Raw genomic sequence first — 230686 nt, forward strand, 5'->3', positions numbered from 1 at the left:
GGTATTAATCCAGGTACAGCCATACTGCAATCTGGCGCTAAGCCGGTGCGCCCGCCCAACGTCCTGAGTCCAGACGGAGGATGCCAGACCATAGCGAGAATCGTTGGCCCACCTCAGAACCTGATCTTCATCATCAAAGACGGTTATACTGACCACCGGGCCGAAGACCTCGCGTTGCACGATGGCATCTTCCTGTTTTGCGTCTGCCAGCAACGTCGGAGCAAAATAGTAACCTTTACCTTCCGTTTGACTTCCGCCAGTAATCACACGGATATGGCTGAGGGCCTTCGCCTCCTCTACAGCCGCTGTGACGCGCTTCAGGTGCGCCAGCGAACTTAACGGCCCCAGCTCTGTCGACTCATCCTCCGGCGCGCCCATTTTCAGGCTGCTCACCGCGTTCCCTAGCTTTTCGACCAGCGCATCATAGATACCGCGCTGCGCGTATATACGGCACGCCGCAGTACAATCCTGTCCGGCATTATAGAAACCAAAAGTCCGGACGCCCTGCGCCGCCGCATCCAGATCGGCGTCATCAAAAACAATCACCGGGGCTTTACCACCGAGTTCCATATGCGTACGTTTTATCGCTGGCGCAGTATGGCGCAGAATATGCTCCCCGGTCGCGATAGAACCGGTTAAAGAGACCATGCGTACTTTTTCATGACCGGTCAATACATCGCCAACAGTCTGCCCTCGTCCGAACAGGACATTGAGCACCCCCGGCGGAAAGATATCCTTCGCCAGCGCGGCAAGTTTAAGCGCCGTCAGCGGCGTGATTTCAGAAGGCTTAATCACCACGCAGTTACCTGCCGCCAGCGCTGGCGCCAGCTTCCAGGCCGCCATCATGAGCGGATAATTCCACGGCGCGATAGAGGCAACCACGCCAATCGGATCCCGGCGGATCATCGACGTATGTCCTTCCAGATATTCGCCCGCCGCCAGCCCACTCAAACAACGGGCCGCGCCGGCAAAAAAGCGAAAGACATCCACGATTGCCGGAATTTCATCATTAATTACGCAGTGCAAAGGCTTACCGCAGTTTTGCGATTCAAGCCGGGCGAACTCAAGGGCGTTTTGCTCGATGCTGTCCGCCAGTTTTAACAGACATTCCGCCCGTGCTTTGGGTGTGGTCTGCCCCCATTCGGCAAACGCGCTATCGGCGGCCAGCACTGCGGCGTCAACCTGCGCGGGCGACGCTTCCGCAATCTCAAGTATGACCTCGCCTGTCGCCGGGTTATAAACAGACTGCCTTTCTCCCTCACCGTCCACCAGCACGCCATTAATCAGTAATTGATATTGCATAGCATTTTCCCATATCGTCATTAATCGATTTCCGGCGAACGGGCCGCCGCTTTCCTAAAAATAGACGGCGCGCCAGATGCTCACCCGGCACACTCGGGAAATTTAGTCAGGTTGTGAGCTGACACGCATTCCACCTCACACAAGGCTTTTAGCGCTCAGCATCTCGCGAATCAGGCTGCTAAGCTGTTTTACGGCCTGTTCTTCCCGTTCTCCCCAATGCCATGCGGTGTTAAAACGAAAGAAACGCGTCCAGGCGCCGGACGTTGAAAACATTTTCCCCGGCGCGATACTGATAAGGTGTTCAAGCGCTTTGGCGCTAAGTTCACCGGCATCAAGCTGCTCAGGTAGCTCCAGCCAAAGAAAATAACCGCTATCGTTATGGTGAATTTTTACTTCCGCCGGGAGATGGCGCAAAAGGGTTTGCCAGGCTTGCTGTTTACGTTCGGCAAGCTGCCTTCGCAATCGTCGCAGATGCGCGTCATATCGACGTGTCGAGAGATAATCCACTAACGCCAATTGCATGGGGGAACTGGTGGATAATGTGCTCATTAACTGCAAACGCTGAATTTGTCTGGCATGGCTTCCTCCCGCAACCCAGCCAATGCGAAAACCGGGAACCAGACATTTGGAAAAAGACGAACAATGCAACACGGTATCGTCGCGATCCCATGCTTTGGCAGGCAGAGGTTTCTCGCGGCCAAAGTAGAGTTCGCTATAAACATCGTCTTCAATTAGCGTCACGTTATGGTGCGTGAGTAACGCAACCAGCCGCGCTTTTTTCTCAGCACTCAGCGTGAACCCTAACGGATTCTGGCTGTTGGTCATTAACCAGCACGCTTTCACCGGATATTCCTGTAACGCCTGTTCCAGCGCCATAAGATCGATACCTTCTTTAACATCGGTAGGTATCGACAACGCTTTCAGGCGCAATCGCTCCAGGGCCTGTAGCGCACCGTAGAAACAGGGGTTCTCCACCACCACCCAGTCTCCCGGCGCCGTCACCGCCTGTAAACTAAGATTCAACGCTTCCAGCGCGCCGGCGGTAATGACAATCTCGTCAGGAGAAACGGTAATCCCCTGCTGCGCGTAACGGCGTGCTATCGCATAGCGCAATTCTGCATTACCTGGCGGCAAGTTTTCGATGACGCTCATTGCCGTCGCGGTTTTACTGACCTGCGCCAGAGAGCGGTTCAATTGCGGCAAGGGAAACAGACGCGGATCGGGAAACGCTGAGGCAAAGGGCACCACAGAGGTATCACGGCTGGCCTGCAGCATCTCAAAAATATAGGTATTGATATCTACGGCTTCATCCCGAATAACGTGCGCTGCCGTCGCGACTGACCGACAAACCGGATGCGGCGCGACATAATAACCAGATTGCGGACGGGCGATAATCCGTCCCTGACTTTCCAGCAACTGGTACGCATGACCGACAGTCATAAAACTCATGCCGCTACTGGCGACCTGCTCCCTCAGCGAGGGTAATCGATCGCCGGGTTGCCAAACGCCAGAGGCGATTTGTTCTCTAATTTGCTCCGCCAGACGTTGATATTTTTTCATTATTCGATCTCATTGAGCGCTGCTTGCAGGTGGCAACCGCAGTGTATATCAGCTGTTAAAATTAACAATGATTTACTAACTGTTATGGTGCTTTCCAACAGGCGTAATGATTAGATTTCGCAACAAAACGCCGTTTCAGGGTCTCTGCTTAACGGGAAAGTCAAACCAGGTGTTCGGGTATGGTTCATGAGTAAGAGAGAAGTGCCACCATTCAGTATCCAGTGGCGTAAAACCCGCATCACGCATCAATGTTTGTAATAACAACCTATTTGCGCGTTGCTGAGCGGTAAGTATGACATTATCGGGATGGGATAACGGACTAAAACAGTCAAAGCCGGTACCAAAATCCAGACTATTATCTGGCGAGCGTTGCGCCGCGGACGCAGTACAATTCACCAGTGGTCGTCCGGGATCGTATATTGGTATTTTACTGTCAAGTGGAACAATCGTTAGATCAAGCGTACTTCCCCGACTGTGGCCGGATCTGGCGGCAAGATAACCTTCCTCAAACAGACGATTTTTCTCTACCTGCGGATAAAATTCGTTTTTCATTTGGTTTTGAGAAGGATCTTTGGCCCACGCGATAAAGTCGTTCACTGCGCTTTGCGGACGGTAGCAATCATATATTTTTAAGGTAAGTCCAAAGGGGCGTAAACGATCGGCGACCTGCTTCACTGCGTTTGCGGCTGGTCGTGTTAACAGGCAAACAGGCGCGTTATAGCCTTTAATGGGGCGACCAATAAAGTTATGGGAACTGAAGTATCGCATGTCTACCTGTACGTCGGGGGCGACCGTAGTAATATCGACAAAGTCTTTTGGCTGGTGGAGATCAATATGGTTTTCAGCTGACATTGCCTGAACGGACAACAGGCTGAACAGGAGGAAAGAAGATACGCATTTTACCATATGTTGCACCTCGCGAGAGTCACAGGGGTGATTATGTATTTGAGCAGGTAAAGATTAGCGGACACCGCTTAAACAGATGGTTAAAATAAACATCATTCCCCCTGTAATCTGTGCCTTATCACAAACGGAGAGTTTATATTTTGCTTATACGACCACTGCGCCTCCTGTTCTATACCCAAAATAATTCGAGTTGCGTAAAGGCGGCAAGGGAGTGAGTCTCAGGAGCACAGATAACGATGTGTTTTCACAAAGGCGAGTCTACCTGACCAGAAAGGTCATTTGATAATCAGTAGTACAGTTGTTGTCGCCTTCCATAACTAAATAACATTGTTTCGCCAAAGATAAGACCACTATATAGTCAGGAAGGCAATTAGTGAAGAACACGTCGATTGTCGGCGATAATGCACTGAAATTACGATTCACTGCAGTTGTGCAAACACATAGAATCCCCCTCGAACCGAGATAATTCGGTCTGCTGGTCATAGCCATTATTCAGTAAGACCGCAGGTTGCAGCGGCGGATCACGGGCGTGAAGAAAAATCCTGTGCCCCAAATTTTTTGGACAAGCGCTGAACCTGCCGTATACTTTTACTTAACGTACACTCCGCCATAAAAATAAACCCTGCGATGATACCGTAATGCCATAGGCATAACTTAAGGATATGCCATAAATCAAGCGAAGCATGATTTAACTTCTCAGTAATTGCGATAGTCTGTACAAATATCATGGGATGAAATAATAAGATGCCTAACAAAAATATCCCTGCCACGATCATGGCAAGTAACTGAAAAAAAGCCCATCCGATAACGAAACGGTAAAGTAACAGCAATAATAGCCGTCCACATTTCCTTAGCCATTCTGACTGCAAAATGCCCCAGGATGCTGTCTTTTCGTGAATTTCACCATCTAATTTCTTCATTTTGAGCCTCCTCGCAGGTTTTTATAATTTTATCGCCCAACTGGAAATAAAGCCGTCAGCTAATCGTTACAACAAATATAATTAAGACAAAAACTAAAGAGTAAGGTATTTATATCATAAGCACTATCAGTATTGGCCTTCTGCCCTACCGCTAAACATCTCATTGTTGTTAGCCTAATAATACTTTTAGTTTAACTTCTTATAAGACAATTTCTACACGGTTGAGCAACTATTTACTTTCTCTAAAAATAATATAGTGCGTAATTAATCATTACTCATAGTACATGATGATGTGAGAATTAAGAAAACCGTTTTACTTTCATTCGTTTTATCTGACATATTTCATGGCCAGGAGGCGTGGGCATGACTAAAGCTACAGGTCGATTTAAACAATTGAACAATAATGTTGACGGTTCAGGACAAAGCAAAAATCAGGTGTTTCACCGATAGGCAAACCGATGGGCAACATGGGATAATATTTCGAATACCACCTATTCCAGTAATGAAGTATCATATAACCACTTGTGGTCTACATTATGCCAATTACTATCGGGAGAGGATTTTTAAAGAGTGAGATGTTTTCTCAAAGTGCTATCTCTCAACGCTCCTTCTTTACGTTACTATGGGAAAAGATTAAAGATTTTTTTTGTGACACGCAAAGATCCACTGCCGATCAATATATAAAGGAATTATGTGATGTTGCCTCTCCGCCTGACGCGCAACGTTTATTTGATTTATTTTGCGTGTTATATGAATTATCATCACCATCATGCAGAGGAAATTTCCATTTTCAGCACTATAAAGATGCTGAGTGTCAATATACAAATCTCTGTATTAAAGATGGCGAAGATATTCCGTTATGCATTATGATACGTCAGGATCACTACTATTATGAGATAATGAATAGAACAGTGCTCTGTGTTGATACTCAGTCTGCCCACCTGAAAAGATATTCTGATATTAATATAAAAGCTAGCACTTATGTTTGTGAACCGCTATGTTGCTTGTTCCCTGAGCGGTTACAACTCTCGCTATCCGGCGGTATAACATTTCCCGTTGACCTAAAAAATATAGAAGAGACGCTTATCGCCATGGCAGAAAAGGGTAATTTATGTGACTGGAAGGAACAGGAAAGAAAAGCCGCCATCTCCTCCAGGATTAATCTGGGCATCGCACAAGCAGGTGTAACAGCTATTGACGATGCTATCAAAAACAAAATAGCCGCAAAGGTTATTGAGAATACTAATTTAAAGAATGCAGCGTTTGAACCAAATTATGCACAAAGCTCAGTTACTCAAATTGTTTATTCATGTTTGTTTAAGAATGAGATACTAATGAATATGCTGGAAGAAAGTTCCTCTCATGGCCTGCTATGTTTAAACGAGCTTACTGAATATGTAGCGCTACAAGTTCATAACAGCCTTTTTTCTGAAGATTTATCTTCACTCGTTGAAACAACAAAAAATGAGGCTCATTACCAGAGTTGACCACACCATAAATAGTATGGATTTACAATCCCCTAGCAATACCAAAACCCTCTAATACAATAACTTTAAAAATATGCCTCCAGGGAATGATGGATTTACTATGAAACGAATTGGCTCGTTATTTTTATAATTGACATACTGAGTATAAATATATTTTCTCATACAACTTATCGCACTTATTGACAAACCGTTTTCGCTAATTTGAAGTGTTGAATAATAACTCAAAGAAATTATTGGCATCATAGCCTCACGACGTAACTGGAAGGTGGCATGATGCTTACAAAAACGTTATCAGTAGTTTTACTGACCTGTGCGCTGTTTTCAGGCCAGTTACTGGCGAAACAGCAAGACCACGCATTCGTATGGTTTGCGACGGGAGGGCACCAGCTTAGACACGAAGCCGACAGCGATGAATTACGGGCGGCAGCGGAAGAATCCGCGGAAGGCTTGCGCGAGCACCACAACTGGCAGAAATCGCGCAAACCAGAGAGCTATTTTCGTTAATTAAACGCCCCTGCGCTTCGGCAGCGTTTTCATCAGCGCTTCAGGGCTCACTGAAGCGACAACGCTGCCGGGCTGGGGCATTTTTAAGATGTGGTTTTTAATTTTGCCAATGACATGCATTTCGCAAGGGCGGCAGTCGAATTTTAGCGTCAGTACCTCATCGCCATGCACCAACTGCATCGGCGTGGCTTTCCAGCTCTTAATATTTCCTTTCGCCTGCTTTGGACAAAGGTTGAACGCAAAACGCAGGCAGTGTTTGGTGATCATGACCGGTACCTCGCCCTTCTCCTGATGCGCCTCATAGGCCGCATCAATCAATTGTACGCCGTAACGGTGATAAAATTCCCGTGCTTTGTGGTTGTAGACATTAGCGAGAAAGCTGAGATGCGTTTGCGGATAGACCGGCGCAGGCTGCGCCACGGGTTTCCGACGACCTCGTTGATAATGGGCCAGCCGCGCCGCGTCAAGCATATCAATCGCCTCCCGACGGAACTGATTGAGCAGGCTATTTGGCACGAACAACGCCGCCGGTAATGTCACCTGCATATCACGCGCGTAGTAAGGCGTCTGTCCCAGCTTCGCCAGTCCGGCTTTTAGGTTATTCAACGCTTTTTCAGAGTTGTTGGCTTCCTCAAATACCCCGTCAAGCGTATGCGTGATGCAGACACCGTCTTCACTGGTCAGCGTCAGAATAAGCTGTTCCTGCCAGCCGCCCAGCATGATATCAACCGCCACACGGCGCTCACTGGAGGTTTTTGTCAGCGCTTGCTGCCAGTTATGGTCCAGATTACGATTCAACGGATGATGCGGACGGACTTTATGCAGGTCGGCAGGCATATCATTTGGCCAAACGCGGTAGCGGTTATGACCGGTTTTCTCCACCGTATTGGCGCGAAAACCCACCACTTCACGCTTAATCAACACGTTCAGACCATCGCCATTCGCCAACGGCTCCGTCGCTTCTACGTCGAGATAATCCTTCGCCACATTCAGCACCTCGCCTACCGGCAAGCCAATAAATTTTGGTGAATCAAATGCGCCAATATCACCTTTACGCGCGTTAACAAAATAGTCGGTGCTGCCGCGATGGAAGGTTTTTTCCGTGGAGGGAACAAAAAAATGCTCGGTCCGACCAACCGATGCACGCGCCAGATCGCCACGTTGCTCGATAATCGCGTCCAGCATCTGACGATAATGCGCGGTGATGTTTTTGACATAGCTCATGTCTTTATAGCGCCCTTCAATCTTGAAGGAACGTACGCCTGCATCGATCAACGCGCCGAGGTTAGCCGTTTGGTCGTTATCTTTCATCGATAGCAAATGTTTTTCGTAAGAGACCACCCGCCCCTGATCGTCTTTTAACGTATACGGTAAGCGACAGGCTTGCGAACAGTCGCCCCGATTGGCGCTGCGCCCGGTTTGCGCATGAGAGATATAACACTGCCCAGAATAAGCGACACACAGCGCGCCATGAATGAAGAACTCAATCGTGGCGTCAGTAGCCTGATGAATAGCCGCTATCTGACTCAAATTAAGCTCGCGCGCCAGTACAATCTGTGAAAAACCGACATCGGCAAGAAACTTCGCTTTTTCCACGCTGCGAATATCACACTGTGTACTGGCGTGAAGCTCAATCGGCGGGATATCCAGTTCCAGAATGCCCATATCCTGCACAATCAGCGCATCCACCCCGGTGTCGTACAAATCGGTGATTAACCGCTGCGCGGGCTCCAGCTCATCATCATGCAGGATAGTATTCAGCGTGACAAAAATCCTGGCGCCATAACGGTGAGCAAACGGAACCAGATCGGCGATATCGCGCAGACTGTTACTGGCGTTATGACGTGCGCCAAAACCGGGTCCGCCGATGTAGACGGCATCTGCGCCATGCAAAATCGCTTCGCGAGCAATTGCGGCGTCACGGGCCGGACTTAACAATTCGAGATAGTGAGGTTGCTGACGCATACAGTCTTTCTTATCCAATAGCAGCGAAATGGCGGCTATTGTAGTCAGAAGCGCAAACTAACGAAATAGTTTTCCCGCTTAACCACGCGGGTAATGGATCAGCGAGTGAAAATGAACCGTCTGGTCACTGCTATTGCGATAGGTATGCGCCATATCACCGGCAAAACGCAATCCTTTACCGGCGTCTATGGTTTGCCATACCCCACCAGTACACATGTCCAGCCGACCCTGAATCACCACCACATGTTCGACAACGCCGGCTTTATGCGGCGTTGATTCGCTGACCGCGCCAGGCGCCAGCAATAGGGAAAAATAGTCAAAACAGAGTTCAGGATCCCATGGAAACAACGGTGTGATTACCATCGCTTGCTGCTGGGGATCGAAGGTCGGAGGAAATTCGGCCTGCGGCGGCGAAATAAACACTGAGAATGGAACGTTCAGGCCCGTCGCAATTTTCCACAGCGTTGCGACTGTCGGACTGGATTCATTACGCTCTATCTGCCCCAACATGGCTTTTGAGACGCCGGAGATCTCCGCCAGACGCGATAAACTCCAGCCTCGCTGATGGCGTAACGTTCTTAACGTGGTCGCCAGATAGTGTGTCAGGTTATCCATTTTCCCCCCCTGTAAGGCCATAGCGTATCACTTGTACGCTATAACGCACAATGCTACATTGACTGACCGTTATAACGCACAAGAGGCGATCATGCGTCTGTTATCACTGCCGTTACCTACTGTATTATCTGGTCTGGTCGCCGTTCTGGTCGGCTATGCAAGTTCCGCCGCCATTATCTGGCAGGCGGCGCTTGCCGCTGGCGCAACACCCGCAGAGATCGCCGGCTGGATGACCGCCCTCGGTATAGCCATGGGCATAAGCACACTAACGTTAACTTTGTGGTATCGTGCGCCGGTTTTAACCGCCTGGTCAACGCCTGGCGCCGCTCTGTTGGTAACAGGGCTTCAGGGATTATCGTTGCCAGACGCCGTGGGCATATTCATTGTCGCCAATGCCCTGATTGTGCTGTGCGGCGTCACGGGATTGTTTGCGCGTTTGATGCGGATAATCCCCCATTCTCTTGCCGCCGCAATGCTGGCGGGAATACTGCTACGCTTCGGCCTGCAGGCGTTCGGGACGCTCAACGGAGAGTTTGTCATGTGCGGCGGTATGCTATTGGCGTGGCTACTCTTTAAAGTATTCGCGCCTCGCTATGCCGTTATTGCTGCCATGGTAATGGGAATAACGGTGGCGCTCATCCAGGGTAAGGTGGCGATGAGCGGTATTCATTTCGCGCCGGTGTGGCCCACCTTCGTTCCCCCCCACTTTTCATTCGCTCAAAGCCTGAGCGTCGCGGTACCGCTCTTCCTGGTGACGATGGCATCGCAAAACGCCCCCGGCGTCGCCACAATGAAGGCGTCTGGCTATCAGCTTCCTGTCTCTCCGTTAATGATTTTTACCGGATTGCTGGCGCTGCTGCTTTCGCCATTTGGCGTTTATTCTATCTGCATTGCCGCCATTACAGCCGCCATTTGTCAAAGCCCGGACGCACACCCCGATCCAACGCGTCGCTGGTTAGCGGTCGCCGCCGCAGGCGTTTTTTATTTACTTGCCGGGTGGTTTGGCGGTTCGATAACCGCGCTGATGGTCGCCCTGCCGGTTAGCTGGGTGCAAATGCTGGCTGGTCTGGCACTGTTAAGTACGATTAGCGGTAGCCTGTATCAGGCGCTTACCCACGAAAGTGAGCGTGACGCGGCAGTTATCGCATTTCTCGTCACCGCCAGCGGGCTAACGCTGATGGGCATCGGATCGGCATTCGGGGGGTTGATCGCTGGCGGAATAGGCTACGCAGTATTAACGAGAACGCGCCGCACATCGTTGTCTGGCTGATGGTGACCGCTAATCTGCCGGGGTTTGCGCCATCTTGCGATGGCGCCGCAGAATTATTTTTTGTTAACGTCAAACATAGAGGTATCCGTCGCCATATCATCCACGACCTGTTTCAACGTCTCAAACGCCATTGGCGTACTGGAGTTACTCAAGTCTTTACCTTCACCCTGGCGTACTACCTTGACGACCGGCTTGTTGGTCGCGGCATCTATCAGCTCACCTTCAAAATAGAGGTGGGTATCCATGGTCCGGTGGCCCGTCGCCATTTGCGTGCCCGCCACAATCAGCGCTACAGGGATCACCTCATAGAATTGCAGCCCTTCTTTGCTGGTATCCACGCCCGTAATCGCCCCGCGGAAAATCAAACTGCGCGGCCCTGGCGTCGTGACCAGCGGTTTGCGCTGTTCAATTGCTGATTTTACTTTAGTGTTCGTATAAGCCAGCAGTTTATCAAGAACTTGCTGCCCGACCTGGGTCGTTGGTTTGGGGACGGGATAGTATGTTATCGGATTGTAAACAATACTATCATAGTTAGAGTCATTGAAATGTGGATCTACCCAGCGCAACACCGGTTTTCCCGTGGCGGAGGTAGTTTCCTGCAGGTCCGAATAATTTTTTAAGAATCCAGAATACTTATCCGGCTGTGTGACTTTGGACGCACAGCCGGATAACGCCAGCAAGCCAGTAAGCACTGCAACTTTAAATAAAGTATGAGTACGCATGAAACGATCCCTTTAGTCTTCGCAATGATGCAAAGGAAATAATAGCAAAACGAAATCATTCTGGATGCACTAAAAATGGTAACGACAGCACAATTTGAACGCGGCGCCCGACAAAAAAATGCCGAACGCTGCGAGACTTACAGAACTTGCATCGCTCAGGCCGTTTTTCTCGCCAGCATCGTAGCAAAGCGCAGTTTGATACGGTTGCCGTTTTCGTCCGTGCGGTGAAGCTCGCCGACATCTTCGTTGTATTTCAGCATGTCCCATCCTTCGTAATAGCGGCGTAATTCGCCTTCTTTAAAAGCGAACGGGAATCCCACCGTACAGGGAAAGTCCGGCGTATCCATTGCCGCAACAATCAAATTATACCCGCCGGGTTTTGTGCAGCGTTGCATATTGGCAATTAAACCGGGAATGGTTTGCGCCTCAAGAAACATCATAACCACCGTCGAGAGAATAAAATCGTACTCGCCGTCAAAGGTCAATGTATTCAGATCGACAATGTCGGTTTGCAGATTATCCAGCCCTTCTGCCGCTTTAATACGCTCAAGGTTAGCCATACTGGCCGGATTTTTATCCCACGCGGTAACGTCATAACCGTTCGCGGCCAGATACAGACTATTACGGCCATTGCCACATCCCAAATCCAACGTTCGACCCGGCGCGACAACCTTTGCCGCCGCCAGCACATCCGAATGCGTGCGGGTTAATCCGTATTTCTCAGTAAAATAATTTTCGTCACGAACGGTCATTTTTTTCCTCCGTTTTCAACAGTGCAGCGCGCTCAGTGCGAATAAGCAACGTCCCCTGCACCAGCAATAGAAATGTACGAACCAGCAATAAGGCGATAATAGCGTTAGTGAAAATAAACAGCGGGACGGCCAGAATATGGAAAAGCCCTGATTCACTACCGTGACCAAGATGTAACCCCGTGGTCGCCAGCGCGGAAACGCCGAACGAAAAACTCCAGAAGGAAGCATTAAACGGTTGTGATAAATACCAGGGCATTAATCGCAGCATAAATAAAAGCTGTAACAGACCGTAGCCGAATAGCATTTTCGCCAGCGTGTCGCCCTCCCCGCCATTGACGCTCAGCCAGGCGCTACAGGCGACCAGCGCGGGCGCCAGTTGGATACCCAGCGACGTACGCAGCACCGCCGGTAATTCGCCGCAGCTACGCAGTCGCTGCAAAATAACCGGCTCCAGACTTAACCACGAAAAGACGCCTGCGCCTAAAAACACCAGTCCGGCATCATTGTAACCGAGCGCTCCACAGGCCATAGCGCTGATAAAATTATTCGCTACCGTGGGCAGATAAAGTCCTGGGGTTGTCGCTTCTTCCGGATGCGCTCCGCGCCAAAGTCCCGCCGTCTGCCAGGCGGCATACGCCAGTTGTATGACGCCCCCCACGCTGAATAGCGCAACGGCCAACGGGCGATACCAGGGAACGAAACCGATCGCGACCAGCATCGTGGTGGCGGGAAACAGGCTGACAAAACTGCTCATTACCGGATGTCGCACTTCAGCCATCACGCTATGGGGAAAGCGCACCAGACGGCTAAGGAACGCCAGGGTCAAGAGTGCCCAAATAATCATCGCCAGGATCACCATGATGTCGCCGGGCCAGTGGCTTATTCCCCATATCTGGCTGGCATAACGCCAGGCGAATCCCATACCGATAGTACCAAGGACGATGCCAAAATAGCCCGCAGGCAGATTGAGCACGCGATCGCTCTGCTTGTGATTACGCATTTTGTTTAATTTATAAAGTATATTTGAAATGCATTTTATGGAATTTCTGGTTGTTTCGCCAGTACCTTTGCTACGGTTATCTTAATCGTTCACACGGAATTTCCCTATGATCAAATATCGACTGAGTGAAGAACCTCGTGCTTTTACTTATCAGGTAGACGGTGAGAAGAAAAGCGTCTTATTACGACAAGTTATTGCCGTAACGGATTTTAACGATGTTAAAGCCGGAACCTCCGGCGGCTGGGTTGATGCCGATAATGTGCTGTCACAACAGGAGGATTGCTGGATTTATGATGAAAACGCGATGGCCTTTGCGGGCACGGAAATTACGGGTAACGCGCGTATCACGCAGCCGTGCACGCTCTACAATAACGTGCGAATAGGCGATAACGTCTGGATTGATCGCGCTGATATCAGCGATGGCGCACGGATAAGTGACAACGTCACCATTCAGTCCTCTTCCGTGCGCGGAGAGTGTGCGATTTATGGCGATGCCCGCGTGTTAAACCAGTCAGAAATTCTCGCCGTTCAGGGACTAACGCATGAACATGCGCAGATTTTACAAATTTACGATCGCGCCACCGTGAACCATTCGCGGATTGTCCATCAGGTACAGCTTTATGGCGACGCCACTATCACACACGCTTTTATTGAGCACCGGGCGGAGGTCTTTGATTTCGCGCTCATCGAAGGCAACAAAGACAATAATGTCTGGATCTGTGACTGCGCCAAAGTCTATGGCCATGCGCGGGTTATCGCCGGTACAGAGGAAGATGCGATCCCTACCCTTCGCTACAGCTCGCAGGTAGCGGAACACGCGTTAATCGAAGGCAACTGTGTGTTAAAACATCATGTGCTGGTAGGCGGACATGCTGAGGTACGCGGAGGCCCGATTTTACTGGACGACCGCGTGCTGATTGAAAGGCCATGCCTGTATACAGGGCGAAATTCTGATTGAGCGCCAGGTCGAGATTAGCGGACGGGCGGCGGTGATAGCCTTTGACGGCAATACTATTCACCTGCGCGGCCCCAAAGTGATCAATGGCGAGGATCGTATTACGCGTACCCCCTTAGTCGGTTCCCTTTAATCCACATCAATAATGCGGGCATACATATTAACGTCGTGATAGTCGCCGTTAAGATACTCCGCCTGCTTCATACAGCCTTCCAGCGTAAAATGGTTGCGCCGTGCGACTGCGTTACTGGCCTGATTATCAACGCGGCATTTAATGACGAAGCGCCGAATATCGCCGCGCCGGGCATAATGTGTCATCAGCGCCTGTAATGATTGCGACATTATCCCTTGTCCCTGGAGGGACTCATCCAGCCAGTAACCGATATAGGCGGCTTTGTTTACCGGTTCGATGGCATTAAATGAGAGTACGCCCGCCATCTCATTCTGGCAGAAAATCAGGTACATTTTGGCGTAACCACGCTGGTGCAACAGTATATTACCCTGCACATGCTTACGCGTTTCCTCCTGCGACGTGACATATTGCGGCCAGTCGAGCGACTGTTGTAGCCACGCTTTGTTTTTGAGTACCAGTTGGTGCAGCGCCGGAACATGACTTTCATCTGCCGCTCGCAGTTCCAGCGTCGTGCTAACAGGAATAATTTCCACCATCGCGTTGCCCTTCTTCGTTGTTGGTCGTGATCACATAAATAGCCTGGTTTACCGATAACCCGCAGGTGATATGAGCGTTTTTATTGTATCGCCATCACATTATTTTTTATTGGCCATATTTAGCGTATTTCCGCGTGACACATTTCACACTTATCCAACCATTCTCCGCCTATAAAACGCTCAACGACTGATTGTTTTATCACCACGGAGACGCCAATGACCTTTTCTGTGCAGGAAACGCTTTTTTCTTTACTGCGGCTAAACGGGATTTCAGGACATGAAAGCAGTATTGCAAACGTTATGCAGCACGCGTTCGAACAGCAGGCCAAAGACGTCTGGCGGGATCGCTTAGGCAATGTCGTCGCCCGTTATGGCAGCGATAAATCCGACGCGCTTCGCCTGATGATTTTTGCGCATATGGATGAAGTGGGTTTTATGGTACGCAAGATCGAACCCTCCGGTTTTTTACGTTTTGAACGCGTGGGCGGCCCGGCGCAAATTACTATGCCCGGTTCGATTGTGACGCTTGCCGGACGTTCAGGCGATATCATGGGCTGTATCGGTATTAAAGCATATCACTTCGCGAAGGGTGACGAGCGCACCCAGCCACCCGCGCTCGATAAACTCTGGATTGATATCGGCGCAAAAGATAAAGCGGATGCCGAACGAATGGGTATTCAGGTGGGGACGCCAGTAACCCTTTACAACCCGCCGCACTGTCTGGGCAACGACCTGGTGTGCAGTAAGGCGCTGGATGACAGGCTGGGGTGTACGGCGCTACTGGGCGTCGCCGAGGCCCTCGCCTCCACACCGCTTGATATCGCGGTATTCCTGGTCGCGTCGGTACAGGAAGAGTTCAATATTCGCGGTATTATTCCCGTTTTACGACGCGTGCGCCCCGACCTGGCGATTGGTATTGATATCACCCCCTCCTGCGACACGCCTGACCTGCAGGATTACTCAGATGTGCGGGTCAACCACGGCGTCGGCATCACCTGTCTGAACTATCATGGACGCGGTACGTTGGCGGGACTGATTACGCCGCCGCGTTTGCTGCGGATGCTGGAGACCACCGCGCACGAAAATAATATTCCCGTACAGCGTGAAGTCGCGCCAGGCGTCATCACCGAAACAGGCTACATTCAGGTTGAACTGGACGGTATTCCCTGCGCCAGTCTTTCTATTCCCTGCCGCTATACCCACTCGCCAGCCGAAGTCGCCAGCCTGCGCGACCTGACTGATTGTATCCGTTTACTGACTGCGCTGGCCAATATGTCGCCAGAACAGTTTCCCATTGAGCCTGAAACAGGCGCTACACAAGAGGCACGACCATGATGAAAAAGATCCTTGTGGCATGTGGTACCGGCATGTCGACATCAACCATGATTGCACAAAAACTGCAGGACTTTCTTGCGGAGCAAGGCATTGCGGCAACCACGGCGCAATGTTGTCTGAATGAGATCCCGTTGAACTGTAACGGTATGGATCTCATCGTAACGTCCATGCGTACGCACAGTGACTATGGCATCCCGACGCTCAACGGCGCCGCCCTGCTGACAGGCATCAACGACGACGCATTAAAACAAGAAATCAAGGCGCTGTTAACACAATAAAGGGGGCATTATGTTTGATTACATCCTGTCTCTCGGCGGCACCGTCTTTGTGCCCATCATTATGATTATCATCGGCTTAATCTTTCGTATTCCCTGGCTGCAGGCGGTGAAAGCCGGGGTAACGGTCGGCATCGGTTTTGTCGGCATGGGGTTGGTGATCGTCATGGCGATCGACAGTCTCAGTCCGCCGATTAAAGTGATGATTGAGCGTTTTGGCCTGACGCTGCATGTGTTTGACGTCGGCGCCGGGCCCGCATCCGGCGTCGGCTATGCGACGGCCATCGGCGCGATGATCATTCCCGTTATCTTTCTGCTCAACGTCGGTATGCTGGTGACTCGTCTGACCAAAACCATGAACGTTGATATTTATAACTACTGGCACTACGCCATTACCGGAACGGTCGTCCAGTTGATGACCGGCAGTCTGATTTATGGCGTACTGGGCGCGATTTGCCACGCCGCCTTGTCGTTGAAAATGGCCGACTGGACGGCGAAACGGGTACAGAACATTGTGGGTCTGGAAGGGATTTCTATTCCGCAAGGGTATGGCTCCAGCTCCGTGCCGTTGTTCGTATTGCTGGATGTGATATACGAAAAAATACCGTTTATGAAAGGACGCAATATTGATGCTCAGGAGATCCAAAAACGGTATGGGATGGTTGGCGACCCGGTGATCATTGGCGTTGTTCTCGGGCTGATCTTCGGACTTGCCGCAGGCGAAGGCTTTAAAGGGTGCGCAACCTTAATGATTACCGTGGCGGCGATTATGGTGCTGTTTCCGCGCATGATTCGCCTTATCGTTGAGGGATTAATGCCCATTTCCGACGGCGCGCGTAAGTTCTTCCAGAAACACTTTAAAGGGCGCGAAGTCTTTATCGGTCTGGATACCGCAGTGACGTTAGGCCACCCGACCACCATCGCGGTTGGACTGCTGTTAATTCCCATCATGTTAATTCTGGCGAGCATACTGCCGGGCAATAAAGTCCTGCCGCTGGCTGATTTACCGGTTGCGCCGTTTTTTATCTGCATGGCCACGGTTATTCATCGCGGCGATCTGATTCGTACTCTGCTCAGCGGCATCATTGTCATGATTACCGTTTTGCTGATCGCCACCCAGTTCGCACCGTACTTTACCGATATGGCGCTCAAAGGCGGCTTTAGCTTCGCCGCTGAAAACGCGCAAATTACCGCGCTGTCGGTGGGAAATATGTTTGGCTGGTCAATATCTGAATTGATGTCGCTGGGCATGATTGGCGTGGTTATTGTGGTCGGCATTGTCGCCAGCATCATACTTGTCTTACGTAAACGTGAACTACCGGAATAAGGAGCAACCCAGAATGAGTTGGCTAAAAGAGGTAATAGGAACAGAAAAAGCCGTTATCGCCATGTGCCATTTACGGGCGCTGCCGGGCGATCCCGGGTTCGATACCAGGAAAGGCATGAACTGGGTAATTGACCGCGCCCATGACGATTTAATGGCGCTACAAAATGGCGGCGTGGATGCGGTGATGTTCTCCAACGAATTTAGTCTGCCTTATTTAACGAAAGTCAGACCGGAAACGACCACCGCGATGGCAAGAATCATCGGTCAGTTAATGAGTAAAATTCGCGTACCGTTTGGGGTAAACGTGTTGTGGGACCCTGTGGCCTCGTTTGATTTGGCAATGGCGACCGACGCAAAATTTATTCGCGAAATTTTCACCGGCGCTTACGCCAGCGATTTTGGCGTCTGGGATACGAATGTCGGCGAAACCATTCGCCATCAGCATCGCATCGGCGCAGGCCACGTGAAAACGTTGTTTAACATCGTTCCGGAAGCGGCGGTTTATCTGGGAAACCGCGATGTCTGTTCAATTGCGAAATCGACCGTATTTAACAATAACCCCGATGCCCTGTGCGTCTCGGGGCTGACGGCGGGCGCTCGCACGGATAGCGCCATACTGAAGCGAGTAAAAGAGACCGTCCCCGACACGGTCGTGCTGGCGAATACCGGGGTGTGTCTGGAAAACGTCGAGGAGCAGCTCTGCATTGCCGACGGATGCGTAACGGCAACCACGTTTAAAAAAGACGGCGTCTTCGCCAACTTTGTCGACCAGGCGCGCGTGGCGAAGTTTATGGAGAAAGTACGCCATATCCGACAATAAAATGGGGATAAGCAAAACGCTTATCCCCTGCAGAGAGCGATAACTCTTCTGCCGATCTCCGTCGCCTTCGCCAAAAGACACGCCGGGGATCGGTTCCAGAGTAACCCGAACCGGCAAGGAGTCAACGATCGATGATTAATGATGTTAAGTGGGTTCAGGCGCAACGCCATGCCAGCGACTGGCGACACGCGCTGGATATCGCCGTTCGTCCGCTGATTACGTTCGGCGCGGCGGCCCCCTGCTACCTGGACGGTATTATTGAGAACACCCTTAAATGGGGGCCATATTATCTTATCGCGCCGGGGATTGCGCTGCCCCATGCCAGACCAGAGCAAGGCGCTAACCATAATCAAATCAGCGTCACTACGTTAGCAACGCCGGTCGCTTTCGGCAATGCGGATTGCGATCCCATCTGGCTGTTGCTTTGCGCCAGCGCCACGGATGCCGAAGCACATATTCGCACCATTCAACGCATCAGCCAGTGGCTCGACTCGCCGGAAAGCGTCGCGATGCTGCAAGATGCGCCAAATGACGCCGCGCTTTTCGCGCAATTAACCGCATTGCGCTGATGGAGGTTTCGATGATCCTGCACCCTTCACTGGCCTCCGCCGATCCGCTGCGCTATGCCGAGGCGTTGACCGCTTTACACGATGCGCCCCTCGGCTCGCTGCATCTGGATATCGAAGATACCAGTTTCATCAACAATATTACCTTCGGTATGAAAACCATTCAGGCAGTCGCACAACACACTCGCCATCCGCTCTCATTGCACCTGATGGTCTCATCACCGCAACGTTGGCTACCCTGGCTTGCAGCTATCCGCCCCGGCTGGATTTTCATTCATGCCGAAAGCGTGCAAAACCCCTCGGAGATTCTGGCGGATATTCGCGCTATCGGGGCGAAAGCAGGACTGGCGCTTAACCCGGCAACGCCGCTATTGTCTTATCGTTATCTGGCATTGCAACTGGATGCGCTGATGATCATGACCAGCGAACCCGACGGGCGCGGACAGCAATTTATCGCCACGATGTGTGAAAAAGTGAGCCAGAGCAGAGAGCATTTCCCTGCTGCGGAATGCTGGGCGGACGGCGGTATTACACTTCGCGCCGCACGGCTGCTTGCCGCCGCAGGCGCACAGCATCTGGTGATTGGCCGGGCGTTGTTCACGACGGCGAACTATGATGTGACGTTGTCACAATTCACCGCGCTATAAAGGAGTCATATGCTGATGAGCCAACAGCGCCCCGACCGTATCAAACAGATGTTGCATTACCTTTGGCAACACAGGCACCTCTCAACACAACAAGCTATTGAGCTTTTTGGCTATGCAGAGGCAACCGTGCGCCGGGATTTTCACTATATTGCCAGCTGTTATCCCGGAATGGTTCGCGGCCATGGTTGTATTGACTTCGACGACAGTACGGAAGATAAAGAATATGTTTTCGACGTTAAGCGAACGTTACAAAGCGAGGCGAAACGCGAAATCGCCGCCCTCGCCCGCACGTTCATCAAGGATGGAGACTGCTTTTTTCTCGACTCCGGCTCCACCTGTCTGGAACTGGCAAAATGTCTGGTCGACGCCAAAGTAAAAGTCATTTGCAATGACATCAAAATCGCTAATGAACTGGGTGGCTTCCCACACGTAGAGAGTTACATTATCGGCGGACTGATTCGCCCCGGTTACTTTTCGGTGGGCGAGAGTCTGGCGCTGGAGATGATTAACGCCTTTGCCGTTGAACGCACCTTTATCTCCTGCGATGCGCTGTCGATTGAAACGGGCATCACCAACGCTACGATGTTTGAAGTAGGCGTCAAAACGCGCATTATTCAGCGCTCACGCGAGGTCATATTGATGGCCGATCATTCAAAGTTTGATACTGTAGAGCCCCATGCGGTGGCGACGCTGTCCTGTATTACTACCATTCTTAGCGACAGTGCGCTCCCGTCTGCTATCGCCCGACGTTATCAGCAGGCGGGATGCCGTCTCATCATGTCAGACCCCTCATCAGGAGCACGTTAATGGACATCAGGCAAATGAACAGAACCCATCTGGATCACTGGCGCGGATTGCGAAAACAGCTCTGGCCTGGTCACCCGGATGACGCCCATCTTGCGGACGGCGAAGAAATTCTGCAAGCCGATCATTTGGCATCATTTGTTGCGATGGCAGACGGGGGGGCGATTGGCTTTGCGGATGCCTCAATCCGCCACGATTATGTCAATGGCTGTGACAGTTCGCCCGTGGTTTTCCTTGAAGGTATTTTTGTTCTCCCCTCGTTCCGTCAACGCGGCTTAGCGAAACAATTGATTGCAGCGGTGCAACGATGGGGAACGAATAAAGGGTGTCGGGAAATGGCCTCTGATACCACGCCGGAAAATACAATTTCCCAGAAAGTTCACCAGGCGTTAGGATTTGAGGAAACAGAGCGCGTCATTTTCTACCGAAAGCGTTGTTGAGGGAAATCATACAGGAAAAGGTCGGGTATAGTACCCGACCTTTATATTACTGGGGCAGATCTTTTTCAGTTAACAAGCGTGTCGTTTTCACTTGTTCAATATTTCTGGCGCCACCCAACATCATGTTAATTGTCAGCTCTTTGTTTAGCTGTTCAATCACTGATGCCACACCCTGAGCGCCACCAAGATTAAGACCATATAATACAGGCCGGCCAACCGCCACAATATCAGCCCCGCTGGCTAACGCTTTGAATATGTGCGAACCACGGCGTACTCCACTGTCAAAAATAACAGGCACTCGCTTGTTGACGACTTTTGCAATCGCAGGAAGCATGTCGAATGAGGACGGCCCGCTGTCTAATTGACGGCCGCCATGATTAGAAACCCATATTCCTGCGGCCCCGGCCTGGATAGCAATTTCAGCATCCTCCGGCGACTGAATGCCTTTTACGATAACCGGCAGACCGGAAATACGATGTACATAGGCAATATCCTCCGGCGTAAAGGCTTGTTTAGCCTGCGCGTAAATTTCACTTATCCCTGCTCCTTTGCCAGTTTTTGAACCATCGTCATTTTTTCTGGCGAACATTTCCAGGTTTGCAAAACCCAGCGGGAACTGGAAGTTATTTTTAATATCTTCTTCCCGATAACCGCCGACAGGCGAATCTACGGTCAGAACAATCGCTTTAGCGCCATGTTTTACCGCTTGTGCAAAAATAAATTCGTTAAATTGATTATTCTTGCTCATATAAAGCTGGAAGAAGAACGGATTTTTCCCGGAAACGTTAGCCACCTCTTCGATGGTCTTGTTGCCATAGGTGCTCAACGAGAAAATCGAACCGACCTGCGCCATGCCTTTCGCCGTCGCCAACTCTCCGGAGGCGTGGGCCAGGCCCTGCGCCGCCATCGGTGCCTGGATTATAGGCGTTTTAAGCGGAATACCCAGTAGCTGCGTTGATAAATCGATCTCTTTTAACTCAATGCCCTGTAATACGCGCGACATAATATATTTTTTGTCAAAGCTTTCGGTGTTGCTGCGAAGGTTATTCTCATCTTCGGCTCCACCGCGAATATAACCAAATGCCCCTTTCTCCATTCTGGCCTGAACGCGTGCTTCCAGAGAGGCTACGTTCGTCATTTTTATTGCTTTTTCGTCCGTGCTGGCTTTGTACTCTTCAGCATAAGCCAGGCCTGATGTTGCCAACATTACCAGCGAGGCCACTACCCGAATGAGGTGATGAGTTTTCATCATTATTCCCTTTATTGCTTAACCGCTTCTGCCTGGATTTTTATATCGACAACTTTCGTCATCCCCATATCGACCAGATAATCTACCCCCCACTGGGTGCGATCTATTTGCGTGACAAAATCACCACCGCAAACCTGCGCCTTGAATATCGGGCTCATATAACAGCCAAACTTGGTGGTGGTTAAGGTGACGGGCTTCGTTACTCCCTTCATTGTTAGCAAACCGTCAATAGAAACCGGTTTATTATCTTCAAAATGCCATTTTGTTGATTTAAATACCATTTCTGGATATTTTTCCGCATCCAGAATATCGCTACTGCGGATATGGTTATCAAACGCATCCACCCCGGTATTTAAGGCGCTCACGGGAATCGTCACACGCATCTCTGCGACTTGCTTTTCCGGCTGATATTTCAGTTCGCCGCTAATAGCATAAAACCCGCCATGATTGGTTGAGGTCTGGAAATGATCGATATTAAATACCGCATTGGTATGCGTATTATCAAATTTATATACATCTGCATGAGCAGCACTTAATAACCCCAGAGACAGGACAGCACCAAGAAAACTCTTTTTCATTATATTCACTTTATATCTTAAATAAGGTGAAGTTATCTTAATGTTCCCTGTCCGCAGGATCGAGAGGGATAAACAGGAAGGACTGTTGCAAAAATAGAACGATGGAAAGGCCGTGTCACAAAAACAGCGGCTCACGAATGAGTTTATGTCAGGGCTATTTCCGCAACCTGTACCGCCTTTGTGGCGGTACAGAAGGCAAACTGTCTAACGCATGATACGATCGTCAACATAACGGCGCTTATCCGGCGCGGGCGGGAAATACTGATACAGCCAGGTTTCGCTGATAGCCTCCCCCTGGCAGCGCAGGAACATACGCATATCCACCGGTGCCGTAGAATCCGAGGTCGGATACCAGTCAAACTGGATACGATAACCGTCGAAAGGCTCAACGTAGAGGATCTCAATCTGCTTCGCCTCACCGCTGGAGAGCGTAATTACCGGCTCAATGCCTTTTGGCGCGGCCGCTTTCAGATCGCCGCCGACAAAATCAATAGCAAAACGGCGCGCCCATTTATCTGGGTAATGTTCGCCCAGCGCCCAACCTTCGGGAAAGCCGCCCATCCCTGTACGGGTCGCCATGACCCGCGCAAGCGGAGATTGTACCGGCGGCTGCGCGCTCCAGTACAAACGATAATTAAACGCCAGCGTATCCCCGGCTTTGATCGCTTTTTCCGGCTGCCAGAAACAGACCACATTATCCAGAGTTTCGCCAGTGGTTGGGATCTCCATCAGGCTAACCGCGCCTTTCCCCCACTTACTGCGCGGCTCCACCCACAGGCTCGGACGTTTGTTGTACCAGCCCATCACATCCTGATAATGCGAGAAATCGCGATCGAGTTGCAGCAGGCCGAACCCTTTTGGGTTATCGTCCATATATGCATTGAACTGCAATTTCTGCGGATTATTCAGCGGGCGGCAAATCCACTCGCCGTTACCCCGCCACATCGCCAGCCGATCGGAGTCGTGAATTTGCGGGTGAATGGTGTCGCATACCCGACGTTCATTATTCCCACAGCTAAACATACTGGTCATCGGCGCAATGCCAAGTTGCTTTATATCTTTACGGGCGTAGAGATGGTTTTCTACATCCATGATCACCTGCGTTTTTTCGCAATGGATCACAAATTTATACGCGCCCGTCACGCTAGCGCTGTCCAACAGAGCGTAAACGGTAAACGTAGTATCGCCCGGCTTCGCGGTGTCAAACCAGAATGCGGTGAAGTCAGGGAACTCTTCCTGACCGTCAGTATAGGTATCTATCGCCAGCCCGCGAGCCGACAGGCCATACTGATAAGTATCATCTACCGCCCGGAAATAACTGGCGCCCAGGAAGGAGACGACATCGCGCCGCGCCAGTTCCGGCGCTTTAAAGACACGGAAACCGGCGAAACCGAGATCGCTCTGCCCTTCCAGTTGCGTCGTATCAACGCCGGCATCGTTGTATTTAAACAGTTCCGGGCGAAAATGAATCTCGCGAGCAAGATGCGTCGTCGTATCAACGGAAAACATGCGTACGCGACGACGGAAGCCCATCCCTACGTGGAAAAACTGAATATCGAGCTGCCGGTTGGCAACACCGTTCCAGAGTGAATGCGCCGCGTCATACTGAATGCTGTTATAGGCCTGCGGCGTCAGATTGGCGAGCGTATCCGGCAAGGGCCCCGGCGCGCCACCCCAGGGCTTTTTCGCTAACGCCTGGGCCATTGATTGCAGACCAGCAAAATCAAAACGGACAATTTTACCATCCGCAATATCGGATTCCGCGGCAAACGCCGCCTGAGAAAAGAGGGAAGCAATACCGCTGGAACCGCACACGGCGGCCATTGCCATTGAACCTTTAATAAATCGTCTACGATTCATACCTGAAAATGAGTCCTTCTGGTCTTGTGAATGGTCCCGCGCTGGTTTTTTCAGCAGCAAGAATGTGCCCGTTTCTGACCGCTCACTCTAGACAAAATTCATTAATAATCCAATTGTTGGTCGCCTGGAAACTGTGCAAAAGCGTAAATATTTTATGTCGATAAGAACCGACCTAATCGGATGTAAACCTCACGCAGCATTCTTCAGGTTATGAAAAGTTTATTCCAGACTAACGTGATGTTTCATGACTCGTTTAAACAGCGCCAGACGCGCACGCATAAAGCGGTTTTCCACTTTAAAACCGGCAAGTTTGTTCAGCCCAATCCGCAACAGACGATCTCGCCCCCGAATGCTGGCGGGCCAGCGAACCGGGCCGTGCAGCACGTCGCGCGTGCGGCTGGCATGACGAGCGAAATTCACCCAGTAATCCGCCACCTGCGAGGCAAAGGCTAGGTCATTCTCATTCACATAATGGCATGTGGGCTCAGCCCGCGTTAACGTATCGAATACATACGGTATTTCATTGCCATGACAGGCACCATTCGCGTAGGTGTTATGCTCCGCTTCGGCGACATAATCAAACCAGTAACGCCAGCACGGTTCGCCGATCCGCTGCTGCGCTTGCATGACGACATAACCCAACGTGGTAAATACCATATCCCGACAGACCTACCGCCCTAGCGCTTCGTCGCCTTTCACTCCAGGATAAAGCAGCCGGATTAACCCCAGGCCAACACGCCGCTCCCGGCGCATTTTTTGAATTTGACCGGCTATATCGACGCCAAAAACTGCCAATACGCTGGCTTCATAGCTATTCGAGCCGATCATCACCGGTATCGGATGCTGTTTCGCCGCAAAGAAGATTTCCAGCATTGGATGCGGCAGCACGACGTCGCCGGAAATCGGCGTCGGCGCAATTTTAAAAGGCGCGTCCAGCGGCCAAAACGTCTCTGCCGGTAAAGCGCGTAGCTGTTCGGCAGTGGCATGGGCTAAACCAAGATGTTCCGCCAGCGCAACGCCTTTTTTTAGCGCCACCTCGCGGGGCGTATCCGGCAGCGTATAACCACTCTGAATAATCGCTTTATGAAAAAGCCCCTTCGCCAACGGCGAAGCCATCAACGACAGCACGCTGCGGGCGCCGGCGGATTCGCCAAATAACGTCACATTCTGCGTATCGCCGCCAAATGCGGCAATATTGTCCTGCACCCAACGCAGCGCAGCGATTTGATCGAGTAAAGCGAAATTATGAATACACTCCGCCTCTTCGCCTTCCAGCGCCGGATGCGCGAAAAAGCCCAGATGGCCAAGCCGATAATTGACCGTCACCACGATCGCGCCGCGCTTCGCCAGCGCTTGACCGTCATAGGGCGGCAAACTTCCCGCGCCAATAGTGTAACCGCCGCCGTGTAGCCAGACCATGACCGGCAACGGTTCATGACGTACGGCGGGAGCCCAGACGTTCAGGTAGAGACAGTCTTCGGAAAAATTTCCCGGATCGCCGCCGCCGAGTTCACGACACCAGGTAATATCCTGCCAACTGGCGCAGGAGAAACAATCCGCCTGGCGCACATCCTGCCAGGGCGTAACAGGCTGCGGCGCACGCCAGCGTAGCTCCCCTGTTGGCGGCGCGGCATAAGGTATACCGCGCCAGATATGGGTTTCTTCCTGTACGACGCCCACGATTTTACCGTGACGCGTCGCCACCAGCGGGATGGAGGGATTCAACATAACGCCTTCCTTTTACAGTATCCTCACAGCCTGTGAAGCTTACCGCTTTTAAAGCAGACCGCAACGGCGTTTACTGCGTTCTTCCGCTTCCTGATATAACGAAAATTCATCCCGTATAGCACATCCCAGCGCCTGTTCAAAGGCGTCGCGGCTGGCATTGCCGTGGCTTCTGGCCAGCGTTTCATTTCCCAAATTCGACTGAAAAATGCCGGCTGCGCTGACCGGAAGAAAATCTTCATAGGTAATCGGCTGCGCGATTACCCAACCGCGCTCAATAAGCGGCTGCGGATCGTCGCCAGGATGGATCGCCTGACGATGCGCCTCACCGGAAGGCGTTAAGCGATAGCGGAACCAGGCAAGCCCCTGCTGGCGAAGCAGAAATTCGCTATCCGGAAAGGCGTTAAAGACCTCCCGCAAATGGAGTTGATGCGTGAAGTTATCCTTACCCGTTCCCGCCTTGTGCAACAGCTCGTCATATAATCGACGACCTTTTGGCGTCAGCGCGACGCCACGTTGCTCAATTTCGCCGAAGCGCGCCGTGTGCGTACCCTGCTTTTCATCAACGAAGAGCACCTGCTCTTCCAGGGCTTTGAAACTGGTTTGCCGCAACAGAATAGGCACTTCGCGGCGAGGCGGACCTTCGATAAGAGTTTTAGGCGTAATGCCGCACTCCGGCATCATGGCCTGTACCCGGTCGATATCCAGAGTACGCGGCGTCAGATGGTTAATGTGACATCCCGGAAAACAGACCACGTCGGCAATTAAACGATGCTCACGATGCAGGCTGCGGTACGTTTCTTCATCAACGGTAGCCTGACGATGCCAGCGAAAAGTCTCCAGCGTTTCACGGACAAATTCTTCGGCCTGAGCAGCACTAAAACCGCCCTGCTCGTCGTACTCATCCAGCAATTGTCGGCAGCGCGATGTAAAAATATCCCGCTGCGATAAGATTTCCGCCGCCCGCTGGCGTAATGCCGCGTTTTCAATGAGCTCCAGGCGTAATAGCGAAGTGAACATGCGAAAGGGATTACGCGAGAGCGAAGCCTCGTCAATGGGACGAAATGCCGTGGAGTGCACAGGCACGCCCGCCTGAGAGAGATCGTAATAACTTACTGGGTACATCCCCATGATGGCGAATATCCGACGCAAGGTAGAAAGTTCTTCTGCGGTGCCAACACGAATGGCGCCATGCCGTTCCACGTTCAATCGCGCCAGTTCATCGGCATTAGCCAACTGCTCATGCAGTTTGGGATTATTTTCCAGCACCGCCAGATTCACGTCAGCCACAAGTTCCAGTAACGTACCGTACTGCGGAACTTCCTGCTGGTACATTGCCGACATTGCCTGCGAAAAGTGTTCCCGAATCTCATCTGCCGTGATGGTGTTCGCCATAATGTCATGCCTCCAGTGAATGTTACCTGGAGTGTAGAAAACCTCATCCATTCCGGGGAGAAGAATTTATAAAGTGTGATCCGGTCTGAATTCATTATGCAGAACGGATTGACATGAGTTGGCATATCCCCGACCAGATCGCGGCTTAACACGCTTAACGGCAGTTGAATCATCAGTAAAATAAAACAGTTGTAACTTGAAATGGTAAAATGTTAATAATATTTTGCTATCAGGTTATCAAAAACAAACAACTTTACTTGTCACCCGCACGGCTTTGTTTTTAACATCGCTTATGGAAAAAAATGGTCTGTTTAGTCAGCGCATTCGGTTGCGCCACCTTCATACATTTGTCGCCGTTGCGCAACAGGGAACTCTGGGGCGCGCGGCTGAAACCCTTAACCTGAGCCAGCCAGCGCTTTCTAAAACGCTGAACGAACTGGAACAACTCACCGGAACCCGTCTGTTTGAACGCGGGCGACTGGGCGCGCAATTAACGGTTCCTGGCGAACAATTTTTGACTCATGCGGTAAAAGTATTAGATGCATTGAATACCGCCGGGCAGGCGCTGAATCGCAAAGAGGACGCCAGCGCCGATGTGGTGCGTGTTGGCGCGCTCCCCACCGCTGCGCTGGGTATACTCCCGGCGGCTATTGGGCGGTTCCATCAACAGCAAAAATCGACCTCGTTACAGGTCGCGACCATGAACAATACGATGTTGCTTGCAGGTCTGAAATCAGGCGAGATCGATCTGGGTATTGGCCGCATGTCAGACCCGGAATTAATGGGCGGTTTAAATTACGAACTGCTGTTTTTAGAATCGCTTAAATTAGTGGTACGCCCCGGTCATCCCCTGTTACAGGAGACGATCACGCTCAGTCGGGTTATGGAGTGGCCGGTAGTCGTCTCGCCAAAAGGCACGGTACCGCGCCAGAATGCGGAAGCCCTGTTGCAAAGCCAGGGGTGTAAAATGCCTGCCGGATGTATCGAAACGCTATCCGCATCGTTATCACGACAACTGACCGTAGATTACGATTACGTCTGGTTCGTCCCCTCTGGCGCGGTTAAAGAAGATCTTCGCCAGGCGACGCTGGTCTCATTACCCGTGCCGACCCAGAGCGCAGGCGAACCGATAGGTATTCTTACGCGAGTTGATATCCCGCTCTCAACCGGGGCGCAAATGCTGATTGCGGCGATCCGTAAATCGATGCCGCTGTGATAGCGGCTGTCGGACATTAACCGCGCCCGCGGCTAAAATAGCCCGCTGGCGCGACGCTTATTAAAGGAAGGATGATCGCATCGTCGCGCCAGTATCCTGTAAATGAAACGCATCAACGGCTTGCGTCAAGCGGGCGGCCTGTTCTTCAAGCGAAGCGGCCGCCGCGGACGCCTCTTCGACCAGCGACGCGTTTTGTTGCGTAACCCTGTCCATCTCAGAAATCGCCTGACTGACCTGAACAATACCGCGACTTTGCTCATCAGAGGCTGCCGCGATGTCGAGCATAATATCGGTGACGCGTTTGACGGCATCCACAATCTCATTCATGGTGCTCCCCGCAGCGATAACCTCTTCAGATCCTTGTTCAATCAGGCTGACCGATGCGCCGATCAAGCCTTCAATCTCTTTTGCCGCCTGCGCGCTGCGACTGGCGAGGGTACGAACCTCACTGGCGACCACCGCAAAACCGCGTCCTTGTTCCCCGGCGCGTGCCGCCTCGACCGCCGCGTTCAGCGCCAGAATGTTGGTCTGGAAAGCGATACTGTTAATGACGGCGGTAATTTCCGAGATTTTTTTCGAGCTGGTGGAAATATTCCCCATCGTTTGTACGACCCCGGAAACCATCTGGCCTCCGCGGCTGGCTTTACCGGAAGCATCTTCCGCCAGTTTGCTGGCGTGATGCGCATTATCCGCATTCTGCTTAACGGTTGCCGTCAACTGTTCCATACTGGCCGCGGTCTGTTCAATGGCGGCAGCCTGCTGTTCAGTACGAGAAGATAAATCCGTATTACCAGCGGTAATTTCGCTGGTGCCTCGATAAATTTCCTCCGCCCCCTGACGCACCGCCCCTACCGTTTGTTGCAACGCATGCTGCATCTGCTGAAGATGATGGCTCAGGCGACCAATTTCACTGCGTCCTGTGGGCTCGTCAGCCATGGTCAGATCGCCCGCCGCAATGCGTTCGATACGTGACGCAGACTGCTGCAAGGGTTGTATCACCGTGCGACGCAGTACCATGAAGGTCATTAACGTCAATACCAGCGCCAACGTAAATGCGCCAATCATAAACATCATACCGAGCCGGGTACGTTGGTAAGCCTGCTCGCTAAGTAGTCTTGCCCGCTCGGTGCGCAGTTCAATCGCTTTCAACAGGACATGGTTATATGCTGCATCCAGTTGTTTTGCCTGCTCGTTTTCATGATTAATGATCGCTTCGAACATGCCATTTTTGGCAAATTTCAGCATCGGTTGCAGGCCGTTGATATAGGCGGTGTAGCGGGCGTTTAACTCGTTATCTAACGCGTCATCGGCGGGTGTTTTCACCGCTCTGGACATATAAGCGTTAAAGCCGTCCTGAGACTGCTTGATCCGCGTTTCCGCAGCGGCAATATTGGCTTTCATTTCATCCATTTCAGCAATCCGGCTCGCCGCGCCAGCGTGGATCATATTGATACGTGCGGTACGTAAGTGGTTAGCGCTGTTGGATAATCCCATCCGTACCTGAATCTCGTCCGTGACATCACGCTGATCGCGATCGGCCTGTAACAGAAAATAGCCTGCCAGCCCGGCGCTCAAAGCAAAAAGAAGAAGGATGCCACCGAGAATGGAGGAAAACAGCGGAACCAGCCGAATATGATGCAGGAAGCCCAGTTTATGCGAGGCTTGCATCGAGAATGTGTTGCCCATGACCGTCGACTCTCTTGTAGGTTTTATGCGTAAAACACGCCCGTTAGATAGTCATCGGCACTTCGTGACGTTTGCTTATCGCGAAAAGCATCGCCTTCGTCACATTTTCACAACATTCATTCCAGAAAATTCAGAAAAGCGCCAGCGGAAAATCCGCTGGCGGATGAATCAGTTATCGCCAAAGTGGATAACAGTACGGATGGATTTACCCTGATGCATCAGTTCAAAGGCATCGTTAATCTGCTCCAGCGGCAGGCGGTGAGTAATAAAAGGATCTAAACGGATTTTACCGTTCATCGCATCTTCGACCATCCCTGGCAGCTGCGTGCGCCCTTTCACGCCGCCAAAGGCGGAGCCACGCCAGACGCGACCGGTCACTAGCTGGAAGGGACGGGTTTTGATTTCCTGCCCTGCCCCCGCTACGCCAATAATAATGCTTTCGCCCCAGCCTTTATGACAACATTCCAGCGCTGCTCGCATCACGTTAACGTTGCCGATACATTCAAAACTGAAATCTACGCCGCCATCAGTAAGCTCAACAATAACGTCCTGGATCGGTTTGTCGTAATCATTCGGATTAATAAAGTCCGTGGCCCCCATTTCGCCCGCCAGCGTAAATTTTTCCGGATTCGTGTCGACAGCTAAAATACGCCCGGCTTTAGCCTGAACCACGCCCTGAATAACCGCCAGCCCAATACCGCCTAAACCAAAAACGGCAACGGTGTCGCCCGCTTTCACTTTAGCGGTGTTATGGACGGCGCCAATACCAGTCGTCACGCCGCAGCCCAACAGACACACTTTATCCAGCGGCGCCTGCGGGTTCACTTTCGCCAGAGAAATTTCCGCGCAAACGGTATATTCGCTGAACGTGCTGGTTCCCATATAGTGATAAACGGGTTCGCCGTTATAAGAAAAGCGGGTAGTGCCATCCGGCATCAGCCCTTTTCCCTGAGTAGCGCGTACGGCCTGACAAAGGTTAGTTTTACCGGACTTACAGAACTTACACTCGCCGCATTCCGCTGTATACAGTGGAATAACATGATCGCCGGGTTTCAGGCTGGTGACCCCCTCGCCGACCTCGACTACCACGCCGCCGCCTTCGTGACCCAGGACTGCCGGGAATACGCCTTCCGGATCATCGCCGGAAAGGGTAAAAGTATCGGTATGGCAAACGCCGGTATGAGTGATTTTGACCAGAACTTCGCCTTTTTTCGGCGGCGCAACGTCAATCTCTACAATTTTTAACGGCTGACCGGGACCAAAAGCAACTGCTGCACGTGATTTCATATATCTCTTCCTGTTACGGTGAGGGAAATTGTTATTTTAGATAAGCGCGAAGAAGATGGCCGATTTCCGCCATCCGAACCGCGCGCTGATCTGGCGTGGTCTCCCCGCTGACCAGCTCATCTTTCAGATGGATTTCAACCATTTCACTCATCAGGCCATTAGACGCGCCGCGCACGGCGGCAATCTGTTGCAGAATCGCCAGACAAGGTTCGCCAGACTCAAGCGCCCGCTCCAGCGCTTCGACCTGCCCGCGTATGCGACGAACACGGGTAAGGATACGTTTTTTATCTTCAGGTGAATGCGGCATTCGACCTCCATATACTATAGGGGGGTATACTATCAGAATTTTATGTTTATGTAATTGTAAAATTACACACAATATAAAAATCAATAGCTTATAGATTTCCGGCATAGACCATCAAGAATCAGTTCACATTCAGCATATTCAGCTCATGGGAACTTTTTCAGGCCACAGACAATAAACACCAAAGCTTTCTTTCTAAGCTGCAATGTTCTGCCCGACTGGGGCACAGAGGTAATGCCGGTAAATCCAGTCCCATTACCCAGAAGTAAATATTTGCTTAATAGTTTTTATTTACTCACCAGGTGGTAATGAATAAAGGTTATGATATGCAGATGTCAGTCTTGTAAGAACGTAACATCACAACTGCGATACACCGCCGACGGGTAGCGAAAATATCTCAACCCTGTGTCTTTCCTGGCTTAGTCAATGTGGACAAAAAATCAAATGAGCGTTATTTGAAAGATTTTTAATACCCAAAAGCGTCATCATTATTGTTAATTTGAAATCAATCTCAGGTAATAATCCATGCCTATTTCGATTTGTAAACATGGTGCTCCTTTTGTTGTTCAACATGAAAATCGGTACGGTTCCGGTGCAAGTCAGTCATCATCACTTTCAAAATCAATCCGCCATATTAGCAACTCTCATGAGGAAATAAAATTTATAAGTTGCTATAGTGCAAATGGAGCCTGTTTTTCCAATGCACAGATGCTAGCCAATGCCTCAGGGAGGCCTGTTATAGGTTACTATGGGAAAATAAATAAGTTAACAGCCAGTCTGGATAATAGCGGTCGTATATTCCGCCCACAGCATAAGCTTGCGGCCAATATTTGTTATGTAGGTAATCGGCTTCTGAGCGCTCCAGTTCAACTTGGGTTTGGCCTGAAACATCTGCTAACCTGTCACTCAAATGGTAATGTCAGATAAAGTGTCATGCCATGTCCTTCCCGGCATTGCTATTCCACAGCCTACAGATATGGGCGCTCAGTTCTTTCCTCAATCGTTGCTATGGGAAGTTCTGCCGTCATTTCACGCTCTTGCCAACCAGCATTTTATTAAAGCCTGACTTTTACCAGAGTAATTTCATAAGAGTGCCCATCTTCTGGTCTAAAAATAATAAATCTATTGTTATTTTTAGTAAAGGATTTCGACAAAATAAAACTATCATGATATCTGGCCAGGACGTAGTACCAGCCTCCATCATACAATATCATTTCGTATTCTTTCTTTAATTGTGGTTTATAGATCCCAACAAAAAAAGAAAATATAAAAAAATATATAATAAAACCAAGCATAACTATAGTGAAACAATGCCTTCGCACCCAACTGAGTTGCGTAAAACAAATCACTGGCATCAATTTACTATAAAAACGCATCCCCACCGATAAGCATAAAGCCACCAGTAAAATGATAAAAAAAAAGCTCCCACAAAAACGATTCTGTTAAGAGAGAAAACTCGATAACAATTGGAATAAAGAACAAAACCGCTGCCAAAAAAAGACGTAAAAAGCTAAGGTCGTGGATACGTGCTTTTTGCTTTACTAGAAAAAATAATAGAATACCCACTCCCCACGCTATTATGAATATAGCCATCAGGCTAATCGCATGGAATAGACTTCGGGCAATGTTGTCAGGGCCGACGCCTACATACCACCACGGGAAACCATAGTACGCGGAGACGCCCCAGCCATAAAAATAGGCGCTTCCCCATCCCAAACCACCTAAATAGGCCAAAAGCATCGAAGAGTTTTTAATAGTTGAATCATCATTCATTATAGTTAACTCACTTAAGAAATATTTAATATGAAAATAGAAATCAAAATGTCACATAAAACACTAGCACTTTAGCAATAATAGTCGGATGATAAGTTTGTCTGTTTTTCCTGAGTATCAAGCCAGCTCATATTCACGCCAGCACACTAAAATCAGGAGTGGCTTCTTTTTTAGATCTTTGCCTTAGCCAGGCGCACACTCAATAATGATAGCAGTCAGATAATATGTACCAGGCATTAACCTCACGTTGTTGATGATATATTTACTTCGTTGAAAAACAATAAACATTGTATGTATTTTATTGGCGACGAAAAACTGTTAAAGAAGCGTAATTCCATATACACCATTTACCTGATTACTTTTCTTGCTAATATTTGCTAATTAATTATTTGCTAAAGCGTGTTTAATAAAGTAAGGAGGACACTATGCCATTGAGTGTTGGACAGGGTTATTTCACATCATCTATCAGTTCTGAAAAATTTAATGCGATAAAAGAAAGCGCACGCCTTCCGGAATTAAGTTTATGGGAGAAAATCAAAGCATATTTCTTTACCACCCACCATGCAGAGGCGCTCGAATGTATCTTTAATCTTTACCACCATCAGGAACTGAATCTAACACCGGTACAGGTTCGCGGAGCCTACATCAAACTTCGAGCCTTAGCGTCTCAGGGATGTAAAGAACAGTTTATTATAGAATCACAGGAACACGCCGATAAGTTGATTATTAAAGATGATAATGGTGAAAATATTTTATCTATTGAGGTTGAATGTCATCCGGAAGCTTTTGGTCTTGCCAAAGAAATCAATAAATCACATCCCAAGCCCAAAAATATTTCTTTGGGTGATATTACCAGACTGGTATTTTTTGGCGACAGCTTGTCTGACTCCTTAGGGCGTATGTTTGAAAAAACACATCATATCTTACCCTCCTATGGTCAATACTTTGGCGGAAGGTTTACTAATGGATTTACCTGGACTGAGTTTTTATCATCTCCACACTTCTTAGGTAAAGAGATGCTTAATTTTGCTGAAGGGGGAAGTACATCGGCAAGCTATTCCTGCTTTAATTGCATCGGTGACTTTGTATCAAATACGGACAGACAAGTCGCATCTTACACCCCTTCTCACCAGGACCTGGCGATATTTTTATTGGGGGCTAATGACTATATGACACTACACAAAGATAATGTAATAATGGTCGTTGAGCAACAAATTGATGATATTGAAAAAATAATTTCCGGTGGAGTTAATAATGTTCTGGTCATGGGGATTCCCGATTTGTCTTTAACACCTTATGGCAAACATTCTGATGAAAAAAGAAAGCTTAAGGATGAAAGCATCGCTCACAATGCCCTGTTAAAAACTAATGTTGAAGAATTAAAAGAAAAATACCCCCAGCATAAAATATGCTATTACGAGACTGCCGATGCATTTAAGGTGATAATGGAGGCAGCCAGTAATATTGGTTATGATACGGAAAACCCTTATACTCACCACGGCTATGTACATGTTCCCGGGGCTAAAGACCCTCAGCTAGATATATGTCCGCAATACGTCTTCAACGACCTTGTCCATCCAACCCAGGAAGTCCATCATTGTTTTGCCATAATGTTAGAAAGTTTTATAGCTCATCATTATTCCACTGAATAAAGTTCCATCGGCTGCGGTACGCCTTGAGCAAAACACAACTCAATATCATAGTGCCGGTGGCATGAAAATATGATGCTATCTTTGCTGCCGATTGGTCAATAAGTGATACATAGTCTATGTTCAGTAAGACAAAAATGGATAGAGTCGATAAATCGCCACCGTAACTAAAATACTCACTATCACACTGACAATAAAGTATGTTTTGAATGGCTGCTTTTGCGTTTTATGACGGAAGAGTTGTTGACCAACAATCGCCCCAGGCCACCCACCGACAACCCCAAACACCAACAAAGTGGATTCCGGCACTCTGCGCCAGGTTTTACGTGCCGCCGTTTTGTCTATACCGTAGATCGCCAGCGTTAGCACATTGGCGAGCAGGAACCACATCGCGACGGGATGCGATGTAAAAATGCTTCCGACCGCAGCGAAGATCAGGAGTAAATAACAAAAGCGGTTAAGATACATATCATTATGTCATAGCAATAATTAGGGGCATCGGAGCCCATTATACGCGATACATGCGCCTATGTGATGTAGAATTTTTTTCACTCAGCCAACGAGTCATTAAGGATTCATTTTTAATTATCATGGTAATCATAAGGTAATTAACGGCTGTGAACACGATTAAAATGGGTAAAGCCACCGAAAATGTTATCACCTTAATCGTTGCCAGGATAACTTAATGAAGAACCCTCTTTATTGCTGTTTGTTATCCGGTTGGCAGTCTCAGTTTTGGATTTATTAATCGTATTTATATTTATTACATAAGATGTACGATGTTAATTTGAGAATTTTATCTCAACAACCGTATATATTCAGATATTTCTGAATTAAGATTATCATCGATTAAAACAAGTTAACGTTTTGATAAACATAACAACATCGTCAAAAATCCTGATTTGTTATCGTTTGTTCATGAGACAAATAATTTATATGCTTGCAAATATAGATAGCACGCAAATCAACTTAGCTCAAAAAATGTATTTGACAAGAAAAGATAAGTCTTTATATTGGCCCTAGATAGAGTGGTAAGATGATAATTAGAGACATGAAAGGCACCGTCACTGAAGCATTTATCTGCTTATCATGTAAATATGTATGCATAAATGGAGCATAAACTATGTCCAGTATACTAATGTCTATGGTATCTTTACATTTTCACCTTTCATGGTGTCGCTGCACTCATATCCAGTTGATATCTTATGGTATATTCAATCCATTCCCTTTGATGATTCCTGTCAAACCTCCTGATTAAATTAGTTAACAGCGATGGAATACATAACGTTAAGTACTTTACGTCTGCAAATGTCAGGCTCACGCCCTAATGCTTAATTTATAATACGCATTACCTTACTACAGGAAATAGATAGCATGTTATCCAAAAAATTTGGCTTATCGATGATAGTGTTGGGAATAATGTCGTCTTCAGCGTTTGCTGATAGCATCGTTGAAGGGAGAACACTCAATGTCGCAGTATCACCAACCTCTCCCCCTATGTTATTTAAAAGTGCTGATGGCAAATTGCAGGGGATAGATCTGGAGCTTTTTTCGTCTTACTGTCAGTCACGGCATTGTAAGCTAAACATCACCGAATATGCCTGGGATGGAATGCTTGGCGCAGTGGCGAGTGGTCAGGCAGATGTAGCATTTTCGGGAATTTCAATCACAGATAAACGTAAGAAAGTTATTGATTTCTCTGAACCTTATTACATCAACTCTTTTTATCTGGTCAGTATGGCCAATCATAAAATAACGCTCAATAACCTCAATGAATTAAATAAATATTCTATTGGATACCCTCGAGGAATGGCTTACTCCGACCTTATCAAAAACGATCTGGAGCCCAAAGGATACTACTCGTTAAGTAAAGTAAAATTGTATCCAACCTATAATGAGACGATGGCTGATCTAAAAAATGGCAATCTTGATCTGGCTTTTATAGAAGAGCCGGTTTATTTTACCTTCAAAAATAAGAAAAAGATGCCGATAGAAAGCCGTTATGTTTTCAAGAATGTTGATCAGCTTGGCATTGCCTTTAAGAAAGGCTCTCCCGTGCGCGATGATTTCAACTTATGGCTTAAAGAGCAAGGGCCACAAAAAATATCTGGCATTGTCGATAGCTGGATGAAATAGTAAGCTATGTCATCAGGTAATATGCTGGCTATCTTTTATTTCCTATTGGAAGGGATTGGTAATACGCTGCTTGTAACATTTACCTGTTTTCTCTCAGCGTTTTTGACCGGGCTTACAGTCGCCGTATTACGGCGACTATCCCCTCTTCCACTACAGAAGATACTCGACGTACTGGTCTTTATTCTTCGGGGAATTCCAATACTTATTGCTGTTTTTCTTGTTTATTTTGGATTGCCATCGATTGGCATATATGTTTCACCACTGGTGGCCATGAACCTCAGCGTCGGCTTAATCAGCGGGAGTTATCTTGCCGAGGTGTTCAGAGGGGCGCTTAAATTAGTTGAGCCATTCGAAATAACGGTAGCGAAAGTGGCAGGAATGCGTCAATTACAGGTTATAATAAATATTGAACTGCCACAGATGTTGCGATTTTCTGTGCCCGGTATTATCAATGAGTTTTCTTCTGTATTAAAAGCGACGCCCTTTGCTTATACTGTAGGCATCGCTGAAATAACGAAGCAGGCAATGTCACTGACAGCCATCACGCTGAACGGGTTACAGATTTATACTCTTGCCGGGGTATTATATTTCATTATTTATAAAGTATTTACTCTTCTGGCCGGAGTGTTTGAGAAAAAATATCGCATCAGTTGAAGCATAAAAATAGAGGTGATACTCATGGCTTTACTGGAACTAAAAGAGATAAGTAAGGAATATTCAGGAAAAAAGGTTCTTGATACGGTTAGTCTAAAAATTCAATCGGGAGACATGAAAGTAGTCATGGGGCCATCAGGTTGTGGAAAAACGACGCTTTTACGCTGTCTGCTTCGATTGGAAGAACCTGATTATGGCGATATTTATTTTCACGGGAGAAATATTTATGACAAAGAATTTACTGTTCTTGAGTTCAGAAAAAAAGTCGGTTGTGTCTTCCAGAATTACGCTTTGTATCGCCATCTTAACGTTATGGATAACATTACCCTTGCCCTATGTAAAGTGTTTGGCATGCCGGGACAACTAGCCCGGGAGAAAGCCTTACATGTGCTACAAAAACTTGATATGGCCTCGCATAGCGCGAAATACCCTTCGCAATTATCGGGCGGCCAGCAACAGCGCGTCGCCCTGGCCCGAACAATGGTCACCGACCCAGAACTCATTATTTTTGATGAGCCGACGTCTGCGCTTGATCCGCTCATGACTCGTGAAGTCGGAATGTTGATCAAGCAACTTCACGACAATGGCGTCACTATATTATGCGTCACTCATGATATTCGCCTCGCCAGATTACTAAGCGATAACGTAACGTTTCTTAATCATGGCAAAATTCGTGCAGAAGGCGCTTTTACCGATCTTGCCTTACGAGAAACGGATCCAGATATCCACTGTTTTTTTAGCGAGGCACAACGATGATCGCTGGCTGGTCTCTCTTCTTTAATGACCTGACTGAACAACTGCCACTTGTTGTGGACGGTATTAAAGAAACCTGTAAACTTGCGCTGATTGTTTCCATCACCGGTTTTTTGTGGGGAATTATTATTTTCTTTCTGAGCCTGAGCCATCGCCCCGTGGTAAAAGCCATAACTCGACTGTACATGGATTTCTTTATCGGTACGCCACTCATTCTTATTCTGTTTGTTATCTATTATGGTTTACCTCAATCTGGCATTCACCTGTCCTCTTTTACCGTGGCGGTTACAGGTTTTACCTTGAATGTCGGCGCATATAATGCCGCGTACATGACAACGGCCTATAACGCATTGAATAAGTATGAAACGGAGGCAGCAGTCGTTCAGGGGTTGAACAAACGGCAGATCTTTTTGTGGATTATACTGCCTCAGGTATTGCTGTCTTCCATTCCAGCCTTAACGAATCAGGTGATTAATAACCTTAAAGACAGCACCATCGTTTTTCTTATCCAATATACTGAGTTTTTCGCGCGAATTCAGGAGGTTGCTGCAACCAGCTTTAAATTCTTCCATGCTTACCTTTTTGCCGCCATAGTGTACCTTATTGGCGTTACCTTTATTGTCGGTTTGACCCGGTTTTTAGAGCATAGACTGCTTCGCCATTACGGTCAGGATTACTGAGTTGTACTGCACTATTCTGATTAATTCACCGCTGACATTATCAAAGTTATTTTTATTTAGTGTTGGTTAAGATTTTAACCTTCATTATTGCGTTAGGTGTCCATTCTGGTCTAAGTCTTACTCCATTGAGGATATTATGGCGCTACCACAACTATCCATATGGCAGCCCGGCGATGGGTTAAGAAAAATAAAGTATAAATATCATGTTTGTCTCATTGTCATATTCTCCGTCCTTATACGGTTGCTGTTTTTAACTGACCGCTACCTTTGGTGTGACGAAGCGTCCAGCGTGCTGATTAGTCGACATAGCGTAGATAATCTGCTCTTCCATGCCGCTTTTGACGTGCATCCCCCGCTTTATTATCTGTTACTGCATGACTGGATCATATTATTGGGTGATAGCATTGCAGCAGTACGCTCTCTCAGTCTACTCTTTGGGATCCTGACAGTTGTGCTGGTTATCGCGCTTACGCGATGGCTGGCAAATGAACGTACAGCCTTATTGGCGGGATGGTTCGCCGCCCTGATGCCGATGGCAGTTCATTACAGTCAAGAAACGCGCATGTACGCGTTAATGGGAATGCTAACGCTCGCTGCCGCGTTAGCATTGATGATGTGGATAAAACCCCCCCCATAATCGCTATCTTGTCGCGTATGCTTTACTTATGACGTTCAGCTTTTACACCCATTATTTCACCCTATTTACACTTATTGCCCACTGGATCGCAGTAACAATATTATCCTGCCAAAGCCATAAAACGGCCTGCTACCTTAAACTTCCTGGCTGGTGGTTTGCTAACCTGGCGATTGCTGTCGCTTATCTCCCCTGGTTGCCCGTATTGTTTAATTTACTGACTCATCTGGCGCAGTTGAGAGCCGGTAATGATATCGGTTGGATTCCCCCCGTAACATGGCGTGACCTGCCTGCGATGTATTGGCATTTTTTTACCGGAAACAACGGACAGGGTTTTCCGTCGTTCATTCTGTGGCTGGCTGTGGGAGGTTTTATCGGTACTGTGGGGCTAATATCTTTATGCAACGGAGAATATGAAAGATATCAGCTGATATTATTTTGTAATCTGGTCATCCCTGTAATGCTGGTCTTCATCATTTCCTGGTGGATGCCGTTATTTATCGATCGTTATTTCTTCTTCTCATCGCTGAGCATTCCTCCCCTGCTCGCGGTATTACTTACCCGCGCAAAAAAAGCGGTTTGTGGCTTCTGGTTTATCTTATTCACCTTATTATTCGGCTATGGTTCATATCATAATAACCCTGAGCACATAGACGAGTTTAAACCACTGGTAAACTATATTAATACCCGTCACCAGCCTAATGATGCCGTGGTAGTCAGTAAAATGTTCGATTATTTAAGTTATGTGTATTATAATAAGCGAGATTATCGTACTTTTCTTTATACACCGCCTAACGCTCATGGAACATCAGGCAGACCGAATGCCTATGGCTTTGGTTCACTGTTTTATGCGCAAGCCGATCAGACATATATTGATACTCTGACAACGCTTTCAAAAAGTTACCATCGTGTCTGGTTGGTAAGCGGCGGTAACTTTAGTCAGGATTATCCCTTGCCGTCAGAATGGCAAAATATCGCAAACTTCAGAAGTGGTAGATTTCAGGTACAGTTATTTGTAATACCGACTCAACAGGCGCGTCAAATGCAATGATTACCGTTTTTTATCCAGTGCAGTGATAAACAGTACTGCCACTGCCAGACCGCCTAAAAGTAAGGTCCAGCCAAACGCTTCAAAAACCTCAATCATATCGCCTCCAGGTAGGTGATATTAAATAAAGATGGCTATCTCAGCGTAACATTTAAAATATCAATTAATGTGCAATAATCGCTTTATGTGTTTGAATAAATATTGTTCTTCCTGCATTTAATTGCATTGTTATTATCAAAGGGCTTAATACGCGTACATCAACGATTATTAATTATCAGCTTATAATAATATGACTGTTCAATTCATTTATCAGCTATTATTATCCTCTATATTCTTTAAGATAACCGCTTAATTCATAATATCGCCTTTATTCGTCGCATTAAATTACTCACTCACCTGATTAATGCTTGCCTAACGATTGCTTCGTTGTTTTAATTCCAGCGCGAAATTATTTAGTGAGAGAACAATGAAGCATACACAACAATCAGGCGCAAAAGTCTATAACCCATTCACGCTTAGCTTATATGACTGGTGGGTACTCAATATCTCAAACAAATATGCCTGGAAGTGTCCTACTGATACGCGACTACTTCCTTTCTTCCTGCATCACATGGGCGAGACTCACCTGGATATTGGCGTAGGTACAGGTTATTACCTGAAACATGCACCTGCGACTCATGCCATTTCGCTGATGGATTTAAATCCGGATAGCCTGAAAATAGCCGCCAGCCGAGTGGGTAATACAAAAATCCGCGCCACACTACAACACGATGTTTTCGACACGTTCCCGGCAGACTGGCACGGGCGCTTCGATTCCGTTTCGATGTACTATCTTCTGCACTGCTTACCTGGTGAGATGACAACAAAAGCGAAGGCAATTAAAAATGCCGGTATGGCGCTTAAACCCGGCGGCACACTTTTTGGCGCCACGATTCTGGGCAAAGAGGTTCCTCACAATGCTTTTGGTAAGAAATTAATGGCTGTTTATAACAAGAAAGGAATATTCAGTAATACCAATGATTCAGCCGATACGTTACGCAGCGTGTTGGACGAACATTTCGCTAAGGTGACTTTGGAGCAACATGGCGCCGTTGCGCTATTTTCCGCCACTATGCCACGTTCATTGTAAGTGTAGGCACTTCCGGGCGGTCGGCAGCGCGATCATGTGGGTTTAACCCGTTGATTAAACATTGGATTACGGAATAGTAATTGTTTATTTTATTTGTCATACAAATAAGTATAATACCCGCTTCCGATGTAGACCCGTCCTCCTTCGCCTGCGTCACGGGTCCTGGTTAGACGCAGGCGTTTTCTGTATGGAATACGCCATCCCCTCTGATAGATGCCTTGTTTGCCTAAAGTAGTTAACCCCGCCTGTAGCAAACGTCATACAGGACGGTCAGTTACGCTTACGCGGCATCATCCGTAACAGCGTATTGTCTTTCCAGAAATAGTGATGCATCAAAGCAGCGATGGCATGAAGTCCAATAACAAAATAGCCCAGATTCGCCAGCGTGACGTGCCAGGATTTCAGCATATCTACGCGTTCAAAGTTAGCTTCGGCGGCATGCGGCATAGTAATGCCAAATGCGACCCAGGGATTGCCGCGGTTATACATCATGACCAGACCAATAACAGGCAGCACGATAAATAACAGGTAAATCACCAGATGTCCTAAATGCGCCATTCCGGTCATCATCGGTTTTGGACGAGGAACAATGGGCGGCGTGGGATATTTCAGCTGAATAATCAAGCGCGCCACCATTAAAAGCAAAATAGTGATACCACATGAAACATGCGTCATATTAAACTAGGGCCGATAACTACGCGGCGCAAAACCGCGTAGTTCCATCGCGGCGTAAGCCACAATAACCAGAAAAAAGACTAACCAGTGAATACCAATTTGCAGGCCGGAATACTTATTGCCCATAGCGCGTCCTGAATGAAAACCGTAAAGCGACAACATAACCAGCTTTTATAAATAATTCATTAAATTTATGAGATGGTGGTCGCACTTGCCCGTTCACCCTCGCAAACGGGCGATTTTTAGCGTAACGCTCTCTGTTCTAACGCACTGCGCAGCGTCGTATCTGCCTGCAATACCTGCCATGCGTTTTCAATATCGCGTGGGATATCAACGTGAATGATAAAATCTTTACCGCGCGGTCCATACCCTGTTTCATCGTCACGCAAACGTGGCAGCTCGCCGGCAATCAGAGACAGATAACGCTCCACCGTCCAGATGCCCTCTTCAACATTGGCAAAACGTGTACCGCCGTTAAGGTGGCGCAGTACCGGAACAAAACCAGGAAAACTCAGCCAGCGCGGCGCATCGGTGTCGTCGTTTGTCACGCGCCGGAATGCCGCGATAGTGCGCCGCTGCATGGTGGGGTCTTGCACAACGATAGCCGTGTTAATGTTTTCTTTCGCCTGACGGATCAGTGCGCAGGAGAAACGGGCATTTTCGCCGCAATTAGTTGACCGATCTTCCAGCCAAATTTTCTCAGCCGGAATATGCCAGAACTGGTTCGCGATATCCGCGAGGATCGCGGCTTCAGCGCGTCCGGTTGTGCGAATAGTGTGGTAGCGCGGATGCCGGGCAATCACGGCGTACAAAAACGGCGTCGAATGACCTATACCGCCGCTAATCAGTAAAGGAACGCCTTGCGCTTTGGCGATGCGACAGGCCGCGTCGATAGTGGGGATCACCGCATTGCCCGCCAGGACGACGCAATCCGATGAATAAGGTTGTTCGCCGGAAAAATCATTTTGCGCCAGCCACTGTCCGACGGTATTCACCGCCAGCAATGTTTCCGCAGAGAGCGCCGGAAATGGCGTTGTATTCATAATTCCTCCTTTTTGTTCCGAACTTGTACCGGATCTCTTTGAAAGACATCGTCGCCTGGCTTTTTAGGCCGTAATCTGATCCATGGCCTGTAAAATACGCTTATCGGAAATAGGATAAGGCGTACCGAGCTGTTGGGCGAAATAACTGACACGCAGTTCTTCAATCATCCAACGGATCTCTTTAACATCATCATCTTCGCGACGCGCTGGAGGCAGTTTATTTATCCATTGTTGCCACGCCTGCTGGACGCTTTCGACTTTCAGCATTTGCGCCCGATCGCGGTGCGGATCGACAGCCAGTTTCTCCAGCCGCTTTTCAATTGCCTGCAGATAACGCAGCGTATCGCCGAGACGTTTAAAGCCGTTGCCAGTCACAAAACCACGGTATACCAGACCGCTCATCTGCGCCTTGATATCGGAAAGCCCCAACGCCATGCTCATATCCACCCGCCTTTTCAGACGCTTATTGATATTGAATACGGTCGTCAGGATGCGCTCAACCTGCTTCGCGATATCCACCACAGTATCATTCAGCTCGGCGCGTACCTTTTCGTGCAGCGTGGTGAAACCTGCTTCGCTCCACACCGGTCCGCCGTTGGCATCTATCAGCTTATCTACCCCGCAGGCGATACAGTCATCAATCAACTCCAGTACTTTGCCGTACGGGTTAAAGTACAGCCCCAGCTTGGCTTTATTCGGCAATTTCTCATGCAGATACTTAATCGGTGAAGGAATATTGAGCAACAGCAGACGGCGTAAACCGCACCACATCGCCTGTTGTTGTTCCAGCGGATTATCAAACAATTTGATAGCGACGCTGTCACGCTCATCCACTAACGCCGGCCACGCCTTCACTTTATAATTACCGCGTTTCTGTTCGTAGCTTTCCGGCAGCTCGCCGAAACTCCAGATATGCAGCCCGCTCTGCTCGATGCCGTCATCCGCCACCGCCGAGAGCGTCTCCTGCACTTTGCCTTTCAGCGCATTTTTAAGCTCGGCGAGCGAACGCCCTTCCTGCAGTTTCTTGTTTTTGTCATTCACCACGCGAAACGTGATTTTCAGATGCTCGGGCACCTGATCCCAATGCCAGTCTTCCCGATCGACCGTGACGCCGGTCATCCGGCGCAGTTCACGCTCCAGAGCGTCCAGCAGCGGCAGCTCCAGCGGCGTTACGCGACCTAAAAACGCTTCAGCATAGTTTGGCGCCGGAACAAAGTTGCGACGTACCGGTTTTGGCAACGATTTAATCAGCGCAATAACTAATTCACGGCGCAGCCCCGGGATCTGCCATTCAAAACCGCTCTCGTCAACCTGGTTAAGTAGCGGCAACGGAATATGGACGGTCACGCCGTCAGCATCCGCGCCCGGTTCAAACTGATAGCTCAAACGCAGCTTGAGATTGCCCTGGTGCCAGAAATTCGGGTAATCCAGTTTGCTGATTTTTTCCGCGCCTTCTTTAATCAACATACTTTTTTCAAAGTTGAGCAGATCCGGCGTCTCGCGGCTGATTTTTTTCCACCAACTATCAAAGTGGCGGGCGGAAATAACGTCATGGCTAATACGCTGGTCATAAAACTCAAACAGGGTATCGTCATCCACCAGGATATCGCGGCGGCGAGATTTGTGCTCAAGCTCCTCGACTTCCGCACGCAATTTTAGATTCTCACGGAAGAAGGCGTGACGGGTTTGCCAGTCCCCCTCCACCAGCGCATGGCGGATAAACAACTCGCGACACAACGCCGGGTCAATCTGGCTGTAATTCACTTTGCGCGCGGCGACAATCGGCAGACCGTAGACAGTAACCTTTTCCGTCGCCATCACCGCGCCTTGCGCCCGCTCCCAGTGCGGTTCGCTATATGAACGTTTAATCAGGTGCTGGGCTACCGGTTCCACCCATTCTGGCTCAATGCGGGCAGCGATGCGCCCCCACAGGCGGCTGGTCTCCACCAGTTCTGCGACCATTGTCCATTTCGGCAGTTTTTTGAATAAACCGGAACCGGGGAAAATAGAGAATCGGGCGTTACGCGCGCCGGTGTACTCTTGTTTATCGGCATCTTTCATCCCGATATGCGACAACAGCCCCGTTAACAACGCAACGTGAATTTCCCGGTATTCTGCGGGTTCGCTGTTTACCGGAATCCCCAGTTCTTTTACCACCTGACGCAGTTGGGTATAGATATCCTGCCACTCACGCACGCGTAAATAGTTCAGATAGTCGGTGCGACACAGACGGCGGAATTGATTCGACGACAGGGCCTTTTGTTGCTCGCCGAGGTAATTCCACAGGTTAACAAACGCCAGAAAATCGGATTCCTTATCATGGAAACGCCGGTGTTTCTCATCGGAAGCCTGCTGCTTATCCACTGGGCGCTCGCGCGGATCCTGAATAGAGAGTGCGGAAGTAATGATCATCGCTTCGCGCACACAGCCATGTTTTTGCGCTTCCAGAACCATACGCGCCAGGCGCGGGTCGACCGGCAGCTGAGATAATTGTCGGCCCAGCGGCGTCAGCTTATATGCCGTTTGCTGTTCGTCGGCGGTAATCGCCCCCAGCTCTTCCAACAAACGCACGCCATCCTGAATATTGCGCTTATCCGGCGCTTCGACAAACGGGAAGGCGGCGATGTCACCCAGCCCCAGGGCGGTCATCTGCAAAATAACCGACGCCAGGTTGGTACGTAGAATTTCCGGGTCGGTAAATTCCGGACGTGACAAAAAGTCATATTCCGAATACAGACGAATGCAAATCCCTTCCGATACGCGTCCGCAACGCCCTTTACGCTGGTTGGCGGAAGCCTGTGAGATCGGTTCAATCGGCAGGCGCTGCACTTTAGTGCGGTAGCTGTAGCGGCTGATGCGCGCAGTGCCAGGATCGATCACATATTTGATACCCGGCACCGTCAGCGAGGTTTCCGCCACGTTAGTCGCCAGCACGATACGGCGTTCGCTGTGCGACTGGAAAACACGGTTCTGTTCGCTGTTCGACAAGCGTGCATACAGCGGCAACACTTCGGTATGCCGTAAGTTCAGCTTGTTCAGGGCGTCGGCGGTATCGCGGATTTCCCGCTCTCCGCTCATAAAAATCAGGATATCGCCGGGACTTTCACGCCCCAGTTCATCAACAGCGTCGAAAATTGCCTGTAGCTGATCGCGTTCAGTGTCGTCAGCCTCTTCCACGATGGGGCGATAACGAACCTCTACGGGATACGTTCGGCCAGAGACTTCAATAATCGGCGCGTTATCAAAGTGGCGCGAGAAGCGTTCCGGGTCGATGGTCGCAGAGGTAATAATCACTTTCAGATCGGGGCGACGCGGCAGAAGCTCTTTCAGATAGCCGAGCAAGAAGTCAATATTCAGGCTGCGTTCATGCGCTTCATCAATAATGATGGTGTCATACTGCATCAATAGTCTGTCCTGCTGGATTTCCGCCAGCAGGATACCGTCCGTCATCAGTTTGACCATGGTGTTGCTACTGACATGATCGCTGAAACGAACTTTATAGCCGATGCAGCCGCCTGGCTCCGTTTGCAACTCTTCGGCAATGCGGTTAGCGACGGTGCGCGCCGCCAGGCGACGCGGCTGAGTATGTCCAATAAGTCCTTTAATCCCGCGTCCCAGCTCCATACAAATTTTCGGCAACTGGGTGGTTTTACCGGAACCGGTTTCCCCTGCTACGATCACCACCTGATGATCGCGGATCGCTTCCAGAATGTCCTGTTTCTTCTGGCTAACAGGCAAATTTTGCGGATAAGTGATTGAGGGGCGCGCCGCTTCGCGGAGGGCGACTTGCGCCGCAGCCTGTTCAATTTCTTTCGCCATCGTCTGGAAAATGGCCTGTTGCGCATCAGGATTTTTTACTTTCTTTACGCCATGCAGGCGGCGCGCAAAGCGCTGTTTGTCGCGCAGCATCAGTGCATCCAGCCGCTGCTGTAACACCTGAAGCGTCAACGTAGATTGTTCAGTCATAAAGCTCTTGGGCAGCATTCTGCCTGTTTAAAATCGTTTTAAATGATAGGTATAGAGTACCACATTGGGGCTTTTTTTGTGTTGTTCAATAATTTCGAACAAAGGGTTCGATATATTGCGCTATCCCTGCGACATATTTGTGAATAAAGTGTCAACAAGCAACGGGGCACGCCCCTTCAAACACATAAAAGGAAACACCCATGAGCAAGGTATTAGTTCTTAAATCCAGTATTCTGGCAGGGTACTCTCAGTCTGGTCAGTTGACTGACTATTTTATTGAACAATGGCGCGAAAAACACGTCGCAGATGAAATTACTGTCCGCGATCTGGCGGCCACCCCTGTTCCGGTGCTGGATGGCGAGCTGGTGGGCGCGATGCGTCCGGGCGATGCGCCTTTAACGCCACGTCAACAGGACGCTCTGGCGCTGTCTGATGAACTCATTGCTGAACTGAAAGCCCACGACGTCATCGTTATTGCGGCACCGATGTACAATTTCAATATCCCGACGCAGCTGAAAAACTACTTTGATCTGATTGCCCGCGCTGGTATCACTTTCCGCTATACCGAAAAAGGCCCGGAAGGTCTGGTAACCGGCAAACGCGCGGTGGTTCTCTCCAGCCGCGGCGGTATCCATAAAGACACCCCGACGGATTTGATTGCGCCTTACCTGAAAGTGTTCCTTGGTTTTATCGGTATCACCGACGTGAATTTTGTCTTTGCCGAAGGCATCGCCTACGGGCCGGAAGTGGCGGCTAAAGCTCAGGCCGATGCAAAAGCCGCGATTGACAGCGTAGTGGCCGCTTAAATATTTTTGCCTCCCGTTTCGACGGGAGGTGACTTCTTAGGTTCGTAGCGCAAATATCCTACCACGCCGCTACTGCCGCCATCGCTGGGATGCGTTACCCCATCATTGACTTCAACGCAGGCGAAATCAAAAGGCGACATATTTTCGATGCACGCCACATTGACCCCATATTGATCGGGATTGGATCGACGCTGATGAAAAGTATATATCCCGCATACCGAACAGAAAAAATGCACCGCCTTGCCCGTATTGAAGCGATATTCGGTAAGCTTATCCTGCCCTTTTAGCACTTTAATACCCGACAGCGGCGCAGACACTGCCACTGCTCCGCGCATCCTGCAAAAGGAACAGTTGCAGCGCCTGGCGGTATGAAAGCCATCGCTAAGTTGAACGGTAAACACGACGCTGCCACAATGGCAGGCAGCAGATAATTTTTCAGACGTCATACCTGGTTACTCTCGCGAATAGTGATACCAGCCAACAGTATAGAAATAGCCTTCCAGTTCGCCTAATGTAAATACGACCTTCGTATTCAGAAATTACCCATATAAAAATGCATTTTGCGGTAAAAAAATTGTCGGGAAGCGGTTATTTACGCATCCATTTGCCATTAATTCCCTGGACATATTCTCCCGGTCTGGCGCGCTCAACCAGTTTTTGCCCTGCCATCTTCGCCACCTCGTCCACGGGAAGATGATTGCTATCCGCTAACTGCTGATAACTGGCGCGGCGGGCATGATTAATATCAAGCACCAGTTTCTGGGTTTCGGCATCATTCTTTAAGGCCACCAGATAGCCATTCAGCGTTTCCCCGACCCGGCCCTGCGTGCGCGCTTCGTCCAGGGTTAAGGCCCACACAGAAGGTGTGAGCAAGCTCAGCGTCAGCACCCATAGCATTAAATACTTTTTCATTATGGCCTCAGAATAGATCGCTGCGTGATTTCAGGAGTTCTTCAACATCTTTATCGACTTTGATATGTATTTCATGCTCGATCTTTACATTCATGTTGATGGTAATCGGCTGTTCCGGCGCGGCGACTTCAATACGTGGCGTGCAGCCCACCACGATAAATGACGCAAGCGCTGACAGCATGGCAATACTCATTTTCATTATTTATCCTCACAGTCCTTGTCTTTCCGGCAAGGAGGTTGCGGCAATGCTGTATTTTGTTCAAGCCATGCCTGTAAATTGTCGCCAAAACGCAAACTGCGCCACAGCGTAAACACATTTTCTTCATGGGTATAGTTCAAGTTAACGATCGCGGTTTTACCATCTACCCGGCTTTTGCCGGTAATGGCCGCCTGCATCGTTAGTACGCCCAGGTTATCAACGTTAATTTTCGTCCACGAATGCGTAATCTCCATATAACGTAGCCAGTTGATCGCCGAGCCTGCCGTAACATTATCCTTCACCACCGCATCCGCAGTATCTTTATCGATACGCAACGTCATTGGCCCGGGATTCGTAAGCCAGCCATCTTTGATTATCCATTTTTCATTGTTCAGCCACAGCGGCAGCGCGCCGCTAACCGGACCAGACATGGCGAATTGCTTTGGACTTATGGCGCTAATCAATTCGCTGGATGAAATATTTTGCACCCGTAACAGCGCCGGGTCGTGCTGCGGCATTCGCAACTGTTTCATAATGATTTGACCGCCCAGCACGTCTACGCTGACATCGCTTAGCAGTAATGGATTCGACTCGCTCCAGGGATAACCGCCCTGTAAATCAGCGGTGATATTTTTCGCCGTGACCTGGTTAACTATCCCGGCGATACGCAGCGAGACGGGCCCGCGCGTCCCCAATTGCCACGCGCCGTTGTGGAAGCGAAATGGCAGAATGAAATCGACGCCGTTGATTTTGTTATCCGGCATCCAGGCGCTACCGCCCTTTAACACGCCGTGTCCACCTGCTTCAAATCCCTGCCCCTGCGCAGCGGAAAAAGCCACCTGCGCATACAGTGAGCCTTCGCGCAGCGTCATTTTCCAGTCCGGTGGAAGCAACGGCTGGAAAACGATAAGCGACTGCTTCGGCCACCAGGCCTGTCCGCGAAGGCGTTCGCCATCCCAGCGCCCGTTCAGCCGTACCGGCCCTATCGCCCCCGCCCGAAGGTCGCCTTTAAACTGGAACAGGGTTGGCTCGCGCCCTTCAACGCTAAAATTAATGGTAGAAGGTGGCAGCACGCTCCCGCTGGTAAATACGGTTTTTCCCGCCTCCAGAGACAGCGCGCCCTGTAGCGACGGCGTTGTGGCGTCGCGAACCCAGACAATAGGTTTATTCAGCGCCAGTCTTGGCGATGTGACGGTCATTGCGCCATAGTGCAACTGATCAAAACCGGTGGACAAACTGGTCAACCTGATGGTGTTATCATGCCATTCGCCCTGTCCGGCAATATCCCAGTGGGCGCGCATTGGCGTAAAGCTTCCTTGCCCCCAATAGCGCCACCGCCAGCGACCAGCATCAGGGAGAAAATCATTCGCCAGGCCATCAAGATGAAGAACGAAATCGCCCATCTCATTTTCGTGCGCCCGTAAAATAGCCTGTAATCGGCCATCAACGCCGCGCGGCGTCACCTTAACGCCCGCCAGCGGCCAACGAATTTCATCAATATCTAACGCATCAATCACCCGTCCGCGCGAGCGTAGCAATGCGCCAGGTGCAAAGGTGAGCTGCGGATCGGCCAGACTGCCGCGGAACATAGCGGGCAATACGGCATAAAAGATTAAATCCTTCTGTTTAGCCTCGCCGGTAAGCTGTAGAGGCATCTCACTGCTATCCATGCTGAGTTTTCCCGGGCCGATAGTCAGTACAGCGTTCGCTTTACCGGCATCGCCCTGGGTCAGAATATTCAGGCGTCCGCTGACTCGCGCATTATCCGGCCCGGCTTGCCAGTTATCGATATTAAAAGCCAGACGTCCGCTCAAGGGGAATCCCTGATATGGCCAGTTCCAGCGGCCATCGCTGATGGTAAGCCGCTGACGCGTTACCGCCCAGGGGAGATCGAGAATAGGGTCAGGATTACCTCGCGCCATCACGATGAGCTGTCCGGCGTTATCACGCCACTCCAGTTCCGCATCCACCAGCGACGGTTCCTGCGGCAGACGCAAGGTCGCTGCCGCATGACCGCTGACCGGCAGGCCATCCGGTACCAGCGGCAACATAAACTCCCCCGCCAGGCTAACGGGAGGCTGGTTGGCCAGCGCGGCGATCTCCAGTTGGCTCACCGTCAATGCCTGACCGCGTAGCTGCCCTTGAAATTTTACTTTTTCGCCCTGATAACGTATCTGCTGAATGACCGGCGTCATGGAGATCGCCAGCTTGCCCTGCCATTCCGGCCAGGGCGCGAGAATGACATTATCGATGTTAATCCAGGTATTGGGCAGCATTGACTGCCACTGCGCCAGCGTACGCGGCGCGGCGGGAGAAGCTTCCGAAGCCGGCAGTTTCGCCAGGCATGCGGTATCCAGTTTGAGGCTTTTAATATTCAGCAACCAACGGCTGGGATGCGTCAGTTCCGCCTGGGTAATATGCGCTAACGAACAATCATTGACCAGATAGCGAAGATCGGGAATCACTAACCCATGACGTGTCAGGCGTGGACTTTGTTCCAGAGCGATACGGGTACCGACGGGTAGCCAAATTCCCGCCAGAGTGGGAACCCACAGCCCGAGGGTCATCAGTAGCGTCAGAGGGACAAGAATCAGCAGTAACAGTAGCGCAAGGGCGGCTTTATATTTACCCTTCATGGGCCATTAATTTCCTGATTTAACGAAAAATTCAGTCGGCTATCTCTTTATTTTGGCATGATTGCCCGTACATAGCCTAATAGTTCATGTTGCAAACGGGTGATACGTTATGCGTGTTGCAGGGCCGCCCTCCGACTATTTGAGGCGTTGTGGAGAATGATAACCTAAAATTATTCATTATATGTATGACTATCAATTATTTTTGATTTTTTGTAAGATAATTTTAAGCATATTTGTGTGATTCAAACATCACTGGAGAAGGTCATATGAAACTCGCCGTCTATAGTACCAAACAGTATGACAAGAAATATCTACAGCAAGTGAACGAAGCGTTCGGTTTTGAACTGGAGTTTTTTGATTTTCTGCTAACCGAGAAAACGGCGAAAACCGCCAATGGATGTGAAGCAGTTTGTATCTTCGTGAATGACGACGGGAGCCGACCGGTACTGGAAGAGCTGAAAAAACACGGCGTGAAATACATCGCGCTGCGTTGCGCCGGATTTAATAATGTCGACCTGGATGCCGCTAAAGAGCTCGGTTTGCAGGTGGTCCGCGTGCCGGCTTATTCTCCGGAAGCCGTCGCTGAACATGCGATTGGCATGATGATGACATTGAACCGCCGTATTCACCGCGCTTATCAACGCACCCGCGACGCTAACTTTTCCCTTGAGGGACTGACCGGCTTTACCATGCACGGAAAAACCGCTGGCGTCATTGGTACCGGTAAAATCGGCGTCGCCGCGCTGCGTATCCTGAAAGGCTTTGGAATGCGTTTACTGGCGTTTGATCCCTATCCCAGCACCGCCGCGCTTGATCTCGGCGTCGAGTATGTGGATCTGCAAACGTTGTTTGCCGAATCGGATGTCATTTCCCTGCACTGCCCGCTCACGCCGGAAAACTACCATTTACTGAACCATGCGGCATTCGACCAAATGAAAAATGGCGTTATGGTCATTAATACCAGTCGTGGCGCGCTGATTGATTCCCAGGCGGCTATCGAAGCTCTGAAGAATCAGAAAATCGGCTCGCTGGGGATGGATGTGTATGAAAACGAACGCGACCTGTTCTTTGAAGATAAGTCAAACGATGTTATCCAGGATGATGTTTTCCGCCGTCTGTCGGCCTGCCATAACGTACTGTTTACGGGGCACCAGGCATTCCTGACCGCAGAAGCGCTGATCAGCATCTCTGAAACCACGTTACAAAACTTAAGCCAGCTTGAGAAGGGCGAAGCCTGCCCGAACGCGCTGTTCTAATCCTGTCGCTCCCCTGCGCTCAGGGGAGCATTTTCGGATAACCCCTGAAGATCTATCCGGTCATATCATTACTATAGTCAGTGTTAACTATCAGATTACAGAGAATATCAATGAAGAAAAGCGTCACGCTGGTCGCCCTGAGCATCATAATGACAGGGTGTGTGAGCAGTGGAAAAGTGTCCGTCAAACGCGAGCAACTGGAGCACCACCGCTTTGTTCTGGAAAGCGTAAACGGTAAAACGGTCACCGGCCCGGAGCTCAGCTTTGGCGAGGACATGACGGTATCCGGCAAAATGTGCCATCAATTCACCGGCGAAGGAAAACTGTCGGACGGCGAATTAAAAGTGAAAAATTTAGCGATGACCCGAATGATGTGCGCCGATCCACAGCTTAACGCGCTGGACGGCACCCTCAGCGAGCTCTTCAGCAAGGGCGCACAGGTCGATTTAACCGCGAACCAATTAACGCTGGCGACGGCAGAAACAACGCTAATGTATAAACTGGCGGATTTAGCGCACTAAGCCATTAAGTGAAAAGTTATACGCGTCAGGCGAAACGCCGCGCTTAATAACTCCCGCAGCTTCCGGCGGCAAGCGACTGTTCGCTACAACGTTTGCCGTTGGGTAGCGCGCACATACCAATTACTGAACCATCAAGCTGCCGGGCCGCTGAAAGCGAACCGCCAATCATAGCGCAATTCGCTTCGCCGGCGCTGGACATCGCCGCTTTCATCCCTGGCGAAACATGTGCCGCAGTTGCCTGCTGAACAGGTTCGCTACTGCAAGCCGACAATAATAACGCGGCACATCCCACCCAAAACGCTGCGCGCATTTCTCTCCCCTCTGTTTATTCATCCAAACGACACCGCCCTAAATAATAGGCAGCAGAAACTAACGCGTCGAGAGGCAAAGCGCGCATTTATGCGCTTCATTAACATTTATTGGCAATTTTTTACGTCTTTTCGGCAAGAAATCGCCATTCTCCTCCCGCCAGGGACACAAAAGCGAAAATGGGGCTTGAAGGGCTTTGCTAAAATAAAAGGATAACTACAGGATGCGCTCACGATTATGCGTGTCCCTCTTTTTTGCGCAATGTAAGGGTGTCATATGCAAACAATTGACGGTAATGGCGCGGTAGCGTCGGTGGCGTTCCGTACCAGCGAGGTTATCGCCATTTACCCGATTACGCCCAGTTCAACAATGGCTGAACAAGCGGATGCTTGGGCCGGTAATGGGCTTAAAAATGTCTGGGGCGATACGCCGCGTGTGGTAGAGATGCAGTCGGAAGGCGGCGCGATCGCCGCCGTTCACGGTGCGTTACAAACCGGTTCGCTTTCTACGTCATTTACATCATCGCAGGGGCTGCTGCTGATGATTCCAACACTGTATAAACTGGCGGGGCAGCTCACGCCGTTTGTACTGCACGTTGCCGCGCGCACCGTCGCCACACACGCGCTTTCTATTTTTGGCGACCATTCCGATGTGATGGCGGTCCGCCAGACAGGCTGCGCGATGTTATGCGCCGCCAGCGTTCAGGAAGCGCAGGATTTTGCGCTGATCGCGCACAGGGCTACGCTGAAAAGCCGCGTTCCGTTTATTCATTTTTTTGATGGCTTCCGTACATCGCATGAAATCAACAAAATTATACCGCTAACGGATGAAACCATTCTGAACCTGATGCCGCAGGCGGAGATCGACGCTCACCGCGCCCGCGCGCTGAATCCGGAACATCCGGTGATTCGTGGAACTTCTGCGAATCCGGACACCTACTTCCAGTCTCGCGAAGCGACCAACCCGTGGTACAACGCCGTTTATGATCATGTTGAAGAGGCGATGAAGGCATTTGGCGATGCTACAGGCCGTCAGTACCAGCCATTTGAATATTATGGCCATCCCCAGGCTGAACGGGTCATTATTATGATGGGCTCCGCCCTCGGCACCTGCGAAGAGGTCGTGGACGAGCTACTGATACGCGGAGAAAAGGTTGGCGTTCTGAAAGTCCGTCTGTTCCGTCCCTTCTCCGCCAAACATTTGTTACAGGCATTACCGGAAACCGTTCGCGCTATCGCCGTGCTGGATCGCACCAAAGAGCCTGGCGCGCAGGCCGAGCCGCTTTATCTGGACGTGATGACCGCACTGGCGGAAGCCTTTAATAATGGCGAGCGCGAAACGTTGCCGCGCACCATTGGCGGCCGTTATGGGCTATCATCCAAAGAGTTCGGCCCGGCGTGCGTACTGGCGATCTTTAATGAACTCGGCCGCGCAAAACCCAAACCACGGTTTACGGTGGGCATTTATGATGACGTCACTAATCTCTCGCTGCCATTACCGGAAAATACCCTGCCCGGCAGCGCTAAACTGGAAGCGTTATTTTACGGTCTGGGAAGCGACGGTAGCGTATCCGCCACGAAAAATAATATTAAAATTATCGGTAATTCTACGCCGTGGTATGCGCAAGGTTATTTCGTTTATGACTCTAAAAAAGCTGGCGGGCTCACGGTATCGCACCTGCGCGTCAGCGAAAAACCCATTCGTTCCGCTTACTTAATTGCTCAGGCGGATTTTGTCGGCTGCCATCAATTACAGTTTATCGATAAATATCAGATGGCGGAGCGTCTGAAGCCCGGCGGTATCTTTCTGCTTAATACGCCGTACAGCGCCGACGAGGTCTGGTCGCGTCTGCCGCAAGAAGCTCAGGCGGTGTTGAAACAGAAAAAGGCGCGTTTTTACGTGGTTAACGCGGCGAAAATCGCCCGCGAATGTGGACTTGGCGCCCGCATCAATACCGTCATGCAAATGGCTTTCTTCCACCTGACGCATATTCTTCCGGGCGATAGCGCCCTGGTTGAGTTGCAGGGCGCGATTGCCAAAAGCTATAGCAGCAAAGGTCAGGATCTGGTTGAGCGTAACTGGCAGGCATTGGCTCTGGCGCAGGAATCGCTGGCGGAAGTACCGTTGCAGGCGGTTAATCCGCACAGCGCGCATCGCCCGCCGGTCGTCTCCGACGCCGCGCCGGATTTCGTGAAAACCGTTACCGCCGCCATGTTGGCGGGCCTCGGCGACGCACTGCCTGTTTCCGCCCTGCCGCCGGACGGAACATGGCCAATGGGCACCACCCGCTGGGAAAAACGCAATATCGCCGAAGAGATTCCTGTCTGGAAAGAGGAACTGTGTACACAATGTAATCACTGCGTCGCTGCCTGCCCTCACTCGGCAATTCGTGCGAAAGTCGTTTCCCCGCAGGCGATGGAGAACGCGCCAGCCAGTCTGCATTCGCTGGACGTGAAGTCCCGCGATATGCGCGGCCAGAAATATGTGCTGCAGGTCGCGCCGGAAGACTGTACTGGCTGTAATTTATGCGTAGAGGTCTGCCCGGCTAAAGATCGGCAAAATCCACAGATCAAGGCGATTAACATGATGTCGCGCCTTGAGCATGTGGAAGAAGAGAAAGTGAATTATGACTTCTTCCTCGACTTGCCGGAAATCGATCGCAGCAAACTGGAACGAATTGATATCCGCACATCGCAGCTTATTACGCCGCTGTTTGAGTATTCCGGCGCCTGTTCCGGCTGTGGTGAAACGCCGTATATTAAACTGCTGACTCAGTTATATGGCGACAGAATGTTAATCGCTAACGCCACGGGGTGTTCCTCTATTTACGGCGGTAACTTACCCTCTACGCCTTATACCACCGATGCCAACGGACGCGGCCCGGCGTGGGCGAATTCGCTATTTGAAGATAACGCGGAATTTGGCCTCGGTTTCCGTCTGAGTGTGGATCAGCACCGGGCGCGCGTCATGCGTTTACTGGCGCAATTCGCCGATCGCATTCCGGCGGAATTAAACGATGCGCTGCATGCCGAAGCAACGCCTGACGTTCGGCGTGAACAGGTCGCCGCATTACGCCAACATCTGAAATCGGTTGCGGGCGCAGAGGAACTGTTAAAGGATGCTGATGCGCTGGTAGAAAAATCAATCTGGCTGATTGGCGGCGATGGTTGGGCATACGACATCGGCTTTGGCGGTTTAGACCATGTGTTAAGCCTGACGGAGAATGTCAATATTCTGGTTCTGGATACGCAGTGTTATTCCAATACTGGCGGCCAGGCGTCGAAGGCGACGCCGCTTGGCGCCGTCACTAAGTTTGGCGAACATGGCAAGCGTAAAGCCCGTAAAGATCTTGGCGTCAGCATGATGATGTATGGTCATGTTTATGTCGCGCAAATTTCGCTGGGCGCGCAGTTAAACCAGACGGTGAAAGCCATCCAGGAGGCCGAAGCCTGGCCAGGACCGTCGCTGATCATTGCCTATAGCCCCTGTGAGGAACATGGTTACGATCTGGCGCTAAGCCATGACCAGATGCGCCAGTTAACGGCGACCGGTTTCTGGCCGTTATACCGCTTTGATCCCCGCCGTGCGGATGAAGGCAAGCCGCCGTTGGCGCTGGACTCTCGGCCACCGTCTGATGCCCTGGCGGAAACGTTGCTTAATGAACAGCGTTTCCGTCGCCTGAATGCGCAACAGCCTGAAGTAGCTGAACAATTATGGCGAGATGCCGCATTGGATTTGCAAAAACGCTATGACTTTCTTGCCTTGCTGGCAGGAAAAGCGGAAAAAACCGGCGCAGATTAAAAAATATTCTAAGGATTAACCTGGAAACAAAAAAAGCCCGAACATCCGTTCGGGCTTGTCAATTTATACGCTGGAAAGCAAAGGTTAACGCAATGGCCCAGCGACAAAATGAATATGTGACAATAAAGGCATATAACAGGCGTAGAATATCGTAACCGAATGATATTGTATAATTTTTATTTCGTATAATACCCCCAAAAGCATTCGTATAAATTATATCTATTTCACTGCGAATTATTTCATTAATTATTGAATTAAACGGTAACATCTCTTTTTAGGTCTTTCCTGACAAGGCAGAAATAACGTTTTAACGTCAACTCGCTGATTATTTACGTGGAATACGCGTAATATTACGTCGCCCTCCCCTGTAGGCAGTCCCCGCAGAGTATCGTGGAGCAGCACCTAAAATGTGACGTATGTCATTGTACATAAAGTTCCTTTAGGGAGTAGAATTTCAGTGGATACTTAAACAGGAGGTTTTATGAACAGAACGATTCTTGTACCCATCGATATTTCAGATTCAGAATTAACTCAACGCGTAATTTCGCATGTTGAAGCTGAAGCAAAGATTGACGACGCTAAAGTGCACTTTTTGACTGTAATCCCGTCTTTGCCCTATTACGCTTCACTGGGACTGGCTTATTCAGCAGAGCTTCCCGCAATGGACGATTTGAAAGCCGAAGCCAAATCTCAACTGGAAGCGATTATCAAGAAATTCAACCTTCCCGCGGACCGCGTGCAGGCGCACGTTGCAGAAGGCTCTCCTAAAGATAAGATTCTGGAAATGGCAAAAAAATTACCGGCCGATATGGTGATTATCGCCTCGCATCGCCCGGATATTACTACCTATCTGTTGGGTTCCAACGCCGCAGCCGTTGTGCGTCATGCGGAATGCTCCGTACTGGTGGTACGCTAAATACCCGAGCCCGCATAAGAGAGTGCGGGCTCAAATCAATCATCATCGCCTAGTGACTGACACTTTTTGAAAACAGATTGATTACGATTACGCCGCAGATGATAAGCAACATGCCAATAATAGCCGGCATATCCAGTTTTTGGCCGAGAAATAACCATCCTATCAATCCAATAAGAACAATCCCTACCCCAGACCAAATAGCATAAATGATACCCGCAGGGATGGTTCGCATTGGGATGGTAAGACACCAGAACGCAATACAATATCCGATGATAGTAACGAGGCTCGGTACCAGACGCGTAAAACTATCTGATAATTTTAATGAGATCGTGGCGATAACTTCTACCACGATGGCGATAAATAGAAAGATTACAGCTTCTTTAGTCATACATCTCTTCGTTCCAATATTTTTCGGGTCGTGATGATATCTTAAGTAATACGGATGACAGAATAAAGACGCTTTTGAACCATTGCGTATCTTGCCATAAAAACGTGCTGGCATTCGTCGCCGTAATCCGTACCATACGCGACATACTTTTGCCTGCTGGCTGTTGACGGCAGGAGCGAACCCGGCATTTATCGCCAGCCAAATGGGGCATGAAACTGCGCAGATGGTGTATGAAATTTACGGTATGTGGATTGATGACATGAACGACGAACAAGTAGCGATGTTGAATGCGCGGTTATCGTAATTGCAAAGTTTGCCCCCAATTTGCCCCATTTAGTACCAGAGAACTGAAATAATGCAAGAAATTCAAAAGAATACAAAGAAAGAGCAATACAACCTCAACAAGTTGCAAAAGCGCCTGCGCCGTAACGTTGGCGAAGCGATTGCCGATTTTAATATGATTGAAGAAGGCGATCGCATTATGGTTTGCCTTTCTGGCGGCAAAGATAGCTATACGATGCTGGAAATTTTACGTAATTTGCAGCAAAGCGCCCCGATCAATTTTTCACTGGTCGCCGTCAACCTCGATCAAAAGCAGCCAGGTTTCCCGGAACATATCCTGCCAGCCTACCTTGAGCCGCTGGGCGTAGAATATAAAATCGTCGAAGAAAACACCTACGGCATTGTGAAAGAGAAGATTCCGGAAGGAAAAACCACCTGCTCGCTGTGCTCGCGTTTGCGTCGGGGTATCCTGTATCGTACGGCGACTGAACTGGGCGCGACCAAAATCGCCCTGGGCCACCACCGCGACGATATTCTGCAAACCCTGTTTCTGAATATGTTCTATGGCGGAAAAATGAAAGGGATGCCGCCGAAGCTGATGAGCGATGACGGCAAACATATCGTGATTCGCCCGCTGGCTTACTGCCGCGAGAAAGATATTGTCCGTTTTGCTGAGGCCAAAGCCTTCCCTATCATTCCTTGTAATCTGTGCGGTTCGCAACCCAACCTGCAACGCCAGGTGATTGCCGACATGCTACGCGACTGGGATAAGCGCTATCCAGGACGGATCGAAACGATGTTTAGCGCCATGCAGAATGTCGTGCCGTCTCACCTTTGTGACACTAACCTGTTCGATTTCAAAGGAATCACTCACGGTTCCGAGGTCGTCGACGGCGGCGATTTAGCGTTCGATCGTGAAGAGATTCCCTTGCAGCCCGCTGGCTGGCAGCCGGAAGAAGATGACACCTCCTTAGAGGCGTTGCGGCTTGATGTTATCGAAGTGAAATAATCTGCAGGCGTCTCAGCACTCCGCTGAGACGCCATGCTATCGATCATTTTAATAGCCGTACCCGGCATGACTTGCCTTTGATCTTCCCGTTTTGCAACTGCTTCCAGGCTTTTTGCGCTACTGCTTGACGTACGGCGACGTAAACGTGCATTGGATGCACATTAATTTTGCCGATATCCGCCCCGTCTAATCCAATATCGCCGGTCAGCGCGCCTAAAATATCTCCCGGACGCATTTTCGCTTTTTTGCCGCCGTCAATACATAGGGTAGCCATCTCTGCGGCCAGAGGAAGCAACGACTGCCGGGCGGGCGCATTCAGCCAGTTCAGTTTGAGTTGCAGCATTTCTGAAAGAATATTTGCCCGCTGCGCCTCTTCCGGCGCGCAGAAACTGATCGCCAGACCGCTACTTCCCGCGCGCGCCGTACGGCCAATACGGTGGACATGCACCTCCGGGTCCCAGGCCAGTTCATAGTTAACCACCAGTTCGAGCGATTTAATGTCTAATCCTCGCGCGGCAACGTCGGTGGCAACCAGAATGCGCGCGCTACCATTTGCAAAACGCACCAACGTCTGGTCGCGGTCGCGTTGTTCCAGATCGCCGTGGAGCGCCAACGCGCTTTGTCCTACCGCATTAAGCGCATCACAAACGGCCTGACAATCTTTTTTGGTATTGCAAAATACCACGCAGGACGCTGGCTGATGCTGGCTAAGCAACGTTTGTAGCAGCGAAATTTTTTCATGCGCAGACGTTTCGAAGAACTGTTGTTCGATAGCCGGTAGCGCATCTACCGTATCGATTTCAATACGTATTGGCTGCTGCTGTACACGACCGCTAATCGCCGCAATGGCCTCAGGCCAGGTTGCTGAAAACAACAACGTCTGGCGCGTCGCAGGCGCAAAGCGGATCACCTCATCAATGGCGTCACTGAATCCCATGTCCAGCATTCGGTCTGCTTCATCCATTACCAGAATGTGCAGCGCATCCAGCGATACGGTTTCTTTTTGTAAATGATCCAGCAGGCGCCCCGGCGTCGCGACAATGATATGCGGAGCGTGCTGAAGCGAGTCGCGCTGTGCGCCAAAGGGCTGCCCGCCACACAAGGTCAGAATTTTGGTATTTGGCAGAAAACGGGCCAGGCGACGTAACTCCCCGGCTACCTGATCCGCCAGCTCCCGCGTCGGGCACAGCACTAATGCCTGTGTCTGGAACAGAGTGACATCAATTCGATGCAAGAGCCCAAGACCAAACGCCGCCGTTTTACCGCTACCGGTCCTGGCCTGCACACGCACATCATTACCCGCCAGAATGACGGGTAATGCTGCGGCCTGAACAGGCGTCATCTCAAGATAGCCCAGCTCAGTAAGGTTATTGAGCTGTGCGGCGGGCAAAACATTCAGGGTTGAAAAAGCGGTCACAATTTACTCTCGCGGTAACGACTCATAGTCAGCAGGCGCGTATCCTCGCAGATCCGGACGTTTGATGCGACATTTTAATCGGTTCTTCGTCCGGCGGCGGGTCGGGCATCGGCTGAGGACGGGGAAGCGGCTCAGGAATGGGAACAGGGTCAGTGGGAATCGGGTCCGACAAGGACGAGTGTAGATATAATAAGGTCAAAAGACAGCTCATATTACCCTCCAGAATGTCATTCAGACTCTTAAAGGGTAGACGCTGATATCCTACAGGCAAAAAAAAAGCCGACTAATCTAAGCCGGCGTCGTACGAATCAATTGTGCTATGCAGTAATTCAAAAAAGGAAGTAAGACAATATGGAGCACAACGCCCATCGCTTGACGTTGCATTCACCTGCGAGAGAGATATTGCCCCGAATAGGTAGATGGTTTATTGACTTCGCTCAAATTTCTCGGCGTTTTTTCATTCGAAATGGTCTGAAAAGCGCTTTTGTTACAACCATTTACTGCGATGCAACCATAAAGTAACACCACCGATCAGGACAACTAACAGAATACAAAACAGAGAAAAGCCGAACCGCCATCCGCCGCCAGGAATACCGCCCAGGTTAACGCCAAATAACCCTGTTAAAAAGGTGCTGGGCAGAAAAACCATCGCCATAAGCGACATGGTATAAGTTCTGCGCGCCAGAGACTCCTGCATTACCTGGGCAATTTCATCCGCCATGATGCCAGTACGCGCGATACAAGCGTCAATTTCATCCAACCCCCTTCCCAGCCTGTCGGCGATATCCTGCATTCTTCGCCGGTGATCGTCGCTCATCCACGGCAGCCGTTCACTCGCAAGCCGGGCATAGACGTCGCGCTGCGGCGCCATATAGCGGCGCATAACAATTAGCTGTTTACGTAGCAATGCGAGGAAACCGCGCGGTGGGATTTGCTGGTCGAGAAGATTATCTTCCAGATCGATAATTTTATCGTGTAGCTCTTCAATAAATTCACTGGCGTGATCGGTTAACGCATCGCACACATCTACTAACCAGCCGCCGCAATCTACGGGCCCGGTGCCCTCCTGCAAATCACTGACCACATCGTCGAGCGCCAGAACCTTTCGCTGACGGGTAGACACAATGAATCGCTCGTCCATATATAAACGCATTGCCACTAATTGATCCGGGCGTTCGTCAGTACTGCCATTAATACAGCGCAGCGTAATGAGCGTCCCTTCCCCCATACGACTTACGCGCGGGCGCGAGCTTTCACCAGCCAGCGCATCACGCACGTTATTGGGGAGTAAAGGCGTTGAAGCCAACCAGCGGGCGCTGTCCGGGTGGGTATAATTAAGATGTAGCCAACAGGGATGCTGACTATCGATCACATCATTATCTTCGAGCGGTTTTACTCCACCATGACCATCCAGTAGCCATGCGAAAACGGCATCCGGCACGTTCACATCCGATCCCTTAATGGCTTCCACAGCGCCTCCACGTTACAACTCTGATGCCGTTAGTCTAGCTTTCGGGAAAGGTTAAGCAATCTCTCATTTTCTCATTGCGCAAAAAGAATTACGGGAACCTGCGAAAAAAGCGCCTTAGCAACAGGCGCTTACCAAACATGTATTATCAGGCCTAGCCGCGCCTGGTGATGGTCGAAAGAGGTGATACATGAGAGCGCGACAGCGCATGTTCACTGTAACCCGGCTAGCTTAAACGAAATTTGTCGGTTTTAGTCTGTAACTCGATCACCTGCGCCTTTAAAACATCCGAAGAAGCAGATAGCGCTTCAACCATTAAGACATTGCTATGGGTTGTGCTTTCCAGATCGCTCAACGCCAGTGTTATCTGGTTAATGCCTTTTTCCTGCTCCCGCGTGGTGGTGGAAATTTCACTCATCAGCACGTTTAATTGCCCGGAACCGCCAACAATCTCCTGCATATTTTTTTCAGCCTCCTGCACTATGGCGGCCCCCTGCCGCACATTGTCATGCGTAACGTCGATCAGCGCCTTGATATTTTTTGCCGCCTCGGCGCTACGATGCGCCAGATTACGCACTTCCCCAGCCACCACGGAGAAACCTTTTCCATGATCGCCCGCCCGCGCAGCCTCTACCGCCGCGTTAAGCGCCAGAATATTAGTCTGGAATGCGATACCGTCAATCAATGATATAATCTCCGTCATCTGCGAGGCACAGTCGGTAATAGAACGCATATTTTCTGTAACCCGCACCATTAATTCACCGCCTTTACGGGCGCATTGGGTTGCACAATCCGCCTGTATGCTCGCCATTCGGGTATTATCCGCATTGTTTTTGGTACTCGCCGCCATTTCATCCATACTGGCGGCAGTTTGAATTAACGAGGCCGACTGCTGTTCCGTCTTTACGGATAGCGACAGACTGCGCGCCGCCAGTTGTTCGGAAAGGGTCATTGCCGTTTGCGAAGAGGATCTGATTTCACGTACCAGCGCGGAAATATTCTCCGACAGGCTATTAATCCCGGGGATGAGTCGCCCGGCGCAATTATTGCCAAATTCGGAGATATGAATAGACAAGTTTCCTGCTGCGACCTCTTCAATACTTTTCTTCACGGTATTAATCGGCACAACCAGATAGCAGGTCATATACCACCAAAGCAGTAATGACGAGATCAGATAAATAATATTACACGTAATTAAAATAGGGAGATCGTGCAGAAAAGCTATTTGTAAAGTATCCACCAAAAGAAACGTACATACCATGAATAGAATAATGCATGTCCTGACGCTGATATTTCTCAACATTTTTGACGGCCTACAACCAGGATAGGAGACAGGTTTTATTTTTATAGCATTTCAGATATCTATTGCCATTCGTTTCTTTGACATTCTCCATATTCAATACCAGACCATCGCCATTTCCCTTAGTGCAACAGATAAAATCACCTATATTCGCTATGCCAGAATATTCATCCATCCATATTGACAAGTGATGTACTTATCACCATTTTCTGCTTAATAGTTAAGTCGAAAGCCAGTATATTTTAATAGACGCTTAAATAAGCGAATGACTGTTTCTCCGTGTTATTACCGCGGACAGCGTTATCGCCCGTACTTTTGCAGAATCCTGAGCATCAGGCATAAAATCGGGTTCGCGCGAGCTTGCGCTGGCGGTCCTGTCCGCCAGCGGCAACGATTTACCGACTACGCTTCGCATGGCGCTCCCAGTTATCCTGTTTAGCCTGCACCGTTTTACGTAACGCAACATAACATGCCCCGCCGCCGCCATGGTGCGGCAGCGCCGAACAATAAGCCTGTACATCCTCAAACTCTGTCAACCAGCGGGCCACATAGCTTCGGACGATATTGGCATGCGACTTCGCCTCTCGCCCTTTACCATGAATGATCAGGACATTACGCAACCCCTCTTTCTGCGCCTCCAGGATAAAACGAAACAGCATTTTTCGGCACGTTTCGACCGGCTGGCGTAACAAATTGAGGCTGGCCTGCTGAGGGTATTTCCCACTGCGTAACTTGTCGATGACACCCTGCTGCAATCCTTCCCGACGAAATTCCAGCGGTTCATTCAGCGGCAGAATATCCAGAAAGCCCGTCGTCAGGAAATTATCAAGTTGAAGCGTGTCGATACGCTGGGGCGTTTTAAGATTACGCGTTGGCTGCCAGTGTACATCAGTATGGCGTTTCAGCGGCTGGACATCCTCCATGGCGTCAAGAAACAGCGCTTTATCGTCAAGGTTCATGGTTCATCCTCCAGCGTTTTTGCGACTGCCGTTATCATAACCGCGCCCTGTTATAGCGACAACGGTTTACAGTTATTTCCAATAACAGCGACAATGTCAGGCAATTAACCGCCTCGCCCGGCTCTCTTTTTCTCCGCCAACGATATTACTGTCGCTAAATGTGTTATCCCTGACTATCTTTTAAGGAGTATGGTTGCGGGTATTCCTGGCATGATATCTTGTCTCTTACGTTAGATTAAGACGATGTGAGAGAACGGATGCTGAGATTACTTGAAGAGAAGATAGCCACGCCATTAGGTCCGTTATGGGTGGTTTGCGATGAGCAGTTTCAACTGCGGGCCATTGAGTGGGAACAGTACCGCGATCGTATGGAACAACTGCTAAATATCCACTACCGTCACGAAGGCTATGAACGCGTTTCTGCGACTAACCCCGGTGGACTCAGCGATAAGCTTGCAGATTATTTTGCAGGCAATCTCGCCGTAATTGATACCCTGGAAACCGCCACGGGGGGCACACCTTTTCAACGGGAAGTATGGCAGGCGTTGCGCGCTATCCCCTGCGGGCAGGTGATGCACTATGGTCAGCTGGCGGCGCAACTGGGACGACCGGGCGCCGCACGCGCAGTCGGTGCTGCGAATGGCGCTAACCCCATCAGTATTGTTGTTCCCTGCCATCGCGTCATTGGGCGTAACGGCACTCTGACCGGATACGCAGGCGGCGTGCAGCGAAAAGAGTGGCTATTACGCCATGAAGGCTATCTTTTATTATGAAAATACAGGCAAAAAGTGCCTTATCGGTCACACTTTTATGTAAAGCAACAACAAATAAATTACGTGTTTTCAAATAGATAAAAGTATTCATCAAACTTATACTTGAATTATTCCTTCTCCGGGATAGCTCAGACTTACGCGCTCACCAAAAAGATGTTAAAATTGACAAATATCAATTACGGCTTGAGCAGACCTATGATCCCGGAAAAGCGAATTATACGGCGCATTCAGTCTGGCGGTTGTGCTATCCATTGCCAGGATTGCAGTATCAGCCAGCTTTGCATCCCGTTCACACTTAACGAGCATGAGCTTGATCAGCTTGATAATATCATCGAGCGCAAAAAGCCCATTCAGAAAGGGCAAACTCTGTTTAAAGCAGGTGATGAATTGAAATCGCTCTATGCTATCCGCTCCGGAACGATTAAGAGCTACACCATTACCGAGCAAGGCGATGAGCAGATTACTGGATTCCATTTAGCAGGCGACCTGGTGGGTTTTGACGCCATTGGCAGCGGTCATCATCCGAGCTTTGCACAGGCGCTGGAAACCTCAATGGTATGTGAAATACCCTTTGAGACACTGGATGACCTGTCCGGCAAAATGCCTAACCTGCGTCAGCAAATGATGCGTCTGATGAGCGGTGAAATTAAAGGCGATCAGGATATGATTCTGTTATTGTCGAAGAAAAACGCCGAAGAACGTCTGGCTGCGTTTATTTACAACCTGTCCCGCCGCTTTGCGCAGCGTGGTTTTTCACCGCGTGAATTCCGCCTGACGATGACCCGTGGCGATATCGGCAACTATCTGGGCTTAACGGTCGAAACCATTAGCCGTCTGCTGGGGCGTTTCCAGAAAAGCGGTATGCTGGCGGTGAAAGGTAAGTATATTACTATTGAAAACAGCGATGCGCTGGCGGCCCTCGCCGGTCATACCCGCAACGTCGCTTAAACGTCAGCCAAACCATTGATGTTATCTTCTGCCATATCGTTAAATTTTTCTCATTTATTGATCTGGCAGAAGCGCTTCCTCTGTTTCATTCACCATATTTGAGTTACTCTTTAGTTACAAACTGCGATGACAGTTGTAAGGAGACCCTGTATGGCTATGTATCAAAATATGCTGGTGGTCATCGATCCCAATCAGGACGACCAACCCGCATTACGGCGAGCAGTTTATTTGCATCAACGGATTGGCGGCAAAATTAAAGCTTTCCTGCCTATTTACGATTTCTCGTATGAGATGACCACCCTGCTTTCTCCTGACGAACGCACCGCAATGCGTCAGGGCGTAATAAGTCAACGCACAGCCTGGATACGTGAGCAGGCGAAATATTATCTTGAAGCCGGTGTCCCCATTGAAATTAAAGTGGTCTGGCACAATCGTCCCTTTGAGGCCATCATCCAGGAGGTTATCGCCGGCAGTCACGATCTGGTGTTGAAAATGGCGCATCAGCACGATCGACTGGAAGCGGTCATTTTTACCCCTACCGACTGGCATTTGCTGCGTAAATGCCCAAGCCCCGTGTGGATGGTCAAAGATCAGCCGTGGCCAGAAGGCGGCAAAGCCCTGGTCGCCGTGAACCTGGCAAGCGAAGAGCCCTATCACAATGCTCTCAACGAAAAGCTGGTAAAAGAGACCTTACAATTGGCGGAGCAGGTTAATCATACCGAAGTACACCTGGTCGGCGCCTACCCCGTTACGCCAATCAATATCGCCATTGAGCTGCCGGAATTTGATCCCAGCGTGTATAACGACGCCATCAGAGGCCAGCATTTACTGGCGATGAAAGCGCTGCGCCAGAAATTCAGCATCGATGAAAAAGTTACGCATGTAGGAAAAGGTTTGCCGGAAGAAGTTATCCCGGATCTTGCCGAACATCTCCAGGCGGGGATCGTTGTGCTTGGCACCGTTGGACGTACCGGACTCTCGGCCGCGTTTTTGGGGAACACGGCCGAACAGGTCATTGACCATCTGCGCTGCGACCTGTTAGTCATTAAGCCTGATGAGTATCAAACACCGGTTGAACTGGACGACGAGGACGATTAATCCCTCTTGCGTCCTGCCGGATGGCGCTGCCATCCGGCCAATACCCTATTCCTGTTACTCATCTCCGCCGAGGAAATAGATCCCCAAAGGAATCGCCAGCAGAATAGTGAACACCAGACTGTAAACGAAAATCATTGCCGACTGAATGGCATACATAGAGCTTGTCCACTCGGACAGTGGAATATGATACTGCTCAATCACACCGCCGATAGTCGCGCGCGTTACCACCGATGCCGCAACGATAAACACTGCCAGCAGGCATAACAGAAATTTTTTCCCCTTCGCCGATTTCAGCTTCATCATGATCATAGTATTGTCCTTTACAGATGACTTTTTTACCTGATAGCAACAATACCATGACAATCGCGCGATGTCTGCTCTATAAAACGTGACATTGTATTTACATAAAAAGTAAACCGCTGAGATTAAAGCTGATAGCACTATTTCTTCTTTTTACTTATCGATGATCTACGCGTTTATCCTGGGTAAAATACCTGTTAATCAGGTCATTCTGAGCTGTTATCGTAGGAAGGAGCGGAAAACAATAATGTTCACTGAATTTTTTCTCAAAAACGCATTTAATCTGGCGATACTTTTCAGTTGCGGTATGGCGTTGCTGGTCGTGAGATTTTGGCTCAGCCGTAACGTACAGTGGAAGAAAGGATTCACGTTCCATGCGGCACAGTTTTTTATTTACGCGATTATTATTGGGACCATCGGGAGCATACTGAATAATGCTATTGAAGATTATAATTTGCGTTTTATCTCTTCCGGGGTCATTGATTTTATCTGCACCTCGCTCATTGCGCTTATTCTGACGATAAAACTTTTCCTGATTATTAACCAATTTGAAAAAGCACAGGTCAATAAAGGTAGAGATGTCACCAGTACACGTATTCTGGCACGGGTCATAAAAATAACCATTATTGTCGCGATTGTCTTACTGTATGGCGAACATTTTGGCATGAGTCTGTCCGGTCTGCTGACCTTTGGCGGTATCGGCGGTATCGCTGTTGGTATGGCGGGCAAAGATGTCCTGAGCAATTTTTTCTCCGGTATTATGCTCTATTTCGATCGCCCCTTCAGTATCGGAGACTGGATTCGTTCTCCTGACAGAAATATCGAAGGTACGGTCGCCGAAATCGGCTGGCGAATTACACGAATTAACACATTCGACCACCGCCCGTTGTACGTGCCTAATTCCGTCTTTTCATCCATTAGCGTTGAGAATCCGGGACGGATGACCAACCGTCGAATAAAAACGGTTATTGGATTACGTTACGAAGATGCCGACAAAATTGGCCTCATTGTTGACGCTATCAGAAACATGCTGCAGGCGCACAGCGATATCGATCAGAAACAGACGCTGTTGGTCTATTTTAATGAATTCGCCGACTCTTCGCTGAATATTATGGTGTATTGCTTTACCAAAACAACAGTATGGCAGGAATGGCTTGCCGTACAGCAGGATGTTTACCTGAAAATTATTGCGATTGTCCAGGAAAACGGCGCTGACTTCGCCTTCCCAAGCCAGACGCTCTATATCGATGACCCGGAGGCCGCGCCTGCGACAAAATAAAAGATAGCCGGTGCCCGATAAGTGTTATCGGGGCACCGAGGCTTCCCTGTCCGGATGGCGGGTTGTTAGCGCCTTACGGTGATCAACGGCTCTTTTCATTCACCGTCATGGTAAATTCAAGCACCTCATTAGTGTCGTTAACGTAGGCATGAGGCATGTCGGTTCTGGCTACAGCGGAGCAGCCCTCCCGAATAATAAAGCGTCTACCGTCGACTGTTAATGTCAGTGTTCCCTGATTAACAAACAGTAATTCACAGGTGTCTGCCGGATGCCCTGCCGATTCAAACTGTTCACCAGGATGCATTATCCATTGCCAGAGTTCCAGCATATCTGGCCCGCTGGTTCCCGCCATCAGTTTTGCGCTGCCGCCTTTCTCGCCGCGCCACAACACCGGAGTAGCATCCCGGTCGATAAGATGGACCATCGGCTCGCTGGCGACGTTGACAAAATCCGCCACGGACACTCCCATTGCCGCCGCGATCTTACATAACAGCGCAATGCTTGGATTGGCTTTACAGCCTTCAATTTCCACCAGCATTCCTTTACTGACGCCGGAACGCCGCGCAAGCTCATCCAGCGACATCTTTTTTTGGCTACGAAATTGTTTGATACGTTGGGAAACAGCTTCATTTATTGTGCTGACGTCGGCGCCCGCCGTGGTCGATAAGTTGACTTTTTTGGTCATTGGTCGATATCATAGAAGAAAATAGTCATTACAGGATTATGCGATGTCTTCTATGTTACCGTCAATCAGCCCGGAACTGGCCCGTATCGCTCCCGGCTTTCGTGCATTAAGTATTAATGTTATTGCCGCTCCGATTCGCGATGCGCAGGTCGGAGAAATCGCGCTAAAAGAGGCCTGTCAGGCCGTAATTAACGGCCAACCGACGTGGGCCCAGGCGCATATAGACGCCTGGAATGCGGTGTTTAAAGCATTCGGCGCAAAACCAAAGCGCACCCCCTGCTCGGCTGAAGCGCTACGAAAACGCGTGTTGAAGGATGGAACAATGGCGGCGCTGGACCCGGTCGTGGATCTTTATAACGCCGTGAGCCTGCGCTATGCCGTACCGGTAGGCGGCGAAAATAGCGCGGCTTATTGTGGATCGCCGCGGCTGGTTTTCGCAGACGGTAGTGAAACATTTGATACCCTGAAAGAAGGACAACCCGTCACCGAGTCGCCAGAACCGGGCGAAGTTATCTGGCGCGATGACAGAGGCGTCACCTGTCGGCGCTGGAACTGGCGTCAGGGAGTACGTACCCGACTAAGCGCTTCAGATAAAGCGATGTGGTTTATCCTTGAAAGCTTGCCGGAAATGCCGGTTGATGAATTGTACGCGGCAGGAAACATGCTGACTGACGGCCTTGAAAAAATGTTGCCAGGTTTACGTTTTGAATCCACGTTGATAGGTGTTTGATTGATATTGCGTAACAGGAGAAATACCATGTCGCTGTTTCTGACAAGTTTTATTTTCGAAAAAAAAGAGTACGACGAAGAATTTTATCAACTGGATGGCTGGATTGAGCGCTATACACAGACTATTGATGGCTATATTGGGATGGAAAGCTATACCGATGCCGCCAGCGGAAGAATGGTTAATAATTATTACTGGCAGACCCGCGAATCAATGGAGCTATTGATAAATAATTTACAGCACCAGCAGGCCAAATCACAAAGTCATAAGTGGCTTTCCGGTTACCAGACGATTATTGCAGAAATTCAGGGGTGCCATAACGTTAACCTGCCCCATCCGCTGGCATCATTTTCAGTTCCTTATGCGTGATGCAATAGTATATGTGTTAAATGTGGGGGCACTACAGGAGGATGCCTGCGCCCCTGCATTGCCGGTTATTCGGTTCTCTGTGCAGGGACGGTGCTGATATAAGTGATTAGTAAACAGGAAGATGAGTGATATCTCGTGGTACAATAACACGCGTAACCACATTATTTTCATCGCACTCTATCAACGCTCTGGCAAAAATACTGAGCTCATTAATTTTCAGCCCGGAATTATCCAAAAACTGGCGGCAAGCGTAGTCAGAAACAAAGGTTATGCCGGGATGAATATCATGTTCCCGAATAAAACGGGCCTGAGCAAATGGCGTATCCATACTCAGCACATATACCGCCCGGTTTGAGTGGCTACCCGCTGATTTAAGGCGGTCACTATAGTCTTATACCTGCCATTCACAAACCGGCGTATCCAGTGACGGGACGACAATAATCCGCTTTTTTATCCCCGGGATACAGTAACCCGGTAATAAATTATGGCTCACCAGCCCCTTTGTGCAGGGTAATGGTTCGCCTTCAGCCAGTATACCGGGTTTGAGGGTCAGCTGCGTTTTGCCAAAGGTGACAGCGTGTTCCTGACCCAATGAGATATAATCTTGTGTTGTTGCTGATGTCATAAAAACTTCTCCTTTTAACGTTTGTATTATTTTAGCCATAATAATTATTTAGCAATCCGCTAAAAAACCAAGTGAACATCCATAATAATATGATGGTGATAAAAAGAATTATATTAGTCATAATGATTAATATCGTTTTATAGTCTTCCTCTGATGGAAATTTCTTTCGTGAAACTCATTGCATATTTAAAAGATATGTCAATACGTTCATTACTATGCCCACGATAGGTTATAACTTGTGTATATTTACCTGGAACATTTTCTTTCTTAAGAGGGCCATAATCCCATAAGCCTTTTAAATTTTCACGCGCTACAGTCTTATTAATGTGAACTTCATTTACAGGATTCCCGTCGATATCCTTAACAATAGTTGTGATGGTGGCACTTTCACCCGGCGATAATACAGACTTATCTATACTCATAACTGTTAAATCTGGGCTTGGCGTATTAGATATAGTTTCTGTTTCAATATACTGGAACTCAGATACCGATGGCACAGGCGTGTACCCTGACGCTGAAGCCATATCCGTTTCATTATAAATTTCTAGTTTAATCTTTGAACCCCGATGTTCCTTTTGGATGTTAAATTTATGCTCACATGGCTTTTCACGTGTAAGTATATGCTGAGAGTTATCTTTATTGATCTGATAATACGTACATACTGTAGTAAAAGTTTCCGCAGACTGATAGTTATTATCCGGATCTCTGATGCCTACATTTCTGGCATTCCTCGCAATAGTCATTCCCGGAAAAGGTGTATACTTTTCAATAGAAAAGCCAAGTCCATTAAACTGCAATTCGTAGGTATCACGAGGTGTTCCAGGCCTGTGCCCAACGCTCGGCGCCGTAGGAGGAGAAAACATCCCGACGGTTGCCGCGGACGTTGTCGACGAATCCGCCGAGACGCTTATCGGCACAGCCGCCAGAAGCAGGCTATAGATAATAAGATTATGTTTCGACATACGCACTGTTGATCCTTTTTAAAACATTAATTCGCATCAGATGCTGCGGTAGAACTCTTGGCATTTTCTTTATCAGAAATAATTCTGACGCGGATATATTTATTCTGTAGCGATTCCCCGTTAAGGCTATAAGGGATAAGCCAGGTGGCCTTTGTCGCCCCCGGTACGGATTGCCAGGATTTCATTTCATCGGAGATTTCCCACTGATAATTAAACGCATCAGTACAGTCCGTGTTATTTACACAAAGCGTTCTGGCTCGCATTTCCGTTCCGACGACTGGCGCAGTAACGCTTCCGTTGGCTTCTTCAGTACCCGGCGTAAAAAGCACCTCCACAGAAGTGACCTTCTGCGCAATACTGTCTGGCTGCGCTTGCAGCAGTACGGTCCCCTTCACCGGATGTTTATCGTCTGGTCCGCTTGCTTCAATATGTAATTTGAGCGAGCGGGCATCATCGCCGATATGGGTCACCAGAACCCGTTCAACCCAATGGCCGTCACGCTCTGTACCACCGAGCGCTTTAAATGCCAGACCCGGCATATCTGATTGATACTTAATATGACGTGGTTTGAGCGACGCCCACTCCTCTTCAGAACGCTCGCGCACGTAGTGCCACTCAATAACCTTCCCCTCTTCTACGGCAGGAAGCGGCGTACTGATAACAAAGTTGCCGTCCTCAACCTGAACATCGCCATTGATAACATTTATCCAGGAACGGAAACTGGTCTCATCCTGTGTCACCCTTACCGGGATACGCTCGGAGGTCACGCGAGTCCCCCGGCTGTCAGTCACCGTTAAATAAAGGCTATACTCCTGACCGTCGGTCGCCGTCAGCGGAAGTTGTGGAAGGATAAGGCCGCTGCCCAGACTCCCCTGAAGCTGGAGTCCGGCGAGAAGCTCCGCATCACCCGACCACTCAACCTTCTCAACCGGGTAACGGCTATCTACCGTCGCCATTAATGTCACCAGCGTCCCGGACAGGCCTGACACCGGCATTGCCGTAATGCGGATTTTGCTGGCCTGCTCCCGATACGCCATGACGATATCGTAATTACGATCAACAAAGGCACGCCGGTTAGTCGTATTCGACGGCGCCCCAACGTTGCGGTAATCAAGCTGTTCATGTAACGGCGTACCGAAGGAATAATTGACTCTCAGACCGCCCTCTGCCTGCGAGCCGCCGTTACCGGCGTCCCGATATCCTGCTCTGACCTCAAGTAAGGGGACGGGATTCCAGACCAGAGCCGCACCTGCGGCGCGGGGATTCCGGCTTAATGTACCGTTACCCAATAGATCAACTTTATCCCCGTAATACTGTTCATATGTCAGCTCGCCACTGAACCAGGGAAAATCGGGAAGCGTGCCTTTTGTTCGCAGATCAAAGCCATATGCCGGACGCTCATCATGTAATTCATGAACTGCTGACGTTTTCCAGCCGGTGAGAGGGAAATAATAGTTGCCGGAAAAGGCCAGACTGTCTTTATAGACTTCCCCGCCAATGCCGCCACGTAAGTGGGAATAACGGATGTCGGCATCCAGAAACGTATTGACGCCGAGCAGCCATCCATTGACCTCCTGGCGATAACCCACACCAACGTTAACATAGGTGCGGCCATCGAAACTGCTGCTGTCGTGGTCGCGAAAGCCAAGCTGGCCAAAGAGTAAAGACGATGTTGTTTCCTCGACAGGAATAAACATATCGAACTCTGATGAGCGATATTTCGCGCCATCTTCAAGATTGACGCCACCACGGAAAATAATCTCCGGAAAAGCGCTCTTCATCCCTTCGTTCACCAGATAATTAGCGGCTTGCCCTGGTAACGCCTTTATTTTTCCTTTGGCATAATCCTCCAGCGTCCCCTCCTGCAGATGCGGAGAAATAGACGATGCCGTCCCCGCAATCCACGACTGAATTTCACTATCGCTATCAGCAATGACCGGCAGTGAAATCTGACTGGTAACAATGGCCCAGGTTATATATTTAGTAATGGGTTTTTTAGAAAAAACCACTGTATTGTCTCCTGCTATATCCCCCTGCCTGGCAGGGGGAGTATTTAAATAAGATGTTTATTTAGCGATAACCATCAGCGACGGATAGCGCGTTTATTCTCCGGCGTGGCTTTCGTCGTTTTAGGCGTGACGTGAACACGGAACAATTTATTCTGCTCAGTTCCCTTAATAATATATTTATGTTTTTCAGCGTTGGTATTATTCAGATCGGTGAACTTATCTGGTGTCCCGGCATCCGCCATCTGCCAGGTAAAGTTATAATTACTGACCTCACACTCAGCTGCCGCTGTGGCGGCACATTCCAGTACCGCTTCAAGGGTGCCGCCCACCACTGGGGTGTTGGCGTCATTGGTACCGTTGAGTTCATCAGTTGGTTTACCACTTTCATTCACCACATTGATAGTGACAGAACGTAGCTTATTAGAAATCGTACCGTCTGCGGCGGAGTCGCCGCCCACCCCAGAAGATGCAGAAGTTAATAAGACAGTGGCAGGTAAGAATGCACTATCCGGCGTCCCCGTTGCCGTCTTAATTCGGTAAACGATTTTAATTTTTTTACCGCCTGCATCAGCAGGAATGGTAAAAGCCGTCCCGGTTGCCGCCGGGGTTCCAGAAGGATCGGCGGCCTCATTATCCACCAGATACCATTTAATATCGTCGGCATTATTCATTTTATCCAGCGATAAGGGATCCCCATCCTCATCCCTAATAAAAACATCCGCTATCTGGAGGGTTGAACCGGTCGTCAGTTCCCCAGACACTTCTATTTTTTTTGCATTAGTAGTTGCCACAGGACGGTGACCAACAGAAGCAGGTGTAGCAGAAGAAGCCATATCATTGGCTCTGGTATTCGCCACCGCCTCTACTGAGACCACGGATGCACAAATTGCTAACGTTAATAAAGATCTTTTGAAGTACAAAACAATTCCCTTTTATTAAATCATTAGAAATAATTACGAGATTTATAATCTCACGGGCTAAAAATTCAGGGTTATTCAATCATTTTAACCGCCTGTGAAATTATGCCCTTCGCCATGCTAATTACTTAGCTTTACTGGCAAAATCCGATCTCCAAGTGTAAAGTTTATTCAGAAACGTCAAGCAATTTAAATCTTTCTTGTTTTGCCAGAAAAGCTAACAACCACCCACCAGTTTAATAACACAGTATGTCAAACACCTTAAATGTTTATATTTTCGGCTTCAATAAAGAGGAATGATGATGAAAAAAGCCATAATAATCTCAGTATTAGAGCAAATAGAAAAAAATCTTGAAGAGAGGATTGATATTGAAAAGCTGGTTGTTATAACAGGTTATTCGCGAAGGAGTTTGCAGGATTTTTTTAAAGAAAAGTGTGGCGTCTCTATCGGAAAATATATCAGACAACGCAAGTTGAGCAGAAGCGCCACTCTGCTAAAGCTGACCTCTCAGTCGGTCACAGATATCGCGTTCAGAATGGGGTTTGATTCAGTGCAGTCCTATAGTCGAGAGTTCAAAAAAACATTTGGCGTCAATCCCAATAACTATCGCAAGGCTGATTTCTGGGATCTCAGAAACCTACGGCCTCCCTACTGGCTTGACTGTGATGAGCATTATCAGTTCGAAATTTGTCAGCTTACGTCAAAAGAAATTTTCGGATTTCAAACATCTCATCAGATCGCAACAAATGACCTTCCTAAAAAAGCGTCGCCTATAAAATGGAAAATCATTCATGAGACGCTCAGAACGTGGGGCGAAAATGTGTATTGTCTCTCGTCTTTTAAGCCGGATAATACCAAAGACCAGGTCATCGCCGTAAGCAGTTTTTTTGGTATGGAACATAATTCCGTCGATGGAGGAAAAATACCCATGTCGAGGGTAATAAAATGTGGTAAATATGCAAAATTCCATTTCGTTGGTCATAAGGAACAATATCAACAATTTTCCAATACAATATATATGTGTATATTGCCAAAACTGAATCTTATCAGGAGAGAAGGAGAAGATATTGAATACTTCCATTTGGCATCCGTCCAAAAGCAACAGAGTAATGAATCCATTGTCGATCTTTATTATTACATCCCTGTACTGTAATGACTTCGTACCATCCACGCATTTCATCTGAAAAGTCTTCTCTTTTCAGAACGGTAATAAAACTCTCAGTATTGATTCTGGTAAAATAAGTGACTATTAAATATAGTTAACGTTTTGAAAGAATTTAAAAAAAATAAATTGCGTGCACGCGGCACCGGGGACAGATTTCTGACAGTACTGTACGGTGTAGTGATCAGGTAATATTGGCTACAGTTTACGGTAAAAGCAAAGTCCATACTTTAACTATTAATGGGAGTATGCTGGCCGGGCGGCTTGCGGGGCCTTCATGCTCCCACATCTATAATGTTGGTATGATTACATTCTCTCTATACTTTCCCGTGCTAACCTTTTATCTCGTTGAGATAACGTTTAATTAAAATGCTCTCTTTTTGATGTACATTATAAGAGGAGACATTATTCATATTTTCGAAATCAGGGCAGACGATATGTATACAACCATCAGAAACACAGCGCTAGCAATGGTAGCTTGTTTTTCGTATATCGCACATGCCAGTACCTACCCTCCTCTTATTATCACCAGGGGAGCCGGAGGAGACGCCTCCGGAGCCACAGTCATTCATGATAATTGGCGGCATGGCACTCCTGACCTAGTCAATCTTACCGATATCCCCATAGATAAAATCAGACCAGAAAAATACCGTTGCGTACTGATTATTGGGCAAGGAGCTATAAAAGAGATGCTTCTTGCGAACAATGCCTCAGCAATACTTTCCGGAAAAACGGTTGGTCTGTATAGTCATCTGATCGATCAGAACACGCTCAGATTACTTCGGCAATTGCAGAACAAAGTGAGATTCAATCTCTTTTTTACCCGCTCGCAGATAACTCTGCTAAAACTAAGGAACATTTCAGAATATAATTTTTTGAGTTCTAAAGTAAATAATGTCTGGGGACAAGACTCACTAGCAATTGAAACAGTGGCACCTGACAGGGGTAATATACCGGAAAAAGCGCTTCCCCTCAAAACAACAGATTATGTGATCTGGCTGGGTGGAAACTATACTACCTCTTCTGGTACGCAGCGTATCTTCACAAACGATCAGATTGTTGTAGCCCTGAAACCACTACATAATGTTATTTCACCAAATGCATCGATTGCTATTATGCTTTCACCACGTTTTTTTGATAATAGCATGAGTAAAGAAGCAAAAGTTAAACGACTGAAAGCAGTGCTTAACACCTTTTCGCGAAACAGGGTCACATTTTATATGAGTAAGGAGATGCTTGCTAATCTGAAAGAATTTGATTTGCCAGTTCAACTATCCCCTTCTTACGCAGAGCTGATGCGAATGCCCTGGGCCAGCGCTACCCGGCATTTTGCCTCTGTGGATCAATATAACCTGTTTGCTGATCTCATACCTAAAGTTACGCCGTTTCTTCTTGAACCGAATGATGCCGATCAAGCTCTCTATGCGACGGATTATCTTAATACCCGGCGTGTAAGTCTGACCCAAAATATTCTTAACCACGGTTGTGACTAAATAAAACGCGCAGAATCCGGGATAGTTAGCAATCCAAAACAGACCGTTAGCCATGAGTACTGTTTATCTTCACTATACAGGGAACAACCAAATAACTGACAACACAAATCAAGCCGAGACCCGGAATTCGGCTATACAGGCGCTCTATTCAATTCAGGCCCAGAAACAGTCCGGTACCCATACTGGACACGGCCTCCCAACTGCTTTAGCGCATTACCAGTCCAGCTTCGATGCGCCTTCTGTCGTCTGCACTATTTCACTGGTTTTAATAACGCGATGATAACCATAAACATCAGCGTATTTCGTCATTCCGGTTGCGGTGTCAACCTCCGGCTTACCCTGCGTTTCAATAATCTCTCCCGTCCGGGTCGTCATGGTATAGGTCGTTGTACATCCGGCTAGCATCAACACTGATAAGCTAAGTACCGTAATAAGACTACATTTTTGCATTTCTCGTTTCCCTGGCACCTCTATTTTTGATGTACTTTACCGAATACCGCGACGGTAAGATGGATGATTAGGGCTATTGCTCCCTGTTTGTCCGTATCTGACTGGCTCAGGTTTTTTGATGCGCTGCGTTAATCCGGCAGTAATCGCTCCAGCACATCCCCAGCCAGAAGCACGCTCTCCTGAAGACGCTCCAGGCCATACCCCGCTCGCGCCTTGGCGGAAAGCCCCGCCATTAGCGTCCCCATAAAGTCCGTCGTCCGGTCAGCCTCTTGCGGATACCGCATGGCGACATAAGTGCGAATCAGGTTTTCAGCAGCGATGTAAAACTCGCAGGCGGCCTCTCGTGCCGGTTTATCGTTACAATGAGCGCCCTCCAGAACCAGACATCCAGTGGCATCAGGATCGGCAGCGTAACGTCTTGCCGCGTCCATCAGCACATCGATAAGGCACTTCGCGGTCGGGCGATCGTGACGCAGAAGCGCCCCGAGCGGAATCGCGTCGGTCATCCTGTAACGCTTTAATACGCGAGTATACAGCCCCAGCTTGCTGCCAAACGCCGCATAGAAACTGGGAGGATTGATCCCGAACGCTTTTGTCAGATCCGCTACGCTCACCGCGTCGTATCCGCGCGAATGAAATAAGTGTTGAGCGGTTTCAATGGCTTGCTCCGGATCGAACTGGCGAGGGCGACCCGGCGTTCGGCTATGTTTTGTAGTCATTACTACATAACTCCTTGACGGCATGATTTCATTACGCATATTGTAGTGACTACTACAATATCATAAAGGACATCCTGATGATGCTATTTCGCAACAAATCTGTACTGGTTTTAGGGGGAAGTCGTGGTATCGGCGCGGCTATTGTACGACGCTTTAGCGCTGACGGCGCATCGGTCGTTTTCAGCTACGCCGGATCGCGTGAAGCCGCCGAAAAACTGGCAGCGGAAACCGGAAGCACCGCCATCCAGACGGATAGCGCCGATCGTGATGCCGTCATCAGCCTCGTGCGTGAGTACGGACAGCTGGATATTCTGGTCGTCAATGCGGGCGTGGCTCTCTTCGGCGATGCGCTGGAACAAGATAGCGATGCGATAGATCGTTTGTTCCGCATTAATATCCATGCGCCTTACCATGCGTCAGTCGAAGCAGCCCGCAACATGCCGGAAGGTGGACGCATTATTATTATCGGTTCCGTGAATGGCGATCGGATGCCCGTACCGGGAATGGCCGCGTACGCCGCCAGTAAATCAGCCCTACAAGGGCTGGCGCGCGGCCTGGCCCGTGATTTTGGCCCCCGCGGGATTACGATAAATGTAGTGCAGCCAGGCCCCATTGATACCGACATCAATCCGGAAAATGGCCCAATGAAAGAGCTGATGCACAGTTTCATGGCGATCAAACGACACGGAAGACCTGAAGAAGTGGCTGGAATGGTGGCATGGCTTGCCGGCCCGGAAGCCTCTTTCGTCACCGGCGCGATGCACACCATCGATGGTGCCTTCGGCGCCTGACGGCTAGGCGAATATCACACGGTTGCCGTCTACGCTCCGGCAACCGTGTTAGAAGCTGTTCATGTGAGAAAACACCCGCAAGCGCCGGGATCAATCGTGGATTTTAACGCCAAGACAACCGCGAACAAATTCAGGATTAAAATGCTTCACCGCTTCGCCAACGTAGCCTAAATCAAGGGCGTTGATTTGAGCCATTTCGTTACCCGTTAGTGAGAAATCCCAGATAGCAAAGTTCTCTTCAATACGTTCCTGTCGAGTGGATTTAGGAATAACCGTGACGCCACGCTGCACGTTCCAACGCAGGACAACCTGCGCGATGGTTTTTTGATGGGCATCGGCAATCCCTTGAAGCATGACATTTTCATACGGTTTATGTCTCCCGCCGCCTAACGGCGCCCACGCTTCAGGCTGAACGTTATAATGCTTCATGGTTTCCAGCGCGGCGGGTTGTGCAAAGTATGGATGCAATTCGACCTGGTTTACCATTGGCGTAATTCTGACGGTTTCACAGAAGTTGGCTAACACATGCGCATAGAAGTTGGACACGCCAATGGCTTTTAGTTTACCGGCTTCATAAGCGTCCTCCAGCGCGCGCCACGTGCTAAAATAATCGCCCATTGCCTGATGCAATAAATAGAGATCAAAATAATCTAACCCGGATTTTTTCAGCGACGCTTCAATACCTGCTTTGGCCAGATCGTAGTTAGCCATATCTTGCACCCACAGTTTAGAAGTAATAAATAACTCCTCACGGGTACACAGACCTGTCGCGATGGCTTCACGAACAGCGTCACCAACGGCATCTTCATTGCCGTATACCGCAGCGGTATCGATAAGACGATAACCGCTGCGAATAGCGCTTAACACTGACTGCTGACATTCTTCTTTGTCGGTTACCTTAAAAACGCCAAAACCCACCATAGGCATTTTAAGGTTGTTACTTAATATTGAATATTCCACGCTAAAGCACCCTTTCGTCGTAAAGACGCCATGATAAGAGCAAAATACAGGTACAATGAGTATTGTTAAATCCGATTATATTTATACAAAAAGTTCATTAATAACAGTTGTACAGATTTTTTATTGCATCCAAACGTTCAGTGCTTGCTATATCCTCGCCGTGTAGCACCTGTTTGATAATGCCTTTTACTTATGCGTCAAAAACCAGTACCGTCATTTTGACCGTCTGTGAAAAAGTTTTCTGAACAGGCAATGCGATATCCGGAATAATATTTTTTAGCGAAGAGGCTCTGGCTGGCTCAGCGCCGTTTTGCACCAGTCATAAAAAGCGCGTACCGCAGGCGGCAGAAACCTGTTTTGCGGATAGACCAGCCATTGGCGTCCACAATGAGCGTCGCCTCCGGCACCGCCGAGCGTATCGCCACCATACGTTCGCTAATCAGACGAGCATCAAGTTTGATTTTCAGCAACGTCGCCCCTTTTTCCCATAGTGCCGCCGCACTGGCAGCCATCTGTTCCGGCGTGCCTATCACTACCGTTTGCGCGGTAGTAAAAACCGGGGCCAGCGTCACGCCGAGCAGCCCGGCAAGGCTTTGCTGCCGCTGGCGGGCTTGCAAATCCCATAAGGCGCTATCCACCGCGTTGCGCGCCGCGCCTGCCGGCAACAGTTTCTGCAATGCTTCGCGAGTCAGCCCGTTTTCCAACTGAGGCACAATACTCATGATTTGCGCCATGACCGAGGCATCACTTTCACCATAACGTGGATATGGCGTACATTCCCCGATGCCTTTTACGCCCTCTTCTTCCAGTTCGACAACGACAACATGCGCTTCGCTTCGGCTACCACGCGCAATAACAAAAGGCGTATGTAACGGCCAGGTTTCCTCATATACCTTAACAGATCTCATCTCTTCCCCTCTGATAGCGCCGGACGCGGCTTGCTACAAATAGTATTTGCTGTGTTAATGAATAATGACTTAAACTGGATTTCGACGTTAACTATAAGTAAATAGGAACATAATTATGTCACAGACTGTACATTTCCAGGGTAACCCGGTCACCGTTGCCAACGTTATTCCGCAGGCTGGTAGCAAAGCACAGGCTTTTACTCTTGTCGCAAAAGATTTGTCTGACGTTTCCCTCAGCCAATATGCAGGCAAACGCAAAGTGCTGAATATTTTCCCAAGCATTGATACTGGCGTATGCGCCGCATCAGTTCGTAAGTTTAATCAACTGGCCACAGAAGTGGAGAATACCGTCGTATTGTGCGTTTCTGCTGACCTGCCTTTTGCACAGTCGCGTTTTTGCGGCGCGGAAGGCTTGAGCAACGTTATTACGCTTTCCACTCTGCGTAATAACGAGTTTCTAAAAAACTACGGCGTCGAAATCGTTGACGGCCCGCTGAAAGATTTGGCGGCGCGCGCAGTCATCGTGCTTGACGAAAACGACAACGTTATTTTCAGCCAGTTGGTGGATGAAATCACCCACGAGCCGGATTACGACGCCGCGCTTAATGTCCTGAAGGCATAAGCCAGCGCCTGCTGGCGCTACGTTTGTCAGTGCTACAGGCGGTGCTCTTTTGTCACAAGAAGGCCTCTATCCGGAGGCCTTCTTTTTTCTACTCTTCACCCTTCTTCTGGCTCAGACCATATTCACGCAGCTTATTGGCAATCGCGGTATGCGATACCCCCAACCGTTTCGCCAGTTTACGCGTACTCGGATAGCTACGATAAAGCTGGGTCAGGACAGAACGTTCAAAACGACTGGTAATGTCATCCAGCGAGCCTTCCATCGCATCCTCGCCGACTGCCACCGTCGCGGCATCGTAGTCAGGCAGCAGGATATCCTGCGGACGCAGCTCATACCCTTCCAGTTGCGTCAGCGCCCGGTAAATCGCATTTTTAAGCTGGCGAACGTTACCCGGCCAGCCGTAACGAGTGAGGACCGTACTCAGATCGGCAGACAGTTTCGGTCGCGGAACGCCCTGTTCGTCGGCAAAACGCGCCACGAACAGTTCGGTCAACGGCATAATATCCTGCGGACAATCGCGCAACGGCGGCAAATTAAGCGTCAGAACGTTAAGTCGATAATAGAGATCTTCGCGGAACAGTCCTTTTTGCACCAGCTCCACCAGATTTTTCTGCGTGGCGCAGATAACGCGGACATCAACATGAATTTCGTGATCTTCGCCGACGCGACGGAACGTACCATCATTGAGAAAACGTAGCAGCTTCGCCTGCATACGCGGCGACATTTCGCCAATTTCATCCAGCAGCACCGAACCGCCATTCGCCTGTTCAAAAAAGCCTTTTTTACCTTCCGGCGCATGGCCAAATAGTTCGCTTTCTACCGCATCTTCCGGGATTGAAGCGCAGTTGAGCGCCAGATACGGTTTCGCTGAACGAGGGCTTGCCTGGTGACAGGCATAGGCGAAAAGATCTTTGCCGGTTCCCGTATCGCCGGTAATCAGCAGCGGCGCGCTGAGCATCGCCAGTTTGCGCGCCTGCTCAACGACGTGCTTCATCTTTGCGCTCACGGCAATAATCTGACTAAACGCGCTCAGATCCTGCGTGGACAAATTCTGTAGCTGCTGCCCCATACGAATCGTGGAACGCAACATCACGACCGCCCCGGTCAACACGTATTCGTCATTTTCGTTTTGTAAATGTACCGGCGTAATCTCCATCAGGAAGTTTTGCCCGTTGATCACGACATGTTCGTTATGGGAGCTTTGCGGGTTACCGTCCAGCCAGCGCTGAAAATTGAAGCCGTTGATTAATTGTGCGGCGGTATGGTGCCGCATTCGCTCCTGGTTCTGGGCAAAAAGCTGACAACTCGCCGGGTTCGCCATCTCCACTTTACTCTTCATATCCAATGAGAGCACCGGCTCCGGCAACGCCTCAAGCAGCGCGCTCAGGGCCAGATGTTCACGTTCGGACGGCATCCAGGGAACGGTACGGACATCCGTTACGCCGGAAATACGGCGGATTTCGGCCATCAGGCTGCTGAAGTCGGTGAATTCCAGCTCAGCAAAATTAAGATAAATTCGCCCAATGGGATCAATCTCGATTCCGCGTAAATCAATGCTACGTAACACCAGTAAATCAAGTAATTCGCGGGTCAGACCAAGTCGGTCTTCACAAAAGACTTCCAGACGCATGGGAACCTTCACCTGAATAATGAACCATTAAATAGATGATAAGCCACTATTCGGCTGGCAGGAAGGATTCTGTCAACAAATATTGACAGCATGACGGAAAAACGGGCGCTGCGGCGTAAAGCCAGGCAATCAGCGCCCTGTGGAAGGTCATTTCTCAGGCGACGACTTACTCTTTTGCAGCGTCTCTTTTAGCTGACCGATAAGCTGACGACGAAAATCACCGAGACGTGGTTTATCGTTATCGATCCACGGCAATGGTCGACATAGCTCCATCGCTTTTATTCCCAGTCGAGCGGTAAGGAGACCTGCGCCAATCCCCTGCGCCGCGCGCGTAGACAGGCGTGCGGCCAGATCCTGAGACATCCAGTCCATACCGACCTCACGCACCAGCTCACTGGCCCCCTCGAACGCGATATTTAGCAACACCAGACGGAACAGACGAAGGCGGCTGTAATAACCAAGTTCAATGCCATACAGCGTTGCGATGCGGTTAATCAGGCGTAAATTACGCCAGGCAATAAACGCCATATCCACCAACGCTAACGGGCTGACGGCGATCATCAGAGTCGATTCCGCGGCGAAACGGCTAATCTCACGTCGCGCCTGCGCGTCAAGTACCGGCTGTACCAGATGCGCATACAAACCGACGACTTCCCTGTCGTTTTGCGTTTCGTGAATAGCGGCATACCAACGTTGTAATGCCGGATGTGATTGATCAATCCCCGCCTGCTGCGCCAGTTTTTCGCAAAATGCGCGACCTTTCCCGACGCTATGGCTATGTAACAGTTCACGCGCCTCATCGCGCTCATGCGCCCGCTGGCGCAAGCGCCATAATCGCCGCCACTCCGTGACCACCGATCCCACGCCAGCGCCAATGATCAGCGCGCCTGCGGCACAGCCGCCTAAAGCGACCCAGTCCTGAGTTTGCCAGGCATTCATTGTCCACTGTAGGCCTTGCCCGACCACGCTCGCGCCAAACAGCGCCAGCCCTCCCATCACCATTTTACGCCACAGACTGCGTTTGGGGCGCAGCGCGGCATCGACCGCCGCTTCTGCCACGCCTTCGTCTTCCGGGCGCTCATCGATAGCTGCAGGCGCAAATGTACGCGACTCCGCTTCGCTGAAAGTTTGCTGCGCTTTGAAGGCCGACGTAGGTTCCTCCTTTAGCGGTTCTGCAAAATCAATACGCGGTTTTAACGGTTCGCTCATCGCAGCTTATCTCCTATTAAAAACTCCAGCGCAGCGTCCAGACGAATATGTGGTAACGGTTTATCAACATCCATCACCTGCGGACGAAAGGCTTCGAACTGAAAACCCTGACTATCCCAAAACGCTTGTCCCGGCAAACGCGAAGGCACTTCGCCGGGGTACACGGTTAACGGCGCGCCGTCACTCAAACGGTTTCCACGTAAAGCCGGGATTTTTTCACCGTTGACCTCAATCACGCCGCTGGTGGTCGCCTGTACCGACGCCAGCCCCAGGCAATCCATACTAATGCCTTCAAACGCGGCATTTTGCCAGGCATCCTGAATAAGCTGCTGGAGCAAGGCCACCATATTGGCATGTTGGTCGAGGGTGACATGGTCGGCTTTCGTCGCGGCAAACAGCAATTTATCAATCACCGGCGAAAACAAGCGGCGAAACAGAGTCCGCTGGCCATAGTGAAAACTTTGCATCAACTGCGTTAAGGCGAGACGCATATCATTAAACGCCTGCGGCCCGCTATTAAGCGGTTGCAGACAGTCGACCAGTACAATCTGGCGATCAAAGCGTAGAAAATGATTTTTATAGAACCCTTTGACCACTTTTTCGCAATAGTAGTTAAAGCGTTCGCGCAGCATTCCAGCGTTGGTCTGTTTATCCGCCTGCGCCAGTTTTGACTCGCCGAAGGCGTCCACATCCGGCCACGGGAAAAACTGCAACGCTGGCGCACCCGCCATATCGCCCGGCAAAACAAACCGTCCAGGTTGAATAAAATGCAATCCCTGCGATTTACACTGATGCAAATAATCCGTCCAGGCGGCGGCAATCTCCGCCAGCCGGTTTTCATCGGCGGGTGCCAGCGGATCGAGCCCGTCGCAAAGTTGCCGCCATTTTGCGGCCCACTCAGCACGTTGTCCTTGTAACAAGCCGTTCATCTGACGGGACCAGCTTAAATAATCCTGAGCCAGCATGGGCAGATCGAGTAACCATTCCCCTGGATAGTCCACAATCTCCAGATACAATGTCGAGGTATCTTTAAAATGGCGCAGCAGCGAGTCGTTTGAGCGATAGCGCAACGCCAGCCGAATCTCACTGACGCCGCGCGTCGGTGTGGGCCAGGCGGGAGGATTGCCATAAAGCTGAAGTATCCCCTCGTCGTAGGTAAAACGGGGAATACCAAAATCACGTTGAGGCACGCGCTTTACGCCAAGCAGGCGTTCTTCGCGTACCGCGCTGAGCAACGGTAAGCGCGCGCCCGCGTGGACATTAAGCAACTGGTTAACCATCGCCGTGATAAACGCTGTTTTACCGCTGCGGCTCAACCCGGTTACGGCAAGACGCAAATGCCTGTCTACCCCACGATTGACCAGCGCGTTGAGTTCAGTTTTAAGTCGCTTCATTGACATCCTGTTGAGCCTGAAGAGAAGAAAAAATAATAACGAGCCTGCGTTATAGATATGTGCAAAAACGTTATTATCAACTACCCGGAGAGATCAACAACGGCGCATTAAGCGCCGCGGTTAGTATGAGTATTGAGCAATAAATTATCTATTTTTTTACTTTCGGCATATCAAGACGACTGATGCCGCCCATATTCATCGCGTGCGTATACCCCATATCAAGCAACATTTGTTTTGCCATGCCCGACTGTCGTCCGGAGTTGCAATATAACTTTACCGTATCGTTCCTGTCTGGAACTACCGTTTCGATATGAGATTTAATCTCCTTCAATGGGATATTAATCGCGCCCTGAATATGCTCACGCTGATATTGTTCCGGAATGCGGACATCTATCCAGTATTCTGCGGCATAAAGCGGCATGGCTATGAATAACGCTAACGCAAATATTCCTTTTTTCAACATACTTCCGTCCTGACACGTAATGTATTTCGCACACACTATACGCCAGAGCTTAACGAAATATTATGACCAGACTCGCTATTTGTAACGCTGCGAAATTTTATTCGCCGCCTTACGAAGTACTGGCTCCAGCGCAAACGCCAGCAACATTTTTAGCGGACGACGGGCGACGGATTTTACCGCCCATCCCGCCACGCCGGCAGGCCCGTAGCGTAACGCGGTCAACAGAACCAGCTTACCTGCTATTTTGAAGCCGGGCTTCACCTTCTGCCCGGCGCGTTGCCAGCGAGTATTCATCTTCACCTTCCCGATATATCACTTACAGTTGACGGAAACGACTACGCAATGTGAACGTATCTGACGTGACGTAGCGTTCCATTTCTCGCAAACGCTTTTCGCCTGCGGCAAGCTCTCTGTCTACGGTATCCAGCAGTTCGCCGCTGGTCGGCTGCGGTTTGCCTGCGGCCAGATTATCCGGCATAGGGTCCAGTACAAAAGACAGAACGATATAGGCCACTACGGTAAAAAACGCCAGCCCAAAGAAAATCGACAGCACGACCAGAATACGCACCAGTTTTACCGGTACATCAAGGTAGTCGGCGATCCCGGCACAAACGCCACGCACCATGCCCTTTTGCGGCATACGCCATAGTTTTTTATTCAGATTGATTCCACCCATTAGCGCTCTCTCCAGTTCGGATGCTCTGCATCAAGAATGTCTTCCAGCGCCTGAATGCGCTCGCGCATACGTTGCGCGTCGTCTGTGAGTTGCAGTAAGCGTTGCTGCTCGCTTTGCGACAGTTCTCCCCGACCGGCGCGGTTGCTGTAATGCAGCCACAGCCAAATCGGTAACACAAACAACACAAAAATGGTTAACGGGATGGCCAGAAATAGCGCGCTCATGCGTTCTCCTTACACCTAAAGCTGATGAGCGACGGCGCGTACCGGCGCCGCCATTGTCATTATTGATTATCTTGCTTCATTTTGGCTTTCAACTGCGCCAGCTGCTCGCTGATTTCATCATCGGCTTTCAGGTTGGCAAACTGTTGGTCCAGCGATTGCTGCTTACCAAAACGATGGCTTTCCGCTTCCGCTTCCATTTGATCGATACGACGTTCAAAGGATTCAAACCGCGCCATGGCTTCATCCAGTTTGCCGCTGTCAAGCTGACGACGGACATCGCGGGAAGAACTTGCCGCCTGATGGCGCAGCATCAGCGCCTGCTGGCGAGCGCGTGTTTCGCTGAGTTTGTTTTCCAGCTCGCCAATCTCTTTCTTCATGCGCGCCAGCGTGTCATCCACCAGCGTGACTTCCTGTTCAAGCGTAGCAATTAAATCGGTCAGCTTTTGTTTTTCAATCAATGCGGCGCGCGCCAGATCGTCTTTATCTTTGCGCAGAGCCAGTTCCGCTTTTTCCTGCCACTCGGTCTGCTGAGTCGTGGCCTGTTCAATACGACGGGATAACTGTTTCTTTTCCGCTAAAGCACGCGCGGAGTTCGAGCGAACCTCCACCAGCGTATCTTCCATCTCCTGAATCATCAGGCGCACCAGCTTCTGCGGATCTTCCGCTTTTTCCAACAACGCATTGATATTGGCGTTCACGATGTCGGCAAAACGAGAAAAAATACCCATAATTCAATCCTCACATAATGTTCTGATAACGGGCGATGCCCTGCTACATGAATAATACAATTTGCGTGCCAACTTTTCATCACACTGATAATAAAGAAATTATTTCGTTTTACCTCGCCAGAAAAAAAGGCTAAAGTGGTGAAAAACACTAACAAGTGGCGATTTTCATCATGACTGAATTTAAAGATAACCTGCTCGGCGAGGCAAACCGTTTTCTTGAAGTACTGGAACAAGTCTCCCGGCTCGCGCCGCTGGATAAGCCAGTGCTGATTATTGGCGAACGCGGGACGGGTAAAGAACTTATCGCCAATCGCCTGCACTATCTCTCTTCACGCTGGCAGGGGCCGCTTATCTCGCTTAACTGCGCGGCGCTTAACGAAAACCTGCTGGACTCCGAATTGTTTGGTCATGAAGCGGGCGCTTTTACCGGGGCGCAAAAACGTCATCCCGGTCGCTTTGAACGCGCCGATGGCGGCACGCTGTTTTTGGATGAACTGGCGACAGCGCCGATGCTGGTACAGGAAAAGCTACTGCGGGTGATTGAATATGGCGAGCTAGAGCGCGTCGGCGGCAGCCAACCGTTACAGGTTAATGTGCGATTAGTATGCGCCACAAATGCCGATTTACCCGCCATGGTGAAGGAAGGGACATTTCGTGCCGATCTGCTCGACAGGCTGGCTTTTGACGTTGTACAACTGCCGCCGCTGCGCGAACGCCAGAGCGATATTATGCTGATGGCGGAGCACTTTGCTATTCAGATGTGTCGTGAGCTACGTCTGCCCTTATTTCCCGGTTTTACCGATCGGGCAAAAGAAACGTTGTTGCATTACGCCTGGCCGGGTAATGTCCGCGAGCTAAAAAACGTAGTCGAACGTTCAGTGTATCGCCACGGCAGCAGTGAACATCCTTTGGATGAAATTGTTATCGATCCTTTTCAACGCCATCCCGCCGAACCGCCCGCGCCCGCCCTGCCAGCGGCATCCGCCACGCCTGACCTGCCGCTCAAATTACGTGAGTTTCAACTGCAACAGGAAAAAGCGCTGCTGCAACGTAGCTTACAGCAGGCGAAATTTAACCAGAAACGAGCCGCCGATTTGCTGGCGCTCACCTACCACCAGTTTCGCGCCTTGCTTAAAAAGCATCAGCTTTAGCTATTTCTCCGGCTAATTGACGACATTTACGCCAGTTATCCACCGACATTTTTACGTGGCGGGCCGAAGTGCGATACACTTTGCAAATTGAACTTCAAAAACTTAACTATTATGCGCCTGGTTTTATCGTCTCTGATCGTGATAGCGGGTCTACTGAGTAGTCAGGCTACGGCTGCGGCTGCGCCCGAACAAACTGCGAGTGCAGATATTCGCGATAGCGGCTTTGTGTATTGTGTCAGCGGGCAGGTCAACACCTTTAATCCGCAAAAAGCGAGCAGCGGCCTCATCGTCGATACCCTGGCCGCCCAGTTATATGACCGCCTGTTGGATGTCGATCCCTATACTTATCGTTTAGTCCCAGAGCTGGCAGAAAGCTGGGAAGTGCTGGATAACGGGGCAACGTACCGTTTTCACCTGCGCCGCGACGTTTCCTTTCAAAAAACAGCCTGGTTTACGCCGACCCGAAAACTCAATGCTGATGATGTCGTCTTTACCTTTCAGCGGATTTTCGATCGTCGGCATCCGTGGCATAACATCAACGGCAGTAGCTTCCCCTACTTTGATAGCCTACAGTTCGCCGACAATGTAAAAAGCGTGCGTAAGCTGGACAATAACACCGTTGAGTTTCGCCTGACGCAGCCAGACGCCTCCTTTTTATGGCATCTGGCCACACACTACGCTTCCGTCATGTCCGCTGAGTACGCCGCGCAGCTTAGCCGAAAAGATCGTCAGGAACTGCTAGACCGCCAACCGGTCGGCACCGGGCCTTTCCAGCTTTCGGAGTACCGTGCCGGGCAGTTTATTCGTCTCCAGCGCCACGATGGGTTTTGGCGCGGCAAACCGCTGATGCCGCAAGTGGTGGTGGATTTAGGCTCCGGCGGTACCGGGCGTTTATCGAAATTACTGACCGGTGAATGCGATGTTCTGGCCTGGCCCGCCGCCAGCCAGCTAACTATTTTACGCGACGATCCGCGTTTACGTCTGACGTTGCGCCCGGGGATGAATATCGCCTATCTGGCCTTTAACACCGATAAGCCGCCGTTGAATAATCCCGCAGTGCGCCATGCGCTGGCCTTATCGATCAACAACCAGCGTCTGATGCAGTCGATTTATTACGGCACGGCGGAAACCGCAGCCTCCATTTTACCGAGAGCCTCATGGGCTTACGATAACGATGCCAAAATTACGGAGTACAATCCGGAAAAATCGCGCGAACAGCTAAAAGCGCTGGGCATTGAGAATCTTACGCTGCATCTCTGGGTGCCGACCAGTTCTCAGGCCTGGAACCCAAGTCCGCTAAAAACGGCGGAGCTTATTCAGGCGGATATGGCGCAGGTTGGCGTAAAAGTGGTCATTGTGCCGGTTGAAGGTCGTTTTCAGGAGGCGCGCCTGATGGATATGAATCACGATCTGACCTTATCCGGCTGGGCCACGGACAGCAACGATCCGGATAGCTTTTTCAGACCACTGTTAAGCTGTGCGGCTATCAATTCGCAAACCAATTTCGCCCACTGGTGTAACCCTGAATTTGACAGTGTGCTGCGTAAGGCACTGTCGTCGCAGCAGTTGGCTTCGCGCATAGAAGCGTATGAGGAAGCGCAGAATATCCTGGAGAAAGAGCTGCCGATACTGCCGCTGGCATCATCACTACGCCTGCAGGCATACCGCTACGATATTAAAGGGCTGGTGTTAAGCCCGTTCGGCAATGCGTCTTTTGCCGGCGTCTCCCGCGAAAAACACGAAGAGGTGAAAAAACCATGATTATCTTCACCCTGCGTCGGTTATTGCTGTTGCTGGTGACGCTCTTCTTTCTGACCTTTATCGGCTTTAGCCTGAGCTATTTTACGCCGCACGCGCCGCTACAAGGCGCATCATTATGGAATGCCTGGGTTTTCTGGTTCAACGGTCTGCTGCACTGGGACTTTGGCGTGTCCAGCATTAACGGCCAGCTGATCTCCGAGCAGCTTAAAGAGGTGTTTCCCGCCACGATGGAGCTGTGCATTCTCGCCTTTGGTTTTGCGCTGATGGTCGGCATCCCGGTCGGGATGCTGGCTGGCGTGACGCGTAGCAAATGGCCGGATCGTTTTATCAGCGCACTGGCGCTATTAGGTTTCTCAATTCCGGTTTTCTGGCTGGCCCTTCTGCTCACACTATTCTTTTCGCTCACGCTGGGGTGGCTGCCGGTATCCGGGCGATTTGACCTGCTTTATGAAGTTAAACCGGTTACCGGTTTCGCCATCATTGACGCCTGGATTTCAGATTCGCCGTGGCGTGATGAAATGGTGATGAGCGCCATACGGCATATGGTTTTACCGGTGCTCACGCTTTCCGTCGCGCCGACCACAGAAGTGATCCGCCTGATGCGAATCAGCACTATTGAGGTCTACGATCAGAACTACGTTAAAGCGGCGGCCACGCGCGGCTTGTCGCGCTTTACGATTTTACGTCGTCACGTGTTGCATAATGCGCTGCCGCCGGTCATTCCCCGTCTTGGTCTGCAGTTTTCAACCATGTTAACGCTGGCGATGATTACCGAAATGGTTTTCAGCTGGCCTGGGCTGGGACGATGGTTAATTCACGCCATTCGTCAGCAGGACTATGCCGCTATTTCCGCTGGCGTGATGGTCATTGGGTCGCTGGTTATTGTGGTCAATGTGATTTCCGATATTTTGGGTGCTATGGCTAACCCTCTGAAACATAAGGAATGGTATGCCTTACGATAGCGTATACAGCGAAAAGCGCCCGCCAGGCACCCTGCGCACTGCCTGGCGTAAATTTTATAGCGACGCGCCTGCGATGGTGGGTCTGTATGGATGCGCCGGTCTGGCGTTGCTGTGTATTTTTGGCGGCTGGATCGCGCCCTATGGTATCGATCAGCAATTTCTGGGCTATCAGCTACTGCCACCCTCCTGGTCACGCTATGGCGAAGTCTCCTTTTTTCTGGGGACTGACGATCTGGGGCGCGATGTGCTGAGCCGCCTGTTAAGCGGCGCGGCGCCCACGGTCGGCGGCGCGTTTATCGTAACGCTGGCGGCTACGCTATGTGGATTAGTCCTCGGCGTAGTGGCAGGCGCGACGCACGGTTTACGCTCTGCCGTGCTGAACCATATTCTGGACACGCTGCTTTCCATCCCTTCGCTCTTGCTGGCGATTATCGTCGTGGCATTTGCCGGCCCACATCTGTCACACGCGATGTTTGCCGTCTGGCTGGCCCTGTTGCCGCGAATGGTACGTTCCGTCTACAGCATGGTGCATGATGAACTGGAAAAAGAGTACGTCATTGCCGCCCGTCTGGATGGCGCGACAACGCTGAATATTCTGTGGTTCGCCATTTTACCGAATATTACCGCCGGTCTGGTCACCGAAATTACCCGGGCGCTGTCGATGGCGATTCTGGACATCGCCGCGCTGGGATTTTTAGATCTCGGCGCGCAGCTTCCCTCTCCTGAATGGGGCGCCATGTTGGGGGATGCGCTGGAGCTAATCTATGTCGCGCCGTGGACCGTTATGCTACCCGGCGCGGCGATAACGCTCAGTGTTTTACTGGTAAACCTGCTCGGAGATGGGATTCGTCGTGCGATTATTGCGGGGGTGGAATAATGCCGTTACTGGATATCCGCAATCTCACCATTGAATTTAAAACCAGCGAAGGTTGGGTAAAAGCGGTCGATCGCGTCAGTATGACATTAAGCGAAGGTGAAATTCGCGGCCTGGTAGGTGAATCGGGTTCCGGAAAGAGCTTGATTGCTAAAGCTATTTGCGGCGTCGCGAAAGACAACTGGCGAGTCACTGCCGACCGTATGCGTTTTGATGATATCGATCTGCTGCGCCTCTCCTCACGTGAACGGCGTAAGCTGGTCGGACATAATGTGTCGATGATCTTCCAGGAGCCGCAGTCGTGCCTTGATCCTTCCGAACGCGTCGGCCGCCAGTTAATGCAAAATATTCCCGCCTGGACCTATAAAGGCCGCTGGTGGCAGCGTTTAGGCTGGCGTAAACGGCGTGCAATTGAATTACTGCACCGGGTGGGAATTAAAGATCATAAAGACGCGATGCGCAGTTTTCCCTATGAACTGACCGATGGCGAGTGTCAGAAAGTTATGATCGCTATCGCGCTGGCGAATCAACCGCGACTCCTGATCGCTGATGAACCCACCAACTCAATGGAGCCGACGACGCAGGCGCAAATTTTTCGCCTGTTGACGCGACTGAATCAAAACAGTAATACCACCATTCTGTTGATTAGCCACGACCTGCAAATGCTGAGTCAGTGGGCTGACAAAATCAACGTTTTATACTGCGGCCAGACGGTAGAAACCGCGCCAAGTAAAGATCTGGTGACGACGCCACATCATCCTTATACGCAGGCGCTTATCCGTGCGATTCCGGATTTTGGCAGCGCGACGCCGCATAAAAGCCGTCTCAATACGCTGCCGGGCGCGATCCCGCTACTGGAGCAGTTACCGATAGGTTGTCGTCTGGGGCCGCGCTGCCCTTACGCGCAACGAGAATGCATTATCACGCCACGCTTAACCGGCGCGAAAAATCATCTCTATGCCTGTCATTTTCCGCTGAATATGGAGAGAGAGTGATATGGTGGAAACTCTGCTTGAAGTGCGCAACCTGAGTAAAACCTTTCGCTACCGGACAGGATGGTTTCGTCGCCAGACCGTCGACGCCGTGAAACCATTAAGCTTTACGCTTCGTGAGCGTCAGACCCTGGCCATTATCGGCGAAAACGGTTCCGGCAAATCCACGCTGGCGAAGATGCTGGCCGGCATGATTGAACCCACCAGCGGCGAGCTTCTTATTGACGATCATCCCCTGCATTACGGCGACTATTCGTTTCGAAGCCAACGTATTCGAATGATTTTTCAGGACCCTTCAACGTCACTGAATCCACGTCAACGTATTTCACAGATTCTTGACTTCCCCCTGCGCCTTAATACCGATCTGGAGCCGGAACAGCGGCGCAAACAGATTGTCGAGACGATGCGTATGGTGGGGCTATTGCCCGATCACGTGAGCTACTACCCGCATATGCTGGCGCCGGGGCAGAAACAGCGTCTGGGCCTGGCCCGCGCGCTGATTTTACGCCCTAAAGTCATTATCGCGGACGAAGCGCTGGCTTCGCTTGATATGTCCATGCGCTCGCAGCTCATCAATCTGATGCTTGAATTGCAGGAAAAGCAAGGCATCTCCTATATCTATGTCACGCAGCATATCGGCATGATGAAACATATTAGCGATCAGGTATTAGTGATGCATCAGGGGGAAGTGGTTGAACGCGGCAGCACCGCCGATGTGCTCGCCTCTCCGCTACATGAGCTTACCCGCCGTTTAATCGCAGGCCATTTTGGCGAGGCGCTGACCGCTGACGCATGGCGAAAGGATCGCTAAGCGACACAAATACCCTCAGTTCAATTCTCTGAGGGTGTTCATGCGACTGCCCAACAGCAATGTTTCAACCTCTTATAACGCAACGGAAGGAAATAACGAGCCCTGGGTTGCCCAAATGCCTGCCGTTTTTAACACCGGCAAATAGCGTGTGTTTTCCTGGCCCCCCACCACGATCTTGTCACAATAACGCCGGATATGTTTGACAAGCAGCGGAAACGTCATTTTTTCAATTTGTGAGACAAAAAAGCTGCGATCAAGTTTTACGCCGCTAAAACACCCGCAAACTAATGGCGCAGCAGTTGCATTCCCTACGCCCAGGTCGCCCAGCCATAATGGATTAGGTTGCTTATGAAGCGCGTGTATTAAAGGATCAATTAAGGCGTTATCTTGACATGAAAAATGTTCAGCGACCTGCAGCTCCACAAATAGCATGGCGTGTAGTAATGCGCGAATATCTTTATCCTGAAGGACAAGCTGCGCCATACCCCGATCAATATTTACGATACAGAATAGGCCGTGGCGTAGAAACCAGCCATGTTTGGCCGCGATTGTCCGCAACAGATCAAGCAGAAAACGGCGCTTCTGCGAATTGTCCCATGACGAGATAACAAACTCAGGGTGTAGCGGACGAGCGGGCGACGATGCAAAATGGGTAGTGATTTCGACACCCAGTAAATCCCCCTCCATTGCCCTTATCGGCTCTGCCATAAAAAAATAGCGCATGTGACCACTCCACTTGATCTTAACTCCCTGATAATGCGCTTTTAACGCAAATCAATCAATAAAAACGATCAATATATAAAAAATGATCGAAAAAAAACAATATATGTTAACTTCATGATAACTTGCTAATTTTATGTTTTGAGAATGTTCTTCTATTGCTATAAGGAAATTTACATACTACGCCGAACAACGCTAATACGACGGCATGAGACCATCCGTAAAGCCAGGTTTTTCTTGTCAGGCAGAGGGGAAAAATCAAGGCGAGTTAATGTTGTTACACCATTGCGAGGCATTTCACCCACTATGGCAGCGCGGCATCGCCAACCCTAATGGCGAGTTGCATCTCCGCTGCAGGCTGTCCAGATCCCCTGAACGACCTTTAAACGAATAGCAACTCTCAATAATTGATCGGTAAATCTGTAGCGAATGAGCCCCGGCGATTCGCAGAAAAGAACGGAACTAAATGCTATTTTTTTAATTCATTCTTTAATACTTTAGCCACAAGAGTCCCCTCCTCAGGCGCGGCTAGTTTAAAACGTCTTCCTGGCGCAGGTGTCTGTTCTTCCTCTCCGATTAACGCATCAAGATCCGTAATAAGTGACTTATAATATTCAACATCTTCAGTATTTCCTTCGGTCTCGGCCCGCTTTAATTTTATCATGTGATGGGCCTTAATTTGCTCTTCCAGTTGCCTTGTTGCAAGAGAAACGCTTCGCTGTTGCCGTGATTCTTGTGACAACACGATTTGATCGCCATCCACAAAGAAAAGAACCCCCTCTTTAACCAGAATATTACCTAAGATATTTATATCATGCATATAAACCCCCCGGGATTTAAGAAGCGCCTCCGCCATTCGATAGTTATCTTCATCTTCAACATCGAACTCCTGACCTTGAATATATTTTGAAACTAAAACCGTAACGTCTTTACCATTAATATTCATGATGGCCGAACGAGAAAAATTCTTGTCGCCATTGGCCATATTCAAATACTTACTGACACGCTCAGGATGACAATTACGATGTTCCTGAGAGTTAACATCCACTTTTATTCCCCGCTCATTAACTGGAATCTTAACAACAAAGTCATCATGTAACCGATAGACTGTCCCATAACTTCCGCTACCTATTTTATTTTTTTCAATATCACGCATGCGAATATTTTTCTGAAACTCCGGCGAGTTAATAAACGCCTCTATTGCCGCTGGTTGTGATGCATCCGTCTGATCAATAGCGCCGCTCTCATCACCAGACGCCGTGGCGGGCGTGGTCAGGAAGTCTATCAAACGTTGCTCAAAAGCCTCATAGATTCCATTACTACCTGCCTCGCTCGGCGGTAGATTATCATTACCCAAAGCGGCAAGCGTAATTTCCCCGTTATTATAATTAAACATCGTTTCTTTTAAAAAATCGACGCAACGTTCAGAACACTCCGTCTCGGTCACTAATACTCCATCGTAAAACATCTGTAGTAGTAACATATTTTCTTGATGTGCTAATACCTCTACAGTGTATTTATCTATTGTTTCAGGTCTGGAGGCATCAATAAGTTTAATATATCCAAGAAGGGGGCGCCATCGTGTACAGTCTTCATCTCGCTTCGAAAATGGTCCTGGAGAGAAAGGCCCTTTAATATCGGGATGCTCTTTTTTTTGGCACAGTAGATTATAGATTTCTCTATAATCAGAAATTAAACTTCGCCTGGTAAATATATTCCTGAAAAAATCTATAAATTTCTCACACGTTGAAAAAACATGCTCTCTTTTATTATCGATGATATCTCTTAAATACCTTTCTTATATCTGGCAACTATGATTTCCGATCTGAAATGTAAACGGCATATGTCTCATCCTCTGAAAATTTATTATAATACACATGCAAACATATAAAAACCTGATTTGTAACTACTGTAATCACCTGATTTCCAAAATTTTTCATATTCAGTATTACTCTGCATCAATAAATAGAGAAAACCTTCAGCGCTTAAAAAAGAAATTATTTTTGTTAAGCATTTGCTGGTTAAAATTACATGTCCATAACATCGCTAATAGGTGAGGTAAACCATTTGGATGAATATTCAGGCTTCCTACAGAACCTTTATTTGTCTGGTGGAAAGCGCATCGCTATCGTACTTGCTATCCGTCCCGGTGTCTCTGGTTGGATGAGGCGAACCTTACACCAGCTGGTATACTGCACCGTAGGGCCTGTCCCATTAGACTCTTTGATTTGCCAGTTTGGCCCTGGGGAGTGCTCAAAATACTCAGGGACTTCGTTACCGTGTGGTTTTAGAACGTCACCTGCCGGAGATAGCGGCGGAAAAATAGCGTGACACACGGGGCCAGGAGTGGGATATAATTTCAGACTAATTTCGAATAATGTTGAAAAGTTGCTGTTAACCATTGTTCGTAAAAGCAAAAAATAAGCAATGACTATAAGGATTAAAGCTATGGGTTTTCTTTCCGGTAAGCGCATTCTGGTCACTGGCGTGGCCAGTAAACTGTCCATCGCCTACGGTATCGCACAGGCGATGCACCGCGAAGGAGCTGAACTGGCGTTCACCTACCAGAACGACAAACTGAAAGGCCGCGTAGAAGAATTTGCTGCCCAGCTGGGTTCCAGCATCGTTTTACCGTGTGATGTCGCTGAAGATGCCAGCATTGACGCTATGTTTGCGGAGCTGGGTAACGTTTGGCCGAAATTTGACGGTTTTGTACACTCGATCGGTTTCGCGCCTGGCGATCAGCTGGACGGCGATTATGTTAATGCGGTTACCCGCGAAGGCTTTAAAATCGCTCACGATATTAGCTCTTACAGCTTTGTTGCCATGGCGAAAGCCTGCCGCACCATGCTGAATCCGGGTTCTGCGCTGTTGACCTTGTCTTATCTGGGAGCGGAGCGCGCCATCCCGAACTACAATGTCATGGGTCTGGCGAAAGCCTCTCTGGAAGCCAACGTGCGTTATATGGCAAATGCAATGGGGCCGGAAGGCGTTCGCGTCAACGCCATCTCTGCGGGTCCAATCCGCACGCTGGCGGCGTCCGGTATTAAAGACTTCCGTAAAATGCTGGCGCATTGTGAAGCCGTTACGCCAATTCGTCGCACCGTGACCATTGAAGATGTGGGTAACTCAGCGGCGTTTCTGTGTTCCGATCTCTCGGCAGGCATTTCTGGCGAAGTCGTCCATGTTGACGGCGGGTTCAGCATTGCGGCAATGAATGAACTGGAACTGAAGTAAGCGCATTAAGTTTATTAGCGGGCGGCACGGCTGTGCTGCCCCATTCCCCTCACTCACCACTCATCTCGTTATATAGCGTTCTGATATTTGTTATCACCTAACAATCTTTCATCCCTTTCCCGCATACGCCAGGATAATCCAGCATAAACGATCCGACGCCTAATCATTATCGATCGCCATTTCATCCTCGGGAAACCCTATGGAACAATGCCGAAAAGCGGGTAAAAGCCACTGGTATCATGAAACACAATCCACTATGTCGTCACAAACCCCGCTTTCGCTGATGCCGGAAGCCGCGTATGTTAACGATCGATTTTTACTGGATTTAGCGGTAGCAGAAACCGCGTTGACGCCTTTTGAATCATGGTTAAAGCCCGCTCGCCAGTTGGCGGATGTCTTATTTCCCCGCACGGTTCTCAACGACCGGCTTCATACATTTAGCGCCTATGAACGTATGAGCACCGCGCTGACCGCCGCTCAGGTATTTGGGGTTCAGCGTTTGTGCCGCTATTATGCCGCGCGTCTGGCGCCGCTACCTGGCCCTGATGCCTCAAGAGAGAGCAATCAACGGCTGGCGCAAATTACGCAATACGCTCGTCAGCTTGCCGGCTCCCCCTCCGTTATCAATACGCGAGCCCGCGAACAGCTTGCAGAGGTGGGATTAACCGCCCGGGATACCGTACTCATCAATCAGATCATTGGGTTTATCGGTTTTCAGGCGCGAGTAGCGGCGATATTTCAGGCGTTTTGCCGTCTGCCCGTGCGCGAGCTGCCCGGCCAGGAGATGCAGCGCTTTGCCAGGGCCGCGCGGTTTCAAAACCCCCAGACAACATGGCGGCCCGCCGCCAGTCTGGTAGAATATTCTCCCGCCCATACCAAAGTTCGGCGGCAATATTCGTCTTCACAATGCCAAATAATGGCGCCGGTACTCATGCGCGATCCGTCTTCATTCGCGTTACTCGAACGCATACTGACCAGCACATTACACACTGCGTCGCTCCCTTCTTTACTTCCACTTATCACGCTCCTCACATCACGTATCAACGGCAGCGCCGCCTGCTTTAACGAACAGGCAACCCAACCTGGCACGTGGCGTCGCGCTGTCATCACGTTACGCCAGGAAGACGACGACATCGCTCGTTGGGAACTTGAGCCTGCGCTGACACAGGCGATACAATGGCTCACCAGAGCGCCCGATCGCTTTAGCGCCGCGCATTTTTTCCCGCTACTCACCAGGGGATTTTCATCGGAGCAGGCCATTAATATGTTAGGCTGGTGCGGCGTGTGCGGATGGTTAAATCGTTTAAAAATCGCGTTGGGCGAAACCTATTAACTCATCCATTACTGAAAGAGCGCTTGCTGCGCCAGGCAGAATCGCGTAAAACTGTCAGCCGCTCTTTTGGCTACGAAAATAGACGAATATGTTTCAGGACAACCCGCTGCTAGCGCAGCTTAAACAGCAACTGCATTCCCAGACGCCGCGCGCTGAAGGGGTCGTAAAAGCCACGGAAAAAGGCTTTGGCTTCCTTGAGGTTGACGCGCAAAAAAGCTACTTCATTCCTCCGCCGCAGATGAAAAAAGTGATGCATGGCGATCGTATCGTCGCGGTCATCCACACGGAAAAAGAACGTGAGTCTGCCGAGCCGGAAGAACTGATCGAACCGTTCCTGACGCGTTTTGTGGGAAAAGTTCAGGGTAAAAATGACCGCCTGTCCATCGTGCCGGATCATCCGTTGCTGAAAGACGCGATTCCCTGCCGCGCCGCGCGCGGCGTTCAGCATGAGTTCAAAGAAGGTGACTGGGCGGTTGCCGAAATGCGCCGCCATCCGCTTAAAGGCGACCGTTCGTTTTACGCCGATTTAACGCAGTACATCACCTTTGCCGACGATCACTTTGTTCCCTGGTGGGTTACGCTTGCCCGCCATAACCTGGAAAAAGAAGCGCCGAACGGCGTAGCGACGGAGATGCTGGACGAAGGGCTGGAGCGCCAGGATCTTACCGCGCTGAATTTCGTCACTATCGATAGCGCCAGCACTGAAGATATGGATGACGCGCTTTATGCTGAGGAATTAGCGGACGGCAGACTCCAGCTTACGGTGGCTATCGCCGATCCTACCGCCTGGATTGCCGAAGGCAGTAAGCTGGATAACACAGCGAAAATTCGCGCCTTCACCAACTACCTGCCGGGCTTCAATATTCCTATGCTGCCACGTGAGCTGTCTGACGATCTGTGCTCACTGCGCGCCAACGAAGTGCGTCCGGCGCTCGCCTGTCGCATGATCATCGCCGCAGACGGCACCATTGACGATGATATCGCCTTTTTTGCGGCCACCATCGAATCGAAGGCCAAGCTGGCGTACGACAATGTCTCCGACTGGCTGGAAAATAACGGCACCTGGCAGCCGGATAACGAAGGCATTGCCCAGCAGATTCGTCTGTTGCACCGTATTTGTCTAAGCCGCAGTGAGTGGCGTCATCATCATGCGTTAGTCTTTAAAGACCGCCCGGATTACCGCTTTGTGCTTGGCGAAAAAGGCGAAGTACTGGATATTGTGGCGGAACCGCGCCGTATCGCTAACCGTATCGTAGAAGAGTCGATGATCGCCGCTAACCTTTGCGCCGCGCGCGTACTGCGCGATAAGCTCGGTTTCGGTATTTACAACGTACATACGGGCTTCGATCCCGCGAATGCCGACGCGCTGGCCGCGCTGCTGAAAACGCATGGTCTGCATGTCGATGCCGAAGAGGTGCTGACGCTGGAAGGCTTCTGTAAACTGCGTCGCGAACTGGATGCGCAGCCCTCCGGTTTCCTTGACAGCCGCATTCGTCGCTTCCAGTCTTTTGCGGAAATCAGCACCGAGCCGGGGCCGCATTTCGGTCTTGGTCTTGAGGCTTATGCCACCTGGACCTCTCCCATCCGTAAGTATGGCGATATGATTAACCATCGCCTGCTGAAAGCGGTCATCAAGGGGGAGGCTATTGCGCGTCCGCAGGAAGATATCACCCAGCAAATGGCGGAACGCCGTCGCCTGAACCGCATGGCGGAGCGCGATGTCGGCGACTGGTTATATGCACGCTTCCTTAACGATAAGGCGGGGACAAATACCCGTTTCGCGGCAGAAATTATTGACGTCAGCCGCGGTGGTATGCGTGTGCGACTGGTCGATAACGGCGCTATCGCCTTTATCCCTGCCCCGTTCCTGCACGCCGTTCGCGATGCACTGGTATGCAGCCAGGAAAACGGTACGGTACAGATTAAAGGTGAGACGGTTTATAAAGTGACGGATGTCATTGATGTCACTATTGCGGAAGTTCGCATGGAAACCCGCAGCATTATTGCCCGACCGGCAGCGTAACCACGCTTAGCTCGCTCAACGGCCTTTGCTGAGAAGGCAAAGGCCGTTTCTTTTCTTCTTCTCCCTTCCGTCATGCTCTAAGTTTAATCTTATTCAAGCGCCCCATTTCTTGTTATTTTTAGCTGGCGACTATGCTTTTTCCAGAATCTGGATTACATATGAATACATAGATAAAACAATACGTTCAGCCATAATTACCCTTATTTATAACATGGCTAACCTTTCTTTTCGGGCACCTGGCGCTTAAATGGGATGGTACGCATGATGAAACAGATTCAGGAACAAACGGCGCTAAATCCCCTTCACTCTCACTGGCGTCTGGCTGATGACCGCAACGTGCTGTATCTCTCCCCGACAGGTGAAACGGATGCAGAAAAAACGGTTGAGCTATCGCCGGAGCAAGCCGGGCGTATCCGGGAAATAACGGCGATTACGTCCAGTCTGCTGATAACGTTGTTGATAGAAAAACAGGTTACCGCTGTGCACCTGGTAGGCCGTAAGATTAATAACCGTGAATGGGCTGGCAGCCTGGCAACCTGGCCTGATACGCCTGCCGTCGCGCCAACGCAGGCGCAGGAACTCTCTTTTGCCGAGCAAATCGTATCAGAAGCAAACTCAGTCATTGCGATACTGGATAGTCGGGGAAAAATCTGTCGATTTAATCGGTTATGCGAAGAGTACACGGGCTTAAAAGAGCGAGATGTAATTGGTCAAAGCGTCTTTAAATTATTTATGAGTCGCCGGGAGGCGGTTGCCTCCCGGCACTACATTGAGAATTTTTTTCGCAATGGCAATGCCTATGAAATCGAACGCTGGATAAAGACCCGTAAAGGCCAACGCCTGTTCTTATTTCGTAATAAATTTGTCCATAACGGTAGCGGAAAAAACGAAATTTTCCTGATCTGCGCAGGCACGGATATCACCGAAGAAAGGCGGGCTCAGGAGCGTTTACGCATACTGGCGAATACAGACACCGTCACCGGCCTGCCCAATCGCAATGCTATCCATGAATTTATTAATCATGCTATTGCCTCGGCTGGCGAGTCGCAGGTGGGTATCGTTTATCTCGATCTGGATAACTTCAAGAAAATTAATGACGCCTATGGGCATATGTTTGGCGATCAGCTCTTACAGGCCGTTTCGCTGGCGCTGTTGAGTTGTCTGGAGGAAGATCAATTGCTGGCCAGACTGGGGGGAGATGAATTCATTGTCCTCGCTGCCCATACGTCTCAGGCCGCGCTGGAAGCAGTAGCCTCACGAATCCTTACCCGTCTGCGGCAACCGTTTCGTATTGGACTCATTGAAGTTTACACGGGATGCGCCATTGGCATTTCGTTGGCCCCCCGGCACGGACAGGACAGCGACAGTCTCATTCGCACTGCCGACACCGCAATGTATAACGCCAAAGAAGGCGGCCGCGGTCAGTTCTGCGTTTTTTCGCCGGAAATGAATCAGCGCGTATTTGACTATCACTGGCTGGATACAAACCTGCGAAAAGCGCTGGAAAACGACCAGTTACTTATTCACTATCAGCCCAAAATTACCTGGCGCGGCGAAGTACGTAGCCTGGAAGCGCTGGTACGCTGGCAATCGCCGGAACGCGGATTAATTCCGCCGCTGGAGTTCATCTCATACGCCGAAGAGTCAGGACTCATCGTCCCGCTGGGCCGCTGGGTGATTCTGGATGTAGTTCGCCAGATTGCGAAATGGCGCGATAAGGGGATTAACTTGCGCGTAGCCGTTAACTTTTCGGCGCGACAACTGGCCGACCAGACGCTTTTTACTGCGCTTAAACAGGCTTTGTACGATCTGAATTTTGAGTATTGCCCGATCGATGTCGAGCTAACGGAAAGCTGCCTGATCGAAAATGACACGCTGGCGCTATCGGTTATCCAGCAATTTAGTCAGCTCGGCGCCCAGATTCATCTGGATGATTTTGGCACCGGGTATTCTTCGCTTTCTCAACTCGCCCGGTTCCCTATTGATGCCGTTAAACTGGATCAGGCTTTCGTCAGAGATATCCATAAGCAACCGCTGTCGCAATCTCTGGTTCGGGCGATTGTCGCGGTGGCTCAGGCGCTAAATTTACAAGTGATTGCCGAAGGCGTAGAAAATGCTAAAGAAGATGCCTTCCTGACAAAAAACGGTGTCAATGAACGACAGGGCTTTTTATTCGCTAAACCTATGCCCGCCGTTTCTTTTGAACGCTGGTACAAACGTTATCAGACGAAAAAAATGCGTTAATGGCGGCGATAATAGGGAGAACAGCCTGTGCAGACAGGCATAGCCCTATTTTTCCCTTCTCTTTTCAGATTAATTTCTGCATCATGAATTGAAACCTTTTCTGACATTAAGGATGACAAACATGTCTGATATCGAAGCACAACGAATTGCCGCACGCATTGATACCGTGCTGGATATCCTTGTTGCTGGCGATTACCACTCGGCCATCAATAACCTTGAAATATTGAGAGCAGAGCTGTTAGATCAGGTTAAAGACGGTATCTCGCCATCCCAGGCTCCCGGGTCGCCCTGGGAAATCTGATAGCGATTATTTGTCCGGGATGGCCGTTAGCCCTTCCCGGCTCTCTGACTGTCTGTTGACTCCTCTTAACGAATAAAATTAATACTATGAACTCCCGACAACAATCAATTTTGCAAATGGTGGTTGATAAAGGCCAGATGAGCGTTGCTGAACTGGCGAAAATTACCGGCGTATCTGAAGTCACGATTCGTCAGGATCTGAATACCCTGGAAAAGCAGAGCTATTTACGCCGTGCGCACGGTTTCGCCGTTTCGCTTGAGAGCGATGACGTAGAGACTCGCATGATGACGAACTACACGCTAAAACGCCGACTGGCGGAGTTCGCCGCCTCGCTGGTCAGTCCAGGGGAATCCGTTTTTATTGAAAATGGCAGCAGCAATGCGCTATTGGCCCGGACGCTGGCGGAACAAAAAGATGTCACGATCATCACCGTGAGCAGTTATATCGCGCATCTGCTCAAAGAAACCCCTTGCGAAGTCATTCTCCTCGGTGGAATCTATCAGAAAAAAAGTGAAAGCATGGTAGGGCCGTTGACGCGACAGTTTATCCATCAAGTGCATTTCAGCAAAGCATTTATCGGTATTGATGGCTGGCAGGCTGATACCGGCTTTACCGGACGCGATATGATGCGATCGGATGTGGTTAACGCTGTTCTGGAAAAAGGCTCAGAAGCGATTGTCCTCACCGACAGCTCCAAATTTGGCTGTGTGCATCCCTATCCCCTGGGCCCGCTCTCTCGCCTCCATCGTGTCATTACGGATTCCAAAATTTCCGCCAGCGATCAAATGCAGTTAGAGCATGCAGGGCTGCTAGTCAATGTTATTGGCTCATCCGTTTAAAATATTTCCCGATGGTTTGCCCTATGGCAAATCATCCTCTCTCTAAGACTTTTCTGACATCCCAATTAAGACTATTTACCTGTTGTAACGAGCGTAACGTCGTAAAATTAATATTAGCGAAATAACAGGAAGTGACTATCACCTGCGTGATATACCCCTGCGCAATCAGGTTTTACGGAAAATCTCTTAACATGTTTTATTTTAACTATAGTTATAGTGAGCTTAATTCCGTGAATCGTTAATTCAGGAGAGAGTATTATGTTTATGACGAGCAAAAAAATGGCCGCTGCTGTGCTGGCAATCACCGTAGCAATGTCTCTGAGCGCCTGCTCAAACTGGTCCAAGCGCGATCGCAACACGGCTATTGGCGCAGGTGCGGGGGCGTTAGGCGGCGCAGTGTTAACGGACGGCAGTACATTAGGCACCCTGGGCGGCGCGGCGGTCGGCGGCGTGATTGGTCACCAGGTCGGAAAATAATCCAGACGTTTAAATATTGAACGGCTCAAAATAATACGTTTATTCTTTTCAGGTCCGGATTACAAAAATAGACAAAGTTGACTTTTACGCCACGGTAATTTACAACCGTGGCGTTTTCATTAGCCGCCAGCTAATTTTACTTTCATTCCTTTAGCTTCCAGCAATGATTTTATCAAGTCGCGTTTATCACCCTGAATTTCAATAATCCCTTCTTTTACTGCCCCGCCACAGCCGCATTTTTTCTTCAGTTCAGCCGCCAGTTTGGTTAATTCCGCATCATTCATCTCGATACCGGTAATCAAACATACGCCTTTACCCTTACGGCCACTGGTTTGACGCTGAATGCGAACGATACCATCCCCTTTGGGACGAACCGGCGCCGTTTTAGGTTCTTCAATGCGCCCCGTCTGTGTTGAATAAACCAGACGACTATTGGAATCGCTCATTATGCCTCCCGTTTCAGTGACGCGTTAATATCCTTCAGCGTTTGCGCCGGATCTACCGATTGCGTAACCGGGCGGCCAATCACCATATAGTCGACGCCAGCGGATAATGCCTGTTCGGGCGTCATAATGCGTCGCTGGTCGCCTGCCTCGCTGCCTGCGGGCCGAATGCCCGGCGTCACCAGCTTAAATGCAGCGCCAAAGACCTGTTTAAATCTGACCGCTTCCTGAGCGGAACAGACCACGCCATCCAGCCCGCATTGCTGCGTCAGGCGCACCAACCGCTCCGCATGTTCCGCCGGTGACAACGTCACGCCCAGATCGCGCAGATCGCTGGTTTCCATACTGGTCAACACGGTCACGGCAATGAGCAACGGCGCATCTTTACCGAATGGCGCCAGCGCGTCGCGCGCTGCGGCCATCATTCTCGCCCCGCCAGACGCATGAACGTTTACCATCCAGACGCCCAGGTCTGCCGCTGCAGCGACCGCCCGGGCTGTGGTGTTGGGAATATCATGAAATTTTAGATCAAGAAAGACATCAAACCCACGCTGCTGGAGATCCCGAACGAGTTGTGGACCAAACAGCGTGAACATCTCTTTGCCCACTTTTAAGCGACAATCGCGAGGATCGATTTTATCGACAAACGCCAGGGCTTTATCGCGTTCATGGTAATCCAACGCCACAACGACAGGCGATTCAGTAATAGCGCAGGAAGAAGATGAAGCAGTAAACGTCATGACCAGACCTTCTTGATGATGGGCACCGGAAGTGGCGCAAATTGGATAAACGGCGTGCATTCTACCTGCGGCGCAGGGAAATTAACAGGTTCGATTGACAACCTGATAAGCCCTGGTCGCCGATGCTAGCGTCGTTTCTTGTTTTATGTCATTAAGTATGTTGTAACTAAAGCGAGGCTTTTTTATATACTACTGCCCATCAAGTCCGCGAATAGGTTTAATGGTCGACCATGCCCGGCAGGACGGACAGTGCCAGTACAAGGTATAGGCGGTAAAACCGCATTTCTGACAACGATACCGCGGTTTACTGCGCACCTGCTCGCCAACCATATCACGCAGTACCATCAGGCTTTCTTTCGCTCGCCCTTCTTCCGCCTCGTTGAGATGGTAATCCATCAGCTTATGGAACACCCGCATGGTAGGATGTCGCTGTAGCTGACGCGTGATATAGACTTGAGCAGCGTCACTACCTTCACGCGCTTCCAGAATATCGGCAAGCATTAACTCAGCGCCAGCACCGGTATTCTCCTCAACGGCGCGGCGTAAAAACTCCGCCCACTCGGCATTTTTACCGAGCTGTTGATAACAGGTTTGCAGCATCTCCAGCGTTTCGCTGACCAGCTCTTTATCCTGAACGATCACACGTTGCAAGCTTTCGACCGCTTTGGCGTAATCCCCTCTCGCCATATAAACGCGACCCATCATGATAGACACCCGGGCGCTATTTTTATCTGCGGCGGCACCTTTTTTCAGCAACGCCATCGCGCGATCCATGTCGTCGTTGCCCATCTGCTGTAACGCTAACTCACAGTAAAAGTGGGCGATTTCGATACGCTGTTTATCTTTACCCAGTTTCACCAGCCGTTCTGCTACTTCGATCGCCTTTTGCCAGTCGCTGGTTAGCTGATAGATTTGCAAGAGCTGCTGTAACGCGCCTACGCGAAATTCCGTTTCGTCGGTAAGTTGGTTAAACATATCTTCCGCGCGGTCATATAAACCGGCGGCCATATAGTCGCGCCCCAGTTGCTGAACAGCCAGTAAACGCTGTTCATAGGTCAATGAAGCGCTTTCCATGAGCGTTTGATGAATACGAATGGCGCGATCGACTTCGCCGCGTGAGCGAAACAGATTACCGAGAGTGAGATGAGCCTCAACGGTGCCGGTATCCTCTTTAAGCATATCGAGGAACAGATCCACCGCTTTATCTTGTTGGTTACTCAGCAGGAAGTTAACCCCTGCGACATAATCGCGCGACAGGCGGTTAGCTTCATCCTGTTTTGTTTGTTGCGCACTTCTGCGACCCATATACCACCCATAGGCAGCGGCTACAGGCAACAGCAGAAATAACAACTCCAACATAAATGATTATTCCTTAACAACCGACGAATCGGCAGGGACCGCAACGTCGGTTGCTGGCGAAAGCTTGTTTTCCAGTCGTTTAATTTTACGTTCAGCGCGGGCAAGGGAAACGCGGACCCGCAGCCAGAACAGGCCGCAAATCAGCCAGCCAATCGCAAAACCGACGGCGAACAGCACAGCAAGCAACGTGGAGATACGATACTCCCCTTGCGCCAGCAGGTAGTTAAACGTCACCTGTTGATCATTCTGCGCGCCCAGCGTCACCGAAATAACAAAAATCGCCAATACCAGTAAGAAAATGAGTAAATATTTCACATTACTTCCCGTTATGTGGTTTGCGCGAATAAATCGTGTCCAACTTACCGCATCCAGCCTTCTAAATTACCATTTTCCCGCCTCGCGCGAAATGGAAATGCGCCCGCCATCAGATGATTTAAGGGCAATAGTCAGAAAATCAACCGTTGTCAGCTTTCCTGCTCGCGTTCAGCAATTTCTTGCGCTTCTTCACGAGGCGGCATAAGCGGCCCGCAAATTCGCTGCGCCAGCCATGTCGCCAGGGTAACTAATAGCCAGGAGATGAGCGTGGCGACCACTAAATCTCGCGGCCAGTGCATTCCCAGAAGCAAACGGCTGCCCATTACGCCGGTCGCCCAGACTAACAAAAACGCGATGGTGAAAGTCCGTCTGCGCGGCCATAACAGACCCACGGCCAAAAGCGCCCAGCTCGCTGCAAACATGGTGTGTCCGGAGGGAAACGCAAAGCCCGTCTCTTTTTGCCAGTGCTGACGCAGGAAAACGGGGATGTTCTGTTGCCCGGCCAACTGCTCTTTCACTAAATGTCCGCGTTCTGTACGCTTTAAAGTGTAGAACTCATCGACGGGAATATGGTGCGTTTTTTCAAGCCAGACCACAAATGGCCGCGGCTCCTGTACGCGCTCCTTTACCCATGACTTCACACCCTGCCCGACGATAATCGCCCCGCCGAGGATCGCAAACAGCATAATGGCGGCGCGCAGGCGAAATCGCAGGCACCATAAGAACCATCCACAAAGAATCACATGCGTGATAACGCCCCAGGGTTTGGTCACGGTTTCCGTTATCCAGAATAGCGTTTTTAGCCACCAGACCTGATGTCCTGGCTGCCACTGCCAGCCTGATACCCATACGGCAAGCGGCATGATAAGCAACAGGGCGGCGCCTGCCGCGGTGCGCCTCGCAATTGAAAGCATGGATGCTCCTTTTATAAGTAAGTATCACAATCATAACTGAAAATTCTCGCCGGACTGGAAAATTGACAAATTTGTGCCATTCCTGAGCAATTACGTGGTAGTGATTAGGTGATGACCGCTGCCTTATGGCAAAATAGCGGGATACAGGCCAACAGGCGACGACACCGCAGGCGTCAGCATAATCTGGAGAAATACATGCAGCTTAAACGTGTGGCAGAAGCCAAACTGCCAACCCCATTGGGTGACTTTCTGATGGTGGGATTTGAAGAACTGGCAACCGGACACGACCATGCCGCGCTGGTTTTTGGCGATATTTCAGGTAAAACGCCAGTACTGGCTCGCGTTCATTCCGAATGTCTTACCGGGGACGCGCTTTTTAGTCTGCGCTGTGACTGTGGTTTTCAACTGGAAGCCGCGCTGACGCATATTGCGGAAGAAGGACGCGGTATTCTGATTTACCACCGTCAGGAAGGCCGCAATATCGGCCTGCTTAATAAAATTCGCGCTTATGCGTTACAGGATCAAGGCTATGACACGGTGGAGGCCAATCATCAGCTCGGCTTTGCCGCCGATGAGCGTGATTTCACCCTGTGCGCGGATATGTTCAAATTACTGGGCGTGGATGAAGTTCGCCTGCTGACCAATAATCCGAAGAAAGTCGAAATACTGACCGAGGCGGGAATTAATATCGTGGAACGCGTTCCGCTCATTGTGGGTCGTAATCCAAATAATGAGCATTATCTCGATACTAAAGCGGCCAAAATGGGCCACCTGCTAAGCAAGTAAGCCACCGGTATTAAAGCGCGGGCCTGCCTGTTTACGGCAGGCCCGATAAACGGCTTTAGTTCAGCATATTTCTAATGACATAGTGCAAGATGCCGTCATTCTGGTAGTAAGTCAGCTCGGTGGCGGTATCAATGCGACAGCGGCAAGGCACCGTTTCTTTGCTGCCGTCCGATCTCGTTAACGTCACCGGAATGGTCGCGCCAGGGCGCAGGTTTTGCAGATCCGCGATATCAATCACCTCTTCCCCGGTCAGTCCCAGCGTTTTACGCGTTACGCCCTGTGGAAACTCCAGCGGCAGGATCCCCATCCCAATCAGGTTTGAGCGGTGGATACGTTCGAACGACTCGGCGATCACCACGCGAATACCTAACAGCCGCGGACCTTTTGCCGCCCAGTCACGGCTCGATCCCGACCCATACTCTTTCCCGGCAATTACCGCCAGCGGCGTTTTTTCCTGCTGGTAGAGCATCGCAGCATCATAAATCGACATCGCTTCCGTACCCGGTAAATGCCGCGTCATGCCACCTTCGACGCCGGGCAGCATTTCGTTGCGAATACGAATATTGGCGAACGTACCGCGCATCATCACTTCATGGTTGCCGCGCCGTGATCCATAGGAGTTAAAATCCTTCCGCTCAACGCCGTGGTTTTGCAGATAGCGTCCGGCGGGACTGTCCGGCTTGATACTGCCGGCCGGGGAAATATGGTCGGTCGTCACCGAATCGCCCAGCATCGCCAGGATACGCGCGCCGTGGATATCTTTGACGGGAGCAGGCTGAGCCTGCATTTCATCAAAGAAAGGCGACAGGCGGATATAGGTTGAATCCGACTGCCAGCCGTAGGTATCGGACGATTCAACCTGAATCGATTTCCATTCTTCCGTGCCCTCAAACACTTCCGCATACTCTTTACGGAACATATCTGATGATACCAGTTCAACGGCGCGAGCAATCTCCTGCGCCGAAGGCCAGATATCCTTCAGGTATACCGGATCGCCTTTACGATCGTACCCCAGAGGGTCTGTCGCGAGGTTAACATTCATGTTTCCGGCCAGCGCATACGCGACCACCAGCGGCGGCGACGCCAGCCAGTTCGTTTTCACCAGCGGATGGATACGCCCTTCAAAATTTCGGTTACCGGAAAGCACGGCCCCTACCGTCAGATCGCCTTTTTTAATCGCGGTCTCAATAGGCTCCGGCAACGGACCGGAGTTCCCGATACAGGTCGTACAGCCATAACCGACCAGGTTAAAACCGAGTTCATCCAGATAAGGCGTAAGTTTGGCCTGCGCCAGATAGTCAGATACCACTTTTGACCCCGGCGCCAGAGAAGCCTTGACCCACGGTTGACGCTTCAACCCCAGAGTTACTGCTTTTTTCGCCAGTAATCCCGCCGCCATCAGCACGCTGGGGTTCGAGGTATTCGTACAGGAGGTGATGGCGGCAATGACGACAGCGCCATCAGGAAGCTGATATGGCTGTCCGTTCATCGTATAGTCAACCGGCTGGCGATCTCTTTGCGCGGTATTCAGCTCCAGCTCGGCGCTGGCGGCAAAGGCTTTCGGCACATCGCCTAACGCCACGCGATCCTGCGGGCGTTTCGGCCCGGCCAGACTGGCTTCGACATCGCCCATATCCAGTTCCAGCGTACTGGTAAATACCGGTTCGTCTCCGGGATTGCGCCACATTCCCTGCGCCTTCGCGTAGGCTTCAACCAGCTCGACCAGATCGTCGCTACGCCCGCTTAATCGCATATATTCCAGGGTGATGGCGTCAATGGGGAAAAAACCACAGGTGGCGCCATATTCCGGCGACATATTAGCGATGGTCGTGCGATCCGCCAACGGCAGCGAATCCAGACCATCACCATAAAATTCAACAAATTTACCCACGACGCCATGCTTACGCAGCATTTGCGTGACGGTGAGCACCAGGTCAGTGGCGGTGATCCCCTCCCGAAGCTTACCGGTTAACTTAAAGCCGACGACATCCGGGATAAGCATCGACACGGGCTGACCAAGCATCGCCGCTTCCGCTTCAATACCACCCACACCCCACCCCAATACGCCCAGACCATTAATCATGGTCGTATGGGAGTCAGTCCCCACCAGCGAGTCCGGGTAAGCAATCCACTCCCCGTCCTGTAATTCGCTCCAGACGGCTTTACCCAGGTATTCCAGGTTAACCTGATGGCAAATGCCGGTGCCGGGCGGCACCACGCTGAAACGGCTGAATGCCTGCTTTCCCCATTTCAGGAACATATAACGCTCATGGTTACGTTCCATTTCCAGCCGCACGTTTTCTTCAAACGCATCATCATCGCCGAAATGATCGACCGTCACAGAGTGGTCAATAACCAGATCAACCGGCGATAACGGGTTCACTTTCGACGTATCGCCGCCGAGGCGTTTAACGGCTTCACGCATCGCCGCCAGGTCGACAACGGCAGGCACGCCGGTAAAGTCCTGCATCAGGACACGGGCGGGCCGCCAGGCAATTTCACGATCGGCATGGGCATTTTTAAGCCAACCGGCCAGCGCCTGAATATCTTCATCAGTCACAGATTCGCCGTCCTGCCAGCGCAACAGGTTTTCCAGTAACACTTTAAGTGATTTGGGCAAACGGGCGATATCGCCCAGGGATTTGGCAGCCAGCGGCAGACTGTAGTAATGATACGTTTTATCTTTGGCCTGCAATGTATCCTTACTGGCTTCTCGTAGGGTTGACGACATAGCTCCTCCTTAAATGACAGGGTTGCGTTACCCTGATTCTCCACAGGGTTGTATTAAAGATAACACAAACAAAATGTAACGTTTTGATAACAACCCAAATTGCTAAAAGAGGAGAAACCTAACAGGCGAGGAACGAAGATGAAAAAGCCCGATAAATAACGCATTATCGGGCTTTGACGAGATTAGACGGCAATCCAGATTAACTCGGCCCAGAACAGTAGCGATAATATAAACGCGCCAGTCCATGACCAATACTTTATATTTGACGTTAACATAGGCGACACCAACTGTGTTTAATCAATACTGAGAAGCGCTCAGCACACGGTTGCTGCGGTGTAATAAGACAGCGTTAATAAAACAGTAACGCCAATAAAAAGACGAATATTATTTTTGTGACACCTCGTCAGCAAAAGCATCAATAAATGCCCGCTGCTGCGGTGTGAGCGTCCAGTGTTGCGGAACAGACCGAAAAACGGTCGTATCCGGGGTGTTATCATCGTCACCAGATTGAATCGGGGGCGCGACCACGCGCTCGCGTTCCGACGTAATGCTCACTTAGCCCCACCAATGCCAGATAACAAGCGCTACCACTACCCAGAACAACGCAGAACCCACAAAAACCGCCAGCCATGCTTTACGTTTGAGCTCAGGGTCGCGGCGCGGTTCCTGGTTTTCAGAAGGCATTACTAACCTCATGCTATCGGTATCACTTATCATTTCAGCACCAAACAATCGGTACAATTAATCATCAGATGAGACAAATCCTAAATAAACTTTAGTCAAAAATCCAGTCAATTTACGAATCGTTGCCAGTGAATAAATCAATCTTTTGACTCAAGATAACTATTTGGAAAAAGAAACTGGCGGGACGGGTAATTCAACACTATTTTGCTGATCATTACCCGTAATACTTCGAGGGATATTGCAAAAGGCGGCTTTGTCTGCCATGCCACTACGACACAAACCGACGGTGATATTACTTTTCAGGCAGCTTTATATCCTGAAGCATCGCTTCAATTTCTTCATTAGAACGCAACGCCACCGCCGTATCCACCACATCACGCGTCAGATGTGGCGCAAAACGCTGGATAAAATCATACATATAGCTGCGTAAAAAAGTACTACGGCGAAAACCAATTTTTGTGGTGCTGTGGCTAAAAATATCGTGCGCGTCAATCCGCACTAAATCAGGATCGGCAAGCGGATCGACCGCCATGCTGGCAATGACGCCAACGCCCAGTCCCAACCTGACATACGTTTTAATCACATCCGCATCGGTTGCAGTAAAGACGATCCGCGGCGTTAATCCTGCGCGATTAAAAGCGGTATCCAGTTCGGAACGCCCGGTAAAGCCGAAGGTATACGTCACCAGCGGATACTGCGCCAGCGCTTCGATCGTTACGGAAGACGTTGCCGCCAATGGATGATCCGGCGTCACCACTATCGAACGGTTCCAGTGATAGCATGGCAACATCACCAGATCGTCATATAAATGCAGCGCTTCCGTGGCAATCGCGAAATCGGCGTTCCCTTTCGATACCGCTTCCGCAATCTGCGTTGGCGACCCCTGGTGCATATGCAGCGAAACGCGCGGGTAACGCTCGATGAAGCCTTTAATCACGCCTAGCAATGCGTAACGCGCCTGAGTATGGGTAGTGGCAATATAGAGCGAGCCTTTATCCGGCCAGGTGTGCTCGCCGGCGACCGACTTAATGGCATCGACTTTGGAAAGCACCTCACGCGCAATACGAATAATCTCCTGACCTGCGGGCGTCACCTGAGTCAGATGCTTACCACTGCGGGCGAAAATCTGGATGCCAAGCTCATCTTCCAGCATCCTAACCTGCTTGCTGATCCCCGGCTGGGAAGTATACAACCCCTCAGCGGTAGAGGAGACGTTAAGGTTATGATTAACCACTTCAACAATGTAACGAAGCTGCTGCAATTTCATAATACATCATCCAGATTAGCGCCATCAGGCCATCGTTTATCTGCAGACTTAATCGGGCTGCTAATACGATTTAATAATAAAAAAGGTGTTAACTATAACCACTATATCATTTATATCTGAACTGTATAGCCAGCGCGATAAAATAATAAGCCCGCTATACCCAAAATAATTCGAGTTGCTTAAAGGCGGCAAGGGAGTGAGTTCCCAGGAGCATAGATAACGATGTGACTGGGGTGAGCGACAAATCTGCCGGGAGCAGATTTGAACGTCGCGTGCGACGGCCCGTCAGGACGAAGCCCATGGATGGGCCGAGTAATCCGTAGCCAACACATAAGCCACTTTAAATATGAAGGGTATATAAAAAAGGGCCGCTTACGCGGCCCGCTTGACTACAGTGGCGACAGGCCGGGGTTATTTCTTGCCTTCAACCCACTTGCCGTCGACGAAGAACGCTGACCATCCCGTCGCCTTCCCGTCTTTTTCCGCCGCAACGTACTGCTGTTTTGTTTTGCGGCTAAAGCGAACAACGGTTTTATTACCTTCCGGGTCCTGCTGCGGCGCATCCGCCAGATAACGCAGTTTTTCCGGCAGGCGATCACGGAACCGGTATAGCTCCTCGACTAATGGCGCGCGCGTTTCGCGTGATTTCGGGAACGTATTGGCCGCCAGGAATATCCCTGCGGCGCCATCGCGCAGCACAAAGTACGCGTCCGATTTTTCACACGGCAGTTCCGGTAATGGAACAGGATCTTCCTTCGGCGGCGCAACTTCGCCGTTACGCAAGATCTTACGGGTATTTTTACATTCGTCGTTAGTACAGGCCATGTACTTACCAAAACGCCCCATTTTCAGGTGCATTTCGGAACCACATTTCTCACACTCAACGATCGGGCCGTCATACCCTTTGATGCGGAACTCGCCTTCTTCAATCTCGTAGCCGTCACAGGTCGGGTTATTACCACACACATGCAATTTACGCTTCGGATCGATCAGATAGCTGTCCATCGCCGTACCGCACTTCTGACAGCGACGCTTGGCGCGCAGGGCGTTGGTTTCGGCGTCGTCGCCTTCCAGCACGTTCAGAACTTCATTTTCCGGCACCAGGTTAATGGTCGTTTTACAACGCTCTTTCGGCGAAAGCGCATAACCTGAACACCCAAGGAAAACCCCCGTACTGGCAGTACGAATTCCCATTTTACGGCCACAGGTTGGACAGTCGATGCTGGTCAGCACCATCTGGTTAGGACGCATCCCCCCTTCTTCCGGATCTTTCTCGGCTTTATCGAGCTGCTGAGTAAAATCGCTGAAGAAGTTATCCAGTACCGCTTTCCACTCGGCCTGGTGATTCGCAACCTGATCCAGACTATCTTCCATCTGCGCGGTAAAATCGTAGTTCATCAATTCGCGGAAGTTTTCTTCCAGCCGATCGGTGACGATTTCACCCATTTTTTCCGCATAGAAGCGACGGTTTTCAACGCGAACATAGCCGCGATCCTGAATGGTCGAGATAATCGACGCATAGGTAGACGGACGACCAATACCGCGCTTCTCAAGTTCTTTAACCAGAGAAGCCTCGCTGAAACGGGCTGGCGGTTTAGTAAAGTGCTGAGCAGGCGTCAATTCAAGTAGCGTCAGCGCATCGCCCTTATTCACGGCAGGCAATGTGCGATCTTCATCGCCTTTACGCAGCGCCGGCATCACTTTTGTCCAGCCGTCAAAGCGCAAAATACGCCCACGCGCTTTCAGACGGAATTCGCCTGCGCCAACGGTAAGCGTAGTGGAGTCATATTGTGCTGGCGTCATCTGACAGGCGACAAACTGACGCCAAATTAGCTGATACAACTTCTGCGCGTCAGCCTCCATGTCTTTCAGCGACTCCGCCATGACAGCAACGTCGGAAGGACGGATCGCTTCGTGCGCTTCCTGAGAGTTTTCTTTGCTGGCGTACTGGTTCGGGTTATCCGGCAGGTATTTCTTGCCGAAATTATCGCCAATATAGCCGCGCACCATGTTGACCGCATCCTGACTCAGGTTGGTGGAGTCTGTACGCATATAGGTGATGTAGCCCGCCTCATACAGACGCTGCGCCATCATCATGGTTTTCTTCACGCCAAAGCCCAGCCGGGTGCTGGCCGCCTGTTGTAGCGTGGAGGTGATAAACGGCGCGCCAGGTTTGCTGCTGGTCGGTTTGTCTTCACGCTCCAGTACGCTATAGCGCGCTTTTTCCAGCAAGCTGACGGCGGCAAGCGTCTGCTCGCGATTTACCGGCCGGAATGGCTTGTCGTTCTGATGCGTGACCTGTAGCGGTAGCGCCTCGCCAGACGGCGTCGTCGTATTAGCGTCAATTTCCCAGAACTCTTCCGGAACAAACGCTTTAATCTCGCGCTCGCGTTCAACGACCAGACGGACCGCGACAGACTGAACGCGACCTGCCGACAAACCACGGGCGATCTTTTTCCACAGCAGCGGCGAGACCATATAGCCTACCACGCGATCCATAAAGCGGCGCGCTTGCTGGGCGTTGACCCTGTTAATGTTCAGCTCGCCCGGCTGTTCAAACGCCTGGCGAATGGCATTTTTGGTTATTTCGTTAAAGACTACGCGACTGTAGCGCGCGTCATCGCCGCCGATCACTTCCCGCAGGTGCCATGCAATGGCTTCCCCTTCGCGGTCAAGGTCGGTTGCGAGATAGATGTGGTCGGCTTTTTCCGCCAACTGTTTCAGTTCAGAGACGACCTTCTCTTTACCGGGCAGCACTTCATAGTGCGCATCCCAGTTGTGCCACGGGTCAACCCCCATACGGTTGACGAGAGCGCCACGTTCATCCTTTTTGGGCTTTTTAGCCGTTTTGGTGGAGGTAGAGTCGGCGCTCTTTTTAGCTGCTGAGCCACTGGTCGGCAAATCACGGATATGACCCACGCTGGATTTCACCACGTAGTCATTACCCAGATACTTGTTGATCGTTTTGGCTTTTGCCGGGGACTCAACGATGACAAGAGCTTTACCCATATTCACCTTTACCTAAGTTGATTCTTCCAGGAATGCGTCGCACGTTGATTCACCTTCCACTGGCGACGAGACAACGATATATGGTCTCTGCGTCTGCGGATATCAACCCCTTGTACTGGCTTTGTGTACGAAATGTAACCCTCAGGTGACTGAGTTAACAGGCTTTTTTGCACACACGCGCTATAGCACGACAGAATTTTGGTCGAATGTCAAGCAATTCTGTTGCCAGATTGACGAAAGCGTCACACTGTACCTGATAAAATTCGATACGCAACTTTATTAGCATGCAAAAACAAATCTTGCCAGTGAACGCAACATGACAAATCCATCAATTTCCTGTGAGAATATTTGCCCATCAGAAGTGCTCAGCGTAGACTAATCTCCTTGTTTAAGGAGTAAAAAATGCATAAAGAGACGCAACCTATCGATCGCGAAACACTGTTGCTTGAAGCCAACAAAATTATTCGGGAACATGAAGACACGATGGCAGGTATTGTCGCCACCGGCGTAACGCAGAGAAATGGCGTGCTGGTTTTCAGCGGCGATTACTTTTTAGACGAGCAAGGGTTACCGACCCCTAAAAGCACCGCGGTGTTTAACATGTTTAAACACCTGGCGCATGTGCTGTCTGAGAAGTATCACCTGGTGGATTAATCCATGCCGGATGGCGCTGAATGCCATCCGGCAATAGCGGTTTACATCAACGGCTTTTGTCCACGCTGCCACCAGCGCAGCAGCAGCCGATCCGCGCTTTCCGCCGCGCTGCCGGTAACACGATCGATCAGTTTTTTACGCTGCATATAGCGCACATTCAGCACCTCGCGCCCTTCCATCAGGCCGAGGATAACCTCATCGCTGGTGTTAATCTCATCAACCAGTCCCTTCTCCAGCGCCTGCTGACCGTACCAGTGTTCGCCCGTGGCGACCTGTTCAATGTCCAGAGCCGGACGCATCCGCTGCACAAACTCTTTGAACAGATGGTGCGTTTCGTTGAGATCTTCACGAAACTTCTGCCGCCCTTCTTCCGTATTCTCGCCTAACAAAGTCAGGGTACGTTTGTACTGCCCTGCGGTATGCAGTTCAATATCAATGTCTTTACTTTTGAGAAAGCGGTTAAAGTTCGGGATTTGCGCGACAACACCAATTGACCCCACAATAGCGAACGGCGCCGCGATAATTTTTTCCGCCACGCAGGCCATCATGTAGCCTCCGCTTGCCGCGACTTTATCCACCGTCACGGTCAGCGGAATATTTTTATCGCGCAGGCGCTGCAATTGCGATGCCGCCAGGCCATAGCCGTGCACAACGCCACCGGGGCTTTCCAGACGCACAACCGCCCGATCGCCGGGTTTCGCCACTGCCAGCACCGCCGTGACCTCTTCGCGTAACGCATTAACTTCGTGAGCGTCCATACTGCCTTTGAAATCTATCACCCATACGCGCGGTTTGTCCGATGTCGCAATGTCCCCCAGCTTCGCTTTCGCTTTGGCGGCTTTCGCCTCCTGCTTATGCTTTTTTTTCTGCGCTTTATGCCACAGTTTTTGCTGATGGCCATCCATCAACGCCGCAGCAAGGTCATCCTTCATCTCCTGATACTGCTCGCTCAAATTGGTCACGCGCAGCTCGCCGCGCTGACGTTTGCGTTGCGTAGCATTCACGATCAGCAGCACAATGACGGCAATGGCCACCACAACGGTGACGATTTTTGCCAAAAATAAGCCATATTCAGACAACAATTCCACGACTCCCACCTTGATTAAATAACGCGACTTGCGCTCAGTGTACAACAGGCATCGAAGTCAGTCTCTCTTCATCCGTATGCCTGTTGAGGAAGAAAAAGTATGACAAGACGTTCATTTTACGGCGTTATCGCCCCTGTCTGATTGAAAAAAAAGGCGCTTTCAGGCATAAACCCGAAAAGTTAACGCGAAGATAAGACAACCTGGCAGGACGGTGTACCACGCCGTTGAGGAGTAGCCATGCATTACCAACCGAAACAAGATCTATTGCAAAACCGCATTATTCTGGTCACTGGCGCCAGCGATGGCATTGGGCGGGAAGCCGCGCTCACATATGCGCGTTACGGCGCAACGGTGATTCTGCTGGGACGCAACGAAGAGAAACTGCGTCGGGTCGCGCAGCACATTGCTGACGAGCAACATGTTCAACCACAGTGGTTTACGCTCGATCTGCTGACCTGCACCGCTGAAGAGTGCCGGCAAGTGGCCGACCGCATCGCCGCGCACTATCCCCGCCTGGATGGCATCCTGCACAATGCCGGGTTACTGGGGGAAATCGGCCCAATGAGCGAACAAGATCCGCAGATCTGGCAGGATGTCATGCAGGTAAACGTTAACGCCACCTTTATGCTCACCCAGGCGCTGTTACCGTTATTATTGAAGTCCGATGCCGGCTCGCTGGTCTTTACGTCATCAAGCGTTGGCCGTCAGGGACGCGCCAACTGGGGCGCCTATGCCACCTCGAAGTTTGCTACTGAAGGAATGATGCAGGTGCTGGCGGACGAATACCAGAACCGTCCTCTGCGTGTTAACTGCATTAACCCGGGCGGCACGCGCACCAGTATGCGCGCCAGCGCCTTTCCGACGGAAGATCCACAGAAATTAAAAACGCCTGCCGATATTATGCCGCTTTACCTGTGGCTTATGGGCGACGACAGTCGCCGTAAAACCGGTATGACCTTTGACGCCCAACCGGGCCGTAAACCAGGAATCGCCCAATGAGTGATGAACGTTATCAGCAGCGCCAGCAGAAGGTAAAAGATCGGGTTGACGCCCGTGTCGCCCAGGCACAGGAAGAGCGCGGTATTATTATCGTGTTTACTGGCAATGGTAAGGGCAAAACCACGGCGGCTTTCGGAACTGCCGCCCGCGCCGTAGGACACGGTAAAAACGTAGGCGTGGTGCAATTTATTAAGGGCACCTGGCCCAACGGCGAGCGTAATCTGCTGGAACCGCATGGCGTCGAATTTCAGGTGATGGCAACGGGATTTACCTGGGAGACGCAAAATCGCGAGGCAGACACTGCAGCATGTATGGCCGTTTGGCAGCATGGGAAACGAATGCTGGCCGATCCGCTGCTTGATATGGTAGTACTGGATGAGCTGACCTATATGGTGGCGTATGACTATTTACCGCTGGAAGAGGTCATAAGCGCGCTAAACGCGCGCCCTGGTCACCAGACGGTGATTATTACAGGTCGCGGCTGTCACCGGGATATTCTTGATCTTGCGGATACCGTCAGCGAACTGCGTCCGGTTAAACATGCTTTTGACGCGGGCGTAAAAGCCCAGATGGGAATTGATTATTAACCGTAGGCCGGATTAAGGCGTTTGCGCCGCCATCCGGCACAAACCCTCTTGTCTGATGATCCTCGGCCTATAGACCGCGGTAGAGATTACCCGTTGTTATTACGCCCACCGGAGCGGCGTCCGCCAGCTATCTGGCTGTGGCGTTTTACCGCCCGACGGATCTGGTTCGCTTTCATACGACGACGGTCTTTTTCGACGGCAACCTTCGACGAGGTTTCCGGCGGGAGCTCTACCAGACCACGCAGATAGTTCGTTTGCGCGAGGTCGAGCTCAGTCCAGCCGCCGCGCGGCAGGCCTTTCGGCAGCGGGATATCGCCGTAACGAACGCGGATCAGACGGCTGACCTGAACGCCTACCGCTTCCCACAGTCGGCGAACTTCGCGGTTGCGCCCTTCCGTCAGCGTCACGTTATACCACTGGTTAATGCCTTCGCCGCCGCTGAATTTAATGGTCTTAAATGCCGCCGGGCCATCTTCCAACTGTACGCCACGGCTTAAATCACGCAGTTTCGATTCATCCACCTGACCGAACACGCGCACGGCATATTCACGTTCAACTTCACGACTAGGGTGCATCAGGCGGTTCGCCAGTTCACCGTCGGTGGTAAACAACAATAGCCCGCAGGTGTTGACATCCAGACGTCCTACCGCAATCCACCGCGCGCCGCGCAGTTTCGGTAAGCGATCAAAAACGGTTGGCCGCCCTTCAGGGTCATTGCGGGTACACAGTTCACCTTCTGGTTTGTAATAGGCCAGAACGCGGCAAATTTGTTCCGCCGACTCTTTCACCGAAATCAGGTGACCGTCAATACGGATTTTCAAACCGGGAGTGACTTCAACACGATCGCCAAGCGTGGCGATTTTACCGTCAACGCTGACACGTCCCGCTTCAATAATGGATTCGATTTCACGGCGAGAGCCGTGGCCAGCGCGCGCCAGCACTTTTTGTAACTTTTCGCTCATAGAGCTTCCTTCAGGTGTCGCCTTCACAGGCGTCGAACAGGAGAATGAACGGCGCGTTGCCGCGCCATTTTAAGGCCGCGTAGTATACAGGCTTACGCCCTTATAAGAAAGGTGTAACGTCGCCGACGCCTTCGCGCAGCACCACCGGGGAGTCATTGGTCAAATCGATTACCGTGGTAGGCTGTTGGCCGAGGTAACCGCCGTGGATGATCAGAGCCACCTGCTTCTCCAGCCGATCTTTAATCTCCTCCGGGTCCGACTCGGTAAAATCGCTGCCAGGCAGCATCAACGACGTCGAGAGCATCGGTTCGCCCAGCGTATCCAACAACGCCAGCGCAATCGGGTTTGACGGTACGCGCAGGCCGATAGTTTTACGCTTTTCCTGCAACAGACGGCGCGGCACCTCTTTTGTCCCCTTCAGGATAAAGGTGTAGTTACCCGGCGTATTGTTTTTCATCAGACGAAACGCCACGTTGTCGACGTAGGAGTAGGTCGACAACTCGGACAAATCACGGCACATCAGCGTGAAGTTGTGGCCGTCCGGCAGATGGCGGATGCGGCAAATGCGCTCCATTGCGCCTTTGTCTTCAATTTTACAACCCAGGGCATAGCCGGAATCGGTTGGATAAACAATAACACCGCCTTTACGCACAATGTCGACGGCCTGATTAATCAGCCGTTGCTGTGGGTTATCCGGATGGATATAAAAAAACTGGCTCATACTTCCCTCACTGTGATATTTGCGGCTGTTCCCATGTCTGCCATACGCCTTCAACGCCAGCGGGCAGCCAGAGTTTACGCCCCAACTCAATCCACGGGCAGGGCTGATGGAAATCAGATCCAAGCGATGCCCATAAATGATGCTGACGCGCAAGCGTCGCCAGTTGGGTGCGTTCATTGGGCGATTGTTGGCACTGCGCCACTTCCATCGCGTCGCCGTGATGGTCGGCAAATTGCGCCACTAATCTTTTCAGCCACTTAGCGCTAAGGTCGTAGCGTCCCGGATGGGCCAACACCGCCTTACCGCCAGAATGATGAATGACATCAATAGCTTGTTCTATTGTACACCACTGCGGCGGAACGTAACCGGTTTTCCCACGCGCGAGATATTTTTTAAAAACATCCGCCATGGTCGCGGCTTTGCCGCACTCCACCAGAAAGCGGGCGAAGTGGCCGCGCGTCACCGCGCCGCCATTGGCCAGTCTCAATGCCCCTTCCCACGCGCCGGGAATATGGGCTTTTTCCAGACGCTCCGCAATGAGCCGACCACGCGCCTGACGCCGCTGTGTCTGCTGCGCCAGAAAATCGCGCATTGCCGGGTGCGCAATATCAATATTCAGACCCACAATGTGAATCTCATGATTCTCCCAGACCGTTGAAATCTCCACGCCAGGAATAAGATTCAGGGCCAGCCCGCAACGTGAAATTTCTTCTCTTGCCGCAGGAATCGCGGCTGTGGTGTCATGATCGGTAATCGCCAGCGTGCCGACTCGCATCTCTACCGCACGGTGTACTAATGTTTCTGGCGTCAACAGTCCATCGGACGCCGTGGTATGACTGTGCAGATCGTAAATCACTGCGTAATTCGTGTCGCTCAAGGCGGCTCCCATAGAGATAAAGTTATGTCATGTACATCATAACGGTTCCGGCAAATATACTGAAATAGGTGTTGACATTATTCCATCGAACTAGTTAACTAGTACGAAAGTTCACATGAAGAGGGTATCTAAAATGGCAGCGACATTTGCATTACACGGTTGGTGGCGCACTTCCTGATAGCGGGCGGTGTATGAACAGCTGTAATCAGCCAAACGATACCCGGCCCGCCTGTTAAGCGGGCTTTTTTTTGAACAAAATAATGAGAATAACCATGCAAACACCAAAACCCACGCTCGAACTATTGACCTGCGATGCCGCCTACCGGGAAAACCCAACGGCGCTTTTTCATCAGGTCTGCGGCGATCGCCCGGCAACGCTGCTGCTGGAATCCGCGGATATCGACAGTAAAGACGATTTAAAAAGCCTGCTGCTGGTAGATAGCGCGCTGCGCATTACCGCTTTAGGTGACACTGTCACTATTCAAGCGTTATCTGATAATGGCGCCTCGTTATTGCCGCTCCTGGATACCGCCCTGCCCGCTGGCGTGGAGAACGAGGTCCTGCCTGCCGGTCGCATTCTACGCTTTCCGCCCGTCAGCCCATTATTAGATGAAGACGCCCGTTTGTGCTCTCTGTCGGTATTTGATGCGTTCCGCCTGTTACAGGGAGTGGTGAACATACCGACGCAAGAGCGGGAGGCTATGTTTTTCGGCGGTCTGTTTGCCTACGACCTGGTCGCTGGCTTTGAAGCGCTGCCACACCTTGAGGCTGGCAATAACTGCCCGGACTACTGCTTTTATTTAGCGGAAACGCTGATGGTGATAGATCATCAGAAAAAAAGCACCCGTATTCAGGCCAGTCTGTTCACCGCCAGCGACCGGGAAAAACAGCGTCTGAACGCCCGCCTGGCGTACCTTAGCCAACAGTTAACCCAGCCTGCGCCGCCGTTGCCGGTGACGCCGGTGCCGGACATGCGCTGCGAATGCAATCAGAGCGATAACGCGTTCAGCGCGGTGGTACGCCAGTTGCAAAAAGCCATCCGCGCGGGCGAGATATTTCAGGTGGTGCCGTCGCGTCGCTTTTCACTGCCCTGCCCGTCGCCGTTGGCTGCCTACTACGTGCTGAAAAAGAGCAACCCCAGCCCGTATATGTTCTTTATGCAGGATAATGATTTCACGCTTTTCGGCGCGTCGCCGGAAAGCTCGCTGAAATATGACGCCGCCAGCCGTCAGATTGAGATTTACCCCATCGCGGGTACCCGTCCACGCGGTCGCCGCGCCGATGGTACGCTGGACAGAGATCTCGACACCCGTATTGAGCTGGATATGCGTACCGACCATAAAGAGCTTTCCGAACATCTGATGCTGGTCGATCTGGCGCGCAATGACCTGGCGCGCATCTGTACGCCGGGCAGTCGCTACGTTGCCGATCTGACAAAAGTTGACCGCTATTCGTACGTGATGCATCTGGTTTCCCGGGTGGTGGGCGAACTGCGTCACGATCTCGACGCGCTGCACGCCTATCGCGCCTGCATGAACATGGGCACCCTGAGCGGCGCGCCGAAAGTACGCGCCATGCAGTTGATTGCCGATGCGGAAGGACAGCGCCGCGGCAGCTATGGCGGCGCGGTCGGTTACTTCACCGCCCACGGCGATCTGGACACCTGTATTGTTATCCGCTCCGCGCTGGTGGAGAACGGTATCGCCACCGTACAGGCGGGCGCCGGAATTGTGCTGGACTCGGTTCCGCAGTCTGAAGCCGATGAAACCCGTAATAAAGCGCGCGCCGTATTGCGTGCTATCGCCACCGCGCATCATGCACAGGAGACCTTCTGATGACTGATATTCTGCTGCTCGATAACATCGACTCGTTTACCTGGAACCTGGCAGATCAGCTACGGACCAACGGTCATAACGTGGTGATTTACCGTAACCATATTCCGGCGCAGACGCTTATCGATCGCCTGGCGACAATGAAAAATCCGGTGCTAATGCTCTCCCCCGGTCCGGGCGTTCCCAGCGAGGCAGGCTGTATGCCGGAGCTGCTGACCCGACTACGCGGCAAGTTACCGATCATCGGCATTTGTCTGGGGCATCAGGCGATTGTCGAAGCTTACGGCGGTTATGTCGGTCAGGCGGGAGAAATTCTGCATGGTAAAGCCTCCAGCATTGAGCATGACGGTCAGGCGATGTTCGCCGGGCTGGCGAATCCGCTACCGGTCGCGCGTTATCATTCGCTGGTCGGCAGTAATGTTCCTGCCGGGCTGACCATTAATGCCCATTTCAACGGCATGGTGATGGCGGTACGTCATGATGCGGATCGCGTTTGCGGTTTTCAATTTCATCCTGAGTCCATCCTGACGACACAGGGCGCGCGTCTACTGGAGCAAACATTAGCCTGGGCGCAGCAAAAGCTGGAGCCGACCAACACCCTACAGCCGATTCTGGAGAAACTCTATCAGGCGCAAACACTGACGCAACAAGAGAGCCATCAGTTGTTTTCGGCGGTCGTCCGCGGCGAACTTAAGCCTGAACAGCTCGCCGCCGCGCTGGTGAGCATGAAAATTCGCGGCGAGCATCCCAATGAAATTGCCGGCGCCGCCACTGCGTTGCTGGAAAATGCCGCCCCGTTCCCGCGCCCGGAGTATCTGTTTGCGGATATCGTTGGTACCGGCGGCGATGGCAGCAACAGTATCAATATCTCTACCGCCAGCGCCTTTGTCGCGGCGGCCTGTGGACTGAAAGTGGCGAAACACGGCAACCGCAGCGTGTCCAGCAAATCGGGGTCATCCGATCTGTTGGCGGCGTTCGGTATTAATCTGGATATGAACGCCGATAAATCACGTCAGGCGTTAGATGAACTGGGCGTCTGTTTCCTGTTCGCGCCGAAATATCACACCGGATTCCGTCACGCGATGCCGGTTCGCCAACAGTTAAAAACGCGAACCCTGTTCAACGTACTCGGCCCGCTGATCAATCCGGCGCATCCGCCGCTGGCGTTGATTGGCGTCCATAGCCCGGAACTGGTGCTGCCGATTGCGGAAACCTTACGGGTACTGGGCTATCAGCGCGCGGCGGTAGTACATAGCGGCGGCATGGATGAGGTTTCGCTCCATGCACCGACGATTGTCGCGGAGCTGCATGACGGCGAAATTAAAAGCTATCAACTGACGGCGGAGGATTTTGGCCTGACGCCTTACCATCAGGATCAGTTGGCTGGCGGCACGCCGGAAGAAAACCGTGACATTCTGACGCGGTTATTACAAGGTAAAGGCGATGCCGCGCATGAGGCCGCCGTCGCCGCCAACGTGGCGATGCTGATGCGTCTGCATGGTCAGGAAGATCTCAAGGCCAACGCGCAAACCGTGCTTGATGTTCTGCGCAACGGCACCGCATATGACAGAGTCACCGCACTGGCGGCAAGAGGGTAAATAATGCAAACCGTTTTAGCGAAAATCGTCGCAGACAAGGCGATTTGGGTAGAAGCCCGCAAACAGCAACAGCCGCTGGCCAGTTTTCAAAATGAGATCCAGCCAAGTACACGCCATTTTTATGATGCGCTCCAGGGCGCGCGTACCGCCTTTATTCTGGAGTGTAAGAAAGCATCGCCATCAAAAGGCGTGATTCGCGATGATTTCGATCCGGCGCGTATTGCCAGTATTTATCAACATTACGCCTCGGCGATCTCGGTGCTCACCGACGAAAAATATTTTCAGGGGAGCTTCGATTTTCTGCCGATCGTTAGCCAAAGCGCGCCGCAGCCGATTCTGTGTAAGGATTTTATTATCGATCCCTATCAGATCTACCTTGCCCGTTACTATCAGGCCGATGCCTGTTTACTGATGCTCTCGGTTCTGGATGACGAACAGTATCGCCAGCTCTCCGCCGTCGCGCACAGTCTGAAAATGGGCGTGCTCACGGAGGTCAGTAATGACGAAGAACGGGAGCGCGCGATAGCGTTAGGCGCAAAAGTGGTAGGTATCAACAATCGCGATCTGCGCGATCTGTCGATTGATTTGAATCGCACCCGCCAGCTGGCGCCAAAACTGGGCCACGGCGTGACTGTCATCAGCGAGTCCGGGATTAACACCTATGGTCAGGTACGCGAACTGAGCCACTTCGCTAACGGTTTTTTAATTGGCTCGGCGTTAATGGCGCATGACGATCTTAACGCCGCCGTCCGTCGCGTGCTGCTTGGCGAAAATAAAGTCTGCGGCCTGACCCGCGCCCAGGACGCTAAAGCGGCCTGTGACGCTGGCGCAATATATGGCGGGTTGATTTTTGTGCCCTCATCTCCACGCGCGGTGAGCGTTGAGCAGGCGCGAGAAGTGATAAGCGGCGCGCCATTGCAGTATGTCGGCGTTTTCCAGAACGCTGATATCGCCGATGTTTGCCAGAAAGCCGCCGTCCTGTCGCTTTCTGCCGTACAGCTACATGGCAGCGAAGACCAGGCGTATGTCAACGCGCTGCGCGAGGCGTTGCCCAAACAGGTGCAAATCTGGAAGGCGCTGAGCGTTAGCGATGCCCTTCCCGCACGCGATTATTACCATGTCGATAAATACATTTTCGACAATGGGCAAGGCGGCAGCGGGCAGCGCTTCGACTGGTCACTGCTACAGGGGCAACCGCTGGATAATGTGTTACTGGCGGGCGGGCTGGCGGCCGATAACTGCGTCCAGGCGGCGCAAGTCGGCTGTGCCGGTCTCGATTTTAATTCAGGTGTGGAGTCACAGCCGGGCATCAAAGATGCTCGTCTTCTGGCCTCAGTTTTTCAGACACTGCGCGCATATTAAGGAAAAAACATGACAACACTTCTCAACCCCTACTTTGGTGAATTCGGCGGCATGTATGTGCCGCAGATCCTGATGCCTGCGCTGAACCAGCTTGAAGAGGCCTTCGTCAGCGCGCAAAAAGATCCTGAATTTCAGGCGCAATTCGCCGATCTGCTAAAAAACTACGCGGGACGCCCCACCGCGCTGACGAAATGCCAGAACATTACCGCCGGTACGCGTACCACGTTGTATTTAAAGCGCGAAGATTTACTGCACGGCGGCGCGCACAAAACTAATCAGGTACTGGGTCAGGCGCTGCTGGCCAAACGGATGGGGAAAAGCGAGATTATCGCTGAAACCGGCGCCGGTCAGCACGGCGTCGCCTCTGCGCTCGCCAGCGCCCTGCTGGGTCTGAAATGCCGTATCTATATGGGTGCCAAAGACGTTGAGCGCCAGTCGCCGAACGTCTTCCGTATGCGTCTGATGGGCGCTGAGGTCATCCCGGTTCATAGCGGCTCCGCTACGCTAAAAGATGCCTGTAACGAGGCGCTGCGCGACTGGTCCGGTAGTTACGAAACCGCGCACTATATGCTCGGCACGGCGGCAGGACCGCATCCCTATCCTACCATCGTTCGCGAGTTCCAACGCATGATTGGCGAAGAGACGAAAGCGCAAATCCTCGACAAAGAGGGCCGTCTGCCAGATGCCGTTATCGCTTGCGTCGGTGGCGGCTCAAACGCTATCGGGATGTTTGCGGATTTTATTAATGATACCAGCGTCGGGCTAATAGGCGTTGAACCTGGCGGTCACGGTATTGAAACCGGCAAGCATGGTGCGCCGCTTAAACATGGTCGCGTTGGCATCTATTTCGGGATGAAAGCGCCGATGATGCAAACAGCAGACGGGCAAATTGAAGAGTCCTATTCCATTTCCGCCGGGCTCGATTTCCCATCCGTTGGGCCGCAACATGCGTACCTGAACAGCATCGGACGCGCGGATTATGTCTCCATTACCGATGATGAGGCGCTGGAAGCCTTCAAAACGTTGTGCCGCCATGAGGGAATTATCCCGGCGCTGGAATCCTCCCACGCGTTGGCGCACGCTCTGAAAATGATGCGCGAGCAGCCGGAAAAAGAGCAACTGCTGGTGGTCAATCTCTCTGGCCGCGGTGATAAAGACATCTTTACCGTACACGATATCCTGAAAGCGCGAGGGGAAATCTGATGGAACGCTACGAAAATTTATTTGCACAGCTCAACGATCGCCGGGAAGGCGCTTTTGTCCCCTTCGTAACTCTGGGCGACCCTGGCATTGAACAGTCACTGAAAATTATCGACACACTGATTGACTCTGGCGCCGACGCTCTGGAACTGGGGGTTCCCTTCTCCGATCCGCTGGCCGATGGCCCTACCATCCAGAATGCGAACTTACGCGCCTTCGCCGCTGGCGTCACGCCGGCTCAGTGTTTTGAAATGCTGGCGCTGATTCGTGAAAAACACCCGACAATTCCGATTGGCCTGCTAATGTACGCGAATCTGGTGTTCAATAACGGCATAGATGCGTTCTATGCCCGTTGTGAACAGGTTGGCGTAGATTCCGTGCTGGTCGCAGATGTCCCGGTTGAAGAATCGGCCCCCTTCCGCCAGGCGGCGTTACGGCATAACATCGCGCCGATCTTCATCTGCCCGCCAAATGCGGATGACGATCTTCTGCGCCAGGTCGCATCTTACGGCCGCGGTTACACCTACCTGCTTTCGCGTTCGGGCGTCACCGGCGCAGAAAACCGTGGCGCATTGCCGTTGCATCATCTCATTGAGAAGCTTAAAGAGTACCATGCCGCGCCTGCGTTACAGGGCTTCGGTATCTCCTCGCCGGAACAGGTGTCTGCGGCCGTGCGTGCCGGGGCGGCTGGCGCTATCTCCGGCTCAGCCATTGTCAAGATTATCGAGAAAAACCTCGCGTCTCCCGAACAGATGTTGGCGGAGCTCAGGTCCTTTGTCTCAGCCATGAAAGCCGCCAGCCGCGCATAACGGGTTAAGCCGTCAGCATAACGCTGGCGGCTTAATGAGTGGCTGGCGCCGAACCAGAATCACGATTCAGACGTACATCATCAATCTTTTTGGTGTTATTCCCCGTCCAGCTTTCAAAAAGTCTGAAGTCAATTTTTGCTAAGAAAACTCCTAATCACGCCGAAAAATTTAGCGTTTTCACGTCAATTTCCCCCGCCTTTATGTAAAGAAATGCCAATAAACAATGCACCAACGTTTCTATGGCCGCAGATAGTGACGCTTGTTATTAATAACAATGCAAAGCATTTTCTGTTAAATCGCTTATTCTAAAAGAAAATATAGAATATATTATCTCTAAACCATTTTTTGTGCGTTATTTACGCGGTAAATCACAACTATTTCCGTCAATTTGACTAATCGGTTTAACCAACTAATTTTAATAGGGTGTCGACACGGTTAAAACCGATTTTTTCAGCAAGCAACGAGACAGGAGAAATAATATGGCCGAACATCGTGGTGGTTCAGGAAATTTCGCCGGGAATCGTGAAAAAGCATCTGAAGCGGGCCGCAAAGGCGGTCAGCATAGCGGCGGGAATTTCAAAAACGATCCGCAACGAGCTTCTGAAGCCGGTAAAAAAGGTGGTCAGAATAGTCACGGCGGACGTAAATCCGATAATTCCTGATTTACTGTAATGTAAATATAACACATGCTTTTATCAAGCAATCTGCGAGTCTTCTGGCTCGCAGTATTTTGCCCAGGAGAATTAGATTTATGAATATCAAAACCGTTGAAGACCTTTTTATCCATCTACTTTCAGATACCTATAGTGCAGAAAAACAATTAACCAAGGCTCTTCCTAAACTTGCCAGAGCCACGTCCAATGAAAAATTAAGCCAGGCCTTTCAATCTCATCTTGAAGAAACCCAGGGTCAGATTGAACGTATTGATCAGATCGTCGAATCTGAATCTGGCATTAAACTGAAAAGAATGAAATGCGTCGCTATGGAAGGGCTGATTGAAGAAGCCAATGAAGTCATCGAAAGTACGGAGAAAAACGAAGTACGCGATGCAGCGCTTATCGCCGCGGCGCAAAAAGTCGAGCATTACGAAATCGCCAGCTACGGCACGCTAGCTACCCTGGCCGAGCAGCTCGGCTATAGCAAGGCATTAAAACTGCTCAAAGAAACCCTCGACGAGGAAAAACAAACTGATTTAAAACTTACCGATTTAGCAGTCAGCAATGTTAATAAAAGTGCTGAACGCAAATCGAAATAATATTTTTAATTATCAGCTTGCATGATTCCGATTTTATTATCGGAGCAGATTATCACGCATTGAGGAATATAAAATGAATTATACTGAACATTATCATAACTGGCTTCGTGACGCCCATGCCATGGAAAAACAGGCAGAATCGATGCTTGAATCTATGGCCAGCCGTATTGAAAATTACCCTGATATAAAAGCCAGAATTGAACAACATATTAGTGAAACCAAACATCAAATTACCATGCTCGAAGAAGTGTTGGACCGTAATGGCATTTCCCGTTCGGTGTTGAAAGACTCCATGAGTAAAATGGCAGCAATGGGGCAATCTATCGGTGGCATGTTCCCTTCCGATGAAATTGTCAAAGGCTCAATTAGCGGTTATGTTTTCGAGCAGTTCGAAATTGCTTGTTATACCTCCCTGCTGGCGGCGGCAAAAAAAGCTGGCGACACTGCCTCAATTCCGACGATTGAAGCCATTCTGAAAGAAGAAATGCAAATGGCTGACTGGCTGATCAAACATATTCCGCAGACAACGGAACAATTTTTACTGCGATCTGAAGCAGATGGCGTTGAAGCCAAAAAATAAATAATAAGCAGGAGGCAATATGTTTCGACACGTAAAACAACTTCAATATACTGTGCGAGTGAGCGAACCTAATCCTGGATTAGCGAACCTGCTGCTGGAACAGTTTGGCGGCCCGCAGGGCGAACTGGCGGCCGCCTGCCGCTACTTCACGCAAGGTTTAAGCGATGATGATGCCGGTCGTAGAGAGATGTTAATGGACATCGCCACCGAGGAGCTGAGTCATCTGGAAATTATCGGCTCACTGGTAGGAATGCTTAATAAAGGCGCTAAAGGCGAGCTGGCGGAAGGCACCGAAAGCGAAGCGGAACTTTATCGCTCGCTGACGCAGAATGGTAATGACAGCCATATCACCTCTCTGCTGTATGGCGGCGGCCCGGCGTTGACGAACTCCGGCGGCGTACCGTGGACCGCGGCTTATATTGATACTATCGGCGAAGTCACAGCCGATCTACGCTCAAACATCGCGGCAGAGGCGCGAGCGAAGATCATTTATGAACGCCTGATTAATCTGACCGACGATCCCGGCGTAAAAGACACGCTCAGTTTCTTAATGACCCGTGAAGTCGCGCACCAGCTCTCTTTTGAAAAGGCGCTGTATTCGATTCGTAACAACTTCCCGCCGGGTAAATTACCGCCGGTAGAACAGTATACCGACGTGTACTACAACATGTCGCAAGGCGACGATCCGCGAGGTAGCTGGAATAGCGATGAGAACTTCAACTATGTCGCAGAACCGATGCCTGCTGTTGATGGCGGCGATGGCCTGGCGACAGTGAAATTGCCGCGCGAGCAGATGGCGCTGCTCAAAGCGATGGCAGAAAGAACGAAATCGGACCCCACCGTTGATCCTCTCACTGGCGCAGAACTAGGCTGCGGCGAACCGAAAGAAGACAAGTGAGTTCCGACAAGTAAAATCCGTGTGTCATGTCCTTTTTTGACCCCGCCTGGCGGGGTCTTTTTTCGTCACAACATCACGCGATTAGAAACGATAGCCTGCCGAGAACATAAATACCCATGGGTCCAGACGCACGCTGTCATGATGCTGAACGCCGCCCATTTTATAATTGGCGGTAGTATCAATATCCATGTACCAGACAGAGGCGCCAATTAACCAGTCGCGGTTAATCAGGTAATCTACCCCAACTTGCCCTGCCGCGCCCCAGGAATCCTTAAAGCTCAGATCGGACAGCCCGGCATTTTTACCATTATCGTTAAAGTCGTTATCGAAGAAGGTGGTGTAGTTCACCCCCACGCCGACATAAGGACGCACTTTGCTGCTGGAATCGCCGAAGTACCACTGCGCCATTAATGTTGGCGGTAACAGGTGAACCGTGGCGATATCTCCCGTCGCGCCCGTACCCACCTTATGGTGGAACGGCGTGGCCGCCAGCAATTCAACCCCGATATTGTCCGTCGCCATGTAAGTGAATGTCAGGCCGAGTTGCGTGTTATTACTCACATCAAACCCGTTTAAATGCCCCAGCGTACCACCCGCCCCTTCTGTAGGTCTGACGGTTGCCGGACCTGCACGCATAAAGAATTCTCCGGCTTCGTGCGCGAACGCGCTGCCTGAGAGAAGAGTTGTTAACGCCAGTGCCGCCACTGTAAATTTTTTCATACCCGCTCCATCGTTATGGTTATAAAAGCGTGATGAATATACCCACAATGAAGTAATAAGTGATCTAACACAGATCACATTTGCTCTTATAATTTAACATTTATTGATCCAGATTAATTTAGAACTTGTATTGAAAATCCTGGTTATAGGAATTCAGATCAATTTTGACATATTCACGCTATGCAAATATTTGTCTGCTCCTGTTGCCCTGGCGATAAAGGCTGGCTAAGGTAATCAATGTCCCGCAATGGCGCGTGGCGTTAAGATTCGCGAACACTGCGGGACAGATTAATTTCCGTTGTAATCTATTGATACGTGAGTTTTTTGCAGGTGAATCATGAGCGTTCTTAACCCATGCATGACATGCGGTGCCTGTTGTGCCTATTTTCGTGTCTCCTTTTATTGGGCTGAAGGCGACGATGCCAGCGGGCGCGTTCCGGCGTCATTAACCGAGCCTGTTACCCCTTTTTTACGTTGTATGGCCGGTACCAACCAAAAACAGCCGCACTGTAAAGCGCTAATTGGCACGCCGGGTGAAAACGTCAGTTGCGCTATTTATGAAAACCGCCCTTCAACCTGTCGCGAATTTTCGATATCGGGCGAAGGAGGCGAAGTGAATGAGGCGTGTAATCGCGCCCGCGCGCGATACGGATTACCGCCGCTTTACAAAGATATGCTTTTCCATACAACTGCTGATGCTGCCACTGTAGAGTTATCCAGGGTACAATTGCCCGCAAATTAACACCTGCAAAACTCAAGGAGAGTGCATGTCTATCACGGCGAAGTCCGTTTACCGTGACGCCGGAAATTTTTTCCGAAATCAATTTATTACTATCTTGCTGGTTTCGTTGCTGTGCGCATTTATCACGGTGGTCTTAGGTCATGCCTTTTCACCCAGCGATGCGCAAATCGCGCAACTCAGCGAAGGAGAACATCTGGCAGGCAGCGCTGGCCTGTTTGAGCTGGTACAAAATATGACGCCGGAGCAGCAGCAGATCCTGTTGCGCGCCTCTGCCGCCTCGACGTTTTCCGGGCTTATCGGCAACGCTATTCTGGCCGGCGGTATCATCCTGATGATTCAGTTAGTTTCAGCGGGACATCGGGTTAGCGCGCTGCGCGCTATCGGCGCCAGCGCCCCTGCATTGCCTAAACTGTTTATTCTCATTTTTCTGACTACCCTGTTAGTGCAAATCGGTATAATGCTGATTGTCGTTCCGGGGATTATTATGGCCATTGTGCTGGCGCTTGCGCCAGTGATGTTGGTTGAAGAGAAAATGGGCGTGTTTGCCGCAATGCGCAGCAGTATGCGTTTAGCCTGGGCTAACATGAGACTGGTCGCGCCTGCGGTGATAGGCTGGTTACTGGCTAAAACATTGCTATTGCTGTTCGCGCCCAGCTTCGCTGTACTGACCCCAAATGTAGGCGCTGTACTGGCGAATACGTTGAGCAATCTGATTTCCGCAGTATTGCTTATCTACTTATTCCGCCTGTATATGTTGATTCGCCAATAATCCGCAATGCGCCGTTACGCGGCGCATTCGACGCTCGTTGATGATGGAATCGAAGAATGAAGCAGTTTCTGGATTTTTTACCGCTGGTTGTCTTTTTTGCGTTTTATAAACTTTATGACATCTATGCGGCGACCTCCGCACTGATTGTCGCGACGGCAATCGTGCTGATTTATAGCTGGGTGCGCTATCGGAAAATAGAGAAGATGGCGCTGATTACCTTTGTTCTGGTTGCCGTCTTCGGCGGTCTGACGCTCTTCTTCCATAACGATGAATTTATTAAATGGAAGGTGACGGTTATTTATGCGCTGTTCGCCGGCGCGCTGTTAATAAGCCAGTGGGTGATGAAAAAACCGTTAATCCAACGTATGTTAGGTAAAGAACTGGCGTTGCCGCAGCAGGTCTGGTCAAAGCTGAACCTGGCGTGGGCGCTGTTTTTTATTGCGTGCGGTCTGGCTAACATTTATATCGCCTTCTGGTTGCCGCAAAATATCTGGGTCAACTTTAAGGTCTTTGGACTCACGGCGCTGACGCTCATTTTTACCCTGCTGAGCGGCGTCTATATCTACCGGCATCTGCCACAGGAAGATAAATCATAACCCTCCCGTGACTTATCATCGCCAGACTGCGAACGCCTGGCGATATTTTCTCCGCCTTTACGCCCTGCGCTTTCCCGTCAGTACCTTTATTCCCACTATTCTCCACACAAAATTCATAGTAGCATCGCGGCTGTAATTTTTTCTGATAGTCGGTTTTACAATGACAACAATGGATAATACTCCTCAGGGCGAGCTGGTTTTACGTACATTGGCCATGCCTGCCGATACCAATGCGAACGGCGATATTTTTGGCGGCTGGCTGATGTCGCAAATGGATATTGGCGGCGCGATACTGGCCAAAGAGATCGCGCACGGTCGGGTTGTAACCGTACGCGTGGAAGGAATGACATTTCTGCGCCCCGTCGCGGTTGGCGATGTCGTATGCTGCTACGCGCGCTGCGTTAAACGCGGTACGACGTCTATTAGCATCAATATTGAAGTCTGGGTGAAAAAAGTCGCGTCAGAACCGATTGGACAGCGCTACAAGGCCACCGAGGCGCTGTTTATTTATGTTGCCGTCGATCCGGACGGTAAACCTCGCCCGCTCCCGGTTCAGGGTTAAGTATACCCGCTTACGCCGCCAGCAGGTGATGGTATATTCCTACTGGCGGCGCCAGAGATTACTCAATCTGCGCCGTACCGTTCAGACGGAAGATAATATTGACCACCAGCCCGGAACCCGGCTTGCCTGCTTCATAGCGCCATTTGCGCATCGCATTCTTAACTTCACGCTCAAACATATTGGCTGGCTGCGCGGATAGAATCTGTACATTTTCCACTCGCCCAGCAGAGGTCACGTCAAACTTCACCTTTACGCGGCCTTCAATACGTAACGCCTGTGCTCGCGCCGGATACTGCGGCTGGTTACGGCTCAGAGCGCGAGGTCCAGTGGGCACGCTCACCGCGGGCTTGCTGGTCGCCGATGCGGTGCTGCTTGTTGGCCGCACCGGGGCGCTATTTTCAAACGGTGAGGCAGGACGCGGCGCGGCTGGTTTGACTTCGCGCTTCGGCTGCTCTTCAACCTTTTTCACCGGTTTCGGTTTTGGCTTGGGTTTTGGCTTAGGTTTGGGTTTCTCAATCACCACGGGCGCTTCTTTAGGCGGTTCAGGGATCGGCTCTGGCTCCGGTTCGGGTTCAACCACCGGCTCCGGCGGCGGCTGAACCGCCTGGGGAGGCTCCAGGTCGGCGGGTGAAACCATTGTCACCGTGATAGGCTGCGCTGGCGCAGGCAATTCAATAACCTGATGTACCGAGGTATAGAGCAAACCTGCCACTACAGCACCATGAATGCCTACGGAAAGGAGTGTCAGCCAGGGAAAGCGACGAGGTAAATCAAGGGTCATTGAAGTCATAATCGTTTCAGTTGAAAAACCAGAGCTGAATTTTAAATGCAAATAGCAATCATATTCAATAAGGCATTGCCGATAGCGGCATTTAAAAGATGATATCGCGCAAAAAACCACACAAAATGTGCATGTTTAACAAAGTCGGTATCTTTACATTGCAGTTAAATGCCCTTTCCAATAACGTAATCAGCAACTTTTACCGATTAAGGAGCTCTACCCGTGCTGTATGTTATTTACGCTCAGGACAATGCCAACTCGCTTGAAAAACGCCTCTCGGTACGGCCCGCGCATCTGGCGCGCCTGCAACTTCTGCATGATGAAGGGCGATTATTAACTGCCGGGCCGATGCCCGCAGTGGACAGTAACGATCCTGGGGTAGCCGGATTTACCGGGTCAACGGTCATTGCTGAATTTGAATCTTTAGAAGCAGCGCAATCCTGGGCTGATGCGGATCCCTACGTCGCAGCGGGCGTCTATGCACAGGTTTCGGTCAAACCGTATAAGAAGATCTTTTGAAAAGGATGGCCTGTTGGGCACCGCATACGGTGCCCTTTCTGGCTCACACACCGTGAATCGCAAAGAGTAATGAATTACGCTGACGATTAAAGATACATTTCCTGATAGTATGGATACGCATATTACGGCGTGATTGCCCTTCAAGCCAACGCGCTTTACGGCGGCTCGCCTGACGTAGCATTCGCCAGCGCCCCACTTCCGTTCTACTACGCTTCATGTTTACGACTCTCACTGTAACAGAAGCGCCATTATACCCCCTCGCCGGATGCAGACCAGCGCTTTTCCCGTGTTTTTATTTGCCATGTGAATCCTGACGCGTAAACTCTTAACAACACGCTTTCTAAAGGATTTTTAAAGTTATGACAACCTTCTACACCGTGGTGAGTTGGCTGGTCATTTTGGGATACTGGGTTCTCATTGCCGGCGTCACATTACGTATTCTAATGAAACGGCGCGCAGTTCCCTCCGCAATGGCCTGGTTGTTAATCATCTATATCCTTCCGCTGGTCGGGATCATCGCCTATTTGTCCGTGGGCGAATTGCATTTAGGCAAACGTCGCGCCGAGCGTGCCCGCGCCATGTGGCCGTCTACCGCCAAATGGTTGAATGACCTCAAAGCCTGCAAACACATTTTCGCGCAAGAAAACAGTAGCGTCGCATCGTCCTTGTTTAAGCTGTGCGAACGACGTCAGGGGATTGCGGGCGTCAAAGGCAACCAGTTGCAATTGCTTACCGACTCCGATGATGTCATGCAGGCGCTTATTCGCGATATCCAACTGGCGCGGCATAATATCGAAATGGTGTTTTACATCTGGCAGCCAGGCGGCATGGCGGATCAGGTCGCTGAATCGTTAATGGCCGCCGCCCGCCGCGGCATCCACTGCCGGCTTATGCTGGACTCCGCGGGTAGCGTCGCTTTCTTCCGCAGCCCCTGGGCGGCCATGATGCGTAACGCTGGCATTGAAGTCGTAGAGGCGCTAAAGGTGAATCTGATGCGCGTCTTTTTACGCCGTATGGATCTTCGCCAGCACCGTAAAATGGTGATGATTGACAATTACATCGCCTATACCGGCAGTATGAATATGGTGGACCCGCGTTTTTTCAAACAGGATGCCGGCGTTGGGCAATGGGTCGATTTGATGGCGCGGATGGAGGGCCCCGTGGCGACAGCAATGGGGATTGTTTACTCCTGCGATTGGGAAATCGAGACGGGTAAACGCATTCTGCCTCCCCCGCCGGATGTGAATATTATGCCGTTTGAGCAGGCCAGCGGGCATACCATTCATACCATTGCTTCCGGCCCTGGTTTTCCGGAAGATCTCATTCACCAGGCACTATTAACCGCCACCTATGCTGCGCGCGAATATTTAATTATGACCACGCCATATTTCGTCCCCAGCGACGATCTGCTGCACGCTATTTGTACCGCTGCGCAGCGCGGCGTGGATGTCAGTATTATCCTGCCCCGTAAAAATGATTCACTGCTCGTCGGCTGGGCCAGTCGCGCCTTTTTTAGCGAGTTACTGGCGGCGGGCGTGAAAATCTATCAGTTCGAAGGCGGGCTGTTACATACCAAAAGCGTGCTGGTCGATGGCGAACTGAGCCTGGTCGGTACCGTGAATCTCGACATGCGTAGCCTGTGGCTTAATTTCGAGATTACGCTGGTCATTGATGATACGGGTTTCGGCGCCGATCTGGCTGCGGTACAGGACGATTATATTTCGCGCTCCCGCCTGTTAGATGCGCGTTTGTGGGTAAAACGTCCGTTATGGCAGCGTATTACCGAGCGATTGTTTTACTTCTTTAGTCCATTGCTGTAAAACGTGACCAACATGAGTAAACAGGTAGTCACTATGGAAATGGATCTGAACAATCGCCTGACTGAAGACGAAACGCTTGAGCAGGCTTACGATATTTTTCTTGAGCTGGCGGCGGATAATCTTGATCCGGCTGATATCATTCTGTTCAATTTGCAATTCGAGGAGCGCGGCGGCGCGGAGTTGTTTGATCCCGCTGAAGACTGGCAAGAGCACGTCGATTTTGACCTGAATCCAGACTTTTTTGCCGAGGTGGTAATTGGCCTGGCGGATACCGAAGACGGCGAAATTAACGACATTTTCGCCCGCGTTCTGCTGTGCCGGGAAAAGGACCACAAGCTGTGCCATATTCTCTGGCGCGAATAAGCGGTTCAGGCCGGATGGCGTCTGATTGCGCCCTCCGGCAAGCCTGTTTAATCCGGTAGCTTACTGCCGCATCGGTTACAATATTGCGCGCTATGTTCATGCTGGCTTTGCTGGCACTGCGGACATTTTCGCTGCCAGTGACGTTTTTGAAACGCGCTGCTCATGTGCGTGGTAATCAGTCCTGTAGGAATCGCAATCACCGAATAACCAATCAAAATAAGCACCGACGCGACAATACGTCCCAGCGGCGTATGCGGCGTAATATCACCGTACCCCACGGTTGTGACTGTCACTATCGCCCAATACACCGAGGCATTAAGCGTCGTGAAGCCATATTTCGGTCCTTCAATAAGATACATCAGGGCACCGAAAATAATCATCACGATCGCAATAAATGAATAGAACAGAATAAGCTGATGACGCGCGCTAATAATGGCGCTCCAGAATACGCGCAGGGATGGCATAAAGCGTAGCAGTTTAAGAATACGCAGCACGCGAATCGCTCGCATAGCACGCCAGGCGAACATATAGTTCAGACTAATTTCCGGCCACAGCCACATGACGTACAGCGGCAAAATCGTCACCAGATCAATAAATCCCCAGAAACTAAAAACGTATTTTGCCGGTTCGGGCCAGCTAAACAGTCTGAGCAAGTATTCACCGGTAAATATCAGGGTAACGCAGAGCTCCAGCCAGACAAAAATATGCCATTCATCAAATGTCAGGTGATATTCCGTTCCTACGCCTGATTCAACAAAAATGACCAGTACGCTAAGCAGCGCAAACAGCGCGCATAACCCTTCAAAACGGCGACCTGAGCGCGTAGTCAAATCGAACAGATTATGATAAAGACGACGGCGAACCGACGACAAAGAAAGTGACACGGTAACCTCACCTAAAAGAAGGGCTGACGAATTGTCAGCCCTTGCGATTATAACGGGTCTACTTTAAGGCAGGAAACGGCATGGCGAAAACTTCCTTCCAGCACCGGTCGCGTTTGCGCGCATTCTGGCCCGGCTAGCGGACAGCGTGTACGGAACACGCAGCCGGAAGGCGGGTTAATGGGCGAAGGTAATTCGCCCTCCAGCAATTGTATCTTCTTATTTCGCTCCAGATCGGGATCGGGAATCGGTACCGCCGACATCAGCGCTTTGGTATAAGGATGCAGTGGATTATGGTACACCTCATCATAGGTGCCCAATTCTACTGCATGACCGAGATACATCACCAAGACACGATCGGATATGTGCTTTACGACCGCCAGGTCGTGCGCAATAAAAATCAACGACAGCCCCATCTCTCGCTGTAACTGCTGGAGCAAATTCACCACCTGCGCCTGAATAGAAACGTCCAGCGCCGACACCGGCTCATCGCAAATAATGAGCTTAGGTTCCAGGATCAACGCCCGGGCGATACCGATGCGCTGGCACTGCCCCCCGGAAAACTCATGGGGATAACGGTTGATGAGATTCGGCAGCAGCCCCACTTTCAGCATCATGGCTTTCACGCGGTCACGCACGTCCTGGCGCGAAAGTTTAGGATGATAAGTGCGCAGCGGTTCCGCGATAATTTCGCCAATCGTCATTCGCGGGTTGAGTGACGCCAGCGGGTCCTGGAAAATCATCTGGATATCGCTGCGCACTTCGCGCCACTCATCCGCTTTCATGCCCAACAGATCTTTTCCCAGCCAGGCGACTTTACCGTCTGTCGCCTTCACCAGACCAATAATGGCGCGCGCAAACGTCGACTTGCCGCAGCCGGATTCACCCACCACGCCAAGCGTTTCGCCTTCATACAGGCGTAGCGTAACGCCGTCCACCGCTTTCAGAGTTTTCGGCGGTTGCCAGAACCACTGCTTCCCTTCTTTGATATCAAAATGTACTTTCAGATCGGCGATTTCGAGGAGAACTTTACGTTGTTCAATCACAGCATTCATAGCAGTTCCTCCACCGGTTTAAAACAGGCGCGCAAGCGACCAGGACTAAACGCTTCAAGTGGCGGCGCATTATTGCAGATCTCCATCGCATGAGGACAACGCGGCTGGAACGGACAACCTTTAGGCAAACGCAATAAATTGGGAGGATTGCCCGGAATCGTCAACATTTCCGCCCCCTCGCTATCCAGACGCGGCACCGCATTAAGCAAGCCTATCGAATACGGATGAACGGGCTGATAAAAGACATCGCGCGCCTTACCGTATTCCATGGTACGCCCGGCATACATTACCAGGACCTTATCGCAAATACCCGCGACCACGCCCAGATCGTGGGTAATCATGATAATGGCGGTATTAAATTCGCGCTTTAGCTCATTAAGCAAGGTCATAATCTGCGCCTGCACGGTAACATCAAGCGCGGTGGTAGGCTCATCGGCAATAAGCAGTTTCGGCCTGCACAACAGCGCCATCGCAATCATCACACGTTGACGCATTCCGCCGGAAAATTCGTGCGGGTACATTTTCATCCGTTTGCGCGCTTCCGGCATTTTTACGGCATCCAGCATTCTGACGGACTCTTCAAAAGCTTCCGCTTTGCTCACCCCTTTATGCAGCATCAGGACTTCCATTAACTGCTCCCCAACGCGCATATAAGGATTTAGCGAGGTCATCGGGTCCTGAAAAATCATCGAAATCTGTTCTGCGCGCAGCGTATTCAGTTCGCGCTCAGGTAGATTAAGAATTTCACGTCCGTTGAAGGTCGCGGAACCGCCGATTCGACCATTCGTCGCCAGCAGTCCCATTAATGCGAACGCCGTTTGCGATTTCCCCGATCCAGACTCGCCAACAATACCTAACGTTTCTCCAGCGCGAAGCGTAAAGTTCAGATCGTTGACCGCCGTCACATCGCCATCAGGCGTAGCGAACGTAACACGAAGATCGTTTACCTCCAGCAGTACATTCGCCGGTTGCGGCGCCTGAGTTGCGGTTTCTGATAAGCTCATGGCTGTACTCCTTAACGATCTTTCGGGTCGAGGGCATCACGCAGGCCATCGCCAATAAAGTTAAAACAGAATAACGTCACCACGAGAAAGCCAGCCGGAAACAGCAGCAGCCACGGTGAGACTTCCATTGAATTTGCGCCATCGCTCAATAACGCTCCCCAACTGCTTAACGGTTCCTGCGTCCCAAGCCCCAGGAAACTGAGGAAAGACTCAAACAGAATCATGCTGGGCACCAGCAACGATGCATACACTACCACTACGCCCAGGACGTTAGGCACAATATGGCGGATCACAATGCTGGCAGTCGACACACCACCCACCTGCGCGGCTTCGATGAATTCTTTACGTTTAAGACTTAGGGTTTGGCCACGCACGATACGCGCCATATCAAGCCAGGAGACCATGCCGATGGCGACGAAAATCAACAGAATGTTCTGCCCAAAAAACGTCACCAGCAAAATCACAAAGAACATAAACGGGAACGAGTTGAGGATCTCCAACAAACGCATCATCACAGAATCAATTTTGCCGCCCAGATAGCCGGACAGCGAGCCATACAGCGTTCCGACAATGACCGCCACCAGCGCGGCGGCAATCCCGACCATTAATGAGATACGCCCGCCGATGGCAACGCGCACCAACAGATCGCGCCCGGAAGAGTCAGTGCCGAAATAGTGACCGGACGCCATATCCGGCGCACTGGACATCATGCCCCAGTCGGTATCGAAATAGGTAAATTGCGACAGCATAGGCGCCACTGTCACGAACAGGGCTATCAGAAACAGGACAATAAGACTGGCCACCGCCGCACGGTTATGCATAAAGCGCCGACGGGCATCTTGCCAAAGGCTGCGACCTTCCACCTCCAGCTTTTCACTGAAATTTTCCAGCGTCTCGCTGTTTTTCTTACTTAACATCATCGCGAGCTCCAGTATCAATAGCGAATTTTCGGGTCGATAACGGCATAGAGCACATCGACAATGGCGTTAAATAATATGGTCAGCGCCCCGACCAGAATGGTCAAACTTAACACCAGCGAGTAATCGCGGTTGAGCGCGCCATTAACGAAAAGCTGCCCAATGCCCGGTAAGCCATAAATAGTTTCAATCACCATTGAGCCGGTAATAATGCCGACAAAGGCTGGCCCCATATAGGATAAAACCGGCAGCAGCGCAGGTTTTAACGCATGGCGGAAGATGATTCTGCGCATCGGTAATCCTTTTGCCCGCGCGGTACGAATAAAGTTCGAATGCAGAACTTCAATCATTGAGCCGCGCGTAATACGAGCGATGCTGGCAATATAGGCCAGTGAAAGCGCGACCATCGGCAGGATCATAAATTTTAACGCCCCGCCGTTCCAGCCGCCGCCAGGCAGCCATTGCAAGGTTATCGCAAAGACCATCACCAGTAACGGCGCCACCACAAAACTGGGGATAACGACGCCGGTCATGGCAAATCCCATCACCGTATAATCCCATCGCGTATTTTGCTTTAGCGCGGCAATCACGCCAGCGCTGACACCAATAATGACCGCCAGCAAAAAAGCGGCGGCGCCAAGTTTCGCCGAAACGGGGAAGCTGGCGGCAACCAGATCGTTGACCGTGTAATCTTTATATTTAAACGATGGTCCAAAATCGCCATGCGCCAGCTGCTTCAGGTAGCTGAAGTACTGCGTCATGATGGGATCGTTCAGATGATATTTTGCTTCAATATTGGCCAGCACTTCCGGCGGCAATGCGCGCTCGCCGGTAAAAGGACTCCCCGGCGCGAGGCGCATCATAAAGAAAGAGATGGTAATAAGAATAAACAGCGTCGGAATCGCTTCCAGACAGCGGCGTAAAATAAATTTCAACATTGCCCGTACCTTCTGGCCTGTGCCTTTACTTCCCGGACGTGACAAAAGATCCGCCAGGGAAAGTTATAGTGCGATGAAAAAAGACACCATGGGACAACCGCAGTTGTCCCATGTCTTGCCATTAATGTTTGATAATATATAAGTTTTTCACATAAATATTATCCAGCGGGTCTTTACCGGTATACCCGCCCACCCAAGGTTTCACCAGGCGCGCGTTAACGTAGTAATACACCGGCACAATAGCCGAGTCTTTATCTAACTGCTGCTCCGCTTTAGCGTAGAGTTCGCTGCGCTGCGTATCGTCCGCCACTTTCAGCGTGTCGGCAATCAGCTTATCAAACGCCGGGCTCTTATAATGCGCGGTGTTATTTGAACTGTCGGACAACATGGTATTCAGGAACGAGGTCGGTTCATTATAATCTGCGCACCACCCGGCTCTGGCGACATCAAAGGTGCCCTGATGACGGGTATCCAGGAAGGTCTTCCATTCCTGATTCTCCAGATTCACATTGACGCTCAGATTTTTCTTCCAGATAGACGCCACGGCAATGGCCAGTTTTTTATGCAGATCGGAGGTGTTATACAGCAGGTCGAATGTTAAGGGCTTATCCGCCGTAAAGCCGGCTTCAGCCAACAATTTCTTCGCTTCTTCATTACGCTTTTGCTGGGACCATTTGAACCACTCAGGCTCTACCAGTTTTGCGCCATCGGTATACGGCGGCGTGTAGCTATAAGCGGGTAAATCGCCCTGATTTTTAACCTTATTAACAATAATGTCGCGATCTAACGCCAGTTTCAGCGCGGTACGCACGCGGACATCGTTAAACGGCGCTTTTTGATTATTAATTTCGTAATAATAGGTACACAAATAAGGGTCTACGCGGACTTCATTCGGGATCTCTTTTTTCAGTTTCTGGAATAATTCGATCGGCATATTGTTATAAGTCATATCGATCTCGCCGCTGCGGTAGCGGTTGACATCCGTCACCTCCGAAGAGATAGGCAAATAAGTTACCTGATTGATGACGGTTTTGTCGTTATCCCAGTATTGCGGGTTACGCTCCAGCACGATACGTTCGTTCACCACCCAGTTTTTTAACTTATAAGCGCCGTTAGTGACAATATTGGCCGGTTGTGTCCACTTATCGCCAAATTTTTCGACCGCTGATTTCGGTACAGGAGACACTGAAGGGTGGACCAACAATTTGTAGAAATAAGGCACCGGCTCACTTAAGGTCACTTCAAAGGTGTGATCATCAAGCGCTTTTACCCCCAGATCGGTGGCGGGTTTTTTACCGGCGATAATGTCATCGATATTAGCGATATGACCGTATTGCAGATAGCTGGCGTACGGCGATGCCGTATTAGGATCGGCCAGGCGTTGCCAGCTATAAACGAAATCATGGGCGGTGACGGGCGTACCATCTGACCATTTCGCATTCTCACGTAGATGGAATGTCCAGACTTTAAAATCTTTATTTTCCCATTTTTCCGCGACGCCCGGTGAAGGATGCCCCTCAACATCACTAATTAATAAGCCTTCGAAGAGGTCACGGCTGACGTTCGATTCCGGCACTCCTTCAATTTTATGCGGGTCGAGAGACTGCACTTCTGATCCATTGTTACGTACCAACGTTTGCTTGTCGGCTAACTGAACGCCGGCGGGCACGTCTGCCGCAGTCGCGGCGCTGGCGGCGATGAGCGCAGTGAGTATTCCCGCTGCAATCAAACTTTTTTTCGTGATGTTAGACATTGTGTTTGTACTCCACTCATTATAATTACTGGTTTTTACCAGCCTGTTTAATCCCGTCAGGGTTCCTGTACAGCACTGGTGGTGTACTGCCAGGTCTGTCACTGCTTTTGCTATCACCGACTTTATTTATTCTGACGATTCGTTCGATCGCCTTTCGTCGATTCGGTATACGACGTACCTGCCCACGTCGCACGTTATTTCTGACAACCATCTAAATGAAAATAGTTATCAACAATGTGAAATCTTCTATAAAAATGTTTGGCCGAAAAGTATCAAATGCGTTTCTGAACCGCCAATTCATTTTACAATTTTGTTAACCAATTCTCTTTTATGGAAAAATCCCTGCCCAAAAAAACAGTTAAACAATGTTAAAAATCTTTGATTTATTCTTTATAATCAATAAGTTGAAAGAAAAATATCTCTCTGTCGCATCGTAGGTTATGCCTGCGCCAGAAAACATACACAAATTTAACAAATGCTCATTATTTAGCACATTCATCTACGATGGAGCTGAAACAACTAATAACATTTCAATAATCCTTCATCAAGCCCCAGAGTATGGTGTGAATAAAATAACAGACCTACCGCTTCTCACGGTCTCAGTAATGTTGATAATAGTTTGATTAATAAAAATAAATAGCGTTAGATTATATTAGTATTTTTTATCATTTAAACGCTGAATGCTTATCAAAGTAAGAAGTGTTACGTGGGAATGTCACAAGGCGGCCCCCTTAGGGCGCCGCCTGTAAATCAACAGGTGGAAGTTTAGTTGAGCAAGCCGGGGAAAATGCCTTTTATTCCTGTGACAATAAATTCGATGCCGAGCGCCATTAACAACAACCCCATGATTCGGGTAATAACGTTGATACCGGTTTGCCCCAGCAAACGAACCAGCCACGGCGCCATACGGAACACGCCCCAGCAGCAAAGCGCAAAAAGCGCAATGGCAACTGAAAAACCAAGCAAATGCGCGATGCTGTGATAACGCGTCCCCCAGACGATAGTGGAGCTAATCGCCCCTGGCCCTGCCATTAACGGCAGCGCTAACGGCACAACGCCAATGCTCTCGCGTATGGCCGTCTCTGACTTTTCTTGCTTGTTTTGTTTATCTTCCCCCAGCTTCCCGCTGATCATCGACATTGCAATGGTGACAACCAGGATACCGCCCGCAATTCTGAACGAATCAATAGAAATACCAAACAGCTGCAGGATGCCATCGCCGAGGAATAAGGAACTCCACAAGATAATCGCGACCGACAGATTCGCGGTGAGGTTAGTTTTATTACGCGCCGTGGCCGTCTGGTAGCTGGTCATGCTGATGAAAACGGGGATAATCCCCACCGGGTTAACCAGCGCAAAGAGCCCGACAAAGAACTTAAAGTAAACAGGAAAATCAAAAAGCGGTTGAATCACGGTTAGCTCCGAAGCGTTAGCCGGATGAAGTCAATGTTCGTTAATGATCAAAACGCGCAGAAGATACGCCTTTTATTCGCATAGTTCACCTCTTATCTACACCTAATTTCATCCATTCATCGCTGTTATTTATATGTACTCGTTATGCTAATCCACTTACTCTTCATGACAACGATTTCTTAATAATTTACATAAAAGGCTAAAATGGCCTGCTGAAAGGTGTCAGCTTTGCGTAATCTTGATTTAGATCACACAATCGCTACTCAGAAGTGAGTAATCTTGCTTACGCCACCTGGACGTAACGCGTTAGAGTTAAATGATACTAACGCAGAAGCTCTTTTAGTAAATCAGAGCGAAACGGACGTTAAGTAACCACCTGAATTTCAGGCATTTATACAAAGTATCGTCGATCTGTCTATACTCACGTATCGCGCAGATGATTTACTAAAAAAGTTTAACATTATCAGGAGAGCATTATGGCTGTTACTAATGTCGCTGAACTTAACGCACTCGTAGAGCGTGTAAAAAAAGCCCAGCGTGAATATGCCAGTTTCACTCAAGAACAGGTCGACAAAATCTTCCGCGCCGCCGCTCTGGCAGCCGCTGACGCCCGCATTCCGCTGGCCAAAATGGCCGTCGCCGAATCTGGTATGGGTATCGTGGAAGACAAAGTGATTAAAAACCACTTCGCTTCTGAATATATTTACAATGCCTATAAAGATGAAAAAACCTGCGGCGTGCTGTCTGAAGACGACACCTTCGGGACCATCACCATTGCTGAACCTATCGGCATTATTTGCGGTATCGTTCCAACTACTAACCCGACCTCTACCGCGATCTTCAAATCGCTGATTAGCCTGAAGACCCGTAACGCCATCATCTTTTCTCCGCATCCGCGCGCTAAAGAAGCAACCAACAAAGCGGCAGACATCGTTCTGCAAGCGGCTATCGCTGCCGGCGCGCCGAAAGATCTGATTGGCTGGATCGATCAACCTTCCGTAGAACTGTCTAATGCGCTGATGCACCACCCGGATATTAACCTGATCCTCGCCACTGGCGGTCCAGGCATGGTTAAAGCTGCATACAGCTCCGGTAAACCGGCTATCGGCGTAGGCGCAGGCAACACCCCGGTTGTCATTGATGAAACCGCTGATATCAAACGCGCTGTGGCGTCTGTTCTGATGTCTAAAACCTTCGATAACGGCGTAATCTGTGCTTCTGAACAGTCTGTTGTCGTTGTTGATTCCGTCTATGATGCCGTTCGCGAACGTTTCGCCAGCCACGGCGGCTACATGCTGCAGGGCCAGGAGCTGAAAGCGGTTCAAAACGTTATCCTGAAAAATGGCGCTCTGAACGCCGCTATCGTCGGCCAGCCAGCCTACAAAATCGCTGAACTGGCAGGCTTCTCCGTACCAGAAACCACCAAGATTCTGATCGGTGAAGTTACGGTCGTTGACGAAAGCGAACCGTTCGCACACGAAAAACTGTCTCCGACTCTGGCGATGTATCGTGCGAAAGATTTCGAAGAAGCGGTAGAAAAAGCAGAAAAACTGGTCGCTATGGGCGGTATCGGTCACACCTCCTGCCTGTACACTGACCAGGATAATCAGCCAGAACGCGTTGCTTACTTCGGTCAGATGATGAAAACCGCGCGTATCCTGATCAACACCCCGGCCTCTCAGGGTGGTATCGGTGACCTGTACAACTTCAAACTCGCACCTTCCCTGACGTTGGGTTGTGGTTCCTGGGGTGGTAACTCCATCTCTGAAAACGTTGGTCCGAAACACCTGATCAACAAGAAAACCGTTGCTAAGCGAGCTGAAAACATGTTGTGGCACAAACTTCCGAAATCTATCTACTTCCGCCGTGGCTCTTTGCCCATCGCGCTGGATGAAGTGATTACTGATGGCCACAAACGTGCGCTCATCGTGACTGACCGCTTCCTGTTCAACAACGGCTATGCAGACCAGATCACCTCTGTGCTGAAAGCGGCTGGCGTTGAAACCGAAGTCTTCTTCGAAGTTGAAGCCGACCCGACGCTTTCCGTTGTTCGCAAAGGCGCTGAGCTGGCGAACTCCTTCAAACCGGACGTGATCATCGCGCTGGGCGGCGGTTCCCCGATGGACGCCGCGAAAATCATGTGGGTCATGTACGAACATCCGGAAACTCACTTCGAAGAACTGGCGCTGCGCTTTATGGACATCCGTAAACGTATCTACAAGTTCCCGAAAATGGGCGTGAAAGCGAAAATGATCGCCGTCACCACCACTTCCGGTACCGGTTCTGAAGTCACACCGTTTGCGGTTGTGACCGACGATGCAACCGGTCAGAAATATCCGCTGGCTGACTACGCCCTGACCCCGGATATGGCGATTGTCGACGCCAACCTGGTGATGGATATGCCGAAGTCCCTGTGTGCGTTCGGTGGTCTGGATGCGGTAACTCACGCTCTGGAAGCTTATGTTTCCGTACTGGCTTCTGAGTTCTCTGACGGTCAGGCTCTGCAGGCTCTGAAACTGCTGAAAGAAAACCTGCCGGCGTCTTACCACGAAGGGTCTAAAAATCCAGTTGCGCGTGAACGTGTTCACAGTGCAGCGACTATCGCCGGTATCGCGTTTGCCAACGCCTTCCTCGGTGTATGTCACTCCATGGCGCACAAACTGGGCTCTCAGTTCCACATTCCGCACGGTCTGGCGAACGCCCTGCTGATTTGTAACGTTATCCGCTACAACGCGAATGACAACCCGACCAAGCAGACCGCTTTCAGCCAGTACGATCGTCCGCAGGCACGCCGTCGTTACGCTGAAATTGCTGACCACCTGGGCCTGAGCGCGCCGGGCGACCGTACCGCCGCTAAGATTGAAAAACTGCTGGCATGGCTGGAAAGCATTAAAGCTGAGCTGGGTATTCCTAAGTCTATCCGTGAAGCAGGCGTACAGGAAGCTGACTTCCTGGCACACGTTGACAAACTGTCTGAAGATGCCTTCGATGACCAGTGCACCGGCGCTAACCCGCGTTATCCGCTGATCTCCGAACTGAAACAGATTCTGCTGGATACCTACTACGGTCGTGATTTCACCGAAGGTGAAGTTGCAGCGAAGAAAGACGTCGTTGCCGCACCGAAAGCAGAGAAAAAAACGAAAAAATCCGCTTAATTCGTTATCTGTTTTAGCATGACAATAACGGCCTCAATTGAGGCCGTTTTTTTGTTTTACCTGTTTATCTGATGCCTGAAGGCGCTATGCTAATCATCTGGCCTACGTGCTCACGGCACGCCCTTCGTCAGGAGGCCTGAATAATGACCTCCAAAGCGCTACAGGGCGTTTTATAAGCCGATCTTTACCTCAGGTATCATATGTGCCGATGACGCTCCTGAATCGCCGTCAGTGAGCCCTCCTCCAGCGCGTCCTTATAATGCTTACGGCAAACTGAAACGTAGCGTTCATTCCCGCCAATAACCACCTGTTCGCCTTCGTTATAAGGCCTGCCGTCCTGATCAAGGCGCAGAACCATACTGGCTTTACGACCGCAGAAACAGATAGTTTTTAATTCCACCAGCTTATCTGACCATGCCAGCAAGTATTGGCTGCCGACAAAGAGCTCCCCACGAAAGTCTGTTCGTAGCCCATAGCAAAGTACTGGAATATCTAATTTGTCGACAACCTCGGATAATTGATAAACCTGCTGGCGAGTCAAAAACTGGCTTTCGTCGACTAACACGCAATGTATTGTCTGCCGCACGCTCTCGGCACGAATCTCTTCAAACAAGGATGTATTTTGGTTAAACAATTTTGCCGGCGACGACAAACCGATACGAGAGCTGACTTTGCCTGCGCCGAAACGATCGTCGATTTCCGCCGTATATACGACGGTACGCATCCCGCGTTCCTGATAATTGTATGAAGATTGCAGCAGTGCAGTCGACTTACCCGCATTCATTGCCGAATAGTAGAAATATAGCTGTGCCATTGGTCGCAGGACCTCACCTGAGTGAAATAAAGATTGGCGGGATTGTACCATAATTTACCGACGCGACGGCGCGGCTCGCGCTCCGGTGAGTATTAAGAATTGTACAAACATCGCTCACTATACCCAAAATAATTCGCGTTGCTTAAAGGCGGCAAGGGAGTGAGTCCCCAGGAGCATAGATAACTATGTGACTGGAGTGAGCGAGCGTAGCCAACGCATAAGCAACTTGAAGTATGAAGGGTATATACACATTCCTTCACAAATTATGCCGTTAAAATTCATCAACAATGCTTATCATCACCCGCCAATATGAAAACCTTGTACTTATTGTTACCGTTACTCATACCCGGTGCAAAGTAATAGGGTTTTCTTGTAAGGAAATCTAATACAAGAGATTGATATCTCAGCAATGAGATCGTATTTCATCATGATAAAATGTGACCTGACTCCTAAATTTTTAGCGACAGACGGTGAGTATCCCCCCTGCCAATAAGCTCTTTTTTGTGCGGCGCCTCAAGGAAAATTTAAGTTGAGATAATTAAAACGTGTGCTTAATAAAGCGTAATTTTGAATTCCTTACATTCCTGGCTATTGCACAACTGAATTTATCGCTCTATTATTAGCTCAACAAACCACCCCAATATAAGTTTGAGATTACTACAATGAGCGAAGCACTTAAAATTCTGAACAACATCCGTACTCTTCGTGCGCAGGCAAGAGAATGTACTCTGGAAACGCTTGAAGAAATGCTGGAAAAATTAGAAGTTGTCGTTAATGAGCGTCGTGAAGAAGAAAGCGCTGCTGCTGCTGAAGTGGAAGAACGCACTCGTAAACTGCAACAGTATCGTGAAATGTTAATTGCCGACGGCATTGACCCGAATGAACTGCTGAATAGCATGGCTGCCGCTAAATCCGGCACCAAAGCTAAACGCGCAGCTCGTCCGGCTAAATATAGCTATGTTGACGAAAACGGTGAAACTAAAACCTGGACTGGCCAGGGTCGTACACCGGCTGTAATCAAAAAAGCAATGGAAGAACAAGGTAAGCAACTGGAAGATTTCCTGATCAAGGAATAATTTACTTCCTGGATGCTTAAAATCCCGCCGCTGGCGGGATTTTTTTTCCTGAGTTCTCCGCTGACGACCCCAGGCATAAAAAAAGCGCCGGATTTACCAGCGCTTCTGTTAAAAAATTTATAACGTATCGTTACTTCTTAATACCCATCTCTTCTTCAAGCCAGGCTTTAAATTCAGCACCCAGCGAATTATGACGGATGCCATATTCAACGAATGCCTGCATATATCCTAACTTATTACCACAGTCATGGCTTTTACCCTTCATGTGGTAGGCTTCAACCGTTTCTTTTTCGATCAGCATATCGATAGCATCGGTCAACTGAATTTCATCCCCGGCGCCCGGAGGGGTTTTCGCCAGCAACGCCCAGATATCCGCGCTCAACACATAACGCCCGACAATCGCAAGGTTAGACGGCGCGACATCCGCTTTTGGTTTTTCAACCACGCCAACCATCGGCACACTTTCGCCCGGCGCCAGCTCAACGCCTTTGCAATCGACCACGCCGTATGCAGTCACATCTTCTACTGGCTCAACCATAATCTGGCTATTGCCGGTTTCATCGAAACGGCGGATCATTTCAGCCAGGTTATCCTGAGACAGGTCGAACTCATATTCGTCAAGAATAACGTCTGGCAGAATAACAGCGACAGGTTCGTTTCCGACAACGGGATGCGCGCACAATACGGCATGGCCCAGGCCTTTTGCCAGCCCTTGACGTACCTGCATAATAGTGACATGCGGAGGGCAAATAGACTGAACCTCCTCCAGAAGCTGACGCTTAACGCGTTTTTCCAGCATCGCTTCCAGCTCAAAACTGGTATCAAAGTGGTTTTCAATAGAGTTTTTAGACGAGTGCGTAACAAGCACGATTTCAGTAATGCCAGCAGCGATACATTCGTTCACGACGTACTGAATTAATGGCTTATCAACCAGCGGCAGCATCTCTTTCGGGATAGCTTTGGTCGCTGGCAGCATCCTGGTTCCCAATCCCGCGACCGGGATAACGGCTTTTTTGACTTTCGAATTAAGGGCAGCCATTTAAAATTCTCCTGGACTGTTCATGTATTGAACGTGTTCATTAATCTGTACCGTGTTCCAGTATATCAGTACCAGAACAAGCCTCAGGTCCAAAAAGGACTTATATTGGTATAATTAAGACAAATACTTATAAATCTGCCGCAGATAGTAACACTCGTCGGGAAAGGCCGGTAAAGCAATTTCCGCTCACTCTTCCGTTTGGTCATTCCGCAGACAACATCAATCGCAGACGCCCTCCTGCGCCCCATATTTGACACTGCCATGAGTCGCAACGCTGGCTTAATTGGTTAAGGTAGGCGTTACCCAATGTTCCTAGCGGCACGCCGCTGCTAATTTGAACCTGATGAGCGCCCGTATTTAAGGTGGCGTTCAATCCGGCGGAGACGAGAATCAAATTTTTGAGCTCACTGTGATAGTAGCCGACAAATAGCGGGAATTGCCCAGGTAAATTGGCTTGTCTGAGCAGATGATTTACCTGTTTTAATAGCGCGCCTAACTCCGGTAAACGGTGCTTTTGTTGGCCGAGCTGATCCTGCAATAAGCCGTTAAATAGCGCCCGCAGCAACAATGCGGCTAACACGCCGTTATCGCCCGCCCGGGTGACATCCAGGCAATAAAATGCCAGTTCGTTATCAGATAGCGGCGCAATATCCAGCACCAGTCCAAGCTGATCGGCGGAGACGAGCTGCCGGTAATTAATGCGGCAATGAGAAATCACCTGCTGTACCGGGGGCTGCAATTCCTGCAACAATTGCGCTGCGGCGGTTGGATTACTCACCATTGCATCCCAGTCACGAAACAGGCGTTCTTCTTCTTCAACCCGCGAGTTAAACATATTAGGGTATAAGCAAGCGAATACGGTTTCCCGCAAGCGGTTGAGATCTTTTACCGGCTTCAGCAAGACATCTTCAACCCCAAGGCGTAACGCTTTGGCGATATCCGCCATATTTTCTGTTGCGGAAATAACCAGAATAGGCGTCTGGTCTCCGCGATTACGTAAGTTTTCTACCAGTTTGAGACCGTTCATTCTCGGCATAGCGATATCACATATCATGAGATCAGGGGTAAAACGCCCCATCAACTCCAGGGCATCTACCCCGTCGCCTGCCAATGCCGTTGTCGCTCCCAAAGAGGAAAACCACGAATCCAGAAGCGAGCGAAATACAGGCTCGTCTTCAACAATAAGAATCTGTTTTCCGACCAATGGCTGCGTCATGTTCTCTCCCCTGACTGGCTTTAATCAATAGTGGCATGGTATTGCCGCTTGCGCCTGTCAGAATTTGCTTAAGTGATCGTAAAAGGTACATTAAACGTCGGTACGCACCAAGGGTATAAGTTCGTCCATCTTTTTCTCTACGGCTAACTGACCCGCCGCAATAGCGGCATGGGCGCGATGAAAATCCAGCGTTGAGATTTGCGGACAGAATGGTTGAATAAGAATATCAGGCGGATCGCCAGCCATACGGTTACGTTTAAGACGATTTTCCAACACCTGGATGGAGGTTGTCATGATTTCCATTGCCCCAGGCGAACTCACGCCACGGCGTGAAGTCAGGCTACTGAAACGTTCTTTTAAACGCTTATGCCAGGGCAGCGCATCATCGCTCTCTTCATTGATATTCCCGACATTTACAGAGAGCAAATCTTGCTGCATGAGGTGGGCATCATGTTGCAGGTCTACCGCAATAACGATATCAGCCCCCAGCGCCCTGGTTAACGAAACAGGTACCGGATTAACGACTGCGCCATCTACCAGCCAGTAACCGTTATGTTCAACCGGAGACATCAGCCCTGGCATACTGCACGACGCGCGTACGGCAAGGTGTAGATCGCCTTCAGTAAACCATAGCTCTCGTCCCGTGCTAAGATTCGTCGCGACCGCGCCAAAACGTCTTGAACAGTGGTCAAAATCCGTGACGGGCATAATATCCCGATAGTGATTAAATACGCGTTCGCCGCGAAGCAACCCTCCTCTGCCCCAGGATACATCCATCAGGCGTAAAACATCCCAGTAGCGGAATGAACATACCCACTGTTCAAGCGCCGATAATTTATTACAGGCATACGCGGCGCCGACCAGTGAACCTATTGAGCATCCTGCAACGATATCAATATCAATGCCTGTTTGCTTGAGGGCTTTGATGACCCCAATATGAGACCATCCTCTCGCTGCGCCAGATCCCAGCGCCAGCCCTATTTTCATTTTTCTCATCGTACTTAACGACTTCCCCTGGCTTCAAGACGTAGCAACATCGCCACTGCTCAGTTAACATAATGCCACCCTGGCGTTCAACGCCGTTTTTTATATTCAGGGAGATTATTGTGTCTCAGCCTTGTCCCTGTGGTAGCGCTGACGAGTATAGCCTATGTTGTGGTCGTATTGTGTCCGGAGAACGAGTAGCACCCGATCCGTCACATCTCATGCGCTCTCGTTACTGCGCTTTTGTGATGAAAGACGCAGATTACTTAATTAAGAGCTGGCATCCAACCTGCAATGCGGCCGCGTTTCGTGATGATATCATCGCCGGATTTGCCAATACCAGGTGGCTCGGCCTGACTATTTTTGAACATACCTGGTCAGAAGCAGAAAATACAGGGTATGTTAGTTTTATCGCGCGTTTTTCCGAACAAGGGAAAACCGGGGCGATTATCGAACGTTCTCGTTTTATCAAAGAAAACGGTCAGTGGTATTATATTGACGGTACCCGCCCTCAGTTGGGTCGAAATGATCCCTGCCCGTGCGGTTCAGGCAAAAAATTTAAAAAGTGCTGCGGCCAGTGACGCCTGACAGTATCGATACAGCAAACACTCTCAACAGGATTTTTCCGGCAATGCAATCACTACAACGTAAAGTTCTGCGTACTATTTGTCCCGATCAAAAAGGCCTTATCGCGCGGATTACCAACATTTGCTATAAGCACGAGCTTAATATTGTGCAAAACAATGAATTTGTGGACCATCGAACCGGACGCTTTTTTATGCGGACCGAGCTGGAAGGCATCTTCAATGATTCCACTCTTCTGGCCGATCTGGACAGCGCCTTACCGGAAGGCTCTGTTCGTGAACTCAATCCCGCCGGACGCCGTCGGGTAGTGATTCTGGTTACCAAAGAGGCGCATTGTCTGGGCGACCTGCTGATGAAAGCCAACTATGGCGGGCTGGATGTTGAAATCGCCGCGGTCATTGGCAACCATGAAACGTTACGCTCGCTGGTTGAACGTTTTGAGATCCCTTTCGAACTGGTCAGCCATGAGGGATTAACGCGTGAAGAGCATGACACGAAGATGGCGGACGCCATTGATGCCAATCAACCGGACTATGTGGTGCTGGCCAAGTATATGCGTGTTTTGACGCCAGGTTTTGTGGCGCGCTTCCCGAACAAAATTATCAATATCCACCACTCATTCCTGCCGGCGTTTATCGGCGCGCGCCCTTATCATCAGGCCTATGAGCGCGGCGTGAAAATCATCGGCGCTACCGCGCACTATGTGAATGATAATCTGGATGAAGGCCCAATCATTATGCAGGACGTGATTCATGTCGATCACACTTACACCGCAGAAGATATGATGCGTGCCGGGCGCGACGTTGAGAAAAACGTATTAAGCCGCGCGCTGTATCAGGTTCTGGCGCAGCGGGTCTTTGTTTACGGCAATCGGACGATTATTCTTTAATCGTCAGTAATATGAATTGATTAGCTTTAATCCGTTACGGATGAAAAGTACGCAAACAGTTCATTTCAGGCAAAGGAATGCTTTACAGCGGCGTGTCATTTGATATGATGCGCCCCGCTTCCCGAAAGGAAGCGGGCCAGTATTAAGCATTACCCCGTGGTGGGGTTCCCGAGCGGCCAAAGGGAGCAGACTGTAAATCTGCCGTCATCGACTTCGAAGGTTCGAATCCTTCCCCCACCACCATTATTCACTACAGCGATGTAGTTAACTCTTAACTCGATGAGCAATGCAGAAGTCTGCACTTGTCGGTGAAGGGTGAGAACCTTCGATTAAGGTTCGACTCGAGCGAAAGCAAGAGAACGTTGCCAACGGCAACGGCCCGTAGGGTGAGGAGCGAAGCGACGAATAATCCTTCCCCCACCACCATCTTCAAGCTTTACCTACAATTTGAATTACCCCTGGTGGGGTTCCCGAGCGGCCAAAGGGAGCAGACTGTAAATCTGCCGTCATCGACTTCGAAGGTTCGAATCCTTCCCCCACCACCATCACTCCCGTCGTGTATCTTATCCCCGTTAAGCATAGTGTCTCATATCTCTCTGTACGGGAAGGATGAGAAGCTTCGACTAAGGTTCGATTCGAGCGCAGCGAGAAAGCGTTGCCGCAGGCAACGACCCGAAGGGCGAAGCGCGCAGCGCTGAGTCATCCTTCCCCCACCACCATTACTTCATAAAGCACCAATTTCAAATCAATCAGCAATGCCCCATATCCTTACCCCACAGGCAGACTTCACACCATGGCGCCATAGCTTATTGGCTATCTTATCAATACTTCTTCCTGGCAATCTTTTTCGCCTCCTTTGACTGGTTGATTTTTCGCCTGATGAGATCAAAGGCGGCATATGTCTCGCTAAGTTGATCTGGGGTAAGCGTTCCCTTGAGTCGGTTTCTTTCGGCAATGAGCGCTGAACAATCATCCTTAGATTTTTCCGTATATATACTTGCCATGTAATACCAAATATAGGCCTGCTTATTATCTTTAGGCACACCCTGGCGCCCATGAGCATAAATTTCCCCAAGCGCTAATTGTGCCGGAGTAAACCCCTGCTCTGCCGCTTTAAGGTACCACTTCAGCGCATTCCGGCTATTTTCAGGCACGCCTCTTCCCGTGCTATATGCCACGCCAAGCTGATATTGCGCTTTCGCAAAATCCTGTTTTGCTGCTTTTCGATACCATGCAATAGCCTGTCTGTCGCTTTGCGCGACGCCGCGACCAAATGCAGACATGATGCCCAGATGCGTTTGCGCAGCAGGCAGTCCCTGGCGTGCGGCTTTGCGATACCACGCCAGCGCCTGTTGGTAGTCCTGAGAAACGCCCTCACCCTGCATAAACATCACGCCGATCGCATCCTGCGCCTCGGCCAATCCTTGCGCTGCGGCTCTGCGATACCACTCCAGCGCCAGGTTGTGATCTTTCAATAAGTGATAACCGTTGTAATACCATACGCCAAAATTGTACTGTACCTTTGCCATCACGCGTTGCGCTGTTTTTCGATACCACGTCTGAGAGTGAACCCGGTCAGCGGGATGCGCTTTATCATAGAGCGCATTCAGCGGAATGTGGCCTGGCGTATAGCTGCCTGGTATACCTTCATTAAGCCAGTAAACTGCCTGACGATAATCCTGAGGCACGCCTTCACCATAAAAATAGGCAACACCGAGATAAAGTTGCGCGGGGTCGTACATATTTTCCGCCGCTTTACGCATCAAGATCGCCGTTTGCTGATAATCCTGAGGAACGCCCTGACCGTGGGCGTACATTACTCCAAGCTTAAATTGTGCTGACGAAGCTGAACCCTGGCCGCGGACAACGCCCGCATCATTGGTTGGAGAGGCGGCTTTTCGATACCACTCCAGCGCTAGCTGGGTATTTTGGGGAAACCCATCGCCATACATATAGGCGTCACCGAGGATTTCTTGCGTACTACTATCCCCTAGCTCTGCCGCCTTGCGATACCACTCCAGCGCTTTTTGTCGACTAAGTGGAAAATTTTCACCATAGTTGTAATGATAGCCAAGGATGAAATAGGAAAAATCCGAACCTTGTTTACCCGCTTTCTCCAGCCATTTTATGGCTAGTTTATAATCAGGCTTAACGTATCGCCCCTCCGCATACCAGCTTCCAAGCGAGAACTGCGCGCTTTCATCTCCTTGTTCCGCTTTTTGCTCTAATTCCTGAACGTACTGGCATTCTTCTGAGTCGGCGGGATAGCGCTCCTCGCAGACAGCAGCGTGAGCCATTTTTGAAATAAATATATTTAATATTATTATTTTGAAAATTGATGAAAAACGCATACAACTATCCTTATTGTCGTTTATGGCGTGATTATATGCTGCATCATCCTTTTTCTGCTTACAAAAAACTCGCACAGATGCTGAATAAACCCAAAAACAAAGAGTCCGGATTCAGATGCCAGACATGGCAGATCCGCTGTAAACGAAACAAGGCGGCGGTCGATAAGGCATTTATGCCGCACTCCGGCAAACAGCCATAAAAAAACCCCGCCGAAGCGGAGTTTAGGGCATCGAGAGAAAATCAGTGACGCGCACGTACAATCTGGTATTTGCGGGTCAGATACTCGACCGGCACGCTCCAGATATGCACCAGGCGCGAGAATGGGAACAACAGGAACAGCGTCATCCCCAGTACCAGGTGCATACGGAAGATAAAGGCTACACCATCCAGATGTGCGGATGCGCCACCGTGGAAGGTCACAACTGACTGCGCCCACCCGACCAGCTTCATCATTTCACTCCCGTCCATATGCTGGGCGGAGAACGGAATGGTCAGCAGGCCCAGCGCGCACTGAATCACCAGCAGCGAGAGAATCAAAATATCTGCGCCGGTAGTGGTGGCGCGGACACGTGGGCTAAACAGACGACGCTTGAGCAGTAAAATACCGCCAACCAGCGTCAGCACGCCGCAGGCGCCGCCGGCAATCATCGCCATCTTCTGCTTCACGTCGACCGGCAGAAAAGCTTCATACATCCAGTGCGGCGTTAACATGCCCAGGAAGTGACCGGCGAAAATACCCAGAATCCCAATGTGGAACAGGTTTGACGCCAGGTTCATTCCTTTGCAATCCAGCATCTGACTGGAAGCCGCCCGCCAGGTGTACTGACCGTAGTCGTAACGTAACCAGCTACCGATCAGAAATACCGATCCGGCAATGTACGGGTAGATATCAAAGAAGAACATATTCAGGAAGTGCATTAGTGCTGTCCTCCGGTGGTGATATTCAGATATTGCGGCGCCACGGCCCCGGCAAAACGACGCTGGTGAGCGGAGATTTCCGACTCGCCACACCCTTGATCGGCGAAGAATTTCACCTGCTCTTCTTCCCAGACCGCATCCAACGCCTGCGGGGTATCATCACGTGCTTCATTCGCAATTTTTTCAGCCACTTTATCGCTGTCGATAACGGTATTCGCCAGTTTTAACAGCAGATCGAACAGCACCGCATAACGGCTGTCACGCTGTTGCAAACGTGCGCTGAGCAGCGCCAGAATCGGCGCGATATCCTGTAAACCCCCTAACGCTTCGCTTTTCGGCAATTGCGCAAGGTATTCCAGATACAGCGGCAGATGATCGGGAAGTTCGCGACTGTCGAGCTGCAAACCGTGCTGCTCATACTGTGCCATCAGGTCAACTATCGCCTGACCGCGATCGCGGGATTCCCCGTGTACATGTTCAAACAGCAGCAGCGATGTGGCGCGACCACGGTCAAACAGTTCGCTATAAGCGGCCTGTACATCCAGCAGGTCCTGCGCGGTTAAATCGCGCAGGAAAACGCCCAGAGTCTGGGCATCCTCTTTATCCAGGTTCTCAGATGACGCGAGCGCATCGAACAACTCCTGCTGATGCTGCCACAGGGCAGCATCCGGGTACTCGAGCAGACGCGAAACAATGACGAGTTCAATCATGCGTGCGGCTCCGTTTTGCTGGTCACATCAACAGCGTCGATGCGGCGGCTGTTGAACAGATTGAATTTGGTATCAGACCCGTGGCAACCATCGCCGAAGGTAAAGCCACAACCGCTTTTCTCCGGGAATGCGTCACGCGCCAGTTCACGATGGCTGCTCGGCACCACAAAGCGATCTTCATAATTAGCAATTGCCAGGTAACGATACATTTCCTGCGCCTGGGCTTCGCTTAAACCCACCTCTTCCAGCGCGCGGGTATCTACTTTACCGTCTACGGTTTCCGCACGTTTGTAGTGACGCATCGCCAGCATCCGTTTCAGCGCCAACAGTACCGGCTGAGTGTCGCCAGCGGTCAACAAATTCGCCAGGTACTGCACCGGGATACGCAGACTGTCTACATCCGGCAGAATACCGTTGCTGCCCAGTTCACCCGCGTCGGCGGCAGACTGAATCGGTGACAAAGGCGGTACGTACCAGACCATCGGCAGCGTGCGGTATTCCGGATGCAGCGGCAGCGCCAGCTTCCAGTCCATCGCCATTTTGTACACTGGCGATTGCTGCGCCGCATCGATCACGCTCTGCGGCACGCCGTCCTTCAGCGCCTGCTCAATGACAGCCGGATCGTTTGGATCGAGGAACACGTCCAGTTGACGCTGGTACAGATCTTTTTCGTTTTCCGTACTGGCGGCGCTTTCAATGGCATCTGCGTCATACAGCAGTACGCCGAGATAACGGATACGGCCCACGCAGGTTTCGGAGCAAACGGTCGGCTGACCCGCTTCGATACGCGGGTAGCAGAAGATGCACTTCTCGGACTTGCCGCTCTTCCAGTTGAAGTAAATTTTCTTGTACGGGCAACCGGTGATGCACATCCGCCAGCCGCGGCACTTGTCCTGGTCGATCAGCACAATGCCATCTTCTTCACGCTTATAAATCGCGCCGCTCGGGCAGGTCGCCACGCACGCCGGGTTGAGACAGTGCTCGCACAGGCGCGGCAGGTACATCATGAAGGTGTTTTCGAACTGGCCGTACATCGCCTTCTGCATGTTTTCGAAATTCTGATCTTTGGCGCGTTTTTCGAACTCGCCGCCCAGAATCTCTTCCCAGTTTGGCCCGCTGGTAATTTTGTCCATCCGCTGGCCGGTAATCAGCGAGCGCGGACGCGCGATCGGCTGATGTTTGCTTTCCGGCGCGGTGTGCAGATTCTGATAGTCGAAATCAAACGGCTCGTAGTAGTCATCCATACCCGGTAGATGCGGGTTAGCAAAGATTTTTCCCAGCAGCAGCGCACGGTTACCCATGCGCGGTTGCAGTTTACCGTTGATTTTACGGATCCAGCCGCCCTTCCATTTTTCCTGATTTTCCCAGTCATTCGGAAAACCAACGCCAGGCTTACTTTCTACGTTGTTGAACCACGCGTATTCCATACCTTCGCGACTGGTCCAGACGTTTTTACAGGTGACTGAACAGGTATGACAGCCGATGCACTTATCGAGATTCAGCACCATGCCGACTTGTGAACGAATTTTCATTTTACGCTCTCCTGTACCTGGTCATTGCCTTCGCCATCCAACCAATTAATGTTCTTCATCTTACGTACCACCACAAACTCATCGCGGTTGGAGCCGACGGTACCGTAGTAGTTAAAGCCGTAGGCTAACTGCGCATAGCCGCCGATCATATGGGTCGGTTTCGGCGTAATGCGCGTCGCCGAGTTATGAATACCGCCGCGCTGCTGGGTAATTTCCGACCCCGGCAGGTTTACGATACGTTCCTGCGCGTGGTACATCATGGTCATGCCCGCCGGTACACGCTGGCTGACCACTGCGCGTGCGGTCAATGCGCCGTTGCTGTTGAAGACTTCGATCCAGTCGTTATCTTCAATGCCCAGATCTTTGGCGTCGGTTTCGCTCATCCACACAATCGGGCCGCCACGCGACAAGGTCAGCATCAACAGGTTATCGCTGTAGGTCGAGTGGATACCCCATTTCTGGTGCGGCGTCAGGAAGTTGAGCGCCTTCTCCGGATTACCGTTGGATTTACGCCCCATCACCGCTTTCACCGAGCGGGTGTCGATCGGTGGGCGATACACCAGCAGACTTTCGCCGAAGTCGCGCATCCACTGGTGATCCTGATACAACTGTTGACGACCAGACAGCGTACGCCACGGGATCAGCTCGTGAACGTTGGTATAACCGGCGTTATAAGAAACGTGCTCATCTTCCAGACCAGACCAGGTCGGGCTGGAGATAATTTTGCGCGGCTGGGCCTGAATATCGCGGAAGCGGATTTTCTCTTCTTCTTTATTGGTCGCCAGATGCGTATGGTCGCGACCGGTAAACTCGCTCAGCGCCGCCCAGGCTTTCACCGCCACCTGACCGTTGGTTTCCGGCGCTAACGTCAGGATCATCTCTGCCGCGTCAATCGCCGTGTTGAGCATCGGCTGGCCTTTCGCCGGACCGTCCGCTTTGGTGTAATTGAGCTTACGCAGCAAGTCCATTTCGCTCTGCGTGTTCCAGGCAATCCCTTTCCCGCCGTTGCCGATTTTCTCCATCAGCGGGCCGATAGAGGTAAAGCGTTCGTAAGTCGCCGGGTAATCGCGCTCAACGGTCATGATGTGCGGCGCGGTTTTCCCTGGAATCAGATCACATTCGCCTTTTTTCCAGTCTTTCACGTCCAGCGGCTGCGCCAGTTCAGCGGCAGAATCGTGCTGGATCGGCAGCGTCACGACGTCAGTCTCTTTACCCAGGTGGCCTACACAGACTTCGGAGAATTTCTTCGCAATGCCTTTGTAGATTTCCCAGTCGCTTTTCGATTCCCAGGCCGGATCTACGGCGGCAGACAGCGGATGAATAAACGGATGCATATCCGAGGTATTCATATCGTCTTTTTCATACCAGGTGGCGGTCGGCAGTACGATATCGGAGTACAGGCAGGTGCTCGACAGGCGGAAGTCCAGCGTCACCACCAGATCCAGTTTGCCGTCCAGGCCATTGTCACGCCACTCCACTTCTTCCGGCTTCACACCGCCCTGTTTACCCAGATCCAGCCCCTGAATACCATGCTCAGTACCCAGCAGATATTTCAGCATATACTCGTGACCTTTACCGGAAGACCCAAGCAGGTTTGAACGCCAGATGAACAGGTTACGCGGGTGGTTTTTACCGTTTTCCGGCTGCTCGGCGGCAAAGCGAATCGAACCCTCTTTCAGGGATTTGACGGTATAATCTACCGGCGTCATACCGGCTTTTTCCGCTTCACGCGCAATATACAGCGGGTTGGTACCTAACTGCGGTGCCGACGGCAACCAGCCCATACGCTCGGCGCGCACATTGAAGTCAATCAGATGGCCGCTATAGCGGGATTTGTCCGCCATCGGCGACAGTAATTCCTCGGCGGTCACCGTCTCGTAGCGCCACTGGCTGGAGTGGTTATAGAAGTAAGAGGTGCTATTCATGTGACGCGCCGGACGCTGCCAGTCAAGGGCAAACGCCAGCGGCTGCCAGCCGGTCTGCGGACGCAGTTTTTCCTGGCCGACGTAGTGCGCCCAGCCGCCGCCGCTCTGACCAACGCAACCACAGAACACCAACATATTGATCAGCCCGCGATAGTTCATATCGAGGTGATACCAGTGGTTCAGACCAGCGCCAACGATAATCATTGAACGTCCGTGCGTTTTATCCGCGTTATCGGCGAATTCCCGGGCGATACGGATGATCTGCGCCCGCGGCACGCCGGTGATCTGCTCGGCCCATGCTGGCGTATACGCTTTGGTATCGTCATAACTGGCGGCACAATTTTCATCGTTCAGGCCGCGTTCCAGACCATAGTTCGCCATGGTCAGATCGTAAACTGTGGTGACCAGTGCGGTAGAACCATCGGCCAGTTGCAGACGTTTTGCCGGCAGTTTATGCAGCAGGACGTTATCCAGCGCCACATGATTAAAGTACTCTGAACCTTCGCCGCCGAAATACGGGAAGCCCACGTCAGCAATCTCATCCTGGCTGCCCAGCAAGCTGAGCTGCAATTCAGTTTCTGCACCGGTAGTCCCGTCGCGCTGTTCGAGGTTCCATTTGCCTTTTTCACCCCAACGGAAACCAATTGAACCGTTTGGCGCCACCATTTCACCGTTGCTGTTGATAGCGACGGTTTTCCATTCCGGGTTATTTTCCTGCCCCAGCGAATCAACGAGATCGGCAGCGCGCAGCATACGACCTGCGGCATAATAACCATCACGCTCTTCAAGCATCACCAGCATTGGCATGTCGGTATAGCGGCGGACATAATCGGTGAAGTACTGGCGCGGGTTGTCGAGGTGGAATTCGCGCAGCATGACGTGGCCCATCGCCAGCGCCATCGCCGCATCGGTCCCCTGCTTCGGTGCCAGCCATAGATCGCACAGTTTGGCGATTTCGGCATAGTCCGGCGTCACCGCGACGGTTTTGGTACCTTTGTAACGTACTTCGGTAAAGAAGTGGGCATCCGGCGTACGGGTTTGCGGCACGTTAGAGCCCCAGGCGATAATATAGCTGGAGTTGTACCAGTCAGCGGATTCCGGCACGTCGGTCTGCTCGCCCCAGGTTTGCGGGGAGGCTGGCGGCAGGTCGCAGTACCAGTCGTAGAAGCTCAGGCAGGTACCGCCAATCAGCGAAAGATAACGTGCCCCGGAAGCGTAGGAAACCATCGACATCGCCGGGATGGGTGAGAAGCCCGCGACGCGGTCAGGGCCATAGGTTTTCACGGTGTACACGTTGGAAGCGGCGATCAGTTCGTTCACTTCCTGCCATGAGGAGCGAACAAAGCCGCCACGACCACGCGCCTGTTTGAAGCTTTTGGCTTTATCGGCATCTTCAATGATGGAGGCCCATGCCTCTACCGGATCGCGATGCAGTTTTTTCGCCTCGCGCCACATCTTCATCAGACGTTTGCGCATCAGCGGATATTTCAGTCGGTTAGCGCTGTAGAGATACCAGGAGTAGCTTGCGCCGCGCGGGCAGCCGCGAGGTTCATGGTTTGGCATATCAGGACGGGTGCGCGGGTAATCGGTTTGCTGTGTTTCCCAGGTCACCAGACCATTTTTGACATAAATTTTCCAGCTACAAGAACCGGTGCAGTTCACCCCATGGGTTGAGCGCACAATTTTGTCATGCTGCCAACGTTGGCGGTATCCGTCCTCCCAGTCCCGGTTTGTTTCGAGAAGCTGGCCGTGCCCATCGGCAAAGGTTTCGCCCTTCTGCTTGAAGTAGCGAAACCGGTCCAGGAATTTACTCATCGGGTTTCTCCTGTGTGGAACCTTACGGCTCTCTGATAAATCGACATTGCTTAACTAAGGGCGAAGGTAACGCGCTGAATGGGCGTGAGAATTGATAACGATCAAGGCGGACAGGGATGCAAATGGCGCGCAAACCTCCTGCATACTCCTTTTGGAGGAGGAGTTTTATTTATATATATTACTGATTTAATTACATAAAATTAAATTTAGGCACGACATGAATGTTAAATTTTCAACAAGTGGGTATTAAGGGGTATCCCCTGGATGACCGATAAAGATGTGCGTGGTCAGCCCTGTCGCGCCTCACTTCTTGACTATAAGTATGTTGTAACTAAATGCGGGTAAAAAAAAAAGCGCGGTCTAACGCCGCGCAAAGGATAATCAAAAGTTACTTTTTATTTTTAGAATGACGTCCATATACCGCCCAGGTAATAACGACGCAGGCGATATAGAAAATAAGAAAGACTTTCATCGCGCCGACTGGCGAACCGGTTAAGGCTAAAGATGAACCAAACGCTTTCGGAATAAAAAAGCCGCCAATCGCGCCAATCGCGGAAATAAAGCCCAGCGCCGCCGCCGTATCGGTCGCCGCTTCACGCATGGCTCTTTCTTCCGACCCGCCTTCCGCTTTTACCCGGTCCATCGTCAGTTTACGGAAGATAACGGAGATCATCTGGAAGGTAGAACCACTCCCCAGCCCCGCCGTCAGGAATAGCGCCAGAAATACCCCGTAGAACGCGATAAAGCTACCGCCAACGCCGCCAGTAGGTAATGTCAGGAACAGCAGACCGCTGAAAATCGCCATCAGGACAAAGTTGATAAGCGTGACGCGAGTCCCCCCCAGACGGTCAGAAATTGCGCCGCCTGCCGAACGCGCCAGCGCGCCGATAAACGGACCGAAAAACGCATAATGCAGGATCTGCACATCCGGGAATTGCGTTTTAGACAGCATAGCGAACCCCGCGGAGAAACCGATAAACGATCCGAAGGTCGCCAGATACAGCAGACTCATGATCCACAGATGACCACGTTTGAGCACCGGCAGTTGCTCTTTTAGCGAGGCCTTAGACGTCGCCAGTTCGTTCATGCCGAACCACGCCGCCAGCGTAAAAATGGCCAGGAAAGGCACCCAAATCCAGGCCGCGTTCGCCAGATAGAGCTGAGAACCGTCCGGCTGCTCTACACCGTGGCTGCCAAAGGCGGCAAAGATAGAGAGCGAAACCACCAGCGGCGCAACCAGCTGCATCACGCTCACGCCCATATTGCCCAGACCACCGTTCAGACCCAGCGCGCCGCCCTGCTTTTGTTTAGGAAAGAAAAAGCTGATGTTCGCCATACTGGAGGCAAAGTTCGCGCCGGCAAAACCACACAGCAAGGAAATAATAATGAAAGTGCTAAATGGCGTACTGGTATCCTGAACGGCAAAGCCTAACCATACGCAAGGCACGATGAGGATACCGGTACTGAACGCTGTCCAGCGACGTCCGCCAAATAGCGGCACCATAAAGGAGTAAGGCACCCGTAGCAGCGCGCCGGAAACAGATGGCAGCGCAGTCAACATAAAGAGCTGATCGGTCGTAAAATTAAATCCCACTTTCGGCAGGTTCACCGCCACTGCGCTGAATAGCATCCAGACGCAAAACGCCAGCAGTAAACACGGGACAGAAATCCACAAATTACGGCTGGCGACACGATGGCCGCGCTGCTGCCAGAATGCCGGATCTTCCGGACGCCATTCCGTGATAACAGCGCCAGTTGCCCTTTCCGGGGCGGATGAGTGACTCATAGACACCTCTGATTCTTGATTTGATGTCTGCCACATTAGGGTTTACTGCCGAAGGTAAGTTGATATAAATCAAAGGAAAAGTCGTCATCACCGGCGACTAAAAAGCGTTATTACCCTTAATGAGTAGGCTATTTTGGTAAAAAAGCTGTGGTTTTTCACCATGCTGTGTCTGTCTACTCCTTCCCGTCGCAGATACCTCTCTACGGCGGCAATTAAGGAGTAACTCGTTATAGGTATGGGTATACTCCGCTGTATCGTTGAGAATAGCGGCACAGCCGATTGACGCCCCTCTTTTTTGCTACGTTTTTTCGGCGACATTACCCCGAAGAAAGAAGGTAACATGTTTAAACGGTGTTTCTCTCCTCTTACGCTGGTTAACCAACTAGCGCTGATTGTCATGCTCTCTACCGCTATCGGCGTGGCGGGGATGGCGGTTTCCGGCTGGCTGGTTCAGGGCGTGCAGGGTAGCGCTCATGCGATTAATAAAGCGGGCTCATTGCGTATGCAAAGCTATCGACTACTGGCCGCTGTCCCGCTGGATGCTAAAGATCAAAAGCTGCTGGATGAGATGGAGCAAACGGCATTCAGCCCGGAACTGACCCGCGCCGCTGAGCGAGACGGGCAGCAAAAGCAGCTTAAAGCGTTGCAGGATTACTGGCATAACGAACTCTCGCCAGGACTACAGCACGCGCAAAACGCGCACGCGGTCGCAGAAGATGTCACGCGCTTTGTGGCGGGCCTGGATCGCCTGGTGACGTCGTTCGACCATACTACTGAATTGCGTATCGAACGCGTGGTATTAGTTCACCGGGTAATGGCGATCTTTATGGCGCTATTGCTGGTATTTACGATTATCTGGCTACGTGTTCGCCTTTTGCAGCCCTGGAAACAGTTGTTATCAATGGCGCGCGCCGTCAGTCAGCGCGACTTTACCCAACGTGCCAATATCAGTGGACGCAATGAGATGGCCGCGTTGGGTTCTGCGCTCAATAATATGTCTGAAGAACTGGCCGAAAGTTATGCGGTACTGGAACAGCGCGTACAGGAAAAAACAGCCGGTCTGGAACATAAAAACCAGATTCTCTCGTTTTTGTGGCAAGCCAACCGCCGACTGCATTCACAGGCTCCGCTATGTGAACGTCTTTCACCGGTACTGAATGGCCTGCAAAATTTAACCCAGTTGCATGATATTGAGCTGCGAGTCTATGACCTGGAAGATGAAGATAATCATCAGGAATTTACCTGTCAGTCGGACATCAGTTGCGATGATAAAGGCTGCCACCTTTGCCCACGTAGCGCCCTGCCAATGATTAACGGCGGCACCACCTTAAAATGGCGGCTCACCGACTCTCACACCCAATACGGTATTTTGCTGGCGACGCTGCCCTATGGACGCCATCTCAGCCACGATCAGCAACAGTTGGTGGACACGCTGGTTGAACAGCTTACCGCGACTCTGGCGCTCGACAGGCATCAGGAGCGCCAGCAGCAGTTGATTGTCATGGAAGAGCGTGCCACCATTGCCCGCGAACTGCATGATTCTATTGCCCAGTCGCTCTCTTGTATGAAGATGCAGGTGAGCTGCCTGCAAATGCAGGGCGACGTGTTACCGGAAAGCAGCCGTGAGTTACTCAGCCAAATTCGCAATGAGCTGAACTGCTCCTGGGCGCAACTGCGCGAACTGTTAACCACTTTCCGCTTACAGTTGACGGAACCCGGGCTACGTCCGGCGCTGGAAGCAAGCTGCCAGGAGTTCAGCGCCCGGTTTGGCTTTACGGTAAAACTGGATTATCAGCTTCCCCCCCGCCTGGTGCCGTCACACCAGGCGATACACCTGTTGCAAATTGCCAGGGAAGCCCTCAGCAACGCCCTTAAACACTCTCATGCCGACGATGTGGTGGTGACAGTGACGCAATGTGGCAAACAGGTCAAACTAAAAGTGCAGGATAATGGCTGCGGCGTCCCGGAAAACGCCGAACGCAGTAATCACTACGGCATGATCATCATGCGCGATCGGGCGCAAAGTTTGCGCGGCGATTGCCAGGTACGCCGACGAGAGACTGGCGGAACAGAGGTCACTGTTACTTTTATTCCAGAAACAAACTTCACAGAAACCCAGGGAGATACCCATGAATAATCAGGAACCGGCAACCATCCTGTTAATCGACGACCATCCGATGCTACGCACGGGTGTAAAGCAGCTTGTGAGTATGGCGCCCGATATCAGCGTGGTCGGAGAAGCCAGCAACGGTGAGCAGGGTATTGACCTGGCGGAATCGCTCGATCCCGATCTGATCCTCCTTGATTTGAATATGCCGGGAATGAATGGTCTCGAAACGCTGGATAAATTACGCGAAAAAGCGCTGTCAGGACGTATTGTCGTTTTCAGCGTATCCAACCATGAAGAAGATGTCGTCACGGCGCTAAAGCGCGGCGCGGATGGTTATCTGTTGAAAGACATGGAGCCGGAGGACTTGCTCAAAGCGTTACAACAGGCCGCCGCCGGCGAAATGGTATTAAGTGAAGCGTTAACGCCGGTACTGGCGGCCAGCCTGCGGGCCAACCGCGCTACCACCGATCGCGATGTAACGCAACTCACCCCGCGTGAGCGCGATATTCTGAAGCTCATCGCGCAGGGATTGCCGAATAAGATGATTGCCCGACGTCTGGATATCACCGAAAGTACGGTCAAAGTGCACGTGAAACATATGCTCAAGAAAATGAAGCTGAAATCGCGCGTGGAGGCCGCCGTCTGGGTACATCAGGAACGCATCTTTTAATTATTGCTCCTGGAACGGTTGCCAATGCGGATTATCGTCCGGCATCGTGATAAACGGTTCAGTCAGCGCGAGCGTGATCTCATTGGAAGAGACACGCTGACCTTTTTCATCTTCAACCACCACCGATAAACGCCAGCGATTTGCCGCGCCTTCACGGTGATCCCAGGCCGGCATAATGATTGTCCAGCCCTCGGTACTGCGAGTGTCCGTTCCTGCCGTCAAACTTAATGCCTGTGTATCGCCCTGCCAGCTCAAATGACGAATACCGTGCACGCTGCGCACCTGCAATTTTAACGCAACCGTCTCACCAGGCGTAAGATCCCAGGGCGGCGTCGCCAGAAAAACCGTTAACGTTTTACGCTGCCGATACTCCATTGTCGGCAGCGAGTTACGTTGCAGCGTATCATAGCGGCTACCGCGTAATGACTGGCTTTGCGCCACTTCACTGGCGGCAAGCTGCTTTTTGAGCGACACGCCGAAGCGGTAGTTAAGCGTCAGCCCCAGGTTATTCTGACTGACCCCGCTCTCGCCCTGTTTGTGCTGGGCGGTCACGGTAAGCAAAGGTACTGGCGTATAGTTGAGACCCAGTTTTAACGCGACAGGATTGTGATACCCCGTTCCGGAGTCAAACAGATCCACGCTATCGCCAAAGTACTGCTCCAGACTAACGCTGGTATTGATATGCTGGTAAAACGGCAGCCGCATTTGCGCGTTGATATCATACCCGCGCGCCATTCGCTGTTCTAAGGTCGCCGTATGCGTCTGCCAGTCGGCAAAAGGCTGATAATAGTTGGCGGATAAACGCAAATATTCTCCCCACGCCTCCGCGCCAAAGCCGGCGCGCTGTAGATTTTCATCCAGCAGATTATCGTAAAAGGTATTATAGCCAAGAAGCCAGCCATCCTGCGCCCAGCGCTGTCCTACGCCAATGTTGCTTACCAGTCCGTCAGTCTGTTGCGTAAGACCAAGCTGGCTCCAGGTCAGATAGCGCTGTTTATCCTGTAAAGGGATAAACCAGCTTCCGCGACTGCCGTTAAAATGACCTTCGTTATCGACGTTAATATCCACGCTGGCGCTGCCCCAGGCTGATAGCCAGCTTTCAAGCTGCTGGTTAACCTGCTCGCTGACCACATCGCGTACCTGTCCGAAAGCGAATTGCCGCGCCTGTTCACCAGTATCCAGATCGTTATTTTTCATGCTGGCTTCGCCAAACGCTTTGGCCATCTCGGCAAAATGCTTTTCCCCTTCGTGGGATTCCGGCATCATGCCTAAATCCGGCAGATGGTTTTGATCGAAAGGGTCTTGCGCCTGCGCACGGATCGTACCGCTGGCAGTCAGCAAGAGAAGCGAGAGTGAGAATGAACGAAAAACAATACGGCTCAACGTGTCGGCAACTTCTACAACAAAAGATAAGAGGAATGGCATCAGAGTAAACCATAACGTGTCCGGACAGGTTTTGCAGCCTTTTCTCGTGCTTCCAGGAATATCCTTATTTTTTCCGCAGAGCGTCCCAGGATTTTCTCCACGCATTTGGCGGTACCCGGTTCCCGAGGTAACATAACGCCATTGCCGACAAAATTTCTCGAGGAGAAGGGTTATTCATGCAAAATATCGTCATTATCGCTAACGGCGCCGCCTACGGCAGCGAATCATTATTTAATAGCCTGCGTCTGGCCATTGCGCTGCGCGAGCAGGAAAGCCATCTCAATTTACGCCTGTTTTTGATGTCAGATGCCGTAACCGCAGGGTTACGCGGTCAAAAACCAGCCGAAGGCTACAATATTCAGCAAATGCTGGAAATTCTGACCGCGCAAAACGTACCGGTAAAATTATGCAAAACCTGTGCGGACGGACGTGGTATCACTCCCCTGCCGCTGATTGACGGTGTGGAAATCGGAACGCTGGTCGAGCTGGCGCAATGGACGCTGGCGGCGGACAAAGTGCTGACATTTTGAATCTGTACGCGGGAAAAGCTCCCGCGTCAGGATAGACTTCCGGCAAGAAAATCAGGCTAACACGTGAGTAATACCGCGTTTATTTTTTCTTATGCCATTTATCATCCTCGCCTTTTTCATAATCGTTTTTAACCGCCGCCCAGGCGACTTTGTGTGCGGTTTCCTCGCGACTGGCGTCATCACGACGATCGGCTTTATCTTTATATTGCTCCCAGGCGCTATTAAACGCTTCTTTGTAAATGTCCTGGGCATGGGCTGGAAGAACATTCCGCACATTATCGGGTAAATCACTTTTGGCTTTATACGGCATCCGCACCTCCGTCTTCAGGGAAAACATTAAGTGTGGTAAACAATGCGTTATTACGCCAGTCGAGGAGGATTTTTGCTTTTTACGGAAATTAACTTTTTGTTATTTAAACACTGTTAAAACAAGATCGTTGTTTTACTGACCTTGAAAGAAAAAAATCGTCTACGCCGTAAAACTACGTAAAAAACCACTAAAAAAATACAAATTTCTGCTATTTTTACCTTCTCTACTCTTTCCAAAATATTAACACCTGCACAAGGGAGACCCTCATGACGCATGCCTGTGAGGCGGTGAAAACCCGCCATAAGGAGACTTCGCTTATTTTCCCGGTTCTTGCGCTGGTAGTGCTGTTCCTTTGGGGAAGCAGCCAGTCACTACCAGTGGTTATTGGCATCAATATCCTTGCACTTATTGGTATTTTAAGCAGCGCATTTAGCGTGGTCCGTCATGCCGATGTATTAGCGCACCGACTCGGCGAACCCTACGGATCGCTTATTTTAAGCCTGTCCGTCGTTATTCTTGAAGTGAGTTTAATTTCAGCGCTGATGGCTACCGGCGATGCTGCGCCAACGCTTATGCGCGATACGCTCTACTCTATTATTATGATTGTCACCGGGGGACTGGTCGGTTTCTCGTTGTTGTTGGGCGGGCGTAAATTCGCAACGCAATATATGAATTTATTTGGGATTAAGCAGTATCTTATCGCGCTGTTTCCGCTGGCGATTATTGTGCTGGTTTTTCCAATGGCATTGCCGCAAGCCAATTTCTCTACCGCTCAGGCATTATTGGTCGCGTTAATTTCCGCCGCGATGTACGGCGTATTTTTGTTGATTCAAACCAAAACGCACCAGAGCTTATTTATCTATGAACATGAAGATGAAGGCGATGATGACAATCCACACCACGGTAAACCCTCCGCGCACAGTAGCGGTTGGCATACGGTCTGGTTACTCATTCATTTAATTGCGGTCATTGCCGTTACCAAAATGAATGCCAGCCCGCTGGAGGCGTTGCTGACCAGCATGAACGCCCCGGTCGCCTTTACCGGTTTCCTGGTCGCGCTGTTAATTCTCTCGCCGGAAGGACTGGGTGCGCTGAAGGCGGTACTGAATAATCAGGTTCAGCGGGCAATGAATCTGTTCTTCGGATCGGTGTTGGCGACGATTTCATTAACCGTGCCGGTCGTCACGCTCATCGCCTGGGCGACAGGTAATGATCTGGTATTTGGTTTAGGCGCGCCGGAAATGGTAGTGATGGTGGCCTCGTTAGTGCTGTGCCATATTTCGTTCTCTACCGGACGCACCAACGTGCTAAACGGCGCGGCGCATCTGGCTTTATTTGCCGCCTATCTGATGACGATTTTTGCCTGATATAAAAAAGCCGGATAGTATCTTATCCGGCCTACACAAGCTAAAAACCGCAATCAGTTCTCGGTATCCAGCTCGTCGAAGCTTTTCACCAAATCATCAATCGCTTTTATCTGGGTCAGGAACTGCTCCAGTTTCGCCAGCGGCAGCGCGGAAGGACCGTCGCACTTCGCGTTAGCCGGGTCCGGATGCGACTCCAGGAACAGGCCCGCCAGACCGACAGCCATACCGGCGCGCGCCAGCTCGGTCACCTGACCTCGACGACCACCAGAGGCGGCGCCAAATGGGTCGCGGCATTGCAGCGCGTGGGTGACGTCGAAAATCACTGGCGAGTTGCCGGAGACCTTTTTCATCACGCTAAAGCCCAGCATATCCACCACCAGGTTGTCATAACCGAAGTTCGCGCCGCGATCGCACAGAATCACCTTATCGTTACCACCCTCATGGAACTTATCCACGATATTGCCCATCTGACCCGGGCTTACGAACTGCGGCTTTTTCACGTTAATCACAGCGCCGGTTTTCGCCATCGCTTCCACCAGGTCGGTCTGGCGCGCCAGAAACGCCGGGAGCTGAATCACGTCAACCACATCAGCAACAGGCTGCGCCTGGCTGGCTTCATGGACGTCAGTGATCACTTTTACGCCAAATGTCTGCTTGAGTTCCTGGAAGATTTTCATCCCTTCTTCCAGACCCGGCCCACGGTAAGAGTGAATAGAGGAACGGTTGGCTTTATCAAAAGAGGCCTTGAACACGTAAGGAATACCCAGCTTCTGGGTAACGGTTACGTAGTGCTCACAAATGCGCATTGCCAGATCGCGTGACTCCAGCACGTTCATACCGCCAAACAGCACAAACGGCAGGTCATTTGCCACCTTAATGTCGCCAATGTTAACCACTTTTTGTTTCATAGGATCGCCTTACACTTATAGGTAAAATGTCGGTTAATTAATGTAGAACAATTTGCTTGTGCGCAATGGTGTTGATCTGCGCACGAATCATTTCGCTGATCGGGTCTTCCGGACACTGTTCAACGAAGTAGCTTAAATCAGTCAGCGCAACGTGTTCACACTCAAGCTGCGCGTAGATTAACCCGCGGTCACGGATTTCGTAAGGATCTTCCGGGTTAAATTGCAACAATGCTTCGCTAACGCGCAGCGCCAGCTCCATTTGCCGTTCCTCCATCAGCGAGGATTTCAGCGTATCCAGTAGCTTACGAATCACTTCGGCGTTATCCGCTTCGTCCAAATCTTCATTAAACAACTCGGCGACCGGACTAATATTGCCTTTTAACCAGACTTCCAGAGTATGTTCATCAAGCGTTTCACCGTTGAACGGGTTAATCAGCCACATTTCCCCTTCCAGCGATTCAATACGCAAAATCAACTGCGTTGGGAAGATAACGGGCACCAACGGCAAATCAAGACGGTTTGCTATCCATAATAAAATAGCGCCCAACGATACCGCGCTCCCCTGGCGTTTTTTCAGGACTTTATCGAGCCATAAAGCATCAGAAAGACGGTAGACGCCGCGGGAATCCGTGAACCCCCACTCGCCGTAAAAAAGTGCCAGCAATTTTTCCAGTTGCTCATCCTGAGACAGGAGCTGGCTAATTTCTTCCTGCGCCAGACTGACCAGACGTTCCAGTTCGTCGTAGACAAACTGCGTGGGAAAATCCAGGCGAATCATCTCTGATGCCAGGATCATGCCATCACACAGCGGCGCATTGTTAAATTCGAAATCAGCTAACGACCTCATGACTTACCCCAGTAACGGTATTTTTGTGGTGGCGAGTTTAATGATGATGTACAGCACCACCAGCGCCAGCGGGAAAGCGATAAAACGCGCCTGTTGGCTGCGCGCCTGACGATAATCAAGCGCAATAAAACCCAAAACGATGTAGATGATAACGCCAAACAGTTTTTCAGTCAGCCATGAGCCCGACTCCGTGAATGGCAGGATGTGCGTTTTAACGATTAACCCAATACCGCTAAGCAGTAACAGGGTATCTATGACGGGAGGCACGATTCGTGTCCAGCGCGCGGCGGCCAACGCATGGCCGCAATAGCGCCACCAGTAACGAGCGACAAACAAACTGACGGAGAGCGCAACACAGATAAGATGAAGCGTGAGCAACATTGCAATTGTCATGGCGTAAAACGTCCGCAGGTCACGCGTTCATTACCACCATAATCACGACACGTTTCTACATCCGAGTAACCAGACCGCCTGAAAACCGCTCTTACCGCTTCGCCCTGCTGCCAACCGTGTTCCAGCAGCAGGAAGCCGCCGGGCGTTAACATCTGGCGGGCGTTATCGATAATATGCGTAAGATCCGCCATACCGTTTTCGTCCGCCACCAACGCCGAGCGCGGTTCAAAGCGTACATCGCCTTCGCTAAGGTGCGGGTCCTGCGCGTCAATGTAGGGCGGATTGCTGACAATCATGTCGAACTGCTGCCCCGATAGCGCGCTGAACCAACAACTTTGCAGTATACGCACATTCCGGATAGCCAAATGTTCCGCGTTGCGTATCGCCAGCGCAACCGCATCAGGCATACGATCGACCGCAGTCACCTCGCAATCCGGTCGCTCGCAGGCCAGCGCCAGCGCAATCGCGCCGGTTCCGGTGCCTAAATCCAGAATACGACAGGTTTTTACCGGCAATCGCGCCAACGCCTGTTCCACCAGACATTCGGTATCCGGGCGCGGGATTAGCGTGGCGGGAGAAACGAAGAGCGGCAGCGACCAGAATTCGCGTAAGCCCGTCAGGTACGCAATAGGTTCGCCCTGTTTACGCCGCTGCAGCAGGTCCGCGAGCTGTTGTTGCTGGACGTCGGTAAGCGGCGTTTCGCCAAAGGCCATGATATACGTCCGCCCTTTGCCCGTAACGTACTCTAGCAGGATCTCGGCGTCGCGCCGGGGGCTGTCGCTGTCCCGGAGCTGGTTTACCGCCTCATGCAGCCAGTGCTGAAAATCCATTATTCCTGCTCGGATAAGGCGGCTAACAGGTCAGCCTGGTGTTCCTGAACAATCGGCTCAATCAGCATATCCAGCTTACCTTCCATCGTTTCATCAAGGCGATATAACGTCAGATTAATACGATGATCGGTCACGCGCCCCTGCGGGAAATTATAGGTCCGGTTACGATCGCTGCGATCGCCGCTGCCAAGCAGATTGCGTCGCGTTGACGCCTCGGCCTGCTGGCGTTTTGCCGTTTCGGCGGCGTGAATGCGCGCCCCGAGCACCGAGAGCGCTTTCGCTTTGTTTTTATGCTGCGAACGTTCGTCCTGGCATTCCACCACGATGCCGGTCGGCAAGTGGGTAATACGGATAGCGGAGTCGGTGGTGTTAACGTGCTGACCGCCCGCGCCGGAAGAACGAAACGTATCAATGCGCAGATCCGCCGGGTTAATATCCGGCAGCTCGGCTTCCGGCAGCTCCGGCATCACGGCGACGGTACAGGCGGAGGTATGGATACGCCCCTGCGACTCGGTCGCCGGAACACGCTGTACGCGGTGTCCGCCGGACTCAAATTTCAGCCGGCCATACACGCCGTCGCCGCTGATTTTGGCGATGATCTCTTTATAACCGCCATGCTCGCCTTCGCTCATGCTCATGATCTCCACGCGCCAGCGGCGCGCTTCGGCATAACGGCTGTACATGCGGAACAGATCGCCGGCAAACAGCGCGGCTTCGTCGCCGCCGGTGCCGGCGCGAACCTCAAGGAACGCGTTTCGTTCATCGTCCGGATCTTTCGGCAGCAGCAGTACCTGTAACTGTTGCTCCAGTTGTTCGCTTTTTTCTTTCGCTTCGCGCAGTTCTTCCTGCGCCATTTCTCGCATTTCAGGATCGTCGAGCATCATCTGAGCCGTCTCGATATCGTCCTGAACCTGTTGCCAGTCCGTAAAACAGCGAGAAACGTCGCTTAATTGCGCATATTCGCGCGACAATGCGCGAAAGCGGTCCTGGTCGGCGATAATTCCCGCATCGCCCAGCAACGCCTGAACTTCCTCATGGCGTTCGTGCAGGGCTTCCAGTTTGGCAACGATAGAAGGCTTCATAGGCGTAAATTCACCCTGTAAAAAAGTGTGGTGTGTGCTGCTACTCCAGCCCGAGGCTGTCGCGCAGAATATTCAGGCGTTCGTCATCCCCGTCACGGGCAGCCTGTTGAAGTGATTTCGTTGGCGCATGAATCAGGCGGTTGGTCAGTTTCCATGCCAGATCCTGCAAGATGGCTTGCGCATCACCGCCCTGTTGAAGGGCCGACAGCGCTTTGGTAGTCAGTTCGTCACGAATCTGCTCCGACTGACTACGGTATTCCCGAATGGTCTCGCTGGCCCCCTGGGCGCGTAGCCAGGCCATAAACTCGCTGGCTTCCTGCTCAACAATCGTTTCCGCTTCTACTGCCGCAGCCTGACGCTGCACCAGATTATGCGAAATGATGCTCTGTAAATCATCGACGCTATAAAGATAAGCGTTCGCCAGTTTGCCGACTTCCGGTTCAACGTCGCGCGGTACGGCAATATCCACCAGCAGCATCGGCTGGTTGCGACGGCTTTTTAATGCGCGCTCCACCATGCCTTTACCGATAATCGGCAGCGGGCTGGCGGTCGAACTGATAATAATATCGGCATCCTGCAAACGGGCGTCGATATCGCTGAGCGAGATAACCTCAGCGCCTACCTCATCCGCCAGGGCTTGCGCGCGCTCGCGGGTTCGGTTGGCGATAATCATCTTTTGTACTTTATGCTCGCGCAGGTGACGCGCCACCAGTTCAATGGTTTCGCCCGCGCCAACTAACAGTACGGTGACCGTCGAGAGCGATTCAAAGATTTGGCGGGCGAGCGTACAGGCGGCAAACGCGACGGAGACGGCGCTAGCGCCGATATCGGTTTCAGTCCGCACTCGCTTGGCGACGGAAAACGACTTCTGAAACATTCGCTCCAGCGCGCTGGCGTTAAGGTGGCCTTTTTGCGAATCCGCAAACGCTTTTTTCACCTGACCGAGGATTTGCGGTTCGCCCAGCACCAGTGAATCCAGACCGCTGGCGACGCGCATCAGGTGGCTGACGGCGTCATTATCCTGATGCCAGTACAGACTGTTGCGCAGATCGTCCTCGTTCAGGTTATGGTAATCGCATAACCAGCGGATCAGCGCTTCTTGCAGGTTATCCTGCTCTTCCACGCTCAGATACAGCTCTGTACGGTTACAAGTTGACAGCACGACCCCGCCCTGCACCATTGGCTGCGCAAGCAGGCTGTCCAGCGCCTGATCAAGCGTGTCCGGCGAAAACGTTACGCGTTCTCGCAGCGATACAGGTGCCGTTTTATGGTTAATACCGAGCGCTAAAAGGGTCATGTCTGCGGGAGTAGTACCAGCGTTGATATGGTTAGTCTGCTTGCATCATACAGGATGCGCGTGGTCAATAAAAGAGAGAGCCCCCTTTTGGAGTAATTGGCAGCGCTCGCTAATTTGATGATTTAAGACAACTTGAAAGTAGACGATGTCACCAGGCGGCGCTAGCATTAAAGGCTATAACTGTAACCGATAGCAAAAATTTGCCGAATCGCGGCGCGAACGTTTTTACAGCCTGCAGGTTCAGTTTTCAGGCCTGATAAGCGTAACGCCATCAGGCAATTATTGCACCGTATCACAAGGATTCGTCATCACTATGACCCTGCCCGATTTTCGCCTGATTCGTCTACTGCCGTTAGCAAGCCTGGTTCTCACCGCCTGTACGCTTCCTGGGCATAAAGGCCCGGGCAAGAGCCCGGATTCCCCTCAGTGGCGCCAGCATCAGCAAGAGGTGCGTCATCTGAATCAATACCAGACGCGCGGCGCCTTTGCTTACATCTCAGATGATCAGAAAGTCTATGCGCGCTTCTTCTGGCAACAGACCGGACAGGATCGCTACCGCCTGCTGCTTACCAACCCGCTGGGCAGCACCGAGCTGGAGCTTAACGCCCAGCCGGGCAACGTCCAGTTGGTGGATAACAAAGGCCAGCGTTATACCGCCGATGACGCCGAAGAGATGATCGGCAAACTCACCGGGATGCCGATTCCGTTAAACAGCCTGCGGCAGTGGATCCTCGGTCTGCCTGGCGATGCCACCGACTACAAACTGGACGACCAGTACCGCCTGAGCGAAGTGAACTACCGCCAGGATGGTAAAAACTGGAAAGTGGTTTACGGTGGCTATGACAGCAAAACGCAGCCTGCCATGCCTGCCAATATGGAGCTTTCAGACGGCAGTCAGCGCATTAAGCTGAAAATGGATAACTGGATTGTGAAATGATGACCCATTGGCCTTCTCCGGCAAAATTAAATCTGTTTTTATATATCACCGGACAGCGAGCAGACGGCTACCACACGCTGCAGACGCTGTTTCAGTTTCTGGATTATGGCGACACACTCCACATCGAACCGCGTCACGATGGCGAAATCCATTTATTAACGCCGGTTAACGGCGTTGAAAATGAAGACAATCTGATCGTCCGCGCCGCGCGGCTGTTGATGAAAGTCGCCTCGGAGAGTGGACGCCTGCCCGCCGGAAGCGGCGCGGATATCAGCATTGAGAAGCGCCTTCCCATGGGCGGCGGTCTGGGTGGCGGCTCGTCTAACGCCGCGACCGTTCTGGTGGCGCTCAATCATCTTTGGCAATGCGGGCTTTCCATTGATGAACTGGCGACGCTCGGCCTGACGCTCGGCGCCGACGTCCCGGTCTTTGTTCGTGGCCACGCCGCGTTTGCCGAAGGCGTAGGCGAAATATTAACGCCGGTGAATCCGCCGGAAAAATGGTATCTGGTCGCGCCCCCTGGCGTAAGCATTCCGACGCCGGTTATCTTTAAAGATCCTCAATTGCCGCGTAATACGCCAAAAAGGTCAATAGATACGTTACTAAAATGTGAATTCAGCAATGATTGCGAGGTTATCGCAAGAAAACGTTTTCGCGAGGTTGATGCGGCGCTTTCCTGGCTGTTAGAATACGCGCCGTCGCGCCTGACTGGGACAGGGGCCTGTGTCTTTGCTGAATTCGATACAGAGTCTTGTGCTCGCCAGGTGCTTGAGCAAGCCCCGGAATGGCTCAATGCTTTTGTGGCGAAGGGTGTCAACCTCTCCCCATTGCATCGAGAGTTACTCTAACGCATTCGGGTTTCAGGAAGATGGCGAAATGACGAATCGCCGGTCATATATGCCGTATTTGACCGGTGTGAGGCATCGATACCAGCGCACATGAAACGTGAATGAAGACGAGTAAGCCGGGCAAGCTGAGCTTCGGTGACAACGTCACCTTGTTCCAGACGTTGCATCGCGCTCTTTAATACACCGCCTGGATAGGATTTTGCCTGGCCCGCACAGTTTTCGGCAGATTCTTTCCACCAATGGACGCATGCCTGAGGTTCTTCTCGTGCCTGATATGAAGCTTTTTGCTGGTAACGCCACCCCGGAACTAGCACAACGTATTGCCAACCGCCTGTACACTTCTCTCGGCGACGCCGCCGTAGGTCGCTTTAGCGACGGCGAAGTCAGCGTACAAATCAACGAAAATGTACGCGGTGGTGATATTTTCATCATCCAGTCCACTTGTGCCCCAACCAACGACAACCTGATGGAATTGGTCGTTATGGTTGATGCCCTGCGTCGTGCTTCCGCAGGTCGTATCACCGCCGTTATCCCCTACTTTGGCTATGCACGTCAGGACCGTCGCGTACGTTCCGCCCGTGTGCCGATTACCGCAAAAGTTGTCGCTGACTTCCTGTCCAGCGTCGGCGTTGACCGCGTTCTCACCGTAGATCTGCATGCTGAACAGATCCAGGGCTTCTTTGACGTTCCGGTTGATAACGTGTTCGGTAGCCCAATCCTGCTCGAAGATATGCTGCAACTGAATCTGGATAACCCGATCGTGGTTTCTCCGGATATTGGCGGCGTGGTTCGTGCCCGCGCTATCGCTAAGCTGCTGAACGATACCGATATGGCTATCATTGATAAACGTCGTCCGCGCGCGAACGTTTCTCAGGTGATGCACATCATCGGTGACGTCGCTGGCCGTGACTGCGTGCTGGTTGATGATATGATCGATACCGGCGGTACTCTGTGCAAAGCAGCAGAAGCATTGAAAGAACGTGGCGCTAAACGCGTGTTTGCCTACGCGACGCACCCGATCTTCTCAGGCAATGCGGCAAACAACCTGCGCAACTCCGTCATTGATGAAGTCGTTGTCTGCGACACCATTCCGCTGACCGACGAAATCAAAGCGCTGCCGAACGTGCGTACTTTGACCCTGTCAGGTATGCTGGCCGAAGCGATTCGCCGTATCAGCAACGAAGAATCGATTTCCGCCATGTTCGAGCATTGATCGAACCCGGATCTGAAACCCGCTGCGGCGGGTTTTTTTGTCTGTAACACCCTTTTGTATGACTTATGCCTCCTTCACCTGCCATTTAGTTGACAGATGATGCGCTCATGGATGAAACATTATTGTGAACAAATTATTTTCCTCACATGTGATGCCTTTCCGCGCTCTCATCGATGCTTGCTGGAAAGAAAAATATACCGCCTCCCGGTTCACCCGTGATGTGATAGCCGGGATCACCGTCGGGATTATTGCTATCCCGCTGGCGATGGCGCTGGCAATTGGCAGTGGCGTTGCGCCGCAGTATGGCCTCTATACCTCCGCTGTCGCCGGGATCGTGATCGCGCTAACCGGCGGCTCGCGCTTTAGCGTTTCCGGCCCTACCGCCGCGTTTGTGGTGATTTTGTATCCGGTATCGCAACAGTTTGGTCTGGCGGGCCTACTGGTCGCCACGCTGATGTCGGGCTTCTTCCTGATCCTTTTCGGCCTGGCGAGACTGGGGCGATTGATTGAATATATCCCGGTGTCGGTCACGTTGGGTTTTACCTCAGGGATTGGTATTACCATCGGTACCATGCAGATTAAAGATTTTCTTGGTCTGCAGATGGCCCATGTGCCAGAGCACTATTTGCAGAAAGTCGGCGCGCTGTTTATGGCGTTGCCCACCGTCAATATTGGCGATGCCGCCATTGGCGTGGTAACGCTGGGAACGTTGATTTTCTGGCCGCGTCTCGGTATTCGTCTGCCAGGACATCTTCCCGCGCTGCTGGCCGGTTGCGCCGTGATGGGGATCGTTAATCTGCTGGGCGGCAATGTGGCGACTATCGGCTCACAGTTCCATTACGTTCTGGCTGACGGCACTCAGGGCAACGGCATCCCGCAGCTCCTGCCGCAACTGATGCTGCCGTGGAGTCTTCCTGGCTCCGATTTCACGCTAAGCTGGGATTCACTGCGCGCGCTGCTGCCAGCGGCTTTCTCAATGGCAATGCTGGGGGCAATCGAATCATTGCTCTGCGCCGTCGTGCTGGACGGCATGACCGGCACCAAACATAAAGCTAACAGCGAACTTATCGGCCAGGGGCTGGGGAATATGGTCGCGCCGTTCTTTGGCGGCATCACCGCCACCGCCGCGATTGCCCGCTCTGCCGCCAACGTCCGCGCTGGCGCGACCTCTCCCGTCTCAGCGGTAATTCACGCTATCCTGGTTATTCTGGCGCTACTGGTCTTAGCCCCGCTACTCTCCTGGCTGCCGCTTTCCGCGATGGCGGCGCTACTGCTGATGGTGGCATGGAATATGAGTGAAGCCCATAAAGTGGTGGATCTGTTACGCCATGCGCCGAAAGACGACATTATCGTTATGCTGCTGTGCATGTCATTAACGGTTCTGTTTGATATGGTCATCGCCATCAGCGTGGGGATTGTCCTTGCTTCCCTGCTGTTTATGCGCCGTATTGCGCGAATGACTCGACTTGCGCCGGTCAATGTCGATGTGCCTGAAGATGTGCTGGTGCTGCGTGTTATCGGTCCGCTCTTTTTCGCCGCGGCGGAAGGGTTGTTTACTGACCTTGAGTCACGTATTAAGGGCAAACGTATCGTCGTTCTGAAATGGGACGCAGTACCAGTGCTGGATGCAGGCGGGCTTGATGCTTTTCAGCGTTTTGTGAAGCGTCTGCCGGAGGGTTGCGAATTGCGTATCAGTAATCTGGAGTTCCAACCGCTGCGCACAATGGCGCGTGCCGGTATCAAACCTATTCCTGGGCGTCTGACCTTCTTCCCGAACAGGACGGAGGCGTTAGCGGATTTACTCAGTTAATGGACAATGCCCGGTGGCGATAACGCTTACCGGGCCTGAACCGGTTAGCTATGACGACGATTGTCGTTACGGCGGCAACGTTTGTCATAGTGACGTACCCACCAATATTTGTCGCTCACCTGCTCATGCCCCCCTACACGAGCCCCCGCCAGCCAAAGAACTGCCCCGACAAAAATGCTCAGTATTGCGCCATGCGCAAAAAATTGCGGCAAATTAAACTGCGGCAGTTGGTTCAAAATAGAGTAACCCACGCCGACAACCATCACGACCAGCCCCAACCCCATCAGCACGTTACCGAATAACGAAGCGTTTTTGCGTTTCATATGTCACCTCCGGAACTTTTGGGTTGTTTTTAGGAAATCCCCCTAAACTTTATGTGTAAAGTATAGACAACACTTCCGTTTGTAAGTGCGGTTGCGATCACAAATGTAAAGTTTCATTTAACAAAACTTTACAAATAACACACTGAACAGTTTACATTTTTAATAATCAATGCTGGCAATTATTTAATTTACTCCAGAGTGTCGCTGTGTTTTGTCAAGCGGGCAGACAGACAGTAAACTACGCGCCAGTTATGGATCTACTCAGGACAAAAAACGTGGCAATTAAATTGATTGTTGGTCTGGCGAATCCCGGTACGGAATATGCCGCGACGCGACACAATGCAGGCGCATGGTACGTCGATTTACTGGCGGAGCGCCTGCGCGCGCCGTTGCGTGAAGAGCCTAAATTCTTTGGCTATACCTCACGCATCACGCTGGAAGGGGAAGATGTTCGCCTGCTGGTACCCACCACGTTCATGAACCTCAGTGGTAAAGCAGTTGGCGCAATGGTCAGTTTTTACCGTATTCAGCCGGACGAAATTCTGGTCGCTCACGACGAGCTGGATCTCCCTCCGGGCGTGGCGAAATTTAAACTTGGCGGCGGCCACGGCGGCCACAATGGTCTGAAAGACATCATCAGCAAGCTGGGCAATAATCCCAACTTTCACCGCTTACGCGTTGGAATTGGTCATCCAGGCGATAAAAATAAAGTTGTTGGTTTCGTGCTGGGTAAACCCCCTGTTTCTGAACAAAAATTAATTGATGAGGCTATTGACGAAGCGGCGCGCTGTACGGAACTGTGGTTCAAAGAGGGTCTGGCCAAAGCAACAAGCCGTTTGCATACCTTTAAGGCGCAATAACCAGTGATGTGCGGCATTTTTGCCGCACGCCGTGTATAATAGGCGAAGTTATTTCCATTTCTGCAATCTGTTTTCTATAACAGGTTGATTATTAAGATATTAAGGTGAGTTAAATCATGGGATTCAAATGCGGTATCGTCGGTCTGCCCAACGTCGGGAAATCCACCCTGTTCAACGCGCTGACAAAAGCCGGTATTGAAGCGGCAAACTTTCCGTTCTGCACTATCGAACCGAATACCGGTGTCGTGCCGATGCCCGATCCGCGTCTGGACCAGTTGGCTGAGATTGTTAAACCGCAACGCATTCTACCAACCACGATGGAGTTCGTGGATATCGCCGGTCTGGTAAAAGGCGCGTCCAAAGGCGAAGGGTTGGGTAACCAGTTCCTGACCAATATCCGTGAAACTGAAGCTATCGGTCACGTGGTTCGCTGCTTTGAGAACGACAATATCATCCATGTGGCGGGTAAAGTAAACCCGGCAGAAGATATTGATGTTATCAATACCGAACTGGCTCTGGCTGACCTCGATACCTGCGAGCGCGCTATCCATCGCGTACAGAAGAAAGCCAAAGGCGGCGATAAAGACGCCAAAGCGGAACTGGCCGCGCTGGAAAAATGCCTGCCGCACCTGGCCGAAGCGGGGATGCTGCGTTCGCTGGACCTGACGGACGAAGATAAAGCGGCTATCCGTTATTTAAGCTTCCTGACGCTGAAGCCGACAATGTATATCGCTAACGTCAATGAAGACGGTTTTGAAAATAACCCCTATCTGGACCAGGTTCGCGAAATCGCCGCGAAAGAAGGTTCGGTCGTGGTTCCGGTGTGTGCCGCCGTCGAAGCTGATATTGCTGAGCTGGATGATGACGAGCGCGACGAATTTATGGCTGAACTGGGTCTGGAAGAGCCGGGGCTGAACCGCGTTATTCGCGCAGGTTATCGCCTTCTGAACCTCCAGACCTATTTCACCGCCGGGGTGAAAGAAGTTCGCGCATGGACCATTCCGGTTGGCGCAACCGCGCCGCAGGCAGCAGGTAAAATCCATACCGACTTCGAAAAAGGCTTTATCCGCGCCCAAACAATCGCCTTTGACGACTTTATTACCTATAAAGGTGAACAAGGCGCGAAAGAAGCCGGTAAGATGCGAGCGGAAGGCAAAGATTACATCGTTAAAGATGGCGATATAATGAACTTCCTGTTCAACGTCTAATTAGTTTCTGTTGCCTCATGAGGTTTCGCTGAATCTCATGACAGCGGTAAAACTCTATAAAATCCACGCAATGGCGTGGATTTTTCATTTCATAATGCCTCAACTCATCTCGTAACAATGCTGTCAAAAATGAGTACAACATTCTTCCATCCTCATTTTAAGTGAGTACAATAACGGTATAATAAATAAACAAGGCCCCGTTATGCTCACTGATACGCAATGCCGCACTGCCAGGGCCATAGTGTGAATGTTGTTTCGTCTAAGGTTTTGACTCTATACCAACTAAAAGCTTTTTAGAAAGGTATAGATACCGTATAGCCTGTTTGGGTTAACTCATATCACAGTATCGTACATAGCTTCAGATCTTGTTCAGGTGTTCCCCCCTACACTCACCACCGGGGCTCTTAGGGCAACTGCATGAACTACAAAATTATAATCATTTTGCAATTCTGAAACTAATTATAATTTGCGATTGCACTGCCATTAATTTAATACACATAATGAATGAATAAAAAATCATTAAAATCGTAGACTGTAATACTCCAGAATCGCGTGAAGGAATTCATATTAAAATATTGAGATGTTTTTTTAACAAAGAATCAACCCTGTTTGCTCTGTGACTATAGAGAAATACCGAAAGTTTTATTTTAGATCAAATCCAACCGGCTGGACGCACCATCATCAATTTTAGATTGACATTCATTAATAATAGTAGAATAGTGACCATAGAAATTTCGGTAGATATACAGGATGATGCCGTGGATAGTTTTATTTCTAATTTAATCATTTTCTTATTTATTGCCTTTTTGATAACGTTTTTTATATTCACACAAAGAATAAAAGCTAAAGCAATAGATAAAATTGACAATAGTTTGACGCTTTACAGCATTATCTTTAACAAGGGCGTTCAGGACCATGTCACATCTCCTCAGAATATCATATCACATTTAAAAATCGATCGTTTTTACCCGTTGGTCACTTACCTCCCTGCAATCCCACTCTTTTGTCTTGTTTTATATTGCCAGGAAGGCTTGTCATTAGCAATATTAACAATTTCCATCATTGCATTACTTTCATTTGCTGCATTGAGTCTTACAATGTCACTTGATATATATGAAAATGCTATTGTTCATAATACTTTGCTAAGGAAAAGAGTCTTTTTATTTAGCCAACTTGACTCTATTGATGAAAAAATAGACTATGACGGTGTTCCAAACACAAAAGAAGAAGCGCTAATGTATCCAAGATATTATGCCATAGTAAAAAATGGGCGAGTCATCTTTTGCATACCGAAAACACTTAGCAATTACTCCAGTTTCAAAAAAAATTTCAATGAATCGTCTATTTTTATAAAAGAAATAATAGACAACGAATATTAACCAGATAATTAACCCATTATTTATCAGGAAGGTATAAAATGTTTCAGAATTCAGGCGAAGTGATTATGTACTTCGGTTGTTTTTTATTTTCCTTACCATTTATTCTTGTTTTAATTAGAAAAGTGCTTTTTTTTGTTGGGCTACAATATAATTTTCTTCATAGCCACAAAGCAGGTGTCGCTTTTGGATTGCTACTTATATATGGACTTATCATCGCATACATAGGGCAGTCGTATAAAGACAGGATCTGCAATGATGTGATGCTTTCTTATTATGAACAAGGTATAAATTATTCTGAGCTAACGCCATCGCAGAGGATAAATATATTATATGCGAGTATTCATATGCCTATAGATTTCAAAAAAGGTAACGACGTCTCTAAGTACTTACCTGCGTTAGAAAAATACACATACCAATCAAAAATATATAAACATAAATCAATAGAAAAGGCCAAAGAAGAGACAAATCAATTTATGAAAACATTCACACAATAATTATACATACTGCATACCAAGCCACAAGTGCGGTAAACACATCGACCTTTGGTGTACATTAACACTAAGAGCCTATCCCACCAGGCGTTATTGGCGCAGCCAGTTTGGACACGGACAGCGCGCAAAAACCGGAGCGTACACGTAGTACGTGAGGTTTGACTCGCTACGCTCGCCCTTCGGGCCGCCGCTAGCGGCGTTCAAAACGCTAACGCGTTTTGGCGAGCACTGCCCAGGTCCAAAATGGCAAGTAAAATAGCCCTAATGGGATAGGCTCTAAGCGTCAATCCCTCTTACACAGTTATAGCAGCGCACCAGGTACAATGCATTGATACTTAAAGACTGGTGTAGAAATTCATAATTGGAAACATCGAAGATTCAGAGTTTTCGTCAGAGATCGGGCCAGAGTCAATCTGGCCGGGATCTCAAAAATGCATGGAGCTAAAACGAGTCTATTTACAGTAAGTTCTTTTCTTAATTACCAGTCGACATTCACTGTATGGTTATAAAAAGGATGCTGATCCTTTAGCGGCGTCTCATAACTTGGGATCGCATCATAATCATCTTTTCCCCGAACGGAATACCTTCCCGCTTCGATATCAAAACGATGTTTGAGCCATCCCGCAACATGACTTGCGAAAGCCTCTTTTCTTCTTAATGGCCAATCGACAGAAGCCAAATTAACATCTAATAAGTACCGCCCTTCTTTATTAACCTTGATCATTCCAGCCTGCAGTAACGCCCGTACCACCTGGGATTGGTTATCATGAATCCAGACCCAGGCATTTCCAAATTCCATTGCATAGCTATCATTTAAAAAATCTTTTTTTGAAAATAATTCACTTACATAATCATTGATAGAGTCAGCATAATTTTTTACTTTAGATGCAGATAAATCAAAAAAAGATTCAAATTCGAAAATATTGTCATTAATACAGGACAGTAACGCACCCGGTTCCGAGAGCTGGGTCCATGATTGTAAACTCTCTACAGCTATAATGAATTTGAAAGTATTTCTTCCAATGACACCCCGGTCAATTAAAGTTAAAATATCGTGAGCTACGGTAGGGATATCTTCTGCAAACGGGACGATTATCCCCGCACCACTTATTTCGCTTGATCTAAAATCAAATCCTGGGGTACTTTCAATGTTTTCCGGAATACCATACTCTTTAATATGATTAAGGAAATTATTAATATCGCCACGATATGGCCATCGCCATTCACGTTCATGTGTCCAGTCAATCTTACCTGGAACATAAGTAACATATCTATATTGTTCAATCAAAGGAAGAGCCGTTTCATCAAGAATACGTTCCCCGTTTCTGCCTTGCGAGCATCGAGCATTGTTATGCTGATCTAACCCATATATTACTGGCCTTGCCCCATAATTAAACATTTGCTCTTTAGGTAAAACGATTGCATATAAACCGATTTTTTCATTTCGTTCTAATCGGCGAACACCAGTCTCTAAATAAGCTGCAATCGGCATATCTGTAAAGCATACCACCGGGGAGTCACCATATACGGTTCGTTGCCCATTTCGGTATGACCAGGACGAGAAAATTTTATGACTGCGTAAAGATAATCGAAGTAAATATTTAGCATCAATGAAACATGCGTGGTGCTGATTATTAAAACCACAGTGTTCAGGCAAATAAATATGGCTACCGGTCTCTAAATCAACGTCCCGAAAAAAATGAATCAAATAATCGGATAAGTCAAATCTGATGTTATTTTTCATGGGACGCCCTCTTTCAAACAGTCTCTTTTTTGCATTCCTTTAAAACCAGCACCACTATTTTATATAAAAATCATCACGAAGTATGCTTCTTTTAACGATGACATCAACTCCTCCCTCCTTTTGCATCAACTTACGTATCCCTGAAATGGCGAGACCAGGCTAAATCTACCCGAGGTGGCTCGCTGAAAACCTCATTCCGGAACAAGCTCAACCGCCCTTCCCCGCCACGGCCCTTTCGCCGAAAAACCGATAATGGGTATAAATATACCGCTATAAGCTATACCCACACACTTCACATTGTTTCTTATCGTTAATCCGATACGCTTTTTTCACATTATTTCTGGCGGTATACGCCGGTGCAAAGTGAATCGGGCTCGTTTCCGCGCTCGCGCGTAACACAATGATTTACCTTGCTGGCGGAACGTCAACGGACCCGCAAAAGCGCCTTATGCCCCTGGCGGAGCGTGGTGCAAAAAGGAGAAAAAATACGCGTTATGAATAACGAGGAGACCTTTTATCAAGCCATGCGTCGTAAGGGAGTGACCCGACGCAGCTTTCTCAAATTCTGTAGCCTTGCCGCCACATCGCTGGGACTGGGCGCCGGAATGACGCCAAAGATCGCCTGGGCGCTGGAGAATAAACCGCGGATTCCGGTGGTCTGGATTCATGGACTGGAATGCACCTGCTGTACCGAATCCTTTATCCGTTCCTCGCACCCGCTAGCCAAAGATGTGATCCTCTCGCTGATCTCCCTCGATTATGACGACACCCTGATGGCCGCCGCCGGCGCACAGGCCGAAGAAGTCTTTGACGATATTACCACTCGCTACGCCGGGAAATACATTCTGGCGGTGGAAGGCAATCCGCCGTTAGGAGAACAAGGGATGTTCTGTATCAGCGGCGGCTGCCCGTTTATTGAAAAACTGAAGAACGCCGCCGCGGGCGCCAGCGCTATTATCGCCTGGGGAAACTGCGCCTCCTGGGGTTGCGTCCAGGCCGCCCGCCCCAATCCAACCCAGGCAACGCCTATCGATAAAGTGATCACCGACAAGCCGATCGTGAAAGTCCCTGGATGTCCGCCAATCCCGGATGTCATGAGCGCCATTATCACCTATATGGTGACGTTTGATCGTCTGCCGGAACTCGATCGCATGGGCCGTCCACTGATGTTCTACGGTCAGCGTATCCACGATAAATGCTACCGCCGCGCCCATTTTGATGCCGGTGAATTTGTCGAGAGCTGGGATGATGACGCCGCCCGCAAGGGATACTGTCTGTACAAGATGGGCTGTAAAGGGCCAACCACCTATAACGCCTGCTCCTCCACACGCTGGAATGACGGCGTCTCCTTTCCTATCCAGTCCGGTCACGGATGTCTGGGATGTTCAGAAAATGGTTTCTGGGATCGCGGCTCGTTTTATAGCCGCGTGGTGGATATTCCCCAGATGGGTACCCATTCAACCGCCGATACGGTGGGGCTGACCGCGCTGGGCGTGGTCGCGGCGGGCGTTGGCGGTCACGCTATCGCCAGCGCGCTCAACCAACGTAAACGCCACAAACAACAGTTAGCGCAAGCCGAACAACAGCCGGACAATGAGGATAAACAGGCATGAGTAACCAGTATCAAACCCAGGGTTATACCGTTAACGACGCCGGCCGTCGTCTGATCGTGGACCCGATTACCCGCATCGAAGGGCATATGCGCTGCGAAGTGAACATTGATGAGCAAAACGTCATTACCAATGCCGTTTCCTGCGGCACGATGTTCCGCGGGCTGGAGATCATTCTGCAAGGCCGTGACCCGCGTGACGCCTGGGCGTTTGTTGAACGTATTTGTGGTGTATGTACCGGGGTACATGCTCTGGCATCGGTGTACGCTATCGAAGATGCGATTGGTATCCAGGTGCCGGATAACGCCAATATTATACGTAACATCATGCTGGCTACGTTGTGGTGTCACGATCATCTGGTCCATTTTTATCAGTTAGCCGGTATGGACTGGATTGATGTTCTGAATGCGCTGAAAGCCGATCCGCGCGCCACCTCGCAGTTGGCGCAAAGCCTTTCCGCCTGGCCTATGTCATCGCCGGGCTACTTCTTTGACGTACAAAATCGATTGAAGAAATTTGTCGATGGCGGCCAGCTTGGGATATTCCGTAACGGCTATTGGGGACATCCACAGTACAAACTGTCGCCAGAGGCTAATCTGATGGGCTTTGCCCACTATCTTGAAGCCCTCGACTTCCAGCGCGAGATCGTCAAAATCCATACCATATTTGGCGGTAAGAACCCCCATCCTAACTGGATCGTTGGCGGGATGCCGTGCGCGATCAATCTCGATCAAAGCGGCGCGGTCGGGGCTATCAATATGGAGCGCCTCAACCTGGTGCAGTCGATCATCACCCGCACCGCCGACTTCATTAACAACGTGATGGTTCCGGACGCGCTGGCTATCGGCCAGTTCAATAAAGCATGGAGTCAAATTGGCACCGGTCTGTCGGATAAATGCGTGCTGAGCTACGGCGCATTTCCGGACATTGCCAACGACTTCAGCCAGCAAAGCCTGTTAATGCCGGGCGGCGCGGTGATCAATGGCGATTTTAAAAACGTTATGCCGGTAGATTTGGCCGATCCGCAGCAGATACAGGAGTTTGTGGATCACGCCTGGTATCGCTATCCGGACGATCGGCTGGGCCGTCATCCTTTTGACGGCATTACCGATCCCTGGTACAACCCGGGTGATGTCAAAGGCAGCGATACGCATATCCAGCAGCTCAACGAGCAGGAACGTTACTCCTGGATTAAAGCGCCGCGCTGGCGGGGTCATGCCATGGAAGTCGGGCCCGCTTGCCCGAACGCTTATCGCGTACCACAAAGGGGATGCCGCCACTATAGAGTCGGTAGATCGCATGATGTCCGCCCTTAAACTGCCGCTCTCCGGTATCCAGTCTACGCTTGGCCGTATTTTATGCCGCGCGCACGAAGCGCAATGGGCCGTCGGTAAGCTGCAGTATTTTTTCGACAGGCTTATGACCAACCTGAAAAACGGCGACCTGGCCACCGCCAATACCGAGAAATGGGAACCGGCCAGTTGGCCGCAGCACTGCCGCGGCATCGGTTTTACCGAAGCGCCTCGTGGAGCGTTGGGACACTGGGCGTCAATCCGCGATCAGAAGATTGAACTCTATCAGTGCGTGGTCCCCACCACCTGGAACGCCAGCCCACGCGATCCTAAAAAACAGATCGGCGCCTATGAAGCGGCATTGATGGGAACGCAAATGGCGATTCCCGACCAACCGTTAGAAATCCTGAGGACGCTGCACAGCTTCGACCCCTGCCTCGCCTGTTCAACCCACGTGCTCGGCAACGACGGCAGCGAACTGATTGCCGTCCAGGTACGCTAAGCGTTAAGGAAAAGAACGATGACTGGAAAGCTATCTCCACGCGTCGGGGAGGCGCGTGATACTGCCGTCAGCCACTATGTGTTTGAAGCGCCGGTACGCCTGTGGCACTGGCTAACGGTGGCCTGCATGTTGGTACTGATGGTAACAGGCTACTTCATTGGCCGACCGCTGCCGTCGGTGAGTGGCGAGGCGACCTATCTGTTTTATATGGGCTATATCCGGCTGATCCACTTTGCCGCCGCGATGATCTTTACCGTGTTACTGCTGGGGCGAATTTATTGGGCCTGTGTCGGCAACCGCTATTCACGAGAGCTGTTTATCGTCCCGGTCTGGCGTCACAGTTGGTGGCAAGGCGCTTTCTCCGTGGTCCGCTGGTATCTGTTTCTGGAGAAAAAACCGGGGAGCGACATCGGACATAACCCTGTCGCGCAGGCCGCGATGTTCGGCTATTTCCTGTTGTCGGTATTTATGATCCTCACCGGTTTCGCTCTGTTTGGCGAGCATAGCCAGTACGCGATCTTTGCGCCGTTCCGCTATGTGGTTGAATTTTTCTACTGGACCGGCGGCAACTCCATCGATATTCACAGCTGGCACCGACTGGGTATGTGGCTGATCGCCGCCTTCATCGTCGGGCACGTTTACCTCGCTATCCGGGAAGACATTATGTCCGACGATACGGTGATCTCCACCATGATCAATGGCTATCGCAGCCATAAATTCCCCAAACCGCACGACAAGGAGCCCTCATGAATGCGCAACGCGTAGTGGTGATGGGGTTAGGAAACCTGCTGTGGGCCGATGAAGGATTCGGTATCCGGGTCGCGGAGCGTTTGTATGCCCGATATCACTGGCCTGAAGAGGTAGAAATTGTGGACGGCGGTACGCAAGGGCTAAACCTGTTAGGTTATGTAGAGCAAGCCAGCCATCTCCTGCTCCTTGACGCGATCGATTACGGCCTGGCGCCGGGCAGCCTGCGAACCTATGCCGGCGAGAAAATCCCCGCGTATCTCAGCGCCAAAAAAATGAGTCTGCATCAAAACAGTTTTTCCGAAGTTCTGGCGCTGGCCGACATCCGCGGGCATCTGCCCTGTCACATAGCGCTGGTCGGTCTGCAACCGGCGCAACTGGACGACTATGGCGGTAGCCTGAGCGAAATAGCTCGCGGCCAGCTACCGGCGGCGGAACAGGCCGCCCTGGCGCAACTGGCCGCCTGGGGGATCGTACCGCAGGCAAACGAGGTCGCACGCTGCCTGAACTATAAATGCCTGTCGATGGAAAATTATGAGGGAGTGCGCATACGTCAGTATCAGACACGTCTGGAGGGCAAAAGAAGTGGCGAATGACACCCCGTTCTCTGCGCTATGGCAACGCCTGTTAACCCGTGGATGGCAACCGGTAGAGGCTTCCACGGTAGACGACTGGATCAAACTGGTTGGAGATGGCGTCATCCTGTTAAGTAGCGATCCGCGGTGTACGCCGGAAGTCAGCGATAACCCGGTGATGATTGCCGAACTCCTGCGTGAGTTCCCGCAGTTTGACTGGCAGGTGGCGGTGGCCGACCTTGAACAAAGCGAAGCTATCGGCGATCGCTTTAATGTTCGTCGATTTCCGGCGACGTTGGTTTTTACAGACGGCGAGCTACGCGGCGCGCTCAGCGGCATTCATCCCTGGGCTGAACTGCTCACGCTGATGCGTTCGATGGTTGACACTCCCGCAGCGCAGGAGACAGCACAATGAGCAACGCCTTTTTTCATCTGCTGGGGCCAGGTACGCAGCCTGATGACGCCAGTTTCTCGATGAATCCCCTACCGCTCACCTGTCAGGTCAATGGCGACCCAAGTATGGCGGCGCTGGAGCGCTGCGCTCACAGCCCGGCGGTGATGGCATTGTTGACCGATCTGCGAGGTCAGCTTGCCCGGCGCATTCCGGAAGTCGGCGACGTGCTGGGATGGGAGTTATCTCCCCTGAATGCCGATGATCTCTCATTCCTCAATACGCTATTGGGCGAAGGCGAAGTCTCAGTACGCATTCAGCATCCGGACGGGAGTGAAAGCGAGATCCAGGAGACCATCTTCTGCGGCCTGTGGCGGGTACGCCATCTGCATAACCGACGTCTGCTGACGGATCGTCTGGAAGCAGGTAGCGCGCCCCTGACATTATGGCAAGCGGCTACCGCCGATACGCTGCCTGACGACTCTCTACTGCCTCCGCCTGTCGCTGGCCTGATGAATGGACTGCCGCTGGCCCATGAATTATTGGCGCACGTACGCGATCCGGCGTTGCAACCTCACAGCATCAATTTGACCCAACTGCCGCTCAGCGAGGCCGATCGTCTTTTTCTGGCACGTTTATGCGGACACGGGAACATCCAGATTCGCATCTCCGGGTATGGCGAAAGCCAAATCAACGCCACAGCATTGCGCCATCTCTGGCATGTGCGCTGTCTGGACGCCCTTAAAGGGCCGTTGCTCGATAGCTATGAGATTTGTCCTTTGCCGGAGCTGGTACTGGCGGCCCCGGAAGATCTGGCCGATTCGCGCCAGCGCCTGGATGAAGTCTGCCGATGGCTGGAGACGCGCTAGCGCTCTCAACAGGAACGTCACCGGTGTCCGGTACTGATTAGCTTTTTACTCTCTTTCTGCCTACAGGAGTTAGCATGTGGGATGTCATTGACTTATCGCGCTGGCAGTTTGCGCTGACCGCGCTGTATCACTTTTTATTTGTTCCTCTTACGCTTGGGCTGATTTTTTTGCTGGCCGTCATGGAGACGATCTATGTGGTGACGGGGAAAACCGTCTACCGCGATATGACGCGTTTCTGGGGCAAGCTCTTCGGGATCAATTTTGCTCTCGGTGTGGCTACCGGCCTGACCATGGAGTTTCAGTTCGGGACTAACTGGTCGCTCTATTCCAACTATGTGGGCGATATCTTCGGCGCGCCGCTGGCGATGGAAGCGTTACTGGCCTTCTTTCTCGAATCCACTTTTGTCGGCCTGTTCTTTTTCGGCTGGCAGCGGCTGAATAAATACCAACACCTGCTGGTCACCTGGCTGGTGGCCTTCGGCTCCAATATTTCAGCATTATGGATTCTGAATGCCAATGGCTGGATGCAGCATCCTACCGGCGCTCATTTCAACATCGATACGTTACGGATGGAAATGAGCAGCTTCAGCGATCTGGTCTTTAACCCGGTGAGCCAGGTGAAATTCGTCCATACCGTCATGTCCGGTTATGTCACCGGCGCCATGTTTATTATGTCTATCAGCGCCTGGTATCTGCTACGTGGCCGCGAGCGTGAGGTGGCCTTGCGCTCGTTTGCTATCGGCTCAGTATTCGGCACCCTGGCCATTCTGGGAACCCTGCAACTGGGGGACAGTTCGGCCTACGAAGTCGCCCAAATTCAGCCGGTGAAACTGGCGGCGATGGAAGGCGAATGGCAAACCGAACCCGCGCCCGCGCCGTTTCATCTGATTGCCTGGCCGCAGCAGGAACAGGAGCGTAATGCGTTTGCCGTGAAGATCCCCGCTCTGCTGGGTATTCTGGCCACCCATTCGCTGGATACGCCGGTTCCGGGGTTAAAAAACCTGATGGACGACGCTCTGCCGCGCCTGAAGCGTGGCCGGGAGGCCTGGTTACTCATGCAGGAGATAGCGCAAGGCAATCGCTCGCCGCAGGTACTGAATGCGTTTCACGCCGTTGAGGGCGATCTGGGGTACGGCATTCTGCTGGCGAAATATGCCCCGGATATGAACCATGTGACGCCGGAGCAATATCGTGCGGCCCAGCGTGGCGCTATTCCTCAGGTGGCGCCGGTGTTCTGGAGTTTCCGTATTATGGTCGGCTGCGGTTCGCTGCTGTTAGTGGTGATGTTGATTGCGTTGATACAGACGCTGCGAATGCGTATCGACCAGCATCGCTGGGTATTGCGTATGACGCTCTGGAGCCTGCCGTTACCGTGGATTGCCATTGAAGCCGGTTGGTTTATGACGGAGTTTGGCCGTCAGCCCTGGGCGATTCAGGACATTCTGCCGACCTGGTACGCTCACTCCGCGCTGACGCCGGGCCAGTTGGCCTTCTCAATGGGACTTATCCTCGGACTTTACACCCTGTTTTTAATCGCGGAAGTCTATCTGATGCAGAAGTACGCGCGTCTTGGGCCGAGCGCCATGCAACATCAACAACAAGCGCAACAACAGGGATAAAGGAGACAATCATGTTGGATTATGAAACGTTGCGGTTCATTTGGTGGCTGCTGATTGGCGTCATCCTGGTAGCATTTATGGTAACTGACGGGTTCGATATGGGTGTCGGTTGCCTGCTCCCGCTGATAGCGCGCAACGATGACGAACGCCGGGTATTGATCAATAGCGTCGGTGCCCACTGGGAAGGAAACCAGGTATGGTTGATTCTCGCGGGCGGGGCATTATTCGCCGCCTGGCCACGGGTCTATGCCGCCGCGTTTTCCGGTTTTTATGTGGCGATGATCCTGGTGCTGTGTGCCCTCTTCTTTCGCCCGCTGACCTTTGATTATCGGGGTAAAATCGCCAATGCCCGCTGGCGCGCGCTGTGGGATACCGGTCTGGTTATCGGCAGCCTGGTGCCCCCAGTCGTATTCGGCATCGCGTTCGGCAACCTGTTTTTAGGCGTGCCGTTTGCCTTCACGCCGCAGCTTCATGTTGACTATTTTGGCACCTTCTGGCAGTTACTCTCGCCCTTTGCCCTACTGTGTGGATTATTGAGTCTGTCGTTGGTGATTATGCAAGGAGGCGTCTGGTTACAGTTGAAAACGGAGGGCGTTATTCGTCAACGGGCTCTGTCGGCCACCCGCCACAGCGCGCTGCTGATCGTGATCTGCTTCCTGCTGGCCGGTTACTGGCTGTGGGCCGGCGTTGATGGCTTTGTCTTACTCACGCAGGATGCCAACGGCCCTTCCAATCCGCTCTTAAAAGGCGTGGCGATACTCCCTGGCGCATGGATGAACCACTTTATACGCTCGCCGCTACTGCTCATCATCCCGTTGCTCGGTATGATCCTGCCGATTCTGGCTTTCTATGCCTGCCTTCGCGGTCAGACTATTCGTGGATTTCTGTTCGCTTCCCTGACCCAGGCCTGCGTCATCTTTACCGCCGGCATAACGCTATTTCCTTTTGTGATGCCGTCGAGTGTTAGTCCTCTCTCCAGCCTGACGGTGTGGGACAGCACCTCCAGCCAGATGACGCTCGAAATCATGCTGGTGATTGTGCTGATTTTTCTGCCGATCGTACTGCTCTATACGCTGTGGAGCTATTACAAAATGTTGGGGCGTATCAACCTGGAGACCCTCCGCCGCAACGATCATGAACTTTATTAGGGAGCGGGAGCGATGTGGTATTTACTGTGGTTTGTCGGCATTCTGCTGATGTGCTCACTGTCGACGCTGGTGCTGGTGTGGCTTGAGTCGCGTCAACAATAAAGAGGTAAACCGGGGTCAGCGCCGTCTGACTCCGGTTATTTTTATCTTTTTACGCGCCAGGCGAAGACGTTTCCCCGCCGACAGGACGACATAACATTGATACATGTCGTTATCATAATGTTTACTTTTAGAGGTGCGTCATAATTATGACAAATAGCCGCCTTGCACATATCACGCATATTTAAGCAATTAATTGCATAATTAGCGATATTTCACCTCTTATATCGGATAGTTAACCACTTCTCATCCAAAATCATAACAAAAATCCAACTGCCTGCCATTTTTGATCTGAGTTAATTGTTTAAAAAAGTGTTAAATTTATCGCTACATGGTGTGATCTACTATGTACCACGGTCAATTAAAGAACATATTACTTTTATCACTAAGGTTTATCATGGATAAGTTATCTTACGCTTCAGATAGCAGCACATCTGCCTGGAATACCTACCTGCAACAAATCGAGCGTGTGGCCCCTTATCTGGGCGAGTTATCCCCCTGGGTGGATACTCTGCGCCACCCAAAACGCGCTCTGATCGTCGATATTCCGGTACAAATGGATAATGGCACTATTCGTCATTTCGAAGGATATCGCGTGCAGCACAACCTCTCCCGAGGTCCGGGTAAAGGCGGTGTTCGCTACCATCCTGACGTTGATCTCAATGAAGTGATGGCCCTGTCAGCATGGATGACCATCAAATGTGCCGCGCTGAATCTGCCGTACGGCGGCGCCAAAGGCGGCATCCGCGTCGATCCGTTCTCGCTGTCGGAAGGTGAACTGGAGCGTTTGACCCGCCGCTATACCAGCGAGATCGGCATTATCATCGGGCCGCAGAAAGATATTCCTGCGCCGGATGTCGGCACCAACGGTAAAGTGATGGCCTGGATGATGGATACGTATTCCATGAATCATGGCACGACGGTCACTGGCGTCGTCACCGGTAAGCCTATCCATCTTGGCGGTTCGCTGGGTCGTGAAAAAGCGACGGGGCGCGGCGTTTTCGTCAGCGGGCTGGAAGCCGCGCGTCGGGCGAATATCGCCGTTGAAGGCGCTCGCGTTGCGGTTCAGGGTTTTGGTAACGTCGGCAGCGAAGCCGCGCGTCTGTTTGCAGGCGCTGGCGCCCGTGTCGTGGCGATTCAGGATCATACCGCGACGCTGTTTAACGCCACCGGTATTGACATGAAAGCGCTCACGGCATGGCAGACAGAACACAAACAGATAGCCGGTTTCCCGGGCGCGGAAACTATCGCCAGCGATGCGTTCTGGCGTCTGGAGATGGATATTCTGATCCCGGCGGCGCTTGAAGGCCAGATAACTCGTCAGCGCGCGGAAGCCCTGACGTGTAAGCTGGTGCTGGAAGGGGCTAACGGCCCGACCTATCCGGATGCTGATGATGTTCTGGCCAGCCGTGGTATCCTTGTGGTGCCTGACGTGGTCTGTAACGCAGGCGGCGTAACCGTCAGCTACTTCGAATGGGTACAAGATATGGCCAGCTTCTTCTGGAGCGAAGAAGAGATCAACGCGCGCATGGACAAAATCATGACCGACGCGATTGTCCATGTCTGGGAGAAAGCGGCTGAGAAATCCTGTTCTCTGCGCACCGCAGCCTATATTGTCGCCTGTGAGCGCATTCTGTTGGCCCGTAAAGATCGCGGTATCTATCCGGGTTAAGGCTACAAGTTATTGCGCTAAAATCCACGTCCCGGCGTGGATTTTTTGTCTGTATACCCCGTTTTCCACGCGCGCGCCGATAAATTCTGTCTCAATAAAATGTCTGTTTGTTCGCAAAATAGCGGTTCAATCACGCGTATCTGGTCATCGTAGACTAAGGTTTTGTCATGGTAAATGCCGTTGGCTTTGGCTCACCGCTAAGGAGATAACTTGATGATACCCCCAGAGATTCGCCGTTCTGTTCTACTGCAGAAAGCCATAAAACTGGCGCTGGCAGGGACGCTGCTGACGTTTGCATCGTTTTCGGCGACTGCCGCAGACCCGTCTTCCGACACTGAAACTCCGCAGCCGCCGGATATTTTGCTTGGCCCGCTCTTTAATGATGTCCAGAATGCAAAACTCCTCCCCGATCAGAAAACCTTTGCTGACGCCATACCTAATAGCGATCCGCTCATGATTCTTGCGGATTATCGTATGCAGCGGAACCAGTCCGGCTTCGATTTACGTCATTTTGTTGATGTTAACTTCACCCTGCCGAAAGCGGGTGAAAAATATGTCCCACCTGCCGGGCAGTCATTGCGTGAACATATTGATGGCCTGTGGCCGGTGCTGACCCGTTCAACTAAAAACGTCAAAAAGTGGGACTCGCTCTTGCCGTTGCCTGAATCCTATGTCGTGCCGGGTGGGCGATTCAGAGAGATTTACTACTGGGACAGCTATTTTACGATGCTGGGGCTGGCGGAAAGCGGGCACTGGGATAAGGTGGCGGATATGGTGGCGAACTTTGGTTACGAAATTGACGCCTGGGGGCATATTCCTAACGGCAACCGTACCTACTACCTGAGTCGTTCGCAGCCGCCTTTCTTTGCGTTTATGGTTGAGTTACTGGCGCAACATGAAGGTGACGATGCGCTGAAAGAATACCTGCCGCAACTGCAAAAAGAGTACGCCTATTGGATGGAGGGCGTTGAGACATTGCAGCCAGGGCAACAAAACCAACGCGTCGTCAAACTGGAGGACGGCAGCGTTCTCAACCGCTACTGGGACGATCGGGATACGCCCCGCCCTGAATCCTGGGTTGAAGATATCGCTACCGCCAAAAGCAACCCCAACCGCCCGGCAACGGAGATCTATCGGGACCTCCGATCTGCCGCCGCCTCCGGCTGGGATTTCAGCTCCCGCTGGATGGATAATCCGCAGCAGCTCAGTACCATTCGTACCACCACGATTGTCCCTGTCGATCTTAACGCTCTGCTGTATCAGCTGGAGAAGACCCTCGCCCGCGCCAGCGCTGCGGCGGGCGATCGGGCCAAAGCCTCGCAATATGACGCGCTGGCCAACGCGCGGCAAAAAGCCATTGAAATGCATCTGTGGAATAACAAAGAGGGTTGGTATGCCGACTACGATCTGCAGAACAATAAAATCCGTGACCAACTCACCGCTGCCGCACTGTTCCCGCTCTATGTAAACGCCGCCGCGAAAGATCGCGCCGCGAAAGTGGCGGCGGCGGCCCAGGCGCATCAGCTACAGCCTGGCGGGCTGGCTACCACCTCGGTTAAAAGCGGACAGCAATGGGATGCGCCAAACGGCTGGGCGCCGTTACAATGGGTCGCTGCCGAAGGATTGCAAAATTATGGGCAGGATGACGTGGCAATGGAAGTCACCTGGCGCTTTTTAACCAATGTGCAGCACACCTACGATCGCGAGAAAAAACTGGTCGAAAAATATGACGTCAGCAGTACCGGAACCGGCGGTGGCGGCGGCGAATATCCCCTTCAGGACGGCTTTGGCTGGACCAACGGCGTGACGCTGAAAATGCTCGATCTGATTTGTCCGCAGGAAAAACCGTGCGATAGCGTACCGTCTACTCGTCCGGCATCGTTAAGCGCAACGCCGACAAAAACGCCGTCTGCAGCGACGCAGTAACGCGTGTTTATAGTAGGTTGACCCGGCGCTGACCGGGTCAACGCTTACACGTTCTGCAGCGGTTAGCCGCGTCGCAGAAGGCGGAAAATCACCAGCACCACAATCGCGCCCACCACGGCGACCAGGAAACTGTGCAGATGAAAGCCGCTGATACTGCCGCCAATACCAAACATCGTCGCCAGCCATCCGCCAACGACCGCCCCGACGATACCGAGAATACAGGTCAGGATAAATCCCCCGCCATCGCGCCCCGGCATAAGCAATTTGGCGATAACGCCGGCAATCAAACCAAAAATAATCCAGGCGATAATTCCCATTTGCAAACCCTCTTTCCAGTAAAAACGTTTTAAGTATAGGCAAAGTCGAGCGTCGCATTTCTGAACACTGATTTATCTCGCGGACATAAAAATTTATTTATCGCTATTAAGTTCTTTCTACTGATGCCGATAACCCAACGATAGTCTGCGTATCAGGGGTTATTTCGTGTGAGTGGTTACAATGAGCAGTTCCTGAAAAAAAATCCATTAGCGATATTAGGCGTGCTACGGGATTTAAATAAAAATCAGGTTCCACTGCGTATTTCATGGGCGCATGGTCAATTCATCAGTAAAATTTTGGCGGTAGACCCGGAAAAACTCATCGTGGATTACGGCAGCCAGGAATATGAAAATAGCGCCGTATTACGTGCCGGGCAGGTAGCCATTATCGCAGAAACGCAGGGCGCAAAAGTCGAGTTCACGTTGCCGCAACTCGTTACAGGCGAATATCAGCGGCTGCCGGCCTTTATCACGCCCCTGCCGTCGTCACTGTGGTTTGTCCAGCGCCGGGAGTATTTTCGTATTGGCGCGCCGCTGTATCCGCCTTATTACGGCGTCACCACGCTACCGGACACCCGTACGTTACGTTTTCGCCTGTTTGATCTTTCCCTGGGCGGCATGGGCGCGCTACTGGAATCCGCCATCCCCGACGGACTAATCGAAGGCGCGCGCTTTTCGCAGGTTGAACTGAACATGGGGCCATGGGGGATTCTTCACGTTGACGCCCAGCTTATCGCCATCAGCGAGCGTAAAGTGATTGATGGGAAAAATGAAACGATCACCACTCCCCGCCTGAGCTTTCGTTTCCTTAACGTTAGCCCGGCGGTGGAGCGGGAGTTGCAGCGGATTATTTTTTCGCTTGAGCGCGACGCCCGAGAAAGAGCGAATAAAGTGCGAGAATAATCTTCACGCTAAACTACATGGCGTCCAGCGCCTGCTGAAGCTTCCAGATATAGCGCGGCGCCTGCGGCGCGGGATGATTATCAACAACATGTTCAAAAAACTCGTCAGCATCCAGATCGTTAATTTTTTCTATCGCCTTCTTCCTGTCGGATGAAAAAGTACGCAATAACGCGCCTGCGCCGTTAGCATAAGAGACGACCAGCGCATATTGCATCACCTGCGGATCTTTGATGCCGGCCAGCGGCCCATTTTCCAGAATGCTCAGATACGCCGCGCCCATTGAGATGTTACGCTCAGGGTTTTTCAGCTCGCTGGTGGTCGGTTCGCCACGCCAGCCCATACGACGGTAAACGTCGCGCCCGGAGGTCGACGCCTTTAACTGCATCAGGCCAATCGCATTGGATTTACTGACCGCGTTAGGGTTGCCGCCGGATTCAATGGCGATAATCGCGGTGATTAAATGCGGATCAACCCCCCATGCCGCCCCGGCTTTTTCACTGATGGGCATCCACTGCATCGCACGCTTTACAGGCACTTCGGCATTCCACGGCGGATTCCTGTAATCCTGTTTTGAGCTACAGCCAGCCAGTATTACTACCAAAAAAGCAAACCATCTTAATTTCACGTCATCTATCCTTATAGCCGTAACTTATCTGCCGAAGAGGTTATAACCGCCCCGGCCAGGCACTTAGATTGCCTCCCTGGTGCGCATCCAGAAACGTCGCACAACGAGGGACATCGCCTAATATATGCGGCATGATATACATTTGCATTCTATTGTCAGCAAGGAATTACCATGTCTCTGTTTCATTTAATCGCCCCCTCGGGCTACTGTATTAACCAACAGGCCGCGTTACGCGGCGTTCAGCGCCTGACTGACGCGGGCCATCACGTGGAGAATGACGAGGTGATTCGTCGCCGCTATCAGCGTTTTGCCGGTACGGACGCGGAACGGCTGGCCGATGTTAATTCGCTGGCCTCGCTAACTTCGCCGGATACGATCGTCATGCCGGTTCGCGGCGGCTATGGCGCCAGCCGCTTGCTGGATCGTATCGACTGGCAGGCGCTCGCCTCCCGGCAACAGTGCGATCCCTTACTGATTTGCGGTCATAGCGATTTTACGGCGATTCAGGCTGGACTCCTGGCGCAGGCCAATGTCATCACCTTTAGCGGTCCTATGCTGGCGGCAAATTTTGGCGCCGAAACGCTGAATACGTTCACCGAGCAACATTTCTGGCTGGCGCTACGCAAGGCGCAATTTACCGTAGAGTGGCAAGGCGACGGCCCTCAGTGCGACGTACAAGGCACCTTATGGGGCGGAAATCTGGCGATGTTGATTTCCCTTATCGGTACGCCCTGGATGCCGACTATCGATAAAGGAATTTTAGTGCTGGAAGATGTCAATGAGCATCCTTTCCGGGTGGAGCGTATGCTTTTGCAACTGGAGTATGCCGGAATTTTAAACCGCCAGAGCGCCATCGTTCTCGGCAGCTTTAGCGGCGCGGCGCCCAACGAGTATGACGCCGGCTATTCTCTGGAGAGCGTCTACGCGTTTTTACGTTCCCGTCTGTCCGTTCCGCTGATTACCGGTCTCGACTTCGGGCATGAACAGCGTACGGTAACGCTCCCTATCGGGGCAAACGCAACGCTTAAAAATACGCGCCAGGAGACTCAACTCACTTTATCTGGTCATCCTACGCTGTAATTGTAAAAAAAGTCCCCGACAGGCTAAGTAAAACGCTGCCCTGGCCGTTATTATGTTAATGTTAAATAATACGAAGTCGTGTGAGTCAGGAGATATAAAACGTTGGATGCTGCAACAATTATTAGTCTATTTATTTTAGGTTCCATCCTTGTAACCAGCAGTATCCTGTTAAGTTCATTCTCATCGCGACTGGGTATCCCGATTCTGGTCATTTTTCTCGCCATTGGGATGTTAGCGGGTGTGGATGGCATTGGCGGTATTCCTTTCGATAATTATCCTTTCGCTTATATGGTCAGTAACCTGGCGCTGGCGATTATTTTACTCGATGGCGGCATGCGCACCCAAGCCAGCTCTTTCCGGGTAGCGCTGGGCCCCGCGCTGTCGCTGGCGACGCTCGGCGTACTGATCACGTCGGGGTTAACAGGTATGATGGCCGCCTGGCTGTTTCATCTGGATCTTATCGAAGGTCTGCTCATTGGCGCGATAGTCGGTTCCACTGACGCCGCAGCGGTCTTTTCTCTGCTTGGCGGCAAAGGGCTAAACGAACGTGTAGGCTCCACGCTGGAGATCGAATCGGGAAGTAACGACCCGATGGCCGTTTTTCTGACCATTACATTAATTGAGATGATCCAGAAACACGAAACCGGTCTGGACTGGATGTTTGCCGTCCATATTATCCAGCAATTCGGTCTCGGTATTGTTTTTGGCCTGGGCGGCGGTTACCTGCTACAGCAGATGATCAACCGTATTTCTCTGCCCAGCGGCCTGTATCCGATGTTGGCGCTCAGCGGCGGTATTCTGATTTTTGCCTTGACGACCGCGCTTGAAGGCAGCGGCATTCTCGCGGTCTATCTGTGCGGATTCCTGTTAGGAAACCGCCCGATTCGCAACCGTTACGGCATCCTGCAAAACTTTGACGGACTAGCCTGGCTGGCGCAGATCGCGATGTTCCTGGTTCTGGGGCTGCTGGTGACGCCTTCCGATCTGTGGCCGATTGCCGTCCCTGCGCTTATTCTCTCTATCTGGATGATTTTCTTCGCCCGCCCGCTGTCGGTGTTTACCGGCCTGCTGCCATTTCGCGGCTTCAATCTTCGGGAGCGCATTTTCATCAGTTGGGTCGGACTGCGCGGTGCGGTGCCGATTATTCTCGCCGTTTTCCCGATGATGGCCGGGCTTGAAAACGCTCGCCTGTTCTTTAATGTCGCTTTCTTTGTGGTACTGGTGTCGCTGCTCCTGCAGGGAACATCGCTGTCATGGGCGGCGAAGAGAGCCAAAGTGGTCGTGCCTCCGGTTGGCTGGCCAGTATCGCGCGTGGGGCTTGACATCCATCCTGATAATCCGTGGGAGCAATTCATTTATCAGTTGAGCGCCGACAAATGGTGCGTCGGCGCGGCGTTGCGCGACCTGCATATGCCGAACGAAACCCGCATTGCCGCGCTATTTCGCAATAATGAACTGTTTCACCCCACGGGTAGCACTCGCCTGCAGGAAGGCGACGTACTCTGCGTGATTGGCCGGGAGCGCGATCTGCCAGCGCTGGGCAAATTGTTTAGCCAGTCGCCGCCGGTTTCGTTAGATCAGCGTTTCTTTGGCGATTTTATCCTCGAAGCGAATGCGAAATTCGCCGACGTGGCGCTTATCTACGGGCTGGAAGAAGGAACGGAATACCGGGATAAACAACAAACCCTGGGTGAAATCATACAGCAACTGCTGGGCGCTGCGCCGGTCGTCGGCGATCAGGTGGAGTTTGGCGGCATGATTTGGACGGTAGCTGAAAAAGAAGATAACGTGGTACACAAGATTGGGGTACGCGTCGCCGAAGATGAAGCAGAATAAGGTCGCCGGACAACGTCGACCCGCCCCCAGGTGGACCGGTCGACGCCTTAGCCTGAGTCAGGTTACGTTGTCACAAACGGCACGCGCGGCGCTACGGCGCACAGTAGCTCATAGCCCAGCGTACCTGCCGCAGAGGCGACATCATCGACCTTAATTTCTTTGCCCCATAATTCAACCGGCGTGCCGATTCCCGCCTGCGGACACGGCGTCAAATCCACCGCCAGCATATCCATTGAAACGGTGCCTACTGTTCTGGTACGGATACCGTCCACCAGCACAGGCGTCCCGGTCGGCGCATGGCGTGGATAGCCATCGGCATAACCCGCCGCGACGATGCCAATGCGTTGTTCCTGAGTCACAGAATACCTTCCGCCATAGCCTACCCTTTCACCCACGCTCAACGTCTGCACGCCAATAATTTCGCTACTCAGCGTCATCACGGGTTTTAGTCCGGTATCGGCAATATCCCGCCACTGTCCTGACGGCGACGCGCCATACAAAATAATGCCTGGCCTGACCCAGTCATAATGCGCCTGGGGATGCCACAGCGTCGCTGCCGAATTTGATAACGAGTATGCACACTGCAGGCCTTCCGTCGCCAGCGCAATACGCCTCATCGCCTCCCCGATACCTTCCGGATGATCGGCCTGAGCAAAATGTGACATCAGGGTCATTTCACCGACATTGCGCATTGCCCGCAATTGCTGCCAGACGGTCTGCGCCCGCTCAGGCTGAAAACCGAGTCGGTTCATGCCGCTGTTGACTTTGACATAGATATCCAGCGGCGCGTTAAGCCGCGCATTTTGCAGCGCTTTCAATTGCCAGTTACTGTGGATGCAGGTGGTCAGCCGATAAGTGTCATACGCCTCCAGGTCTTGCGCATGGAAAAACCCCTCCAGCATCAATATCGGCCCTTTCCACCCGCGCTCACGCAGGGTAATCGCCTCTTCAAGGTTGAGCATAGCGAAACCATCTGTGGCGCCCAGCGCGCTCCACACGCGTTCAATACCGTGGCCGTAGGCGTTGGCTTTCACTACCGACCAGACGCGCGCCTCTGGGGCCGCCCGGCGCACAATAGCCAAATTTTGTTTCATTACCTGTAAATCAAGGCTGGCCTGTATAGGGCGGGTCATTTCACTTCCTTTATCAGTTATGCGCGCTATGCAAACGTTGCGGGCGGGTGGGCGTAAAATCGGAACGGTATCGCGCCACGCTCAGATCGTCGTAGGGTATCGCTGGCGTACGACCCGACAAGATATCGCTTAACAACTGGCCTGAACCGCAGGCCATCGTCCAGCCTAAGGTGCCGTGTCCAGTATTAAGCCACAGATTTTTATAACGGGTACGTCCTACTACCGGCGTGCCGTCCGGCGTCATGGGGCGCAGGCCGGTCCAGAATGTGGCCTGCTCAATATGACCGCCGCGCGGAAAGAGATCGCGCACAACCATCTCCAGCGTCTCGCGGCGCGGTTGCAGTAAGTCGGTATTAAAGCCCACGATTTCTGCCATTCCCCCCACGCGAATACGCTTATCAAAACGCGTAATAGCGATTTTGTAGGTTTCATCAAGAATCGTTGATACCGGCGCGCCGTCTGGCTCGACGATTGGGATGGTTAATGAATAGCCTTTCAGCGGATACACCGGGATATCAACAATGCCTTTAAGCATCGCCGTCGAATACGATCCAAACGCCATAACATACGCATCTGCTTTAATGATCTCATCGGCGCATTTCACGCCGTAAATCTGATCATTTTCGTACAGTAATTTTTCCACGGGAGTATTAAAGCGAAAGGTTACGCCCGCCTGCTCCGCCATGCGCGCCAGACGCTGGGTAAAGAACTGACAGTCCCCGGTTTCATCATTCGGTAAGCGCAGTCCGCCGGTTAATTTATGCGCAACCTCAGCCAGAGCGGGTTCAACTTCCGCCAGTCGGCTGGCTTCCAGGAGCTGATACGGCACCCCGGCATCTTCCAGCACGGCGATATCACGGGTGGCGTTCTCATACTGTTGCGCGGTGCGAAAGAGTTGCAGCGTTCCCCCCTGGCGGCCTTCATATTCGATACCGGTCACGGCGCGTAGCGTTTTCAGACAGTCGCGACTATATTCCGCCAGACGCACCATGCGGCCTTTATTTTCCATATAATGCCGGGTATCGCAGTTACGCAGCATTTGCCACATCCACTTCAGTTGAAACGGGGTGCCATCCAGACGCACCGCCAGCGGCGCATGGCGCTGGAACATCCATTTTATCGCCTTCAGCGGTACGCCAGGGGCCGCCCAGGGCGCCGCATATCCCGGTGAAATTTGTCCGGCATTCGCCGCGCTGGTTTCTTGCGCCGGGCCGGATTCGCGATCGATGACGGTGACATCATGCCCCGCCTGACTCAAATACCAGGCGCTGGTCACGCCAACTACGCCACTCCCCAGGATGACAACTCGCATAGCCACTCCGTTAATAGTAAAAGAACAATCTTCTGATTACATCTTGATAACCCAGATGAAAATATTATTCAACATATGACTTTTTTATGGTGACGTGCTTCACATATACCCTAAAGACAAGCGATCCCACTGGTTTGGGATCTCCTGCTACGCGGCATGGCTATACAGCATAAAATGATGCCAATACCCGTTTTTTTGCCGTTCAGATTGGAGGAAATCGCAAAGAAAAGTTTTCACGATCAAGTCGTTTTTTAACATGGTGTTCTATGCTTGAAAGGAGGCGCTCCATACAGAGAGCGTCGCCAACAATGAGGGTGCGCGAATGGCAACGATTGATTCCATGAACAAGGACACCACACGTTTGAGCGATGGACCCGACTGGACATTTGATCTGCTGGATGTCTATCTGGCAGAGATAGACCGCGTGGCGAAACTCTACCAACTGGATACTTACCCGCACCAAATTGAAGTCATCACTTCCGAACAGATGATGGACGCCTACTCCAGCGTCGGGATGCCGATCAACTATCCACACTGGTCGTTTGGCAAAAAGTTCATTGAGACGGAACGTCTGTATAAGCATGGTCAACAAGGACTGGCTTATGAAATTGTGATCAACTCTAATCCCTGCATTGCCTACCTGATGGAAGAGAACACCATCACCATGCAAGCGCTGGTCATGGCGCACGCCTGTTACGGCCACAACTCCTTTTTTAAAAATAATTATCTCTTCCGGAGCTGGACGGATGCCAGCTCTATCGTCGATTACCTGATTTTCGCCCGGAATTACATTACCCGCTGTGAAGAACGCTACGGAGTGGATGAAGTAGAAAAACTGCTCGACTCCTGCCACGCGCTGATGAATTACGGCGTCGATCGCTATAAGCGCCCGCAGAAAATCTCGTTGCAGGAAGAGAAAGCGCGACAAAAAAGCCGGGAAGAGTATCTACAAAGCCAGGTGAATATGCTGTGGCGCACGCTGCCAAAACGCGAAGAAGAAAAAACGGTCGCCGAAGCACGCCGCTTTCCCGCTGAACCGCAGGAAAACCTGCTCTATTTTATGGAGAAAAACGCCCCGTTGCTCGAGCCGTGGCAGCGCGAAATTCTGCGCATCGTGCGTAAAGTCAGCCAGTATTTTTATCCGCAGAAACAGACGCAGGTCATGAACGAGGGCTGGGCGACCTTCTGGCACTACACCATCCTGAACCATCTGTATGATGAAGGCAAAGTGACGGAACGCTTTATGCTGGAGTTTTTACACAGCCATACCAATGTCGTATTTCAGCCGCCCTATAATAGCCCCTGGTATAGCGGAATTAACCCCTATGCGCTCGGCTTTGCCATGTTCCAGGATATCAAACGTATTTGTCAGTCCCCCACGGATGAAGATAAATACTGGTTTCCGGATATTGCCGGTTCCGACTGGCTGGAAACGCTGCACTTCGCCATGCGCGATTTTAAAGATGAAAGCTTTATCAGCCAGTTCCTGTCGCCAAAAGTGATGCGTGATTTCCGTTTCTTCACGGTACTTGATGATGACAGGCATAATTATCTGGAGATCTCCGCCATTCATAACGAAGAAGGTTATCGGGAGATTCGATCAAAACTGTCGTCACAGTATAACCTGAGCAACCTGGAGCCGAATATTCAGGTCTGGAATGTGGATTTACGCGGCGACAGATCGCTGACGTTGCGTTATATCCCGCATAACCGCGCACCGCTGGATAAAGGCCGCAAAGAGGTGCTGAAACATGTGCATCGGTTATGGGGCTTTGATGTGATGCTGGAGCAACAAAATGAGGATGGCAGCGTAGAACTGCTGGAGCGTTGTCCGCCGCGCATGAACATGCTGTAATCGAGATGCTGCCCGGTAGTGTTTGCGCTTACCGGGCATCGCGGGATTATCGTCCCTGAATCGCTAAATCGCCGGGCAGATTTTTCTGCATCCGATGCCAAATCTCGCCGCTGTCATGCCCGTAACGTCGCACCGTTTCATACACCTGGTCGTGCGCGCCCTGCTCGCATAACGACGATAATTTATGATAGAAACCCAGTGCCAGACTGCGCGCTTCCGAATTGGCGAAATAGTGGCGACCAATGCGGGTGTATAACCCTTTCATGCCGTTCAGGATCAAGCCGTAAATAGGATTGCCGGAGGCGAATGCCAGACCACGAAAGATGTTATAGTCCAGATCGGCGAATGCATCGGCATGGTCGGCCACTTCGTGGGCAGTGGCCAGCACTTCCTGCGCCTTATCCGGGTGTTGACGCAACGCGGTACGAATAAAGATAGTAGAAATATTGGTACGCACCGACAACAAATTGTCGATCAGTTGCGGAACGCTTTCATGATCAAGGCGGGCCAGCGTTTCAAGGATATTCAGCCCTGACGTTTCCCAAAAATTATTAACCTTTGTCGGTTTGCCATGCTGAATGGTCAGCCAGCCATCTCGCGCCAGCCGCTGTAACACCTCGCGTAATGTCGTGCGCGTCACGCCGATCAGTTCGGAGAGTTCTCGTTCTGCCGGTAAGATCGTGCCAGGAGGAAAGCGGTTATTCCAGATACTTTCAATAATATACTCTTCCGCGAAACCCGCCGGGCTCTGCGCCTTAATGACCATAGTGAGATTTCCATTACACAGCAAAACATAGTTGTACTCATCATACCAGACGGGCGTAACACCTGATAGCGGACGCAATGAAGAAAAAGGGGATCAAGGCACCATTTCTGATATCGCCTGCCAATATCGTTAAGGACTTGCTTGCATTCGTCGCGCTCGCTACTCTCTGTGTTTAAACATAAAAACGCTATTTCATTTTTCTAGGTAAGGAAAAATTTCATGGAGATCTCATGGGGTCGCGCCATGTGGCGCAACTTTTTAGGCCAGTCGCCCGACTGGTACAAACTGGCACTACTTGTCTTTTTAATTGTTAACCCATTTATTTTCTTAGCTAATCCCTTTATTGCCGGTTGGCTGCTGGTGGCAGAGTTTATCTTCACTCTGGCGATGGCGTTAAAGTGTTACCCCCTGCTGCCCGGCGGGTTACTGGCCATTGAAGCCGTTATCATCGGTATGACCAGCGCCGCCCATGTACGTGAAGAGGTTGCCGCCAACCTGGAAGTCTTGCTGCTGCTGATGTTTATGGTGGCAGGCATCTACTTTATGAAGCAGTTATTGCTGTTTATTTTTACCCGTCTGTTACTCAGTATCCGCTCGAAGATGGTTCTGTCGCTGGCCTTTTGCGTCGCCGCCGCATTCTTGTCGGCTTTCCTTGACGCGCTTACCGTCGTTGCGGTGGTGATCAGCGTCGCCGTCGGTTTTTACGGGATTTACCATCGTGTGGCCTCATCGCGCGGCGAAGAGAACGATATGCTGGACGACAGCCATATCGATCCGCATTACAAAACGGTGCTGGAGCAATTCCGCGGATTCTTGCGTAGCCTGATGATGCATGCAGGCGTGGGGACGGCGCTGGGCGGTGTCATGACCATGGTCGGGGAGCCGCAAAACCTGATCATCGCTAAAGCGGCTGGCTGGCATTTCGGCGACTTCTTTTTGCGGATGTCGCCTGTCACCGTCCCGGTACTGGTATGTGGACTGTTAACCTGTATGCTGGTCGAGAAAATGCGCTGGTTTGGCTATGGCGAAACGTTGCCCGAAAAAGTCCGCGACGTCTTGCAGCAATTCGACGATCAAAGCCGTAAGAAGCGCACCCGCCAGGATAAAATTAAACTAATAGTCCAGGCGGTTATTGGCGTCTGGCTGGTTACCGCCCTCGCCCTCCATCTCGCGGAGGTGGGACTGATTGGTCTGTCGGTCATTATTCTGGCCACCGCGTTAACGGGTGTCACCGATGAACACGCCATCGGCAAAGCGTTTACCGAGTCGCTGCCGTTTACTGCGCTGTTAACCGTTTTCTTCTCCATTGTGGCGGTTATTATCGATCAACATCTTTTCGCGCCGATTATTCAGTTCGTCTTGCAAGCCTCTGAACACGCGCAGCTAACGCTGTTCTATCTCTTTAACGGCCTGTTGTCCTCCATCTCAGATAACGTCTTTGTCGGCACCATTTATATCAACGAAGCGAAGGCGGCAATGGAAAACGGCGCTATCAGCTTAAAACAGTTTGAGCTGTTAGCTGTGGCCATCAATACCGGTACTAACCTGCCATCGGTAGCGACGCCAAATGGTCAGGCGGCATTCTTATTCCTGCTGACCTCCGCGCTGGCGCCGTTAATCCGTCTCTCCTATGGCCGTATGGTCTGGATGGCGTTACCGTACACTATCGTACTGACCCTGATAGGGCTACTGTGCGTCGAATTCACTCTTGCGCCGGCCACCGAATGGATGACTCAGGCAGGATGGTTAGCAACGCTTTCGTAACGTTTGGCCGGGCAATACACCGCCCGGCTCCGATTTTTGCCTGATAATTATCCAATTACACATTATTTCATTTCCCGCTAGTGGCGCACGAATTGAATTGGTTTACACTGCGGTCTCTACGCATGTTGCAGGGAAATTATTATGTTGCGATTTTTAAACCAGTGCTCACGGGGTCGGGGCGCATGGTTACTGATGGCGTTTACCGCCCTGGCGCTGGAAATGGTGGCGCTGTGGTTCCAGCACGTCATGTTACTTAAACCTTGCGTGCTATGTATTTACGAACGTTGCGCCCTGTTTGGCGTGATGGGCGCGGGTCTGGTCGGCGCAATAGCGCCGAAAACGCCGCTGCGATACGTGGCAATGGTTATCTGGATTTACAGCGCCTGGCGGGGTCTACAACTGGCGTATGAACATACGATGATTCAGTTGCATCCCTCGCCGTTCATGACCTGTGACTTTATGGCGCGCTTTCCAGACTGGTTACCGTTGGGTAAATGGCTACCGCAGGTGTTTGTGGCATCCGGTGATTGCGCCGAGCGCCAGTGGTCGTTTTTAACGCTGGAGATGCCGCAATGGCTGTTGGGGATCTTTGCCGCTTACCTTGTGGTGGCGATAGCCGTCGTCATAGCCCAGGCATTTAAGCCTAAAAAACGCGACCTGTTCGGTCGTTGATACACACGCTCCTTCGGGAGCGTTTTTTTTGCCCGAAGCGTTGTTTGCCAGTGATTAAAAGGTGTATATTAAATACATCTTTTAATCACCACATCAGGGAGATGTCTTATGTCCCACTTACGCATCCCAGCAAACTGGAAAGTTAAACGCTCTACCCCCTTTTTCACCAAAGAGAATGTTCCGGCGGCACTGCTCTCTCATCACAACACAGCGGCAGGCGTTTTCGGACAACTCTGCGTGATGGAAGGCACCGTGACCTACTATGGCTTTGCGAATGAAACCGCGACAGAACCAGAAGTGAAAGTGGTGATTAATGCCGGGCAATTCGCCACCAGTCCGCCGCAATACTGGCATCGGGTAGAGCTGAGCGATGATGCGCGGTTCAACATTCATTTTTGGGTAGAGGAAGACCATCAGGGCGAGGAAATGTATCAACAGAAAAAAGCCTGACATCGGTAAACCAGTCACCACTGGGCGGGTCCCGCCCAGTAGCCAGGTGATTAATGGCGCTAATTAAACGCTAGAGTAGTTTAATTTTAACGTGGTATCCCTCAAGCCCTTTCATCGTTTCTCGCGGCGCGAACTCTATTTCGGAAACCTCTTGCCCGGTTTTCTTCCGTAGTTCGGCAACCTTTTTGCTAATGAGTGCCGCGATTTCCTCTTCTGCTTTATGTGTCAACTCTTCGCTGTTCATTGATTTCCTCCTTTGAACTCGCAAACGGCTAAGCGCAAATAAGACAGTGTCGTCATGGACGCGCTACTATTTTAACGTACAAAAAATTATAGGCTATCTTTCTGAGGATTATCAGGATGTTTCGCTTTAGAAGATGTAAAAAACCGCCTGGCGCAGACGGTGCATCAGGCGGTTGGTTAATAGCACAAGACGCTATCTACGAGGATCTTCAACCTCATTCTGGGTATCCGGGTCGAGAGGATCGTCTCCCTCTGGCGTGTCCGGAATATTTTCACCAGGAAGCGGGTCATCCTCTGGTAATGGATCGACTAAATCAGGACGTTCAGACATAAAGCCTCCAACGAACCATAGTTATTAAAGATACCCTACAGCACTACTTTTGGTTTTTCTTTGGATTTTTTCCTTCGTCTTCGGGTGTCTTATCAGGCTTCCTGGGCTGATCCTTTGAAACGCGCAACGGTTGGTTATTCATGGGGTAACTCCTCAGGATAGGCAGCGATATACTGCTTTGAAAGTATAGAGTCGCCGCCATACGTGCGCGAGCGCAGCGACAAGGCGCGTGAGGGAGGAATAGAAGGCGGTGATAACGCCAGGTGACGGAATTTGCACGCAATTCCTGGTTTCAGGGGCCGCCCGGCGTAAATTAAAGAATTGTAAACAATCAGCCGTTTTGCCGAAGACTTATTCTGCCCACGACGGTTTATTTAAAATATGATCCTGCCAGTCCCGTACTTCAGATTCTTTAACCGCGATATGACGGACAGAAATTCGCTCGCCATGCATAGCGGCTTTCGATCCAGTCAGCAGCGGATGCCACGTCGGCAAGGGCTTACCTTCCGCTAACAAACGGTAGGCGCAGGTCATCGGCAACCATTCAAAGTCTGGCAAGTTTTCGCGAGTGAGTTTGATACAGTCGGGTTCAAATTCAAAACGGCGTTCATAATGACGGCACTGGCACGTTTTGATATTTAATTGCCTGCACGCCACGTTGGTGAAGTAGATTTCATCTGTATCTTCATCCATCAGCTTATGCAGGCAGCATTGACCGCAGCCATCGCACAGCGACTCCCACTCGGCATCGGTCATTTCATCCAGGGTTTTACGTTGCCAGAAAGGTGTATCGCTCATTAAAGTATCCGCCATTGCACTAAAGCTGCACCTTATAACCAGTCTGGCCTGCAGATGCAAGTTTTACCACCGCTGAAGGCGGCAAGCAGATTTTACAGAACGCGGGTAGACAACGTTTCGCCATTAAAACGAATGTCCAGCTCATCGCCGCTTAATAATGGCCCCACGCCTGCCGGCGTGCCGGTTAGCACCACGTCCCCGGCTTTGAGCGTAAAATAGCGGCTCATATAGGCGATAAGGGGCACAATAGGATGAATCATATCCGCGGTCGACCCTTGCTGGCGAACCTCGCCATTAACGTTAAGTCCGATAACCGTATTTTGCGGATCGCCGCAGAAGGCCGCGACAGGGATGAAGCCTGAAATCGGACATGCGTTATCAAAACCTTTGGCTTTTTCCCAGGGCTGTCCGGCCTTTTTCATTTTCCCTTGAATATCGCGCAGGGTTAAATCAAGCGCCACGCCATAACCGGCTATCGCTTTACGTACATGATCTTCGGTCGCCTGGCGGAGCGTTGCGCCAATCAGCACGGCAAGCTCAACTTCATGATGAACAGCGCCCATATCCGCCGGAATCGCCAGCGGCTGGCGAATATCACACAATGCGGTTTCCGGCTTGATAAAAAGCACGGGTTCTTCCGGCGTCGCGCTGCCCATCTCCTTGATGTGATTTGCGTAATTACTGCCCACGCAGACCACTTTACTTACCGGGTAATCAAGCAAGGCGCCTTGCCAGTTACGATGTTGATACATATTTTCCCCTAAGATCATGATGGAATTCAGGCGCGGCGCCGAATACCGTTTAACGGTCAGCGGGCGACGTATTTTGTCCCACCGAAGAAAGATGTTGTTTCAGCAAATCTTCCGGCGGCGGCGGCAATTGTAAATAATAGCCCTGCTCGCTTAACGCCTGTTTTACTTTTTCGAGCTCGGCATTGACTAATTTTTTACGTCCATCAAGCGGCAGCATCATCGCTAACTGCGGCTGACCGAATCCTTTCATCAATGCTTCAGGCACCCGCGAAAAATCGTCTTTTTTTTCGACATACAAATAGGTTTGATCGCGCTTGCTACTTCGATAGATCACACAAAACATACTTTTACTCTGAATTAACGGGATGGTGACTTGCCTCAATATAATACTGACTATAACATGCCTTCTGGACTTCGGAATATCACTCCGTATCGGAGATGATAAATAGCAAATTGAGTAAGGCCAGGATGTCAAACACGCCAATCGAGCTTAAAGGCAGTAGCTTCACCTTATCAGTGGTTCATTTGCATGAAGCGGAACCAGAGGTTATTCGTCAGGCGTTAGAAGACAAAATAGCGCAGGCTCCTGCGTTTTTAAAACACGCCCCTGTCGTTATTAACGTTAGCGGTCTTGAAAGCCCGGTAAACTGGCCGGAACTGCATAAGATCGTGACCTCAACCGGCTTACGCATTATCGGCGTGAGCGGCTGTAAAGACGCCAGCCTGAAAGTAGAAATCGATCGGATGGGTCTTCCTTTACTGACTGAAGGTAAAGAGAAAGCGGTTCGGCCTGCGCCCGTTGAGCCGGCAACGCCCAGCGAGCCGCCGCAAAACGCTAATCCCATCACAAAAACGCGATTAATTGATGTTCCGGTTCGTTCCGGTCAGCGCATTTATGCTCCACAATGTGATCTGATTGTTACAAGTCACGTCAGCGCTGGCGCAGAGCTTATCGCTGACGGCAATATCCATGTCTATGGCATGATGAGAGGTCGCGCGCTGGCAGGGGCGAGCGGCGATCGGGAAGCGCAAATTTTTTGTACCCATCTGACGGCAGAACTGGTCTCTATCGCAGGTGTTTACTGGCTGAGTGATAAAATCCCGGCAGAATTTTATGGCAAAGCGGCGCGCCTGCGTTTAGCAGACAACGCTTTGACAGTTCAACCGTTGAATTGATCCCTTTTTAACAAGGAATTTTTATGGCACGCATTATTGTTGTTACTTCGGGTAAAGGGGGCGTTGGCAAGACCACCTCCAGCGCGGCCATCGCTACAGGTTTGGCCCAGAAGGGAAAGAAAACTGTCGTCATTGATTTTGATATCGGACTGCGTAACCTCGATCTGATTATGGGGTGCGAACGTCGTGTCGTTTACGATTTTGTAAACGTCATTCAGGGCGATGCGACACTGAATCAGGCGCTGATCAAAGATAAGCGTACTGAAAATCTCTTCATTCTTCCGGCGTCGCAGACCCGGGATAAAGACGCGCTAACGCGCGAAGGCGTCGCTAAGGTACTGGACTCACTGAAAGCGATGGACTTTGAGTTCATCGTTTGCGACTCGCCGGCGGGCATCGAAACCGGGGCGCTGATGGCGCTCTATTTTGCCGATGAAGCGATCATCACGACCAACCCGGAAGTCTCTTCTGTCCGTGACTCGGACCGTATTCTGGGTATTCTGGCATCGAAATCTCGTCGCGCAGAAAATGGCGAAGAACCGATTAAAGAACATCTCCTGTTGACGCGCTACAATCCAGGCCGCGTAAATAAAGGCGACATGCTCAGCATGGAAGATGTACTGGAGATTCTGCGTATTAAACTCGTCGGGGTGATCCCGGAAGATCAATCCGTACTGCGCGCATCGAACCAGGGCGAACCGGTGATTCTTGACGCCACTGCGGATGCGGGTAAAGCCTATGCAGATACCGTAGATCGTCTGTTGGGAGAAGAACGTCCTTTCCGCTTCATTGAAGAAGAGAAGAAAGGTTTCCTCAAACGCCTGTTCGGAGGATAAATTATGGCATTACTGGATTTTTTTCTCTCGCGGAAAAAGAGTACCGCTAATATTGCAAAAGAGCGGTTGCAAATCATTGTCGCGGAACGTCGCCGTAGCGATGCCGAACCGCATTATTTACCGCAGTTACGTAAAGATATTCTTGAGGTCATTTGTAAATACGTACAAATCGATCCGGAAATGGTTACCGTCCAGCTTGAGCAAAAAGATGGTGATATCTCCATCCTTGAACTTAACGTAACGCTGCCGGAAGCCGAAGAGTCAAAATAAGCTCTTTTATGGGAAAATTCCTGGATTAAAAAAGGCAGAAGAATCTGCCTTTTTTATTTTTTTACATTATTCCGAATACGGACATTTATTTCACTGGCCGTTTTCCCGGCAATTACCGTCGTTAACGCGGATACTCCTGCAACAGAAGAGTTAACTTCTCCGCCATCAGTTCGGCGCGCCAGCCGGAAATCAATTCCGGTTGCCCATTTTGCGGTTTTAATTTCCAGTGCCAGTTAAGCAACTGATTAATCTGCCGACGCGATGCCAGTAGCTCGCCGCTGACGTGATGCGACGCGCTCACCTCCGCCACCAGCGCTTTGATGGCCTTAAACGCTTTGCGATAGCCCGGCATGTCCATCAGATTCAACAGGGGTTCCGGCAATGCCTCTTCCGGTAACGCCTGTGCTTTCGCCACCAGCGATATCAACGTCTTGCCGTGAAAACGAATCTCGCTGCCGGAAAGCCCCAAGCTATCCAGCTCACCGAGACTGCCCGGCATATAACGCGCGACCGCCCACAGATTTTCTTCACGCACAACAAAGTTCACCGCCATATCGCGCTCACGCGCCTTACGCAGCCGCCAGTCAGCTAAAAGTTGCAGACAGGCTAACTGGGGGGTACGCAGTTGCCAGGCATTAGTGATATCCCGCCATGCTTCTTCCGGTGCCTGAATCTCCTGACGACGCTGCTGCATCAATCGGCATTCATCAAGCGCGGCAGGCAGCCATCCTGCGGCTTCAGTTTCAATCATCAGCTTTTTGGCGATCGGTAACAGATACCAGACATCCGCCGCCGCGTATTCACACTGACGTTCGCTTAAAGGCCGGGCTAACCAGTCGGTACGAGACTCGCTTTTATCCAGCGCCACGCCCGTATACTCTTCTACCATCGCCGCAAACCCCCACGACAGCGGGCGCCCGCAAAACGCCGCCAGAATTTGCGTATCAATCAGGGGTTCCGGCAGTTCGCCAAACGCATTCAGAAATACTTCCAGATCTTCGCTACCCGCGTGCAGAAATTTGGTGATTCCCGTATCGCGCAGCACCGCTTTTAACGGCGACCAGTCGCTGATGCCGAGCGGATCGATCAGGGCGACATTTGCCCCGTCAAATAACTGGATCAATCCTAACTGCGGGTAATAGGTGCGGGTACGGACAAATTCCGTATCTAAAGCAATAGCCGGACATGCGCGGACAGCCTCACACAGGCTCGCCAGCGCATCGTCCGTTTCAATCATTTGGTAATTCAAATCGTGTTCTCTTTGGTTCGCGCCAAAAAAACGCCGGCTTAACCGGCGTCTCTCGTTAGCTGACTTAACGCTCAGGCTTTATTGTCTACTTTGCCACGGGCTTCGTCACGCAGTTCTCGTCGTAAAATTTTCCCAACGTTAGATTTTGGTAATTCCTCGCGAAACGCGACCTGTTTGGGCACCTTATATCCGGTCAGATGGCGACGGCAGAAGGTGATCAACGCATCGTCAGTCAATGCCGGATCTTTCTTAACCACAAAAAGCTTCACCGCTTCGCCGCTACTACCGGAAGGCACGCCAACCGCCGCGACTTCCTGCACGCCAGAATGCTGCATCACCACATCTTCAATTTCGTTTGGATAAACGTTGAAACCAGAAACCAGAATCATATCTTTCTTACGATCGACAATCCGCAGAAAGCCGTCTTCATCCATAACCGCAATATCGCCCGTATGCAGCCAGCCATCTTTAATGATTTCATCCGTCGCGTCAGGACGCTGCCAGTATCCCAGCATAACCTGAGGGCCTTTCACGCAAAGCTCTCCGGCCTCACCCGGCGCGACTTCGTTATCATCGTCATCCACCAGTTTGGCTTCTGTTGACGGTACAGGCAGGCCGATACTGCCGCTGTGATAATCAATATCATGCGGGTTGACGCTCACCAGCGGGGCGCACTCGGTCAGCCCGTAGCCTTCCAGCAGGTATTGCCCGGTCAGCTTTACCCAACGTTCCGCAACGACGTTTTGCACCGGCATCCCGCCGCCGGCTGACAGATGCAGCGAAGAAAAATCCAGCTGTTGAAACTCTTTATTATTGAGCAGGGCGTTGAATAGCGTATTAACGCCAGTCATCGCCGTAAATGGATATTTCGCCAACTCCTTGACCAGACCGGGGATATCACGCGGATTGGTAATCAGCAGGTTTTGCCCACCCAGCTCGATAAAAAGCAGACAGTTCATGGTTAAGGCAAAAATGTGATACAGCGGCAGCGCGGTCACTACCAGCTCTTTCCCCGGGTGCAGCAGCGGCCCATAGGTTGCTTTCACCTGCTCCAGATTCGCCAGCATATTGCGGTGGGTCAACATCGCGCCTTTCGCCACGCCCGTCGTACCGCCGGTATATTGCAGGAAAGCCAGATCTTCAGCGATAACCTCGGGTTTGACATACTGCATACGGTAGCCATGCTGTAGCGCGCTGCGAAACGAGATCGCATCTGGCAAGTGGTATTTTGGCACCAGACGCTTGATGTATTTCACGACAAAGTTAACAACCGTACCTTTGGCGGTTGAAAGCTGGTCGCCCATCCGCGTCAGAATAACGTGCTGTACCGACGTTTTCTCGACCACTTTTTCCAGCGTATGGGCAAAGTTAGAAACAATAATGATTGCCGCCGCGCCGCTATCGTTAAGCTGATGCTCAAGTTCGCGCGGCGTGTACAGCGGGTTAACGTTCACCACAATCATGCCGGCGCGTAAAATACCAAATAGCGCGACGGGATACTGCAACAGGTTTGGCATCATCAGCGCCACACGGTCGCCTTTTTTGAGTCCCAGCCCTTGTTGTAAATAAGCCGCAAATGCCCGACTACGTTCTTCTAATTTACGGAAGGTCATTACCTCCCCCATATTGACGAACGCAGGCTGATCGGCATAGCGCGTCGCCGCATGTTCAAACAGTTCAACCAGGGATTGATAACGGTCAGGGTTGATCTCCGCCGGAACATCAGCAGGATAACGGTTAAGCCAAACCTTCTTCAATGCATCACCTCTAAAATGAGTGTTCGTCGTCATCACAACCCCAGTTAATAAACAAGTCGTTAACATTATATTAACTCAGCGTACCAGTTTATTAATTACGCAACTGAAAGGTTGCGAAGCGCGTCACTATTTATTTTTATTATGTCTCTATGAATGCAGAAACAGCGGACCAGCCGCTGTTTCTTTTATTGATAAAACAAAGAGTTACTCTGTTACTATCGTCTGAACCTCCGCGGGTCCAGGGTTATACCATCCCCAACCGCCATAGCCATAAGGCCAGGCGCGTCCGCCGTAAAACCACGGATCGATCGGCTGTGGAGGCATGACGACCTGCTGAACAAGATGCCAGCGTTTATAGCCGGTAGCCTGCATCAGCATAAATTTATACGGCGTATTGCCGATTTTACCGTCAACCGTGCCGGTTATCGGGCCGACAACGGTAACTAACTGGCCACGGAAGTCCACCGGGTCCAGAAAACCGTTCACATCGGCAAAAATTCTGCCGCGCGAGGCTTCGCCCAGAACAGGACGCGCGCCGCTATCAAGCGGTACGGTCGCGATTTCAAGCCGGGTTTTTCCCTGCTGATTTTGCACCGCCACAACTTTGCCGCCGAAACGCGCCTCTTGCCCGATATAGAGCTGTGGCGCATTCATCACCCGCACCAAATCCTGCTGTGGCGTCGGACTCGAACCTTTAATGGCATCCGGGATAGTCACGCAACCGCTCAGCATAAGCGCAAAAGCGCACGCCAGCGCCCCTTTTATTAACCGTTTTTGAACCGCCATGATGCGACTCCTTTTTCTCGACCTCTATTCCACCCCACAGCATAAAGTATGGGGGGTAATAGTAGTGAGAGTCATTCTTTGCCGGGAAGTTTCTTCCACGCCACTTCGTTACGCAAATAAACCGGCTCGGCATGTTCCACGGCAACGGTCTCTCCTGCCGCCAGCTTTTGACTGGCGATGGGCAGCATATCTTCCGCTGCCGGGAGCGACACCTCCCCATCATGAAGCGTCAGGCCGCACTCCTTCGCCAGATCGGGCCACGCGGACCAACCCGTTCCTACCGTCGCCCACTCGCCGGAAAGCTGTTTCAACCGCTCGCCGACTCGTTCCGGTTTCAGCACCGCTTCCGTCTCTTCGCCCTGCCAGACGCCCTGCGCATCACGCTGGTATTCCGCCCAGTACACTTCGCCCATCCGCGCATCAATCGCGGCGAGTACGCGGGTCGCGCCGGTTTTACGCCATGCACCCTGCGCCATCGTGGCAAGCGTTGAAACACCGATCATCGGCAGATTTGCCCCTAACGCCAGCCCTTGCGCAATACCAATGCCGATACGCACGCCGGTAAAGCTGCCCGGACCGCGCCCAAACGCCAGCGCATCTATCTCATTGAGCGAGGCGCCGCTGGCGGCCAGAATCTCCTGCACCATGGGCAGGATACGTTGAGTGTGTTCTCGTGGACAAAGCTCAAAGTGAGCATTGATAGTACCGTTGTTCCACAGGGCGACAGAACAGGCCTCTGTGGCGGTATCGATAGCCAGAATTCGCATGAGGTTTCGTGCTTAGATCAATAAAATAGCGCGCATCTTACCATACTCCGTAACAAATTACTCGGCGGATGGAATCGCAAGAAAGCGAACGGCACGGGCGATATCACGCGTGCGCGGCGCAGGAGGCAGGCTAGCGAGAAACGTGGCGCCATAGGGCCGCATCACCAGCCGGTTATCACAAATCACTAACACCCCGCGATCGTCCGCATCGCGAATCAGCCGCCCTACTCCCTGCTTCAGCGTAATCACCGCGTCGGGCAGTTGAACCTCATCAAACGGATCGCCGCCGCGCAAACGACAGTCTTCCATTCGCGCTTTTAACAGCGGGTCGTCCGGGGAGGTAAACGGCAATTTGTCGATAATCACCAACGATAACGTATCGCCGCGCACGTCCACCCCTTCCCAGAAGCTGCTGGTGGCGACGAGCAGTGCGTTGCCGGCGCTAACAAATTGCTGTAACAGTTGGCCTTTACTGGTTTCCCCTTGCAACAATACCGGCAGCGTCATGGTGGCGCGAAACTGCTCCGCCAAATCGCGCATCATGGCGTGTGAGGTGCACAGCATAAAACATCGCCCGTTATTGGCTTCAATAATCGGCCTGAGCATAGCCGCCAACTGTCGCGCCGCGCCGGGCTGGTTGGTTTGCGGTAGGTTACGCGGTACGCAGAGTAACGCCTGGCGCGTATAGTCGAATGGGCTGGGCAGCAGCATGGATTCTGCCTGTTCAATTCCCAGACGGGCGGTAAAGTGGTGAAGATCATCATTTACCGATAACGTGGCCGAGGTAAAAATCCAGCTACCGGGTTTCTGTTCCATCACCTCTTTGAATTTGTCCGCCACGGTGAGCGGCGTCAGCGCCAGGGTGAAATGGCGCGAGGTGCACTCATACCAGTAGCTGTATCCCGGCTGATTGATCTCTTTTAAGCGTTTCAGCCGTGAACGGTATAGCGTGGCGCGTTCAAAAGCCGCATCCAGCAGCGCCGAACGGCCCAGCGACAGCTTCGCCACGTCGTAACAAAGCTCCAGCGTATCATCCAGCAGTAAAAATGCCCGTTGGATACGCGAGTCGGCTAACAGTTCACGCAAATTTCCCCGGTAGCCGGGCTCCCCCAGTTGCAGACGAAAATCCTGGGCGCTCTGGGCAAGGCGATCGGCGCATTTTTGCAACTGTTGAGTGTCTTTCAGTTCCGTCCGGTAGGCGATAGTGATGTCTTTTGCTAAATCCAGCAACTGACGGCTGGAGAGCGATTGTCCGAAATACTGGCTGGCGATGTCAGGCAGTTGGTGGGCTTCATCGAAGATCATTACTTCAGCCTGAGGGATAAGTTCGCCAAACCCGCTCTCTTTAACCACCATATCCGCAAGAAATAGGTGGTGGTTTACAATCACCACATCCGCGTCCATCGCCTTTTTACGCGCTTTCACCACAAAGCACTCTTTGTAGAGCGGGCAATCGCTGCCAAGGCAGTTGTCGTTGGTACTGGTGACCAACGGCCAGGCCTGGGAATCCTCCGCCACGCTGACGCAGGTGCTGATATCGCCATCCCGCGTCTGATTTGACCAGGAGCGCAGCAATATCACGTCGCTTAACGTTTGTACCGGTAAATCGCCGCCCGCCAGCGCTTGTTGTTCCAGCCGCTCCAGGCAGAGGTAGTTTGAACGTCCTTTCAACAGGGCCGTCTTACCGGTAAACGCCAACGCTTTTGCTACCGTCGGCAGATCGCGGCTGTAGAGTTGATCCTGCAACGCTTTCGACCCGGTCGAAATAATGACTTTTTTCCCGGCGCGCAACGCCGGAGCGAGGTAAGCATAGGTCTTCCCGGTTCCGGTGCCGGCTTCAACAACCAGAGGCTGCGCATTTTCAATCGCTTGTGTTACGGCAACCGCCATTTGTCGCTGTGGTTCGCGCGGTTTAAAGCCGGTTATCGCTTTGGCCAGTTGGCCATCTGCTGCAAAATCGTCCGTCACACTGCCCCCTGTTAATTTGCACAGGGGATTATGTCAGGGTAGAAAGGCTTACGCCAGTTACAGAGGTGACGGCGGCGCCACATTGTGGCAGTCTTGAGCCATTCAAATGGAAAGCAAATGAGGAATAAGTGATGTCTATCGTGCGTATTGATGCCGAAGATCGTTGGTCAGACGTGGTGATCTACAATAATACGCTGTGGTATACCGGCGTGCCGGAAAACCTAGACGCCGATGCTTTTGAGCAAACGGCGAATACTCTAGCGCAAATTGATGCGGTGCTGGAAAAACAGGGCTCCAGTAAGTCACGTATTCTGGATGCCACTATTTTCCTGAGCGATAAAGCGGATTTTGCCGCCATGAATAAGGCGTGGGATGCGTGGGTCGTCGCAGGCCATGCGCCGG

The 230686-nt window shown here is 51.0% G+C and carries 216 protein-coding genes, 2 tRNA genes, 2 other RNA genes, 13 pseudogenes and 1 other annotated feature (2 of these 234 cut by a window edge); of the genes and pseudogenes, 117 read left to right on the forward strand and 116 right to left on the reverse strand.

Features of this window, described 5'->3' with window-relative positions; all coding sequences use genetic code 11:
* The 5 genes from patD to ACLJRU_RS01185 form a co-directional block, all read right to left on the reverse strand.
* Positions 1 to 1323 carry the 5' portion of an aminobutyraldehyde dehydrogenase gene (gene patD / locus ACLJRU_RS01165; protein ID WP_023234953.1) on the reverse strand. It extends 123 nt beyond the left edge of the window, so 1323 of the gene's 1446 nt are visible here — the first part of the coding sequence; its start codon is at positions 1321 to 1323; its stop codon lies off the left edge, out of view.
* Between the two features lie 114 nt (positions 1324 to 1437).
* Positions 1438 to 2862: a GntR family transcriptional regulator YdcR gene (gene ycdR, locus ACLJRU_RS01170; protein WP_001540069.1), complete on the reverse strand. Its 1425-nt coding sequence runs from the start codon at positions 2860 to 2862 to the stop codon at positions 1438 to 1440.
* 135 nt (positions 2863 to 2997) lie between these two features.
* Positions 2998 to 3768, reverse strand: a complete 771-nt coding sequence (locus ACLJRU_RS01175) for a M15 family metallopeptidase (RefSeq protein ID WP_000237715.1) — start codon at positions 3766 to 3768, stop codon at positions 2998 to 3000.
* Positions 3769 to 4026: 258 nt separating this feature from the next.
* Complete coding sequence (locus ACLJRU_RS01180; RefSeq protein WP_001540071.1) at positions 4027 to 4257, reverse strand: hypothetical protein; 231 nt, start codon at positions 4255 to 4257, stop codon at positions 4027 to 4029.
* A 32-nt stretch (positions 4258 to 4289) separates the two neighbouring features.
* Positions 4290 to 4688: a hypothetical protein gene (locus ACLJRU_RS01185; protein ID WP_001540072.1), complete on the reverse strand. Its 399-nt coding sequence runs from the start codon at positions 4686 to 4688 to the stop codon at positions 4290 to 4292.
* A 536-nt stretch (positions 4689 to 5224) separates the two neighbouring features.
* Here ACLJRU_RS01185 and sifB point away from each other — a divergent pair.
* Complete coding sequence (gene sifB / locus ACLJRU_RS01190; protein ID WP_023234954.1) at positions 5225 to 6175, forward strand: SPI-2 type III secretion system effector SifB; 951 nt, start codon at positions 5225 to 5227, stop codon at positions 6173 to 6175.
* 273 nt (positions 6176 to 6448) lie between these two features.
* Positions 6449 to 6679 carry a DUF2554 family protein gene (locus ACLJRU_RS01195; protein WP_000956438.1) on the forward strand — a complete coding sequence of 77 codons (231 nt, stop codon included), beginning with the start codon at positions 6449 to 6451 and terminating at the stop codon, positions 6677 to 6679.
* Here the strand turns inward: ACLJRU_RS01195 and ACLJRU_RS01200 are convergent, their stop codons facing one another.
* Both ACLJRU_RS01200 and ACLJRU_RS01205 read right to left on the reverse strand, forming a co-directional pair.
* Positions 6680 to 8644: a peptidase U32 family protein gene (locus ACLJRU_RS01200; RefSeq protein ID WP_001249745.1), complete on the reverse strand. Its 1965-nt coding sequence runs from the start codon at positions 8642 to 8644 to the stop codon at positions 6680 to 6682.
* Between the two features lie 78 nt (positions 8645 to 8722).
* On the reverse strand, positions 8723 to 9259 hold the full coding sequence (locus ACLJRU_RS01205) for a helix-turn-helix domain-containing protein (RefSeq protein ID WP_000369553.1): 537 nt from the start codon (positions 9257 to 9259) through the stop codon (positions 8723 to 8725).
* Between the two features lie 91 nt (positions 9260 to 9350).
* Here ACLJRU_RS01205 and ACLJRU_RS01210 point away from each other — a divergent pair, with 91 nt between their 5' ends.
* On the forward strand, positions 9351 to 10529 hold the full coding sequence (locus ACLJRU_RS01210; protein ID WP_023234955.1) for a benzoate/H(+) symporter BenE family transporter: 1179 nt from the start codon (positions 9351 to 9353) through the stop codon (positions 10527 to 10529).
* A gap of 53 nt (positions 10530 to 10582) precedes the next feature.
* On the opposite strand, the gene ACLJRU_RS01215 is transcribed toward ACLJRU_RS01210, so the two are convergent.
* The 3 genes from ACLJRU_RS01215 to tehA all read right to left on the reverse strand — a co-directional run bounded on the left by ACLJRU_RS01215 (position 10583) and on the right by tehA (position 13003).
* Positions 10583 to 11251 (reverse strand): DUF3313 domain-containing protein, encoded by a 669-nt coding sequence (locus ACLJRU_RS01215; protein ID WP_001259025.1) that lies wholly within the window; start codon positions 11249 to 11251, stop codon positions 10583 to 10585.
* A gap of 155 nt (positions 11252 to 11406) precedes the next feature.
* The gene (tehB, locus tag ACLJRU_RS01220) at positions 11407 to 12003 is read right to left on the reverse strand and encodes a tellurite resistance methyltransferase TehB (RefSeq protein ID WP_000218276.1); all 597 of its coding nucleotides are present in this window, start codon (positions 12001 to 12003) and stop codon (positions 11407 to 11409) included.
* On the reverse strand, positions 11990 to 13003 hold the full coding sequence (tehA, locus tag ACLJRU_RS01225) for a dicarboxylate transporter/tellurite-resistance protein TehA (protein ID WP_001540081.1): 1014 nt from the start codon (positions 13001 to 13003) through the stop codon (positions 11990 to 11992). The genes tehB and tehA overlap by 14 nt, the downstream gene beginning before the upstream one ends.
* Before the next feature lie 106 nt (positions 13004 to 13109).
* On the opposite strand from tehA, the pseudogene ydcK reads away from it, so the two are divergent.
* Positions 13110 to 14091: pseudogene (gene ydcK, locus ACLJRU_RS01230) on the forward strand (YdcK family protein).
* Here the strand turns inward: ydcK and rimL are convergent.
* Positions 14088 to 14627, reverse strand: a complete 540-nt coding sequence (gene rimL / locus ACLJRU_RS01235) for a 50S ribosomal protein L7/L12-serine acetyltransferase (RefSeq protein WP_000229307.1) — start codon at positions 14625 to 14627, stop codon at positions 14088 to 14090. The pseudogene ydcK and the gene rimL sit on opposite strands and share 4 nt — an antisense overlap.
* A gap of 216 nt (positions 14628 to 14843) precedes the next feature.
* Here rimL and ACLJRU_RS01240 point away from each other — a divergent pair, with 216 nt between their 5' ends.
* From ACLJRU_RS01240 to aac(6'), 8 genes are all read left to right on the forward strand, one after another.
* Entirely contained in the window at positions 14844 to 15962 is a 1119-nt protein-coding gene (locus ACLJRU_RS01240) for a M42 family metallopeptidase (RefSeq protein WP_000144624.1), read from the forward strand.
* Entirely contained in the window at positions 15959 to 16240 is a 282-nt protein-coding gene (gene sgcB / locus ACLJRU_RS01245) for a PTS sugar transporter subunit IIB SgcB (RefSeq protein ID WP_000976132.1), read from the forward strand. Before ACLJRU_RS01240 ends, sgcB begins: the two co-directional genes overlap by 4 nt.
* 10 nt (positions 16241 to 16250) lie before the next feature.
* Positions 16251 to 17564 (forward strand): PTS sugar transporter subunit IIC SgcC, encoded by a 1314-nt coding sequence (sgcC, locus tag ACLJRU_RS01250; protein WP_000460838.1) that lies wholly within the window; start codon positions 16251 to 16253, stop codon positions 17562 to 17564.
* Between the two features lie 13 nt (positions 17565 to 17577).
* Complete coding sequence (gene sgcQ / locus ACLJRU_RS01255) at positions 17578 to 18384, forward strand: BtpA family protein SgcQ (RefSeq protein WP_000118621.1); 807 nt, start codon at positions 17578 to 17580, stop codon at positions 18382 to 18384.
* Between the two features lie 131 nt (positions 18385 to 18515).
* Entirely contained in the window at positions 18516 to 18953 is a 438-nt protein-coding gene (gene sgcA, locus ACLJRU_RS01260) for an SgcA family PTS sugar transporter subunit IIA (protein ID WP_000606454.1), read from the forward strand.
* Positions 18954 to 18964: 11 nt separating this feature from the next.
* The gene (locus tag ACLJRU_RS01265; RefSeq protein WP_000600608.1) at positions 18965 to 19597 is read left to right on the forward strand and encodes a ribulose-phosphate 3 epimerase family protein; all 633 of its coding nucleotides are present in this window, start codon (positions 18965 to 18967) and stop codon (positions 19595 to 19597) included.
* A 15-nt stretch (positions 19598 to 19612) separates the two neighbouring features.
* Entirely contained in the window at positions 19613 to 20404 is a 792-nt protein-coding gene (locus ACLJRU_RS01270) for a DeoR/GlpR family DNA-binding transcription regulator (protein WP_001540086.1), read from the forward strand.
* Positions 20404 to 20841: a cryptic aminoglycoside N-acetyltransferase AAC(6')-Iy/Iaa gene (aac(6'), locus tag ACLJRU_RS01275; RefSeq protein ID WP_001540089.1), complete on the forward strand. Its 438-nt coding sequence runs from the start codon at positions 20404 to 20406 to the stop codon at positions 20839 to 20841. Before ACLJRU_RS01270 ends, aac(6') begins: the two co-directional genes overlap by 1 nt.
* A gap of 46 nt (positions 20842 to 20887) precedes the next feature.
* Here aac(6') and ACLJRU_RS01280 read toward each other — a convergent pair whose 3' ends face one another.
* From ACLJRU_RS01280 to ACLJRU_RS01300, 5 genes and pseudogenes are all read right to left on the reverse strand, one after another.
* Entirely contained in the window at positions 20888 to 22090 is a 1203-nt protein-coding gene (locus ACLJRU_RS01280) for a lactate oxidase (protein WP_023234957.1), read from the reverse strand.
* Between the two features lie 11 nt (positions 22091 to 22101).
* On the reverse strand, positions 22102 to 22677 hold the full coding sequence (locus ACLJRU_RS01285) for a YceI family protein (RefSeq protein ID WP_001024322.1): 576 nt from the start codon (positions 22675 to 22677) through the stop codon (positions 22102 to 22104).
* A 195-nt stretch (positions 22678 to 22872) separates the two neighbouring features.
* Entirely contained in the window at positions 22873 to 24528 is a 1656-nt protein-coding gene (locus ACLJRU_RS01290; protein WP_023236697.1) for a glucan biosynthesis protein D, read from the reverse strand.
* A 219-nt stretch (positions 24529 to 24747) separates the two neighbouring features.
* A pseudogene (locus ACLJRU_RS01295) lies at positions 24748 to 26256 on the reverse strand (carboxylesterase/lipase family protein).
* A 48-nt stretch (positions 26257 to 26304) separates the two neighbouring features.
* Positions 26305 to 27648 (reverse strand): VOC family protein, encoded by a 1344-nt coding sequence (locus ACLJRU_RS01300; protein ID WP_000024099.1) that lies wholly within the window; start codon positions 27646 to 27648, stop codon positions 26305 to 26307.
* A gap of 292 nt (positions 27649 to 27940) precedes the next feature.
* On the opposite strand from ACLJRU_RS01300, the gene ACLJRU_RS01305 reads away from it, so the two are divergent.
* Positions 27941 to 28864 carry a LysR substrate-binding domain-containing protein gene (locus ACLJRU_RS01305; protein WP_000414259.1) on the forward strand — a complete coding sequence of 308 codons (924 nt, stop codon included), beginning with the start codon at positions 27941 to 27943 and terminating at the stop codon, positions 28862 to 28864.
* 60 nt (positions 28865 to 28924) lie between these two features.
* Here ACLJRU_RS01305 and ACLJRU_RS01310 read toward each other — a convergent pair whose 3' ends face one another.
* The 3 genes from ACLJRU_RS01310 to ACLJRU_RS01320 all read right to left on the reverse strand — a co-directional run bounded on the left by ACLJRU_RS01310 (position 28925) and on the right by ACLJRU_RS01320 (position 32144).
* A complete protein-coding gene (locus tag ACLJRU_RS01310) occupies positions 28925 to 30550 on the reverse strand; it encodes a methyl-accepting chemotaxis protein (RefSeq protein WP_000528483.1) in 1626 nt (541 codons plus the stop codon).
* Positions 30551 to 30718: 168 nt separating this feature from the next.
* Positions 30719 to 31837, reverse strand: coding sequence for an S-(hydroxymethyl)glutathione dehydrogenase/class III alcohol dehydrogenase (locus ACLJRU_RS01315; RefSeq protein WP_023234960.1), 1119 nt, complete (start codon positions 31835 to 31837; stop codon positions 30719 to 30721).
* A gap of 31 nt (positions 31838 to 31868) precedes the next feature.
* Positions 31869 to 32144, reverse strand: a complete 276-nt coding sequence (locus ACLJRU_RS01320) for a metal/formaldehyde-sensitive transcriptional repressor (protein WP_001120770.1) — start codon at positions 32142 to 32144, stop codon at positions 31869 to 31871.
* A gap of 522 nt (positions 32145 to 32666) precedes the next feature.
* Between ACLJRU_RS01320 and steB the strand changes: the two genes are divergently transcribed.
* Positions 32667 to 33068: a type III secretion system effector SteB gene (steB, locus tag ACLJRU_RS01325; RefSeq protein ID WP_001540100.1), complete on the forward strand. Its 402-nt coding sequence runs from the start codon at positions 32667 to 32669 to the stop codon at positions 33066 to 33068.
* Between the two features lie 128 nt (positions 33069 to 33196).
* On the opposite strand, the pseudogene ACLJRU_RS01330 reads toward steB, so the two are convergent.
* Positions 33197 to 33914 (reverse strand): annotated as a pseudogene (locus ACLJRU_RS01330) (hypothetical protein).
* Positions 33915 to 34339: 425 nt separating this feature from the next.
* Between ACLJRU_RS01330 and sseJ the strand changes: the two are divergent.
* Positions 34340 to 35566 carry an SPI-2 type III secretion system effector SseJ gene (gene sseJ / locus ACLJRU_RS01335; RefSeq protein WP_001131430.1) on the forward strand — a complete coding sequence of 409 codons (1227 nt, stop codon included), beginning with the start codon at positions 34340 to 34342 and terminating at the stop codon, positions 35564 to 35566.
* Between the two features lie 120 nt (positions 35567 to 35686).
* Here the strand turns inward: sseJ and ACLJRU_RS01340 are convergent, their stop codons facing one another.
* Positions 35687 to 36031, reverse strand: coding sequence for a DUF1294 domain-containing protein (locus ACLJRU_RS01340; protein WP_000281185.1), 345 nt, complete (start codon positions 36029 to 36031; stop codon positions 35687 to 35689).
* 906 nt (positions 36032 to 36937) lie between these two features.
* Here ACLJRU_RS01340 and ACLJRU_RS01345 point away from each other — a divergent pair.
* The 6 genes and pseudogenes from ACLJRU_RS01345 to ACLJRU_RS01370 all read left to right on the forward strand — a co-directional run bounded on the left by ACLJRU_RS01345 (position 36938) and on the right by ACLJRU_RS01370 (position 42597).
* The gene (locus ACLJRU_RS01345; RefSeq protein ID WP_023234961.1) at positions 36938 to 37699 is read left to right on the forward strand and encodes a transporter substrate-binding domain-containing protein; all 762 of its coding nucleotides are present in this window, start codon (positions 36938 to 36940) and stop codon (positions 37697 to 37699) included.
* A 6-nt stretch (positions 37700 to 37705) separates the two neighbouring features.
* On the forward strand, positions 37706 to 38353 hold the full coding sequence (locus ACLJRU_RS01350) for an amino acid ABC transporter permease (protein ID WP_000094453.1): 648 nt from the start codon (positions 37706 to 37708) through the stop codon (positions 38351 to 38353).
* Positions 38354 to 38377: 24 nt separating this feature from the next.
* Entirely contained in the window at positions 38378 to 39109 is a 732-nt protein-coding gene (locus tag ACLJRU_RS01355; RefSeq protein ID WP_001185905.1) for an amino acid ABC transporter ATP-binding protein, read from the forward strand.
* Positions 39106 to 39786, forward strand: a complete 681-nt coding sequence (locus ACLJRU_RS01360; RefSeq protein WP_001540102.1) for an amino acid ABC transporter permease — start codon at positions 39106 to 39108, stop codon at positions 39784 to 39786. The genes ACLJRU_RS01355 and ACLJRU_RS01360 overlap by 4 nt, the downstream gene beginning before the upstream one ends.
* 136 nt (positions 39787 to 39922) lie before the next feature.
* Positions 39923 to 41471 (forward strand): annotated as a pseudogene (locus ACLJRU_RS01365) (glycosyltransferase family 39 protein).
* A 463-nt stretch (positions 41472 to 41934) separates the two neighbouring features.
* A complete protein-coding gene (locus ACLJRU_RS01370; protein ID WP_000683309.1) occupies positions 41935 to 42597 on the forward strand; it encodes a class I SAM-dependent methyltransferase in 663 nt (220 codons plus the stop codon).
* 270 nt (positions 42598 to 42867) lie between these two features.
* Here the strand turns inward: ACLJRU_RS01370 and cybB are convergent.
* The 3 genes and pseudogenes from cybB to hrpA all read right to left on the reverse strand — a co-directional run bounded on the left by cybB (position 42868) and on the right by hrpA (position 48281).
* Positions 42868 to 43398: pseudogene (cybB, locus tag ACLJRU_RS01375) on the reverse strand (cytochrome b561).
* Between the two features lie 116 nt (positions 43399 to 43514).
* Entirely contained in the window at positions 43515 to 44315 is an 801-nt protein-coding gene (locus ACLJRU_RS01380; RefSeq protein WP_001098507.1) for a YdcF family protein, read from the reverse strand.
* Positions 44316 to 44378: 63 nt separating this feature from the next.
* Positions 44379 to 48281 (reverse strand): ATP-dependent RNA helicase HrpA, encoded by a 3903-nt coding sequence (gene hrpA, locus ACLJRU_RS01385; RefSeq protein ID WP_038393997.1) that lies wholly within the window; start codon positions 48279 to 48281, stop codon positions 44379 to 44381.
* Between the two features lie 200 nt (positions 48282 to 48481).
* On the opposite strand from hrpA, the gene azoR reads away from it, so the two are divergent.
* Positions 48482 to 49087: an FMN-dependent NADH-azoreductase gene (gene azoR, locus ACLJRU_RS01390; RefSeq protein ID WP_001540110.1), complete on the forward strand. Its 606-nt coding sequence runs from the start codon at positions 48482 to 48484 to the stop codon at positions 49085 to 49087.
* On the opposite strand, the gene ACLJRU_RS01395 is transcribed toward azoR, so the two are convergent.
* The 4 genes from ACLJRU_RS01395 to ACLJRU_RS01410 all read right to left on the reverse strand — a co-directional run bounded on the left by ACLJRU_RS01395 (position 49084) and on the right by ACLJRU_RS01410 (position 52834).
* Positions 49084 to 49533 (reverse strand): GFA family protein, encoded by a 450-nt coding sequence (locus tag ACLJRU_RS01395; protein ID WP_001540112.1) that lies wholly within the window; start codon positions 49531 to 49533, stop codon positions 49084 to 49086. The genes azoR and ACLJRU_RS01395 overlap by 4 nt on opposite strands.
* Positions 49534 to 49675: 142 nt before the next feature.
* Positions 49676 to 49999, reverse strand: a complete 324-nt coding sequence (locus ACLJRU_RS01400; protein ID WP_000760414.1) for a YdbL family protein — start codon at positions 49997 to 49999, stop codon at positions 49676 to 49678.
* 7 nt (positions 50000 to 50006) lie between these two features.
* Complete coding sequence (locus tag ACLJRU_RS01405; protein WP_000784063.1) at positions 50007 to 50198, reverse strand: YnbE family lipoprotein; 192 nt, start codon at positions 50196 to 50198, stop codon at positions 50007 to 50009.
* Positions 50198 to 52834: a YdbH family protein gene (locus ACLJRU_RS01410; protein WP_023234964.1), complete on the reverse strand. Its 2637-nt coding sequence runs from the start codon at positions 52832 to 52834 to the stop codon at positions 50198 to 50200. Before ACLJRU_RS01410 ends, ACLJRU_RS01405 begins: the two co-directional genes overlap by 1 nt.
* A gap of 266 nt (positions 52835 to 53100) precedes the next feature.
* Between ACLJRU_RS01410 and ldhA the strand changes: the two genes are divergently transcribed.
* Complete coding sequence (ldhA, locus tag ACLJRU_RS01415; RefSeq protein WP_000762206.1) at positions 53101 to 54090, forward strand: D-lactate dehydrogenase; 990 nt, start codon at positions 53101 to 53103, stop codon at positions 54088 to 54090.
* Positions 54091 to 54200: 110 nt separating this feature from the next.
* A complete protein-coding gene (gene hslJ, locus ACLJRU_RS01420) occupies positions 54201 to 54611 on the forward strand; it encodes a heat shock protein HslJ (protein ID WP_187790630.1) in 411 nt (136 codons plus the stop codon).
* Positions 54612 to 54654: 43 nt separating this feature from the next.
* Here hslJ and ACLJRU_RS01425 read toward each other — a convergent pair whose 3' ends face one another.
* Entirely contained in the window at positions 54655 to 54921 is a 267-nt protein-coding gene (locus ACLJRU_RS01425) for a DUF333 domain-containing protein (RefSeq protein ID WP_001200680.1), read from the reverse strand.
* On the opposite strand from ACLJRU_RS01425, the gene ACLJRU_RS01430 reads away from it, so the two are divergent.
* The 3 genes from ACLJRU_RS01430 (at position 54837) to uspF (ending at position 59637) form a co-directional block, all read left to right on the forward strand.
* Positions 54837 to 55136 carry a hypothetical protein gene (locus tag ACLJRU_RS01430; RefSeq protein WP_023236705.1) on the forward strand — a complete coding sequence of 100 codons (300 nt, stop codon included), beginning with the start codon at positions 54837 to 54839 and terminating at the stop codon, positions 55134 to 55136. The genes ACLJRU_RS01425 and ACLJRU_RS01430 overlap by 85 nt on opposite strands.
* Positions 55137 to 55196: 60 nt before the next feature.
* Positions 55197 to 58721: a pyruvate:ferredoxin (flavodoxin) oxidoreductase gene (gene nifJ, locus ACLJRU_RS01435; RefSeq protein WP_001540115.1), complete on the forward strand. Its 3525-nt coding sequence runs from the start codon at positions 55197 to 55199 to the stop codon at positions 58719 to 58721.
* 481 nt (positions 58722 to 59202) lie between these two features.
* A complete protein-coding gene (gene uspF / locus ACLJRU_RS01440) occupies positions 59203 to 59637 on the forward strand; it encodes a universal stress protein UspF (protein WP_001082296.1) in 435 nt (144 codons plus the stop codon).
* A 49-nt stretch (positions 59638 to 59686) separates the two neighbouring features.
* On the opposite strand, the gene ACLJRU_RS01445 is transcribed toward uspF, so the two are convergent.
* Positions 59687 to 60025, reverse strand: a complete 339-nt coding sequence (locus ACLJRU_RS01445) for an SMR family transporter (RefSeq protein WP_000159240.1) — start codon at positions 60023 to 60025, stop codon at positions 59687 to 59689.
* Positions 60018 to 60170: a hypothetical protein gene (locus tag ACLJRU_RS01450; protein WP_000089155.1), complete on the reverse strand. Its 153-nt coding sequence runs from the start codon at positions 60168 to 60170 to the stop codon at positions 60018 to 60020. The genes ACLJRU_RS01445 and ACLJRU_RS01450 overlap by 8 nt, the downstream gene beginning before the upstream one ends.
* On the opposite strand from ACLJRU_RS01450, the pseudogene ACLJRU_RS01455 reads away from it, so the two are divergent.
* Together ACLJRU_RS01455 and ttcA are read left to right on the forward strand one after the other, a co-directional pair.
* Positions 60126 to 60329: pseudogene (locus ACLJRU_RS01455) on the forward strand (tyrosine-type recombinase/integrase); the annotation flags it as partial. The gene ACLJRU_RS01450 and the pseudogene ACLJRU_RS01455 overlap by 45 nt on opposite strands.
* 51 nt (positions 60330 to 60380) lie before the next feature.
* Positions 60381 to 61316: a tRNA 2-thiocytidine(32) synthetase TtcA gene (ttcA, locus tag ACLJRU_RS01460; RefSeq protein WP_001156206.1), complete on the forward strand. Its 936-nt coding sequence runs from the start codon at positions 60381 to 60383 to the stop codon at positions 61314 to 61316.
* Positions 61317 to 61359: 43 nt separating this feature from the next.
* Here ttcA and dbpA read toward each other — a convergent pair whose 3' ends face one another.
* The 4 genes and pseudogenes from dbpA to smrA all read right to left on the reverse strand — a co-directional run bounded on the left by dbpA (position 61360) and on the right by smrA (position 66460).
* Entirely contained in the window at positions 61360 to 62733 is a 1374-nt protein-coding gene (gene dbpA / locus ACLJRU_RS01465) for an ATP-dependent RNA helicase DbpA (protein ID WP_000123688.1), read from the reverse strand.
* A 487-nt stretch (positions 62734 to 63220) separates the two neighbouring features.
* Positions 63221 to 64204 carry a zinc transporter ZntB gene (gene zntB, locus ACLJRU_RS01470; protein ID WP_000387365.1) on the reverse strand — a complete coding sequence of 328 codons (984 nt, stop codon included), beginning with the start codon at positions 64202 to 64204 and terminating at the stop codon, positions 63221 to 63223.
* A gap of 151 nt (positions 64205 to 64355) precedes the next feature.
* A pseudogene (locus tag ACLJRU_RS01475) lies at positions 64356 to 65504 on the reverse strand (methyl-accepting chemotaxis protein).
* A 392-nt stretch (positions 65505 to 65896) separates the two neighbouring features.
* Positions 65897 to 66460, reverse strand: coding sequence for a DNA endonuclease SmrA (gene smrA, locus ACLJRU_RS01480; RefSeq protein WP_001046799.1), 564 nt, complete (start codon positions 66458 to 66460; stop codon positions 65897 to 65899).
* 257 nt (positions 66461 to 66717) lie between these two features.
* On the opposite strand from smrA, the gene ogt reads away from it, so the two are divergent.
* From ogt to uspE, 3 genes are all read left to right on the forward strand, one after another.
* Positions 66718 to 67233 carry a methylated-DNA--[protein]-cysteine S-methyltransferase gene (gene ogt, locus ACLJRU_RS01485; protein WP_000945027.1) on the forward strand — a complete coding sequence of 172 codons (516 nt, stop codon included), beginning with the start codon at positions 66718 to 66720 and terminating at the stop codon, positions 67231 to 67233.
* Positions 67234 to 67428: 195 nt separating this feature from the next.
* Positions 67429 to 68181, forward strand: a complete 753-nt coding sequence (fnr, locus tag ACLJRU_RS01490) for a fumarate/nitrate reduction transcriptional regulator Fnr (RefSeq protein WP_000611914.1) — start codon at positions 67429 to 67431, stop codon at positions 68179 to 68181.
* A gap of 150 nt (positions 68182 to 68331) precedes the next feature.
* Positions 68332 to 69279 (forward strand): universal stress protein UspE, encoded by a 948-nt coding sequence (uspE, locus tag ACLJRU_RS01495; protein ID WP_001540124.1) that lies wholly within the window; start codon positions 68332 to 68334, stop codon positions 69277 to 69279.
* A gap of 54 nt (positions 69280 to 69333) precedes the next feature.
* Here the strand turns inward: uspE and ACLJRU_RS01500 are convergent, their stop codons facing one another.
* Positions 69334 to 69588 carry a DUF2534 family protein gene (locus tag ACLJRU_RS01500; RefSeq protein WP_000605645.1) on the reverse strand — a complete coding sequence of 85 codons (255 nt, stop codon included), beginning with the start codon at positions 69586 to 69588 and terminating at the stop codon, positions 69334 to 69336.
* A gap of 238 nt (positions 69589 to 69826) precedes the next feature.
* Here ACLJRU_RS01500 and ACLJRU_RS01505 point away from each other — a divergent pair, with 238 nt between their 5' ends.
* Positions 69827 to 70858 carry a mechanosensitive ion channel family protein gene (locus tag ACLJRU_RS01505; RefSeq protein WP_000493671.1) on the forward strand — a complete coding sequence of 344 codons (1032 nt, stop codon included), beginning with the start codon at positions 69827 to 69829 and terminating at the stop codon, positions 70856 to 70858.
* Positions 70859 to 70940: 82 nt separating this feature from the next.
* Here ACLJRU_RS01505 and ACLJRU_RS01510 read toward each other — a convergent pair whose 3' ends face one another.
* Positions 70941 to 71543, reverse strand: a complete 603-nt coding sequence (locus ACLJRU_RS01510; RefSeq protein ID WP_001540126.1) for a helix-turn-helix domain-containing protein — start codon at positions 71541 to 71543, stop codon at positions 70941 to 70943.
* 43 nt (positions 71544 to 71586) lie between these two features.
* Between ACLJRU_RS01510 and ACLJRU_RS01515 the strand changes: the two genes are divergently transcribed.
* Positions 71587 to 72273 carry a B3/4 domain-containing protein gene (locus ACLJRU_RS01515; RefSeq protein ID WP_001540127.1) on the forward strand — a complete coding sequence of 229 codons (687 nt, stop codon included), beginning with the start codon at positions 71587 to 71589 and terminating at the stop codon, positions 72271 to 72273.
* Between the two features lie 27 nt (positions 72274 to 72300).
* The gene (locus ACLJRU_RS01520) at positions 72301 to 72639 is read left to right on the forward strand and encodes an antibiotic biosynthesis monooxygenase family protein (RefSeq protein ID WP_000051816.1); all 339 of its coding nucleotides are present in this window, start codon (positions 72301 to 72303) and stop codon (positions 72637 to 72639) included.
* Between the two features lie 106 nt (positions 72640 to 72745).
* Here the strand turns inward: ACLJRU_RS01520 and ACLJRU_RS01525 are convergent.
* From ACLJRU_RS01525 to zirU, 4 genes and pseudogenes are all read right to left on the reverse strand, one after another.
* Positions 72746 to 73303 (reverse strand): annotated as a pseudogene (locus ACLJRU_RS01525) (redoxin family protein).
* A gap of 98 nt (positions 73304 to 73401) precedes the next feature.
* Complete coding sequence (gene zirS / locus ACLJRU_RS01530; protein WP_001242941.1) at positions 73402 to 74232, reverse strand: two-partner-like secretion system exoprotein ZirS; 831 nt, start codon at positions 74230 to 74232, stop codon at positions 73402 to 73404.
* Between the two features lie 20 nt (positions 74233 to 74252).
* Entirely contained in the window at positions 74253 to 76235 is a 1983-nt protein-coding gene (gene zirT, locus ACLJRU_RS01535; RefSeq protein ID WP_023234967.1) for a two-partner secretion translocator ZirT, read from the reverse strand.
* A 74-nt stretch (positions 76236 to 76309) separates the two neighbouring features.
* On the reverse strand, positions 76310 to 77155 hold the full coding sequence (zirU, locus tag ACLJRU_RS01540; RefSeq protein WP_000273695.1) for a two-partner-like secretion system exoprotein ZirU: 846 nt from the start codon (positions 77153 to 77155) through the stop codon (positions 76310 to 76312).
* A gap of 293 nt (positions 77156 to 77448) precedes the next feature.
* Here zirU and ACLJRU_RS01545 point away from each other — a divergent pair, with 293 nt between their 5' ends.
* Both ACLJRU_RS01545 and ACLJRU_RS01550 read left to right on the forward strand, forming a co-directional pair.
* Positions 77449 to 78306 carry a GyrI-like domain-containing protein gene (locus ACLJRU_RS01545; protein ID WP_012543356.1) on the forward strand — a complete coding sequence of 286 codons (858 nt, stop codon included), beginning with the start codon at positions 77449 to 77451 and terminating at the stop codon, positions 78304 to 78306.
* A gap of 392 nt (positions 78307 to 78698) precedes the next feature.
* Positions 78699 to 79808 (forward strand): hypothetical protein, encoded by a 1110-nt coding sequence (locus ACLJRU_RS01550; protein WP_000275501.1) that lies wholly within the window; start codon positions 78699 to 78701, stop codon positions 79806 to 79808.
* 213 nt (positions 79809 to 80021) lie between these two features.
* Here ACLJRU_RS01550 and ACLJRU_RS01555 read toward each other — a convergent pair whose 3' ends face one another.
* Positions 80022 to 80258, reverse strand: coding sequence for a YgdI/YgdR family lipoprotein (locus tag ACLJRU_RS01555; RefSeq protein ID WP_001168017.1), 237 nt, complete (start codon positions 80256 to 80258; stop codon positions 80022 to 80024).
* A gap of 128 nt (positions 80259 to 80386) precedes the next feature.
* The gene (locus tag ACLJRU_RS01560) at positions 80387 to 80977 is read right to left on the reverse strand and encodes a TetR/AcrR family transcriptional regulator (protein ID WP_001540137.1); all 591 of its coding nucleotides are present in this window, start codon (positions 80975 to 80977) and stop codon (positions 80387 to 80389) included.
* 77 nt (positions 80978 to 81054) lie between these two features.
* On the opposite strand from ACLJRU_RS01560, the gene bdcA reads away from it, so the two are divergent.
* Positions 81055 to 81768, forward strand: a complete 714-nt coding sequence (gene bdcA / locus ACLJRU_RS01565; protein ID WP_000979087.1) for an SDR family oxidoreductase — start codon at positions 81055 to 81057, stop codon at positions 81766 to 81768.
* Positions 81769 to 81858: 90 nt separating this feature from the next.
* Here the strand turns inward: bdcA and ACLJRU_RS01570 are convergent, their stop codons facing one another.
* The 3 genes and pseudogenes from ACLJRU_RS01570 to ACLJRU_RS01580 all read right to left on the reverse strand — a co-directional run.
* Positions 81859 to 82728 (reverse strand): aldo/keto reductase, encoded by an 870-nt coding sequence (locus tag ACLJRU_RS01570; RefSeq protein WP_023234968.1) that lies wholly within the window; start codon positions 82726 to 82728, stop codon positions 81859 to 81861.
* A 276-nt stretch (positions 82729 to 83004) separates the two neighbouring features.
* Positions 83005 to 83100: pseudogene (locus ACLJRU_RS01575) on the reverse strand (LysR family transcriptional regulator); the annotation flags it as partial.
* 2 nt (positions 83101 to 83102) lie between these two features.
* Positions 83103 to 83636: pseudogene (locus ACLJRU_RS01580) on the reverse strand (L-Ala-D/L-Glu epimerase); the annotation flags it as partial.
* A gap of 115 nt (positions 83637 to 83751) precedes the next feature.
* Between ACLJRU_RS01580 and tpx the strand changes: the two are divergent.
* Positions 83752 to 84258 (forward strand): thiol peroxidase, encoded by a 507-nt coding sequence (gene tpx, locus ACLJRU_RS01585; RefSeq protein ID WP_023234971.1) that lies wholly within the window; start codon positions 83752 to 83754, stop codon positions 84256 to 84258.
* Between the two features lie 88 nt (positions 84259 to 84346).
* On the opposite strand, the gene tyrR is transcribed toward tpx, so the two are convergent.
* From tyrR to pspA, 8 genes are all read right to left on the reverse strand, one after another.
* On the reverse strand, positions 84347 to 85888 hold the full coding sequence (tyrR, locus tag ACLJRU_RS01590; RefSeq protein WP_001235484.1) for a transcriptional regulator TyrR: 1542 nt from the start codon (positions 85886 to 85888) through the stop codon (positions 84347 to 84349).
* A gap of 147 nt (positions 85889 to 86035) precedes the next feature.
* Positions 86036 to 87097, reverse strand: coding sequence for a YcjF family protein (locus ACLJRU_RS01595; protein ID WP_023234972.1), 1062 nt, complete (start codon positions 87095 to 87097; stop codon positions 86036 to 86038).
* On the reverse strand, positions 87094 to 88491 hold the full coding sequence (locus tag ACLJRU_RS01600; protein WP_000825860.1) for a YcjX family protein: 1398 nt from the start codon (positions 88489 to 88491) through the stop codon (positions 87094 to 87096). Before ACLJRU_RS01600 ends, ACLJRU_RS01595 begins: the two co-directional genes overlap by 4 nt.
* Before the next feature lie 148 nt (positions 88492 to 88639).
* The gene (gene pspE, locus ACLJRU_RS01605) at positions 88640 to 88954 is read right to left on the reverse strand and encodes a thiosulfate sulfurtransferase PspE (RefSeq protein ID WP_000913428.1); all 315 of its coding nucleotides are present in this window, start codon (positions 88952 to 88954) and stop codon (positions 88640 to 88642) included.
* A 75-nt stretch (positions 88955 to 89029) separates the two neighbouring features.
* The gene (gene pspD, locus ACLJRU_RS01610; RefSeq protein ID WP_001097607.1) at positions 89030 to 89248 is read right to left on the reverse strand and encodes a phage shock protein PspD; all 219 of its coding nucleotides are present in this window, start codon (positions 89246 to 89248) and stop codon (positions 89030 to 89032) included.
* A 22-nt stretch (positions 89249 to 89270) separates the two neighbouring features.
* Positions 89271 to 89630, reverse strand: a complete 360-nt coding sequence (gene pspC, locus ACLJRU_RS01615; RefSeq protein ID WP_000508938.1) for an envelope stress response membrane protein PspC — start codon at positions 89628 to 89630, stop codon at positions 89271 to 89273.
* Positions 89630 to 89854 carry an envelope stress response membrane protein PspB gene (pspB, locus tag ACLJRU_RS01620; protein WP_001274953.1) on the reverse strand — a complete coding sequence of 75 codons (225 nt, stop codon included), beginning with the start codon at positions 89852 to 89854 and terminating at the stop codon, positions 89630 to 89632. Before pspB ends, pspC begins: the two co-directional genes overlap by 1 nt.
* A gap of 59 nt (positions 89855 to 89913) precedes the next feature.
* Positions 89914 to 90582: a phage shock protein PspA gene (gene pspA, locus ACLJRU_RS01625; RefSeq protein ID WP_000511006.1), complete on the reverse strand. Its 669-nt coding sequence runs from the start codon at positions 90580 to 90582 to the stop codon at positions 89914 to 89916.
* Positions 90583 to 90752: 170 nt separating this feature from the next.
* Here pspA and pspF point away from each other — a divergent pair, with 170 nt between their 5' ends.
* The 6 genes from pspF to sapF all read left to right on the forward strand — a co-directional run bounded on the left by pspF (position 90753) and on the right by sapF (position 97133).
* Complete coding sequence (gene pspF / locus ACLJRU_RS01630; RefSeq protein ID WP_011264299.1) at positions 90753 to 91733, forward strand: phage shock protein operon transcriptional activator; 981 nt, start codon at positions 90753 to 90755, stop codon at positions 91731 to 91733.
* A gap of 111 nt (positions 91734 to 91844) precedes the next feature.
* The gene (gene sapA, locus ACLJRU_RS01635) at positions 91845 to 93494 is read left to right on the forward strand and encodes a peptide ABC transporter substrate-binding protein SapA (RefSeq protein WP_001241620.1); all 1650 of its coding nucleotides are present in this window, start codon (positions 91845 to 91847) and stop codon (positions 93492 to 93494) included.
* Positions 93491 to 94456, forward strand: coding sequence for a peptide ABC transporter permease SapB (gene sapB, locus ACLJRU_RS01640; protein ID WP_000583298.1), 966 nt, complete (start codon positions 93491 to 93493; stop codon positions 94454 to 94456). Before sapA ends, sapB begins: the two co-directional genes overlap by 4 nt.
* On the forward strand, positions 94443 to 95333 hold the full coding sequence (sapC, locus tag ACLJRU_RS01645) for a peptide ABC transporter permease SapC (RefSeq protein WP_001146150.1): 891 nt from the start codon (positions 94443 to 94445) through the stop codon (positions 95331 to 95333). Before sapB ends, sapC begins: the two co-directional genes overlap by 14 nt.
* Positions 95333 to 96325, forward strand: coding sequence for a peptide ABC transporter ATP-binding protein SapD (sapD, locus tag ACLJRU_RS01650; protein WP_001540146.1), 993 nt, complete (start codon positions 95333 to 95335; stop codon positions 96323 to 96325). Before sapC ends, sapD begins: the two co-directional genes overlap by 1 nt.
* A gap of 1 nt (position 96326) precedes the next feature.
* On the forward strand, positions 96327 to 97133 hold the full coding sequence (gene sapF, locus ACLJRU_RS01655; RefSeq protein ID WP_000230462.1) for a peptide ABC transporter ATP-binding protein SapF: 807 nt from the start codon (positions 96327 to 96329) through the stop codon (positions 97131 to 97133).
* A 72-nt stretch (positions 97134 to 97205) separates the two neighbouring features.
* Here sapF and ACLJRU_RS01660 read toward each other — a convergent pair whose 3' ends face one another.
* Positions 97206 to 97856 carry an EAL domain-containing protein gene (locus tag ACLJRU_RS01660; protein WP_023234974.1) on the reverse strand — a complete coding sequence of 217 codons (651 nt, stop codon included), beginning with the start codon at positions 97854 to 97856 and terminating at the stop codon, positions 97206 to 97208.
* A gap of 466 nt (positions 97857 to 98322) precedes the next feature.
* Positions 98323 to 99696: pseudogene (gene steC / locus ACLJRU_RS01665) on the reverse strand (SPI-2 type III secretion system effector kinase SteC).
* Positions 99697 to 99730: 34 nt separating this feature from the next.
* Here steC and ACLJRU_RS01670 point away from each other — a divergent pair.
* From ACLJRU_RS01670 to osmB, 9 genes and pseudogenes are all read left to right on the forward strand, one after another.
* The gene (locus ACLJRU_RS01670) at positions 99731 to 99910 is read left to right on the forward strand and encodes a hypothetical protein (protein ID WP_001532376.1); all 180 of its coding nucleotides are present in this window, start codon (positions 99731 to 99733) and stop codon (positions 99908 to 99910) included.
* Positions 99885 to 100184, forward strand: coding sequence for a hypothetical protein (locus ACLJRU_RS01675; RefSeq protein ID WP_001540148.1), 300 nt, complete (start codon positions 99885 to 99887; stop codon positions 100182 to 100184). The genes ACLJRU_RS01670 and ACLJRU_RS01675 overlap by 26 nt, the downstream gene beginning before the upstream one ends.
* Before the next feature lie 117 nt (positions 100185 to 100301).
* Positions 100302 to 101090 (forward strand): enoyl-ACP reductase FabI, encoded by a 789-nt coding sequence (gene fabI / locus ACLJRU_RS01680; RefSeq protein WP_000506501.1) that lies wholly within the window; start codon positions 100302 to 100304, stop codon positions 101088 to 101090.
* A gap of 199 nt (positions 101091 to 101289) precedes the next feature.
* Positions 101290 to 102267, forward strand: a pseudogene (locus tag ACLJRU_RS01685) (CMD domain-containing protein); the annotation flags it as partial.
* Positions 102268 to 102511: 244 nt separating this feature from the next.
* Positions 102512 to 104446, forward strand: coding sequence for an exoribonuclease II (locus ACLJRU_RS01690; RefSeq protein WP_000485054.1), 1935 nt, complete (start codon positions 102512 to 102514; stop codon positions 104444 to 104446).
* A 261-nt stretch (positions 104447 to 104707) separates the two neighbouring features.
* Positions 104708 to 106690, forward strand: a complete 1983-nt coding sequence (pdeR, locus tag ACLJRU_RS01695; RefSeq protein ID WP_011264300.1) for a cyclic di-GMP phosphodiesterase — start codon at positions 104708 to 104710, stop codon at positions 106688 to 106690.
* Positions 106691 to 106811: 121 nt separating this feature from the next.
* The gene (locus ACLJRU_RS01700; protein WP_001279854.1) at positions 106812 to 106991 is read left to right on the forward strand and encodes a hypothetical protein; all 180 of its coding nucleotides are present in this window, start codon (positions 106812 to 106814) and stop codon (positions 106989 to 106991) included.
* A gap of 86 nt (positions 106992 to 107077) precedes the next feature.
* Positions 107078 to 107830 (forward strand): DNA-binding transcriptional regulator YciT, encoded by a 753-nt coding sequence (locus ACLJRU_RS01705; RefSeq protein ID WP_001540151.1) that lies wholly within the window; start codon positions 107078 to 107080, stop codon positions 107828 to 107830.
* A gap of 258 nt (positions 107831 to 108088) precedes the next feature.
* Positions 108089 to 108307: an osmotically-inducible lipoprotein OsmB gene (gene osmB, locus ACLJRU_RS01710; protein WP_000481166.1), complete on the forward strand. Its 219-nt coding sequence runs from the start codon at positions 108089 to 108091 to the stop codon at positions 108305 to 108307.
* Positions 108308 to 108426: 119 nt separating this feature from the next.
* Here the strand turns inward: osmB and yciH are convergent, their stop codons facing one another.
* From yciH to pgpB, 5 genes are all read right to left on the reverse strand, one after another.
* Positions 108427 to 108753: a stress response translation initiation inhibitor YciH gene (gene yciH, locus ACLJRU_RS01715; protein WP_001285199.1), complete on the reverse strand. Its 327-nt coding sequence runs from the start codon at positions 108751 to 108753 to the stop codon at positions 108427 to 108429.
* A complete protein-coding gene (pyrF, locus tag ACLJRU_RS01720; protein WP_001540152.1) occupies positions 108753 to 109490 on the reverse strand; it encodes an orotidine-5'-phosphate decarboxylase in 738 nt (245 codons plus the stop codon). Before pyrF ends, yciH begins: the two co-directional genes overlap by 1 nt.
* A gap of 189 nt (positions 109491 to 109679) precedes the next feature.
* Positions 109680 to 110849, reverse strand: a complete 1170-nt coding sequence (gene lapB / locus ACLJRU_RS01725) for a lipopolysaccharide assembly protein LapB (RefSeq protein ID WP_000891378.1) — start codon at positions 110847 to 110849, stop codon at positions 109680 to 109682.
* Positions 110850 to 110855: 6 nt separating this feature from the next.
* The gene (locus tag ACLJRU_RS01730; protein WP_000876301.1) at positions 110856 to 111164 is read right to left on the reverse strand and encodes a LapA family protein; all 309 of its coding nucleotides are present in this window, start codon (positions 111162 to 111164) and stop codon (positions 110856 to 110858) included.
* 149 nt (positions 111165 to 111313) lie between these two features.
* Positions 111314 to 112078, reverse strand: a complete 765-nt coding sequence (gene pgpB, locus ACLJRU_RS01735) for a phosphatidylglycerophosphatase B (protein WP_000948651.1) — start codon at positions 112076 to 112078, stop codon at positions 111314 to 111316.
* Between the two features lie 195 nt (positions 112079 to 112273).
* Here pgpB and ribA point away from each other — a divergent pair, with 195 nt between their 5' ends.
* Complete coding sequence (ribA, locus tag ACLJRU_RS01740) at positions 112274 to 112864, forward strand: GTP cyclohydrolase II (RefSeq protein ID WP_001176284.1); 591 nt, start codon at positions 112274 to 112276, stop codon at positions 112862 to 112864.
* 55 nt (positions 112865 to 112919) lie between these two features.
* Here the strand turns inward: ribA and acnA are convergent, their stop codons facing one another.
* From acnA to topA, 6 genes are all read right to left on the reverse strand, one after another.
* Positions 112920 to 115595 carry an aconitate hydratase AcnA gene (gene acnA, locus ACLJRU_RS01745; RefSeq protein WP_038393999.1) on the reverse strand — a complete coding sequence of 892 codons (2676 nt, stop codon included), beginning with the start codon at positions 115593 to 115595 and terminating at the stop codon, positions 112920 to 112922.
* Between the two features lie 182 nt (positions 115596 to 115777).
* Positions 115778 to 115870: a small membrane protein YmiC gene (gene ymiC / locus ACLJRU_RS01750; RefSeq protein ID WP_223148964.1), complete on the reverse strand. Its 93-nt coding sequence runs from the start codon at positions 115868 to 115870 to the stop codon at positions 115778 to 115780.
* Between the two features lie 109 nt (positions 115871 to 115979).
* Positions 115980 to 116150: a hypothetical protein gene (locus ACLJRU_RS01755; protein ID WP_000029027.1), complete on the reverse strand. Its 171-nt coding sequence runs from the start codon at positions 116148 to 116150 to the stop codon at positions 115980 to 115982.
* Positions 116151 to 116291: a YmiA family putative membrane protein gene (locus ACLJRU_RS01760; RefSeq protein ID WP_213083417.1), complete on the reverse strand. Its 141-nt coding sequence runs from the start codon at positions 116289 to 116291 to the stop codon at positions 116151 to 116153.
* Between the two features lie 280 nt (positions 116292 to 116571).
* Positions 116572 to 117546, reverse strand: coding sequence for an HTH-type transcriptional regulator CysB (cysB, locus tag ACLJRU_RS01765; RefSeq protein ID WP_001540156.1), 975 nt, complete (start codon positions 117544 to 117546; stop codon positions 116572 to 116574).
* 411 nt (positions 117547 to 117957) lie between these two features.
* Entirely contained in the window at positions 117958 to 120555 is a 2598-nt protein-coding gene (gene topA / locus ACLJRU_RS01770; RefSeq protein ID WP_000513593.1) for a type I DNA topoisomerase, read from the reverse strand.
* A 402-nt stretch (positions 120556 to 120957) separates the two neighbouring features.
* Here topA and ACLJRU_RS01775 point away from each other — a divergent pair, with 402 nt between their 5' ends.
* Positions 120958 to 121209: a YciN family protein gene (locus ACLJRU_RS01775; protein WP_000548616.1), complete on the forward strand. Its 252-nt coding sequence runs from the start codon at positions 120958 to 120960 to the stop codon at positions 121207 to 121209.
* A gap of 41 nt (positions 121210 to 121250) precedes the next feature.
* On the opposite strand, the gene sohB is transcribed toward ACLJRU_RS01775, so the two are convergent.
* Positions 121251 to 122297 carry a protease SohB gene (sohB, locus tag ACLJRU_RS01780; RefSeq protein ID WP_000422082.1) on the reverse strand — a complete coding sequence of 349 codons (1047 nt, stop codon included), beginning with the start codon at positions 122295 to 122297 and terminating at the stop codon, positions 121251 to 121253.
* A 237-nt stretch (positions 122298 to 122534) separates the two neighbouring features.
* Here sohB and ACLJRU_RS01785 point away from each other — a divergent pair, with 237 nt between their 5' ends.
* Together ACLJRU_RS01785 and cobO are read left to right on the forward strand one after the other, a co-directional pair.
* A complete protein-coding gene (locus tag ACLJRU_RS01785; protein ID WP_001540157.1) occupies positions 122535 to 123296 on the forward strand; it encodes a YciK family oxidoreductase in 762 nt (253 codons plus the stop codon).
* The gene (gene cobO / locus ACLJRU_RS01790; protein WP_001278856.1) at positions 123293 to 123883 is read left to right on the forward strand and encodes a cob(I)yrinic acid a,c-diamide adenosyltransferase; all 591 of its coding nucleotides are present in this window, start codon (positions 123293 to 123295) and stop codon (positions 123881 to 123883) included. Before ACLJRU_RS01785 ends, cobO begins: the two co-directional genes overlap by 4 nt.
* Before the next feature lie 86 nt (positions 123884 to 123969).
* On the opposite strand, the gene rluB is transcribed toward cobO, so the two are convergent.
* From rluB to rnm, 3 genes are all read right to left on the reverse strand, one after another.
* Positions 123970 to 124845 carry a 23S rRNA pseudouridine(2605) synthase RluB gene (gene rluB / locus ACLJRU_RS01795; protein ID WP_001291233.1) on the reverse strand — a complete coding sequence of 292 codons (876 nt, stop codon included), beginning with the start codon at positions 124843 to 124845 and terminating at the stop codon, positions 123970 to 123972.
* A 100-nt stretch (positions 124846 to 124945) separates the two neighbouring features.
* Entirely contained in the window at positions 124946 to 125566 is a 621-nt protein-coding gene (locus ACLJRU_RS01800) for an L-threonylcarbamoyladenylate synthase (protein WP_023234977.1), read from the reverse strand.
* A 7-nt stretch (positions 125567 to 125573) separates the two neighbouring features.
* On the reverse strand, positions 125574 to 126455 hold the full coding sequence (rnm, locus tag ACLJRU_RS01805) for an RNase RNM (protein WP_000500436.1): 882 nt from the start codon (positions 126453 to 126455) through the stop codon (positions 125574 to 125576).
* A 121-nt stretch (positions 126456 to 126576) separates the two neighbouring features.
* Here rnm and trpL point away from each other — a divergent pair, with 121 nt between their 5' ends.
* From trpL to ACLJRU_RS01855, 10 genes are all read left to right on the forward strand, one after another.
* Positions 126577 to 126621 (forward strand): trp operon leader peptide, encoded by a 45-nt coding sequence (trpL, locus tag ACLJRU_RS01810; protein ID WP_010989026.1) that lies wholly within the window; start codon positions 126577 to 126579, stop codon positions 126619 to 126621.
* Positions 126598 to 126693 (forward strand) — a sequence feature (Trp leader region). Its footprint overlaps the gene before it by 24 nt.
* Before the next feature lie 22 nt (positions 126694 to 126715).
* Entirely contained in the window at positions 126716 to 128278 is a 1563-nt protein-coding gene (locus ACLJRU_RS01815; protein WP_023234979.1) for an anthranilate synthase component 1, read from the forward strand.
* Positions 128278 to 129873 carry a bifunctional anthranilate synthase glutamate amidotransferase component TrpG/anthranilate phosphoribosyltransferase TrpD gene (trpD, locus tag ACLJRU_RS01820; protein WP_023234980.1) on the forward strand — a complete coding sequence of 532 codons (1596 nt, stop codon included), beginning with the start codon at positions 128278 to 128280 and terminating at the stop codon, positions 129871 to 129873. The genes ACLJRU_RS01815 and trpD overlap by 1 nt, the downstream gene beginning before the upstream one ends.
* Positions 129874 to 129876: 3 nt before the next feature.
* Positions 129877 to 131235 (forward strand): bifunctional indole-3-glycerol-phosphate synthase TrpC/phosphoribosylanthranilate isomerase TrpF, encoded by a 1359-nt coding sequence (trpCF, locus tag ACLJRU_RS01825; protein WP_023234981.1) that lies wholly within the window; start codon positions 129877 to 129879, stop codon positions 131233 to 131235.
* A 9-nt stretch (positions 131236 to 131244) separates the two neighbouring features.
* On the forward strand, positions 131245 to 132438 hold the full coding sequence (gene trpB, locus ACLJRU_RS01830) for a tryptophan synthase subunit beta (RefSeq protein ID WP_001540163.1): 1194 nt from the start codon (positions 131245 to 131247) through the stop codon (positions 132436 to 132438).
* On the forward strand, positions 132438 to 133244 hold the full coding sequence (gene trpA, locus ACLJRU_RS01835) for a tryptophan synthase subunit alpha (protein ID WP_000443036.1): 807 nt from the start codon (positions 132438 to 132440) through the stop codon (positions 133242 to 133244). Before trpB ends, trpA begins: the two co-directional genes overlap by 1 nt.
* Positions 133245 to 133723: 479 nt before the next feature.
* Complete coding sequence (locus ACLJRU_RS01840) at positions 133724 to 133906, forward strand: general stress protein (protein ID WP_001540164.1); 183 nt, start codon at positions 133724 to 133726, stop codon at positions 133904 to 133906.
* 89 nt (positions 133907 to 133995) lie between these two features.
* Entirely contained in the window at positions 133996 to 134499 is a 504-nt protein-coding gene (locus ACLJRU_RS01845; RefSeq protein ID WP_001022822.1) for a ferritin-like domain-containing protein, read from the forward strand.
* 73 nt (positions 134500 to 134572) lie between these two features.
* On the forward strand, positions 134573 to 135079 hold the full coding sequence (locus ACLJRU_RS01850) for a ferritin-like domain-containing protein (RefSeq protein ID WP_023234982.1): 507 nt from the start codon (positions 134573 to 134575) through the stop codon (positions 135077 to 135079).
* A 19-nt stretch (positions 135080 to 135098) separates the two neighbouring features.
* A complete protein-coding gene (locus ACLJRU_RS01855; protein ID WP_000488354.1) occupies positions 135099 to 135977 on the forward strand; it encodes a manganese catalase family protein in 879 nt (292 codons plus the stop codon).
* A gap of 81 nt (positions 135978 to 136058) precedes the next feature.
* Here the strand turns inward: ACLJRU_RS01855 and ompW are convergent, their stop codons facing one another.
* Positions 136059 to 136697 carry an outer membrane protein OmpW gene (gene ompW, locus ACLJRU_RS01860; protein ID WP_000714796.1) on the reverse strand — a complete coding sequence of 213 codons (639 nt, stop codon included), beginning with the start codon at positions 136695 to 136697 and terminating at the stop codon, positions 136059 to 136061.
* Positions 136698 to 137034: 337 nt separating this feature from the next.
* Here ompW and ACLJRU_RS01865 point away from each other — a divergent pair, with 337 nt between their 5' ends.
* From ACLJRU_RS01865 to yciA, 4 genes are all read left to right on the forward strand, one after another.
* Positions 137035 to 137439, forward strand: coding sequence for a YkgJ family cysteine cluster protein (locus tag ACLJRU_RS01865; RefSeq protein WP_000114955.1), 405 nt, complete (start codon positions 137035 to 137037; stop codon positions 137437 to 137439).
* Positions 137440 to 137464: 25 nt separating this feature from the next.
* The gene (locus ACLJRU_RS01870) at positions 137465 to 138208 is read left to right on the forward strand and encodes a YciC family protein (protein WP_000028507.1); all 744 of its coding nucleotides are present in this window, start codon (positions 137465 to 137467) and stop codon (positions 138206 to 138208) included.
* Between the two features lie 56 nt (positions 138209 to 138264).
* Complete coding sequence (locus ACLJRU_RS01875) at positions 138265 to 138804, forward strand: septation protein A (RefSeq protein WP_000808682.1); 540 nt, start codon at positions 138265 to 138267, stop codon at positions 138802 to 138804.
* A 160-nt stretch (positions 138805 to 138964) separates the two neighbouring features.
* On the forward strand, positions 138965 to 139366 hold the full coding sequence (yciA, locus tag ACLJRU_RS01880) for an acyl-CoA thioester hydrolase YciA (RefSeq protein ID WP_000210317.1): 402 nt from the start codon (positions 138965 to 138967) through the stop codon (positions 139364 to 139366).
* A gap of 58 nt (positions 139367 to 139424) precedes the next feature.
* On the opposite strand, the gene tonB is transcribed toward yciA, so the two are convergent.
* Entirely contained in the window at positions 139425 to 140147 is a 723-nt protein-coding gene (gene tonB, locus ACLJRU_RS01885) for a TonB system transport protein TonB (protein ID WP_024148651.1), read from the reverse strand.
* Between the two features lie 222 nt (positions 140148 to 140369).
* Between tonB and ACLJRU_RS01890 the strand changes: the two genes are divergently transcribed.
* Positions 140370 to 140666 carry a YciI family protein gene (locus tag ACLJRU_RS01890; RefSeq protein WP_000967605.1) on the forward strand — a complete coding sequence of 99 codons (297 nt, stop codon included), beginning with the start codon at positions 140370 to 140372 and terminating at the stop codon, positions 140664 to 140666.
* 43 nt (positions 140667 to 140709) lie between these two features.
* On the opposite strand, the gene ACLJRU_RS01895 is transcribed toward ACLJRU_RS01890, so the two are convergent.
* The gene (locus ACLJRU_RS01895; protein ID WP_001531561.1) at positions 140710 to 140883 is read right to left on the reverse strand and encodes a YciY family protein; all 174 of its coding nucleotides are present in this window, start codon (positions 140881 to 140883) and stop codon (positions 140710 to 140712) included.
* Positions 140884 to 141025: 142 nt separating this feature from the next.
* Between ACLJRU_RS01895 and cls the strand changes: the two genes are divergently transcribed.
* Positions 141026 to 142486, forward strand: coding sequence for a cardiolipin synthase (cls, locus tag ACLJRU_RS01900; protein WP_000206886.1), 1461 nt, complete (start codon positions 141026 to 141028; stop codon positions 142484 to 142486).
* 33 nt (positions 142487 to 142519) lie between these two features.
* Complete coding sequence (locus ACLJRU_RS01905; RefSeq protein ID WP_000425070.1) at positions 142520 to 142849, forward strand: HI1450 family dsDNA-mimic protein; 330 nt, start codon at positions 142520 to 142522, stop codon at positions 142847 to 142849.
* Between the two features lie 47 nt (positions 142850 to 142896).
* Here ACLJRU_RS01905 and ACLJRU_RS01910 read toward each other — a convergent pair whose 3' ends face one another.
* From ACLJRU_RS01910 to ACLJRU_RS01940, 7 genes are all read right to left on the reverse strand, one after another.
* Positions 142897 to 143733: an ion transporter gene (locus tag ACLJRU_RS01910; protein ID WP_000059074.1), complete on the reverse strand. Its 837-nt coding sequence runs from the start codon at positions 143731 to 143733 to the stop codon at positions 142897 to 142899.
* A 47-nt stretch (positions 143734 to 143780) separates the two neighbouring features.
* A complete protein-coding gene (oppF, locus tag ACLJRU_RS01915; protein ID WP_000994698.1) occupies positions 143781 to 144785 on the reverse strand; it encodes a murein tripeptide/oligopeptide ABC transporter ATP-binding protein OppF in 1005 nt (334 codons plus the stop codon).
* On the reverse strand, positions 144782 to 145789 hold the full coding sequence (locus tag ACLJRU_RS01920) for an ABC transporter ATP-binding protein (protein ID WP_000058860.1): 1008 nt from the start codon (positions 145787 to 145789) through the stop codon (positions 144782 to 144784). The genes oppF and ACLJRU_RS01920 overlap by 4 nt, the downstream gene beginning before the upstream one ends.
* A gap of 11 nt (positions 145790 to 145800) precedes the next feature.
* Complete coding sequence (gene oppC, locus ACLJRU_RS01925) at positions 145801 to 146709, reverse strand: oligopeptide ABC transporter permease OppC (RefSeq protein ID WP_000979653.1); 909 nt, start codon at positions 146707 to 146709, stop codon at positions 145801 to 145803.
* A gap of 14 nt (positions 146710 to 146723) precedes the next feature.
* Complete coding sequence (gene oppB, locus ACLJRU_RS01930; protein ID WP_000911097.1) at positions 146724 to 147644, reverse strand: oligopeptide ABC transporter permease OppB; 921 nt, start codon at positions 147642 to 147644, stop codon at positions 146724 to 146726.
* Positions 147645 to 147765: 121 nt separating this feature from the next.
* Positions 147766 to 149397, reverse strand: coding sequence for an oligopeptide ABC transporter substrate-binding protein OppA (oppA, locus tag ACLJRU_RS01935; protein WP_023234983.1), 1632 nt, complete (start codon positions 149395 to 149397; stop codon positions 147766 to 147768).
* Between the two features lie 765 nt (positions 149398 to 150162).
* Positions 150163 to 150810: a YchE family NAAT transporter gene (locus tag ACLJRU_RS01940; protein ID WP_011264304.1), complete on the reverse strand. Its 648-nt coding sequence runs from the start codon at positions 150808 to 150810 to the stop codon at positions 150163 to 150165.
* A 476-nt stretch (positions 150811 to 151286) separates the two neighbouring features.
* On the opposite strand from ACLJRU_RS01940, the gene adhE reads away from it, so the two are divergent.
* A complete protein-coding gene (gene adhE, locus ACLJRU_RS01945) occupies positions 151287 to 153965 on the forward strand; it encodes a bifunctional acetaldehyde-CoA/alcohol dehydrogenase (protein WP_023234984.1) in 2679 nt (892 codons plus the stop codon).
* Between the two features lie 196 nt (positions 153966 to 154161).
* Here the strand turns inward: adhE and tdk are convergent, their stop codons facing one another.
* Entirely contained in the window at positions 154162 to 154779 is a 618-nt protein-coding gene (gene tdk, locus ACLJRU_RS01950) for a thymidine kinase (RefSeq protein WP_000068101.1), read from the reverse strand.
* Positions 154780 to 155441: 662 nt separating this feature from the next.
* On the opposite strand from tdk, the gene hns reads away from it, so the two are divergent.
* Positions 155442 to 155855: a histone-like nucleoid-structuring protein H-NS gene (hns, locus tag ACLJRU_RS01955; protein WP_001287383.1), complete on the forward strand. Its 414-nt coding sequence runs from the start codon at positions 155442 to 155444 to the stop codon at positions 155853 to 155855.
* Positions 155856 to 155985: 130 nt separating this feature from the next.
* Here the strand turns inward: hns and galU are convergent, their stop codons facing one another.
* The 3 genes from galU to rssA form a co-directional block, all read right to left on the reverse strand.
* Positions 155986 to 156894, reverse strand: coding sequence for a UTP--glucose-1-phosphate uridylyltransferase GalU (gene galU, locus ACLJRU_RS01960; protein ID WP_187790631.1), 909 nt, complete (start codon positions 156892 to 156894; stop codon positions 155986 to 155988).
* Positions 156895 to 157096: 202 nt separating this feature from the next.
* A complete protein-coding gene (rssB, locus tag ACLJRU_RS01965) occupies positions 157097 to 158110 on the reverse strand; it encodes a two-component system response regulator RssB (protein WP_000193430.1) in 1014 nt (337 codons plus the stop codon).
* 90 nt (positions 158111 to 158200) lie between these two features.
* Positions 158201 to 159106, reverse strand: a complete 906-nt coding sequence (gene rssA / locus ACLJRU_RS01970; RefSeq protein ID WP_001230575.1) for a patatin-like phospholipase RssA — start codon at positions 159104 to 159106, stop codon at positions 158201 to 158203.
* Between the two features lie 110 nt (positions 159107 to 159216).
* On the opposite strand from rssA, the gene ACLJRU_RS01975 reads away from it, so the two are divergent.
* The 6 genes from ACLJRU_RS01975 (at position 159217) to ACLJRU_RS02000 (ending at position 161287) form a co-directional block, all read left to right on the forward strand.
* Complete coding sequence (locus ACLJRU_RS01975) at positions 159217 to 159675, forward strand: YchJ family protein (RefSeq protein ID WP_001540172.1); 459 nt, start codon at positions 159217 to 159219, stop codon at positions 159673 to 159675.
* Positions 159676 to 159725: 50 nt separating this feature from the next.
* A complete protein-coding gene (purU, locus tag ACLJRU_RS01980; protein ID WP_001191158.1) occupies positions 159726 to 160568 on the forward strand; it encodes a formyltetrahydrofolate deformylase in 843 nt (280 codons plus the stop codon).
* Positions 160569 to 160726: 158 nt separating this feature from the next.
* Positions 160727 to 160811 (forward strand) — tRNA-Tyr (locus tag ACLJRU_RS01985).
* A gap of 51 nt (positions 160812 to 160862) precedes the next feature.
* A non-coding RNA gene (locus tag ACLJRU_RS01990) (RtT sRNA) lies at positions 160863 to 160994 on the forward strand.
* A gap of 34 nt (positions 160995 to 161028) precedes the next feature.
* Positions 161029 to 161113, forward strand: a tRNA-Tyr gene (locus ACLJRU_RS01995).
* Between the two features lie 43 nt (positions 161114 to 161156).
* Positions 161157 to 161287, forward strand: a non-coding RNA gene (locus ACLJRU_RS02000) — RtT sRNA.
* Between the two features lie 102 nt (positions 161288 to 161389).
* Here ACLJRU_RS02000 and ACLJRU_RS02005 read toward each other — a convergent pair.
* From ACLJRU_RS02005 to narK, 6 genes are all read right to left on the reverse strand, one after another.
* Positions 161390 to 162919 carry a tetratricopeptide repeat protein gene (locus tag ACLJRU_RS02005; protein WP_001212710.1) on the reverse strand — a complete coding sequence of 510 codons (1530 nt, stop codon included), beginning with the start codon at positions 162917 to 162919 and terminating at the stop codon, positions 161390 to 161392.
* 241 nt (positions 162920 to 163160) lie between these two features.
* Entirely contained in the window at positions 163161 to 163838 is a 678-nt protein-coding gene (gene narI / locus ACLJRU_RS02010; RefSeq protein ID WP_001540175.1) for a respiratory nitrate reductase subunit gamma, read from the reverse strand.
* Entirely contained in the window at positions 163838 to 164548 is a 711-nt protein-coding gene (gene narJ / locus ACLJRU_RS02015; RefSeq protein ID WP_023234986.1) for a nitrate reductase molybdenum cofactor assembly chaperone, read from the reverse strand. Before narJ ends, narI begins: the two co-directional genes overlap by 1 nt.
* The gene (gene narH, locus ACLJRU_RS02020) at positions 164545 to 166080 is read right to left on the reverse strand and encodes a nitrate reductase subunit beta (protein ID WP_001525419.1); all 1536 of its coding nucleotides are present in this window, start codon (positions 166078 to 166080) and stop codon (positions 164545 to 164547) included. Before narH ends, narJ begins: the two co-directional genes overlap by 4 nt.
* Positions 166077 to 169820: a nitrate reductase subunit alpha gene (locus ACLJRU_RS02025; protein WP_000032886.1), complete on the reverse strand. Its 3744-nt coding sequence runs from the start codon at positions 169818 to 169820 to the stop codon at positions 166077 to 166079. Before ACLJRU_RS02025 ends, narH begins: the two co-directional genes overlap by 4 nt.
* A gap of 388 nt (positions 169821 to 170208) precedes the next feature.
* Positions 170209 to 171606, reverse strand: a complete 1398-nt coding sequence (gene narK / locus ACLJRU_RS02030; RefSeq protein ID WP_000019850.1) for a nitrate transporter NarK — start codon at positions 171604 to 171606, stop codon at positions 170209 to 170211.
* A 340-nt stretch (positions 171607 to 171946) separates the two neighbouring features.
* Between narK and narX the strand changes: the two genes are divergently transcribed.
* Together narX and narL are read left to right on the forward strand one after the other, a co-directional pair.
* Positions 171947 to 173743, forward strand: a complete 1797-nt coding sequence (narX, locus tag ACLJRU_RS02035) for a nitrate/nitrite two-component system sensor histidine kinase NarX (RefSeq protein WP_000476244.1) — start codon at positions 171947 to 171949, stop codon at positions 173741 to 173743.
* Complete coding sequence (gene narL / locus ACLJRU_RS02040; protein WP_001064598.1) at positions 173736 to 174386, forward strand: two-component system response regulator NarL; 651 nt, start codon at positions 173736 to 173738, stop codon at positions 174384 to 174386. Before narX ends, narL begins: the two co-directional genes overlap by 8 nt.
* On the opposite strand, the gene ACLJRU_RS02045 is transcribed toward narL, so the two are convergent.
* Positions 174387 to 175811 carry a YchO/YchP family invasin gene (locus ACLJRU_RS02045; protein ID WP_024148652.1) on the reverse strand — a complete coding sequence of 475 codons (1425 nt, stop codon included), beginning with the start codon at positions 175809 to 175811 and terminating at the stop codon, positions 174387 to 174389.
* Positions 175812 to 175987: 176 nt separating this feature from the next.
* Here ACLJRU_RS02045 and ACLJRU_RS02050 point away from each other — a divergent pair, with 176 nt between their 5' ends.
* Positions 175988 to 176341, forward strand: a complete 354-nt coding sequence (locus tag ACLJRU_RS02050) for a DsrE/DsrF/TusD sulfur relay family protein (RefSeq protein ID WP_001179795.1) — start codon at positions 175988 to 175990, stop codon at positions 176339 to 176341.
* A gap of 79 nt (positions 176342 to 176420) precedes the next feature.
* On the opposite strand, the gene chaB is transcribed toward ACLJRU_RS02050, so the two are convergent.
* A complete protein-coding gene (chaB, locus tag ACLJRU_RS02055; protein ID WP_001146392.1) occupies positions 176421 to 176651 on the reverse strand; it encodes a putative cation transport regulator ChaB in 231 nt (76 codons plus the stop codon).
* A gap of 266 nt (positions 176652 to 176917) precedes the next feature.
* Here chaB and chaA point away from each other — a divergent pair, with 266 nt between their 5' ends.
* A complete protein-coding gene (gene chaA, locus ACLJRU_RS02060) occupies positions 176918 to 178018 on the forward strand; it encodes a sodium-potassium/proton antiporter ChaA (RefSeq protein WP_001540178.1) in 1101 nt (366 codons plus the stop codon).
* A gap of 53 nt (positions 178019 to 178071) precedes the next feature.
* Here the strand turns inward: chaA and kdsA are convergent, their stop codons facing one another.
* Genes kdsA through hemA form a run of 6 tightly spaced genes read right to left on the reverse strand, consistent with a single transcriptional unit; the run spans position 178072 to position 183375 of the window.
* Complete coding sequence (gene kdsA, locus ACLJRU_RS02065) at positions 178072 to 178926, reverse strand: 3-deoxy-8-phosphooctulonate synthase (protein WP_000811046.1); 855 nt, start codon at positions 178924 to 178926, stop codon at positions 178072 to 178074.
* A 37-nt stretch (positions 178927 to 178963) separates the two neighbouring features.
* Positions 178964 to 179773 carry an invasion regulator SirB1 gene (gene sirB1 / locus ACLJRU_RS02070; protein WP_001257065.1) on the reverse strand — a complete coding sequence of 270 codons (810 nt, stop codon included), beginning with the start codon at positions 179771 to 179773 and terminating at the stop codon, positions 178964 to 178966.
* A 3-nt stretch (positions 179774 to 179776) separates the two neighbouring features.
* A complete protein-coding gene (gene sirB2 / locus ACLJRU_RS02075; protein ID WP_000150667.1) occupies positions 179777 to 180166 on the reverse strand; it encodes an invasion regulator SirB2 in 390 nt (129 codons plus the stop codon).
* Entirely contained in the window at positions 180163 to 180996 is an 834-nt protein-coding gene (prmC, locus tag ACLJRU_RS02080) for a peptide chain release factor N(5)-glutamine methyltransferase (RefSeq protein WP_000347310.1), read from the reverse strand. Before prmC ends, sirB2 begins: the two co-directional genes overlap by 4 nt.
* Positions 180996 to 182078, reverse strand: a complete 1083-nt coding sequence (prfA, locus tag ACLJRU_RS02085; protein WP_000804703.1) for a peptide chain release factor 1 — start codon at positions 182076 to 182078, stop codon at positions 180996 to 180998. The genes prmC and prfA overlap by 1 nt, the downstream gene beginning before the upstream one ends.
* A 40-nt stretch (positions 182079 to 182118) precedes the next feature.
* Positions 182119 to 183375 carry a glutamyl-tRNA reductase gene (hemA, locus tag ACLJRU_RS02090; protein WP_001540179.1) on the reverse strand — a complete coding sequence of 419 codons (1257 nt, stop codon included), beginning with the start codon at positions 183373 to 183375 and terminating at the stop codon, positions 182119 to 182121.
* A 313-nt stretch (positions 183376 to 183688) separates the two neighbouring features.
* Between hemA and lolB the strand changes: the two genes are divergently transcribed.
* The 4 genes from lolB to dauA all read left to right on the forward strand — a co-directional run bounded on the left by lolB (position 183689) and on the right by dauA (position 188183).
* Positions 183689 to 184312, forward strand: a complete 624-nt coding sequence (gene lolB, locus ACLJRU_RS02095; protein WP_000174484.1) for a lipoprotein insertase outer membrane protein LolB — start codon at positions 183689 to 183691, stop codon at positions 184310 to 184312.
* Positions 184309 to 185160 carry a 4-(cytidine 5'-diphospho)-2-C-methyl-D-erythritol kinase gene (ispE, locus tag ACLJRU_RS02100; protein WP_023234989.1) on the forward strand — a complete coding sequence of 284 codons (852 nt, stop codon included), beginning with the start codon at positions 184309 to 184311 and terminating at the stop codon, positions 185158 to 185160. Before lolB ends, ispE begins: the two co-directional genes overlap by 4 nt.
* A 265-nt stretch (positions 185161 to 185425) precedes the next feature.
* Complete coding sequence (gene prs / locus ACLJRU_RS02105) at positions 185426 to 186373, forward strand: ribose-phosphate diphosphokinase (RefSeq protein ID WP_001518537.1); 948 nt, start codon at positions 185426 to 185428, stop codon at positions 186371 to 186373.
* 124 nt (positions 186374 to 186497) lie between these two features.
* Positions 186498 to 188183 (forward strand): C4-dicarboxylic acid transporter DauA, encoded by a 1686-nt coding sequence (gene dauA / locus ACLJRU_RS02110; protein WP_001037188.1) that lies wholly within the window; start codon positions 186498 to 186500, stop codon positions 188181 to 188183.
* 44 nt (positions 188184 to 188227) lie between these two features.
* On the opposite strand, the gene ychH is transcribed toward dauA, so the two are convergent.
* A complete protein-coding gene (ychH, locus tag ACLJRU_RS02115; RefSeq protein ID WP_000823878.1) occupies positions 188228 to 188506 on the reverse strand; it encodes a stress-induced protein YchH in 279 nt (92 codons plus the stop codon).
* A gap of 275 nt (positions 188507 to 188781) precedes the next feature.
* Here ychH and pth point away from each other — a divergent pair, with 275 nt between their 5' ends.
* The 4 genes from pth to ACLJRU_RS02135 all read left to right on the forward strand — a co-directional run bounded on the left by pth (position 188782) and on the right by ACLJRU_RS02135 (position 192447).
* Positions 188782 to 189366, forward strand: coding sequence for an aminoacyl-tRNA hydrolase (gene pth, locus ACLJRU_RS02120; RefSeq protein WP_023234991.1), 585 nt, complete (start codon positions 188782 to 188784; stop codon positions 189364 to 189366).
* Positions 189367 to 189482: 116 nt separating this feature from the next.
* Complete coding sequence (ychF, locus tag ACLJRU_RS02125; RefSeq protein WP_000505850.1) at positions 189483 to 190574, forward strand: redox-regulated ATPase YchF; 1092 nt, start codon at positions 189483 to 189485, stop codon at positions 190572 to 190574.
* 758 nt (positions 190575 to 191332) lie between these two features.
* Positions 191333 to 191953: a hypothetical protein gene (locus tag ACLJRU_RS02130; RefSeq protein ID WP_024148653.1), complete on the forward strand. Its 621-nt coding sequence runs from the start codon at positions 191333 to 191335 to the stop codon at positions 191951 to 191953.
* Between the two features lie 38 nt (positions 191954 to 191991).
* Positions 191992 to 192447: a hypothetical protein gene (locus tag ACLJRU_RS02135; RefSeq protein WP_000487338.1), complete on the forward strand. Its 456-nt coding sequence runs from the start codon at positions 191992 to 191994 to the stop codon at positions 192445 to 192447.
* Between the two features lie 475 nt (positions 192448 to 192922).
* On the opposite strand, the gene ACLJRU_RS02140 is transcribed toward ACLJRU_RS02135, so the two are convergent.
* On the reverse strand, positions 192923 to 194188 hold the full coding sequence (locus tag ACLJRU_RS02140) for a DUF4427 domain-containing protein (protein ID WP_000794376.1): 1266 nt from the start codon (positions 194186 to 194188) through the stop codon (positions 192923 to 192925).
* A 494-nt stretch (positions 194189 to 194682) separates the two neighbouring features.
* On the opposite strand from ACLJRU_RS02140, the gene hyaA reads away from it, so the two are divergent.
* The 11 genes and pseudogenes from hyaA (at position 194683) to ACLJRU_RS02195 (ending at position 206638) form a co-directional block, all read left to right on the forward strand.
* Positions 194683 to 195801, forward strand: a complete 1119-nt coding sequence (gene hyaA / locus ACLJRU_RS02145; protein WP_023234992.1) for a hydrogenase 1 small subunit — start codon at positions 194683 to 194685, stop codon at positions 195799 to 195801.
* A pseudogene (gene hyaB, locus ACLJRU_RS02150) lies at positions 195798 to 197592 on the forward strand (Ni/Fe-hydrogenase large subunit). The gene hyaA and the pseudogene hyaB overlap by 4 nt, the downstream one beginning before the upstream one ends.
* A gap of 18 nt (positions 197593 to 197610) precedes the next feature.
* Positions 197611 to 198342: a Ni/Fe-hydrogenase b-type cytochrome subunit gene (gene hyaC, locus ACLJRU_RS02155; protein ID WP_011264306.1), complete on the forward strand. Its 732-nt coding sequence runs from the start codon at positions 197611 to 197613 to the stop codon at positions 198340 to 198342.
* Positions 198339 to 198935 (forward strand): hydrogenase 1 maturation protease, encoded by a 597-nt coding sequence (hyaD, locus tag ACLJRU_RS02160; protein WP_000993807.1) that lies wholly within the window; start codon positions 198339 to 198341, stop codon positions 198933 to 198935. The genes hyaC and hyaD overlap by 4 nt, the downstream gene beginning before the upstream one ends.
* Positions 198925 to 199329 (forward strand): hydrogenase-1 operon protein HyaE, encoded by a 405-nt coding sequence (gene hyaE / locus ACLJRU_RS02165; RefSeq protein ID WP_001540185.1) that lies wholly within the window; start codon positions 198925 to 198927, stop codon positions 199327 to 199329. Before hyaD ends, hyaE begins: the two co-directional genes overlap by 11 nt.
* On the forward strand, positions 199326 to 200174 hold the full coding sequence (locus tag ACLJRU_RS02170; protein WP_000063377.1) for a hydrogenase expression/formation protein: 849 nt from the start codon (positions 199326 to 199328) through the stop codon (positions 200172 to 200174). The genes hyaE and ACLJRU_RS02170 overlap by 4 nt, the downstream gene beginning before the upstream one ends.
* A gap of 74 nt (positions 200175 to 200248) precedes the next feature.
* A complete protein-coding gene (gene appC / locus ACLJRU_RS02175; RefSeq protein ID WP_000263600.1) occupies positions 200249 to 201793 on the forward strand; it encodes a cytochrome bd-II oxidase subunit 1 in 1545 nt (514 codons plus the stop codon).
* Positions 201794 to 201804: 11 nt separating this feature from the next.
* Complete coding sequence (gene appB / locus ACLJRU_RS02180) at positions 201805 to 202941, forward strand: cytochrome d ubiquinol oxidase subunit II (protein WP_023234993.1); 1137 nt, start codon at positions 201805 to 201807, stop codon at positions 202939 to 202941.
* 12 nt (positions 202942 to 202953) lie between these two features.
* A complete protein-coding gene (cbdX, locus tag ACLJRU_RS02185) occupies positions 202954 to 203043 on the forward strand; it encodes a cytochrome bd-II oxidase subunit CbdX (protein ID WP_000270306.1) in 90 nt (29 codons plus the stop codon).
* 394 nt (positions 203044 to 203437) lie between these two features.
* Positions 203438 to 204712, forward strand: a complete 1275-nt coding sequence (locus tag ACLJRU_RS02190; protein ID WP_023234994.1) for a Glu/Leu/Phe/Val family dehydrogenase — start codon at positions 203438 to 203440, stop codon at positions 204710 to 204712.
* Between the two features lie 213 nt (positions 204713 to 204925).
* Entirely contained in the window at positions 204926 to 206638 is a 1713-nt protein-coding gene (locus ACLJRU_RS02195; protein ID WP_001540187.1) for an alpha,alpha-trehalase, read from the forward strand.
* 62 nt (positions 206639 to 206700) lie between these two features.
* On the opposite strand, the gene ACLJRU_RS02200 is transcribed toward ACLJRU_RS02195, so the two are convergent.
* Positions 206701 to 206955 (reverse strand): GlsB/YeaQ/YmgE family stress response membrane protein, encoded by a 255-nt coding sequence (locus ACLJRU_RS02200; protein WP_000511319.1) that lies wholly within the window; start codon positions 206953 to 206955, stop codon positions 206701 to 206703.
* 168 nt (positions 206956 to 207123) lie between these two features.
* Here ACLJRU_RS02200 and ycgR point away from each other — a divergent pair, with 168 nt between their 5' ends.
* A complete protein-coding gene (ycgR, locus tag ACLJRU_RS02205) occupies positions 207124 to 207858 on the forward strand; it encodes a flagellar brake protein YcgR (protein WP_000017417.1) in 735 nt (244 codons plus the stop codon).
* Positions 207859 to 207871: 13 nt separating this feature from the next.
* Here the strand turns inward: ycgR and emtA are convergent, their stop codons facing one another.
* On the reverse strand, positions 207872 to 208483 hold the full coding sequence (gene emtA / locus ACLJRU_RS02210) for a membrane-bound lytic murein transglycosylase EmtA (RefSeq protein WP_000776974.1): 612 nt from the start codon (positions 208481 to 208483) through the stop codon (positions 207872 to 207874).
* A gap of 171 nt (positions 208484 to 208654) precedes the next feature.
* On the opposite strand from emtA, the gene ldcA reads away from it, so the two are divergent.
* Positions 208655 to 209563, forward strand: a complete 909-nt coding sequence (ldcA, locus tag ACLJRU_RS02215; RefSeq protein WP_023234995.1) for a muramoyltetrapeptide carboxypeptidase — start codon at positions 208655 to 208657, stop codon at positions 209561 to 209563.
* Between the two features lie 102 nt (positions 209564 to 209665).
* The gene (locus ACLJRU_RS02220; protein WP_038394001.1) at positions 209666 to 211399 is read left to right on the forward strand and encodes a potassium/proton antiporter; all 1734 of its coding nucleotides are present in this window, start codon (positions 209666 to 209668) and stop codon (positions 211397 to 211399) included.
* 62 nt (positions 211400 to 211461) lie between these two features.
* On the opposite strand, the gene dadX is transcribed toward ACLJRU_RS02220, so the two are convergent.
* Both dadX and ACLJRU_RS02230 read right to left on the reverse strand, forming a co-directional pair.
* Positions 211462 to 212532, reverse strand: a complete 1071-nt coding sequence (dadX, locus tag ACLJRU_RS02225) for a catabolic alanine racemase DadX (protein ID WP_000197906.1) — start codon at positions 212530 to 212532, stop codon at positions 211462 to 211464.
* Positions 212533 to 212545: 13 nt separating this feature from the next.
* The gene (locus tag ACLJRU_RS02230; protein WP_023234996.1) at positions 212546 to 213844 is read right to left on the reverse strand and encodes a D-amino acid dehydrogenase; all 1299 of its coding nucleotides are present in this window, start codon (positions 213842 to 213844) and stop codon (positions 212546 to 212548) included.
* A gap of 322 nt (positions 213845 to 214166) precedes the next feature.
* Between ACLJRU_RS02230 and ACLJRU_RS02235 the strand changes: the two genes are divergently transcribed.
* Positions 214167 to 215699, forward strand: a complete 1533-nt coding sequence (locus ACLJRU_RS02235) for a SpoVR family protein (RefSeq protein ID WP_000190831.1) — start codon at positions 214167 to 214169, stop codon at positions 215697 to 215699.
* Between the two features lie 46 nt (positions 215700 to 215745).
* Here ACLJRU_RS02235 and fadR read toward each other — a convergent pair whose 3' ends face one another.
* Entirely contained in the window at positions 215746 to 216465 is a 720-nt protein-coding gene (gene fadR, locus ACLJRU_RS02240) for a fatty acid metabolism transcriptional regulator FadR (protein WP_000234827.1), read from the reverse strand.
* A 219-nt stretch (positions 216466 to 216684) separates the two neighbouring features.
* Here fadR and nhaB point away from each other — a divergent pair, with 219 nt between their 5' ends.
* The 3 genes from nhaB (at position 216685) to ACLJRU_RS02255 (ending at position 219351) form a co-directional block, all read left to right on the forward strand.
* Positions 216685 to 218229 (forward strand): Na(+)/H(+) antiporter NhaB, encoded by a 1545-nt coding sequence (nhaB, locus tag ACLJRU_RS02245; protein WP_000406438.1) that lies wholly within the window; start codon positions 216685 to 216687, stop codon positions 218227 to 218229.
* A 141-nt stretch (positions 218230 to 218370) separates the two neighbouring features.
* Positions 218371 to 218901 (forward strand): disulfide bond formation protein DsbB, encoded by a 531-nt coding sequence (gene dsbB / locus ACLJRU_RS02250; RefSeq protein ID WP_000943475.1) that lies wholly within the window; start codon positions 218371 to 218373, stop codon positions 218899 to 218901.
* Between the two features lie 108 nt (positions 218902 to 219009).
* Positions 219010 to 219351 carry a DUF1971 domain-containing protein gene (locus ACLJRU_RS02255; protein ID WP_000018967.1) on the forward strand — a complete coding sequence of 114 codons (342 nt, stop codon included), beginning with the start codon at positions 219010 to 219012 and terminating at the stop codon, positions 219349 to 219351.
* Positions 219352 to 219421: 70 nt separating this feature from the next.
* Here the strand turns inward: ACLJRU_RS02255 and ACLJRU_RS02260 are convergent, their stop codons facing one another.
* From ACLJRU_RS02260 to ACLJRU_RS02280, 5 genes are all read right to left on the reverse strand, one after another.
* Positions 219422 to 219595: a GnsA/GnsB family addiction module toxin gene (locus tag ACLJRU_RS02260; RefSeq protein WP_001083582.1), complete on the reverse strand. Its 174-nt coding sequence runs from the start codon at positions 219593 to 219595 to the stop codon at positions 219422 to 219424.
* Between the two features lie 192 nt (positions 219596 to 219787).
* Entirely contained in the window at positions 219788 to 219925 is a 138-nt protein-coding gene (locus ACLJRU_RS02265; protein WP_001540194.1) for a hypothetical protein, read from the reverse strand.
* A gap of 351 nt (positions 219926 to 220276) precedes the next feature.
* Complete coding sequence (locus ACLJRU_RS02270; protein WP_001285703.1) at positions 220277 to 220723, reverse strand: YcgN family cysteine cluster protein; 447 nt, start codon at positions 220721 to 220723, stop codon at positions 220277 to 220279.
* A 92-nt stretch (positions 220724 to 220815) separates the two neighbouring features.
* A complete protein-coding gene (locus tag ACLJRU_RS02275; RefSeq protein ID WP_001519895.1) occupies positions 220816 to 221475 on the reverse strand; it encodes a fumarylacetoacetate hydrolase family protein in 660 nt (219 codons plus the stop codon).
* Positions 221476 to 221524: 49 nt separating this feature from the next.
* Positions 221525 to 221818, reverse strand: coding sequence for a YcgL domain-containing protein (locus ACLJRU_RS02280; protein WP_001525604.1), 294 nt, complete (start codon positions 221816 to 221818; stop codon positions 221525 to 221527).
* A gap of 125 nt (positions 221819 to 221943) precedes the next feature.
* Here ACLJRU_RS02280 and minC point away from each other — a divergent pair, with 125 nt between their 5' ends.
* From minC to minE, 3 genes are read left to right on the forward strand one after another with little or no spacing between them, the layout of a single operon-like run.
* Complete coding sequence (gene minC / locus ACLJRU_RS02285; RefSeq protein WP_000072527.1) at positions 221944 to 222651, forward strand: septum site-determining protein MinC; 708 nt, start codon at positions 221944 to 221946, stop codon at positions 222649 to 222651.
* 23 nt (positions 222652 to 222674) lie between these two features.
* A complete protein-coding gene (minD, locus tag ACLJRU_RS02290) occupies positions 222675 to 223487 on the forward strand; it encodes a septum site-determining protein MinD (RefSeq protein WP_000101047.1) in 813 nt (270 codons plus the stop codon).
* Positions 223488 to 223490: 3 nt separating this feature from the next.
* A complete protein-coding gene (gene minE / locus ACLJRU_RS02295) occupies positions 223491 to 223757 on the forward strand; it encodes a cell division topological specificity factor MinE (RefSeq protein WP_001185666.1) in 267 nt (88 codons plus the stop codon).
* 121 nt (positions 223758 to 223878) lie between these two features.
* Here the strand turns inward: minE and rnd are convergent, their stop codons facing one another.
* The 5 genes from rnd to ACLJRU_RS02320 form a co-directional block, all read right to left on the reverse strand.
* A complete protein-coding gene (gene rnd, locus ACLJRU_RS02300) occupies positions 223879 to 225006 on the reverse strand; it encodes a ribonuclease D (RefSeq protein ID WP_023236775.1) in 1128 nt (375 codons plus the stop codon).
* A gap of 71 nt (positions 225007 to 225077) precedes the next feature.
* The gene (gene fadD / locus ACLJRU_RS02305; RefSeq protein WP_001540195.1) at positions 225078 to 226763 is read right to left on the reverse strand and encodes a long-chain-fatty-acid--CoA ligase FadD; all 1686 of its coding nucleotides are present in this window, start codon (positions 226761 to 226763) and stop codon (positions 225078 to 225080) included.
* A 204-nt stretch (positions 226764 to 226967) separates the two neighbouring features.
* Entirely contained in the window at positions 226968 to 227549 is a 582-nt protein-coding gene (locus ACLJRU_RS02310) for a Slp family lipoprotein (RefSeq protein ID WP_000290594.1), read from the reverse strand.
* Positions 227550 to 227620: 71 nt separating this feature from the next.
* Positions 227621 to 228316: a tRNA (adenosine(37)-N6)-threonylcarbamoyltransferase complex dimerization subunit type 1 TsaB gene (tsaB, locus tag ACLJRU_RS02315; RefSeq protein WP_001221014.1), complete on the reverse strand. Its 696-nt coding sequence runs from the start codon at positions 228314 to 228316 to the stop codon at positions 227621 to 227623.
* Positions 228317 to 228373: 57 nt separating this feature from the next.
* Positions 228374 to 230284: an ATP-dependent DNA helicase gene (locus ACLJRU_RS02320; protein WP_000128807.1), complete on the reverse strand. Its 1911-nt coding sequence runs from the start codon at positions 230282 to 230284 to the stop codon at positions 228374 to 228376.
* 131 nt (positions 230285 to 230415) lie between these two features.
* Here ACLJRU_RS02320 and ACLJRU_RS02325 point away from each other — a divergent pair, with 131 nt between their 5' ends.
* Positions 230416 to 230686 carry the 5' portion of a RidA family protein gene (locus ACLJRU_RS02325; protein ID WP_000029550.1) on the forward strand. 74 nt of this gene lie beyond the right edge of the window, so 271 of the gene's 345 nt are visible here — the first part of the coding sequence; it begins with the start codon at positions 230416 to 230418; its stop codon lies off the right edge, out of view.

The organism is Salmonella sp. SAL00653, from assembly GCF_046552515.1.
Taxonomy (GTDB): Bacteria; Pseudomonadota; Gammaproteobacteria; order Enterobacterales; family Enterobacteriaceae; genus Salmonella; species Salmonella enterica.

Excerpts from the sequence above, each read along its gene's own strand:
- ycdR (WP_001540069.1), bottom strand. The coding sequence starts at position 2,862 with ATGAAAAAATATCAACGTCTGGCGGAGCAAATTAGAGAACAAATCGCC.
- ACLJRU_RS01175 (WP_000237715.1), bottom strand. The coding sequence starts at position 3,768 with ATGGTAAAATGCGTATCTTCTTTCCTCCTGTTCAGCCTGTTGTCCGTT.
- ACLJRU_RS01180 (WP_001540071.1), bottom strand. The coding sequence starts at position 4,257 with ATGGCTATGACCAGCAGACCGAATTATCTCGGTTCGAGGGGGATTCTA.
- ACLJRU_RS01185 (WP_001540072.1), bottom strand. The coding sequence starts at position 4,688 with ATGAAGAAATTAGATGGTGAAATTCACGAAAAGACAGCATCCTGGGGC.
- sifB (WP_023234954.1), top strand. The coding sequence starts at position 5,225 with ATGCCAATTACTATCGGGAGAGGATTTTTAAAGAGTGAGATGTTTTCT.
- ACLJRU_RS01195 (WP_000956438.1), top strand. The coding sequence starts at position 6,449 with ATGCTTACAAAAACGTTATCAGTAGTTTTACTGACCTGTGCGCTGTTT.
- ACLJRU_RS01200 (WP_001249745.1), bottom strand. The coding sequence starts at position 8,644 with ATGCGTCAGCAACCTCACTATCTCGAATTGTTAAGTCCGGCCCGTGAC.
- ACLJRU_RS01205 (WP_000369553.1), bottom strand. The coding sequence starts at position 9,259 with ATGGATAACCTGACACACTATCTGGCGACCACGTTAAGAACGTTACGC.
- ACLJRU_RS01210 (WP_023234955.1), top strand. The coding sequence starts at position 9,351 with ATGCGTCTGTTATCACTGCCGTTACCTACTGTATTATCTGGTCTGGTC.
- ACLJRU_RS01215 (WP_001259025.1), bottom strand. The coding sequence starts at position 11,251 with ATGCGTACTCATACTTTATTTAAAGTTGCAGTGCTTACTGGCTTGCTG.
- tehB (WP_000218276.1), bottom strand. The coding sequence starts at position 12,003 with ATGACCGTTCGTGACGAAAATTATTTTACTGAGAAATACGGATTAACC.
- tehA (WP_001540081.1), bottom strand. The coding sequence starts at position 13,003 with ATGCGTAATCACAAGCAGAGCGATCGCGTGCTCAATCTGCCTGCGGGC.
- rimL (WP_000229307.1), bottom strand. The coding sequence starts at position 14,627 with ATGGTGGAAATTATTCCTGTTAGCACGACGCTGGAACTGCGAGCGGCA.
- ACLJRU_RS01240 (WP_000144624.1), top strand. The coding sequence starts at position 14,844 with ATGACCTTTTCTGTGCAGGAAACGCTTTTTTCTTTACTGCGGCTAAAC.
- sgcB (WP_000976132.1), top strand. The coding sequence starts at position 15,959 with ATGATGAAAAAGATCCTTGTGGCATGTGGTACCGGCATGTCGACATCA.
- sgcC (WP_000460838.1), top strand. The coding sequence starts at position 16,251 with ATGTTTGATTACATCCTGTCTCTCGGCGGCACCGTCTTTGTGCCCATC.
- sgcQ (WP_000118621.1), top strand. The coding sequence starts at position 17,578 with ATGAGTTGGCTAAAAGAGGTAATAGGAACAGAAAAAGCCGTTATCGCC.
- sgcA (WP_000606454.1), top strand. The coding sequence starts at position 18,516 with ATGATTAATGATGTTAAGTGGGTTCAGGCGCAACGCCATGCCAGCGAC.
- ACLJRU_RS01265 (WP_000600608.1), top strand. The coding sequence starts at position 18,965 with ATGATCCTGCACCCTTCACTGGCCTCCGCCGATCCGCTGCGCTATGCC.
- ACLJRU_RS01270 (WP_001540086.1), top strand. The coding sequence starts at position 19,613 with ATGAGCCAACAGCGCCCCGACCGTATCAAACAGATGTTGCATTACCTT.
- ACLJRU_RS01280 (WP_023234957.1), bottom strand. The coding sequence starts at position 22,090 with ATGAAAACTCATCACCTCATTCGGGTAGTGGCCTCGCTGGTAATGTTG.
- ACLJRU_RS01290 (WP_023236697.1), bottom strand. The coding sequence starts at position 24,528 with ATGAATCGTAGACGATTTATTAAAGGTTCAATGGCAATGGCCGCCGTG.
- ACLJRU_RS01300 (WP_000024099.1), bottom strand. The coding sequence starts at position 27,648 with ATGGCGAACACCATCACGGCAGATGAGATTCGGGAACACTTTTCGCAG.
- ACLJRU_RS01305 (WP_000414259.1), top strand. The coding sequence starts at position 27,941 with ATGGAAAAAAATGGTCTGTTTAGTCAGCGCATTCGGTTGCGCCACCTT.
- ACLJRU_RS01310 (WP_000528483.1), bottom strand. The coding sequence starts at position 30,550 with ATGGGCAACACATTCTCGATGCAAGCCTCGCATAAACTGGGCTTCCTG.
- ACLJRU_RS01315 (WP_023234960.1), bottom strand. The coding sequence starts at position 31,837 with ATGAAATCACGTGCAGCAGTTGCTTTTGGTCCCGGTCAGCCGTTAAAA.
- ACLJRU_RS01320 (WP_001120770.1), bottom strand. The coding sequence starts at position 32,144 with ATGCCGCATTCACCTGAAGATAAAAAACGTATCCTTACCCGTGTTCGT.
- steB (WP_001540100.1), top strand. The coding sequence starts at position 32,667 with ATGCCTATTTCGATTTGTAAACATGGTGCTCCTTTTGTTGTTCAACAT.
- sseJ (WP_001131430.1), top strand. The coding sequence starts at position 34,340 with ATGCCATTGAGTGTTGGACAGGGTTATTTCACATCATCTATCAGTTCT.
- ACLJRU_RS01340 (WP_000281185.1), bottom strand. The coding sequence starts at position 36,031 with ATGTATCTTAACCGCTTTTGTTATTTACTCCTGATCTTCGCTGCGGTC.
- ACLJRU_RS01345 (WP_023234961.1), top strand. The coding sequence starts at position 36,938 with ATGTTATCCAAAAAATTTGGCTTATCGATGATAGTGTTGGGAATAATG.
- ACLJRU_RS01350 (WP_000094453.1), top strand. The coding sequence starts at position 37,706 with ATGTCATCAGGTAATATGCTGGCTATCTTTTATTTCCTATTGGAAGGG.
- ACLJRU_RS01355 (WP_001185905.1), top strand. The coding sequence starts at position 38,378 with ATGGCTTTACTGGAACTAAAAGAGATAAGTAAGGAATATTCAGGAAAA.
- ACLJRU_RS01360 (WP_001540102.1), top strand. The coding sequence starts at position 39,106 with ATGATCGCTGGCTGGTCTCTCTTCTTTAATGACCTGACTGAACAACTG.
- ACLJRU_RS01370 (WP_000683309.1), top strand. The coding sequence starts at position 41,935 with ATGAAGCATACACAACAATCAGGCGCAAAAGTCTATAACCCATTCACG.
- ACLJRU_RS01380 (WP_001098507.1), bottom strand. The coding sequence starts at position 44,315 with ATGAATACAACGCCATTTCCGGCGCTCTCTGCGGAAACATTGCTGGCG.
- hrpA (WP_038393997.1), bottom strand. The coding sequence starts at position 48,281 with ATGACTGAACAATCTACGTTGACGCTTCAGGTGTTACAGCAGCGGCTG.
- azoR (WP_001540110.1), top strand. The coding sequence starts at position 48,482 with ATGAGCAAGGTATTAGTTCTTAAATCCAGTATTCTGGCAGGGTACTCT.
- ACLJRU_RS01395 (WP_001540112.1), bottom strand. The coding sequence starts at position 49,533 with ATGACGTCTGAAAAATTATCTGCTGCCTGCCATTGTGGCAGCGTCGTG.
- ACLJRU_RS01400 (WP_000760414.1), bottom strand. The coding sequence starts at position 49,999 with ATGAAAAAGTATTTAATGCTATGGGTGCTGACGCTGAGCTTGCTCACA.
- ACLJRU_RS01405 (WP_000784063.1), bottom strand. The coding sequence starts at position 50,198 with ATGAAAATGAGTATTGCCATGCTGTCAGCGCTTGCGTCATTTATCGTG.
- ACLJRU_RS01410 (WP_023234964.1), bottom strand. The coding sequence starts at position 52,834 with ATGAAGGGTAAATATAAAGCCGCCCTTGCGCTACTGTTACTGCTGATT.
- ldhA (WP_000762206.1), top strand. The coding sequence starts at position 53,101 with ATGAAACTCGCCGTCTATAGTACCAAACAGTATGACAAGAAATATCTA.
- hslJ (WP_187790630.1), top strand. The coding sequence starts at position 54,201 with ATGAAGAAAAGCGTCACGCTGGTCGCCCTGAGCATCATAATGACAGGG.
- ACLJRU_RS01425 (WP_001200680.1), bottom strand. The coding sequence starts at position 54,921 with ATGCGCGCAGCGTTTTGGGTGGGATGTGCCGCGTTATTATTGTCGGCT.
- nifJ (WP_001540115.1), top strand. The coding sequence starts at position 55,197 with ATGCAAACAATTGACGGTAATGGCGCGGTAGCGTCGGTGGCGTTCCGT.
- uspF (WP_001082296.1), top strand. The coding sequence starts at position 59,203 with ATGAACAGAACGATTCTTGTACCCATCGATATTTCAGATTCAGAATTA.
- ACLJRU_RS01445 (WP_000159240.1), bottom strand. The coding sequence starts at position 60,025 with ATGACTAAAGAAGCTGTAATCTTTCTATTTATCGCCATCGTGGTAGAA.
- ACLJRU_RS01450 (WP_000089155.1), bottom strand. The coding sequence starts at position 60,170 with ATGTCGCGTATGGTACGGATTACGGCGACGAATGCCAGCACGTTTTTA.
- ttcA (WP_001156206.1), top strand. The coding sequence starts at position 60,381 with ATGCAAGAAATTCAAAAGAATACAAAGAAAGAGCAATACAACCTCAAC.
- smrA (WP_001046799.1), bottom strand. The coding sequence starts at position 66,460 with ATGAACCTTGACGATAAAGCGCTGTTTCTTGACGCCATGGAGGATGTC.
- ogt (WP_000945027.1), top strand. The coding sequence starts at position 66,718 with ATGCTGAGATTACTTGAAGAGAAGATAGCCACGCCATTAGGTCCGTTA.
- fnr (WP_000611914.1), top strand. The coding sequence starts at position 67,429 with ATGATCCCGGAAAAGCGAATTATACGGCGCATTCAGTCTGGCGGTTGT.
- uspE (WP_001540124.1), top strand. The coding sequence starts at position 68,332 with ATGGCTATGTATCAAAATATGCTGGTGGTCATCGATCCCAATCAGGAC.
- ACLJRU_RS01500 (WP_000605645.1), bottom strand. The coding sequence starts at position 69,588 with ATGATCATGATGAAGCTGAAATCGGCGAAGGGGAAAAAATTTCTGTTA.
- ACLJRU_RS01505 (WP_000493671.1), top strand. The coding sequence starts at position 69,827 with ATGTTCACTGAATTTTTTCTCAAAAACGCATTTAATCTGGCGATACTT.
- ACLJRU_RS01510 (WP_001540126.1), bottom strand. The coding sequence starts at position 71,543 with ATGACCAAAAAAGTCAACTTATCGACCACGGCGGGCGCCGACGTCAGC.
- ACLJRU_RS01515 (WP_001540127.1), top strand. The coding sequence starts at position 71,587 with ATGTCTTCTATGTTACCGTCAATCAGCCCGGAACTGGCCCGTATCGCT.
- ACLJRU_RS01520 (WP_000051816.1), top strand. The coding sequence starts at position 72,301 with ATGTCGCTGTTTCTGACAAGTTTTATTTTCGAAAAAAAAGAGTACGAC.
- ACLJRU_RS01545 (WP_012543356.1), top strand. The coding sequence starts at position 77,449 with ATGATGATGAAAAAAGCCATAATAATCTCAGTATTAGAGCAAATAGAA.
- ACLJRU_RS01550 (WP_000275501.1), top strand. The coding sequence starts at position 78,699 with ATGTACATTATAAGAGGAGACATTATTCATATTTTCGAAATCAGGGCA.
- ACLJRU_RS01555 (WP_001168017.1), bottom strand. The coding sequence starts at position 80,258 with ATGCAAAAATGTAGTCTTATTACGGTACTTAGCTTATCAGTGTTGATG.
- ACLJRU_RS01560 (WP_001540137.1), bottom strand. The coding sequence starts at position 80,977 with ATGACTACAAAACATAGCCGAACGCCGGGTCGCCCTCGCCAGTTCGAT.
- bdcA (WP_000979087.1), top strand. The coding sequence starts at position 81,055 with ATGATGCTATTTCGCAACAAATCTGTACTGGTTTTAGGGGGAAGTCGT.
- tpx (WP_023234971.1), top strand. The coding sequence starts at position 83,752 with ATGTCACAGACTGTACATTTCCAGGGTAACCCGGTCACCGTTGCCAAC.
- tyrR (WP_001235484.1), bottom strand. The coding sequence starts at position 85,888 with ATGCGTCTGGAAGTCTTTTGTGAAGACCGACTTGGTCTGACCCGCGAA.
- ACLJRU_RS01595 (WP_023234972.1), bottom strand. The coding sequence starts at position 87,097 with ATGAGCGAACCGTTAAAACCGCGTATTGATTTTGCAGAACCGCTAAAG.
- ACLJRU_RS01600 (WP_000825860.1), bottom strand. The coding sequence starts at position 88,491 with ATGAAGCGACTTAAAACTGAACTCAACGCGCTGGTCAATCGTGGGGTA.
- pspE (WP_000913428.1), bottom strand. The coding sequence starts at position 88,954 with ATGTTGAAAAAAGGAATATTTGCGTTAGCGTTATTCATAGCCATGCCG.
- pspD (WP_001097607.1), bottom strand. The coding sequence starts at position 89,248 with ATGAATACTCGCTGGCAACGCGCCGGGCAGAAGGTGAAGCCCGGCTTC.
- pspC (WP_000508938.1), bottom strand. The coding sequence starts at position 89,630 with ATGGGTGGAATCAATCTGAATAAAAAACTATGGCGTATGCCGCAAAAG.
- pspB (WP_001274953.1), bottom strand. The coding sequence starts at position 89,854 with ATGAGCGCGCTATTTCTGGCCATCCCGTTAACCATTTTTGTGTTGTTT.
- pspA (WP_000511006.1), bottom strand. The coding sequence starts at position 90,582 with ATGGGTATTTTTTCTCGTTTTGCCGACATCGTGAACGCCAATATCAAT.
- pspF (WP_011264299.1), top strand. The coding sequence starts at position 90,753 with ATGACTGAATTTAAAGATAACCTGCTCGGCGAGGCAAACCGTTTTCTT.
- sapA (WP_001241620.1), top strand. The coding sequence starts at position 91,845 with ATGCGCCTGGTTTTATCGTCTCTGATCGTGATAGCGGGTCTACTGAGT.
- sapB (WP_000583298.1), top strand. The coding sequence starts at position 93,491 with ATGATTATCTTCACCCTGCGTCGGTTATTGCTGTTGCTGGTGACGCTC.
- sapC (WP_001146150.1), top strand. The coding sequence starts at position 94,443 with ATGCCTTACGATAGCGTATACAGCGAAAAGCGCCCGCCAGGCACCCTG.
- sapD (WP_001540146.1), top strand. The coding sequence starts at position 95,333 with ATGCCGTTACTGGATATCCGCAATCTCACCATTGAATTTAAAACCAGC.
- sapF (WP_000230462.1), top strand. The coding sequence starts at position 96,327 with ATGGTGGAAACTCTGCTTGAAGTGCGCAACCTGAGTAAAACCTTTCGC.
- ACLJRU_RS01660 (WP_023234974.1), bottom strand. The coding sequence starts at position 97,856 with ATGCGCTATTTTTTTATGGCAGAGCCGATAAGGGCAATGGAGGGGGAT.
- ACLJRU_RS01670 (WP_001532376.1), top strand. The coding sequence starts at position 99,731 with ATGCAAACATATAAAAACCTGATTTGTAACTACTGTAATCACCTGATT.
- ACLJRU_RS01675 (WP_001540148.1), top strand. The coding sequence starts at position 99,885 with ATGTCCATAACATCGCTAATAGGTGAGGTAAACCATTTGGATGAATAT.
- fabI (WP_000506501.1), top strand. The coding sequence starts at position 100,302 with ATGGGTTTTCTTTCCGGTAAGCGCATTCTGGTCACTGGCGTGGCCAGT.
- ACLJRU_RS01690 (WP_000485054.1), top strand. The coding sequence starts at position 102,512 with ATGTTTCAGGACAACCCGCTGCTAGCGCAGCTTAAACAGCAACTGCAT.
- pdeR (WP_011264300.1), top strand. The coding sequence starts at position 104,708 with ATGATGAAACAGATTCAGGAACAAACGGCGCTAAATCCCCTTCACTCT.
- ACLJRU_RS01700 (WP_001279854.1), top strand. The coding sequence starts at position 106,812 with ATGTCTGATATCGAAGCACAACGAATTGCCGCACGCATTGATACCGTG.
- ACLJRU_RS01705 (WP_001540151.1), top strand. The coding sequence starts at position 107,078 with ATGAACTCCCGACAACAATCAATTTTGCAAATGGTGGTTGATAAAGGC.
- osmB (WP_000481166.1), top strand. The coding sequence starts at position 108,089 with ATGTTTATGACGAGCAAAAAAATGGCCGCTGCTGTGCTGGCAATCACC.
- yciH (WP_001285199.1), bottom strand. The coding sequence starts at position 108,753 with ATGAGCGATTCCAATAGTCGTCTGGTTTATTCAACACAGACGGGGCGC.
- pyrF (WP_001540152.1), bottom strand. The coding sequence starts at position 109,490 with ATGACGTTTACTGCTTCATCTTCTTCCTGCGCTATTACTGAATCGCCT.
- lapB (WP_000891378.1), bottom strand. The coding sequence starts at position 110,849 with ATGTTGGAGTTGTTATTTCTGCTGTTGCCTGTAGCCGCTGCCTATGGG.
- pgpB (WP_000948651.1), bottom strand. The coding sequence starts at position 112,078 with ATGCTTTCAATTGCGAGGCGCACCGCGGCAGGCGCCGCCCTGTTGCTT.
- ribA (WP_001176284.1), top strand. The coding sequence starts at position 112,274 with ATGCAGCTTAAACGTGTGGCAGAAGCCAAACTGCCAACCCCATTGGGT.
- acnA (WP_038393999.1), bottom strand. The coding sequence starts at position 115,595 with ATGTCGTCAACCCTACGAGAAGCCAGTAAGGATACATTGCAGGCCAAA.
- ymiC (WP_223148964.1), bottom strand. The coding sequence starts at position 115,870 with ATGTTAACGTCAAATATAAAGTATTGGTCATGGACTGGCGCGTTTATA.
- ACLJRU_RS01760 (WP_213083417.1), bottom strand. The coding sequence starts at position 116,291 with ATGAGGTTAGTAATGCCTTCTGAAAACCAGGAACCGCGCCGCGACCCT.
- cysB (WP_001540156.1), bottom strand. The coding sequence starts at position 117,546 with ATGAAATTGCAGCAGCTTCGTTACATTGTTGAAGTGGTTAATCATAAC.
- topA (WP_000513593.1), bottom strand. The coding sequence starts at position 120,555 with ATGGGTAAAGCTCTTGTCATCGTTGAGTCCCCGGCAAAAGCCAAAACG.
- ACLJRU_RS01775 (WP_000548616.1), top strand. The coding sequence starts at position 120,958 with ATGCATAAAGAGACGCAACCTATCGATCGCGAAACACTGTTGCTTGAA.
- ACLJRU_RS01785 (WP_001540157.1), top strand. The coding sequence starts at position 122,535 with ATGCATTACCAACCGAAACAAGATCTATTGCAAAACCGCATTATTCTG.
- cobO (WP_001278856.1), top strand. The coding sequence starts at position 123,293 with ATGAGTGATGAACGTTATCAGCAGCGCCAGCAGAAGGTAAAAGATCGG.
- rluB (WP_001291233.1), bottom strand. The coding sequence starts at position 124,845 with ATGAGCGAAAAGTTACAAAAAGTGCTGGCGCGCGCTGGCCACGGCTCT.
- ACLJRU_RS01800 (WP_023234977.1), bottom strand. The coding sequence starts at position 125,566 with ATGAGCCAGTTTTTTTATATCCATCCGGATAACCCACAGCAACGGCTG.
- rnm (WP_000500436.1), bottom strand. The coding sequence starts at position 126,455 with ATGGGAGCCGCCTTGAGCGACACGAATTACGCAGTGATTTACGATCTG.
- ACLJRU_RS01815 (WP_023234979.1), top strand. The coding sequence starts at position 126,716 with ATGCAAACACCAAAACCCACGCTCGAACTATTGACCTGCGATGCCGCC.
- trpD (WP_023234980.1), top strand. The coding sequence starts at position 128,278 with ATGACTGATATTCTGCTGCTCGATAACATCGACTCGTTTACCTGGAAC.
- trpCF (WP_023234981.1), top strand. The coding sequence starts at position 129,877 with ATGCAAACCGTTTTAGCGAAAATCGTCGCAGACAAGGCGATTTGGGTA.
- trpB (WP_001540163.1), top strand. The coding sequence starts at position 131,245 with ATGACAACACTTCTCAACCCCTACTTTGGTGAATTCGGCGGCATGTAT.
- trpA (WP_000443036.1), top strand. The coding sequence starts at position 132,438 with ATGGAACGCTACGAAAATTTATTTGCACAGCTCAACGATCGCCGGGAA.
- ACLJRU_RS01840 (WP_001540164.1), top strand. The coding sequence starts at position 133,724 with ATGGCCGAACATCGTGGTGGTTCAGGAAATTTCGCCGGGAATCGTGAA.
- ACLJRU_RS01845 (WP_001022822.1), top strand. The coding sequence starts at position 133,996 with ATGAATATCAAAACCGTTGAAGACCTTTTTATCCATCTACTTTCAGAT.
- ACLJRU_RS01850 (WP_023234982.1), top strand. The coding sequence starts at position 134,573 with ATGAATTATACTGAACATTATCATAACTGGCTTCGTGACGCCCATGCC.
- ACLJRU_RS01855 (WP_000488354.1), top strand. The coding sequence starts at position 135,099 with ATGTTTCGACACGTAAAACAACTTCAATATACTGTGCGAGTGAGCGAA.
- ompW (WP_000714796.1), bottom strand. The coding sequence starts at position 136,697 with ATGAAAAAATTTACAGTGGCGGCACTGGCGTTAACAACTCTTCTCTCA.
- ACLJRU_RS01865 (WP_000114955.1), top strand. The coding sequence starts at position 137,035 with ATGAGCGTTCTTAACCCATGCATGACATGCGGTGCCTGTTGTGCCTAT.
- ACLJRU_RS01870 (WP_000028507.1), top strand. The coding sequence starts at position 137,465 with ATGTCTATCACGGCGAAGTCCGTTTACCGTGACGCCGGAAATTTTTTC.
- ACLJRU_RS01875 (WP_000808682.1), top strand. The coding sequence starts at position 138,265 with ATGAAGCAGTTTCTGGATTTTTTACCGCTGGTTGTCTTTTTTGCGTTT.
- yciA (WP_000210317.1), top strand. The coding sequence starts at position 138,965 with ATGACAACAATGGATAATACTCCTCAGGGCGAGCTGGTTTTACGTACA.
- tonB (WP_024148651.1), bottom strand. The coding sequence starts at position 140,147 with ATGACCCTTGATTTACCTCGTCGCTTTCCCTGGCTGACACTCCTTTCC.
- ACLJRU_RS01895 (WP_001531561.1), bottom strand. The coding sequence starts at position 140,883 with ATGAAGCGTAGTAGAACGGAAGTGGGGCGCTGGCGAATGCTACGTCAG.
- cls (WP_000206886.1), top strand. The coding sequence starts at position 141,026 with ATGACAACCTTCTACACCGTGGTGAGTTGGCTGGTCATTTTGGGATAC.
- ACLJRU_RS01905 (WP_000425070.1), top strand. The coding sequence starts at position 142,520 with ATGGAAATGGATCTGAACAATCGCCTGACTGAAGACGAAACGCTTGAG.
- oppF (WP_000994698.1), bottom strand. The coding sequence starts at position 144,785 with ATGAATGCTGTGATTGAACAACGTAAAGTTCTCCTCGAAATCGCCGAT.
- ACLJRU_RS01920 (WP_000058860.1), bottom strand. The coding sequence starts at position 145,789 with ATGAGCTTATCAGAAACCGCAACTCAGGCGCCGCAACCGGCGAATGTA.
- oppC (WP_000979653.1), bottom strand. The coding sequence starts at position 146,709 with ATGATGTTAAGTAAGAAAAACAGCGAGACGCTGGAAAATTTCAGTGAA.
- oppB (WP_000911097.1), bottom strand. The coding sequence starts at position 147,644 with ATGTTGAAATTTATTTTACGCCGCTGTCTGGAAGCGATTCCGACGCTG.
- oppA (WP_023234983.1), bottom strand. The coding sequence starts at position 149,397 with ATGTCTAACATCACGAAAAAAAGTTTGATTGCAGCGGGAATACTCACT.
- adhE (WP_023234984.1), top strand. The coding sequence starts at position 151,287 with ATGGCTGTTACTAATGTCGCTGAACTTAACGCACTCGTAGAGCGTGTA.
- tdk (WP_000068101.1), bottom strand. The coding sequence starts at position 154,779 with ATGGCACAGCTATATTTCTACTATTCGGCAATGAATGCGGGTAAGTCG.
- hns (WP_001287383.1), top strand. The coding sequence starts at position 155,442 with ATGAGCGAAGCACTTAAAATTCTGAACAACATCCGTACTCTTCGTGCG.
- galU (WP_187790631.1), bottom strand. The coding sequence starts at position 156,894 with ATGGCTGCCCTTAATTCGAAAGTCAAAAAAGCCGTTATCCCGGTCGCG.
- rssB (WP_000193430.1), bottom strand. The coding sequence starts at position 158,110 with ATGACGCAGCCATTGGTCGGAAAACAGATTCTTATTGTTGAAGACGAG.
- rssA (WP_001230575.1), bottom strand. The coding sequence starts at position 159,106 with ATGAGAAAAATGAAAATAGGGCTGGCGCTGGGATCTGGCGCAGCGAGA.
- purU (WP_001191158.1), top strand. The coding sequence starts at position 159,726 with ATGCAATCACTACAACGTAAAGTTCTGCGTACTATTTGTCCCGATCAA.
- ACLJRU_RS02005 (WP_001212710.1), bottom strand. The coding sequence starts at position 162,919 with ATGCGTTTTTCATCAATTTTCAAAATAATAATATTAAATATATTTATT.
- narI (WP_001540175.1), bottom strand. The coding sequence starts at position 163,838 with ATGCACTTCCTGAATATGTTCTTCTTTGATATCTACCCGTACATTGCC.
- narJ (WP_023234986.1), bottom strand. The coding sequence starts at position 164,548 with ATGATTGAACTCGTCATTGTTTCGCGTCTGCTCGAGTACCCGGATGCT.
- narH (WP_001525419.1), bottom strand. The coding sequence starts at position 166,080 with ATGAAAATTCGTTCACAAGTCGGCATGGTGCTGAATCTCGATAAGTGC.
- ACLJRU_RS02025 (WP_000032886.1), bottom strand. The coding sequence starts at position 169,820 with ATGAGTAAATTCCTGGACCGGTTTCGCTACTTCAAGCAGAAGGGCGAA.
- narK (WP_000019850.1), bottom strand. The coding sequence starts at position 171,606 with ATGAGTCACTCATCCGCCCCGGAAAGGGCAACTGGCGCTGTTATCACG.
- narX (WP_000476244.1), top strand. The coding sequence starts at position 171,947 with ATGTTTAAACGGTGTTTCTCTCCTCTTACGCTGGTTAACCAACTAGCG.
- narL (WP_001064598.1), top strand. The coding sequence starts at position 173,736 with ATGAATAATCAGGAACCGGCAACCATCCTGTTAATCGACGACCATCCG.
- ACLJRU_RS02045 (WP_024148652.1), bottom strand. The coding sequence starts at position 175,811 with ATGCCATTCCTCTTATCTTTTGTTGTAGAAGTTGCCGACACGTTGAGC.
- ACLJRU_RS02050 (WP_001179795.1), top strand. The coding sequence starts at position 175,988 with ATGCAAAATATCGTCATTATCGCTAACGGCGCCGCCTACGGCAGCGAA.
- chaB (WP_001146392.1), bottom strand. The coding sequence starts at position 176,651 with ATGCCGTATAAAGCCAAAAGTGATTTACCCGATAATGTGCGGAATGTT.
- chaA (WP_001540178.1), top strand. The coding sequence starts at position 176,918 with ATGACGCATGCCTGTGAGGCGGTGAAAACCCGCCATAAGGAGACTTCG.
- kdsA (WP_000811046.1), bottom strand. The coding sequence starts at position 178,926 with ATGAAACAAAAAGTGGTTAACATTGGCGACATTAAGGTGGCAAATGAC.
- sirB1 (WP_001257065.1), bottom strand. The coding sequence starts at position 179,773 with ATGAGGTCGTTAGCTGATTTCGAATTTAACAATGCGCCGCTGTGTGAT.
- sirB2 (WP_000150667.1), bottom strand. The coding sequence starts at position 180,166 with ATGACAATTGCAATGTTGCTCACGCTTCATCTTATCTGTGTTGCGCTC.
- prmC (WP_000347310.1), bottom strand. The coding sequence starts at position 180,996 with ATGGATTTTCAGCACTGGCTGCATGAGGCGGTAAACCAGCTCCGGGAC.
- prfA (WP_000804703.1), bottom strand. The coding sequence starts at position 182,078 with ATGAAGCCTTCTATCGTTGCCAAACTGGAAGCCCTGCACGAACGCCAT.
- hemA (WP_001540179.1), bottom strand. The coding sequence starts at position 183,375 with ATGACCCTTTTAGCGCTCGGTATTAACCATAAAACGGCACCTGTATCG.
- lolB (WP_000174484.1), top strand. The coding sequence starts at position 183,689 with ATGACCCTGCCCGATTTTCGCCTGATTCGTCTACTGCCGTTAGCAAGC.
- ispE (WP_023234989.1), top strand. The coding sequence starts at position 184,309 with ATGATGACCCATTGGCCTTCTCCGGCAAAATTAAATCTGTTTTTATAT.
- ychH (WP_000823878.1), bottom strand. The coding sequence starts at position 188,506 with ATGAAACGCAAAAACGCTTCGTTATTCGGTAACGTGCTGATGGGGTTG.
- ychF (WP_000505850.1), top strand. The coding sequence starts at position 189,483 with ATGGGATTCAAATGCGGTATCGTCGGTCTGCCCAACGTCGGGAAATCC.
- ACLJRU_RS02135 (WP_000487338.1), top strand. The coding sequence starts at position 191,992 with ATGTTTCAGAATTCAGGCGAAGTGATTATGTACTTCGGTTGTTTTTTA.
- ACLJRU_RS02140 (WP_000794376.1), bottom strand. The coding sequence starts at position 194,188 with ATGAAAAATAACATCAGATTTGACTTATCCGATTATTTGATTCATTTT.
- hyaA (WP_023234992.1), top strand. The coding sequence starts at position 194,683 with ATGAATAACGAGGAGACCTTTTATCAAGCCATGCGTCGTAAGGGAGTG.
- hyaC (WP_011264306.1), top strand. The coding sequence starts at position 197,611 with ATGACTGGAAAGCTATCTCCACGCGTCGGGGAGGCGCGTGATACTGCC.
- hyaD (WP_000993807.1), top strand. The coding sequence starts at position 198,339 with ATGAATGCGCAACGCGTAGTGGTGATGGGGTTAGGAAACCTGCTGTGG.
- ACLJRU_RS02170 (WP_000063377.1), top strand. The coding sequence starts at position 199,326 with ATGAGCAACGCCTTTTTTCATCTGCTGGGGCCAGGTACGCAGCCTGAT.
- appC (WP_000263600.1), top strand. The coding sequence starts at position 200,249 with ATGTGGGATGTCATTGACTTATCGCGCTGGCAGTTTGCGCTGACCGCG.
- appB (WP_023234993.1), top strand. The coding sequence starts at position 201,805 with ATGTTGGATTATGAAACGTTGCGGTTCATTTGGTGGCTGCTGATTGGC.
- cbdX (WP_000270306.1), top strand. The coding sequence starts at position 202,954 with ATGTGGTATTTACTGTGGTTTGTCGGCATTCTGCTGATGTGCTCACTG.
- ACLJRU_RS02190 (WP_023234994.1), top strand. The coding sequence starts at position 203,438 with ATGGATAAGTTATCTTACGCTTCAGATAGCAGCACATCTGCCTGGAAT.
- ACLJRU_RS02195 (WP_001540187.1), top strand. The coding sequence starts at position 204,926 with ATGATACCCCCAGAGATTCGCCGTTCTGTTCTACTGCAGAAAGCCATA.
- ACLJRU_RS02200 (WP_000511319.1), bottom strand. The coding sequence starts at position 206,955 with ATGGGAATTATCGCCTGGATTATTTTTGGTTTGATTGCCGGCGTTATC.
- ldcA (WP_023234995.1), top strand. The coding sequence starts at position 208,655 with ATGTCTCTGTTTCATTTAATCGCCCCCTCGGGCTACTGTATTAACCAA.
- dadX (WP_000197906.1), bottom strand. The coding sequence starts at position 212,532 with ATGACCCGCCCTATACAGGCCAGCCTTGATTTACAGGTAATGAAACAA.
- ACLJRU_RS02230 (WP_023234996.1), bottom strand. The coding sequence starts at position 213,844 with ATGCGAGTTGTCATCCTGGGGAGTGGCGTAGTTGGCGTGACCAGCGCC.
- ACLJRU_RS02235 (WP_000190831.1), top strand. The coding sequence starts at position 214,167 with ATGGCAACGATTGATTCCATGAACAAGGACACCACACGTTTGAGCGAT.
- fadR (WP_000234827.1), bottom strand. The coding sequence starts at position 216,465 with ATGGTCATTAAGGCGCAGAGCCCGGCGGGTTTCGCGGAAGAGTATATT.
- nhaB (WP_000406438.1), top strand. The coding sequence starts at position 216,685 with ATGGAGATCTCATGGGGTCGCGCCATGTGGCGCAACTTTTTAGGCCAG.
- dsbB (WP_000943475.1), top strand. The coding sequence starts at position 218,371 with ATGTTGCGATTTTTAAACCAGTGCTCACGGGGTCGGGGCGCATGGTTA.
- ACLJRU_RS02255 (WP_000018967.1), top strand. The coding sequence starts at position 219,010 with ATGTCCCACTTACGCATCCCAGCAAACTGGAAAGTTAAACGCTCTACC.
- ACLJRU_RS02260 (WP_001083582.1), bottom strand. The coding sequence starts at position 219,595 with ATGAACAGCGAAGAGTTGACACATAAAGCAGAAGAGGAAATCGCGGCA.
- ACLJRU_RS02265 (WP_001540194.1), bottom strand. The coding sequence starts at position 219,925 with ATGTCTGAACGTCCTGATTTAGTCGATCCATTACCAGAGGATGACCCG.
- ACLJRU_RS02270 (WP_001285703.1), bottom strand. The coding sequence starts at position 220,723 with ATGAGCGATACACCTTTCTGGCAACGTAAAACCCTGGATGAAATGACC.
- ACLJRU_RS02275 (WP_001519895.1), bottom strand. The coding sequence starts at position 221,475 with ATGTATCAACATCGTAACTGGCAAGGCGCCTTGCTTGATTACCCGGTA.
- ACLJRU_RS02280 (WP_001525604.1), bottom strand. The coding sequence starts at position 221,818 with ATGTTTTGTGTGATCTATCGAAGTAGCAAGCGCGATCAAACCTATTTG.
- minC (WP_000072527.1), top strand. The coding sequence starts at position 221,944 with ATGTCAAACACGCCAATCGAGCTTAAAGGCAGTAGCTTCACCTTATCA.
- minD (WP_000101047.1), top strand. The coding sequence starts at position 222,675 with ATGGCACGCATTATTGTTGTTACTTCGGGTAAAGGGGGCGTTGGCAAG.
- minE (WP_001185666.1), top strand. The coding sequence starts at position 223,491 with ATGGCATTACTGGATTTTTTTCTCTCGCGGAAAAAGAGTACCGCTAAT.
- ACLJRU_RS02310 (WP_000290594.1), bottom strand. The coding sequence starts at position 227,549 with ATGGCGGTTCAAAAACGGTTAATAAAAGGGGCGCTGGCGTGCGCTTTT.
- tsaB (WP_001221014.1), bottom strand. The coding sequence starts at position 228,316 with ATGCGAATTCTGGCTATCGATACCGCCACAGAGGCCTGTTCTGTCGCC.